The organism is Photobacterium atrarenae (genome assembly GCF_024380015.1).
GTDB lineage: Bacteria > Pseudomonadota > Gammaproteobacteria > Enterobacterales > Vibrionaceae > Photobacterium > Photobacterium atrarenae.
Genome location: NZ_CP101508.1, coordinates 2,724,700 through 2,955,385 on the forward strand (window position 1 = coordinate 2,724,700; position 230,686 = coordinate 2,955,385).

The 230,686-nt window shown below is 53.7% G+C and carries 181 protein-coding genes, 5 tRNA genes, 3 rRNA genes, 1 other RNA gene, 2 pseudogenes and 1 other annotated feature (1 of these 193 cut by a window edge); of the genes and pseudogenes, 74 read left to right on the forward strand and 118 right to left on the reverse strand.

The features are described 5' to 3' along the window. Positions 1 to 27 precede the first annotated feature (27 nt). The 4 genes from NNL38_RS12765 to NNL38_RS12780 are packed head-to-tail and all read right to left on the reverse strand — an operon-like array spanning position 28 to position 2,985. Complete coding sequence (locus tag NNL38_RS12765; protein ID WP_255388411.1) at positions 28 to 501, reverse strand: type IV pilus modification PilV family protein; 474 nt, start codon at positions 499 to 501, stop codon at positions 28 to 30. After that, on the reverse strand, positions 491 to 1,795 hold the full coding sequence (locus tag NNL38_RS12770) for a hypothetical protein (protein WP_255388412.1): 1,305 nt from the start codon (positions 1,793 to 1,795) through the stop codon (positions 491 to 493). The genes NNL38_RS12765 and NNL38_RS12770 overlap by 11 nt, the downstream gene beginning before the upstream one ends. Before the next feature lie 12 nt (positions 1,796 to 1,807). Further along, positions 1,808 to 2,461 carry a prepilin-type N-terminal cleavage/methylation domain-containing protein gene (locus NNL38_RS12775; RefSeq protein ID WP_255388413.1) on the reverse strand — a complete coding sequence of 218 codons (654 nt, stop codon included), beginning with the start codon at positions 2,459 to 2,461 and terminating at the stop codon, positions 1,808 to 1,810. Then, the gene (locus NNL38_RS12780; RefSeq protein WP_255388414.1) at positions 2,452 to 2,985 is read right to left on the reverse strand and encodes a pilus assembly FimT family protein; all 534 of its coding nucleotides are present in this window, start codon (positions 2,983 to 2,985) and stop codon (positions 2,452 to 2,454) included. Before NNL38_RS12780 ends, NNL38_RS12775 begins: the two co-directional genes overlap by 10 nt. Before the next feature lie 113 nt (positions 2,986 to 3,098). Here NNL38_RS12780 and NNL38_RS12790 point away from each other — a divergent pair, with 113 nt between their 5' ends. Next, positions 3,099 to 3,545: a type IV pilin protein gene (locus tag NNL38_RS12790; protein WP_304414184.1), complete on the forward strand. Its 447-nt coding sequence runs from the start codon at positions 3,099 to 3,101 to the stop codon at positions 3,543 to 3,545. 74 nt (positions 3,546 to 3,619) lie between these two features. Here NNL38_RS12790 and ltrA (NNL38_RS12795) read toward each other — a convergent pair whose 3' ends face one another. The 4 genes from ltrA (NNL38_RS12795) to grpE all read right to left on the reverse strand — a co-directional run bounded on the left by ltrA (NNL38_RS12795) (position 3,620) and on the right by grpE (position 9,518). Continuing rightward, positions 3,620 to 4,912, reverse strand: coding sequence for a group II intron reverse transcriptase/maturase (gene ltrA / locus NNL38_RS12795; protein ID WP_369414620.1), 1,293 nt, complete (start codon positions 4,910 to 4,912; stop codon positions 3,620 to 3,622). Between the two features lie 620 nt (positions 4,913 to 5,532). Then, entirely contained in the window at positions 5,533 to 6,678 is a 1,146-nt protein-coding gene (dnaJ, locus tag NNL38_RS12800) for a molecular chaperone DnaJ (RefSeq protein ID WP_255388415.1), read from the reverse strand. A gap of 89 nt (positions 6,679 to 6,767) precedes the next feature. Continuing rightward, a complete protein-coding gene (gene dnaK, locus NNL38_RS12805) occupies positions 6,768 to 8,690 on the reverse strand; it encodes a molecular chaperone DnaK (protein ID WP_255388416.1) in 1,923 nt (640 codons plus the stop codon). Between the two features lie 201 nt (positions 8,691 to 8,891). Continuing rightward, positions 8,892 to 9,518: a nucleotide exchange factor GrpE gene (gene grpE, locus NNL38_RS12810; RefSeq protein ID WP_255388417.1), complete on the reverse strand. Its 627-nt coding sequence runs from the start codon at positions 9,516 to 9,518 to the stop codon at positions 8,892 to 8,894. A 193-nt stretch (positions 9,519 to 9,711) separates the two neighbouring features. Here grpE and nadK point away from each other — a divergent pair, with 193 nt between their 5' ends. The 3 genes from nadK to bamE all read left to right on the forward strand — a co-directional run bounded on the left by nadK (position 9,712) and on the right by bamE (position 13,001). After that, positions 9,712 to 10,593: an NAD(+) kinase gene (gene nadK, locus NNL38_RS12815; protein WP_255388418.1), complete on the forward strand. Its 882-nt coding sequence runs from the start codon at positions 9,712 to 9,714 to the stop codon at positions 10,591 to 10,593. 205 nt (positions 10,594 to 10,798) lie between these two features. Further along, complete coding sequence (gene recN, locus NNL38_RS12820; RefSeq protein ID WP_255388419.1) at positions 10,799 to 12,466, forward strand: DNA repair protein RecN; 1,668 nt, start codon at positions 10,799 to 10,801, stop codon at positions 12,464 to 12,466. 178 nt (positions 12,467 to 12,644) lie between these two features. Further along, positions 12,645 to 13,001, forward strand: coding sequence for an outer membrane protein assembly factor BamE (bamE, locus tag NNL38_RS12825; RefSeq protein ID WP_255388420.1), 357 nt, complete (start codon positions 12,645 to 12,647; stop codon positions 12,999 to 13,001). Positions 13,002 to 13,076: 75 nt separating this feature from the next. Here the strand turns inward: bamE and NNL38_RS12830 are convergent, their stop codons facing one another. Further along, a complete protein-coding gene (locus tag NNL38_RS12830) occupies positions 13,077 to 13,430 on the reverse strand; it encodes an RnfH family protein (protein ID WP_255388422.1) in 354 nt (117 codons plus the stop codon). Beyond that, a complete protein-coding gene (locus NNL38_RS12835) occupies positions 13,420 to 13,854 on the reverse strand; it encodes an SRPBCC family protein (protein ID WP_255388423.1) in 435 nt (144 codons plus the stop codon). Before NNL38_RS12835 ends, NNL38_RS12830 begins: the two co-directional genes overlap by 11 nt. Positions 13,855 to 14,049: 195 nt before the next feature. Between NNL38_RS12835 and smpB the strand changes: the two genes are divergently transcribed. The 4 genes from smpB (at position 14,050) to NNL38_RS12855 (ending at position 18,098) form a co-directional block, all read left to right on the forward strand. After that, positions 14,050 to 14,532: an SsrA-binding protein SmpB gene (smpB, locus tag NNL38_RS12840; protein WP_255390645.1), complete on the forward strand. Its 483-nt coding sequence runs from the start codon at positions 14,050 to 14,052 to the stop codon at positions 14,530 to 14,532. Between the two features lie 120 nt (positions 14,533 to 14,652). Continuing rightward, positions 14,653 to 15,020, forward strand: a transfer-messenger RNA (tmRNA) gene (gene ssrA, locus NNL38_RS12845). A gap of 189 nt (positions 15,021 to 15,209) precedes the next feature. Further along, on the forward strand, positions 15,210 to 16,433 hold the full coding sequence (locus NNL38_RS12850; protein ID WP_255388424.1) for an integrase domain-containing protein: 1,224 nt from the start codon (positions 15,210 to 15,212) through the stop codon (positions 16,431 to 16,433). 97 nt (positions 16,434 to 16,530) lie between these two features. Continuing rightward, positions 16,531 to 18,098 (forward strand): IS3 family transposase gene (locus NNL38_RS12855; protein WP_255387610.1). Its coding sequence is split into 2 segments (ribosomal slippage): positions 16,531 to 16,984 and positions 16,984 to 18,098, totalling 1,569 coding nucleotides; the frame shifts between segments, so codons are not numbered across the junction. Positions 18,099 to 18,422: 324 nt separating this feature from the next. Here NNL38_RS12855 and NNL38_RS12860 read toward each other — a convergent pair. Together NNL38_RS12860 and NNL38_RS12865 are read right to left on the reverse strand one after the other, a co-directional pair. Then, positions 18,423 to 19,112: an HNH endonuclease family protein gene (locus NNL38_RS12860; protein ID WP_255388425.1), complete on the reverse strand. Its 690-nt coding sequence runs from the start codon at positions 19,110 to 19,112 to the stop codon at positions 18,423 to 18,425. Then, the gene (locus NNL38_RS12865) at positions 19,113 to 20,195 is read right to left on the reverse strand and encodes an AAA family ATPase (RefSeq protein WP_255388426.1); all 1,083 of its coding nucleotides are present in this window, start codon (positions 20,193 to 20,195) and stop codon (positions 19,113 to 19,115) included. 289 nt (positions 20,196 to 20,484) lie between these two features. On the opposite strand from NNL38_RS12865, the gene NNL38_RS12870 reads away from it, so the two are divergent. Continuing rightward, a protein-coding gene (locus NNL38_RS12870; RefSeq protein ID WP_255387610.1) for an IS3 family transposase occupies positions 20,485 to 22,052 on the forward strand; the annotation gives its coding sequence in 2 pieces (ribosomal slippage) (positions 20,485 to 20,938 and positions 20,938 to 22,052; 1,569 coding nt in all). 302 nt (positions 22,053 to 22,354) lie between these two features. Here the strand turns inward: NNL38_RS12870 and NNL38_RS12875 are convergent. Both NNL38_RS12875 and NNL38_RS12880 read right to left on the reverse strand, forming a co-directional pair. Next, positions 22,355 to 23,203, reverse strand: coding sequence for a hypothetical protein (locus NNL38_RS12875; protein WP_255388427.1), 849 nt, complete (start codon positions 23,201 to 23,203; stop codon positions 22,355 to 22,357). Beyond that, positions 23,200 to 23,475, reverse strand: a complete 276-nt coding sequence (locus NNL38_RS12880; protein WP_255388428.1) for a helix-turn-helix transcriptional regulator — start codon at positions 23,473 to 23,475, stop codon at positions 23,200 to 23,202. The genes NNL38_RS12875 and NNL38_RS12880 overlap by 4 nt, the downstream gene beginning before the upstream one ends. A 281-nt stretch (positions 23,476 to 23,756) precedes the next feature. Between NNL38_RS12880 and NNL38_RS12885 the strand changes: the two genes are divergently transcribed. Further along, on the forward strand, positions 23,757 to 24,986 hold the full coding sequence (locus NNL38_RS12885; RefSeq protein WP_255388429.1) for a hypothetical protein: 1,230 nt from the start codon (positions 23,757 to 23,759) through the stop codon (positions 24,984 to 24,986). A 53-nt stretch (positions 24,987 to 25,039) separates the two neighbouring features. On the opposite strand, the gene NNL38_RS12890 is transcribed toward NNL38_RS12885, so the two are convergent. Beyond that, positions 25,040 to 25,960 carry an IS5 family transposase gene (locus NNL38_RS12890; RefSeq protein WP_255388430.1) on the reverse strand — a complete coding sequence of 307 codons (921 nt, stop codon included), beginning with the start codon at positions 25,958 to 25,960 and terminating at the stop codon, positions 25,040 to 25,042. Between the two features lie 575 nt (positions 25,961 to 26,535). Continuing rightward, positions 26,536 to 26,679: pseudogene (locus NNL38_RS12895) on the reverse strand (integrase core domain-containing protein); the annotation flags it as partial. Between the two features lie 128 nt (positions 26,680 to 26,807). Here NNL38_RS12895 and NNL38_RS12900 point away from each other — a divergent pair. The 3 genes from NNL38_RS12900 to NNL38_RS12910 are packed head-to-tail and all read left to right on the forward strand — an operon-like array spanning position 26,808 to position 30,326. Further along, a complete protein-coding gene (locus tag NNL38_RS12900) occupies positions 26,808 to 28,490 on the forward strand; it encodes a hypothetical protein (RefSeq protein WP_255388431.1) in 1,683 nt (560 codons plus the stop codon). A 10-nt stretch (positions 28,491 to 28,500) separates the two neighbouring features. After that, positions 28,501 to 29,208: an OmpA/MotB family protein gene (locus NNL38_RS12905; RefSeq protein WP_255388432.1), complete on the forward strand. Its 708-nt coding sequence runs from the start codon at positions 28,501 to 28,503 to the stop codon at positions 29,206 to 29,208. After that, positions 29,205 to 30,326: an HNH endonuclease gene (locus tag NNL38_RS12910; RefSeq protein ID WP_255388433.1), complete on the forward strand. Its 1,122-nt coding sequence runs from the start codon at positions 29,205 to 29,207 to the stop codon at positions 30,324 to 30,326. Before NNL38_RS12905 ends, NNL38_RS12910 begins: the two co-directional genes overlap by 4 nt. A 395-nt stretch (positions 30,327 to 30,721) precedes the next feature. On the opposite strand, the gene hipB is transcribed toward NNL38_RS12910, so the two are convergent. From hipB to NNL38_RS12935, 5 genes are all read right to left on the reverse strand, one after another. Further along, positions 30,722 to 30,964: a type II toxin-antitoxin system antitoxin HipB gene (gene hipB, locus NNL38_RS12915; protein ID WP_255388434.1), complete on the reverse strand. Its 243-nt coding sequence runs from the start codon at positions 30,962 to 30,964 to the stop codon at positions 30,722 to 30,724. Between the two features lie 283 nt (positions 30,965 to 31,247). Continuing rightward, the gene (locus NNL38_RS12920; protein ID WP_255388435.1) at positions 31,248 to 31,910 is read right to left on the reverse strand and encodes a DNA-methyltransferase; all 663 of its coding nucleotides are present in this window, start codon (positions 31,908 to 31,910) and stop codon (positions 31,248 to 31,250) included. 395 nt (positions 31,911 to 32,305) lie between these two features. Further along, on the reverse strand, positions 32,306 to 32,512 hold the full coding sequence (locus tag NNL38_RS12925; RefSeq protein WP_255388436.1) for a hypothetical protein: 207 nt from the start codon (positions 32,510 to 32,512) through the stop codon (positions 32,306 to 32,308). A gap of 155 nt (positions 32,513 to 32,667) precedes the next feature. Further along, complete coding sequence (locus tag NNL38_RS12930; protein ID WP_255388437.1) at positions 32,668 to 33,801, reverse strand: HNH endonuclease; 1,134 nt, start codon at positions 33,799 to 33,801, stop codon at positions 32,668 to 32,670. Positions 33,802 to 33,963: 162 nt separating this feature from the next. Further along, positions 33,964 to 34,629, reverse strand: a complete 666-nt coding sequence (locus NNL38_RS12935; protein WP_255388438.1) for an NAD(P)-dependent oxidoreductase — start codon at positions 34,627 to 34,629, stop codon at positions 33,964 to 33,966. 99 nt (positions 34,630 to 34,728) lie between these two features. Between NNL38_RS12935 and NNL38_RS12940 the strand changes: the two genes are divergently transcribed. From NNL38_RS12940 to yjjX, 3 genes are all read left to right on the forward strand, one after another. Further along, a complete protein-coding gene (locus NNL38_RS12940) occupies positions 34,729 to 35,613 on the forward strand; it encodes a LysR family transcriptional regulator (RefSeq protein WP_255388439.1) in 885 nt (294 codons plus the stop codon). Between the two features lie 368 nt (positions 35,614 to 35,981). Further along, positions 35,982 to 36,620: a helix-turn-helix domain-containing protein gene (locus NNL38_RS12945; RefSeq protein ID WP_255388440.1), complete on the forward strand. Its 639-nt coding sequence runs from the start codon at positions 35,982 to 35,984 to the stop codon at positions 36,618 to 36,620. Positions 36,621 to 36,686: 66 nt separating this feature from the next. After that, complete coding sequence (gene yjjX, locus NNL38_RS12950; RefSeq protein WP_255388441.1) at positions 36,687 to 37,232, forward strand: inosine/xanthosine triphosphatase; 546 nt, start codon at positions 36,687 to 36,689, stop codon at positions 37,230 to 37,232. Between the two features lie 68 nt (positions 37,233 to 37,300). Here the strand turns inward: yjjX and trpR are convergent, their stop codons facing one another. Both trpR and sltY read right to left on the reverse strand, forming a co-directional pair. Beyond that, entirely contained in the window at positions 37,301 to 37,621 is a 321-nt protein-coding gene (trpR, locus tag NNL38_RS12955; RefSeq protein WP_255388442.1) for a trp operon repressor, read from the reverse strand. 124 nt (positions 37,622 to 37,745) lie between these two features. Next, positions 37,746 to 39,677, reverse strand: a complete 1,932-nt coding sequence (gene sltY, locus NNL38_RS12960; protein WP_369414536.1) for a murein transglycosylase — start codon at positions 39,675 to 39,677, stop codon at positions 37,746 to 37,748. A gap of 202 nt (positions 39,678 to 39,879) precedes the next feature. Between sltY and ettA the strand changes: the two are divergent. From ettA to NNL38_RS12975, 3 genes and pseudogenes are all read left to right on the forward strand, one after another. After that, positions 39,880 to 41,548, forward strand: a pseudogene (gene ettA, locus NNL38_RS12965) (energy-dependent translational throttle protein EttA). A 217-nt stretch (positions 41,549 to 41,765) separates the two neighbouring features. Continuing rightward, a complete protein-coding gene (locus tag NNL38_RS12970; RefSeq protein WP_255388443.1) occupies positions 41,766 to 42,146 on the forward strand; it encodes a PilZ domain-containing protein in 381 nt (126 codons plus the stop codon). A gap of 105 nt (positions 42,147 to 42,251) precedes the next feature. Next, positions 42,252 to 43,277 (forward strand): M23 family metallopeptidase, encoded by a 1,026-nt coding sequence (locus NNL38_RS12975; protein WP_255388444.1) that lies wholly within the window; start codon positions 42,252 to 42,254, stop codon positions 43,275 to 43,277. An 84-nt stretch (positions 43,278 to 43,361) separates the two neighbouring features. Here NNL38_RS12975 and radA read toward each other — a convergent pair whose 3' ends face one another. Further along, a complete protein-coding gene (gene radA, locus NNL38_RS12980; protein ID WP_255388445.1) occupies positions 43,362 to 44,747 on the reverse strand; it encodes a DNA repair protein RadA in 1,386 nt (461 codons plus the stop codon). A gap of 148 nt (positions 44,748 to 44,895) precedes the next feature. On the opposite strand from radA, the gene NNL38_RS12985 reads away from it, so the two are divergent. Continuing rightward, complete coding sequence (locus NNL38_RS12985; protein ID WP_255388446.1) at positions 44,896 to 47,250, forward strand: PilZ domain-containing protein; 2,355 nt, start codon at positions 44,896 to 44,898, stop codon at positions 47,248 to 47,250. 155 nt (positions 47,251 to 47,405) lie between these two features. Here the strand turns inward: NNL38_RS12985 and serB are convergent, their stop codons facing one another. After that, positions 47,406 to 48,365 carry a phosphoserine phosphatase gene (gene serB / locus NNL38_RS12990; protein WP_255388447.1) on the reverse strand — a complete coding sequence of 320 codons (960 nt, stop codon included), beginning with the start codon at positions 48,363 to 48,365 and terminating at the stop codon, positions 47,406 to 47,408. Positions 48,366 to 48,460: 95 nt separating this feature from the next. On the opposite strand from serB, the gene NNL38_RS12995 reads away from it, so the two are divergent. After that, on the forward strand, positions 48,461 to 49,075 hold the full coding sequence (locus NNL38_RS12995; RefSeq protein WP_255388448.1) for a YtjB family periplasmic protein: 615 nt from the start codon (positions 48,461 to 48,463) through the stop codon (positions 49,073 to 49,075). 85 nt (positions 49,076 to 49,160) lie between these two features. Here the strand turns inward: NNL38_RS12995 and deoD are convergent, their stop codons facing one another. The 15 genes from deoD to ubiT all read right to left on the reverse strand — a co-directional run bounded on the left by deoD (position 49,161) and on the right by ubiT (position 65,031). Next, positions 49,161 to 49,886 (reverse strand): purine-nucleoside phosphorylase, encoded by a 726-nt coding sequence (gene deoD / locus NNL38_RS13000; protein ID WP_255388449.1) that lies wholly within the window; start codon positions 49,884 to 49,886, stop codon positions 49,161 to 49,163. A 108-nt stretch (positions 49,887 to 49,994) separates the two neighbouring features. Beyond that, positions 49,995 to 51,215, reverse strand: coding sequence for a phosphopentomutase (deoB, locus tag NNL38_RS13005; RefSeq protein WP_255388450.1), 1,221 nt, complete (start codon positions 51,213 to 51,215; stop codon positions 49,995 to 49,997). A 10-nt stretch (positions 51,216 to 51,225) separates the two neighbouring features. Beyond that, positions 51,226 to 52,557, reverse strand: coding sequence for a thymidine phosphorylase (gene deoA, locus NNL38_RS13010; protein ID WP_255388451.1), 1,332 nt, complete (start codon positions 52,555 to 52,557; stop codon positions 51,226 to 51,228). A 190-nt stretch (positions 52,558 to 52,747) separates the two neighbouring features. Beyond that, a complete protein-coding gene (gene deoC / locus NNL38_RS13015; protein WP_255388452.1) occupies positions 52,748 to 53,521 on the reverse strand; it encodes a deoxyribose-phosphate aldolase in 774 nt (257 codons plus the stop codon). A gap of 405 nt (positions 53,522 to 53,926) precedes the next feature. Beyond that, the gene (locus NNL38_RS13020) at positions 53,927 to 54,112 is read right to left on the reverse strand and encodes a XapX domain-containing protein (protein ID WP_255388453.1); all 186 of its coding nucleotides are present in this window, start codon (positions 54,110 to 54,112) and stop codon (positions 53,927 to 53,929) included. A gap of 289 nt (positions 54,113 to 54,401) precedes the next feature. Continuing rightward, positions 54,402 to 55,694 carry a group II intron reverse transcriptase/maturase gene (ltrA, locus tag NNL38_RS13025; RefSeq protein ID WP_369414621.1) on the reverse strand — a complete coding sequence of 431 codons (1,293 nt, stop codon included), beginning with the start codon at positions 55,692 to 55,694 and terminating at the stop codon, positions 54,402 to 54,404. Between the two features lie 620 nt (positions 55,695 to 56,314). Beyond that, a complete protein-coding gene (locus NNL38_RS13030) occupies positions 56,315 to 57,568 on the reverse strand; it encodes a NupC/NupG family nucleoside CNT transporter (protein ID WP_255388454.1) in 1,254 nt (417 codons plus the stop codon). Positions 57,569 to 57,788: 220 nt separating this feature from the next. Further along, positions 57,789 to 58,670 carry a TatD family hydrolase gene (locus tag NNL38_RS13035; protein ID WP_369414537.1) on the reverse strand — a complete coding sequence of 294 codons (882 nt, stop codon included), beginning with the start codon at positions 58,668 to 58,670 and terminating at the stop codon, positions 57,789 to 57,791. Next, positions 58,588 to 58,803, reverse strand: coding sequence for a DUF5363 family protein (locus NNL38_RS24865; protein WP_500797075.1), 216 nt, complete (start codon positions 58,801 to 58,803; stop codon positions 58,588 to 58,590). The genes NNL38_RS13035 and NNL38_RS24865 overlap by 83 nt, the downstream gene beginning before the upstream one ends. A gap of 20 nt (positions 58,804 to 58,823) precedes the next feature. Beyond that, positions 58,824 to 60,908, reverse strand: a complete 2,085-nt coding sequence (gene glgX, locus NNL38_RS13040) for a glycogen debranching protein GlgX (protein ID WP_255388455.1) — start codon at positions 60,906 to 60,908, stop codon at positions 58,824 to 58,826. A gap of 196 nt (positions 60,909 to 61,104) precedes the next feature. Beyond that, positions 61,105 to 62,685, reverse strand: a complete 1,581-nt coding sequence (gene prfC, locus NNL38_RS13045) for a peptide chain release factor 3 (RefSeq protein WP_255388456.1) — start codon at positions 62,683 to 62,685, stop codon at positions 61,105 to 61,107. A 345-nt stretch (positions 62,686 to 63,030) separates the two neighbouring features. After that, complete coding sequence (gene rimI, locus NNL38_RS13050; protein WP_255388457.1) at positions 63,031 to 63,477, reverse strand: ribosomal protein S18-alanine N-acetyltransferase; 447 nt, start codon at positions 63,475 to 63,477, stop codon at positions 63,031 to 63,033. Next, the gene (locus tag NNL38_RS13055; protein ID WP_255388458.1) at positions 63,467 to 63,868 is read right to left on the reverse strand and encodes a DNA polymerase III subunit psi; all 402 of its coding nucleotides are present in this window, start codon (positions 63,866 to 63,868) and stop codon (positions 63,467 to 63,469) included. The genes rimI and NNL38_RS13055 overlap by 11 nt, the downstream gene beginning before the upstream one ends. 151 nt (positions 63,869 to 64,019) lie before the next feature. Then, entirely contained in the window at positions 64,020 to 64,520 is a 501-nt protein-coding gene (locus NNL38_RS13060; protein WP_255388459.1) for a GNAT family N-acetyltransferase, read from the reverse strand. Then, positions 64,510 to 65,031 (reverse strand): ubiquinone anaerobic biosynthesis accessory factor UbiT, encoded by a 522-nt coding sequence (ubiT, locus tag NNL38_RS13065; RefSeq protein WP_255388461.1) that lies wholly within the window; start codon positions 65,029 to 65,031, stop codon positions 64,510 to 64,512. Before ubiT ends, NNL38_RS13060 begins: the two co-directional genes overlap by 11 nt. A 194-nt stretch (positions 65,032 to 65,225) precedes the next feature. Between ubiT and NNL38_RS13070 the strand changes: the two genes are divergently transcribed. The 3 genes from NNL38_RS13070 to NNL38_RS13080 all read left to right on the forward strand — a co-directional run bounded on the left by NNL38_RS13070 (position 65,226) and on the right by NNL38_RS13080 (position 69,323). Then, positions 65,226 to 67,265 (forward strand): putative bifunctional diguanylate cyclase/phosphodiesterase, encoded by a 2,040-nt coding sequence (locus NNL38_RS13070; RefSeq protein ID WP_255388462.1) that lies wholly within the window; start codon positions 65,226 to 65,228, stop codon positions 67,263 to 67,265. 168 nt (positions 67,266 to 67,433) lie between these two features. Next, on the forward strand, positions 67,434 to 68,429 hold the full coding sequence (ubiU, locus tag NNL38_RS13075; RefSeq protein ID WP_255388463.1) for a ubiquinone anaerobic biosynthesis protein UbiU: 996 nt from the start codon (positions 67,434 to 67,436) through the stop codon (positions 68,427 to 68,429). Between the two features lie 12 nt (positions 68,430 to 68,441). Next, on the forward strand, positions 68,442 to 69,323 hold the full coding sequence (locus NNL38_RS13080) for a U32 family peptidase (protein WP_255388464.1): 882 nt from the start codon (positions 68,442 to 68,444) through the stop codon (positions 69,321 to 69,323). Between the two features lie 51 nt (positions 69,324 to 69,374). Here the strand turns inward: NNL38_RS13080 and ltrA (NNL38_RS13085) are convergent, their stop codons facing one another. From ltrA (NNL38_RS13085) to rlmE, 16 genes are all read right to left on the reverse strand, one after another. Then, positions 69,375 to 70,667 (reverse strand): group II intron reverse transcriptase/maturase, encoded by a 1,293-nt coding sequence (ltrA, locus tag NNL38_RS13085; protein WP_369414622.1) that lies wholly within the window; start codon positions 70,665 to 70,667, stop codon positions 69,375 to 69,377. Between the two features lie 597 nt (positions 70,668 to 71,264). Further along, the gene (gene nlpI, locus NNL38_RS13090; protein WP_255388465.1) at positions 71,265 to 72,185 is read right to left on the reverse strand and encodes a lipoprotein NlpI; all 921 of its coding nucleotides are present in this window, start codon (positions 72,183 to 72,185) and stop codon (positions 71,265 to 71,267) included. Between the two features lie 165 nt (positions 72,186 to 72,350). Further along, a complete protein-coding gene (gene pnp / locus NNL38_RS13095) occupies positions 72,351 to 74,453 on the reverse strand; it encodes a polyribonucleotide nucleotidyltransferase (RefSeq protein WP_255388466.1) in 2,103 nt (700 codons plus the stop codon). A 299-nt stretch (positions 74,454 to 74,752) separates the two neighbouring features. After that, positions 74,753 to 75,022, reverse strand: coding sequence for a 30S ribosomal protein S15 (rpsO, locus tag NNL38_RS13100; RefSeq protein ID WP_039458488.1), 270 nt, complete (start codon positions 75,020 to 75,022; stop codon positions 74,753 to 74,755). A gap of 146 nt (positions 75,023 to 75,168) precedes the next feature. Beyond that, positions 75,169 to 76,113 (reverse strand): tRNA pseudouridine(55) synthase TruB, encoded by a 945-nt coding sequence (gene truB / locus NNL38_RS13105; protein ID WP_255388467.1) that lies wholly within the window; start codon positions 76,111 to 76,113, stop codon positions 75,169 to 75,171. 2 nt (positions 76,114 to 76,115) lie between these two features. Next, entirely contained in the window at positions 76,116 to 76,511 is a 396-nt protein-coding gene (gene rbfA, locus NNL38_RS13110) for a 30S ribosome-binding factor RbfA (protein WP_255388468.1), read from the reverse strand. A 95-nt stretch (positions 76,512 to 76,606) separates the two neighbouring features. Next, positions 76,607 to 79,360, reverse strand: a complete 2,754-nt coding sequence (gene infB / locus NNL38_RS13115; RefSeq protein WP_255388469.1) for a translation initiation factor IF-2 — start codon at positions 79,358 to 79,360, stop codon at positions 76,607 to 76,609. A gap of 24 nt (positions 79,361 to 79,384) precedes the next feature. Beyond that, entirely contained in the window at positions 79,385 to 80,872 is a 1,488-nt protein-coding gene (gene nusA, locus NNL38_RS13120; protein ID WP_255388470.1) for a transcription termination factor NusA, read from the reverse strand. Positions 80,873 to 80,894: 22 nt separating this feature from the next. Then, positions 80,895 to 81,350 (reverse strand): ribosome maturation factor RimP, encoded by a 456-nt coding sequence (gene rimP / locus NNL38_RS13125; RefSeq protein WP_255388471.1) that lies wholly within the window; start codon positions 81,348 to 81,350, stop codon positions 80,895 to 80,897. Between the two features lie 180 nt (positions 81,351 to 81,530). Continuing rightward, a tRNA-Met gene (locus NNL38_RS13130) sits at positions 81,531 to 81,607 on the reverse strand. 56 nt (positions 81,608 to 81,663) lie between these two features. Beyond that, positions 81,664 to 81,748 (reverse strand) — tRNA-Leu (locus tag NNL38_RS13135). Between the two features lie 12 nt (positions 81,749 to 81,760). Beyond that, on the reverse strand, positions 81,761 to 82,093 hold the full coding sequence (secG, locus tag NNL38_RS13140) for a preprotein translocase subunit SecG (RefSeq protein ID WP_255388472.1): 333 nt from the start codon (positions 82,091 to 82,093) through the stop codon (positions 81,761 to 81,763). A 202-nt stretch (positions 82,094 to 82,295) separates the two neighbouring features. Further along, positions 82,296 to 83,633 (reverse strand): phosphoglucosamine mutase, encoded by a 1,338-nt coding sequence (gene glmM / locus NNL38_RS13145; protein WP_255388473.1) that lies wholly within the window; start codon positions 83,631 to 83,633, stop codon positions 82,296 to 82,298. Between the two features lie 24 nt (positions 83,634 to 83,657). Then, on the reverse strand, positions 83,658 to 84,488 hold the full coding sequence (folP, locus tag NNL38_RS13150; RefSeq protein ID WP_255388474.1) for a dihydropteroate synthase: 831 nt from the start codon (positions 84,486 to 84,488) through the stop codon (positions 83,658 to 83,660). A gap of 74 nt (positions 84,489 to 84,562) precedes the next feature. Beyond that, positions 84,563 to 86,521: an ATP-dependent zinc metalloprotease FtsH gene (gene ftsH / locus NNL38_RS13155; protein ID WP_255388475.1), complete on the reverse strand. Its 1,959-nt coding sequence runs from the start codon at positions 86,519 to 86,521 to the stop codon at positions 84,563 to 84,565. 49 nt (positions 86,522 to 86,570) lie between these two features. Beyond that, complete coding sequence (gene rlmE / locus NNL38_RS13160; protein ID WP_255388476.1) at positions 86,571 to 87,200, reverse strand: 23S rRNA (uridine(2552)-2'-O)-methyltransferase RlmE; 630 nt, start codon at positions 87,198 to 87,200, stop codon at positions 86,571 to 86,573. A gap of 138 nt (positions 87,201 to 87,338) precedes the next feature. Here rlmE and yhbY point away from each other — a divergent pair, with 138 nt between their 5' ends. Then, positions 87,339 to 87,635 carry a ribosome assembly RNA-binding protein YhbY gene (gene yhbY / locus NNL38_RS13165; RefSeq protein WP_255388477.1) on the forward strand — a complete coding sequence of 99 codons (297 nt, stop codon included), beginning with the start codon at positions 87,339 to 87,341 and terminating at the stop codon, positions 87,633 to 87,635. A gap of 103 nt (positions 87,636 to 87,738) precedes the next feature. On the opposite strand, the gene greA is transcribed toward yhbY, so the two are convergent. Continuing rightward, the gene (gene greA / locus NNL38_RS13170; protein WP_255388478.1) at positions 87,739 to 88,212 is read right to left on the reverse strand and encodes a transcription elongation factor GreA; all 474 of its coding nucleotides are present in this window, start codon (positions 88,210 to 88,212) and stop codon (positions 87,739 to 87,741) included. Between the two features lie 496 nt (positions 88,213 to 88,708). Between greA and NNL38_RS13175 the strand changes: the two genes are divergently transcribed. Beyond that, positions 88,709 to 89,707, forward strand: a complete 999-nt coding sequence (locus tag NNL38_RS13175) for a porin (protein WP_255388479.1) — start codon at positions 88,709 to 88,711, stop codon at positions 89,705 to 89,707. A gap of 97 nt (positions 89,708 to 89,804) precedes the next feature. Further along, a complete protein-coding gene (gene dacB, locus NNL38_RS13180) occupies positions 89,805 to 91,214 on the forward strand; it encodes a serine-type D-Ala-D-Ala carboxypeptidase (RefSeq protein WP_255388480.1) in 1,410 nt (469 codons plus the stop codon). Positions 91,215 to 91,361: 147 nt separating this feature from the next. Here the strand turns inward: dacB and carB are convergent, their stop codons facing one another. Both carB and carA read right to left on the reverse strand, forming a co-directional pair. Further along, a complete protein-coding gene (gene carB, locus NNL38_RS13185) occupies positions 91,362 to 94,586 on the reverse strand; it encodes a carbamoyl-phosphate synthase large subunit (RefSeq protein WP_255388481.1) in 3,225 nt (1,074 codons plus the stop codon). Between the two features lie 16 nt (positions 94,587 to 94,602). After that, positions 94,603 to 95,742, reverse strand: a complete 1,140-nt coding sequence (gene carA, locus NNL38_RS13190; protein WP_255388482.1) for a glutamine-hydrolyzing carbamoyl-phosphate synthase small subunit — start codon at positions 95,740 to 95,742, stop codon at positions 94,603 to 94,605. Positions 95,743 to 95,873: 131 nt separating this feature from the next. On the opposite strand from carA, the gene NNL38_RS13195 reads away from it, so the two are divergent. Beyond that, a complete protein-coding gene (locus tag NNL38_RS13195) occupies positions 95,874 to 96,137 on the forward strand; it encodes a hypothetical protein (protein WP_255388483.1) in 264 nt (87 codons plus the stop codon). Between the two features lie 196 nt (positions 96,138 to 96,333). On the opposite strand, the gene dapB is transcribed toward NNL38_RS13195, so the two are convergent. The 7 genes from dapB to murJ form a co-directional block, all read right to left on the reverse strand. After that, positions 96,334 to 97,143: a 4-hydroxy-tetrahydrodipicolinate reductase gene (gene dapB / locus NNL38_RS13200; RefSeq protein ID WP_255388484.1), complete on the reverse strand. Its 810-nt coding sequence runs from the start codon at positions 97,141 to 97,143 to the stop codon at positions 96,334 to 96,336. A 118-nt stretch (positions 97,144 to 97,261) separates the two neighbouring features. Continuing rightward, positions 97,262 to 98,206, reverse strand: coding sequence for a 4-hydroxy-3-methylbut-2-enyl diphosphate reductase (gene ispH, locus NNL38_RS13205; RefSeq protein WP_255388485.1), 945 nt, complete (start codon positions 98,204 to 98,206; stop codon positions 97,262 to 97,264). 12 nt (positions 98,207 to 98,218) lie between these two features. Next, positions 98,219 to 98,653: an FKBP-type peptidyl-prolyl cis-trans isomerase gene (fkpB, locus tag NNL38_RS13210; protein WP_255388486.1), complete on the reverse strand. Its 435-nt coding sequence runs from the start codon at positions 98,651 to 98,653 to the stop codon at positions 98,219 to 98,221. Between the two features lie 161 nt (positions 98,654 to 98,814). Further along, on the reverse strand, positions 98,815 to 99,345 hold the full coding sequence (gene lspA / locus NNL38_RS13215) for a signal peptidase II (protein ID WP_255388487.1): 531 nt from the start codon (positions 99,343 to 99,345) through the stop codon (positions 98,815 to 98,817). Then, positions 99,345 to 102,194 (reverse strand): isoleucine--tRNA ligase, encoded by a 2,850-nt coding sequence (gene ileS / locus NNL38_RS13220; protein WP_255388488.1) that lies wholly within the window; start codon positions 102,192 to 102,194, stop codon positions 99,345 to 99,347. Before ileS ends, lspA begins: the two co-directional genes overlap by 1 nt. Next, entirely contained in the window at positions 102,191 to 103,162 is a 972-nt protein-coding gene (ribF, locus tag NNL38_RS13225) for a bifunctional riboflavin kinase/FAD synthetase (protein WP_255388489.1), read from the reverse strand. The genes ileS and ribF overlap by 4 nt, the downstream gene beginning before the upstream one ends. 74 nt (positions 103,163 to 103,236) lie before the next feature. Then, positions 103,237 to 104,841 (reverse strand): murein biosynthesis integral membrane protein MurJ, encoded by a 1,605-nt coding sequence (murJ, locus tag NNL38_RS13230; protein ID WP_255388490.1) that lies wholly within the window; start codon positions 104,839 to 104,841, stop codon positions 103,237 to 103,239. Positions 104,842 to 105,050: 209 nt separating this feature from the next. On the opposite strand from murJ, the gene rpsT reads away from it, so the two are divergent. Continuing rightward, positions 105,051 to 105,311: a 30S ribosomal protein S20 gene (gene rpsT, locus NNL38_RS13235; RefSeq protein ID WP_036799376.1), complete on the forward strand. Its 261-nt coding sequence runs from the start codon at positions 105,051 to 105,053 to the stop codon at positions 105,309 to 105,311. An 88-nt stretch (positions 105,312 to 105,399) separates the two neighbouring features. Here rpsT and NNL38_RS13240 read toward each other — a convergent pair whose 3' ends face one another. From NNL38_RS13240 to nhaA, 4 genes are all read right to left on the reverse strand, one after another. Beyond that, on the reverse strand, positions 105,400 to 105,696 hold the full coding sequence (locus NNL38_RS13240; protein ID WP_255388491.1) for an ArsR/SmtB family transcription factor: 297 nt from the start codon (positions 105,694 to 105,696) through the stop codon (positions 105,400 to 105,402). Between the two features lie 107 nt (positions 105,697 to 105,803). Next, a complete protein-coding gene (gene nhaR / locus NNL38_RS13245) occupies positions 105,804 to 106,691 on the reverse strand; it encodes a transcriptional activator NhaR (protein WP_255388492.1) in 888 nt (295 codons plus the stop codon). 102 nt (positions 106,692 to 106,793) lie between these two features. Continuing rightward, complete coding sequence (locus NNL38_RS13250; protein ID WP_255388493.1) at positions 106,794 to 107,060, reverse strand: hypothetical protein; 267 nt, start codon at positions 107,058 to 107,060, stop codon at positions 106,794 to 106,796. A gap of 1 nt (position 107,061) precedes the next feature. Next, on the reverse strand, positions 107,062 to 108,222 hold the full coding sequence (gene nhaA / locus NNL38_RS13255; protein ID WP_255388494.1) for a Na+/H+ antiporter NhaA: 1,161 nt from the start codon (positions 108,220 to 108,222) through the stop codon (positions 107,062 to 107,064). A 482-nt stretch (positions 108,223 to 108,704) separates the two neighbouring features. Between nhaA and NNL38_RS13260 the strand changes: the two genes are divergently transcribed. Continuing rightward, positions 108,705 to 109,847 (forward strand): Na/Pi symporter, encoded by a 1,143-nt coding sequence (locus tag NNL38_RS13260; protein WP_255388495.1) that lies wholly within the window; start codon positions 108,705 to 108,707, stop codon positions 109,845 to 109,847. Between the two features lie 247 nt (positions 109,848 to 110,094). Here NNL38_RS13260 and NNL38_RS13265 read toward each other — a convergent pair whose 3' ends face one another. From NNL38_RS13265 to rppH, 5 genes are all read right to left on the reverse strand, one after another. After that, complete coding sequence (locus NNL38_RS13265; RefSeq protein ID WP_255388496.1) at positions 110,095 to 110,946, reverse strand: thymidylate synthase; 852 nt, start codon at positions 110,944 to 110,946, stop codon at positions 110,095 to 110,097. A gap of 141 nt (positions 110,947 to 111,087) precedes the next feature. Beyond that, positions 111,088 to 111,894 (reverse strand): prolipoprotein diacylglyceryl transferase, encoded by an 807-nt coding sequence (gene lgt, locus NNL38_RS13270; RefSeq protein WP_255388497.1) that lies wholly within the window; start codon positions 111,892 to 111,894, stop codon positions 111,088 to 111,090. A gap of 56 nt (positions 111,895 to 111,950) precedes the next feature. Next, a complete protein-coding gene (locus NNL38_RS13275) occupies positions 111,951 to 112,754 on the reverse strand; it encodes a sulfite exporter TauE/SafE family protein (RefSeq protein ID WP_255388498.1) in 804 nt (267 codons plus the stop codon). A gap of 9 nt (positions 112,755 to 112,763) precedes the next feature. Then, positions 112,764 to 115,022: a phosphoenolpyruvate--protein phosphotransferase gene (ptsP, locus tag NNL38_RS13280; protein WP_255388499.1), complete on the reverse strand. Its 2,259-nt coding sequence runs from the start codon at positions 115,020 to 115,022 to the stop codon at positions 112,764 to 112,766. Between the two features lie 24 nt (positions 115,023 to 115,046). Continuing rightward, the gene (gene rppH, locus NNL38_RS13285) at positions 115,047 to 115,568 is read right to left on the reverse strand and encodes an RNA pyrophosphohydrolase (RefSeq protein ID WP_255388501.1); all 522 of its coding nucleotides are present in this window, start codon (positions 115,566 to 115,568) and stop codon (positions 115,047 to 115,049) included. A gap of 681 nt (positions 115,569 to 116,249) precedes the next feature. On the opposite strand from rppH, the gene mutH reads away from it, so the two are divergent. After that, positions 116,250 to 116,918, forward strand: a complete 669-nt coding sequence (mutH, locus tag NNL38_RS13290; RefSeq protein WP_255388502.1) for a DNA mismatch repair endonuclease MutH — start codon at positions 116,250 to 116,252, stop codon at positions 116,916 to 116,918. An 8-nt stretch (positions 116,919 to 116,926) separates the two neighbouring features. On the opposite strand, the gene NNL38_RS13295 is transcribed toward mutH, so the two are convergent. Further along, positions 116,927 to 117,229, reverse strand: a complete 303-nt coding sequence (locus NNL38_RS13295; RefSeq protein ID WP_255388503.1) for a DUF6482 family protein — start codon at positions 117,227 to 117,229, stop codon at positions 116,927 to 116,929. A gap of 226 nt (positions 117,230 to 117,455) precedes the next feature. Here NNL38_RS13295 and NNL38_RS13300 point away from each other — a divergent pair, with 226 nt between their 5' ends. Then, complete coding sequence (locus NNL38_RS13300; protein WP_255388504.1) at positions 117,456 to 118,490, forward strand: NADP(H)-dependent aldo-keto reductase; 1,035 nt, start codon at positions 117,456 to 117,458, stop codon at positions 118,488 to 118,490. A gap of 106 nt (positions 118,491 to 118,596) precedes the next feature. Here NNL38_RS13300 and NNL38_RS13305 read toward each other — a convergent pair whose 3' ends face one another. The 9 genes from NNL38_RS13305 to xerD all read right to left on the reverse strand — a co-directional run bounded on the left by NNL38_RS13305 (position 118,597) and on the right by xerD (position 129,496). Continuing rightward, on the reverse strand, positions 118,597 to 118,842 hold the full coding sequence (locus NNL38_RS13305) for a hypothetical protein (RefSeq protein WP_255388505.1): 246 nt from the start codon (positions 118,840 to 118,842) through the stop codon (positions 118,597 to 118,599). A 354-nt stretch (positions 118,843 to 119,196) separates the two neighbouring features. Then, positions 119,197 to 120,537, reverse strand: coding sequence for a VpsR-related response regulator (locus tag NNL38_RS13310; protein WP_255388506.1), 1,341 nt, complete (start codon positions 120,535 to 120,537; stop codon positions 119,197 to 119,199). A 225-nt stretch (positions 120,538 to 120,762) separates the two neighbouring features. Continuing rightward, on the reverse strand, positions 120,763 to 122,037 hold the full coding sequence (locus NNL38_RS13315) for a dicarboxylate/amino acid:cation symporter (RefSeq protein WP_255388507.1): 1,275 nt from the start codon (positions 122,035 to 122,037) through the stop codon (positions 120,763 to 120,765). 420 nt (positions 122,038 to 122,457) lie between these two features. Continuing rightward, a complete protein-coding gene (locus tag NNL38_RS13320; RefSeq protein WP_255388508.1) occupies positions 122,458 to 122,880 on the reverse strand; it encodes a hypothetical protein in 423 nt (140 codons plus the stop codon). A 154-nt stretch (positions 122,881 to 123,034) separates the two neighbouring features. After that, entirely contained in the window at positions 123,035 to 124,540 is a 1,506-nt protein-coding gene (gene lysS, locus NNL38_RS13325) for a lysine--tRNA ligase (protein WP_255388509.1), read from the reverse strand. 33 nt (positions 124,541 to 124,573) lie between these two features. After that, positions 124,574 to 125,672 (reverse strand): peptide chain release factor 2 gene (gene prfB, locus NNL38_RS13330; protein WP_255388510.1). Its coding sequence is split into 2 segments (ribosomal slippage): positions 124,574 to 125,596 and positions 125,598 to 125,672, totalling 1,098 coding nucleotides; the frame shifts between segments, so codons are not numbered across the junction. A gap of 195 nt (positions 125,673 to 125,867) precedes the next feature. Then, positions 125,868 to 127,592, reverse strand: a complete 1,725-nt coding sequence (recJ, locus tag NNL38_RS13335; RefSeq protein WP_255388511.1) for a single-stranded-DNA-specific exonuclease RecJ — start codon at positions 127,590 to 127,592, stop codon at positions 125,868 to 125,870. Positions 127,593 to 127,710: 118 nt separating this feature from the next. Continuing rightward, positions 127,711 to 128,433, reverse strand: a complete 723-nt coding sequence (dsbC, locus tag NNL38_RS13340) for a bifunctional protein-disulfide isomerase/oxidoreductase DsbC (RefSeq protein WP_255388512.1) — start codon at positions 128,431 to 128,433, stop codon at positions 127,711 to 127,713. Positions 128,434 to 128,614: 181 nt separating this feature from the next. After that, positions 128,615 to 129,496: a site-specific tyrosine recombinase XerD gene (gene xerD, locus NNL38_RS13345; RefSeq protein WP_255390650.1), complete on the reverse strand. Its 882-nt coding sequence runs from the start codon at positions 129,494 to 129,496 to the stop codon at positions 128,615 to 128,617. 220 nt (positions 129,497 to 129,716) lie between these two features. Between xerD and fldB the strand changes: the two genes are divergently transcribed. Next, the gene (gene fldB / locus NNL38_RS13350; RefSeq protein WP_255388513.1) at positions 129,717 to 130,235 is read left to right on the forward strand and encodes a flavodoxin FldB; all 519 of its coding nucleotides are present in this window, start codon (positions 129,717 to 129,719) and stop codon (positions 130,233 to 130,235) included. Positions 130,236 to 130,322: 87 nt separating this feature from the next. Here fldB and brnQ read toward each other — a convergent pair whose 3' ends face one another. Next, positions 130,323 to 131,630, reverse strand: a complete 1,308-nt coding sequence (brnQ, locus tag NNL38_RS13355) for a branched-chain amino acid transport system II carrier protein (RefSeq protein ID WP_255388514.1) — start codon at positions 131,628 to 131,630, stop codon at positions 130,323 to 130,325. A 536-nt stretch (positions 131,631 to 132,166) separates the two neighbouring features. Here brnQ and NNL38_RS13360 point away from each other — a divergent pair. Both NNL38_RS13360 and srmB read left to right on the forward strand, forming a co-directional pair. After that, positions 132,167 to 132,889, forward strand: a complete 723-nt coding sequence (locus NNL38_RS13360; protein ID WP_255388515.1) for a tRNA1(Val) (adenine(37)-N6)-methyltransferase — start codon at positions 132,167 to 132,169, stop codon at positions 132,887 to 132,889. A 166-nt stretch (positions 132,890 to 133,055) separates the two neighbouring features. Continuing rightward, positions 133,056 to 134,282 (forward strand): ATP-dependent RNA helicase SrmB, encoded by a 1,227-nt coding sequence (gene srmB, locus NNL38_RS13365; protein WP_255390651.1) that lies wholly within the window; start codon positions 133,056 to 133,058, stop codon positions 134,280 to 134,282. Positions 134,283 to 134,364: 82 nt separating this feature from the next. Here the strand turns inward: srmB and yaaA are convergent, their stop codons facing one another. Next, positions 134,365 to 135,141: a peroxide stress protein YaaA gene (gene yaaA / locus NNL38_RS13370; protein ID WP_255388516.1), complete on the reverse strand. Its 777-nt coding sequence runs from the start codon at positions 135,139 to 135,141 to the stop codon at positions 134,365 to 134,367. A 109-nt stretch (positions 135,142 to 135,250) separates the two neighbouring features. Continuing rightward, positions 135,251 to 136,681: an alanine/glycine:cation symporter family protein gene (locus NNL38_RS13375; RefSeq protein ID WP_255388517.1), complete on the reverse strand. Its 1,431-nt coding sequence runs from the start codon at positions 136,679 to 136,681 to the stop codon at positions 135,251 to 135,253. 496 nt (positions 136,682 to 137,177) lie between these two features. Here NNL38_RS13375 and NNL38_RS13380 point away from each other — a divergent pair, with 496 nt between their 5' ends. After that, a complete protein-coding gene (locus NNL38_RS13380) occupies positions 137,178 to 137,357 on the forward strand; it encodes a DUF3545 family protein (protein ID WP_255388518.1) in 180 nt (59 codons plus the stop codon). 222 nt (positions 137,358 to 137,579) lie between these two features. On the opposite strand, the gene NNL38_RS13385 is transcribed toward NNL38_RS13380, so the two are convergent. The 3 genes from NNL38_RS13385 to nfo all read right to left on the reverse strand — a co-directional run bounded on the left by NNL38_RS13385 (position 137,580) and on the right by nfo (position 139,857). Beyond that, positions 137,580 to 138,119, reverse strand: coding sequence for a hemerythrin domain-containing protein (locus NNL38_RS13385; RefSeq protein WP_255388519.1), 540 nt, complete (start codon positions 138,117 to 138,119; stop codon positions 137,580 to 137,582). A 122-nt stretch (positions 138,120 to 138,241) separates the two neighbouring features. Continuing rightward, positions 138,242 to 138,910: a uracil-DNA glycosylase gene (gene ung, locus NNL38_RS13390; RefSeq protein WP_255388520.1), complete on the reverse strand. Its 669-nt coding sequence runs from the start codon at positions 138,908 to 138,910 to the stop codon at positions 138,242 to 138,244. 86 nt (positions 138,911 to 138,996) lie between these two features. Beyond that, entirely contained in the window at positions 138,997 to 139,857 is an 861-nt protein-coding gene (gene nfo / locus NNL38_RS13395; protein ID WP_255388521.1) for a deoxyribonuclease IV, read from the reverse strand. Positions 139,858 to 140,166: 309 nt separating this feature from the next. On the opposite strand from nfo, the gene grcA reads away from it, so the two are divergent. Next, positions 140,167 to 140,544, forward strand: a complete 378-nt coding sequence (gene grcA, locus NNL38_RS13400) for an autonomous glycyl radical cofactor GrcA (RefSeq protein WP_255388522.1) — start codon at positions 140,167 to 140,169, stop codon at positions 140,542 to 140,544. A 163-nt stretch (positions 140,545 to 140,707) separates the two neighbouring features. Here grcA and thrC read toward each other — a convergent pair whose 3' ends face one another. Genes thrC through thrA form a run of 3 tightly spaced genes read right to left on the reverse strand, consistent with a single transcriptional unit; the run spans position 140,708 to position 145,414 of the window. After that, positions 140,708 to 141,994 carry a threonine synthase gene (gene thrC, locus NNL38_RS13405; protein ID WP_255388523.1) on the reverse strand — a complete coding sequence of 429 codons (1,287 nt, stop codon included), beginning with the start codon at positions 141,992 to 141,994 and terminating at the stop codon, positions 140,708 to 140,710. Between the two features lie 2 nt (positions 141,995 to 141,996). Then, positions 141,997 to 142,953, reverse strand: coding sequence for a homoserine kinase (gene thrB, locus NNL38_RS13410; protein ID WP_255388524.1), 957 nt, complete (start codon positions 142,951 to 142,953; stop codon positions 141,997 to 141,999). Between the two features lies 1 nt (position 142,954). Then, complete coding sequence (gene thrA, locus NNL38_RS13415) at positions 142,955 to 145,414, reverse strand: bifunctional aspartate kinase/homoserine dehydrogenase I (protein WP_255388525.1); 2,460 nt, start codon at positions 145,412 to 145,414, stop codon at positions 142,955 to 142,957. Between the two features lie 86 nt (positions 145,415 to 145,500). Continuing rightward, positions 145,501 to 145,621: a sequence feature (Thr leader region), on the reverse strand. Between the two features lie 357 nt (positions 145,622 to 145,978). Here thrA and aceK point away from each other — a divergent pair. Next, positions 145,979 to 147,694, forward strand: coding sequence for a bifunctional isocitrate dehydrogenase kinase/phosphatase (gene aceK, locus NNL38_RS13420; RefSeq protein ID WP_255388526.1), 1,716 nt, complete (start codon positions 145,979 to 145,981; stop codon positions 147,692 to 147,694). A 158-nt stretch (positions 147,695 to 147,852) separates the two neighbouring features. Further along, positions 147,853 to 148,311 carry a hypothetical protein gene (locus NNL38_RS13425; RefSeq protein ID WP_255388527.1) on the forward strand — a complete coding sequence of 153 codons (459 nt, stop codon included), beginning with the start codon at positions 147,853 to 147,855 and terminating at the stop codon, positions 148,309 to 148,311. 267 nt (positions 148,312 to 148,578) lie between these two features. Here NNL38_RS13425 and NNL38_RS13430 read toward each other — a convergent pair whose 3' ends face one another. Continuing rightward, positions 148,579 to 149,082 carry a putative 4-hydroxy-4-methyl-2-oxoglutarate aldolase gene (locus tag NNL38_RS13430; RefSeq protein ID WP_255388528.1) on the reverse strand — a complete coding sequence of 168 codons (504 nt, stop codon included), beginning with the start codon at positions 149,080 to 149,082 and terminating at the stop codon, positions 148,579 to 148,581. Positions 149,083 to 149,118: 36 nt separating this feature from the next. Further along, positions 149,119 to 149,523 (reverse strand): DUF3293 domain-containing protein, encoded by a 405-nt coding sequence (locus NNL38_RS13435; protein ID WP_255388529.1) that lies wholly within the window; start codon positions 149,521 to 149,523, stop codon positions 149,119 to 149,121. A 396-nt stretch (positions 149,524 to 149,919) separates the two neighbouring features. Between NNL38_RS13435 and arcA the strand changes: the two genes are divergently transcribed. Next, positions 149,920 to 150,639, forward strand: a complete 720-nt coding sequence (gene arcA / locus NNL38_RS13440; protein WP_255388530.1) for a two-component system response regulator ArcA — start codon at positions 149,920 to 149,922, stop codon at positions 150,637 to 150,639. Positions 150,640 to 150,714: 75 nt separating this feature from the next. Here arcA and NNL38_RS13445 read toward each other — a convergent pair whose 3' ends face one another. From NNL38_RS13445 to mnmL, 4 genes are all read right to left on the reverse strand, one after another. Next, entirely contained in the window at positions 150,715 to 151,350 is a 636-nt protein-coding gene (locus NNL38_RS13445) for a hypothetical protein (protein ID WP_255388531.1), read from the reverse strand. Between the two features lie 2 nt (positions 151,351 to 151,352). Beyond that, positions 151,353 to 153,728, reverse strand: a complete 2,376-nt coding sequence (gene arcB / locus NNL38_RS13450; RefSeq protein ID WP_255388532.1) for an aerobic respiration two-component sensor histidine kinase ArcB — start codon at positions 153,726 to 153,728, stop codon at positions 151,353 to 151,355. 134 nt (positions 153,729 to 153,862) lie between these two features. After that, a complete protein-coding gene (locus NNL38_RS13455; protein ID WP_255388533.1) occupies positions 153,863 to 155,692 on the reverse strand; it encodes a diguanylate cyclase domain-containing protein in 1,830 nt (609 codons plus the stop codon). Positions 155,693 to 155,751: 59 nt separating this feature from the next. Next, on the reverse strand, positions 155,752 to 156,684 hold the full coding sequence (mnmL, locus tag NNL38_RS13460) for a tRNA modification radical SAM protein MnmL/YtqA (protein WP_255388534.1): 933 nt from the start codon (positions 156,682 to 156,684) through the stop codon (positions 155,752 to 155,754). Between the two features lie 634 nt (positions 156,685 to 157,318). On the opposite strand from mnmL, the gene gltB (NNL38_RS13465) reads away from it, so the two are divergent. The 10 genes from gltB (NNL38_RS13465) (at position 157,319) to NNL38_RS13510 (ending at position 174,604) form a co-directional block, all read left to right on the forward strand. Then, the gene (gene gltB, locus NNL38_RS13465; RefSeq protein ID WP_255388535.1) at positions 157,319 to 161,866 is read left to right on the forward strand and encodes a glutamate synthase large subunit; all 4,548 of its coding nucleotides are present in this window, start codon (positions 157,319 to 157,321) and stop codon (positions 161,864 to 161,866) included. Continuing rightward, positions 161,859 to 163,331: a glutamate synthase subunit beta gene (locus tag NNL38_RS13470; RefSeq protein ID WP_255388536.1), complete on the forward strand. Its 1,473-nt coding sequence runs from the start codon at positions 161,859 to 161,861 to the stop codon at positions 163,329 to 163,331. The genes gltB (NNL38_RS13465) and NNL38_RS13470 overlap by 8 nt, the downstream gene beginning before the upstream one ends. A gap of 424 nt (positions 163,332 to 163,755) precedes the next feature. Continuing rightward, a complete protein-coding gene (gene gltB, locus NNL38_RS13475; protein ID WP_255388537.1) occupies positions 163,756 to 168,219 on the forward strand; it encodes a glutamate synthase large subunit in 4,464 nt (1,487 codons plus the stop codon). A gap of 13 nt (positions 168,220 to 168,232) precedes the next feature. Beyond that, the gene (locus tag NNL38_RS13480; RefSeq protein WP_255388538.1) at positions 168,233 to 169,645 is read left to right on the forward strand and encodes an FAD-dependent oxidoreductase; all 1,413 of its coding nucleotides are present in this window, start codon (positions 168,233 to 168,235) and stop codon (positions 169,643 to 169,645) included. A gap of 120 nt (positions 169,646 to 169,765) precedes the next feature. Then, positions 169,766 to 170,464: a 5'-methylthioadenosine/S-adenosylhomocysteine nucleosidase gene (gene mtnN / locus NNL38_RS13485; protein WP_255388539.1), complete on the forward strand. Its 699-nt coding sequence runs from the start codon at positions 169,766 to 169,768 to the stop codon at positions 170,462 to 170,464. Further along, complete coding sequence (locus NNL38_RS13490) at positions 170,464 to 171,420, forward strand: cobalamin biosynthesis family protein (protein ID WP_255388540.1); 957 nt, start codon at positions 170,464 to 170,466, stop codon at positions 171,418 to 171,420. The genes mtnN and NNL38_RS13490 overlap by 1 nt, the downstream gene beginning before the upstream one ends. Before the next feature lie 2 nt (positions 171,421 to 171,422). Next, positions 171,423 to 172,244 carry a vitamin B12 ABC transporter substrate-binding protein BtuF gene (gene btuF, locus NNL38_RS13495; RefSeq protein WP_439651356.1) on the forward strand — a complete coding sequence of 274 codons (822 nt, stop codon included), beginning with the start codon at positions 171,423 to 171,425 and terminating at the stop codon, positions 172,242 to 172,244. A gap of 132 nt (positions 172,245 to 172,376) precedes the next feature. Then, a complete protein-coding gene (locus tag NNL38_RS13500) occupies positions 172,377 to 172,988 on the forward strand; it encodes a TRIC cation channel family protein (protein WP_255388541.1) in 612 nt (203 codons plus the stop codon). A gap of 168 nt (positions 172,989 to 173,156) precedes the next feature. Next, the gene (locus NNL38_RS13505; RefSeq protein ID WP_255388542.1) at positions 173,157 to 173,573 is read left to right on the forward strand and encodes a VOC family protein; all 417 of its coding nucleotides are present in this window, start codon (positions 173,157 to 173,159) and stop codon (positions 173,571 to 173,573) included. A gap of 47 nt (positions 173,574 to 173,620) precedes the next feature. Next, a complete protein-coding gene (locus NNL38_RS13510; RefSeq protein WP_255388543.1) occupies positions 173,621 to 174,604 on the forward strand; it encodes a questin oxidase family protein in 984 nt (327 codons plus the stop codon). 147 nt (positions 174,605 to 174,751) lie between these two features. Here NNL38_RS13510 and tyrS read toward each other — a convergent pair whose 3' ends face one another. After that, positions 174,752 to 175,939 carry a tyrosine--tRNA ligase gene (gene tyrS, locus NNL38_RS13515; protein WP_255388544.1) on the reverse strand — a complete coding sequence of 396 codons (1,188 nt, stop codon included), beginning with the start codon at positions 175,937 to 175,939 and terminating at the stop codon, positions 174,752 to 174,754. A gap of 130 nt (positions 175,940 to 176,069) precedes the next feature. On the opposite strand from tyrS, the gene shyC reads away from it, so the two are divergent. Next, complete coding sequence (gene shyC / locus NNL38_RS13520; RefSeq protein ID WP_255388545.1) at positions 176,070 to 177,401, forward strand: peptidoglycan DD-endopeptidase ShyC; 1,332 nt, start codon at positions 176,070 to 176,072, stop codon at positions 177,399 to 177,401. Between the two features lie 97 nt (positions 177,402 to 177,498). On the opposite strand, the gene erpA is transcribed toward shyC, so the two are convergent. After that, positions 177,499 to 177,840, reverse strand: a complete 342-nt coding sequence (gene erpA / locus NNL38_RS13525) for an iron-sulfur cluster insertion protein ErpA (protein ID WP_255388546.1) — start codon at positions 177,838 to 177,840, stop codon at positions 177,499 to 177,501. A 60-nt stretch (positions 177,841 to 177,900) separates the two neighbouring features. Further along, positions 177,901 to 179,304 (reverse strand): H(+)/Cl(-) exchange transporter ClcA, encoded by a 1,404-nt coding sequence (clcA, locus tag NNL38_RS13530; protein WP_255388547.1) that lies wholly within the window; start codon positions 179,302 to 179,304, stop codon positions 177,901 to 177,903. Positions 179,305 to 179,551: 247 nt separating this feature from the next. Between clcA and hemL the strand changes: the two genes are divergently transcribed. The 14 genes from hemL to NNL38_RS13600 all read left to right on the forward strand — a co-directional run bounded on the left by hemL (position 179,552) and on the right by NNL38_RS13600 (position 202,064). Beyond that, complete coding sequence (gene hemL / locus NNL38_RS13535) at positions 179,552 to 180,850, forward strand: glutamate-1-semialdehyde 2,1-aminomutase (protein WP_255388548.1); 1,299 nt, start codon at positions 179,552 to 179,554, stop codon at positions 180,848 to 180,850. 330 nt (positions 180,851 to 181,180) lie between these two features. Beyond that, positions 181,181 to 182,230, forward strand: coding sequence for an AI-2E family transporter (locus NNL38_RS13540; RefSeq protein WP_439651394.1), 1,050 nt, complete (start codon positions 181,181 to 181,183; stop codon positions 182,228 to 182,230). Positions 182,231 to 182,340: 110 nt separating this feature from the next. Continuing rightward, the gene (rsmC, locus tag NNL38_RS13545; protein ID WP_255388551.1) at positions 182,341 to 183,360 is read left to right on the forward strand and encodes a 16S rRNA (guanine(1207)-N(2))-methyltransferase RsmC; all 1,020 of its coding nucleotides are present in this window, start codon (positions 182,341 to 182,343) and stop codon (positions 183,358 to 183,360) included. 323 nt (positions 183,361 to 183,683) lie between these two features. Further along, complete coding sequence (locus tag NNL38_RS13550; RefSeq protein ID WP_255388552.1) at positions 183,684 to 187,070, forward strand: response regulator; 3,387 nt, start codon at positions 183,684 to 183,686, stop codon at positions 187,068 to 187,070. A gap of 649 nt (positions 187,071 to 187,719) precedes the next feature. Continuing rightward, complete coding sequence (locus tag NNL38_RS13555) at positions 187,720 to 189,399, forward strand: ABC transporter substrate-binding protein (protein WP_255388553.1); 1,680 nt, start codon at positions 187,720 to 187,722, stop codon at positions 189,397 to 189,399. A 132-nt stretch (positions 189,400 to 189,531) separates the two neighbouring features. Continuing rightward, positions 189,532 to 190,518, forward strand: a complete 987-nt coding sequence (locus NNL38_RS13560; RefSeq protein WP_255388554.1) for an ABC transporter permease — start codon at positions 189,532 to 189,534, stop codon at positions 190,516 to 190,518. Positions 190,519 to 190,520: 2 nt separating this feature from the next. Then, positions 190,521 to 191,546, forward strand: coding sequence for an ABC transporter permease (locus tag NNL38_RS13565; RefSeq protein ID WP_255388555.1), 1,026 nt, complete (start codon positions 190,521 to 190,523; stop codon positions 191,544 to 191,546). After that, the gene (locus tag NNL38_RS13570) at positions 191,546 to 192,517 is read left to right on the forward strand and encodes an ABC transporter ATP-binding protein (protein WP_255388556.1); all 972 of its coding nucleotides are present in this window, start codon (positions 191,546 to 191,548) and stop codon (positions 192,515 to 192,517) included. Before NNL38_RS13565 ends, NNL38_RS13570 begins: the two co-directional genes overlap by 1 nt. Positions 192,518 to 192,544: 27 nt before the next feature. Then, positions 192,545 to 193,540, forward strand: coding sequence for an ABC transporter ATP-binding protein (locus NNL38_RS13575; protein ID WP_255388557.1), 996 nt, complete (start codon positions 192,545 to 192,547; stop codon positions 193,538 to 193,540). Positions 193,541 to 193,550: 10 nt separating this feature from the next. Then, a complete protein-coding gene (locus NNL38_RS13580) occupies positions 193,551 to 195,287 on the forward strand; it encodes a glycoside hydrolase family 9 protein (protein WP_255388558.1) in 1,737 nt (578 codons plus the stop codon). Beyond that, complete coding sequence (locus NNL38_RS13585) at positions 195,280 to 196,167, forward strand: glucosamine kinase nucleotide-binding domain-containing protein (RefSeq protein ID WP_255388559.1); 888 nt, start codon at positions 195,280 to 195,282, stop codon at positions 196,165 to 196,167. Before NNL38_RS13580 ends, NNL38_RS13585 begins: the two co-directional genes overlap by 8 nt. A 10-nt stretch (positions 196,168 to 196,177) precedes the next feature. Further along, positions 196,178 to 198,109, forward strand: coding sequence for a beta-N-acetylhexosaminidase (locus NNL38_RS13590; protein WP_255388560.1), 1,932 nt, complete (start codon positions 196,178 to 196,180; stop codon positions 198,107 to 198,109). A gap of 42 nt (positions 198,110 to 198,151) precedes the next feature. Continuing rightward, on the forward strand, positions 198,152 to 200,557 hold the full coding sequence (locus NNL38_RS13595) for a glycoside hydrolase family 94 protein (protein ID WP_255388561.1): 2,406 nt from the start codon (positions 198,152 to 198,154) through the stop codon (positions 200,555 to 200,557). Between the two features lie 94 nt (positions 200,558 to 200,651). Further along, a complete protein-coding gene (locus tag NNL38_RS13600; protein ID WP_255388562.1) occupies positions 200,652 to 202,064 on the forward strand; it encodes a phosphoglucomutase/phosphomannomutase family protein in 1,413 nt (470 codons plus the stop codon). A gap of 484 nt (positions 202,065 to 202,548) precedes the next feature. Here the strand turns inward: NNL38_RS13600 and NNL38_RS13605 are convergent. The 7 genes from NNL38_RS13605 to NNL38_RS13635 form a co-directional block, all read right to left on the reverse strand. Continuing rightward, positions 202,549 to 202,625: transfer RNA gene (locus NNL38_RS13605), tRNA-Asp, on the reverse strand. A gap of 56 nt (positions 202,626 to 202,681) precedes the next feature. Further along, positions 202,682 to 202,797: ribosomal RNA gene (gene rrf, locus NNL38_RS13610) — 5S ribosomal RNA — on the reverse strand. A 127-nt stretch (positions 202,798 to 202,924) separates the two neighbouring features. Beyond that, positions 202,925 to 205,914 (reverse strand): 23S ribosomal RNA (locus tag NNL38_RS13615). A 294-nt stretch (positions 205,915 to 206,208) separates the two neighbouring features. Then, positions 206,209 to 206,284, reverse strand: a tRNA-Glu gene (locus NNL38_RS13620). 67 nt (positions 206,285 to 206,351) lie between these two features. Continuing rightward, positions 206,352 to 207,903, reverse strand: a 16S ribosomal RNA gene (locus NNL38_RS13625). Together the 16S, 23S and 5S rRNA genes with 2 tRNA genes alongside form the textbook arrangement of a ribosomal RNA operon. A 480-nt stretch (positions 207,904 to 208,383) precedes the next feature. Continuing rightward, positions 208,384 to 208,593: a hypothetical protein gene (locus NNL38_RS13630; RefSeq protein ID WP_255388563.1), complete on the reverse strand. Its 210-nt coding sequence runs from the start codon at positions 208,591 to 208,593 to the stop codon at positions 208,384 to 208,386. Between the two features lie 100 nt (positions 208,594 to 208,693). Continuing rightward, a complete protein-coding gene (locus NNL38_RS13635; RefSeq protein ID WP_255388564.1) occupies positions 208,694 to 210,133 on the reverse strand; it encodes an aminotransferase-like domain-containing protein in 1,440 nt (479 codons plus the stop codon). A gap of 583 nt (positions 210,134 to 210,716) precedes the next feature. Here NNL38_RS13635 and NNL38_RS13640 point away from each other — a divergent pair. From NNL38_RS13640 to NNL38_RS13670, 7 genes are all read left to right on the forward strand, one after another. Then, complete coding sequence (locus NNL38_RS13640) at positions 210,717 to 211,535, forward strand: hypothetical protein (RefSeq protein WP_255388565.1); 819 nt, start codon at positions 210,717 to 210,719, stop codon at positions 211,533 to 211,535. 27 nt (positions 211,536 to 211,562) lie between these two features. Continuing rightward, positions 211,563 to 215,423, forward strand: a complete 3,861-nt coding sequence (locus NNL38_RS13645; RefSeq protein WP_255388566.1) for a zinc-dependent metalloprotease — start codon at positions 211,563 to 211,565, stop codon at positions 215,421 to 215,423. A gap of 226 nt (positions 215,424 to 215,649) precedes the next feature. After that, entirely contained in the window at positions 215,650 to 216,669 is a 1,020-nt protein-coding gene (locus tag NNL38_RS13650; RefSeq protein ID WP_255388567.1) for an ABC transporter permease subunit, read from the forward strand. Further along, positions 216,670 to 217,716 (forward strand): ABC transporter permease, encoded by a 1,047-nt coding sequence (locus NNL38_RS13655; protein ID WP_255388568.1) that lies wholly within the window; start codon positions 216,670 to 216,672, stop codon positions 217,714 to 217,716. 106 nt (positions 217,717 to 217,822) lie between these two features. Further along, complete coding sequence (locus NNL38_RS13660; RefSeq protein ID WP_255388569.1) at positions 217,823 to 219,631, forward strand: extracellular solute-binding protein; 1,809 nt, start codon at positions 217,823 to 217,825, stop codon at positions 219,629 to 219,631. 14 nt (positions 219,632 to 219,645) lie between these two features. After that, positions 219,646 to 220,644 (forward strand): ABC transporter ATP-binding protein, encoded by a 999-nt coding sequence (locus NNL38_RS13665; RefSeq protein WP_255388570.1) that lies wholly within the window; start codon positions 219,646 to 219,648, stop codon positions 220,642 to 220,644. Beyond that, entirely contained in the window at positions 220,637 to 221,638 is a 1,002-nt protein-coding gene (locus tag NNL38_RS13670; protein WP_255388571.1) for an ABC transporter ATP-binding protein, read from the forward strand. The genes NNL38_RS13665 and NNL38_RS13670 overlap by 8 nt, the downstream gene beginning before the upstream one ends. 36 nt (positions 221,639 to 221,674) lie before the next feature. Here NNL38_RS13670 and NNL38_RS13675 read toward each other — a convergent pair whose 3' ends face one another. From NNL38_RS13675 to NNL38_RS13710, 8 genes are all read right to left on the reverse strand, one after another. Beyond that, positions 221,675 to 222,475 carry a helix-turn-helix domain-containing protein gene (locus NNL38_RS13675; protein WP_255388572.1) on the reverse strand — a complete coding sequence of 267 codons (801 nt, stop codon included), beginning with the start codon at positions 222,473 to 222,475 and terminating at the stop codon, positions 221,675 to 221,677. 226 nt (positions 222,476 to 222,701) lie between these two features. Then, positions 222,702 to 222,786, reverse strand: a tRNA-Leu gene (locus NNL38_RS13680). 68 nt (positions 222,787 to 222,854) lie between these two features. Continuing rightward, positions 222,855 to 223,868, reverse strand: coding sequence for a LacI family DNA-binding transcriptional regulator (locus NNL38_RS13685; protein ID WP_255388573.1), 1,014 nt, complete (start codon positions 223,866 to 223,868; stop codon positions 222,855 to 222,857). Between the two features lie 221 nt (positions 223,869 to 224,089). Next, a complete protein-coding gene (chbG, locus tag NNL38_RS13690) occupies positions 224,090 to 224,839 on the reverse strand; it encodes a chitin disaccharide deacetylase (protein WP_255388574.1) in 750 nt (249 codons plus the stop codon). A 58-nt stretch (positions 224,840 to 224,897) separates the two neighbouring features. Continuing rightward, the gene (locus tag NNL38_RS13695; protein ID WP_255388575.1) at positions 224,898 to 226,211 is read right to left on the reverse strand and encodes a 6-phospho-beta-glucosidase; all 1,314 of its coding nucleotides are present in this window, start codon (positions 226,209 to 226,211) and stop codon (positions 224,898 to 224,900) included. A gap of 12 nt (positions 226,212 to 226,223) precedes the next feature. After that, positions 226,224 to 226,532 carry a PTS lactose/cellobiose transporter subunit IIA gene (locus NNL38_RS13700; protein ID WP_255390653.1) on the reverse strand — a complete coding sequence of 103 codons (309 nt, stop codon included), beginning with the start codon at positions 226,530 to 226,532 and terminating at the stop codon, positions 226,224 to 226,226. A 60-nt stretch (positions 226,533 to 226,592) separates the two neighbouring features. After that, entirely contained in the window at positions 226,593 to 227,927 is a 1,335-nt protein-coding gene (locus NNL38_RS13705; protein WP_255388576.1) for a PTS sugar transporter subunit IIC, read from the reverse strand. Positions 227,928 to 228,046: 119 nt separating this feature from the next. Continuing rightward, the gene (locus NNL38_RS13710) at positions 228,047 to 228,355 is read right to left on the reverse strand and encodes a PTS sugar transporter subunit IIB (RefSeq protein ID WP_255388577.1); all 309 of its coding nucleotides are present in this window, start codon (positions 228,353 to 228,355) and stop codon (positions 228,047 to 228,049) included. 419 nt (positions 228,356 to 228,774) lie between these two features. Between NNL38_RS13710 and NNL38_RS13715 the strand changes: the two genes are divergently transcribed. After that, positions 228,775 to 230,067, forward strand: coding sequence for a polysaccharide deacetylase family protein (locus tag NNL38_RS13715; RefSeq protein ID WP_255388578.1), 1,293 nt, complete (start codon positions 228,775 to 228,777; stop codon positions 230,065 to 230,067). 222 nt (positions 230,068 to 230,289) lie between these two features. Further along, on the forward strand, positions 230,290 to 230,686 hold the beginning of the coding sequence (locus NNL38_RS13720; protein ID WP_255388579.1) for a hypothetical protein. It continues 1,022 nt past the right edge of the window; only the first 397 of its 1,419 coding nucleotides appear in the window; it begins with the start codon at positions 230,290 to 230,292; its stop codon lies beyond the right edge, outside the window.

The following is a 230,686-nucleotide window of genomic DNA, read 5'->3' on the forward strand; positions in this document are numbered from 1 at the left end:
CAGCATCAACCTAACACGCACATTAAATCACATCAGCAGGGGGCTGTAGGCAGAATAGCCACCTAGCAGGACCACACTACCACTTTGTCCTTCCCTATCTTCCCATTGAACAGTCACCTTCATTTTTTTAAACAAAATAACGCCAGAAGTCGGACCTGTCTTCACCGTTTCCACTTCCACCTTACCTTTTAACGGCGAAAAGTCGATAAGACAGGTTTCCAAATTAGCCAAAGTCAGCTCTTTTTTTGTGCTAAAAGAGCCATGACAATCAACCTCTGCGCCGACATTCTGCCAAAGCATCAATTGCTGCTCCGCTTTTCTGACAGCCTGAATTTGTAGATCAGCCTGCTCACTTTTCAACTCAACATAGGACTGTAATTTCAATATTGCGACGAGGGAAAATGAGATCACCAGCACTGAAACCAGCACTTCAATGAGACTAAAACCTTGCTGTTTTCGGCTTTTCATTACGAAAGTTCTGCTTGTCATTTCAGAAGTCATGCCAGCTTCCTCTCATCACCACTGGATCACCACCAAATGGAGATTCCGAGTAATCCACTTTACCTTTAGAATAACCCGGCTGGAAAGAGCCAAATACATGCGACACTCGGTTTGGAGAATCTAGATTAAATGCCCCACGGGTAATAAAACTCCCGCGGAAGTAAAACGGAATATTGCTAAAGTCCTCATTAGGCAGAAACTGCTTCAAGCCAGAATCACTCCAAGCAGCCAACAACTGTTCGTCAGTCATGGAATGATCAAACAAATAGAGATTCCCATGAAAATAAACATTATCCGATGAATATAGAACACCATCTTTCACTACAATAGTCACCGCATTATCGGCAGATTCCTCTTGAATGTACCCAATACCAGCTAAATCGCATGTTCCTTCAAGCCAGAGATAACGTTGTTTTTTATTTGGGTCATCAATTCTTCTATTTCCATCAATGATTTGTTTTAACTTTTCACCGCAATTTTTGACCTTTTTAAACTCCACAGTTTTAGTGAGCCCTCCAATGGTTACTTCTTGAGTTAGTGTATCTCCTATAACCCTCACATCAAACTTATCAACAACCTCTGCCCACCTTTCCCTTGGCACACCAAAGTTTTCAGAGAATAAATCAATATTCTTAACTTCCTCTTGTATATCACTTTTATATTCATCGCGACTTTTAGGTGATACAGTTTTATGAGAAGGATTACAGCTTATTATTTTTCCATTAATTTTCTTTTGTTGGCCACTTTGATTATGAGGATCCCTAACGATTAAATCAGTTCCATTAGGCAGCTGAAGCTGACCTCCCGTTCGAATAGAGATACAATCATAACCGGTTCCATTTTTAGAGCCTTCATACGGATCAATTGTTTGAGATACGTTAAAAACAATACTCCCGGTAGAAGCAAAAGCCGCCGTCGGTCCACTCGAAGCAGATGCCATAATATAAACGGATGTCACTGCTTCACCATTTGAGCTACCATCTCTTGATAATGACGTCAATTTATATTTTTTTGATGTACCTATTTGAGTAAAATTGATCGCTGCATCATTACAATTTGAAAAGTCATGAGCAGCACCGACATCTTTTGATGTTACGATAACTTCAGTCGCACATTGCAGGGCAGTGTTTGCTTTTGCTTTTAGCTCTTTTGCCACAATCACATTTTGTGCTTTCTTCAAGTTAAACACCTGAACCGAAAGTACACTCAGGGCGTACAATGACATTAAAACCGCTATGACCACCGTAATAATGAGAGTAGAGAAGCCATATTCTCCGGCAGAAGACATTCTCATGGGCGACACTTCCTATAGTGCAATGTTGGGCATGGAGACTGTTGTACTTCTCTGCGCACCGTAAGCCCCCAACGTCCCGTGTATTGTTATTGTCAGGTTTTCCATCCTTGCAGTAGATCCCGGCTTAGAAGAAATAGATTGCTGACGGGTGAACTCCAGCAGGGTCACCGTGACCATGGGATTGTTCATATCCTGCCAATGGTTGCCTAAACAGCTCCAGTTCGCCAATCCACTGTAATTTTTATAAATTTCAAACTCAGGTATACCATCCTGGTCACTGTCAAACAAACGAAACCCTCGCGCATCATCATTCCTTACGTTTATCACCCCAGTTGCGGAATCTTCGTTATATGCAAAGACCACGCAACTTCCCGATAGTTTTGTAGCTGAACCGTCAATTAAAACGTTTGACTTCACACTGGATAAATCTGTCAGAATAAATGGATTTGAGGAAGTACAATCACCACAATATCCGGCACGCTTTACATCATTTGCAATCATAAACAAAATCGAGTCCAATTCTGACTTCAATGAAAGCTGTTTGAGTTGATTATTGCTAATTGAAATTCCGAATGTATAGGAGGAAATAATTGTCGCCAGCACCAACAAACTAATGAATGTCGATATTAATAGCTCAATAAGGGAGAACCCTTTATTTATACGCATTGCGACTTCCCGCCATTTTGAGTGCTAGAGCAAGGATAGGTAAACCCTATATCTGTAACCCTGACACCCGATACAAAATTATTATCTATTTTACTTTCTAATAATATCCGCTTGCTATTAGAAGATTTACCAGTTATCGGATCAAATGAGAAAAGATTTCCTTCCTGCAATTTTATAATATTATTTTTCCCACTCACTGTTTTCATTGAATAATGATGACTACTATTTATCACAAACCGAGGGAAGCTGGTAGAAGCAAGTTCACAGGTATCATTATCGCCAAGTTTTCGCATACCAAGACAGTGGTTATTATTGCTATCTATCTCATAAAAAACCTCAATGCGTGTGTTTCTTTTAACTGCCTCTAATTTTGCCAACCTTACGAACTCAAAAATCTGTTCAGACTGGTAATTAATCTCCCCATGATTAATTATGGTTTTAAAACTTGGAACTGCAAATGTTGAAATGACACTCATCACACTAATACTAATAATAAGTTCTATTAGGGTAATACCTTGAGTCATCTTCCAACAATGCATAGTAATCACTTAAAGTCTGGTCATTCACTTGAAAGTAATCTATCACATGGTTTAGTTTAAGTAGGCCAATAGAGTATGTTTTCGTCTCGGTTAAAAGAATGAATACAATGAAATATAGCTATTTTCAAAAAGGCTTGACGCTGATCGAGTTATTGGTTGTTGTTGCCATCATTAGTATCATAAGCGCAATTTCGATCCCAGCATATACCAGTCACATAGAATCCACCCGCAGGATAGAAGCACAAGCTGGAGTCATGGAACTCCAGCTTTGGGCTGAACAATACTTCACCCAACATAGAAGTTACCCGAGTTCTAGCAACCTCAGTACAGGATCACCGTCTTGTTCTGCCTGTACTTTATCTAAACACTATACATTTTCGATAGCTAACTCAGGCACAGGTCAAGACAGGTTTGTCATTGCAGCAACAGTAAAACCATCCGGCGCACAAAAAAATGACAGCTGTCAAAAGCTAACTATCAATGCTGCCGGTGTTAAGAAAGGCTATGGGACAGGAGACTCAGTCAACTTAGACTGCTGGCCTTGATCAAATTAAAGGAAATTGATTGTTGTTAACAAATACCCAATCGAGTAGGAGGAGGCCTCACGACCTCCGTCCTCTCACACCACCGTACAAGCGTGGGTCGCATACGGCGGTTCCGAATATATTTTCAGTGACTCGTACCCATCTCGCAACGAGTACAGACCCATCTCCTTGAACCATTTCATTGGCATGGCCTGATTGAGCTGGGGCGATAAAGCCAAGTGCCACCACCCTTTATCTGACATCGCCAGCTTCCACGCATTGCGTTCGCTTACACCCTCTTGGCGTAACCATGTCGCTATACTGTATCTGCGCTTGCGCTGCTTGAGGCGATAGCACCGTAAGCGCCGCCTTATCCATTCATCCAAGCGCTGCATCGCGCTTTTCCGTATGGCAAGCTTGAAATAGTGTTGCCAACCTCTTAGGTATTGAGTGAGTTCGACTAGGACTGTCTTCAACTCTCGCCCTCGATTCCGCTTCGTTATTTGACGCACTCGATTCTTCATCTGAGTTTGTGCTGTCTTCGAGATATGGATGCTTCCATCTCGTTGAAAGCGATGGCCTAGGTAAGTCCGCTCTGTCACTCTCGTTGCCGCACTTTTCTCACGGTTAACCCTGAGTTTCAGTTTCTGCTCCAAGAACTCCGTGATTGAGGCTTTTACTCGATTGGCGGCTTCCTCACTGTGCACGTAGATTTGGCAGTCGTCTGCATATCGGCAGAACTTATGCCCTCTTCGCTCAAGCTCTTTATCCAACTCATCTAATACGATATTTGATAGCAGCGGAGATAATGGTCCACCCTGTGGCGTCCCTCGTTGCCTCTGCTCAACTAACCCGTTTCGCATTATGCCTGCCTGTAGGTATGACCTGACCAGCTTCAGGACCCGTTTATCTGTGATGTCCTCCGATAGCCTGTGCATCAGTCTATCGTGGTTCACAGTATCGAAGTATTTCGCCAGGTCTATGTCGACTACATAACCCCGCCCCTCCCTGATGTAGTGGCTTGCTGCCACCAATGCATGGTGGGCACTGCGGTTAGGCCTGAACCCATAACTGTTGCTTGAAAACTGAGGTTCGTAGATATCTGTCAGTACTGAGGTAATGGCCTGTTGGACTACCCTATCAAGTACAGTTGGGATACCTAGCTGCCTCACTCCCCCGCTAGGTTTGGGAATTTCTACACCCAGAACGGGTTGCGGTTGGTAGCTCCCGTCCAGAAGGCTCTGGCGGAGCGCTTGCCCATTAGAAGACTGCCGAAGCATCGAGATAGTCGCTGTTATGTCGAGTTTATCAACCCCAGCACATCCCTTGTTCTTCTTCACTCTTCTCAGGGCTTGGTTCAGATTTGTTGAGGAGCAGATCCGCTCCATCAACTGAGTTGAGGTCACCAAGACTCGTCCTCCTGTCTACGCCGATCATGCTTGTCATTCTTCGTGGCCATGAGCGTCACTTGCGGTGTTGCCCAGTAGTACGTAGAGATGTTGTTCATCTTGCTATGACCCCACATGATTGAGTGTCTAGTGACTGCTTCTTGATATATTCAGTTCCGGCCTTCCCTTGGGTTGTACTTCCCCAAGGTACTATGCCTTCTGCTGACTTCTTATTACCCGTCACACAACATCACTGTTGTATTAGTCTCATCCGAGACAGGTCGTAAGATCTCCCGAGGTAAGACGTTGTTCTTTCCCTTGGCTGTGCCTGATTTACCCGTACACACTTCCCGTCGAGGCATTGGGCTGTTCTATATATTGCTAGGTTACCCAAGTTGTATTGGCCTACTATCAGGTTTCTGTTCGTCACACCCAAGTTTTGCCGTTTGCTTCCTTCAGATCCCACCTCACGGTGGGCACCCTTGCATAGGCTAACGGTTCTCGCTCGACTGAGCCCGTAGAGGACTTTCACCTCCTAGAACAACGCCATGCTCGGCGCACAAACAAAAAAGCCAGCAAATGCTGGCTTTTTCAAGCGATCTTGTCCGGGCAAACAGGGTTTAGCCGGTCAAATCATCGAAGAATTTCTTCACACCATCGAAGAAACCTTCTGATTTCGGCTTATGCTTTTTCGCAGCTGAGCCCCCCAGCGTCTCTTCCAACTCCTGCAGCAGCTCTTTCTGGCGAGAACTCAGGTTGACCGGGGTTTCCACCACCAGCTTACAGATCAAATCACCCACGGAACCACCGCGGACCGATTTCACCCCTTTGCCGCGCATACGGAACATGCGGCCGGTCTGGGTTTCCGACGGCACTTTCAGGCTCACACGGCCATCCAGGGTCGGCACTTCCACTTCACCGCCGAGGGCTGCCATAGTGAAGCTGACCGGGACTTCGCAGTACAGGTTATTACCGTCTCGCTCAAAAATATGGTGCTGAGCCACATGAACCTGAACATACAGATCGCCGGCCGGTGCACCGAATTCTCCGGCTTCGCCTTCACCTGACAGACGGATCCGATCACCGGTATCCACGCCCGCAGGGATTTTGACCGACAGCGTCTTGGTCTCTTCTTTGCGACCCTGGCCATGACAAGTGCCACAAGGCTCTTTGATGATCTTCCCGCGACCATGGCAGTGCGGACAGGTCTGCTGAACCGCGAAGAAACCCTGACGCATTTGAACTTGGCCGGCACCGTGACAGGTACCACACGTCGTTGCCGATGTGCCTTTCTTGGCACCTGAGCCGTCACAGGTGTCACAGTGAACCAGCGTCGGGACACGGATCTCTTTCGAGCAACCACGGACCGCTTCTTCCAGCGTCAGCTCCATGTTGTAGCGCAGATCGGCGCCACGTTGAGCACGCTGCTGGCCGCCACGACGACCGCCGCCACCGCCGAAGATATCGCCAAAGACATCACCGAAAATATCACTGAAATCAGCACCGCCGCCGAAGCCACCGCCACCGCCCATGCCACCTTGTTCAAAGGCCGCATGACCGTACTGATCGTAGGCCGCTTTCTTCTGCGGATCGGTCAGAATTTCATAGGCCGTTTTCACTTCCTTGAATTTATCCGCAGCCTCAGCGTCACCCTGGTTACGGTCCGGGTGAAACTTCATTGCAAGGCGCTTATAAGCCTTCTTAATATCACGTTCTGACGCGTCGCGACCAACGCCAAGAACTTCATAAAAGTCACGTTTTGACATACTTATCTGTCACCTGCCTTAATACAGCTACGGGCGCAAGAGTCTTCCTCCAACGCCCGCGCCTCAAATAAGATTATGAATCAACTATCTTATTTTTTATCGTCTTTAACTTCTTCGAACTCAGCGTCAACAACGTCGTCGTCTTGCTTCGCTTGCTGCTGGCCTTCTGCGCCCGCTTCACCGGCTTGCGCCTGTGCTTGCTGCTGTGCGATTTCCATCAGCTTCTGAGAAGCTTCAATCAGTGCCTGAACTTTGGCATCGATCGTTTCTTTGTCTTCGCCTTTACGGGCTTCTTCCAGCGCGTTAATCGCAGCTTCGATCTTCTCTTTGTCGTCTGCTGGCAGTGCGTCGCCGGCTTCTTCAACTTGCTTACGGGTACCGTGAACCAGTTGGTCCGCCTGGTTACGCGCAGAAACGAGCTCTTCGAACTTCTTGTCCGCTTCTTTGTTCGCTTCTGCTTCCTGAACCATTTTCTCGATATCTTCGTCGCTCAGACCGCCAGATGCCTGGATAGTGATCTTCTGCTCTTTGCCTGTCGACTTGTCTTTCGCAGACACGTGCAGGATACCGTCCGCATCCAGGTCGAAGGTCACTTCGATCTGTGGCATGCCGCGTGGCGCTGCCTGAATGCCTTCCAGGTTGAACTGACCCAGAGACTTGTTGAAGTTCGCTTGCTTACGCTCACCTTGCAGCACGTGAATCGTTACGGCGCTCTGGTTGTCTTCAGCTGTTGAGAATACCTGATTCGCCTTGGTTGGGATCGTGGTGTTTTTCTCGATCAGCTTGGTCATCACACCGCCCATGGTTTCGATACCCAGAGACAGCGGGGTGACGTCCAGCAGCAGAACGTCTTTCACGTCACCCGCCAGTACGCCGCCCTGTACCGCAGCACCCACAGCAACCGCTTCATCAGGGTTCACGTCTTTACGGGCTTCTTTACCGAAGAACTCAGCAACTTTAGCCTGAACCATAGGCATACGGGTTTGACCACCCACCAGGATCACGTCAGTGATGTCGCCTACAGACAGGTCGGCGTCAGCCAGAGCAACTTTCAGTGGCTCCAGAGAACGCTGAACCAGATCTTCAACCAGAGATTCCAGCTTGGCACGAGTCACTTTCACATTCATGTGCTTAGGACCAGTCGCGTCAGCTGTCACGTATGGCAGGTTCACGTCAGTCTGTTGTGCAGAAGACAGCTCGATTTTCGCTTTTTCGGCGGCTTCTTTCACACGCTGCATCGCCAGCGGGTCGTTCTTCAGGTTGATACCCTGATCTTTATTGAACTCGTCAACCAGGTAGTTGATCAGACGGTTATCGAAGTCTTCACCACCCAGGTGCGTGTCACCATTGGTTGCCAGTACTTCAAACGTCTTCTCGCCTTCAACTTCATCGATTTCGATGATTGAGATATCGAATGTACCACCACCCAGGTCGTAAACAGCGATGGTGCGGTCACCACCTTCTTTGTCCAGACCGTAAGCCAGCGCAGCCGCTGTTGGTTCGTTGATGATACGTTTTACTTCCAGACCTGCGATACGGCCGGCGTCTTTCGTCGCCTGACGCTGTGCATCGTTGAAGTAAGCAGGTACGGTGATCACGGCACCGGTGACTTCCTCACCCAGGAAGTCTTCAGCCGTTTTCTTCATTTTCTTCAGAACTTCAGCAGATACCTGAGGCGCAGCCATTTTCTGGCCTTTCGCTTCAACCCATGCATCGCCGTTGTCTGCCTTCACAATTTTGAAAGGCATGATTTCGATGTCGCGCTGAACTTCTTCGTCTTCGAAACGACGACCGATCAGACGCTTGATCGCAAACAGTGTGTTCTCAGGGTTCGTTACCGCCTGACGTTTAGCTGGCTGGCCAACTAAAGTTTCACCGTCTTGAGTGTACGCGATAACCGATGGTGTTGTGCGATCACCCTCAGCATTTTCAATGACACGTGGTTTTTCACCATCAAGTACTGCTACACAAGAGTTAGTTGTACCCAAGTCAATACCAATGATTTTACCCATCAGGCTTTCTCCGAAATTCGTTAGTTCTTGTTGCCGGCCCAAGAGAGACCGGCAATGCGGACTGTGCCGCAAAAAATTGATTACGATGTCGTATGACTACTAGATAAGGGCAGCCAATCTGTTTTCAAGGGCGACACCGAAAAAAATTAAAAAAAATTAAAAAGCCCGCGATTGAGCGGGCTTACCGTCATCATGGCCCGCTTACGCCTGGGTATCGACGTTCCCGGCAGCCGCTTTAGACACCATCACCATGGCCGGACGGACCACACGGCCGTTCAGCTCATAGCCTTTCTGCATCACCAGCATCACCGTGTTCGGCTCATGCTCTGCGCTTTCCTGAATAGACATCGCCTGGTGCAGCTCTGGGTTGAACGCTTCGCCTTCCGGGTTGATCTGCTTCAGACCGAACTTCTCAACTGTGTCCATCATGGTCTTCAGCGTCAGCTCAACCCCTTCGATCATCGACTGGACTGCGGCTTCGTTCTTGTCCGCCATCTCGATTGCACGTTCCATGTTGTCGATCACCGGCAGCAGCTCTTCGGCAAACTTGGTCAGGGCAAATTTACGGGCCTTGTCGATTTCCTGCTCAGTACGGCGACGCATGTTTTCCACATCAGCACGAGCACGCAATACGCTGTCTTGCTGCTCCTGAACTTTGGCTTCGCTGGTCAGCAAGGCCGCTTCCAGCTCAGCAATACGGGCTGCCTGACGTTCTTCTTCCGTCATTTCAACCACGTCCTGCTCAGCAGATTCAGTCGCCGCAGCCTCAGCAGTCGCCTGCGCTTGCTTCAGCTCTTCGTCCTGTACTTTCTTCTCTTCGTTGCTCATGCGTTCGCTTCTCCGCCAAGATCATGTTGTTCATCAAGTGGGTGGAAAAAATCGCATTTCCACCCGAAAAAACCGTTATGCGCCTATTATGGGGATGAAGTTCAATGATTCAAGCCGAGATCGGTCACAAAGCGCGACAAGTATCCAAACCAGACGCTATACTGGCTCCACTATCATCTGTCGGATCAAGGACATGAAGCGCACTTTTCAAACAATCGCGTTAATTGGCAAGCCGAGAAATCCCGATGCGCTGCAAACGCACAAAGGGCTTTATGACTGGCTGTTTAATCAAGGCTATGACGTTCTGGTGGACCACCGCCTGGCCGGCGAGCTGGATGTCCCCGCCACAGCGCTGTGCGATCTGCTCACCATCGGCGATAAAGCCGACCTGGCCATCGTGGTCGGCGGTGACGGCAATATGCTGGGCGCCGCCCGGGTGCTGTCGCGCTTTGATATTGCGGTGATCGGCGTCAACCGGGGCAACCTGGGCTTCCTCACCGACCTTGATCCCGATGCCTTTGATTCCGAGCTCGAGCAGGTGCTGGCCGGTGAATTTCTCATCGAGCACCGCTTTTTGCTCGAAGCCGAAGTGCACCGCCACGGCCAGATCAAAAGCCGCAATGCGGCGCTGAACGAAGCCGTGCTGCACCCGGACAAAATCGCCCACATGATTGAGTTCGAAGTCTACATCGACGAAAACTTCGCCTTTTCCCAGCGCTCGGACGGCCTGATCATCTCGACCCCGACCGGCTCAACCGCCTATTCGCTCTCCGGCGGCGGCCCGATTTTATCGCCGAGCCTCAACGCCCTGTCGCTGGTGCCAATGTTCCCGCATACCTTGTCGTGCCGCCCCCTGGTGGTTGACGGCAACCGCCGGATCAAACTGCTGGTCTCACCGACCAACGGCAGTACGCTGGAGGTGAGCTGCGACGGCCAGGTCTCGCTGCCGGTCAGCCCGGGCGATGAAATCCACATTTACCAGAGCCCGGATCAGCTCAAGCTGATCCACCCGAAAAACTACAGCTACTATAACGTGCTGCGGGGCAAGCTCGGCTGGTCCAGCAAACTGTTCTGAGCCCAGCCCCATCCTGTATTTCCGAAGCCAGCCCCGCGCTGGCTTTTTTATGTCGACGCCCGCCCTGATTCAGCAGATGAGTAACTTTTTCATCAAGTTAGCCATCAACAATTTTCCTGAAAAAATCGCCTCCTGTATCTTTACTGTATCTTCATACAGTATATACTGTATGAAAAAACAGGTGTTGATTTAAACAGGTGAACACATGCTTGCTCATATGACGATCTCTAACTTTGCTATTGTCAAAACCCTCGAATTTGAACTGAAACCGGGCATGACCACCATCACCGGTGAAACTGGTGCCGGTAAGTCGATTGCGATTGATGCCCTCGGGCTGTGCCTCGGCGATCGGGCAGAAGCAAGCATGGTGCGCCCGAATGAAGACAAAGCCGAAATCTCCGCCACCTTCTCGCTGCAGAACAACCAGGCCGCCCGCCGCTGGCTGGAAGATAACGAGCTGATGGACGGCGAAGACTGCATTCTGCGCCGGGTGATCACCAAAGAAGGCCGCTCGCGCGGCTTTATCAACGGCAGTCCGGTCCCGGCCTCGCAGCAAAAAGCCCTGGGCCAGTTGCTGATCAACATCCACGGCCAGCATGCCCACCAACAGCTGATGCGCGCCGATCACCAGCAGCAGATGCTGGATCAGTACGCCGGTCACCACCTGCTGATGGAGAAAACCCGCCGCGCCTATCAGGCCTGGCGCCAGGCCAATAATGAACTGAAACGCCTGATCCAGAGCCGCGACGAGAACGAAGCCCAGAAACAGCTGATCCAATACCAAGTCAAAGAGCTCAACGACCTGGCGCTCGGCGAAGGGGAATACGCAGAGATTGAAGAAGAGCACAAGCGGCTCTCCAACAGCGGTGAGCTGGCCGTGTCCAGCCAGACCGCGCTCTCGGTGCTCTATGACAACGAAGACGGCAACGCCCTGCAACTGCTGCAAATGGCCAGCCAGCAGGTGATCCAGCTCGGCGAGCTCGACAGCAACCTGAGCAGCATCCCGCAAATGCTGGATGACGCCATTATCCAAGTCCAGGAAGCCAGCCAGGAGCTGCGCAGCTACCTCGATAACATGGAGATGGATCCGCAGCGCCTGATCTATCTGGAAGAGCGGTTGGCGAAAATTATGTCCCTGGCGCGCAAGCATTACGTGATGCCGGATGAGCTGTACCAGAAACACCAGGATCTGCTCAAAGAGCTGGAGAGTCTCGATTGCAGCGATGAACGGCTGGAAGAAATGGGCGAAGATGTCGAACGTCTGCGCCAGAAGTTTCTTGCCAACGCCGAAAAGCTGAGCAAGAGCCGCCAGCGCTATGCCAGGGAGCTCGACAAGAAAATTTCCGACAGTATGCACCAGCTCAGCATGGAGCACGGGATCTTCAAAATCGATATCCAGAGCGATACCGAAGGGATGCTCAGCCCACTCGGGTTCGACACCATCACCTTCCTGGTCTCCACCAACCCGGGCCAGCCGCTGCAGCCGCTGGGCAAAGTGGCCTCCGGTGGTGAGCTGTCGCGGATTTCCCTGGCGATCCAGGTGATCACCGCACAGAAAGTCGAAACCCCGAGCCTGATCTTCGATGAAGTCGATGTCGGGATCAGCGGCCCGACCGCCGCCATCGTCGGCAAGATGCTGCGAACCCTGGGCGAATCGACCCAGGTGATGTGTGTCACCCACCTGCCGCAAGTCGCCGGCTGCGGGCATCAGCAGATGTTTGTTGCCAAGAAATCGAGCAAAGGCCAGACCGAAACCAACATGGTGCCGCTCAACGAAGATGCCCGGGTGGCCGAGCTGGCCCGCCTGCTGGGCGGCAGCGAAATTACCGAGCGCACCCTGGCCAACGCCAAGGAGCTACTCATCGCGGCATAAACAGCGATTTCAACCATAAAGCGACTTTCACGGCATAAAGCAGCGTGTGCAACGAAACTAATTGATAAAACCACAGTCTCAGTTGCGTACGCTGTTAATTTTTCTTCACTGCTTTTTTTACTTCTGCCAAGACCTTGTTTATCATCGCAGCAGTTAAGAGCGAATTTGCCGGGATGCTATGAGTTGGAAAAATATTGCTGCCCTGACCTTGGCAGCAAGCCTGTTGGGAGGCTGCTCAGTTGTTGAACGACTGGTCTACCGTATCGATATCAACCAGGGAAACTACCTGGAGCAACGCGATATCGACACCCTCCGCTATGGAATGAATAAAGAACAAGTCAGCTTTGTGCTGGGCTCACCGATGCTGGTGGAGCCTGAATACCCGAACACCTGGTATTACATCTACTACCACAAGCCCGGGCATGATGAAGCGATTCAAAAGAACCTGATCCTCACCTTCAACGGTCAGAATCAGCTGATCAGCCTCTCCGGCGACTACGATGCCGGGCCGGATTTCATGAATCCAATCAACTGATCCCACAAAAAAGCTCGCGATTGCGAGCTTTTTTATTGCCTGGTGCTTTTATTTCCAGGTTAAAGCGCGTCGGCATTATTCTTTATCCGGCGCAGACGCCTCATCTTTTTTGGTCGCTTTCGCCGCCAGGGCTTCCTGCTTGGCCTGCTCGGCACGCTTGCGGCGGATTTCTTTCGGATCGGCCAGCAGCGGGCGGTAAATCTCCAGCCGATCGCCGTCGCGGATCGTCGCGTCCAGCTTCACATTACGGCTGAACACCCCGACTTTGTTCTTCTTCAGATCGATCTCGGGATACATCTCCAGCACCCCGGAGCGCTCGATAATTTCCTGCACCGGCGTATCCGGCATCACCGCCAGCTTGATCACCCGCTGGACCTGCGGCAGCGCATACACCACCTCAACGTGGATCAGCTTATCTTCAGAAGTCATACACTTCTCTCGCGCGCTGGGTAAAAGCACTGACCATGTTGCCCGTCAGCTCTTTAAACACCTTACCGAACGCCGCTTCAACCAGCCCGTTGGTAAATTCAAAATCCAGCTTCAGCTCCACCTTACAGGCATCTGCATCAAGCTCAATAAAATGCCACCCACCGACCAGTGTCCGGAACGGCCCGTCGACCAGCTGCATGTCTATCTTGCTGCCATGGGTGAGCGAATTTCGGGTGACAAATGTTTTGCGGATCCCCGCCTTCGATACATCGACCGCGGCCATCATATGCTGTTCCGAACTTTCCAGGATTTTGGTCCCGGAGCACCCCGGCAAAAAGGCCGGATATGACTCAACGTCATTGACAAGCTCAAACATCTTCTTTGCGCTGAAAGGAACCAGTGCAGAGCGGCTAATCTGAGGCATAGTTTCTCCTTTACCCATCACAAGTCCCCCACTCACAAGTCGTAAACCTTTCATTCGCAAACCCTATGAGAAGAGGTGTGCCAATGATACCATTAGTTGGCGAACAGCCAAAACTTGTGCGATATCGCCAAGCGCGATGATCGTTTTTCGACCAGGCTCTGTACCTGGGACAGCAACATCAAACACCGAGTATTTATGGCCAAGAAAAAACCGAACAAGCCGGGCAGCAATACCATTGCGAAAAACAAAACCGCCCGCTTTGAATTTGCGATCCAAGACGAATACGAAGCCGGCGTTGAGCTGCAGGGATGGGAAGTGAAAGCCATCCGCTCCGGCAAAGTGAACATTTCCGAAAGCTATGTGTTCCTGCGCAACGGCGAAGCCTTTATCTCCGGCATGCAGATCACGCCGCTGAATGCCGCGTCGACCCACGTGGTGGCCGACCCGACCCGGACCCGCAAGCTGCTGCTGAACCGCCGCGAGCTCGACAAGCTGGCCGGTGCCGTCAACCGCGACGGCGAAACCATTGTTGCACTGACCATGTACTGGAAGGGTTCATGGGTTAAACTCAAAGTAGGCACCGCGAAAGGTAAGAAGCTGCACGACAAGCGCGCCGACAAGAAAGATCGCGACTGGCAACGCGATAAAGCGCGCATCATGAAGCACAGCAACCGCTAACGGTTCAGATTTTTTAAACGCACTTGTCAGCTAAGTGCTGGATTTTTCTCCAAAAGCATTTTTCTGGCAGTGTTTTATGTTGACGGTCATCATAATTCTGTTACCATCAATCGTAACTCTGGGGCTGATTCAGGATTCGACAGGATCACGAAGGCTTGTGGAGCATGCCGAGGTGCGGTTGGCCTCGTAAAAAAGCCGCAAAAAAATAGTCGCAAACGACGAAAACTACGCACTAGCAGCTTAATAACCTGCTCAGAGCCTACCCTCCCTAGCCTCCGCTCGTAGGACGGGGAATCAGGGTAGTCAAACCCAAACGAGATCGCGTGGATGATTTGACCTGGGATCTGAAGCGTTAAACCTGATTCAGGTATGTCTTTGTGTGGCGTGTCTTTCCGCAGCACACTGACGAGAACAAAGATAGACTAAGCATGTAGCGCCATTAGTTAGACTGGTTTTGGACGCGGGTTCAACTCCCGCCAGCTCCACCAAACGTTTGGGAAAGGCCACCTTCGGGTGGCCTTTTTTGTATCTACACCTATTATAATTCAAATAGTTAACTCCAGAGTTTGTCCTATTTTGTCTTATACTGCCCCATAGCTGCCCACGTTTTTAGTACCCAATGATTTACCCTATACTCAAAGTCAATATGATATTGGGTACTAAAATCAGGTAACAATATGGCTAGACGAGTAGCTCCGCTGACAGACAACAAAGTTAAGAACGCTAAACCTACCAACAAAGAACAAGTGATCTCAGATGGGCAAGGGCTTCAGCTCAGAATTTTGCCTAATGGAACAAAATCTTGGCGTTACGTGTTTAAAAACCCATTAACAGGTAAACGCTCAAGCATAACTCTCGGAACATACCCCTCACTAAAAATTGCAAATGCACGACAACAAGCAACTAGTCATCGCGAGCTAGTTTCACAAGGTATCGATCCAAAAGCCTACTTACATGAGGAAAAAATAAAGTACGAAGCACAAAACAAACATACACTCTTCAACGTATCCAAAGAGTGGTTCAACCTCAAAAAACATGATGTAACTGAAGACTACGCTCAAGATATTTGGCGTTCTCTAGAATTACATGTATTTCCAGCAATCGGTAACCAATCTATCACTACTATTACTGCCCAGCTTGTAATCAATACCTTAAAGATTGTCGAAGCAAAAGGATCGCTGGAAACGGTGAAACGGTTAGCACAACGGCTTAATGAAATCATGACATATGCCGCTAATTGTGGACTTATTGAGGTAAACCCCATTAGTGGCGTGAAAGCCGCTTTCAAAAAGCCTCAAAAAGAGCATATGAAAGCACTGGAACCGCATGAACTGCCAGAATTAATGATCACCCTAGCCAACGCTAGCATTAGATGCTCCACACGCTGTCTAATTGAGTTTCAGCTTCATACTATGACAAGGCCAAATGAAGCCGCTGGCGCCCAGTGGTCTGAATTCGATTTATCGAACAAGATTTGGACGATCCCCGCAGAACGCATGAAAAAACGTAAAGAACACCGAATTCCTATCACTTCGGAAGTTCTAGAGCTATTAAAACTAATGAAAAAAATGAGAATCGATAGCGAATATGTTTTTCCATCAACAAAAAACCCAAAAAAGCCGATGCATAGCCAAACGGCTAACATGGCACTGAAGAGAATGGGTTTCGGCGGACGGTTGGTCTCTCATGGACTACGATCAATCGCTAGTTCTACGCTAAACGCTGAAGGACACGATTACTATCTGATTGAAGCAGCGCTTGCCCACCTAGTTGGAAATGAGTCACATCGAGCATATAACCGTACAGATTACCTTGAACGTCGAAGAGAGCTGATGTCTTGGTGGAGCAAGCATATTGTAAAAGCTTCTCAAGCCAAATCATCCTTAGCTGCTGTTGCATAGAAGAATTAGACTTTCTCCGTAACCCCCGGTGTCAGGATAGATGTCCAGATCTTAAATCGCCCAAAAATCCAGCAATGGAGGGCTAACGAAGGATACTATGCCAAGATATTCCGAAGAGAGAAAAGCCGCCATTTTAAAGAAGCTACTGCCACCGCATAACAAGACCATTCCGGAAGTCGCCGCGGAAGAACACATCAGCGAAGCAACGTTGTACAATTGGCGCAGTAAACTCCGTTCCGAAGGTAAACCTGTGCCAGGTAGTGAAAAAAACTCTGAACAATGGTCGGCAGAAGCCAAGTTCGCCACCGTCATCGAAACCGCCAGTCTGTCAGAAACAGAACTTAGTCAATATTGCCGTGAAAAAGGCCTGTATCCCGAGCAAGTTAAAGCATGGAAACTCGCTTGTATCAGTGGCGCAGCTCAAGCTGAACAGTCCAAGAAAACTGAGCAGACTGAACGTAAAGCGGATAAAAAGCGCATCCGCAAACTGGAAACAGAACTGCGCCGCAAAGACAAAGCACTTGCTGAAACGGCTGCGCTGCTGGTGCTGTCAAAAAAGCTCAACGTCTTGTACGGAGTCGAGGGCGAGGACGACTAACCCCTCTCGATGAGCGCCAGACGTTACTGCAGCTATTCGATGAAGCTGTCGCTAATGGCGCGCCTCAGTACAAGACAGCTGAACTTATACAAGTGCCTGAACGAACCTTGCGTCGCTGGCGTACGTCAAACGGTCATGTATTGGCTGATCTTCGCCCTCTGGCTATCCGACCGGAGCCGAAGAATAAATTGTCAAAGCAAGAGCGCCAGCACATTCTGGACGTCTGCAATGACGCTGAATATGCCAGTTTACCACCCAGCCAAATCGTGCCGCGACTGGCTGATAAGGGAGACTATATTGCTAGTGAATCAACCATATATCGTGTACTGAAAGCCAATGATCAATTACACCACCGAGGACGGGCAAAACCACACAAGCCCGCCACGGAGCCAGTCTCTCATGTAGCGACGAAGCCCAATGAGATCTGGACTTGGGATATTAGTTACCTGCCATCGAATGTCCGCGGCCTGTACTGGTATCTCTATATGGTCATTGACATTTACAGTCGCAAGATCGTTGGCTGGGAAGTCCATGACCGTGAATGTGGTGCGCTAGCTTCTCAGTTGATTGAGCGCGCGACATTCAGTGAACGCTGCTTTGTAAAACCGCGTTATCTGCACTCAGACAACGGAGCGCCAATGAAGTCACTGACCTTGCGCGCAAAGTTAGACGAAATGGGCATCAGTACATCGTTTAACCGTCCCGGCGTCAGCAATGACAACGCTTACTCAGAGTCATTGTTCCGTACCACTAAGTACCGCCCGGATTATCCAGCGCATGGTTTCAAGGATCTGGCAGCAACACGTGAATGGATGCTGAACTTTGTAAACTGGTACAACAACGAGCACCGCCACAGTGCGATTAAGTTCGTGACGCCCGCGGAGAGGCACCGCAACCTGGATGCCAAGGTGTTGGCGAAGCGACATACTGTTTATCAGTTGGCAAAAGCCAAACACCCTGAGCGTTGGGCTAAGGATACTCGAGACTGGTCACCGATCGGCGCGGTAACACTAAACCCTGAAAGGGCAGATAACAACCAACAAGGCGGTCAAAAAAGAGCCGCTTAATTAGAGAATCTGGTCAACTACCTTGAAATCTACCGGTAACGATATACTAACTATTAGTTGGTATAATTTTGGATACAAACAGTACTAAGCCCTGTGGCGCATTCACAAAGAATCTATTATTTTAGGTATACTCGCCGATCTGGAAATAAAAATCGACGAGTTGAATATTGAATTAGGACAGAATTTATTTCGGGGTTTCTGCTCTATACAAGTATAACCAACCGATGGTGATACTATTTTCAGTGCATCTAACTGGCCTTGGAAAAACTTCCCTATCCATAGACCCCTAGCGCAGATTAGTGGAAAGTCTATGGGTCATTCCACTTATGAATCGAACCAGTTTTTTCCTTTTTCCTCTTCTAGCTTCTGCAAAATACTTAATGCTAAGTCGATCTTTCCTTTTTTAACTGCTTTTGTAGCAACGAGAGTCAGACGCATTTCGTATTTTTTTTTGTTCTCGGAATATGCTTCAAGAGTTTGTATGTCATCTAACATACAATCAGTTATTAAGTTTCTAGCACCTATAGAATTTGGTGCACCATGAGGAATACTATAAACCCATCCCTTATCAATTTTAATATTTAAATGATAGTTATCAAAATACGGGTGAATCCATTTAAAACCTCCTATTCCATCTTTGATATTCTCAGTCTGTAATAATGTATCACCACCAAGATCTTTAGTACTTTTTATAAAGTTACAAGTCCTGCAAGATAAAACCAAATTAATTGGTGAAAATGTCCATTTTTTATATTTCTGCTTAGATTTATCAAGATAGTGCTCTATATCTTCAAATGCATTTCTTCTTTCATTCTTAATAATCCTTCTACAATAAATACACCTGTTATCCTGGGCTTTTCTTAGAGAAAATCTTATATCTTTCTTTAACTCTTTTAACTTAGCATCTGTCCATTTTAATTTTTTACTGTGGTATTTTTTAATTATTTTTTTATGCTTGTTTTTTTTGAACACCCTACGGAGTGGGTTGCCTAAAGTCTCAGGTCCTAAATGCATTTAATTAGCCTCATGATTCATAATTGTCTCGTACGCGTCAAATAAAGGATCATCTTTATTCAGATTAACATTCATGGAGATTAATCTTTCTCTTTCTTCAATGAAACTTCCGGAGTCTGTAAGCAATGACTTTAAACACAGCTGTATCGCTTCTGTAAACTCACTAGACCTCGCAGAAATTAAGTTGAAATGCTCTTTTAATATCGAGTCAGAATTATTTCCACTCAATGACTGATCTTCCCAATCACCATACTCTTCACTGAGATTTATTATCTTATTTCCATTATTAGGTATTGATGAAACAACTAAAGGTGAATGTGTTGCAATTATAAAACTTGAGGTATCTCGATATTGTTCAAATATCAAGCAGGCAATTTTTGTAATCTTCTCCTGCCAACTAGGATGCATAGAATTTTCTGGTTCATCAAATAGAATGAGTGAATGTTCATCTATAGAAAAGCATAGAGATAAAATTGTTAATAGAAAAACGCGTTCTCCAGAGCTAAGATCTGATATCTGAAAATCACCGCCATCTTTATAAAAATATATCTTGCTTAAATGTATGATCTCTTCATTTAATGGCTTTTTTATCGAAAAAAGTTCCTGTATACTTGAATGAAAGTTATTTATATCTAACTCTCTTACACCTGTGTCAAATTCAATATTTTTTTCTTTATTGTTTCTAGCCCATCTAAAGTCTAATTTTATTTTTGGTTCAAATCCAATTTCCTTCATTAGATTAGCTGCAATTTCTGCTTTGCTATTTCCATGTGGGTTATTTAGGAGTAAGCTTATAAAAACCCGAAAAGGAGCTATTTCAGAAAACATGTTATTTTTTGGTTTGTAACCAAAGTAATAATATCCATCCTTAATATTTTTAGTCAGGTCTTTATCTGGTTTTGGATATTTTTCGAATACAGTTCCTGACAAGCATATAAGCCTATTGTATTTTGAACTTCCATTTTTTATTCTAGCTTTCTCTTTACTTGATATATTAGATAGAATTCTTGTTTTACCTGTTCCATTATTTCCGGTTAGGATTTGTAAACTTCCAGGCATTACTTCTAAATTTATATTTTCCACGTAATTTCTTCTTTAGTTTAATCTCTAACTTATCCTTATATTTTCGCAGAAAACTAATCATTTATCAAAGCTGTGACATAAGGAAATAGACCTTTCAACGTTGTGAATTAGAGAAGTTGATCAAAAATCTTGAAATAACTCTCCGATCCTAGAAAGATTCTAACAACTGTAATAATCTATGAAATGCTAATTTAGAAAACTCACTGTCTCATTTCCCCCGGTGTCAGGATAGATGTCCAGATCTTAAATCGCCCAAAAATCCAGCAATGGAGGGCTAACGAAGGATACTATGCCAAGATATTCCGAAGAGAGAAAAGCCGCCATTTTAAAGAAGCTACTGCCACCGCATAACAAGACCATTCCGGAAGTCGCCGCGGAAGAACACATCAGCGAAGCAACGTTGTACAATTGGCGCAGTAAACTCCGTTCCGAAGGTAAACCTGTGCCAGGTAGTGAAAAAAACTCTGAACAATGGTCGGCAGAAGCCAAGTTCGCCACCGTCATCGAAACCGCCAGTCTGTCAGAAACAGAACTTAGTCAATATTGCCGTGAAAAAGGCCTGTATCCCGAGCAAGTTAAAGCATGGAAACTCGCTTGTATCAGTGGCGCAGCTCAAGCTGAACAGTCCAAGAAAACTGAGCAGACTGAACGTAAAGCGGATAAAAAGCGCATCCGCAAACTGGAAACAGAACTGCGCCGCAAAGACAAAGCACTTGCTGAAACGGCTGCGCTGCTGGTGCTGTCAAAAAAGCTCAACGTCTTGTACGGAGTCGAGGGCGAGGACGACTAACCCCTCTCGATGAGCGCCAGACGTTACTGCAGCTATTCGATGAAGCTGTCGCTAATGGCGCGCCTCAGTACAAGACAGCTGAACTTATACAAGTGCCTGAACGAACCTTGCGTCGCTGGCGTACGTCAAACGGTCATGTATTGGCTGATCTTCGCCCTCTGGCTATCCGACCGGAGCCGAAGAATAAATTGTCAAAGCAAGAGCGCCAGCACATTCTGGACGTCTGCAATGACGCTGAATATGCCAGTTTACCACCCAGCCAAATCGTGCCGCGACTGGCTGATAAGGGAGACTATATTGCTAGTGAATCAACCATATATCGTGTACTGAAAGCCAATGATCAATTACACCACCGAGGACGGGCAAAACCACACAAGCCCGCCACGGAGCCAGTCTCTCATGTAGCGACGAAGCCCAATGAGATCTGGACTTGGGATATTAGTTACCTGCCATCGAATGTCCGCGGCCTGTACTGGTATCTCTATATGGTCATTGACATTTACAGTCGCAAGATCGTTGGCTGGGAAGTCCATGACCGTGAATGTGGTGCGCTAGCTTCTCAGTTGATTGAGCGCGCGACATTCAGTGAACGCTGCTTTGTAAAACCGCGTTATCTGCACTCAGACAACGGAGCGCCAATGAAGTCACTGACCTTGCGCGCAAAGTTAGACGAAATGGGCATCAGTACATCGTTTAACCGTCCCGGCGTCAGCAATGACAACGCTTACTCAGAGTCATTGTTCCGTACCACTAAGTACCGCCCGGATTATCCAGCGCATGGTTTCAAGGATCTGGCAGCAACACGTGAATGGATGCTGAACTTTGTAAACTGGTACAACAACGAGCACCGCCACAGTGCGATTAAGTTCGTGACGCCCGCGGAGAGGCACCGCAACCTGGATGCCAAGGTGTTGGCGAAGCGACATACTGTTTATCAGTTGGCAAAAGCCAAACACCCTGAGCGTTGGGCTAAGGATACTCGAGACTGGTCACCGATCGGCGCGGTAACACTAAACCCTGAAAGGGCAGATAACAACCAACAAGGCGGTCAAAAAAGAGCCGCTTAATTAGAGAATCTGGTCAACTACCTTGAAATCTACCGTTTCTGTCCAGTAGTAAGTACGATACCTGCGGTGGAAGAGTGTAAGATCTAGTCGTAACTTACCTAACGGATGTATAAGAGCGATTATGCTCTACTACACATAAGCTTGTAGTGGCAATGCTGGCACACCAGCCAGCAAAGCACCACAAAAATATCAAAACTTACTAAAGTCTCCATAATGACTAGTGTTGTAAGGGATAATCAACAAAAAAGCCTGTTTTACCACTCTACCCCCTTCATCTGTTAATATTTGAGATATAAATATAATCATAATTCGGACTGCTTTATCCACGGCCTGACATTATATTCAAATAATAAACTCCTTCTATTCTGTTGATCAAGCCAACACAACGATTCACAAAACAACAGGTTATTCAAGCGAAACTTACAAGTCCTTCTATCTCCCTTTCGACCTTTGTAGTAACGCACCTCTTGACATGAAAACTTATAGATGTAGCTTAATAAGCCAGAAAGAGATTTAATCCTCTTCACCATAAATGGCTTAGCCAGTACTCCAGGTGCAATATGATTGGGATGGAGTTTAGTAACTTTATCTCTGAGATTATTAATAGGTATTTTGTTTTCTTCTGACAACTGAGCAATTAAATGGTAATGAGGAAGCCAAACTTGAGGAGAACGATGAAAGTCCAACTCAATAGTTCCTAATACAGGGCCTTTTACTCCACTTCTCTTAAGCAGGTTACGAAATCTATCCTTATCTGATTGAATGTCATAATTTACAAAATCGTACGCTTGAACACTACAAGAGTATTGAACTATTGTAATAAAGCAATAGTTCATGTGTATCCCTTGATTTTTTTCTGATTGAATTATCTCTACAATAGAATTTACCTTACTAATTTGATATAGACGGTTACACCTTTTACACGCATAACTTCTACACTTGATCTCATCTGCATTACACAGCTCTAATTTATCCGCGAGGTTATGAAGATCAGCATTACAATACCGACGATGAGGGTTCATATAGGTATCATCGGCAAGCCTTCTTAGCGCATCGACACGATACTCATTTTCCTCAAGAGCTTTATATTCGCTGATAAACCATTCACAATCTTCAAGACGAATCTCTTGAAGAGATTGATCGCTAATCATCTTTTAAACACCTCATTCAGTTGCTTTGTGAGTTCTACTTCTTGGAAAACCACGCCAACTCTTGGCCTAGTATCAATCCACTCCTTGACTTCATCTCCCCGCCAAGCCTTTCTGAGGTTTGGCTTCACTCCTTTCTTCTGATCTTGCTCAGGTGACAGCTGAATCGGTAAGGGGAATGCCCCAGCCTTTACCCACCGATCAATTGTTGAACGCGACACTCCGATAAGCTCTAACAACTCAGATAAATGAATGAGCCGATCTTCGATTTTCATGACTGTTCTCCGCTTTGATTGAAGTCATAAGCAGATTTACAGTTTTAATTTCACCAAGCGTCAGCCATCAATATTTGTGACCATCACAAAAAAAACAACACTCAAAAAAAACATTAATGCATTGATTTAAAAGGAAAAATCAAAAACACACTCATGAATTTTGTGAGCATCACAAAACATGCGTTCAATGGTAAAGTTTCTTGTGACGTTCACAGAAAAAGTGCTACTGTGTCTGATGAAACTCATTGATTTGTATAGTTAATGTAAAGGGTGTGGCAAAAATGAACTTTATTGATAAAGGATTATCTAGTACTAAAAATCCTACACCGTCAGAAGTGACCGAGAAACACAACCTAGAACAACAGATAGAAAGTCACATTAGAAAGGAAAATACGAAAAGAAAAAAAAAGAGTGTTGACAAAAGAAAAGGTGCTGGACTTATATCTAAAAGTATCTACTTGCACAAAGACACAAACAATCGGCTCGAACAATTGGCTATATCGCTTGGATATGAACTAGGGTCAAAAAAATTATCTAGTGAACAGTTATCGATGCTCATTGATTTTTTATTAGATGCACACGAAAAACCAAAAAGTTCAGTTGTTCCATTAACATTTCATGGGCAGTATCTTTATAGAGTTTATAAAATATTGAAATATCGTAGTGTAACAATGAAAGATACTATTGATGAGATAGCAACATTCATGACTGATAATAAATATCCTGTCCCAGATTGTTTCAAAATACAGGAACACCAAAATAAACCCAACTACCTGTGGAAAAGTGAACTTATCATGTCCTTGTTGGAAAGAAGATTTGTTGAAAATACGATAGAAAAAATTAATAGTGCTTACTTAATAAACCTTAAAATTTCTACTAAATCGACACTACCAAATTCTAATAAATCAGAAATTAATTCCAGGATTAACCATGAAATCGATAGTGCTTCATCTGACTTACTAGGTCAAACATGCTTCGAGTTAGAAGAACTAGAAAATCCATTGGATCAACCATTCCTAGAATCTGATGAGCTAGAAGACCCATTGGATCAACCATTCCTAGAATCCGAGGAGCTAGAAGACCCATTGGATCAACCATTCCTAGAATCCGAGGAGCTAGAAGACCCATTGGATCAACCATTCCTAGAATCCGAGGAGCTAGAAGACCCATTGGATCAACCATTCCTAGAATCCGAAGAGCTAGAAGACCCATTGGATCAACCATTCCTAGAATCCGAGGAGCTAGAAAGTGATCAGGATCAAATATTTGATATTAATACACTACGAAATAATCGAACTAAAAATACTTTGCTGACTATTAAAGTTACAAGAGAGTTTGAACATTTTTTAGTATCAAAATTTGGTAGGGTGTTAGACGATAACGAGATTTTCGAACATTTTAGCATTGAAAAGAAGTCTATTATAGAAAGAATGAAGCTTGAGAGTACAAGTTCACATGAAAATACTTTTCAAGAAAGCGATCATGAAGATATCGACTTTGATAATGTCTAGGCTTTGTTGATCAAATCAGGAAAACAACAGATCTACCCAATTTAAGCGATGTTTTAGCTAACTTTACGAGTTACGGGCATGCCGAGCCCTGTTAACTTGTTCAACGCACGAACGGCAGCAAGCGCTTCTCCGACCTGAGCGTTGTAATCACGCAGGCTTAAAGCTGAACCAAGCAGTCGCTTATATCTCGACATCGCCGTTTCCGAGATTGAGCGACTGTGGTAACCACTGGTCTTTTTCCAGTGTTCATTGCTACCGTGAATACGCTGGTTTGCAACCGCAACATTTCTGGGGTGACCGTGCTCCCAGTATGCTGCTCCAGTTCTGGGAGGGATAAGGGGCTGTGCTTTCTTCCGTTGAATCGCTTGATAGCACAGCCTGGTATCATAAGCGCCGTCACCTGATATTGATTTGATCTTACGATAAGTTTGGTTAAGTAATGTTGGCATGACTTCACCATCGGTGACGGTTGATAACGAGAGTTCTGCGCAGATAATTTGGTGGGTATCAGCATCAACAGCAAGATGGAGCTTTCGCCAGACACGACGTTGTTCTTTGCCATGCTTTTTCATTTTCCACTCACCTTCGCCGAATACTTTCAGGCCAGTTGCGTCAATAGCTAGATGACGAATTTCACCCCGAGCAGGCATTTTGATGGGGATATCGACCGTTTTCGCTCGCTTGCTGATGCTGCTGTAGTTCGGGCATGTTAGTGGTACTTTCATCAGAGAAAACACCGAGTTCATGAAACCTTGAACAGCACGAAGTGACAGGTTGAATAGTCGCTTCACCATGAGAGCAGTCATGATCGCAGTGTCTGAATATTGATAGCCGCGTCCACGGTTACCGTGATGTTCAGAGCATAACCAGCCGTTTATCGCTTCTTCGTCGATCCAGAATGTCAGCGAGCCGCGGTTAATCAGTGATTGGTTGTACTCTTTCCAGTTATCTGTTCGGTAAGTGCTTTTTCCCATGAGGGTGGCCTGTCAGTAAACGTCACAAGATCAGATCACTGACTGCAAGAAAAGTTCACGCCGATTTAGTCAACAAAGCCTAATGTCTAAAACAATTTCTCTGGATTTATAGGAAAAGTGTTCTTAGCTCTAGGATAGTGTTAGGTTTCAATTCTGAATAGGATATCTTGGCACCGCGACTCTGCAAGTCGGTCTGTGCACAGAACCATATGAAATAGTACACCTAAATGTTAAATAGATCTCATTTTGAACATTTCCCATAGATTTTCTTTAGTACCCAATTATTTACCCAAAAATGTTGTGAGTGCCAATTTTTACATTAAAGATCAGTAGTATAAAAACAGGTTTCAGATGACGCCAGCCCACCAAACATACGTATGTTGACGTCTGCGGACGTCCATAAAAGCCCGCTAGGCCATTGGTTTAGCGGGCTTTTTGTATATTTAGCGTCAAACAGCATCCAACAATATCTAGCCACTTCCAGCCTCTTTGGTAACATGCTACGTAACATGTCCGCTTTTGTAACACGGGCCGTGTTACAACACTGGTGAAGCTAAGGTGTAAACCTCCCCTAATTAGTTACATGCATAATTAGAGTTCCCAGCCTGAGAATGTAGTGCCAGGTACTCCCAAGGCGTCAAATCATTCAGTGAGTCATGAGGCCACTCTTCGTTGTATTCACGTACCCAGTTTTCTGTTAATTCTCGAACTTCGGTTAGCGCTGTAGCTCAAGCTATTCAGCCATAAACGTTAACAGCTAAATTAATCACATGTAGAATTGCCGTTACAAGGATGTTGAGACTCGCCATCAACTTACTCACTACTTTTAAATCAATACGGATATGCAATGATCTCATCACTAGTCGAATCAACGCTAAAAAACGCCAATGCCAGCCATATTACCGAGCTGTTTCTGTACATCATTCTTACTTGCTTTGTCTTGTCTCTGTATTGGAAAAAGCAGGACAAGCACGGGGCGTTTACGGCTTACACTCCTACTTTATTAACCTCGTTAGGAATTTTAGGTACGTTTACCGGGATCATCACTGGATTATTGGACTTCGACACTAACTTAATTGATGAAAGTATAGGCCCATTGCTAGGCGGGCTAAAAACAGCTTTTACTACCAGCCTCGCGGGCATGCTGTTTTCTATTCTCTACAAGTCTATTCTTGCCACCGGTGTGTTAAGTTCGACGGATAGCAATGAAGTCAATGATGAAGACATTGATATCAGAGATTTGTATGCTGTTATGAAACAGCAAGTAACAGGCATTGAAGAACTAAAAACGTCGATTAGTGGCAATGATGAAGGCAGTCTCCTTGGTCAATTCAAACTACTTCGTGCCGATACCAACGAAAATCACAAGACCAACAACAAGCACGTTGCTGAGATGGCAGCACATATTGAACTGCTACTACATGTGGCGCAGACACAAATAACTGAATTCAAAGATTTCGAAGAGCGGCTATGGATTAAATTGCAAGACTTCGCCGATATGCTATCTAAATCAGCTACCGAACAAGTTATTGAGGCCCTCAAGCAGGTAATTCAGGATTTTAATAACAACTTGATTGAGCAGTTTGGTGACAACTTCAAGGCACTAAATGAAGCTGTTCATGAGCTAGTTACTTGGCAAGGAAACTATAAAGAACAGCTACAAGATATGAAGCGTCAGTATGAACTCGGTGTACAAGCAATTACCCAGACAGGCGATTCTGTCGCGAGCATAAGCAATGAAGCACGAGTCATACCTGAAGCAATGTCTAACTTGAAAGTCATAATGGAAGTAAACCAGCATCAGATTGCCGAGCTTGACCGTCATCTCGATGCCTTCCAAGCCGTTCGTGACAAAGCAGTTGAGGCTGTGCCAGAAATTAAAGATCAGATCGAATTAGCGATTGCTGGCGCTAAGCAAGCTAATGATATGTTAGCTTCAGGTATCGTGGAAAGCAGTGACCATATCAAAACAGTCTTTACAGAAAGTGCCGACAACTACCGTTCAACTGTCGACCAAACACGGGCAGCACTCACTGAGTCAGCTCAAGCCACTGCAAACTCCAGTGAAGAAATTAAACAACAATTCTCTGATGCACTTGAAGACATTAACACCCATATGCGCGAACTAGTAATTGAATTGCAGCATGGCAGCAAATCACTAAATAACAACTTCAAAGAAGCTAGCACGGAACTCATTTCAGAAACTAATGAGGTAACATCGGCCTTTACTCGGAGCGTAGACGATATGAAACGCTCACTTGCTGCGACTATTGAAGAACAAGCGAGTGAACATCGCAAGCAGGCTGATCGAGTATTCTCAGGCTTGGAACGTAGTATTGAAGAGGCCTTATCCCAAACTGGCGAGTCCGTTCAAAAGCAAGTCAATATGATTGACCAAACCATGGGCGAAGAAATTCAAAAGGTAATGCAATCGATGGGGAGCGCCCTTGCTTCAATTAGCGGCAAGTTCACGGAGGATTACAGCCGCTTAGTGAACCGTATGTCTGATGTTGTAAAGCAACAGGTGTAGGACATAAGCAATGAGTGCAATTTTCACCCAAAAGCAAAGTGAGCAGGAAGAATCCCACTGGTTGTCTGTATCCGACCTAATGGCCGGATTGATGATGGTATTTTTGTTCATCGCCATTGCATTGATGAGAAACGCCTTCTTGGAGCGAGATAAAATCAAAAATATTGCAGTCGCCTACCAAGAGAATCAAGTCGCAATTTATGATGCTCTACAGGCTGAGTTTAAAAAAGATTTAGCTCGCTGGAACGCTGATATTGATGAAGAAACCCTAACATTCACTTTTAAGTCACCAGAAGTGTTATTTAAAGAGGGTAGAGCCAATATCAATGACGAGTACAAAGAACTTCTCCAAGATTTCTTTCCTCGATACATGGAAGTGTTGAACCCCTTTATAGACTCGATCAATGAGGTACGTATTGAGGGCCATACCAGCAGCGAATGGGATAGAAACACTCCACCTGATGAAGCATATTTTAAGAATATGGAATTGTCACAGAGACGCACCCGAACTGTTCTTGATTATGTTTATCGCTTAGATAACAGCTCACTCGATAGAACTTGGATAAAAAAACACTTCGCAGCTGTTGGGCTGTCCTCATCACGGATAATCACCCGCCCCGACGGCAGCGAAGATAAAGGAAAATCACGCCGCGTCAGCTTCCGAGTGATTACAAACTCTGATATTCAAATTAAGCAGATTCTGGAAAGCACCGAATGAAGATAGACGTCAATCTAAGCCAGCTTTGGGCTTGCGTAGAGAAGATGGGGGCTCAAGCTGTATCGTTTGATGTGGGAGAAGTGTGGAATGAAAGCGATCTTGAATTCGACGCTCAACTAAGCAGCTCCGGCATTGATATCAACTTAGATGAGCTTGAGTCGGAACAGGGGCTGCTCAGTGCCCGTGGCCGCCAAGTTATTTTGTTCATTCCAGATCAAGGCTTCTGCCTTGATGAGGTGACTGAAGACCCATCTAAAGGCAGAAAATTTCATGTTACTGATTGCCAAACACTGAACAACATGCGACGAAAGAACCGCTTCGAGAGATATAAAGTCACCAATAATTTATCTGGACAGTTTCCTGTATTCGGCACTAGTAAGTTTGGAGAGCTCAAAGAGACTGAACTCCCGTTGAATGTTTGTCGTAACTGCCTAAAAAAACTCAACTATAAAGGGGTAAACAACATATCTAGAAGTGAAGTCAATTCGCTTGTGGATAGCTTCAATATTGAAGAGTTTTTTTCGACGTATAGTTCCTTATTCTCTCGCTTACCCAGTCAGCATGTAAACGAAGCAAACAAAGGCTACTCAGCAGACTTTAAAAAGATATCAGACAGGATACGTGCCAAGGCTAGCTACATATGTCAGCACTGCAAAGTGGACCTGTCATCAGATAAGCGCCTGTTACATACTCATCATATCAATGGAGATAAAGCAAATAACGCTGATAATAACCTTGTGGCGCTGTGTGCTGACTGCCACCGCAAAGAACCATTTCATGGACATATGTGCATTAAACACTCGGATACCCTGCGCATTAATCACCTAAGAAACGAACAAGGCGTATACAGTAATTGTGACTGGCCAAGTGTGAAGTGTAAAGCTGACCCTGCACTGCATGGTGTTTTGGACTATGCTGAAAAGAAAGGCTATACAGCACCTGAAGTTGCATATTCGTTGAGAACTGACGACAAAGCTGACCACATAGTTCTTGAGCTTGCTTGGCCTCATCGTAAATTTGGCGTTATGTTGAACAATCCATCATTCATCAAGGGCTGGCGCATAATTGATTTGACGGAAGCAATGGAGTTTTTCAGCAGACCGCATAAGAGCAGATGAATTCTACAGGGGTATAAGGGCCATATTGCAGAAAACAATGTTCAACAAGAAAGGGCTGGGTATTAAGCCGAGTGTCTCTTGGGGGATGCACGCGTAGAAATTGACTTAACCGTGCAACGAATGCGTGACCCTGCTTATTTGGCGAGTAACACACGTTAAATGGATAATTATAATAAATTTCGACGATAACAATGATGAATGGGTACACCACAAGGTCATCAGAAAAAATCAAATCGAAATTAACTCAATTAAAACAGGCGCATAAAGTATAGATTCAACTTACGCCAGCCCACCAAACGTTTGGAAAGGCGATAACCTTCGGGTTATCGCCTTTTTGTTTTTTATGTGTTCAGCACTAAGCGCCTAACCAGTCTCGGTATACGTAAATAGCTCCATCACCATACCTCATCATCTTGAGCTTCCACTGCGACCTTGCGCTCATGGACTTCCAAGTTCAGTTCAAGTGCCTGAATGATCTTAAAAAAGGTTTGTAACCGAGTCGTTTCTGGATTCGTTTCAAAGCTCGATAGCGTAGACTGTTTGATACCTACGCGTTTTGCCACTTGTGCCTGAGTTAAGTGTTTTCTCGTTCTCAATAGCTTGAGATAATTTGCTAATTGACGTGGGTTATAAATCATACATCAATACCTCATCACTCTATGCCCTCCCAACTTATCCCCCATTAGGGATATCTAAGGATATATCCCCTTTCGGGGATTAACAAGATTATATCCCCTAGTAGGGATAAGATGTTCAGTATCGCTGTTTGGGAATACGGGCCCTATCGACTTCATTCGTTATCAATGATTCTCCCCATACGTTCGAAGTTGCATTAGCTTCTTCTAACTTCAATAGAGTGCGCAAATGTTCCCCAGCCTAGCAATACGTAGAGTGGTTGTGACTATACAATATTCAGGCGCTTTACAGAGAAGAGAGTTTACGCTGCTGAAAATATTCGTGAGCTACAGGAGAAATATCATTCCCTTTAAACTTTCTATTTAAATTGTTAGCCGCAATCATAGTTGACCCAGAGCCAAAAAATGGATCAATAACTAATTCTCCTTCCGAGCTACTTTGTTTAATAAGCATCTCAAGCAATGGTACTGGTTTCTCGGTCGGATAACCTCGATAAACGCGCTTATAAGTAAGGATATCGGGGATACTCAAGTCATTGAGCTTTCTTTTTCCTTTTTCAAAAAAGAGAATGTACTCATGCCTAGCTCGATAGTGATATCCCATTCCAATACAGACTTTGTCCCAGATAATTGGCTTCCAGAACCTAAACCCTGCTTTTTCCGCTAGCGGTTTAATAACAAACATTGTTTCTTGGTCACAGAAAAGATAAAAATGAGCGTTCTGCTTCAATACTCGGTATATTTCGAGTAACAACTCCTCAAATCTTGCATTTGGGAAAATATCAAACCACTGATTACTTGAAGATTTACTCATTTTCAATCGGGTAGTTGACCCGATTTTTCGATGTTTTTCTAAAGATTCGTAAGGGGGGTCAGTGATAAGCAAATCAACGCTCGCAGTATCGAGCGTTGACAACCAACCCACTGCATCCTCTTTATATATACTCATTAGAACCCTAAACTAAGCTACTACATGTTTTTCCATGCATATAGGATTGAGATTGCTCCCCTTTATCTAATCTTCGGCACTCGATACAGTAGCTTTGATAACCTTCTGGATTACGTGCAGTTATCCTTGCGGGAGTCTTTCCAAAAGAAGCTGGATATGGATGGTATACATGCTCTCCACCATTTGCATCTGAACAGTGAGGGCATGACTTATACTTTCTTCCTGTTTGAGGGTCTCTTTTATGGATCATCCCAATATTCAGACGTGTACTGCAACAGCTACAATTCATAAAAACCTCCTTTGTAAGCGTTAGCCTCCTATGATATTGATAACTTATAGATCAAACAGTGACATAAGCAACAGTGGGCACATGTCATTTTAAAATATCTCGTAAATTAGTCCCTACAAATCAACATACGCTTAGTGTCTTCTATAGCAATAAGACCCCAACCAAGCCTCTGATTTAAAACAATTAAACTAGTTTCAGGAAGAATACTTAAGGCTTCTTCCACCGCTGAATTTAAGTTTTCAAAATCCAATGTAATGGCTTTTATATCCATCCTTTCTTTACCCATAACATCGTACCAGTGCCCTTTATACATAAGTTCTCCTCCCTAACGCCCAATGCATAGCAAATGATAAAAAATTATATGCGCCATATGGAGTATCATCAAATTAATGCACAACTATCAGATAATGTAACCCGCTTCTATCCACTTATACTCAGAGCTTTCAGTCAACGTAATAATTCCCAAACTCACAGCCCCCGAAACACTTCCATCCGATGATGCGACAGAAACTGCTTGTGCTCACGGTGCAGGTTCACGGCCATGTCCTCACGGATCCCCAAGCCTTCCGGATCTTCCAACTGACGGGCAATCATCACTTTTCCGTTGTCTTGAAAAGAGATGAATCCCAAGTCGAAGGCTTTGTCGAGATTGGCAAGCAGCAGCAGGCCGTTGTATGGATTCAGACGCTCGTGATTGTTGGCATCTCGCCAAGGTTTGATGTGTGAGGCCACCAGCATCTGCGTTTCGGCATAGTCCGTGACGGCACAATGACCGTGCCAGTAGTTGACTAACTGCTCTCGGAAACGGCCCTGGCCTAAGCGGGTACTGACCAGAGTCGACTTCTCGGTTGCAGAAAGGGCTTTGTCCTCGAGGATGTCTTCGACATCTTGCTTTAAATCGACCTGAGCAATATCAGCTAGAAACCGCGAATAGGCATTGAGTGCTGCGTTGTACATGCCATTCCCGGTGTTATTGCGAATTTTAAACTCATCCAACTGCTTGGTTCGCTCAGCAAGGGCGTAGAATTGTTGATACGAACGGATCTGCGTCAGAGGCTGCGGTTCAGAGAGCCCTTGTTCAGCCATCCATTTCGGGAGCGAGGTTTGCAGTGCCTGCAAATAATTCTTTGCCGTTTTCTCTGACTTCCCCAACCCGATGAGCCAGTTTGCGAACAAGTCCGACAGATTGCTCAAGTTGTTGGTCAGTGCATCTTTTAAATCTGTCGCTGCAAATGGGCTGCGCATGTAATCAAACAGTTCATCATCAAGCTGTACGTGTGAAATCGTCTTCGTCGAGTAGCGCTTGACCGACTTCGGGTCGACACCCGCGTGACACACCAAGTGCCAAAATCCCTCGCTTTGTAAGTGATAAAACGGATTTTCCGGCGTATCGCGATCATTGGCTTGGCGCATCTGGGCAAAGCACTCGCTGAACTTGGCTTTCAACGGCTCATCAAACTCAATCCGGTTTTGCGTGATCCTGCCCTCTTCTATCAGCTTCATCACCGCCAGCAGCATACAAACCTTATGCGGGCTATTGCGGCCATTGATGTTGTTGGTGTTCAGGTGTTGAAACTTATCGATATAGTATTGATGAGACATAGGCCAGGCTGCGGGTTAAAGCGCGGTGAGATGCACCACTGGTTACAAACAAGGTGCATAATAAACCCATCTCTCAGTTAGATCGATATCCGATTCTTTTAAAAGGCTTTTTCTCTTTCAAACTGTGAACACCGGACGCTTTTGTGCCCTCTGCGACGACTGTTATACCACTTCCCCGGCCCCCACTATCGCCGGGGCTTGGTGGATCAGCGCCGGGTTGTCGATGGCTGCGACCATGAACAGGGCAAAGTCGGTGCGGCGGGTCAGGTTGCTGGCTAAAGCCGGATCGCCGACATGCTCGCGCCAGATAGGCAGGCCCTGGCTGGGGCCTTCTTCCAGGTCACTGCCGCGCACCACGGTCCAACGGCGCTCGCTGCTGAAAATGGTATCGCAAGCACGGACCTGATCGGCCAGATCGGCAATACGAAACAGCCGCGCCACAAAACCGAAAATAGCAACGAAGGTTTTCAGCTGCCAGGTGTAGTGGTCCTTGCCGTCTTTGCTGATATGCCAGCCGCAGGAGAAAATCAGCCGGGCCTGCGGGGCGGCAAAGTCCAGCACTGCCTGAGCGGTCCGGGTGGCGTATTGCGACACGCCCCAGGGCACCAGTACGGTCAGCACCGCATCGCAGCCTTGCACAGCGCGTTGGATCACCGCCCTGTCATCGGTATCGCCCGGATAGATACTGATTTGGCCCTTGAATCTCGCCAGCTTGCCGACGCTTTTCGCCCGGCACACCGCATGAATTTGATACCCTTTTGCCAGTGCATGCGCAATCATGTACTGGCCCAGCTTGCCCGATGCGCCAACAATACAAATCCGACTCATGTGTTCTTCCTCTTGGGTGAATGTCTTTACCTGCCCATCCTACCCATGCAATATTTGGTTGTAATCGGCAAGAAATGCACATCACCTATACAAATTTGTATGAACTGGAAAACGATTGATTTTGACTGGAACCACGCCAAAGCGTTTTTAGTTACCGCGAAAGAAGGCTCATTCTCGGCCGCAGCCCGGGCGCTGGATTTAACCCAGCCGACGCTGGGGCGACAGGTCTCGGCGCTGGAGCAGGCGCTGGGGGTGGCCTTGTTCGAGCGGGTCGGCAAGCAGCTGCAACTGACCGAAGACGGTATTGAGCTGCTCAGCCATATCGAGCCGATGGGCGAGGCGGCCAGCCGGGTGTCGCTCGCCGCAACCGGGCGCTCGCAGTCGCTGCAGGGCAATGTCGCCATCGCCGCCAGCGAAATCGACGCCCTGTATCGCCTGCCGCCGATTATTGCCCAACTGCGACAACTGGAGCCGGGGATCGAGATCGAAGTGGTGGTGTCCAATGAGGTGAGCGATCTCCAGCGCCGCGAAGCGGATATCGCCATTCGCAGTTTTCGCCCCCGGCAGCCGGGGCTGATCGCCAAAAAAGTCCGCGATCTCCCGGTCTGGTTCTACGCCACCGGGCAATACCTGGACACGGTACCGGGACAAGACGGTGACAAGAAAGTCCGCCAGGTCGATTTCATCGGCTTTGACCGCTCATCGCTGGTGATCGACCGCCTCTCGGAGCACGGCTGGCAACTGTCGCCGGAAAATTTCCCCGTCATCAGCAAGTTCCATCCGCTCCATGTCGAACTGGCCCGCCAGCATGTGGGGCTCACCTTTCTGCCGGAAGACATCGGCGATCGCCAGCCCGAATTGGTCCGGGCATTTCCCCAGTTCGGCCCGCCGCTGTCGCTGTCCATGTGGCTGGTCTGCCACCAGGAGCTCAGAACCAGCTTACGGGTCCAGCGGGTATTTCAGTTCCTGGCGCAGACGCTGTGAAGCCCACCCGGCTCAATCATGCGTAAAAGGCATTACTTTCAATAAATTGATGATTTAAAACCGCGCCAGAGGCGAATTTTTCCCCAGCGCTACCTCCCTGATTTGCAACGGATTACTTGCAACAAAATTTTGATACATTTTGAAACAGTGATCTGCTGGCAAACTCTGTGGTTTTTATGGCGCTTATTTTTCAATTTGAAATTTGTACCGTTTTTTACCCATCATGACCTGCAGGTATATTCCTTTAACGAAATCAATCGCACTTTTGGTTTCCCGATGCTTCCTCTGAAGTCGTATTAAGTAAAATCTTTTATGACTTTTACGAATGCGATTTGCATTGAATCATTGTGAGCAGGATGCGATAAACTATGGAATATTTAGAAAGAATAAAGCGCCTGGCCAAAGTCCAGGGGATCAGCCAAAAACAACTCGGTGAAGCCCTCGATCTGCAACAGGGCACCATGAGCCGCAAGCTGTCCGGCAAATACGGCATTGAGGTTCGTGAGCTGGAAAAGATTGCCCAAACCCTGAATACCTCAATCAGCTACCTGCTGACCGGGCAAATCGATAGTGGCACCCAGGCCACCACGGCGATCAGCAGTGAGTCGGCCAACGGCTCCACCAGCACCTATATTCCGATCATTCACCGCAAGGATTTTCTGCCTTACAGCCGGGGGGCCTCGGTGGATGTGGTCAGCAAGCGGGCCATTCCCCATCACCTCGAGCGCGACGAGTGCCTGGGCCTGCTGGTCGACAATGAGAATATTGCCCAGTGCGCACCGGTCGGCAGCTATGCCCTGGCGACGCGCAAAGCCAGCTATCGTCCGAAGCAGCCGGTATTTGCTTCGGTGCGCGGCAGTGAGCCGGACTTCTACCACATGACCCAACTGGCCGACGGCGTGGTGTTCTCCACTTCGCAACCGGATTTCCCGAACCTGTTTGTGAACAACGATGAATTCCAGATCCACGGCTACATCATTCAGTCCGACTGGGCTTACGATCGCTAATCGACGACACAAGCGGCGTGACTTCACGCCTGCTGTCCGTACAATAGCTGGGGTGGAGGTCTGTTTATGTTATCTGTGATCGTCGCCTCAGCAAATCCAGCCAAAATTGCTGCCGTTGCTGATGCTTTTTCCGAAGTTTTTCCTGAACTCAATTTTCATTTTGAAGGGGTGAGTGTCGCCAGCGACGTTCGCGATCAGCCGATGTGCGCCGACGAAACCCTGGCCGGGGCCCGCAACCGGGTGGTTAATGCCCGCCGGACCAGACCAAACGCCGATTATTATGTCAGTATCGAAGCCGGGATCGATGGCCCGTATACCTTCGCCTGGATGGTGGTAGAAAACCATCGCCAACGCGGCGAATCCCGCTCGGCCTCCCTCCCGCTGCCCCCGGCAGCGATGGAGAAAATCCACCAGGGGCTGGAGCTGGGTGATGTGATGGATGAGATGTTCAACCAAAGCAACGTCAAACAAAAAGGCGGCGCCATTGCGATGCTGACCAACCATAAGCTGAGCCGCAGCTCGGTGTATCAGCAGGCGCTGATCCTGGCGTTGATCCCGTTCACCAATCCTGAACTGTTCCCGGCCCAGGCGACATCCAGCGACATGGCTTAAAAACGCCAGAGACAACAAACCCTGCCAGATAGCAGGGTTTGTGCTTTTCAGACGACTTGTATTGATGTTCAGTCCTGCTCAGCGTGCTGGGCTTTTAACAGCTCAGACAGCCAGGCCTTGGTGAGCTCATCATGATGTTTGAGCTCATTCGAGCCCCGGGTAATGGTCGCGACCCCAACCCCGAGCAGTTCACTGATCTTACGCTGGCTGCGCTCACCGTTGAGCAGCTCATGGAAAATGTTGATCCGCGTGAGCAACACACTGCGCTCATCCGGAGTCAGCAACAATTTCAGTAACAGCTCATCTTTTTGCTCATCGGTAGCCTGGCGGAAAATATCCAGCACTTGCTGCCACTCAGTGAAATCGGGCGTTTCTGGGATGGAAGACATGTCAACCTCATCTATAGGGATGGTTCTCTGCCCTGAATTCTATCCTGAACCGGGGGGACAACCAAGCCATGGCGTCCTCCGGCGCACCGGCAGCGTGCTTGCCAGCGCTTTTCTCTGCCGCCTTTTAATACTTGGCTGACAGCTCGTTTTCCTTGAGCAGCGGGGTCTTCTTGCCAATCAAATCGCCGTAATAGACCTCGAACATCAGGATATTGGTCACATAGCCCCGGGTTTCGTTGAACGGGATCGCTTCGATAAAGGCGTACACATCCAGCTTGCCGTCGGTACCGGCCCGCCAGCGCTTGACCCGTCCCGGCCCGGCGTTATAGGCGGCAAAGGCAAAGATCCGGTTGTTGTCGTATTTCTCCAGCATCATTTTCAGATAGCCGCTGCCGAGGCGAATATTGACCCCGGGATCGAGCAAACTGCCGCTACCTTCGTAGCTACGGCCCAGCTTACGGGCGGTCTCCTTGGCTGTTGCCGGCATCAGCTGCATCAGGCCACGCGCGCCGACCGGTGACACCGCATCGACGTTGAGCGCACTTTCCTGCCGCGCCAGCGCCATCATGGTGGTGGCCGACAGCTCACGTTTTTTGCTGAAAAAGTCGAACCACCATTTATGGGCAATCGGGAAACGCAGCTCGATGTGATCCCACAGCTGGCCGGAAATAGTCGCCTGCACCGCCAGGTGGTGCCATTTGTTCGCTGCGGCATAAGTCGCCAGCATCAGCACCTGCTCGCTGTTCATGCCATCGAGCAGATAATGCCACTCGCGCCGGGCCGCGTAGAGCTTGTCCATCGCGATCAGCTCTTTGATCCGGGCCAGCGTCCGGTCGTAGGCTTTCAGCTGCCCTTTCGGCTTACCGGAGGTTTTGATCGGGTAGACGATCGGCTGGCCCAGTACGGTCGCAGCCGCGGCGCTGTAGAAATCCCGCTGACCCAGGATCGAACGATAGATTTCATCGGCGCCCTGCTGATCGCCCTGTTGCGCCATCAAACGGGCACGCCAGAACGTCCAGCGCGTGGTCGACTGGGCAGCCGCCGGCAGCCGGTCTATCCATTGCGCAGCATCTTCCCAGTTGGCCTCGCGAAGCGCCATACGGATCCGACGCTCCAGCAGGCGGGTGCTGGTACTGGTTTTCAGCTTGTCGTCACGCCAGCGGGCGAGGGATGCATCGTCAGTCGAGAACAGCCAGGCGGCGGTGTAATCCGCCAGTTGCTGGCGCTTGTGCTTGCGAAAATGCTGGCCTGCCATGGTGCGCGGGTACTGTTTCACCGCCTCGCGGACATCGGCCCGTACCAGGCGCTTGTAGGCCAGTAGCGTCAGGTTCTGATGAAACGGTGTCACCCGGCTGCGCTTGGCAAAATCGGCCACCTTGTCCGGCTCATCGAATAGCTCCAGCACCGCCTTGCCCTGCGCCAGGCCTTTGCCGGAGAGCTGACGGTTGAGGTAGTTGAGGCGGCTGCGGTTGCCTTCTTCGAACACCAGCAGCATCCGGTCGAGGATCAGGGTATTGGTTCGGCGCCCGGCAGCCTGCCATTTGTTGAGCAGGGGGTCGCAGGCATCACTGAGGGATTTGCCGGTCAGCCATAGCGAGGCGGCGCCCTGCCAGGCCATTTCGGCATTGCCCAGCTTGCTCTGGGCATAGTAATAATGACAGCGCAACACCTCGCCGCGTGGCGGCATCGGTTGAATGTCGATAAAATTCTGCCAGCGTTCATCTTCCGCCAGCTGTTCCAGGTAGCGGGTCTTGATCGTACTGCTGAACGGCAGGCTTTTGTGCTCGGCAATAAAGGCTTCCACCTCAGCCGGGGTTTTGTCGGATAGCTGGCGGGAAAAATCACGGTAATCGAGGTAAGGCACCAGCGGGTAGCCATCGAGCTTGCTGCGCAACTGGCGGTAGCGGCTGATCTGCTCCTGCTCAAGCGCCTCACCGGCTTGCTCATACCATTCTCGCTGCTGCTCCAGCGAAGCGGCCAGCCCCGTCGAACCACTCAACAGACCTACCGAGATCACAACCATCGGCAGTAATTTACGGGTTAAAAAGCAAATCACAACATCATCCTAACTTTGGTCTCCTGGCAACATATCCATTTGCATCCGGCCCCTGTCCCATCAGGCACCGGCGAGTCAGCGCGATGCCGGGCCCGGCGCAGTCTGTTTTCATCTTAACCGCTAATTATGAACATTGCTGTTAAACTTATGTCCAGAACAGGTAAAATAGCCTCCTCATTTATTTTAGAGATTGCAAACGGATATGGCTGAATACGTCTATACCATGTCGCGCGTAGGCAAAATTGTCCCGCCTAAGCGCCAAATTCTGAAAGATATTTCCCTGAGCTTTTTCCCGGGCGCCAAGATCGGTGTTCTGGGCCTCAACGGTGCCGGTAAATCTACCCTGCTGCGCATCATGGCCGGGATCGACACCGATATCGAAGGTGAAGCCCGTCCGCAACCGGGCCTGAACGTCGGCTACCTGCCGCAGGAGCCAGTGCTGGATGAAGAAAAAAACCGTCCGCGAAGTGGTGGAAGAAGCTGTGGGCGATGTGAAGCACGCCCTGACCCGCCTGGACGCCGTGTATGCGGCCTACGCGGAGCCGGATGCAGACTTCGACGCCCTGGCCAAAGAGCAGGGCGAACTGGAAGCCCTGATTGCGGCCAAAGATGGTCATAACCTCGAAAACCAACTCGAGCGCGCGGCCGATGCCCTGCGTCTGCCGGAATGGGATGCGCAGATCAAACACCTGTCCGGTGGTGAGCGCCGCCGGGTGGCAATCTGCCGTCTGCTGCTGGAAAAACCAGACATGCTGCTGCTCGACGAACCAACCAACCACCTGGATGCCGAATCGGTGGCGTGGCTGGAGCGCTTCCTGGTCGACTACACCGGCACCGTCGTCGCGATCACGCACGACCGTTACTTCCTTGATAACGCCGCCGGCTGGATCCTTGAGCTGGACCGTGGCGAAGGGATCCCGTGGGAAGGTAACTACACCTCATGGCTGGAGCAGAAAGATGCCCGTCTGCAGCAGGAAGCCTCCCAGGAGAAAGCCCGCCAGAAAACCATTGAGAAAGAGCTGGAATGGGTTCGCCAGAATCCGAAAGGCCGTCAGGCGAAGTCGAAAGCCCGGATGGCGCGCTTCGAAGAGCTGAACAACACCGACCACCAGCGCCGGAACGAAACCAACGAACTGTTCATCCCGCCGGGTGAGCGTCTGGGTGACAAGGTCATTGAAGTCAACAACCTGACCAAGTCGTTCGGCGACCGCGTCCTGATTGACGATCTGTCATTCAGCGTGCCGAAAGGCGCGATTGTCGGCATCATCGGTGCCAACGGTGCCGGTAAGTCGACCCTGTTCAAGATGCTGAGCGGCACCGAGCAGCCGGACAGCGGCTCGATTGAGCTGGGCGAGACGGTGAAACTGGCCTCGGTTGATCAGTTCCGCGACAGCATGAACGACAACAACACAGTCTACCAGGAGATCTCGGAAGGATCGGATATCATCCGCATCAACAACTTCGAGCTGCAATCCCGTGCGTACGTGTCACGCTTCAACTTCAAGGGCAGCGATCAGCAAAAACGCATCGGCGAGCTGTCCGGTGGTGAGCGTAACCGTGTCCACCTGGCGAAACTGCTCAAAGCCGGCGGCAACGTGCTGCTGCTCGATGAGCCAACCAACGACCTGGACGTGGAAACCCTGCGTGCCCTGGAAGAAGCCCTGCTGGAGTTCCCGGGCTGTGCCATGGTGATCTCGCACGACCGTTGGTTCCTGGACCGGGTGGCGACTCACATCCTGGACTACCGCGACGAAGGTCAGGTGAACTTCTTCGAAGGCAACTACACCGAGTACTCGGACTGGCTGAAGAAGACGCTGGGCGCGCAAGCGGCCGAGCCGCACCGGATCAAGTACAAGCGCATTGCCAAGTAACGGGGCACTTCCGTGACCGCCAGAGCGCAAGATCTGGCCTACAATGCTCAAGCAAGGGCTGCTTCGGCAGCCCTTTTTTGTGCCTGAGCTTTTTGTCCCATGTCGCTACCTTGCGACAGAATTGCGCCAGACCGGCATATTTTGTGCGCTACTTTATGGAGAAAAGTCTCAATATTGATTACACTTGAGCGATAAAAACATACAAGAAGTCCTGTTTATGACCGAACGTCGCCACTTCATCCGCATCTTGTACCAGGCACAGGCTGAGCTTCAGCAAGGGACACGTGTCTGGACGGCAGAGGTGCGCGATTTGTCATTACAAGGGGTCCTGCTCACCTGCCCGTCCGACTGGGCACCTGAAACCGACACGTCATCGGATCCAACCTACCGCGTGCGTTTCAACCTTCATGACAGCGACATCACCCTGACCATGGATACCCGGCTGATCCACCACGACAGCCATTATCTGCGTATGCAGATCCAGCATTTTGATATCGACAGCGCCAGCCACCTCAGACGGCTCATCGAGCTCAATATCGGCAACGACAGCTTGCTCCTACGCGAGCTTGAACACCTGGCCGACTTGCAAAAACCGTAGGATCGACAAAGGCCGCAGAATCGACAACAGCATAAGATCGATCAAAGCCGGAGCGCGCTCCAAACCAAATACCGAATAAAAACAGAAAAAAAGCAACCATCAACCATGTCCGACAACCATCGAACGTCCACCCCGACGCAGCGCGTTACTGCCCGGGACTGGCTGAGCCATTACAACAAACGCAATTTGATCCTCATTGCCAGCACCTTTCTGATCATGCTGGCCGCCGGCAGCTACAGCGTCTATCAGCTCTATCTGCAAAACCAGACCGCCAGCCAGCAACTGAACCAGCTCAACTCCCGCACCCAGGCGCTCATCGCCTCGCTGTCGGAAGAAAGTGCCGCCAACCAAAGCCTGACCGAGGAGCTGGCCGCCAAAAACACCGCCCTGAAAACCCTGACCCAGCGCATTGACGATGTCGAGACCATCCTCGGTCTGCAATCGGGCGATGGCGAAGAAATCCCGCTGGCCCAGCGGGTCAACAGTGCCGCCGTCAGCTCTGCGGTGCGGGGCACCCTGTTTCGCCTGCTGCCCAACGGCAGCCCGACACCGGGGATCCGGATGTCTTCAGGCTTCGGCACCCGGGTCCACCCGGTCACCGGCAAACGCCGGCGCCACCGCGGCCTGGACTTTGCCGCCAACACCGGCACCCCCATCTATGCCCCGGCAGACGGGGTGATCGAAGCAGTGCGCCCGAGCAAAAAAGGCTCCGGCAACTTCATCAAGCTCAACCACTCACTGGGCTTTGCCACCACCTATTCGCACCTGAGCCGATTCAACGTCAAGCGCGGCCAGTTCGTACGCAAGGGTGATTTGATCGGCTGGTCGGGCAATACCGGGCTTTCCACCGGACCGCACCTGCACTATGAGATCCGCTTCCTCGGCCGGGCGCTGAACCCACGGCCATTTGTCGAATGGACGCCGGAGAGCTTCGATACCCTGTTCGAGAAAGAAAAAACCGTCCAGTGGGCCTCGCTGCTGGAGATGGTCAACACCATCGTCTCGATGCAGGTTCAGCTGACCCAGGCCCCGCTCCCGGCCCAGCCGCTCACCACCGCCAGCAACCAGGCGAGCAGCGAGGCACCAACGGGTCAGGCAGCCCCGGCCAGCACTGCGACCACGGTGCAATAGCCTTAGCCGCCCAACAACCAGCCATAAAAAACGAGAGCACCCGGCTCTCGTTTTGTTGTGTTCAGCGGCTATATCGTCACGGCATTACATCGCAACCCGCTCAAAGGCTTCCAGCGCTTCTTTAAGATCTTCGACCGGAATAATTTCAATGCCGTTGATCTGGCGGCTGGCATTGGCTTTGGGCACGATGGCCCGGGTAAAGCCCTGCTTGGCCGCTTCGCGGATCCGCTCCATTCCGTTGGCTGCCGGGCGGATATCGCCGTTCAGGCCCAGCTCACCGAATACCAGCACATCCTGCGGCAGGGGCGCATTCTTGAAGCTGGAGAAAATCGCCAGCAGCACCGCCATATCGGCGGAGGTCTCGTCAATCTTAATCCCGCCGACACAGTTCACAAAAATATCCATGTCCGACAGCATCACCCCGCCGTGGCGGGCCAGCACCGCGATTGACATCGCCAGCCGGTTGGAATCGTAGCCGACAGTCAGGCGGCGCGGGACTTCGGTCACCGAGCTGTTACACAGCGCCTGCACTTCCACCAGCAGCGGCCGGGTGCCTTCCCACAGCGTGGTACACACCGAGCCGGCATGGTTCTTGTTCGAGCGGCTGAGGAAAATCGCCGACGGGTTCTTGACCTGCTTCATCCCGGTTTCGGTCATCGCAAAGAAACAGGACTCGGAGTCGGCGCCGAAACGGTTCTTCGAGGTGCGCAGGACCCGGAACTTTTCATCGGCGGTCGAAGAGAGGGCAAACAGGCCGTCAACGATGTGGATCAGCTGCATCGGTCCGGCCACGTTGGAATCTTTGTTGATATGGCCAACGATGACAAAGGTCACCCCTTCGGTCTTGGCAAAGCGGGTCAGCGCCGCAGCCGACTCCTTGACCTGGCTCGGGCTACCGGCGGCCGATTCGTTATGGGCCACGGTCATGGTCTGGATCGAGTCAATGATCACAAAGTCGGCTTTCTGCTGGGTGACATGGTTGAGGATCTGCTCGACCGAGGTTTCCGCCACCACATTGATATTGTCGATATTCTGAGTTCCCAGCCGTTTAGCGCGCTGGGAGATTTGATGGATCGACTCTTCCCCCGAGACATATAAGGATGATTTGGTCGCAGCCACCGCGCCGATGCTTTGCAGCAGCAGGGTTGATTTACCCGCCCCCGGATCACCACACAGCAACAGCACCGAACCCGGCACGATGCCGCCGCCCAGCACCCGGTCGAGCTCAGAAATGCCGGAGGTAAAGCGCGGCACGTCTTTGCTTTCCACCTCGGACAGGCGCTGAACCTTGGTGGCCGTACCGGCATAACTGCTGGTCGCCGCCGGCGCGCCGCCGACCGCGGCCCGGGTTTTCGGGATCGTAAACTCCGTGATGGTATTCCAGGCGGCACAGGCGCTGCATTGCCCCTGCCAGCGGGGGAAATCGGCGCCACATTCACTACACACATATGCCCGCTTGGTTTTCGCCATGTCTCACCTATCTTTTGTCTTATTTTCCAGCCAATTATTGACCGAATACACATTAAAAACAGCGCAACCGCATAAATATGACCACTGCGCTAAACTTTTGCTGCAAAATGCAGATAATAACGGAAGGACTCCCATATCAAAAAGCGCTATGTTGCCGGATACTCAAAAAGGACTCATTGAACAGCTCATCCCCGTCTACGACAGTGAAGATTTCGATGACGTCTTCCAGATGATGACACAGGATGCCAGCGGCCCGGTGAAACTCCAGATCAAAATGGAGCTGAACCGGATCATGGCTCCCTGCTACCAGATCGTCGATCTCCGGGGCCGGGTCAACGGCGAATGCCGCCCCTATGAACTCAACGGCCTGGTGCACTGGCTCGATGATGTCGCCCTCAATACCTATCACAAACGGATCAAGATCTTCGGCGGCAAGTACCGGGTCGGGCTCTATGAAGCCCTGATGAACACCCGCAACAACTTCCGGGTATTGCACCAGCAACAAAAACAAACCACCGTGACCGAAGCCAGCGCCCCGCAGCGTGATACCCAGTTTGACGCCACGCTGATCCGCTTCGGCCACTATCTGACCCGGCAGGAAAACCGGCTGCGAATGAGCACCCCGGTCAACCTGACCCTGCCGTTCAATCAGCATGTACACGGCACCACGTCCGATCTGTCCTATTCCGGCGCCAAGTTTAAAGTCCCGTCCGCGTTTAAATATGGCCTGGGGCAAACCATCAAGGCCACCTTCCCCAAGCTGGCGGAAGACTATCGCGACAAGCGCCTGAACCAGGAAACCGAATACCGGATTGTCGGCATCGACGACAGCAAGGACAACGACAGCTTCCGCTGGCTGCGCCTGAAACGGATCAGCGACAATATTGCGATCCGCGAAGCCATTGACCGCAGCCAGCGCACCCCGCAGCAACGGGTGCGGAAAAATTACGACGACAAGGTGATCCAGGTTCGCACCAAGGGCTATGAACATTGCTATCTCAAGCATACCACCAGCATGCCAATGTTCTTTGCCGGCGATCAGCTCAAGTACTGCCTGCTGACCAACCATAACCGTCATATCTGGGACAACTGGCACGATGAGCGCAACCAGCCGGTGATCAACCACCTGCTGTCGAAAGAGCGGATGGCGACGCTGGGCAAGCCCGGGCTTAAGCAATGCAGCACGCTGATTTACAGCTTCTGCCATGAGCACGACAACAAGAGCTACTACTACTCCGCTGCTCTGCCGGAGCTGACCAAAGAGCAGCGCAGCCTGTTCTGGCATGTCGGCGCGGCGCGCAAAAGCTGGCGGGTGAGCCGCCTGACCATTCAGCCGATCGAGCCAGAGGATCTGGCGCGGTTGCAGGAAATTGCCCCGGACATGTATGAGCAGCTCAACAAGCTGACCCATATCGGGATTTTGCAGGATCTGACCAACGAGCACGCCCAGCCGGACTACCGCCTGGCGGTGAAGCCCAAACTGCCGGGCCGGACGCTGCAGAGCTTCCGCCACCCGCGCAACCCGGTAGCTACTGCCAAAGCGATTTTCTTTGATCCCAAACCGCAGCGCAGCGAATCGCGCTTTAAGTTCGAGACCAAGGTATTGCTGCAGCACCAGACGCAGCCGCCGGTCGAGGGCACCAGTGTCGACCTGTCGATCCACGGCCTGAACCTCAATCTCAGCTACCCCTTGCCGATCAAGCGGGGCGATAATGTCTCGATCACCTTTGAGGATCTGCAAAAGCGGGATAAGAAAGCGCCGCTGAGCCAGATCCCCTATACCGTGGTGCGGGTCAGCCCGGATTTTACCAATATCCAGATGACCACGGGCAGCGGTGCGATTGCGATGAAAGGAGAGCAATACCTGCGCCGCCTGATCCAGCAAAATGAGCAAGCGCTGCCGGTGGTGGCCGAGCGACTCCCCAAAGGAGAGCTATTACTGGCGATGCACCAGATGCTGCTGACGCGGCTCAATACGATCCCGTATTTCACCGAAAAAGAAAACCACAAAGTCAAGCTCAAGGCGTTTGGCTGCAACTTCCCGATCCCGGCCCTGCCCAAGCTGTTTAACCAGGTCGCCGGCGGCGCCCTCTTCTCGCTGGAGCCGATCTTCAAAAACCGCCTCAACCGAATGCTGGCAGAGCCGATGCGCCCGGTCGAGATCCGCAAGCCCTACATCCATGAACTGTACCTGTGGATCGAGCGCAACGGCGATCAGCCCCCCCGGATTGAAAGCCGGCTGATTGACGAGTTTGATAGCATTGAGGAGCGGATCCAGTTCATCAAGCAAGCACGGCGAAAAGGCGAGTTTATGGCGCTGCGGGTGACCGCCGTGCCGGTGTTAGAGCCGATGACCGCCCTGAGCGGCATGGAGCTCAGCGAGCTGGCCCGGATGACCCTGCACCGGGCCCGGACCCTGGAGAACGAGTTCACCTCACTGATCGGCTGCGGTGAGATTTATGACATCACCGACGAGGTCCTGATCCGGCTTGAGCTGACCTAGCCTTTAATGGTGAAGACGCCACGGCGGGAAAGCGCATGCACGCCATCAATGGCCTGATATCACAAAAACAGCGAGCGGTCTCCCGCTCGCTGTTTTTTAGTTTCGATATCACCTACCTGCCTGCCTCACATCAGGCAGCACCAGGCAATCAGTGGTTACCAGCTGATCCCCTGCGGCACCAGCGACGCGGACAGAATACACATCACCCCGCCCAAATCAGCATGGCGGATCGCACTCGGCGCTTCTGCCTGAACCTTCGGCTTGGCGTGGTAGGCAATCCCCAGCCCGGCGGCTTTGATCATCAGCAAATCGTTCGCACCGTCGCCAATGGCGACCGTGTTGTGCGGTGCGACATCATATTCCTCCGCCAGCTGATTGAGAACATCCGCTTTAACCTGAGCATCAACAACCTCACCCAGCACCTGGCCGGTCAGCTTGCCATCAACAATCTCCAGGGTATTGGAGCAGGCATAGTCCAGCGCCAGCGTCTCTTTGAGGTGATCAGAGAAATAGGTAAAGCCGCCGGAGGCAATGGCCACTTTCCAGCCGTAATGTTGCAAGGTTCTGACCAGCTCCGGCAGCCCCGGCATCAGCGGCAGCTCAGCACGGACCGATTCCAGAATCGCCGCATCGGCCCCGGCCAGTGCAGCCACCCGCTGGCGCAGGCTCTGCTCAAAGTCCAGCTCGCCCAGCATCGCCCGCTCAGTCACGGCGGCCACCTGCTCTCCGACCCCGGCCAACACCGCAATTTCATCAATACATTCAATCTCGATCGCGGTGGAGTCCATGTCCATCACCACCACCCCCGGCTCCGACAGATCCGGCAAATCCCGGGTATCGGCAAAATCGAGCTTATAATGAGTCAAGGCTCCGATCAGCGGTGCCGACAACGGATCGTCGAGCAGTAGCGCATCGTACGGTCCCACCTTCCAGGCCGCGACCACCTGCAACGGCTCCCCCAGCTGCGCGTCGATCAAGTCGAGCAGCTCAGCAGTGATCCGGTGGCCGTACACCAGAGTATGGGCGCGCTGACGGGCCAGGTTGGAGGCGGTCACAACTTGCGGGAACTGGGTATGCAGTGTGGTATGTTTTTTAACTGTAAGCACTTGGGACATCCATGTTTGAGATTCACTGCTATCAAAGTACCCTATTGCAATTTATCAGGGCAAGTCCCAATATGACATTCGGTTAAGGTTCCATAGACACTGTTATGATGATTCTGAAAAAAATGCGCCTGCGGCGTATCTGGCAGCTGCTGGTGCTGATCGTCAGCCTGGGTGGCCTGGTCACGATGCTCGAGTATGGCGCCGATCTCAACCTGCGTAACTATCGCGCCCTGAGCGATCAGACCCAGACCCTCTCGCGCATGGTTGTCCGCCAGGCCGCAGCAACGGCTGCCCAGGATATGCTGGACAACGATCAGAACAAGTTGCAGGCACTGGTCCAGCGCCTGTCCCAGGAGCCCTTGATCCTGGATGCCAGCATCTACGATTTGGAAGGGGTCACCGTGGCCAAGACCGAAGAAGCCATGCCGCTGGAGCAGGTGACCGGGATCGCCACGCCGCTGTCGGTGGCCAGCATCGGCCGCCAGCAGGTGGTTGAGCCGATCATGGCGGAGGATCAAGTCGTTGGTTTTGTCCGCATCACCTTAGAGCAGGGTCGGTTGCTGGAAAAAGCCGCCAGCCAGGTCGAGTATATGACCAACACCGTCCGCGGGCTGATCTTAGCCGCGCTGATGATTGGCTTCCTGCTGGCCTATACCTTCGGTCGCCGCAAGGACATCTGGCACTTCCCGTTCCTGCTCACCTCGAACAAGCAGGACTGAGCCCGAGCCCAATTTCGGCCCCACAACCCAAAAGGGCTTGCCATCCGGCAAGCCCTTTTTCAATCACCATCTCTGTTTCGCGCAGTTACGCTTCTTCCGCGTCACCCAGCAGGACAGATTCTAGCGCGATTTCAATCATCTCGTTGAAGGTCAGCTGACGCTCTTCAGAGGTGGTCGCTTCGCCGCGCAGGATGTGATCCGATACGGTACAGATGGTCAGTGCCTTGGCACCGAACTCTGCTGCCAGGCCGTAGATCCCAGCCGCTTCCATTTCAACACCCAGGATGCCGTACTGCTTCATGGTTTGGAAGAACTCGAAATCCGGGTTGTAGAACAGATCGGCAGAGAACAGGTTGCCAACTTTGACATCGATCCCCTTGGCTTTGGCCGCTGCAGCCGCGTTTTTCACCATGTCGAAATCAGCCAGGGCCGCGAAGTCGTGATCGCCGAAACGGATCCGGTTCACTTTCGAGTCAGTCGAGGCACCCATGCCGATCACGACATCACGCAGGTTCACATCGTCACGCACCGCGCCGCAACTGCCGACACGGATGATTTTCTTCACCCCGTAGTCTTTCACCAGCTCAGTACCGTAGATCGAGCACGACGGGATCCCCATGCCGTGACCCATGACGGAAATACGACGGCCTTTGTACGTGCCGGTATAACCGAACATGTTACGCACGTTGCAGACTTCTTTTGCATCGTCGAGGAAGGTTTCCGCAATGTACTTGGCACGCAGCGGATCGCCCGGCATCAGGACAACGTCAGCAAAATCACCTTTTTCAGCATTAATGTGAGGAGTAGCCATAGTTTATTCCTTACTGTTATCTGTCGAACATTGAAAATTCAACATCAAGTTGCAATCGAAAGTCCTGTTTCGAAGGATAGACGCCCCCCGAAACAGCGACCGGCAGCGTTACAGGAACGACTTGCCGTAGTCCATATCTGAAGTGCCGAAGTATTCTGCCAGGCTCTGGCCGATATCGGCAAACGTCTCGCGGCGACCCAGTGAGCCGGCTTTGATTTTCGGACCGGTGACCAGAACCGGGATGTGCTCACGGGTGTGGTCGGTGCCTTCCCAGGTCGGATCGCAGCCGTGGTCCGCCGTCAGGATCAGCACGTCGTCTTCGGCCAGCAGCTCAAGGATTTCAGGCAGGCGCTTGTCGAAGTACTCCAGGGCCGCGGCATAACCGGCCACATCACGGCGGTGACCGTAAGCAGAATCGAAATCAACAAAGTTGGTGAACACAATGGTGTTGTCACCGGCTTGCTTGATCTCTGCCAGGGTGGCATCAAACAGCGCCGGGATCCCGGTGGCTTTGACTTTCTTGGTGATCCCGCAGCCGGCATAGATATCGGAGATCTTCCCGATCGAGACCACCTCGCCGTTTTTCTCGTCTACCAGTTTCTGCAGCACTGTGGCTGACGGCGGCTCAACCGACAAATCGCGACGGTTACCGGTCCGCTCGAACTGGCCTTTACCCGGACCGATAAACGGACGGGCGATCACGCGGCCAATGTTGTACTCTTCCAGCTCTTCACGAACGATCTGGCATAGCTCCAGCAGGTTATCCAGGCCATAAGTTTCTTCATGGCAGGCGATCTGGAACACCGAATCTGCCGAGGTGTAGAAGATCGGTTTGCCGGTCTTCATGTGCTCTTCGCCCAGATCGTCCAGTACCTGAGTGCCGGAAGCGTGGCAGTCGCCCAGGTAGCCCGGCAGGTTGGCACGTTCAACAATCCGGTCCAGCAGCGCTTTCGGGAAGCTGTTGCTGTGCTCGGTAAAGTAGCCCCAGTCAAACAGCACCGGGACACCGGCAATCTCCCAGTGACCGGACGGGGTATCTTTCCCCGAAGACAGCTCTTTGGCATGACCGTAGGCACCGGTTATTTCTGCGCCCGCGTCCAGGCCGGCCGGGAATGTGCCGGATGACTCTTCACACGCCTTGCCCAGACCCAGCTTGGTCAGGTTCGGCAGGTGCAGCGGGCCGCTACGCTCGCCGTTGTCCGCTTCACCGCGGGCACAGCGCTCTGCAATATGGCCCAGGGTGTTGGAGCCGACATCGCCGAAATCGACGGCATCTTCTGTCGCACCGATACCAAATGAGTCGAGAACCAGAATAATTGAACGTTTCATGTGTACTCCATTAAAGATCGTCAAGGCGAATACGGCGATAAACTTCCGGGGTCGCAGCCGGCTTTTCATCCGCTACGGTGATACTGGCGCGAACGGCTTTGGCCGCTTCTTCCCACTGAGCTTCAGTGCGGGCATGGATCACGGCCAACGGCTTCTCTGCGTTGACTGCATCGCCCAGGCGGATCATATCGCTCAGGCCGACCGCATAGTCGATGGTATCGGAGGCCACACGGCGACCGCCGCCCATTTCTACCACGGCCATTCCCAGCGCACGGGTGTCCATGGCATAGGCATAACCGGTGGTCTCAGCAAACACAGGTTTAATTATGTCAGCGGTTTCCAGGTACTGGTCGTAGTTTTCCATGAAGTCCGCCGGGCCACCCAGGCCGGCCACCATCTTGCCGAATCGCTTGGCGGCTTCACCATTATCCAACACCGCTTGCAGTTTTTCATGCGCCTGGGTCAGATCGTCAGCTAAGCCACTGTTTACTAACATTTCAGCACACAATGCCATGGTCACTTCGAATAAGCGAGGGTTACGGTATTCACCGGTCAGGAATTGCACCGCTTCGCGGACTTCGAGCGCATTCCCGGCAGTGGAGGCCAGCACCTGGTTCATGTCAGTCAGCAGCGCGGTGGTTTTGGTGCCGGCGCCGTTAGCCACCGCCACAATCGATTTCGCCAGTTCTTCCGAGGCTTCGTAGGTCGGCATGAAGGCACCGGAGCCCACTTTGACATCCATCACCAGGGAGCCCAGACCGGCAGCCAGTTTCTTCGACAGGATCGAGGCGGTGATCAGGGAAATATTATCCACGGTTGCGGTGACATCACGGGTGGCATACACGCGCTTGTCCGCCGGGGCCAGATCACCGGTCTGGCCGATGATCGCCACGCCGGCTTCTTTGGTCACCTGACCGAACACCTCGTTGCTCGGGGTGATGTTATAACCCGGAATCGATTCCAGCTTATCCAGCGTGCCGCCGGTATGGCCCAGGCCACGACCGGAAATCATCGGTACATAGCCACCACATGCCGCCACCATCGGGCCGAGCATCAGCGAGGTGACATCGCCCACCCCACCGGTGGAGTGCTTGTCGACAATCGGGCCATCAAAGTTCATGTGGCTCCAGTCGATCACCATGCCGGAGTCGCGCATCGCGCAGGTCAGCGCCACGCGCTCAGCCATAGTCATGTCGTTGAAATAGATTGCCATGGCGAACGCCGCAATCTGGCCTTCAGAGACGGTGTCTTTGGCAATGCCTTGGATAAAGAAGTTGATTTCGTCCGCAGTCAGTTCGATGTTGTCACGTTTTTTGCGGATAATTTCTTGTGGTAAATACATGGGATTCCCCCAATCAGAGAAGCGTGTAAGGCTGATGACTATTTACCGGGCTGGGCGGTATTGCCGCCTGCAGATCCCAACGTCCAGTCGCACTTATGCCACGCTCGTACCACTGCGGGGCAAGAACAATCAGTAAACAGTCACGGGATTTACAAATCAGGTGGCACGAAGCCACCTGAATCAGGGAAGATTAGTAGCCGCCTTCCGCAGCTTTTTCACCTTCGCCCAGGGTGTGCAGCAGGTTCGCCAGTAGGCTGGAAGCACCGAAACGATAGTGCATGTTGTCGGCCCAGTCAGCGCCCAGGATTCGATCAGCCATATCCAGGAACTGCTTGGCATCTTCAGCGGTGCGAACACCACCGGCAGGTTTGAAGCCAACGGTCTTCTCAACGCCCATGTCTTTGATCACGGTCAGCATGATTTCTGCCGCTTCCGGGGTTGCGTTCACCGGCACTTTACCGGTTGAGGTTTTGATGAAGTCCGCGCCGGCCTTGATCGAAATCTCAGACGCTTTTTTGATCAGCTCAGGGGTTTTCAGCTCACCGGTTTCGATGATCACTTTCAGCAGGATGTCGCCACAGGCCGCTTTACACTGCTTCACCAGCTCAAAGCCAACCTCTTCGTTGCCGGCCATCAGGGCACGGTACGGGAAAACCACATCGACTTCATCAGCACCGTAAGCGACGGCAGCTTTGGTTTCAGCAACCGCAATGGCGATATCATCGTTGCCGTGCGGGAAGTTCGTGACCGTTGCAATACGAACTTCCGGTGTACCTTGTTCACGCAGCTGCTTTTTCGCCACAGGAATGAAGCGTGGATAGATACAGATCGCTGCTGTGTTACCTACGGGTGTTTTAGCGTTCTTACACAGCTCAATGACTTTGGCATCGGTGTCGTCGTCGTTCAGAGTGGTAAGATCCATTAGTTGAAGTGCACGCAGTGCAGCAGCTTTTAATTCGCTCATGACTATCTCCAGTCCAGTTATTTTCTACCAAGCTTATAGAAACTGTTCCATACGCCTGACGGTGCACGGTTTCGCCACCGTCACACGGCCCGCCTATCGCGAACAGTTCAATGAGCGGACTTGATTCCTTGAAGACTCAGGCTGTCATTGCGAGATGCGCAACCTGATTGATTTCCTTCTCACCGCGCGGAATACCCGGCCCTCCGTGTATCCCGCCGTCGTGCCATCCAGTCATGCCGTGACAGTGATCCCACCACGGCGCAATAAACTGAAACAGCGACCATCAATCTTTGATGGCTCCCGCCAATCATAGCAAGCTGATGAACACCCCACCATCAAAGATACGTTTCCTGTTGTGGACAATCTGTTTACCGCCAGAACACAACCTACAGCGTACCGCCCTCGCTATAAGGAGGTAAAAAAGTGCTCGATAATCCAGCGATAGGCGACCGCGCCGAGATAAACCCCGACGATCCCCATCACCCCGGAGAGCACCGGCGGTGCCGGGATTGGCAGCTTAATCGCTGAAAACAAAACCCCGACAATAAACCCGGCCATCAGCGCCAGCAGAACTTCATATAGGCCATTCATACACTTCTCTCTGTCTGTCATAGCACCAAGGAAAGTGTAGTCTGCTGCACCTGAGGTGTCGCTTGTTCACTACCGCCATAGTAAACAATGGCAGCCGACAGAAATCAGAGCGCAATCGATTTTATGGCTTTTCCCGACACGGGCTTGCGGGGATGTTTACCCGAGATGTTGAGCGTCCGTAATACCAATCGCATAAAGAGACAGATTCAAGTAAAGAGGATATTTGAGGTGAAGCTGTTGATAGCTTAAGGCCAATCGAGTAGGAGGAGGCCTCACGGCCTCCGTCCTCTCACACCACCGTACAAGCGTGGGTCGCATACGGCGGTTCCGAATATATTTTCAGTGACTCGTACCCATCTCGCAACGAGTACAGACCCATATCCTTGAACCATTTCATTGGCATGGCCTGATTGAGCTGGGGCGATAAAGCCAAGTGCCACCACCCTTTATCTGACATCGCCAGCTTCCACGCATTGCGTTCGCTTACACCCTCTTGGCGTAACCATGTCGCTATGCTGTATCTGCGCTTGCGCTGCTTGAGGCGATAGCACCGTAAGCGCCGCCTTATCCATTCATCCAAGCGCTGCATCGCGCTTTTCCGTATGGCAAGCTTGAAGTAGTGTTGCCAACCTCTTAGGTATTGAGTGAGTTCGACTAGGACTGTCTTCAACTCTCGCCCTCGATTCCGCTTCGTTATTTGACGCACTCGCTTCTTCATCTGAGTTTGTGCTGTCTTCGAGATATGGATGCTTCCATCTCGTTGAAAGCGATGGCCTAGGTAAGTCCGCTCTGTCACTCTCGTTGCCGCACTTTTCTCACGGTTAACCCTGAGTTTCAGTTTCTGCTCCAAGAACTCCGTGATTGAGGCTTTTACTCGATTGGCGGCTTCCTCACTGTGCACGTAGATTTGGCAGTCGTCTGCATATCGGCAGAACTTATGCCCTCTTCGCTCAAGCTCTTTATCCAACTCATCTAATACGATATTTGATAGCAGCGGAGATAATGGTCCACCCTGTGGCGTCCCTCGTTGCCTCTGCTCAACTAACCCGTTTCGCATTATGCCTGCCTGTAGGTATGACCTGACCAGCTTCAGGACCCGTTTATCTGTGATGTCCTCCGATAGCCTGTGCATCAGTCTATCGTGGTTCACAGTATCGAAGTATTTCGCCAGGTCTATGTCGACTACATAACCCCGCCCCTCCCTGATGTAGTGGCTTGCTGCCACCAATGCATGGTGGGCACTGCGGTTAGGCCTGAACCCATAACTGTTGCTTGAAAACTGAGGTTCGTAGATATCTGTCAGTACTGAGGTAATGGCCTGTTGGACTACCCTATCAAGTACAGTTGGGATACCTAGCTGCCTCACTCCCCCGCTAGGTTTGGGAATTTCTACACCCAGAACGGGTTGCGGTTGGTAGCTCCCGTCCAGAAGGCTCTGGCGGAGCGCTTGCCCATTAGAAGACTGCCGAAGCATCGAGATAGTCGCTGTTATGTCGAGTTTATCAACCCCAGCACATCCCTTGTTCTTCTTCACTCTTCTCAGGGCTTGGTTCAGATTTGTTGAGGAGCAGATCCGCTCCATCAACTGAGTTGAGGTCACCAAGACTCGTCCTCCTGTCTACGCCGATCATGCTTGTCATTCTTCGTGGCCATGAGCGTCACTTGCGGTGTTGCCCAGTAGTACGTAGAGATGTTGTTCATCTTGCTATGACCCCACATGATTGAGTGTCTAGTGACTGCTTCTTGATATATTCAGTTCCGGCCTTCCCTTGGGTTGTACTTCCCCAAGGTACTATGCCTTCTGCTGACTTCTTATTACCCGTCACACAACATCACTGTTGTATTAGTCTCATCCGAGACAGGTCGTAAGATCTCCCGAGGTAAGACGTTGTTCTTTCCCTTGGCTGTGCCTGATTTACCCGTACACACTTCCCGTCGAGGCATTGGGCTGTTCTATATATTGCTAGGTTACCCAAGTTGTACTGGCCTACTATCAGGTTTCTGTTCGTCACACCCAAGTTTTGCCGTTTGCTTCCTTCAGATCCCACCTCACGGTGGGCACCCTTGCATAGGCTAACGGTTCTCGCTCGACTGAGCCCGTAGAGGACTTTCACCTCCTAGAACAACGCCATGCTCGGCGCACAATACAAAAACGCCACAGCGCATGGCTGTGGCGTTTGGCATCCTCAGTTGAGGAATGTATTACATCGCGCTCAGGCTGATAAACAGACCTGCGATGGTCGCAGACATCAGGTTCGACAGCGTACCTGCAGCAACAGCTTTCATACCGAAGCGTGCAATGTCGTGACGACGGTTCGGGGCAATACTCCCCAGACCACCCAGCAGAATCGCAACCGAAGACAGGTTCGCGAAGCCACACAGGGCAAACGAGATAATCGCTTTGGTCTTCTCAGACAGAACCACCGGCGCTGCATCGCCCAGGTATGGGACGTAGCTCAGGTAAGCCACGAATTCGTTCAGGATCAGTTTCTGACCGATGAAAGAACCCGCAATATTCGCATCAGCCCATGGTACACCAATCAGGTAAGCCAGCGGCATAAAGACGTAACCCAGGATCAGTTCCAGAGTCAGCTCAGGCATGCCGAACCAGCCACCGATACCACCCAGCATCCCGTTGATCAGCGCGATCAGGCCAACGAACGCCAGCAGCATCGCACCGATGTTCAGTGCCAGTTGCATGCCTGAAGAGGCGCCGCTTGCTGCTGCATCGATCGCATTGGCAGGCTTGTCGTCACCCTGTGCTTCATCACCAGAGATTTGCTCAACCGGCGTATCCGTTTCAGGCTTGATGATTTTCGCGAACAGCAGGCCACCTGGTGCTGCCATAAACGAAGCTGCAATCAGGTACTCCAGTGGGACACCCATCGCGGCATAGCCCGCCAGGACACCACCGGCAACAGACGCCAGACCACCACACATAACCGCAAACAGCTCAGACTGCGTCATCTTTGGAACAAACGGACGCACAACCAGCGGTGCTTCAGTTTGACCAACAAAAATGTTCGCTGTTGCAGACATGGATTCCGCGTTCGATGTACCCAGCACTTTGCGCAGACCGCCACCCAGGACGTTGATCACAACTTGCATCACACCCATGTAGTACAGCACGCTGATCAGTGCAGAGAAGAAGATAACCGTTGGCAGAACTTTGAATGCAAAGATAAAACCAATGCCCTCAACAGAGAAGTTCACCAGGCTACCGAACAGGAACTCAATACCGACATTACCATAGTCAATGACACTCTGAACGGCGCTACTTGCCGCGCCCAGTGCATCCTTACCCCACGGAATGTAAAGTACGAAAGCACCCAGAGAAAATTGAATGGCAAATGCCCCACCCACAGTACGTAAATTAATAGCTTTGCGGTTATCAGATAACAGTACTGCGATACCCAGCAGCACAGCCATCCCAACCAGGCTCATAAACAGGCTCATAGTTTATGGCATCCCTTTAAGTTTAAGTTTGGCGTCTCGACAATTCGGCTCATTTAAGAGTCCGCTGCATTATACAAACCCCATCCGGGATAAAGTAATGCTAACGTCACACTTTATACGGAAACCAAATGATAGTTTAATCACAAGCGTGACACGCATCACGTAGTGTGACGCAAACAGCGCAACCAATTGCGCAACCGTTTTTATTCAGTGACCGTCCTCACAAAGAAAGTCGAAACAATTCAGTCGTGGTTAAGCGAGTAACCGACTCGATCTCCCGGGGAGATTCCGATCGCAGCGCCACAAGTGATTGCAGCACATGACACAACCGATCCGGGCGATTCGGCTCTCCCTGATGGCCGGCGACCGGCATATCCGGCGCATCCGTTTCCAGCACCAGGGCCTCCAGCGGTAAAGCCGCCACTGTCTTGCGGGTCTTGTTCGCCCGGGGATAAGTGATGGTACCGCCTACGCCAATCTTCAGTCCCAGCGCAACCACCTGCTGCGCCTGCGCCAGACTACCGCTAAACCCATGGTAGACCCCACCGGCCACCGGCGGGTATTGCTTTAATAAGGAAACCAGTTCGGGAAACGCTTTGCGGCAGTGCAGAATCACCGGCAGCTGGTAGGTGTTGGCCAGGATCAGCTGCTGTTGCAGTAACGCCAGCTGTTGATCGCGATCGGCCTCGGCAATGGCAAAATCCAACCCGCATTCACCGACCGCGACACACTTGCGATCATGCTGCGCGCCCCCGCCGGCGACCTGCGCCAGTTGCGCGGCCAGCAACTCAAGCGACGCCTCGCGGTGCTCTGCACTGAAAAAAGGATGCAGGCCCAGGGCATAATACACCCCGTCATACTGGTGACTCAGGGCCTGAACACGCTGCCAGTTGCGCTCACCGACGGACGGGATCACCAAAGCCGCCACCCCGGCCTGGCGGGCCATCGCCAAATACCCTGCCGGATCGGCATCAAACGGTGCAAAATCAAAGTGGCAGTGACTGTCGATCATCATGGCATCACCTTGATTCCTGCCGTGACGTACTTTTCTGGGATCTACACGACGTGCGCCGTTGCGACGGGTGGCGCGGATCATCGTCATCGTAGCGAACCGGTGCGCAGCAACGACGGTTTTCCGGGACCAGCCCCATTCGCTCACACCATTGATCGTATCGGGCGATTCCCCGTTTCAGCCAGTTCAGCATCGATTTCTCCCCACTTGACCTCTCATTCATCACTGTTCACTCATTGCGCCTTATGCATGGCCGGGTTTGGCAATCATCACGATCATACTACGCCCGGTCACCAGAATAGTCTCGTCCTTGTATCGCGGCGCCTGCTCAATCGTGTAGATATCGGCCGGGCTCGGCGCTGCGGTATTCACCAGCAGGTGCCAATCCTGGCTGTCGCGATCCGGCAGCGTAAAGATCAGCGGATCCCAGTAAGCATTACAGATGATATACAGCTCATCACCACTGATGGGGTGGATCACCGTCGACGCCAACGAGTGAGAGTGGGCCGACCAGTCCGGCTGATTGGGCTGAAGGCCGTGCCAGTCAATCCCGACGCTTTTGAGCACGGTATTGAGCGAGACATGCATGTGCCAGTCGATGGTTTTCTCATACCGGCGGATCCGGTTCATCAGCCGGACAAAGCGCAGCAAGTCCGAATGCTTGTCCACCAGCCGCCAGTCAAACCAGCTAAGCGGATTATCCTGGCAATAGGCATTGTTGTTGCCCTGCTGTGTCCGGCGAACTTCATCCCCCATCGAGATCATCGGGGTCCCGAGCGAAAGCAGCAGGGTCGCCAGCATATTCTTGCACTGACGGTTACGCAGCGCCTCGATCTCAGGGTTGTCGGTCGCCCCTTCAATGCCGTAGTTATTCGACAGGTTGTGGTTCTCGCCGTCGCGGTTGTCCTCGCCGTTGTCCCAGTTGTGTTTTTCGTTATAACTGACCAAATCATTGAGGGTAAAACCGTCATGGGCGCAGATGAAATTAACCGAGCGGTGCGGCGAGTGGCGATCGCTACAGTAGATATCCGGCGAGCCCAGCATCCGGGAAGCAAAGCGGCTCACGGTCCCGGTATCGCCGCGCCAGAAGGCCCGGACATCATCGCGGAACTTGCCGTTCCACTCATTCCAGCGATCGCCGATGAACGAACCGACCTGGTACAGCCCGGCCGCATCCCAGGCTTCGGCGAAGATCTTGGTGCCGCTCAGCACCGGATCGGAGTCGATGGACCACAGCAGCGGCGGCTCTTTGAGCGGGGTACCCAGGCTGTCCCGGGCCAGCACCGAGGCCAGATCGAAGCGAAAGCCATCAACTTTCATCTCTGTGACCCAAAAATGCAGCGCATCAATGATCATCCGCCGCACCACACTGTGGTTGGCATTACAGGTATTGCCGCACCCGCTGTAGTTGCGGTACTCACCGCAGGTTTTATCGACAATGTAATAGGCACCGTTCTGCAATCCTTTAAAACAAAACGTCGGCCCGCTCTCGTCCCCTTCTGCGGTGTGGTTGAACACCACATCGAGGATCACTTCAATCCCGGCTTTGTGCAGCTCCCGCACCAGAGTTTTAAACTCAGTGATCGCCGCCAGCGGATTTTTCTCAACACTGTAATCAGCATGAACGGAGAAAAAGTTGATCGGGCTGTAGCCCCAGTAGTTCTGCCGGCCATCCGGGGCATCGGCAACATCAAACTGCTGGATCGGCATCAGCTCAACGGCCGTCACGCCGAGTGACTGCAGGTAAGGGATTTTTTCGATCACCCCGGCAAACGTGCCCCGCTTCTCCGGTGTCACCCCGGAGGAAGGGTGCCTGGTAAAACCGCCGACATGCATCTCGTAGATCACGGTGTCGGTCATCGAATGGCGCGGCGGGCTGGTGTCCTGCCAGTCAAACGCCTGCTGATCGACCACCAGGCTGCGCAGGCTGCTGCCGAGGTTGGGCTCGGTGCCAATCGCCTGCCGGCGATCGTAATGCGCGCCGATACTGATCGCCTGGCTGTATGGATCAATCAACATCTTGTTGGCATTGAAACGCAGACCGACCTGCGGCTTCCACGGGCCGTCGACCTGAAACGCGTAGACCTGGCCATGGCCGATGTTGGTGACAAACACAAACCAGTAATGACCCCGCTTATGCTCAAGCGGATCAAGCGGGATTTGTTGAAACGACTCGCGGGCATCGGCACTGGCAAACAGGTGCAGGATCACCCGGGTGGCATCTTTGGAATAGAGGCTGAAATTAACCCCCTGCTCACGCAGAGTCGCTCCCAGCGGGTAAGGTTCGCCGGTCTTGTACTGAATCTCGTTTTCGGTCGCAATGCTCATAGCCCCTCCCTTGATATGCATTCAATGGTAGTGCTAAATCAAAATAATAACAGCGACGCCGTTCGGGGTTTATGCCGTTGAGCCGGGGTGGCGGGAATCAATCATCAATACAATCGACCGGCAATAAAAAGCCGCCACAATCGTGACGGCTTTGATATCGCAGCAATGCGGCAAAGCAATAAATGCGAAAAGCGAATTAGTGTTCGCGGGTTGCGCGGAAGTCGACTTCCGGGAAGCGCTCTTTGGCCAGGTTCAGGTTGACCATGGTCGGTGCGATGTAGCTGAGGTTGTCCCCGCCATCAAGCGCCAGGTTCGCCTGGTTCTTGCGTTTGAACTCTTCCAGCTTCTTCTCATCCCCACACTCAACCCAGCGTGCCGTTGCAACGTTAACGCTCTCGTAGATCGCTTCGACGTTGTACTCCGCTTTCAGGCGGGCAACCACCACGTCAAACTGCAGCACACCAACGGCTCCAACGATCAGATCGTTGTTCTGCAGGGGACGAAACACCTGAACCGCACCTTCTTCCGACAGCTGCACCAGACCTTTGAGCAATTGTTTCTGCTTCAGCGGATCTTTGAGGCGAATACGGCGGAACAGCTCCGGCGCAAAGTTCGGAATGCCGGAGAATTTAAGCTTCTCACCCTGGGTGAAGGTATCCCCGATCTGAATCGTGCCGTGGTTATGCAGACCGATAATATCACCGGCATAGGCATTTTCAGCACGGGAGCGGTCACCGGCCATAAAGGTCACGGCATCCGAAATACTGATGTTTTTGCCCAGGCGAACATGGTTCATTTTCATGCCCTGGCTGTAGGTGCCGGACACAATGCGCATGAAGGCAATCCGGTCCCGGTGTTTCGGATCCATGTTGGCCTGGATCTTGAACACGAAGCCCGAGAACTTCTCTTCGCCCGCTTCTACGGCACGCTCGTTCGCTTGACGCGGCATCGGTGCCGGCGCCCACTCGGTCAGACCGTCCAGCATGTGATCCACCCCGAAGTTACCCAGCGCGGTCCCGAAGAAGACCGGCGTCAGTTCGCCTTGCAGGAACAGTTCCTGATCAAACTCGTGCGATGCACCCAGCACCAGCTCCAGCTCTTCACGCAGTTGCTCCGCCAGCTCCGCGCCCACCGCTTCGTCCAGTTCCGGGTTATCCAGCCCTTTGACGATGCGCGCTTCCTGAATCGTGTGGCCCTGACCCGTCGCGTACAGGATGGTTTCATCACGGTGGATGTGATACACCCCTTTGAATTCTTTACCGCAGCCAATCGGCCAGGACACCGGGGCACAGGCGATGTTCAGCTCGCTCTCGACTTCATCGAGCAGCTCCATCGGATCACGGATATCCCGGTCAAGTTTGTTCATGAAGGTGATGATCGGGGTATCACGCAGACGGGTGACTTCCATCAGCTTACGGGTCCGATCCTCAACCCCTTTCGCGGCATCGATCACCATCAGGCACGAATCCACCGCCGTCAGGGTCCGGTAGGTATCTTCCGAGAAATCTTCGTGTCCCGGGGTATCGAGCAAGTTGACCAGACGGTCATTGTACGGGAACTGCATCACCGAGGTGGTCACCGAGATCCCACGCTCTTTTTCCATCTCCATCCAGTCCGACTTGGCGTGCTGGTTCGAGCCGCGGCCCTTGACCGTCCCGGCTTTCTGGATCGCGTTTCCGAATAACAGTACTTTTTCCGTGATGGTGGTTTTACCCGCATCCGGGTGAGAAATGATGGCAAACGTCCGACGCTTGCTCACTTCATTAAGAAATGACATATCTTGATAATCCTGTGAGAGATTTCCACATCGAGCAACGACAGTCCCGCACGGGTCTTCTGTCGTCCGGCTCCCAAAATCGAGCCAGACCGGTCTGAATACGGCTTGCTTGTCCAGTTCATGCCCTGTCCAATGCCGCGTGAACACCAGTCTGACGTCCTGCGCATGCAGGTAAAAATTGTTTTCACAGCAGTGAGTTACATCTCGACCTCTTTCTGCGCAGCGTCTGAGGAAGGAGCCTGCACCTCTGGCGCTCAGGCAAAGAGGGCGTGTCTGGCATAATTGATGGCGGAATTATACGCAATCTTGCGGCAAAGCGACAGGCCCGGATCAGCCCCGGCCTGCCTAGAGAACCAGGTAGGTCATGATCAGCGCATCTTCTCGCCCGGTTTCGGTCGGGTAATAGCCGTAGCGACGGTTAATCTCATTAAAACCCAGCGACTCATAGAGCTGATAGGCCCGGGTATTGCTGGCCCGCACTTCCAGCCAGATCTCTTCGGCGCCCAGCCCGGCCAGCCGGTCGATAAACCCGCGCAAGAGGATTTTGCCGTAGCCTTTGCCCTGACAGTTAGGATCAACGGCAATATTGAGCAAAGTCGCCTCGCCGGCCACCAGCTGACCATAGCAATAACCGACCACCTGTTGTTCGACTTCCAGCACCAGATTAACTGCAATTTTGCTGGGAGCCTGGCGGATCAGCGATTCCGACCAGGGGAATGAATGAGCAGCCTGCTCAATTTGCCACACCGCATCGAGATGGTGCGGCGCAAGGGGCATAATATTATGACTCATAGGAACATATCTGTTGCCATAAGGCTTTCTTACTTGCAGGGTTGGTGTGCATCTGTTTCAGCGACATCGAGGTCAATAATTGGCAGCCTGCCGGGTGGGCTGCCTGGCAACCGGCCAGCCAGCACCAGGTCAGATGGTGAGCGCGGATCTGCTCGACCCCTTGCGGCGGCAACATCAGCGCCTGCGCCGGGGAGAGTTTCATACTTTTGAGGATCCGGCCGAACAGCCAGCGGTCGTGCTCATCCAGTTCGTCTTCACAGACGAACAGCAGCTTGCAGCTGTCGGGCAGATCAATCACCGGCGTCTCCAGCTCAGGAAAAAAGTCCGGTTTTCTGACTTGCCAGTAGGTCAGCCCCATCTCATGTAAGATCTGTAAATCTCGCTGCTTCATCCTCGTACCATTTCTGCCTGAAGACCTCGTTTCGGCAGGCGATCCTACCAGATCAACTGGCAAATTGGCGGACCAGAACAAAAATTATTATGGCGCGGGGTAAAACACCTCCCGCCCAAGTGGTGAGGAAGTGCCGCTCACTCGGTTAGCTCTACGCCGAAAACTCCGGGCTGTACGCCACCTTACCCTGCCGGCAGGCTAAGGTGCCCGGCACCAGCTCCAGTACCATAAACGCCTCATCCGGCACCGGCCAGGCGCATTGCAAGCCGTGCTTTGAGGCCCTGACGAACCCGGATTTGGGGTAATAGTCGCTGTGCCCCAGCACCACAACAACCGGATAACCCAGCTCAGCCAGAATGCTCTTGGCTTCTTCGAGCAACGCCAGGCCAACCCCCTGCCGCTGGTAGTCCGGCCTGACGGCCATTGGTGCCAGGCCCTGCCAGTTATCATCGTTGCCATCTACGGTAACCGGGCTGAACAGCAGATATCCCACCACTTCGCCGTCATCGTTACAGGCCACCAGCGACAAGGAGCGGTGACCGTTCTCCCGCAGCTTCATCACCAGGTCGGCTTCGGCATCGGTGTCAAACACGGTTTTCAGCAAGGCATCGACTGCCAGAATATCTGCCGGCGCTTCGGTTCTAATGAGCATTCATGACCTCTTTCGCAGCTGCCGGCGCCTGCATCCCCTGTTGGATAAACGTCGCCGACTGCTGTAATAAAAATTGGATCGGGGCCGGAAGCGAGGCCAGATCAATACTGTCCATCAGGTTTTTCACTTCCAGTCCCAACTCGGTATCGCCTTCAATCCGCAGGCGACGCTGGAAAAAGAGTGTATCAGGATCTTCCTTGCGTGCGGCAATTAATACCAGATCGTTGCAATCGCCACTGAAGCTCACATCTTCCTCGGCGATGCTTTCGGCCATTACCAACCGCTCGTCCTGATAGCTGATATACCAGCACAGTCCCAGATCCCGCACCGCCACTTTCAGCCAGCGCCCTTCCAGGAAGGCAAAATCACCGTCTTCCAGCGCTTCGCGGAACACCATCGCCAGGCCATCGAGCATCACTTTCTTCTGAACCGCAAACGGCGTCAGCCGGGCCGGGATCCGCAGCAGCGCCGGGGCATACTGGACCATGTGTTTTTGTAATTGAGTTATCACTGTTTTTTCCTGTGTCAGTCGCCATAATGGTCTGATTGTATGGCAACAACCGGGCGGGCTTTTATGCCTTGCATCAAAAAAAACAACTCTATAGTGGCAAAGTTTGGAATTCGACCACGGTCGCAGGTTATAGTAGCGATTATCTTTTTTGATGACGCGTTTGGCGTCAGTGTCACGGGATAGACGCATCACCCATGCCGACTGAGCAACTTAACTACTGGTTTCCGCTACTCACCGACAACAGTCCCTTTCTGTTTGCGGTCCTCGATCCCAATCACCGCTATCTGGTCGTCAACAGCCGCTACTGCGAAGTCAGTGGCATGGCGCGCGAAGAGCTGATCGGCCGTAATGACAGCGAGGTACTGGGCCAGGCCTACTATGATACCCTGCGCCCCTATTATGAGCGGGCTTTTCTGGGTGAATCAGTCGAAGGGGAAGTGGTGCTCAACGATAACCGCCACGATACCAGCCTGCATTTCAGTTTGGCACCGTTACGGGATCAACGCGGCAATATCCCGTATATCGTCCTGCACTCGGCTGATACGTCCGAGCGGCAGGTACTGGTGAATTCCCTCCAGGAGCTGGAGCATCAGCTCGAGCAGCTCAATCAGCTGATCACCGACGGCAGCTGCATTATCGAGGGCGACCTCATCATCTCGGCCAACGAGACCGCCGCCAGACTGCTCGGGTTTGAGTCGGTCCAGGCGTTAATCGGTGAAGAGCTGGGCCGACTACTGATCGACAGCCATACCCAACGGGTGCTCGGCAGCCAAATCACTCAGCTAGGACACCAGGAGCAGCGCCAGTGCCAGACCAGCCCGCGATGCAGCACGGAGAAGTCCCTGCAGATCACCGTCTCCGATATTGCCCTGCTCGGCTCACCGGCCAAACTGATCCTGCTGCACGATAACTCCGAGCAGGTCAGCCAGCAAGGCCAGGTCGAGCAACTGGTCCATACCGATCCGCTGACCGGGCTGTACAACCGCCACGGATTCAGCCGCCGGCTGGAGCAACTGATCCAGCAAAAAACACCACTGGTCATGCTCTATCTGGATCTGGACAATTTCAAGAATATCAATGACTCGCTCGGCCACCACATCGGGGACCGGGTGCTGCAGGAGATCGCCCAGCGCCTGCGCCGGCTGCTACCCGAGCGTGCTGTGATCGGCCATCTCAGCGGTGATGAGTTTGCGGTGATCCTACCCGAGCCCGATCATCCCCGGATGGGCGAACAGCTGGCCCAACAAATCATCGCCCTGATCAACCAGCCGTTTGATTTGCACCATTTCAGCAAGCACCTGGCCTGCTCGGTCGGGATGGTCAGTTACCCCGGAAACGGCAATGACGCCCGGCTCCTGCTGCAAAATGCCGACACCGCCATGTATGAGGCCAAAAACCGCGGCCGCAACCGGATGGTCAAGTTCAGCGAAGAAATGAGTAAAGAAGCGCGGATGCAGCTGTGGCTCGAAATCGAGTTGCAAAAAGCACTGCAGCAGAATGGCCTGGAAGTCTGGTACCAGCCGAAAGTCGGCGCTCGGGATTTTGTGATTGACGGTGCCGAAGCGCTGGTGCGCTGGAAACATCCGGTCGAAGGCTATATCAGTCCGGCACAATTTATCCCGGTGGCCGAGCGCTCCGGGCTCATCGAGCAACTGGGGCAAGTGGTGATGCGCGAGGTGTTCACCACAGTTCGCCAGTGGAAGCAGCAGGGGCTGCTGAACGGCCGGGTGGCGATTAATCTCTCGCCGCAGCAGTTCGGCAACCCGAACCTGATCAGCTTTGTCGAAAAGCTGAAGCAGGCCACCGGCGTCGATCCCAGCGATATCACTTTCGAGCTAACGGAAAGCGCGGTGATGAGCGACAGTGATCATACCATCCAGATGCTCAACGCGATTAAAAAGCTCGGCTTTTCGCTGTCGATCGATGACTTCGGTACCGGCTATTCGTCGCTGTCCTACCTGGCCCGCTTCCCGCTTGATGAACTCAAGATCGACCGGGCCTTTATCAAGGATATCGAAGCGATCCCCAAGCAGGTGACGCTGATCGAGAACATTATTAACCTCGGCAAAGCGCTGAGCATGAGCATTGTTGCCGAAGGGGTGGAAACCCGCCAGCAAGCCACCCTGCTCTCCAACCTCAACTGTGACTCGATCCAGGGCTTTTATTTCTACAAGCCGCAGCCGAAGCATGAGCTTGATGCGATCTTGCTCGAGCACAGCCGCCCCAACAGCTGATCCGGGCGGCGCTCGCCCGGGAAGCCACAGTGGTGCATCTACTTCCAAAGGATAAAATGTGAGAGAAAAGTTACTTAATTCAACAAAACCTGCCTGATATCAAAATACTCGCCGCTTTCCCCCCCTAGTATTTTCGCCACCCTGTCAATCCACACTGGTAGAAAAACTATGGAGCTACTCTGCCCCGCCGGAAACCTGCCGGCGCTAAAAACTGCCATTGATAACGGCGCCGATGCGGTCTACATCGGTTTTAAGGATGATACCAACGCCCGCCATTTCGCCGGCCTCAACTTTACCGATCGCAAACTGGAAAAAGCAGTCAATTATGTCAAAGATCACCAGCGTAAACTCCACATTGCCCTGAATACCTTTGCCCACCCGGATGGCTTCGAGCGCTGGAAAAAAGCTGTCGACACCGCAGCGGCGATGGGCGTTGATGCCCTGATTGTGGCGGATATGGCCGTCCTCGAATATGCCGCCAGCCGCTACCCGGCGCTGGAGTTGCACCTGTCGGTCCAGGCCTCGGCAACCAATACCGCCGCTATCGACTTTTATCACCGCAACTTTAACGTCAAGCGGGTGGTGCTGCCGCGGGTGCTGTCAATCCACCAGGTCAAACAGCTGGCCCGTAACTGCCCCGTTGAACTGGAAGTTTTCGCGTTCGGCAGTTTGTGCATCATGGCAGAAGGCCGTTGCTACCTGTCGTCCTACCTGACCGGTGAGTCACCGAATACGGTCGGCGCCTGCTCACCGGCGAAGTTTGTCCGCTGGCAGGAAACTCCACAGGGGCTGGAGTCGCGTCTCAATGATGTCCTGATTGATCGCTATGCCGAAGGGGAAAATGCCGGATACCCGACCTTGTGCAAAGGCCGCTTTGAAGTCGACGGCCAGCGCTACCACGCCCTGGAAGAGCCAACCAGCCTCAACACGCTGGCGATCCTGCCTGAGCTGTTTAAAGCCAACATTGCCTCGGTGAAAATCGAAGGCCGCCAGCGCAGTCCGGCCTATGTCGAGCAGGTCACCCGGACCTGGCGGGCCGCGATTGACCGCTACCTGGCCGACCCGGACAACTACCAGGTTGAACCGGCCTGGGATGCCTGCCTCGGCAATGTCTCCGAAGGGGCCCAGACCACCCTGGGCGCTTACCACCGCAAATGGCAGTAACGGGAGCTGAACATGAAATACGCCTTAGGACCCTTGCTTTATTTCTGGCCCAAAGCCGACGTCGAAGATTTCTACCAGCAGGCCCAGGCCAGCAATGCCGACATCGTCTATCTGGGAGAAACCGTCTGCTCCAAACGCCGCGAACTCAAGCCAGCCCACTGGCTTGAACTGGCCCGGGCCCTGTCGGCCACTGGCAAACAGGTGGTGCTCTCGACCATGGCACTGCTGGAAGCCCCGAGCGAAGTCAATGTGATGAGAAAATACATTGATAACGGCGAGTTCATGGTCGAGGCCAACGATGTCTCCGCAATCCAACTGGCCGCTGACAAACGCGTGCCCTTTATCACCGGACCGGCGATCAATTGCTACAACGCCCAGACCCTGCGTTTGTTACTAAAGCAAGGCATGATCCGCTGGTGCATGCCGGTCGAGCTCTCCCGCGAGTGGTTGCAGAAAGTGCTCCAAGAGTGTGAAGCGATAGGGATCCGAGATCAGTTCGAAACCGAGGTCTTCAGCTACGGCTACCTGCCGCTGGCCTACTCAGCCCGCTGTTTTACTGCCCGGGCCGAAGATCGCGCCAAGGACGATTGCGAGACCTGCTGTATCCGCTACCCCAACGGGATCACGGTAGACAGCCAGGAAAACCAGAAGGTCTTCACCCTCAATGGGATCCAGACCCAGTCCGGCTACTGTTACAACCTGATCAATGATTTAAAAAGTATGCGGGGTCTGGTTGATGTGGTGCGGATCAGCCCGCTCGGGACCGAGACCCTGCCGCTGCTGGAGCAGTTTCGCAGCAATGAGGCCGGTACCCAGCACTATCCGCTGCCGGACGGCCACCAGTGTAACGGCTACTGGCACAACCTGGCCGGGCTGAATATCACAGCGCCATAAACCATCACAGCCCCAAATCGAGTAGGAGGAGGCCTCACGGCCTCCGTCCTCTCACACCACCGTACAAGCGTGGGTCGCATACGGCGGTTCCGAATATATTTTCAGTGACTCGTACCCATCTCGCAACGAGTACAGACCCATCTCCTTGAACCATTTCATTGGCATGGCCTGATTGAGCTGGGGCGATAAAGCCAAGTGCCACCACCCTTTATCTGACATCGCCAGCTTCCACGCATTGCGTTCGCTTACACCCTCTTGGCGTAACCATGTCGCTATGCTGTATCTGCGCTTGCGCTGCTTGAGGCGATAGCACCGTAAGCGCCGCCTTATCCATTCATCCAAGCGCTGCATCGCGCTTTTCCGTATGGCAAGCTTGAAATAGTGTTGCCAACCTCTTAGGTATTGAGTGAGTTCGACTAGGACTGTCTTCAACTCTCGCCCTCGATTCCGCTTCGTTATTTGACGCACTCGCTTCTTCATCTGAGTTTGTGCTGTCTTCGAGATATGGATGCTTCCATCTCGGTGAAAGCGATGGCCTAGGTAAGTCCGCTCTGTCACTCTCGTTGCCGCACTTTTCTCACGGTTAACCCTGAGTTTCAGTTTCTGCTCCAAGAACTCCGTGATTGAGGCTTTTACTCGATTGGCGGCTTCCTCACTGTGCACGTAGATTTGGCAGTCGTCTGCATATCGGCAGAACTTATGCCCTCTTCGCTCAAGCTCTTTATCCAACTCATCTAATACGATATTTGATAGCAGCGGAGATAATGGTCCACCCTGTGGCGTCCCTCGTTGCCTCTGCTCAACTAACCCGTTTCGCATTATGCCTGCCTGTAGGTATGACCTGACCAGCTTCAGGACCCGTTTATCTGTGATGTCCTCCGATAGCCTGTGCATCAGTTTATCGTGGTTCACAGTATCGAAGTATTTCGCCAGGTCTATGTCGACTACATAACCCCGCCCCTCCCTGATGTAGTGGCTTGCTGCCACCAATGCATGGTGGGCACTGCGGTTAGGCCTGAACCCATAACTGTTGCTTGAGAACTGAGGTTCGTAGATATCTGTCAGTACTGAGGTAATGGCCTGTTGGACTACCCTATCAAGTACAGTTGGGATACCTAGCTGCCTCACTCCCCCGCTAGGTTTGGGAATTTCTACACCCAGAACGGGTTGCGGTTGGTAGCTCCCGTCCAGAAGGCTCTGGCGGAGCGCTTGCCCATTAGAAGACTGCCGAAGCATCGAGATAGTCGCTGTTATGTCGAGTTTATCAACCCCAGCACATCCCTTGTTCTTCTTCACTCTTCTCAGGGCTTGGTTCAGATTTGTTGAGGAGCAGATCCGCTCCATCAACTGAGTTGAGGTCACCAAGACTCGTCCTCCTGTCTACGCCGATCATGCTTGTCATTCTTCGTGGCCATGAGCGTCACTTGCGGTGTTGCCCAGTAGTACGTAGAGATGTTGTTCATCTTGCTATGACCCCACATGATTGAGTGTCTAGTGACTGCTTCTTGATATATTCAGTTCCGGCCTTCCCTTGGGTTGTACTTCCCCAAGGTACTATGCCTTCTGCTGACTTCTTATTACCCGTCACACAACATCACTGTTGTATTAGTCTCATCCGAGACAGGTCGTAAGATCTCCCGAGGTAAGACGTTGTTCTTTCCCTTGGCTGTGCCTGATTTACCCGTACACACTTCCCGTCGAGGCATTGGGCTGTTCTATATATTGCTAGGTTACCCAAGTTGTACTGGCCTACTATCAGGTTTCTGTTCGTCACACCCAAGTTTTGCCGTTTGCTTCCTTCAGATCCCACCTCACGGTGGGCACCCTTGCATAGGCTAACGGTTCTCGCTCGACTGAGCCCGTAGAGGACTTTCACCTCCTAGAACAACGCCATGCTCGGCGCACAAAGCAGAAGCCGCGATTCTCGCGGCTTCCTGAACGTTACTCTGCCGCGTCTGCGACTTCCCCTTCCGGCTCAACCGGCACCTCTCGCACTTTGGCTTCGGCCATCAACCGGCTCAGCTCCAGCAATGAGAAGCGATGCTCGACAAATTCGTAGACGTTCCCGGACAGCGCCAGTTTGTACAACATCAGGGCCGACTGGTAGTCCTGCCGGTGGTGGTATTGCTTGGCGAGGTAAAAATATCCTTCGGTCAGGCGCTCGGCCAGCATGGTATTGTCTTCACTGTCCCGGCTGATCTGCGCCAGAAATTCAGTTTCCGACACATCCCCCAGGTACAGGCGGACAACCTGCCAGCCCCAGTCCTGCTGATCGCTGGCCTCGAAGCGCTGGCGCAACTTATCGTCAGCCGCCTCCGGTTTCAACGCCTGCTCTACCAGGTAGAGCCAAATCACCCGGTAGGGATCATTAACGTTTTGCTGATAATGGGCGATCAGATCCTCATGAGCCAGTGCATAGCGACCACCATAGTACAGCGCAATCCCGCGATTTCGCTGCGCAAACGGATGACGCAGGTTCAACTCCAGCGTCGAGTCAAACGCTTCGTACGCGGCATCAAAGTGGGCGCTCTGAGTAAAATAGACCCCGAGAATATTGAACACGTCCGGTTGATCCGGTTTGAGAGACAGTGACTGGTTAAAGTCGAGACGCGCCAAATCACGCAAACCCAGGCTGTCGTGCAGCAAGCCTCGCTCATAGTAAACCTGAGCCAGGGTATCGTCATCCAGGTCATTGCGCTTAAGCAACTGATCGATCCGGGCCAGTTGGATCTGTTGCTGGATCGTTGGCTGGAATGGCACGGCCATCGGCGGGTGAACCCAACTGGATTGGGTGGCGGCACTACAACCGGCCAACATCATAGATATCGCGACGACGGCGACTTTGAACCTGTTTGCAATCAATGCAATTCTCCCTGAGGTGAACTCATACCAATAAATCTTCTTACTAGCTTATACCATCAGTACAAAATAAGCGGTTGCTGGACGCAATTCAATGAGAGCTAAGTAACTCACGCATATAAAAAAGGGGCTTAAAGCCCCTTTTATGTCATGATTTCTGCAATTGCCTTATGCTTCCGGCTTTGCTTCTTCCGCAGCAGCTTCTTTCATGCTCAGACGGATACGGCCCTGACGATCAATTTCCAGAACCTTCACCTTCACTTCCTGACCCAGTTCCAGGTGATCGGCCACTTTCTCGATACGCTCTTCAGCGATTTGAGAGATGTGAACCAGACCTTCTTTGGCACCAATCACAGAAACGAATGCACCGAAGTCCACGATACGCATCACCTTACCGGTGTAGATACGGCCGACTTCAACGTCTGCGGTGATCTCTTCGATACGACGGATCGCTTCTTTCGCAGCAGTCCCTTCGGTCGCAGCAATTTTCACGGTACCATCATCTTCGATTTCAATCGTCGTGCCGGTCTCTTCCGTCAGCTGACGGATCACCGCACCACCTTTACCGATCACGTCTTTGATCTTCTCAGGGTTGATCTTCAGGGTGTGGATCCGTGGTGCAAACTCAGAGATATCTTCACGGTGCTCGCCGATCGCCTCATCCATCACGCTCAGGATGTGCGTCCGCGCACCTTTCGCCTGGTTCAGGGCAATCTGCATAATTTCCTTGGTGATCCCTTCGATCTTAATATCCATCTGCAGTGCAGTGATACCGTCGGAAGTACCGGCCACTTTAAAGTCCATGTCGCCCAGGTGATCTTCGTCACCCAGAATGTCAGACAGAACAACAAAGTCGTCGCCTTCTTTCACCAGGCCCATCGCGATACCTGCCACAGAAGCTTTAATTGGCACACCAGCATCCATCAGCGCCAGAGAGGTACCACAAACAGACGCCATAGAAGACGAACCGTTTGATTCGGTGATTTCAGAAACCACACGGACCGTGTACGGGAACTCATCTACAGATGGCATCACTGCCGCAATACCGCGCTTGGCCAGTTTACCGTGGCCGATTTCACGACGCTTCGGAGAGCCAACGAAACCAGTTTCGCCCACACAGTATGGCGGGAAGTTGTAGTGCAGCAGGAAGTGATCTTTACGCTCACCAGTCAGCTCATCCAGGATCTGCGCATCACGCTGTGTCCCCAGAGTCGCTGTGACCAGCGCCTGAGTTTCACCACGGGTGAACAGCGATGAACCGTGGGTACGTGGCAGAACGCCAGTACGTACATCCAGGGCACGAACCATGTCTTTTTCACGGCCGTCGATACGCGGGTTGCCGGCGATGATGCGGCTACGAACCACGTTCTTCTCCAGCGAGCCCAGCATGTCACGGATTTCACGCTCGTCCAGCGTTTCGTCCTGCGCCAGCAAGGTTTCGATCACGTCGTTCTTGATCACGCCAACCTGGTCGTAACGCGCCATTTTCTCAGTGATTTGGTAAGCTTCAGTCAGTCGCGCTTCAGCCAGCTCAGCGACACGCGCTTTCAGCTCAGTGTTTTCAGCCGGTGCAACCCAATCCCACGCCGGGGTCGCAACTTCTGCAGCGAATTCTTTGATTGCGTTAATCACAACTTGCTGTTGATCGTGGCCATAAACCACGGCTTGCAGCATTTGCTCTTCAGTCAGACGGTCTGCTTCGGACTCAACCATCAGTACAGCGTTGTCTGTCCCGGCAACCACCAGATCCAGGCGGCTTTCTGCCAGTTCGGTGTTGCTTGGGTTCAGCACCAGCTGGTCATTGATATAACCGACACGTGCCGCACCAATTGGGCCGTTGAATGGGATACCGGAAATCGCCAGCGCAGCAGACGTACCGATCATAGTCACGATGTCTGGTTGCACGTCTGGGTTCACAGAAACCACAGTCGCAATCACCTGAACTTCGTTTTTGAATGCATCTGGGAAAAGCGGACGGATTGGACGGTCAATCAGGCGCGCAGTCAGTGTTTCACTCTCTGAAGGACGACCTTCACGCTTGAAGAAACCACCCGGGATCTTACCGGCAGCATATGTACGCTCCTGGTAGTTCACCGTCAGCGGGAAAAAGTCCTGGCCTTCAACCGCTTCTTTTTTACCCACGACAGAGACGAATACTGAAGTATCGTCCATGCTAACCATTACCGCGGCTGTCGCCTGACGAGCCATCACACCAGTTTCAATCGTAACCGTGTGGTTACCGTACTGGAAAGTCTTTACGATAGGATTCACTTGAATTTCCTTTATTTATTCCGCTTTCTATTTGCGTCGTTAAGTATATCTGACCCGATAAAAAGCGTCATGTGATGAAAGGCAACTTTGCAGTGATTTCACGTATCGCGACTAATGATAATTCTCAACCTTGCTAAGAACTGCCATTAGCCGCGACCTCAAGGTCGACGAAAACGACTCGTGATCCACATTGAAGTTACCGACAATTGTTGCGCCCCGTGCCGGGACACATGCCGCCGGAAAAAACCGACGCCCAGAAAAAAGAAAGGAGCCATACGGCTCCTTTCTCCAAAGCAATCTTAGCGACGCAGGCCCAGACGCTTGATTAGGTCTTGGTAGCGGTCCAGATTTTTACCTTTCAGGTAATCCAGCAGCTTACGACGACGAGAAACCATACGTAGCAGGCCACGACGGCTGTGGTGGTCGTGCTTGTGGTTCGCAAAGTGACCTTGCAGGTGGTTGATTTGTGCTGTTAGCAGTGCAACCTGAACTTCTGGAGAACCTGTGTCGTTTTCGCCTTGCGCGTATTCAGCAACAATTGCTGCTTTAGTTTCTGCATTCAGAGACATAACTCATTCCTAATACAAATATGTTTCTAATTTGTGCCAGCCAATCTCTGATTCAGCCGGCACCCGAGCCGCGAATTATACGTGGCCCCTACGGGAACTACAAGCAAAGATTCAACTCCTTGCCGCTATCCCGCCGGCCAGGCAAATCAAGCCTGCTTGTTCGCCATCACCCGTTTCGGAGCCAGCATGCCTTCATCGTCAATCACCCCGACGCCGATGAACTCACGCTGCTCGCCGACCGTGATCCGCACCTGGGTGCCGCTCGCCGGCACACGCCCGGCCTGAACCGGATTACCGTTGAGGATGTAAGTGGCCAGCATCGGCAGGATGTTGACTTCCGCCAGATCCTGCACCGCCGTATCGGTTGGCAGCAGCAGCGGGTCCAGCAGCTCACGCGGCGCAATATCCTGCTCGCGCGCCTGCTCAAGTAGGACTTCGAGCTGCTCCAGGGTCACCATGCGATTCAGCGGATAGTTCGACACCCCGGTCCGGCGCAGATAAGTCACATGCGCACCGCAGCCCAGCATCTCCCCCAGATCATCGACAATCGTCCGGATATAGGTGCCCTTGGACACATGCAGTTCCATTTCGACTTCGTTGTCGCTAAAGCGAAGCAAATCAACTGAGTAAACCGTGATTTGACGGGACTCGCGCGGGACTTCAATCCCTTCGCGGGCATATTCATACAGCGGGCGGCCCTGATACTTGAGTGCCGAATACATCGACGGGATCTGATCCGTCGTGCCGCGGAACTTGGCGATGCAACGCTCCAGCTGCCCCCGGTCAACTTTCACGTCACGAGTCTGGACCACTTCACCATCAGAGTCCGATGTGTCGGTCCGCTCACCCAGTTTGGCAATCACCCGATAGCGCTTATCTGAATCCAGCAAGAACTGGGAAAACTTGGTCGCTTCGCCGAAGCAGATCGGCAGCATCCCGGTCGCCAGCGGATCCAGCGCACCGGTATGACCGGCTTTTTCAGCAAAAAAGATACGTTTCACTTTCTGCAACGCATCATTGGAAGTAATACCGGTTGGTTTATCCAGCAGGATCACTCCGTCAACCGGACGGCCCTTACGACGACGTGCCATGGTTATTCCTCGTCTTCCTTCTCTTCCCCACCGCGACGATCTTCATCATCACGGACAGCTTTGGATACCAGATTGGAAATACGCATCCCCTCGGTCAGCGACTTATCAAAAATAAAGTTCAGCTCCGGGGTCACGCGCAGGCGGATCTGCTTGCCCAGCAGGGAGCGAATGTACGGCGCCATTTCACGCAGGGCTTCCAGGCTGTCTTCCGCAGTCTGCTCACCCACGGTCAGGAAGGTGACGTAGACTTTGGCGTAGCCCATATCCCGGGAAACATCGACGCTGGAAATGGTTGCCATGCCGATGCGCGGGTCTTTAATTTCACGCTGCAGGATCACAGCCAGCTCTTTTTGCAACTGCTGCGCAACCCGCTGTGTGCGGCTAAATTCTTTGGACATTAAATTCCTCTCTTAGAGAGTGCTCTCTCGAAAGAATGGGGAGCCGAAGCTCCCCATAGATTATATTCATTCAGAACCGGTGAAGTCCTTGAAGATTAGTCAAGGGTACGCTGAACTTCGATGATCTCGTACACTTCGATCTGGTCACCAACGCGAACGTCATTATAGTTCTTCACGCCGATACCACACTCGTAGCCGTTCTTCACTTCCTGAACATCATCTTTGAAGCGACGCAGGGATTCCAGCTCACCTTCGTAGATCACCACGTTATCACGCAGAACGCGGATCGGGTTATTACGCTTGATCAGGCCTTCAGTGACCATACAGCCGGCAATCGCACCAATCTTCGGCGACTTGAAGACGTCACGGACTTCAGCCAGACCGATGATTTCCTGTTTGAACTCAGGCGACAGCATACCGCCCATCGCTGCTTTCACTTCATCAATCAGCTGATAGATGATGGAGTAGTAGCGCAGATCCAGGTTCTCAGTTTCAATCGTCTTACGAGCAGATGCATCTGCACGGACGTTGAAGCCCAGGATGATCGCGTTCGACGCTGCTGCCAGAACGGCATCTGTTTCGGTGATCCCGCCGACGCCGGAACCAACGATGTTGACTTTCACTTCGTCAGTCGACAGTTTGCGCAGTGAGTCGGCAATCGCTTCAACAGAACCCTGTACGTCTGCTTTCAGAACCACGTTCAGCTCAGCAACTTCGCCTGCAGCCATGTTCGAGAACATGTTCTCCAGCTTCGCTTTCTGCTGGCGTGCCAGTTTCACGTCACGGAACTTGCCTTGACGGTACAGGGCAACTTCACGGGCTTTACGCTCATCACGGACCACAGTCGCTTCATCACCAGAAGACGGTACGCCGGACAGACCCAGGATCTCAACCGGGATAGACGGGCCCGCTTCTTCGATTTCACGGCCCACTTCGTCACGCATGGCACGCACACGACCGTGCTCCAGGCCACACAGAACGATATCGCCCTTACGCAGGGTCCCTTCCTGAACCAGGATGGTGGCAACCGGGCCACGACCTTTATCCAAGCGGGACTCAACGACCACACCTTTCGCCATGCCTTCAGAAACGGCAGTCAGTTCCAGAACTTCCGCTTGCAGCAGAATCGATTCCAGCAGGCCATCAATGTTCGTGCCCTGTTTGGCAGAGATGTGAACAAAGATGTTCTCACCGCCCCACTCTTCCGGGATCACGTCGTATTGTGCCAGCTCGTTCTTTACGTTGTCCGGATTGGCATCTTCTTTATCGATCTTGTTGACTGCAACAATGAGCGGAACACCGGCCGCTTTGGCGTGCTGGATCGCTTCAATCGTCTGAGGCATCACGCCATCATCGGCTGCAACAACCAGAACAACGATATCTGTCGCCTGGGCACCACGTGCACGCATCGCGGTAAACGCGGCGTGCCCAGGGGTATCCAGGAAGGTGATCATGCCGTTGTCCGTTTCAACGTGGTAAGCACCAATGTGCTGGGTGATCCCGCCGGCTTCGCCTGAAGCAACGTGGGCTTTACGGATGTAGTCCAGCGTCGAGGTCTTACCGTGGTCAACATGACCCATAATGGTCACTACTGGCGCACGTGGTACCGCCGTCAAATTCTCATCACGGTCAGACAGAACGGCTTCTTCCAGCTCGTTTTCTTTACGCAGAACAACCTTATGGCCCATTTCTTCAGCGACCAGCTGCGCAGTTTCCTGGTCGATCACCTGGTTGATGGTCGCCATTGCGCCCATCTTCATCATCACTTTGATAACTTCTGAGGCTTTCACTGACATCTTGCTGGCCAGCTCAGAAACCACAATCGTCTCGCCGATCACAACGTCCTGCTTGGCAACGGTCGCTGTTTTATCAAAGCCGTGTTGCATTGAGCTTGGCTTAGCCATCTGGCGTTTACCGCGACCACGTTGGTTACGGCCACCACGGCCATCACGGCCCTCAGTCTTGGCCCCGGCTTTCTTTTTCTTACGACGACGGGCGCCTTCTTCTTTCTGATCCTGTTCGTCTTCAGCTGCGCGGGCGTAGCTGGACGTTGTCGTGTGGTAATCTGATTTTTCCATACTTGCTGTAGCCTGATCAGGTTTTGACCAGTTTTTCTCGTTTTGCTCTGCCATCTTGCGTGCCTCTTCTAGCTGGCGCTGACTCTCTTCTTCGGCTTTACGCTTGGCTTCCTCTTCCCGGCGACGTTGTAGCGCCTCAGCTTCTTTTTTAGCCTGTTCGTCAGCAGCGGCGCGTTTGGCCTTCTCTGCGGCTAAACGCTGTTCCTCAGCTTCACGATCCTGCTTATCCTCTGCGTCACGCTTGGCCTTAACTTCTGGATCTTGCTTAGCCGATGTTTCAGCTAAGCGCTTCTCTTCAGCGGCACGTTGCGCCGCTGCTTCTGCCTCACGTTTCGCCTGCTCTTCCGCTTCGCGCTTGGCAGCTTCTTCCGCAGCACGTTGAGCGGCTTCTTCCGCCTCACGCTGCGCAGCCTCTTCCGCCTGACGTTTGGCTTCCTCAGCAGCACGTTGCTCTTCTTCAAGGGCAGAACGCTTTACATAGGTGCGCTTTTTGCGCACCTCGACTTGAACACTCTTACTCTTGCCGCCCGTTCCCGACACGCTCAGCGTGCTGCGAGTCTTGCGTTGCAGAGTAAGGCGTGTAGGAGCCTCACCAGTACTGCTCTCACCACCGTGCTCTTTCTTCAGGTGGGCTAACAGCGACTGCTTTTCTTGTTGGCTTACGCTTTCTTCAGCTTTCTTGCTGATACCAGCATCGGCAAACTGTTGAAGCAAACGATCAATCGGTGTTCCAATTTCCTCGGCTAATGCTTTAACGGTAACCTCTGACATGCTGCTCCTCCCTTGCTTTTAAAATTAGGCTTCGTCGCTGAACCAGCAGATATTACGTGCAGCCATGATCAGCTCGCCCGCTTTTGCTTCGTCCAGGCCTTCGATATCAATCAGATCATCGGTGCCCTGATCAGCCAGATCTTCCAGCGTGCTTACGCCTTTCGCCGCAAGTTTAAACGCCATATCGCGTTCCAGGCCGTCCAGACCAAGCAGATCTTCCGCAGGCTCAACACCTTCAAAAGACTCTTCCTGGGCCAAAGCAAGGGTCGTCAGTGCTTCTTTCGCACGGCTACGTAGCTCTTCAACCATGTCTTCATCCAGGCCATCAACAGCCAGGAGTTCAGCAACCGGAACATAAGCAACTTCTTCCAGCGTGGTGAAGCCTTCTTCAACCAGAACCGTGGCAAAATCTTCGTCAATATCCAGATGCTTGGTGAACACCTCAATCGACTCTTGTGCTTCTTCCTGGTGTTTCTTCTGCAGATCTTCAACCGTCATCACGTTCAGCTCCCAGCCGGTCAGCTGAGAAGCCAGGCGAACGTTCTGACCGTTGCGACCAATCGCCTGAGCCAGATTGTCCTGCTCAACCGCGATGTCCATCGTGTGGTTGTCTTCATCGACAATAATGGAGCTGACTTCAGCCGGCGCCATCGCATTAATCACAAATTGTGCCGGGTTTTCATCCCACAGCACGATATCAATACGCTCACCACCCAGCTCACCGGAAACCGCCTGAACACGGGCACCACGCATACCAACACACGCGCCGACCGGGTCAATCCGCTTATCGTTGGTCTTCACTGCAATTTTCGCACGGGAACCCGGATCACGGGCCGCGCCCATCAGCTCAATCAGCTCTTCGCCAATTTCCGGCACCTCGATGCGGAACAGCTCAGACAGCATTTCCGGCTTAGAGCGGGTCATGAACAGCTGGAAGCCACGCGCTTCAGGGCGTACAGCATACAGCAAGCCACGCACGCGGTCACCCGGGCGGAAGTTTTCACGCGGCAGCTGGTCATCACGCTGGATCACCGCTTCTGCGTTGTTGCCCAGGTCAATCACCACGGCATCACGGTTTACTTTCTTCACCACACCAGTGATCAGCTCCCCTTCGTTGTCGATAAATTGTTCAACAACCTGGGCACGCTCAGCTTCGCGAACTTTCTGCACGATCACTTGCTTGGCGGTTTGGGTGGTGATGCGGTCGAACGTCACTGATTCGATTTCTTCTTCGACGAAATCATCCAGTTGGATCGTCTCGTCATCATACTGGGCCGCTTCCAGGGTGATTTCCAGCGTCGGCTGAGTCACTTCCTCAACGGCTTTCCAACGACGGAACGTATCGAAGTGACCCGTTTTACGATCGATGGCAACTCGGACGTCGATTTCCGCTTCGTATTTTTTCTTAGTCGCTGTAGCCAGCGCGATCTCTAGTGCTTCGAAGATACGCTCACGAGGTACAGCTTTCTCATTGGATACCGCTTCAACGACAGCCAAGATTTCTTTGTTCATTTCTAATGCCCCAATTTAGCGGTTAGAATTTTGGAACCAGGTTGGCCTTGGAAATATTGCTTAGTGCAAAGGTTTCTTCATTGCCATCAACTTTCAACGTGATTATCTCACCGTCAACGGCAACAATGTCGCCCTTCCACTTGCGGCGATTGTCCATCGCCATTTTCAATACCAGGCTGACCTCGTGGCCAATAAATTGCTGATAGTGTGCTGTTTTAAACAGCGGCCTTTCCAGACCAGGGGAGGAAACCTCCAGGTTGTAGGCAACAGTGATCGGATCTTCAACATCCATCACGGCACTAATCTGGCGGCTCACATCGGCACAGTCATCGACCGTGATCCCATTTTCATGGTCAATGAATACACGCAATGTTGAATGCTCACCGGCGCGGATAAACTCCAGGCCGACCAGCTCATAGCCCAAAGCAACTACAGGTGCTTCAAGCAATTCAGTTAATTGCATCTCTAAAGCTGTCAAGACAACCCCCCGGAAACAAAAAAAGGGCACTAAAGCCCAGTAGATACCTGAATGGTCATTTTTCAGATAATAAAAAACCCCGAATTACGGGGTTTTTTATCACTGGACCCTGATTGCCACAGCGCTTGGCTATGACAGAAAAAACGACGCTATTGATAGCATAGCCGTTTTTTCGGAAAGTGGTTGCGGGGGCCGGATTTGAACCAACGACCTTCGGGTTATGAGCCCGACGAGCTACCAAGCTGCTCCACCCCGCGTCCGTAATCGCCGACGATTATATCGTTCGACAGTTGCTCTTTCAAGCAACGAATCATGGTGCCGAGAAGGGGACTTGAACCCCTACACCTTGCGGCACTAGCACCTCATGCTAGCGTGTCTACCAATTTCACCATCTCGGCTAAATTCTTTATTTACTGAGGAATGTCACTATGCACGGGTGCATTCTCAGTTGGTTGTGCAACCTGTTCGGTGGCCGGGGCGCTTAAGTCTTCCCAGCTGCTGGTTTCTTTTGCTTGCTCTGCACTAATATTTCCCAGTACCAGGCTGATGGCAAAAAACACCGTCGCACAAATTGCAGTCATTCGGGTCAGAAAGTTTCCAGAGCCGCTTGCGCCGAACAATGTTCCTGAAGCGCCAGCCCCGAATGAAGCTCCCATATCTGCGCCTTTACCTTGTTGAACCAAAACCAGGCCAATAACACCAAGCGCAGCCAACAGATAAATCACAAGTAGAATTTCGTACATGGGTTCCACCTATGGTTAAATTGTTGTGCCGGCCTTGCTGCAGCAGCGCCAGCGCACCCCCTCGCTGAAGGAGCGGGATGAATACTAGCGAAAGCCTCATTCAATGACAAGCAAAATTTCACGAAAAAGTCATAAGCGTGAATCACTTGACCAAGAATTAGGCAAGACCGGCAATTTTGGGCGACTCTTGGCCGCCCGATCATTAACAGTTGTCTTTCACGGCCTGAGCAATCGCCAGTGCTGATTCTTTTACTAAATCAGCATCTTTGCCTTCAACCATCACCCGGATCAGCGGCTCGGTGCCTGACTTTCGCAACAGCACGCGACCGCTATCTCCCAGTTTAGCTTCAACTTCCGCCTGCGCGGCCAAGACGGCTTCCGACTCCAGCGGATTCGCATCACCGGCAAAGCGGACATTTTCCAACACCTGCGGGTACATGGTCATGCCGTCACAGAGATCTTTCAGCGACATCTTGCTACCGACAATCGAGGCCATCACCTGCAGGCCGGCAACAATCCCGTCTCCCGTGGTCACCTTATCAAGCAAGATGACATGACCGGAGTTCTCGGCACCAATCAGCCAGCTGTGCTTTTTCAGCTCTTCCATCACGTAGCGGTCCCCGACCTTGGCTCGGACAAACGGGATCCCCAGGTTCTTAAGGGCAACTTCCATCCCCAGGTTGGTCATCAGGGTGCCAACCACACCACCTTTGAGTTCACCGCGGCGCAGCGCATCGCGGGCAATGATGTAAGCAATCTGATCGCCATCGACCTTGTTGCCTTCGTCATCCACCATAATCACCCGGTCGCCGTCGCCATCCAGGGCAATCCCGAAGTGCGCTTGCTCTTCAAGTACCTTGGCCTGCAGCGCCGCCACATCCGTCGCGCCGACTTTGTCGTTGATGTTGGTCCCATTCGGTTCACAACCCAGAGTGATCACTTCCGCGCCCAGCTCTTTGAATACATTCGGCGCAATGTGATAAGTGGCGCCGTGCGCGCAGTCCACCACAATTTTATACCCGGCCAGGCTCAGCTCGGACGGGAAAGTCCCTTTACAGAACTCGATATAGCGACCCGCCGCATCATTGATACGGTGAGCTTTCCCTAACATCGCAGACTCTACACAGGTCAGCGGCTTATCCATTTCTTCTTCAATCGCCAGCTCGATCTCATCCGGCAGTTTGGTCCCTTCAGAGGAGAAGAACTTGATCCCGTTATCGTAATACGGGTTGTGCGAGGCTGAAATCACGATCCCCGCTTCTGCACGGAACGTCCGTGTCAGGTACGCCACGGCCGGGGTTGGCATCGGACCGGTAAACGCCGCCTGCAGGCCTGCTGCCGCCAGCCCGGCTTCCAGTGCCGATTCCAGCATATAGCCGGAGATCCGGGTATCTTTACCAATCAGGACTTTCTTGGTGCCCTGCTTTGACAGGACACGGCCTGCCGCCCAACCAAGTTTCAGTACGAAGTCCGGCGTGATTGGCGACTGACCCACCAGACCACGAATCCCATCCGTACCAAAATACTTACGTTCAGCCATTGTTAGCTCCTAGCTATTTATCGTTTATTCCTGCGCCAGTGTCATCTGACACACTTTCAGCACATCAACAGTTTCTTGTGCGTCATGAACACGAATGATTTGCGCCCCTTTCATTGCAGCAATAGCCGCACAGGCCAGGCTGCCGGCCAAACATTCGGCAGGTTTTTTATCAAGTAACTTAAAGATCATTGATTTACGCGACATACCAACCAGCAGTGGTAAACCAAACTGATGAAATTTATCCAGGTGAGCCAGCAGCTGATAGTTGTGCTCTATCGTTTTCCCAAACCCGTAGCCCGGATCCAGCAACAGCTGCTCACGCGGTATCCCGGCTTGCTCGCAAGCCGCAATCCGCCCGGCCAGAAAACCGCCCACATCACGGAGCAGATCTTCATAGTGAGGCTGATGCTGCATTGTACGCGGTTGCCCTTGCATATGCATCAAGCAAATCGGCACCCCCGCCTGAGCCGCAGCGGTCAGCGCCCCCGGCTCTTGCAGAGCACGAATATCATTGATCAGATCAGCCCCGGCTCGGACCGATTCCGTCATCACCTGGGCTTTGCTGGTATCGACTGAGATCCAGCAGTCAAAGCGCTGCCGGATCGCTTCTATCACCGGTACCACCCGCGCCAACTCTTCATCGGTGGAAACTTCAGCTGCACCCGGTCGGGTCGACTCGCCACCAATATCAATGAAAGTGGTGCCTGCCGCCAGCATTTCCTCCACCCGGAACAGCGCGCTGTCGAGCTGGTTAAACTTGCCGCCGTCAGAGAAAGAGTCTGGTGTCACATTGAGGATCCCCATCGTATGAGGGGTACTTAAATCAAGGGATTTCTCTTTACTGGTCAAGATCATAAATCTGTTTACCTATCAAAACCGCCATAAAAAAACCCCGAGACAGCTCGGGGTTTCTTCAATCACAGAGACAACTAGGCTTGCGGCTTGTCGTCTTCCTTATTTTCCGTCGCTGGCGCCTGAACGCTTTCGCTTTCAGCCTTCGGCTCCTGCTCAGCAGGCTCATCTTTGGCCTCTTCCGCCGGATCGGTATTTAACGTATCACCCTCGTCACTCCAGCCTTTCGGCGCACGGATCACGGCTTTACGCTCCATCAGATCGTCAATTTGACCGGCATCGATGGTTTCGTACTTCATCAGCGCATCTTTCATCGCATGCATGATATCCATATTTTGCTCCAGGATTTCACGGGCACGCTCATAGTTGCGGTCAATAATCGCACGAACTTCGGTGTCAATCGCACGCGCCGTCTCATCAGACATGTGCTTGGTCTGGGTCACAGAGCGGCCCAGGAACACTTCGCCTTCATCTTCTGCATATAGCAGTGGCCCCAGTTTCTCAGAGAAGCCCCACTGAGTCACCATCTTACGGGCGATATCGGTGGCACGCTCGATATCGTTTGACGCACCGGTAGAGACTTTCGCCGGACCGTAAATCAGCTCTTCTGCCAAGCGGCCGCCGTACAGGCTGGAAATCATGGATTCGAGGAATTCACGCGAATGGCTCACGCGGTCCTGCTCCGGCAGGTACATCGTCACACCCAGCGCACGACCACGCGGGATAATCGAGACCTTGTACACCGGATCATGATCCGGGACCAGACGGCCGATAATCGCGTGGCCCGCTTCGTGGTACGCCGTCGACTCTTTCTGCTCATGGGTCATAACCATCGACTTACGCTCGGCACCCATCATGATCTTGTCTTTGGCCAGCTCGAACTCAACCATAGACACCGTACGCTTATTGCCACGCGCGGCAAACAGGGCAGCCTCATTGACCAGGTTGGCCAGATCCGCACCCGAGAAGCCCGGGGTACCCCGTGCAATCAAAGCAGGTTTCACGTCGCCATCGAGCGGCACCTTGCGCATGTGCACTTTAAGAATTTGCTCACGGCCGCGAACATCCGGCAAGCCAACCACCACCTGGCGGTCGAAACGACCAGGACGCAACAGCGCCGGGTCCAGCACGTCAGGACGGTTAGTCGCAGCAATCACGATGATCCCTTCGTTGCCTTCAAAGCCATCCATTTCAACCAGCATCTGGTTCAGGGTCTGCTCACGCTCATCGTGACCACCACCGACACCAGCACCACGCTGACGGCCGACGGCATCGATCTCATCGATAAAGATGATACACGGCGCTGCTTTTTTCGCTTGTTCGAACATGTCACGGACACGGGATGCCCCCACACCGACGAACATTTCAACGAAGTCAGAACCGGAAATGGTAAAGAATGGGACTTTCGCTTCGCCGGCAATCGCTTTAGCCAGCAGGGTTTTACCTGTACCCGGTGGACCCACCATCAGGACACCGGTCGGGATCTTACCGCCCAGCTTCTGGAAACGGCTCGGATCACGCAGATAATCCACCAGCTCTTTGACATCTTCTTTGGCTTCATCACAGCCCGCGACGTCGCTGAAGGTAGTTTTGATCTGGTCTTCACTCATCATGCGCGCTTTGGATTTACCGAACGACATGGCACCTTTGCCACCGCCGCCCTGCATCTGACGCATAAAGAAAATCCACACACCAATGAGAAGCAGCATCGGGAACCAGGAGATGAAGATCGACGCCAGCAGGCTCGGCTCTTCCGGTGGGGTTCCAACCACTTTCACATTCGCATTAATTAGGTCGTCTAGTAGCTTTTGATCGTTTAGGACAGGCAGATAAGTAACGTATCGCGTGTTATCACGTTTGAATACGGTGATTTCACGATCATTGAATCGTGCTTCCCTAATCTGATCCTGACCGATTTCACGGACAAAGGTTGTATAGTCGACTTGACGGCCAGCTGTATCGCCCGGACCGAAGCTCTGAAAGACAGACATCAGAACCACAGCGATCACTAACCACAAAATCAAGTTTTTTGCCATGTCACTCAAGGTGTTAACCTCGCGATAACTTAAAGATGAATTTAGGGTACTACAGTTTGTAACCTGTAGCTACAATATAAACCTCACGGGAGCGATCCCGTGATGAATCCGGTTTACGGATTTTGACCACTTTAAACATGCGCCGCACTTCAGCAAGGTATTGGTCAAAGCCTTCTCCCTGGAAAACTTTTACCGCGAAGCTACCGTTCGGGGCAAGGACCTGTCTACACATATCTAATGCTAGTTCAACAAGATACATTGCTCTAGGTTGATCCGCCGCTAAATTGCCACTCATGTTCGGCGCCATATCCGAAAGGACCACATCGACCATATCCGGCTGAATGCGCTCCAGCAGAGCGTCAAGCACCGCTTCCTCGCGAAAATCCCCTTGCAGGAAGCTGACACCCGGCAAAGAGTCCATCGGCAGAATATCACAGGCAATCACCTGACCTTCATCTCCGACGATCTCCGCAGCATACTGCGACCAGCCCCCCGGCGCAGCACCCAGATCGACAACGGTCATGCCTGGCTTCAGCAGCTTGTCTTTGTGCTGGATTTCTTCAATTTTAAAAATCGCCCGCGAGCGATAGCCTTTCTTCTGAGCCTCCTGAACATACTTATCATCAAAGTGTTCTTTCAGCCAACGGCCAGAACTGGCCGAATGCTTTTTTTTACTCATGATTTACCTAATGAGTGAGCGTACTTATAAAGTATAATGGTCCACGTTGCCGTGACACATACTAAACAAATTAGTCTTCTAGACTAGATGGCGTTAGAATACCTTGTTTTCAACCCTGAATAGCAAAATAGAGCCATCATGAATCTAAGCACCAAACAGAAGCAATACCTCAAAGGCCTTGCTCACAACCTGAAACCTGTTGTCCTTATGGGTGCAAACGGTCTGACCGAAGCCGTTCTGGCTGAAATCGAACTCGCGCTGGACCACCATGAACTGATCAAAGTAAAAATCGCAGCTGAAGAACGCGAGACCAAAGGCTTGATCGTTGATGCAATTGTACGTGAGACCAAAGCGGAAAAAGTTCAGGTGATCGGCAAGACGCTGGTGCTGTACCGCCAGAGCGAAGCGCGCAAAATCGAGCTTCCTCGCAAATAAAAGAGGCCGCATCGGCGGCCTTTTTTATACCGCTATCATGGCACAAATACCATGCAATGCTGCCAGCCGTAACATTCTCTAACAATATTACGGCTAAGCGCCGTCAGATATAGGCCACTTCGGCAATTTCAAACTCGCGCTGGCCGCCCGGCGTGACAATCATCACTTCGTCGTCCTGCATTTTACCAATCAGGCCACGGGCAATCGGAGAGTTGACGGAAATACGTCCCGCCTTGATGTCCGCCTCGTCGTCACCGACAATCTGGTATTGCACTTCTTCCTCGGTATCGACATCGATCAGCGTCACTGTGGTGCCGAAAATCACTTTGCCGGTGTTTTCCATTTTCGAAACGTCGATCACCTGGGCAACAGAGAGCTTGTATTCAATATCACGGATCTGTGCTTCACAAATCCCCTGCTCTTCACGGGCAGCATGGTATTCAGCGTTTTCTTTCAAGTCCCCCAGCTCACGTGCTTCGCCAATCGCCTGAGAGATAATAGGACGACGCTTCATTAGTGTTTCCAGCTCTTCACGCAGCATCTTTTCGCCGCGTACTGTCATTGGAACCTTATCCATAGCTATATTCACCTCAATACCTGTTTCAGTGCTGAGCACTTTTTTAGGCAAAAAAAAGCTAGTCCAGCAGCATTGCTGAACCAACAGAGTTAATCGGGATCAGTTTTCATTCTAAACAAAGATGGGCCAGAGATCATCCCGGATCACCGTTCGGTGCATTAAAAGCAAACCTCTACAGGATTAGGGGGTGAATTGATGTGTAACCCATCACAAATCTACGCAATCTTACAAAATCATCCGGTTCTAAAAACCTCAAAATTGTCTAAAGACAACTAAAACTCTGTCCGCAACCCGAACTTTCGACAAAATCACTAACCGCCTGAAATTAACCGACATTCCCCTGCAGCAATCTGTAAACCATCTGGTAACAGAGCATTTTTCAGTTTTTTTTACTACCTCTGCCCAGAGGATAACCAGTAAAAAGAACACTATGCATTTAGCATCCCCATGCACATAAATGCTTCATTCCAAAAAGGATTTCTAAAAGGATTCGACAATGAATAAAAAAATGATTGCACTGGCAGTCGCAGCGGCATCTCTCTCATCAGTCGCAACTGCAGCAGAGGTTTACTCGGATGAAACATCAAGCCTGGCTGTCGGCGGTCGCTTTGAAGCCCGTGCACTGATGAAGGATACAGACACCAGCAGCAACAAAGTAACTGACAAAACCCGTGTTCGTGTCAACATTGCGGGTAAAACAGATATCACAGACAGCATTTATGGTCTCGGCTTCTGGGAAGGCGAATACAAAGATGGTGAAGACATCAACAACCGTCACCTGAACGCCGGGATCGGCGGCGACTTCGGTAAAGTTGTGTATGGTAAGACTGACGGCTCACTGGCAGCCCTGACTGACTTCACCGATATCATGGCTTACCACGGTAACGAAGCGGGCAACAAAATTGACGCGGGCGACCGAACCGGCAACAACCTGGCATACATTGGTTCATTCGATCTAGGCGGTAACAACCTGGTCCTGAACGCTAACTACGTATTTGACGGCGACAATGAGAATGTGGCTGGCGAGTATGATGTCAACGGCTACGCTGCAAGCGCTATCTATGCGATGGACATGGGCCTGGCATTCGGTGCCGGTTACGGTGAGCAGGATGGTTACGGCCCGCTGAACACGGAGAAAGCCAAACAGGCTTTCGGTGCGCTCTCCTATACCGCTGGCGATATCTATGTTGCCGCCCTGTACCAGGATGCAGAAGATACCCTGGTTGACGGCAGCCTGATCAAAGACTCAAAAGGTTACGAGTTCGCCGCAGCATATACCCTGGGTAAGACTGTGTTCATCGCCACCTACAATTTCCTGGAAGATTCTGACAACAACATCGACCTGCGAGACTCTATTGCCATCGATGCAACCCACTACTTCAACAAGAACTTCCGCACCTACGCCTCTTACAAGTTCAACAACCTGGACAAGAAAGATGTCGGCCAGGCCGCAGCTTCTGACGAATTCGTGCTGGGTGCCCGTTACGACTTCTAATCGCTAGGCTATCACCTGAGACGAAGGCGTCCCTCTTTCAGGGGGACGCCTTTTTTCGATAAGATAGTCCCACACTTCCCAACCAGACGCTGATCCCATGCTCCGTGCTTTGACGTTACTTTTAGGCTTCCTGCTCTGTACCCGGGCGCTGGCCACACCAGCTTTCTCACCCCAACGGGCGCTCAGCCAGCTTCCGGCCGGCCACGATGCTGCGCTGCTAATAGCCGATCCGGCTACGGGCGAGATCCTGTATTCCCAGCGCGCAACACAGTTGCAAGCGCCGGCCAGTACCCAAAAAATGCTCACGGCCCTGGCCGCCAAACTCTATCTGAAGGACGACTTCCGCTTTACCACCGACCTGGAGCGCCGGGGAGACGACATCATTCTGCGCTTTAGCGGCGATCCCCTGCTCTCACGAACCCAGCTGGCTGACCTGCTCCGTCAGTTGAAGAAGCACCATATCACCCGGATTGAGGGCAATATCTTACTCAACGGTGCCGTATTTAGCGGCTATGAGCAAGCACCGGGGTGGCCGTGGGATATTCTCGGCGTCTGCTACAGTGCGCCGTCAAGCAGCATCTCGCTGGAGCACAACTGTGTCCAGGGCGCGCTGTACAGTAACCGGGCACCGGGCGAGTTGACCCGGGTCAACGTACCCCGCCACCAGCCCATCACCGTCACCAGTGATGCTCGGATTGTGAGCCAAACCGAACAAGAATCCAGCTATTGCGATTTGACCCTGACGACCGCCCCAGGCAACCACTACCAGCTCAGTGGCTGCTTACCTGAGCGCAAAAAGCCACTGCCGCTCAATTTTGCCGTCCAGGACACATTCGGCTATAGCGCTGCGGTGATCCGGGATGAGCTCCAACGCGCCGGAATTGATTTCCGCGGCCAGATCAGGCGTGACGATCAGGCCCGGGGAGAGCGCCTGGCGCGCCATCGCTCTGAGCCTCTCGAGACATTAGTCGATATCATGGTCAAGGATTCGGATAACCTGATCGCCGACAACTTGCTCAAAACCCTAGGCCGGGTTTACTTTGAACAACCCGGTACGTTTGCCAACGGGGTGGCGGCAATGAAAGCCATTCTGGCCGAGAAAGCGGATATCGACCTCAGCCAGGCCGTTCTGGTTGATGGTTCCGGCCTGTCACGCAACAACCGCCTGAATGCAAAACTGATGATGAAAGTGATCGCTTACATCTACCAGCACGATAAAAAGCTGAGCCTGCTGCAAACCCTGCCCGTGAGCGGCCAGAGCGGCACCCTGAAATATCGCCAGAGTATCCGCCACCAACCCCTGGCAGGCCAAATTGCCGCCAAAAGCGGCAGCTTGTATGGTACCCATAACCTGACCGGGATCATCACCACCCAATCCGGAAAACAGCTGCTGTTTGTCCAGTTGATCACCAACTATCACCCACCGGAGCAAGAAGAAGCCGGTGTCGCGCCGCCGATTGAGCTGTTTGAGCGCCAGCTCTACCGCAATCTGTACCGACAGTATTAACTTAAGCCCCGGCGTTTCACCGGGGCTGAATCCGAAATCCCGAGCACACTATTATCGTGCCATGCCATAGGCCTGCACCTGCGCCTTTCCCCGAAAACAACAAAGCCCGCACGAGGCGGGCTTTGAATCATTATGGTTTCAGTGCAATCAGGCTTGGTTAACCCGAGCATGCAACTCCTGTACCGAGACGACCTTGTTACGGTCATCCGCAGCCCAGGCCATACAGGTTGCGAACGCTGCATTCAGCGTAGTGGTGTAGTTCACCTTCTCCGCCAACGCGCCGCGACGCAGGACCTTCGAGTCCTCAATCGCCTGACGACCTTCCGCCGTGTTGACGATGTAGGTGTACTCGTTGTTCTTGATCCGGTCGAGGATATGCGGACGCCCTTCATGAACCTTGTTCACCAGACGCGGATTGATCCCGGCTTCACCCAGCACCACTGCCGTGCCATGCGTCGCGTCCAGCTCGTAACCCTGCTTCACCAGCTTCGAAGCCAGGTCAACCACACGTTGCTTATCGTTGCCACGCACCGACAGCAGCGCACGGCCCTTGGCCTGCTTCTCTTTCCCACAACCCAGCTCGGCTTTGGCAAAAGCCTCGGCAAACGTGTCGCCAACGCCCATAACCTCACCGGTCGAGCGCATTTCAGGGCCCAACAGCGGGTCTACTCCCGGGAACTTGTTGAACGGCAATACCACTTCTTTCACCGAGTAGTATGGTGGGATGATCTCTTGGGTAAAGCCCTGAGATTCCAGCGTCTGGCCTGCCATTACACGCGCCGCAATCTTAGCCAGCGGTGCGCCCGTGGCTTTCGAGACGAATGGGACCGTCCGCGCAGCACGTGGGTTGACCTCAATCAGGTACACTTCGTTATCTTTCACCGCAAACTGAGTGTTCATCAGGCCGCGAACGCCCAGCTCAAAGGCCAGCTTCTCAACCTGCTGACGCATCACGTCCTGAATCTCTTGGCTCAGGGTGTAAGCCGGCAGCGAACAGGCCGAGTCACCGGAGTGAACACCGGCTTGCTCAATGTGTTCCATGATCCCGCCAATCACCACGCGCTCACCGTCACAAATCGCGTCGATATCCACTTCGGTTGCGTCATCCAGGAAGCGATCCAGCAGCACCGGAGATTCGTTCGAGACGCTCACCGCTTCTGCAAAGTAACGGCGCAAGTCGGCTTCGTCATAAACGATTTCCATCGCCCGGCCACCCAGGACGTAAGATGGGCGCACCACCAGCGGGAAACCAATTTCTTTTGATTTCTCAACCGCTTGCTCCAACGCTGTTACGGTGGCGTTCTCTGGCTGCTTCAAGCCCAGACGCTCAACAGCCGCCTGGAATCGCTCACGGTCTTCGGCACGGTCAATCGCATCCGGGCTGGTGCCGATAATCGGCACACCCGCCGCTTCCAGAGCACGCGCCAGTTTCAGTGGTGTCTGGCCACCGTACTGCACAATCACGCCTTTTGGCTGTTCAACGCGGACGATAGACAGCACATCTTCCAGTGTCACCGGCTCAAAGTACAGACGATCCGAGGTGTCGTAGTCCGTCGAGACAGTCTCCGGGTTACAGTTCACCATAATGGTCTCGTAACCGTCTTCACGCAGCGCCAGTGACGCATGTACACAGCAATAGTCAAACTCAATGCCCTGACCAATCCGGTTCGGACCACCACCCAATACCATGATCTTGTCTTTGTCAGTCGGCTGCGCTTCACACTCTTCATCGTATGATGAGTACATGTAAGCGGTATCTGAAGAAAACTCTGCGGCACAGGTATCAACACGCTTGTAGACCGGGTGAATGTCGAACTGATCACGCAGTTTACGGATTTCAGATTCGGCCACGCCCAGAATTTTCGCCAGACGTGCATCAGCAAAACCTTTACGCTTAAGCTTGCGCAGCACATCCGCATTCAGGCCGGCAAAGCCGCCTTCTTTCACGGCGTTCTCAAGCTGCACCAGCTCTTCAATCTGGACCAGGAACCAGCGGTCGATATTAGTCAAGTTAAAGACCCCATCGACTGACAAGCCGGCCCGGAAGGCATCAGCGATGTACCAGATCCGCTCGGCACCGGCATCTTTGAGCTCATGGCGGATCTTGGTCAGCGCATCCGGCGCATCCAGGTCAACCATTTCGTCAAAGCCGGTCGCGCCAACTTCCAGGCCACGCAGGGCTTTTTGCAACGATTCCTGCTGGTTACGGCCAATCGCCATGACCTCACCGACCGATTTCATCTGCGTCGTCAGACGATCGTTGGCACCGGCAAATTTCTCGAAGTTGAAGCGTGGGATCTTAGTCACGACGTAGTCAATCGTCGGCTCGAATGATGCTGGCGTTGCACCGCCAGTGATGTCATTCATCAGCTCATCGAGGGTAAAGCCGATCGCCAGCTTGGCCGCAACTTTGGCAATCGGGAAACCGGTTGCTTTCGAGGCCAGGGCTGAAGAGCGCGAAACCCGTGGGTTCATCTCGATGATCACCATGCGGCCGTCTTTCGGATTGATCCCGAACTGAACATTCGAGCCACCGGTTTCAACGCCGATTTCACGCAGGACAGCCAGCGAAGCATTTCGCATCAGCTGGTATTCTTTGTCGGTCAGGGTCTGGGCTGGCGCCACGGTGATCGAGTCACCGGTGTGGATTCCCATCGGGTCAAAGTTTTCAATCGCACATACGATGATGCAGTTGTCGTTCTTATCCCGAACCACTTCCATCTCGTACTCTTTCCAGCCAATCAGCGACTCATCAATCAGCAGCTCATTGGTTGGCGACAGATCCAGGCCGCGGCGGCAAATTTCTTCAAACTCTTCCTTGTTATAGGCAATCCCGCCACCGGTGCCGCCCATGGTGAAAGACGGACGGATAATACATGGAAAGCCAACCATATCGAGGACTTTATAGGCTTCTTCCATGCTTTTGGCGGTATCGGCGCGCGGACACTCAAGGCCAATCGACTTCATCGCCGCATCGAAACGCGAACGATCTTCTGCTTTATCAATCGCATCGGCAGTCGCACCAATCATCTCGACCCCAAACTCTGCCAGCACCCCGTGGCGCTCCAGATCCAGCGCGCAGTTCAGGGCTGTCTGGCCACCCATGGTCGGCAGCACGGCATCCGGGCGCTCTTTCTCGATGATTTTGCGCACCACTTCCCAGTGGATCGGCTCGATGTAAGTCGCATCGGCCATTTCCGGGTCGGTCATAATGGTTGCCGGATTCGAGTTCACTAGAATGACGCGGTAGCCTTCTTCGCGCAGCGCTTTACAGGCTTGGGCACCCGAGTAGTCAAACTCACACGCCTGGCCGATCACGATCGGGCCGGCACCCAGGATAAGAACACTTTGAATGTCAGTACGTTTTGGCATTGCTTACTACTCCGGCTTAGGCGCTGTGCTGTTTAATCAAGTCGATAAAGTGGTCAAATAGGGGTGCCGCATCGTGCGGACCCGGGCTGGCTTCCGGGTGGCCCTGGAAACTGAAGGCCGGCTTGTCAGTGCGGTGGATTCCCTGCAGCGAGCCGTCAAACAGTGATTTGTGTGTGGCACGCAGGTTTTCCGGCAACGTCGCTTCATCAGCGGCAAAGCCGTGGTTCTGGCTGGTGATCATTACCACATCACGGTCTAAGTCTTTCACCGGGTGGTTGGCACCATGATGGCCGAACTTCATTTTCACAGTCTGCGCACCGCTGGCCAGGGCCAGGATTTGGTGGCCCAGGCAGATCCCGAAGATTGGCAAGCCTTTATCCAGAAACACTTTGGTCGCTTCAATGGCATAGGTACATGGCTCCGGGTCACCCGGACCGTTGGACAGGAAGACACCGTCCGGGTTCATCGCCAGCACTTCTTCTGCCGAGGTCTGCGCCGGGACCACCGTCAGGCGGCAACCGCGGTCAACCAACATGCGTAGGATATTGCGCTTGGCACCAAAGTCGTACGCCACAACGTGGTACGGCAGCTCACTGTCATCTTTGGCTTCCGGCAGACCGCCGGTCAGCGTCCAGGAGCCCTGCTTCCACGGGTAAGCTTCCGCAGTGGTCACTTCTTTAGCCAGATCCATCCCTTTCAGGCCCGGGAAATCTTTTGCTTTGGCCAGCGCCAGCGCTTCATCCAGGTGCTCGCCCGCCATGATGCAGCCATTCTGCGCCCCTTTCTCACGCAACAGGCGCGTCAGTTTGCGGGTATCAATGTCTGCGATGCCAACGATGTTTTGGGATTTCAGGTAATCAGAAAGGGATTGCTGATTTCGGAAGTTGGAAGCGATGAGGGGGAGATCGCGAATCACCAGGCCTTGCGCGTGGATGGAGGAGGATTCTTCGTCTTCGGAATTAGTTCCGGTATTGCCAATATGGGGGTAAGTGAGAGTCACTATCTGTTGTGAATAAGAAGGGTCGGTGAGGATTTCCTGATACCCCGTCATCGAGGTGTTAAAAACGACTTCACCAACAGCCGAACCATCTGCCCCGATGGACACGCCGTGGAACACTGTCCCATCTTCCAGGACTAACAGCGCTGATTTGCTCAAGACAACCTCCAGAGATTTAGAATAATAAAAATGCAGCTAAAACAGATAAACTTGCAATTACCCATTCCATACAAAGTCAAAAAGCGAGTCAAGCTGATTTTTGACAAATTGCGCGCATTCTAGAGATGACTGTGAAAAGTGTCAACCGAAGCACCAAAATAAATTTTATTTTTAGCAACCCAAGCAAAAACCCCGCCCGTAACCTGGATAAGTCACACTTAAGTCGGTTATTTCAACGCCCCAAACGAACCAAAAAATCAGGTTATCGTTTGCCTAAAATCACCGCCACGAGAAAAAATAAAAGCCATCCCACAACGGCAAAAAACCAGGACTTAAAGTCGCATTTACAGCAATACAAGCAAGAATTACAGCCAAATCAACAAAACAAATACTAAACTTAGCTTCCCCAGGTTCTAAACGACGCAACAAGGCGCAAAGGCATGCTCAGGTGCATAAAACCACTATTTATTCACTTTGAGTGCAGTGATGCATAATAATTATGACATTCGGATAAAAAAACAGGGTGATGCTGTTATCGTTGATAACGGCATCACCCTGTTGATTTGGTGGGCTGTTCGAGCGGAAATACGCTTAGAGCGTATCGAGTCCGAGCACATCCTGCATGGTATAGAAACCCGGCTGTTTATCATTAAGCCAGGCAGCAGCGCGCACCGCGCCGTTGGCAAAGGTCATCCGATCGGTGGCTTTATGGGTGATTTCAACCCGCTCGCCGATATCGGCAAACATCGCGGTATGCTCGCCGACGATGTCACCGGCACGGATGGTAGCAAAGCCGATTTCATCCCGGCTGCGCTCACCCGTGATCCCCTCGCGGGCATAGACCGCCACATCACTGAGCTTATTGCCCATCGCACCGGCAATCGCTTCGCCCATGCCGATTGCAGTCCCGGACGGGGCATCGACTTTATGACGGTGGTGGGCTTCAATGACTTCAATATCACAGTAATCCCCCATCACCTGGGCCGCTTTTTCCAGCAGCTTAAACACCAGGTTGACCCCGACGCTGTAGTTCGGCGCCATCACCACCGGCACCTGCTCGGCCGCTGCATCAATCTGCGCCCGCTCCTCATCGCTGAACCCGGTGGTGCCGATCACAATTTTCTTCCCGTGCTGACGGCAAAACGCCAGGTTCGCCAGAGTGGCCACCGGCGCGGTAAAATCGATCAGCACATCAAAGTCATCTTTCGCGGTCACCAGATCATCGACAATGGTAACCGACACTTTACCGACCCCAGCCAGCTCACCGGCATCGGCCCCCACCAGTGATGAGCCACTGCGCTCTGTGGCCGCGCCCAGTGTCGCCTGCTCCGAAAGGTGTGTCGCTTTCAGCAACTGACGCCCCATGCGCCCTGCCGCGCCTGCAATCGCAATTCTGACCATTGCGTTCTGTCTCCCTGATCATCTGGATAATTGGTAGCTCTCCAATGTAGCCTGTTGACCCGGATAAAAAAAGCCCCGGTGTAAGACCGGGGCTATTTAAATACTTCAGTGAAGGGGATTACCCGACATTTTTGACCTGCAGCTCGCGCGGTACTTCAAAGAACATATTCTCTTCACGCCCTGTCAGCTCTTCAACTTCGGCGCCGCTCAGTTCCTGGATCCGGGCAATAATCTGATTGACCAGCTCTTCCGGTGCTGAAGCGCCGGCGGTGATCCCGACTTTCTGCTTGCCATCAAACCAGACCGGTTGCACATCTTCCGGGCAATCGGTCAAATACCCCGGCGTGCCCAGCTTTTCTGCCAACTCGCGTAAGCGATTAGAGTTGGAGGAGTTCTTAGAGCCAACCACGATCATCACATCCACGGTCTCTGCCATCTCGCGCACAGCATCCTGGCGATTCTGAGTGGCATAGCAGATGTCATCTTTACGCGGCCCCTGGATCTGCGGGAAAACTTCGCGCAGCTTGTCGATCACATCGGCCGTTTCATCCACTGACAGCGTGGTCTGGCTGACATAATGCAGGTTGGATGGATCTTTGACCACCAGCTTGTCGACATCGGCCGGGGTTTCCACCAAATACATGCCGCCGGTATCACTGGCGTACTGGCCCATGGTGCCTTCAACTTCCGGGTGGCCGGCGTGGCCGATCAGCACCACCTCCATATTGCGGCGGCTGGCGCGCGCCACTTCCATATGAACCTTGGTTACCAGCGGACAGGTGGCATCAAACACCGTCAGCTGACGGGCTTTGGCTTCATGTCGCACTGCCTGCGACACCCCATGCGCCGAAAAAATGACGATATTGTCGTCCGGCACTTCATGCAACTCTTCGACGAAAATCGCGCCGCGCTGCTTCAGCCCTTCCACGACAAAACGGTTGTGCACCACTTCATGGCGGACATAAATCGGCGGCTGATATAACTCCAGTGCCCGCTCAACAATACTGATGGCACGGTCAACACCGGCACAAAAACCGCGTGGATTGGCGAGTAAGATTTTCATGGCTAACAGCTCTTAATTCTCTATAGTCACAACTTCAACGTCGAACGTCACCCGATGTCCGGCAAGCGGGTGGTTGAAGTCCACAGTTACGGAATCACCGGTAACGGATGTGATCACGCCCGGGATATCCTGCCCGTCCGGTCCGGCAAAGGCAATGATGTTGCCCACTTCTGCCGGGGCGTCCGTGCCGAATTTGGTCCGATCAACATGATGGATATTATCCGGATTCGGCAGACCAAAAGCATCTTCCGGTGCCAGCTCAAAGCTGCTCTTGTCACCGGCCTTGAGCCCCAGCAGGCACTGCTCAAAATTATCGGTCAGGCTGCCGTCACCCATGCGAAACTTTGCCGGCTTTCCCATCGCCTGGGTTGATTCTGCAACCGAACCATCTTCCAGTTTAATGGCAAAATGCATCAGTACTTCACTGTTTTCCGTAATCACCGACATGTAGGGTCCTTTAAGGTCTTGTAATGGATGGCGTCTCCAAAACGGTTTCAGTCTTGCCTGATCCCGCCCTGGCCTGGGCCTGTTCTGATTAGCGCCCATTTAACAACAAAGCGCCGCCCGTATCAACGGACAGCGCTCAGGGTTATCGGCGATGACTGATTTTAGTGATTCGCAGGTTGCTTTTTCTTATCGGTCAAAAAACCTTCCAGAATGATCAAACCGGCACCAGCAACAATCGCCATATCCGCAATATTAAATGCCGGCCAGTGATAGCTACCGACATAAAAATCCAGAAAATCAACCACAAAGCCGTGGTACAGACGATCAGACAGGTTGCCCAGCGCGCCCCCAATAATCAGGGCATAGGCACTGTTGGCCAGCTTGTTCGAGGCCGGCGAGCGGCGCATCCAGAACACCAGCAAACTACAAACCCCTAATGCGATTGCCGTAAACAACCAGCGCTGCCAGCCACCGGCATCACTCAGGAAGCTGAATGCCGCACCGTAATTGTGAACATACAGCAGGTTAAAAAACGGCAGCAGTTCAATCCGGTTCGGCCAGCCATACTCCATGGTGTTCATCACCAGCAGCTTGCTGCCTATATCCAGCAGGTAAACCAGAGCCGCCAGCCACAGCCAGCGCACTCCGGATGCCTTCAACGATAGTTTATGTTTCGGCGATAAATCAGTCATCAGGCAAACTTACGCTCTTCTCCGTCTCCGTCAACATTGCTCACGCAACGGCCACAGATTGCTTCATGGCCTTCGGTCGCACCGACATCGGCCACATGGTGCCAACAGCGGTCACACTTCTCAGCTTCAGAAGCAGCCACAGTCACGAACAAACCTTCCATCTCGGTGGCCTGCGCACCTGCTGGCTGACTATCCGCCACCACGACTTCAGCTTTTGATGTCAGCAGCACGAAACGCAGCTCATCTTCCAGTTGGTTCAGCTTCGCGGCCAGGCCTTCATGGGCAAATAGGGTCACTTCCGCCTGCAGCGCACCACCGATCACTTTCTCGTTCCGGGCCGCTTCCAGCAGCTTGTTGACCGCGCCGCGAACTTGCTGGATCTCAGCCCAGAAATCGTTGTTCATCGCTTCGCCGTCCGCCAGACCAAACAGACCTTCGAACCACTCACCGGTGAAGACAAACTTGTCGCGCGACTCGCCGTTGCCCTGCGCAGCCGGCATCTCGTTCCAGATTTCATCGGCAGTGAATGACATGATCGGCGCCATCCAGCGCACCAGGGCTTCGACAATGTAGTAAAGCGCGGTCTGACAGCTACGCTGGGCGTGGCCGCCGCGTTTGGCGGTGTACTGACGGTCTTTGATCACATCGAGGTAGAAGGAGCCCATCTCGATGGAGCAGAAATGCATCAGACGCTGTGTCACCGCATGCAGGTTGTACTCATCATACGCTTTGATGATGTCTGCCTGCGCCGCTTTCGCACGACCCACAGCCCAGCGATCCAGCGCCACCATCTCTTCCGGCGCCACGCAATCGGTCGCCGGGTTGAAGCCACTCAGGTTGGCCAGGAAGAAGCGTGCGGTATTGCGGATACGACGATACGCATCGGCAGAGCGCTTGAGGATCTCATCCGAGACTGCAACCTCACCTGTGTAGTCCGTCGAGGCAACCCACAGGCGCAGGATATCGGCACCCAGTTTGTTGGTGACATCTTTCGGCGCCACTACGTTGCCGATTGATTTTGACATCTTACGGCCCTGGCCATCGACCACGAAGCCGTGGGTCAGAACCTGGTTGTACGGCGCCTTGCCTTTCATCGCCACCGAGGAGATCAGCGACGACTGGAACCAGCCACGGTGCTGGTCTGAGCCTTCCAGGTACAGATCAGCATTGTGGCCGTTGTATTCTTCACGGCTGTCAACCACGGAGAAGTGCGTCACACCGGAGTCAAACCAGACATCCAGAGTATCGAGTACTTTTTCGTAGTTGGCAGCATCGTCTGCGCCCATCAACTCGGCCGGATCCAGATCCCACCAGGCCTGAATGCCTTTTTGCTCAACCAGCTGGGCGACTTTTTCAATCAACTCGCCGGTGTTTGGATGCAGCTCTTGCGTTTCTTTGTGGACAAACAGGGCAATCGGCACACCCCAGGTACGCTGACGGGAGATACACCACTCCGGACGGCCTTCAACCATCGACTCAATGCGGCTTTGACCCCATTCCGGCATCCACTGAACGCCTTTGATCTCTTCCAGCGCTTTGGCCCGCAAACCGGCCTGATCCATCGACACAAACCACTGCGGGGTGGCACGGAAGATGATCGGCGTTTTGTGACGCCAACAGTGCGGGTAGCTGTGCTCGTAAGCATGGTGGTGCAGCAGCGCGCCGTGCGCTTTCAGTACTTCAACCACAGCATCGTTGGCTTTAAACACATGCTGACCGGCAAACAGCTCGGTATCCGGCAGGTAAACCCCGTTACTGCCGACCGGGTTCGCCACTTCCAGGCCGTATTTCTGGCCCACAGCAAAGTCTTCCTGGCCGTGACCAGGGGCGGTGTGAACACAGCCGGTCCCTGACTCAGTGGTGACGTGATCGCCCAGGACCACTGGCACATGATAGCTGTAGAACGGGTGGTTGAAGCGCATCAGATCCAGCTCGGCACCTTTACAGAAACCCAGGTTATGGTAGTGCTCGACACCGGCACGTGCCATCACATCGCTCGCTAGCTCAGCCGCAACAATCAGGCGCTCAGGGGTCTCGCCCTCGGTTTGGATCAGCACGTATTCCAGATCATCACGCAACGCAATCGCGCGGTTGGCCGGCAGTGTCCAGGGGGTGGTGGTCCAGATCACGATCGAGACGTCGCCCTGGCCCTGATGGCCTTCGGCGCAGCTGAACTTGGCAACCACCGCGGCTTCATCAGCGGCCTTGAATTTCACATCAATCGATGGGGAGATTTTATCTTTATACTCCACTTCGGCTTCTGCCAGGGCAGAGCCACAGTCGGTACACCAGTGCACCGGCTTAAAGCCTTTGAGCAGGTGACCCTGATCGGCGATTTTACCCAGCGAGCGGATGATGTTCGCTTCGGTCTCAAAATCCATGGTGCGGTATGGCTTGTCCCACTGACCCAGCACACCCAGGCGGATAAAGCTCTCTTTCTGGCCTTCCACCTGACCGGCTGCATAGGCGCGACATTTTTCACGAAACTCCGCCGCGGTCACTTTCTGGCCCGGCTTACCCACTTTCTTCTCGACCATCAGTTCGATCGGCAGACCGTGGCAGTCCCAGCCAGGAATGTAAGGCGCATCATATCCAGACAGCGTCTTCGACTTAATAATGATGTCTTTAAGAATCTTATTCAGTGCGTGACCAATGTGAATATCACCGTTGGCATACGGAGGGCCATCGTGTAATACAAAGGATTTTTTACCCTTTTTGGCTTTACGGATTTCACCGTAAAGATCTTCATCATACCAACGCTTAAGCATCGCAGGCTCGCGATTCGCAAGATTGCCTCGCATCGGAAACCCTGTTTCAGGCAGGTTCAGGGTATCTTTATAGTCGCTCATTGATTCTCGATTCCGTTACTTGGGCGAAGTGGGACATTTTTACGCTCAGACAGCCACACCCGTGCTGTTTGAGCATCACGCTCTATTTGCGCTTTGAGCGCATCGAATGATTCAAATTTTATTTCGTCACGCAGCTTATGGTGCAGCACAACCTCAATCTGATGCCCGTAGAGATCAGACTGAAAATCAAACAGGTGAACTTCCAGCTGTTGCCGGACACCATTGACGGTCGGTCGGCGGCCGACATTGGCGACACCGGAAACCGGCTCGCCATTGACGCCATAGACTTCAACCGCATAGACCCCGGAGACCGGCGAAACCCGGCGCTTTAAGGGCACATTAGCGGTCGGAAAACCGATCGTCCGGCCAAGTTTACGCCCGTGGGACACCCGTCCGCTGATACTATACGGACGCCCCAGCAGAGACTCGGCCAGCGGCAAATCATCATTTGCCAGAGCCTCACGGATCGCGGTACTGCTCACCCGTTGTGCCGAAACACAAAAACTGTGGGTACTGACCACCGTAAAGCCAAATTCTTTGCCGGCGGCAACCAGGGTTGCAAAATCACCGCGCCGGCCTTGGCCAAAACGGAAATCGTCACCGACAACCAAAAACTTAACACCCAATTGCTTGACCAACAAGCGGCGGACAAAGTCTTGCGCCGACATATTGGCAAAGCGGCTGTTAAAATTGACACACAACAGGCGCTCGACGCCGACCTGCTTCAGTTGCAGGTATTTATCACGAAAGCGCGTCAGCCTGGCGGGAGCCTTCTCTGCGGCGAACAATTCCATCGGCTGCGGCTCAAAACTCATCACCGTTGCCGGCAGGCTCAGCGCCCGCGCCTTGGCCAACACCTGGCCTAAGACGGCCTGGTGTCCCAGATGAACGCCATCAAAGTTGCCGATGGTCAACACGCAACCGTGATGCTCTGGCTTGATGTTATGTATGCCTCGGATTAATTCCATGTGCCGATTTCATATTCGCAGAGTGAAAAACTGACGGATTATATACTACTCTGTGTCCATCGTACCAATTTGAATCAAGTTCTGCCGCTTTCGCCGGATTCATCCAGGCTCGGGGCCGCATCGCCTTCCGCTTTGAGATGGTGCAAACGCACCCCCAGCAGCAGCACCATGGCCATGTAGCTCCCTGCCCCGAGGCCAATGGTCGCCGCCAGCCACAACACCCGCTCCAGCAGAGACCAGGCCAGCCACTGGCTCATCGGCGGACAGAACCACAGCAACACCGCCACCATCACCGCCCCCGCAACCACCAGGCGGGCGACAAACCACAGAGTAGTGGCCGTTAGCTGATACACCCCGGCACGATGCAAACCGCGATAGAGCAAGGCGGCATTGACCAACGCAGAAAGCGCCGTGGCCATCGCCAGGCCGACATAGCCATAGAAGTAGGCGAAAATCGCGTTAAACACCATGTTGCTGATCATCGCAATAATGCCGTAACGCACCGGGGTCTTGGTATCCTGACGGGCATAATAACCCGGCGCCAGCACCTTGATCAGCATGAAGTTGAGCAAGCCCGAGGCGTAGGCCAGCAGCGACAGCGACGCCTGCTCGACATCCGCCGGCGAGAACTCACCGCGCATAAACAGCACCATCAGCATCGGCTTGGCCAGCACCATCAGACCCAGCATGGCCGGCAGACCGAGCAACAGCACCATACGCACCCCCCAGTCCATGGTGTGGGCGAAATGCTCCCGGCTCTGATCGACATGCTTGCGCGACAAGGCCGGCAGGATCACTGTGGCAATGGCGATCCCGAACAGGCCGAGCGGAAACTCCAGCAAGCGGTCCGAGTAATAGAGCCAGCTGATGGAGCCGGTAACCAGAAAACTGGCAATGAAGGTGTCAAACAACAGGTTGATCTGGCTGACCGAGACACCGAACAGCGCCGGGATCATCAGGGTACGGATTTTGACCACCCCCGGATCCCGCCACCCCCACTTGGGTTTGACCAGCATTCCCTCTTTATAGAGGAACGGCAGCTGGAACAGAAACTGGATCAGCCCGCCGAGGAACACCCCGATCGCCAGTCCGATTTCCGGCTGGGCCAGGTTCGGCGCCAGCAACCAGGCACAGCCAATAATGGCCACATTGAGGAATACCGGGGTAAAAGAAGAGACCGCAAACTTGCCCAGGGTATTGAGAATAGCGCCGGACAGGGCGACAAAGGTAATAAACCACAGGTACGGGAAGGTGATCTTGAGCAGCAAGGAGGCCAGCTCAAACTTCGGCGCTGCCGGTCCGCCATGGAGCCAGTCGATAAACCAGCCGGCGCCGAACAAAGCCGTCACCACGCCGGAGCACAGGATCCCGAGCAGGGTCACCACAGTGACAATCCCGCCCAGCGTTCCGGAGGCCCGGGCGATCAGCTGTCGGGTCTGATCTATATCACCGGCGGCATGAGATTCGGTTAACACCGGGACAAACGCCTGAGAGAATGCCCCCTCGGCAAACAACCGACGGAGAAAGTTCGGGATCTTATTGGCGAAGAAGAAAACATCAGCGGCAGCCCCCGCCCCCATCAGGTTGGCGACAACCACATCACGCACCAAACCCAACACCCGAGAGACCAGTGTCATGGTGCTGACAATCATCCCTGAGCGCAATAGACGCTTGCTCACAAAAAAAACCTCACAAAGATAGCCCAGAAAGGTGACTTACAGGGCGAAATGCTGGTAAAATCTGCCGCCATATTAACCGTGTTCATCCGCAAGTGCCAATTCTGTTGGTCAGGCGGATATTTGCACAAATCATTTGACAATCTCTGGTTTTGCAGGCATAGTCCTCGGCCTTAAATTGTCACCGTACCAAGAATTTGGGAGTTACACCCTTGGCAAATATCAAATCTGCTAAGAAACGTGCTATCACTTCTGAGAAACGTCGCCAGCACAACGCTAGCCGTCGTTCTATGATGCGCACTTTCTTCAAAAAAGTTATCGCTGCAATCGAAGCTGGCAACAAAGAAGCCGCTACTCAAGCTTTCGCTGAAATGCAACCTGTAATGGATCGCATGGCTACTAAAGGCCTGATCCACAAAAACAAGGCAGCACGTCACAAGGCACGCCTGGCAGCGAAAATCAAAGCTCTGTAAGAGTTGTGATTTGCTAGTAAGAAAAAACCGGCTCTTGAGCCGGTTTTTTTGTGCCTTTGGTTTTGTCTCACGCTTGATACACGAACAGCTAAGGCTTGCAGTACATCTTGTGCAGCAACTCAATCATGGCCCGGACCTCATCGCTTTTCAGCCGGTAGTACACGGTTTGAGCAACTTTGCGGGTCTCCACCAATCCGTCCCGACGCAACCATGCCAAATGCTGAGATAATGCTGACTGGCTCAGCCCCAGTTTCTCACTCATCATCCCGACTGACATTTCTCCTTCCAGCAAATAGCACAGAATAAACAAACGTCTTTCATTCGCCATGGCTTTCAGTAACGCTACGGCCTTGGGTGCATTTTGCTCCATTTGCTGTCGTTCCATCCTGCCACCATCATTAAAATTAAGATAATGCTAATATACTTAATTCAAACAGGGTTTTCTAGCCGAGAATGTTGAATTTTCGTGCTGACAGAACCGCAAGTGCAACATTAACGGAACAATTTCCTAAAATCCGCCTCGCAAATCTTTTTCACCGCCGGGTGCATGATCATCCGCTCGGCAAAAATCACGTAGTACTCTTCCTTAATTTCCCGCACCCGATTCACTTCTTTGATATGGTGCGAGTCTTCAATTTCCGATGCATAAATAGACGGGGCAACAAACATCGACTGGTGATAACCACCAAACGCCTTCATCAGCGCCGCATCATCGAATTCACCGAGAATATTTGGGGTGATCCCCTGCTGATCGAACCATTGATGCAATTTTCGCCCCATTGCCGTCCGGCGCCCCGGAACCAGTAACTTATAGTCTTCGATACAGGCCGGAAAATTGAAGGACTTAGATGGGGCCGAGCAGAAAAAGCTCATGCTCGACTCGCCAAGCTTCTTACTGTAGAGGCCAGGGCTCTGCGTCGAGTCGACCGGGCAGTCCGACAGGATCATATCCAGTTTATGCTGCGACAGCTGCTCAAGGAGCATCTCGTGGGTCGATTCATAACAGCGCAGGTGGATCCGCTCGTCCTCGGGGATCCCCTCGAGCAGCACCTTGCTGACCAGGCGCTTCGACAAAGCGTCGGCCACCCCGACCTCCAGCAACTGGTTTTCCCGCTGGGTATAGTTGACGATATCGAGCATCTCATAACTGAGATCAAACATCTTGTCGGCGTACTTAAACACCAGCTGCCCCAGCTCGGTCGGCTCGATAGTGCGGCCGACCCGCTTGGTCAGCTTGCCCTTCAGCCGCTCTTCCAGCGCCCGGATCTGGCCGGTGACCGTTTGCGGTGCCAGAAACAAGGCGTCGGCAGCTTTGGTCACCGAACCTTGTTTGCAGACCATCCAGAAGTAATAGAGGTGGTTGTAATTAAGATGAGACATGTCGCCGTGTTGAATCCAATAAAAAACCCCAGAGACGCAGCTTACGCTGAGCCTCCGGGGTCTTCAATAGCCTGGGTCAAGGAATAGCCAAAACCAACCCGTCTAGTTGGTCGAGGTTTCCGGCAATTTATCCAAACTGACTGATTTCCGGTATCGTTCACCGACACGCTGCTCTAGGGCACGGGTGCGAAAATTATCTTCCTGCTTCATCATTGCTGCAGTTTCCACACTTGTCCTACTCTGGTTCACGCCAGCCAGATAAGCCTGGCAGATTTCCGTATCCTTATTGTCGGTGGTACAGCTCTCATAATCCGGAGCTGCTATCGTCGCTGACGATATCAGCAATGCGACGCTCAGAAGATAACGCATATTATGCCTCCACTTTTGGCAAAGACCGACTCAACATGGCATAACCGACCACAGCCGAGACGGTGGATCCTAACAGGATACCCAGGCGCGAATAGGTGCTGAAATCTTCCGGAGCTCCTACAAACGCCAGGGATGAAATAAAGATCGACATGGTAAATCCAATTCCGCACAGCACTGACACCGCAAAGATATGCCGGAAACCAATGCCGTCAGGCAGTTTCGCAACCCCACTTTTCACCGCCAGGTAGCTGGCACTGAAAATCCCGAGCGGCTTGCCGACAAACAGGCCCAGCGCAATCCCCAGCGGCAGCATCGAGGCAAGGCCGCCCAGGGAAACCCCTTCCAGAGAGATCCCGGCATTAGCAAAAGCAAACAGCGGCAGAATCAGGAATGCAACATACGGATGCAGGGCATGCTCCAAATGCTTCAGCGGCGATTGCTGCTTGCCATCTTTCGATTCACCGCCGGAAAGCGGGATCGCAAAGCCAAGCACCACACCGGCCAGGGTGGCATGCACACCCGACTTCAATACGCTCACCCAGAGCACCGCACCCACCACCAGGTACCAGGACAGCTTAGTGACATTCTTGGCATTCATCACGAACAGGGCTGCGGTCGCGGCAAAGGCCACAGTCAACGCCATGGTCGACAAATCGCTGCTGTAGAACAGGGCAATAATAACGATCACACCGAGGTCATCGATAATCGCCAGGGCCAGCAGGAATACTTTCAGCGAGACCGGCACCCGGTTCCCCAGCAGCGCCATGATCCCCAGGGCAAAGGCAATATCCGTCGCAGCCGGGATCGCCCAGCCTTTAACGGCCATCGGATCAGCGGCATTAAATGCCACATACACCAGCGCAGGTGCCAGCATGCCGCCCAACGCAGCAATGGCAGGGAAGATCGCTTTTTCTTTGGTATTGAGCGCGCCCTCAATCAGCTCGCGCTTCACTTCGAGGCCGATCAGTAAAAAGAAGATAGCCATCAGACCATCGTTGATCCAATGCGACACAGAAAGCCCGGCAACATAGCTGTGCAGGGTGCCGTTATACAGAGGCTCCAGAGGCGAGTTAGCAATCATCATTGCGATCGCGGCGGCAACAATCAGAATAATCCCGCCGGCAGACTCTAATTTGAGAAATTTACGAATTGCATCGGTCATCGACCGTCACTCCTTAGCATGAAACAAATGTCACAATATATGTGTAAAAGTAGTTTAGTCTTCAGAATCCTACTCTGAAAAATCGTTTGTTTAGAGATGAGGTATCGAAAAAACCGAGGTATCTGGGGGTATACAAAGCAATATTCCGCACAATTAATGTTTTGCCCCTCTGGGTGTCATATTTATTACTATGAAAATACTTACTAAATATACAACGGTGCTATCCCAGACCGAAAAAAGAGCAAAAAGCTCCGCGAGCGCCCGGCAGACAAAAAAATGATAAATCTATTATAAAACATGGTGTTGAACTGAGGCGTATAAACTCCGTTACATTTCCCCCACCCTGGCTGGTCACAAAACAACCACAAATTTCCGCCGTAATAAAAAATGTCATATTTCTGAAATATTCGATCTCTACCATCGCCCGCAGATTTCACCTTAATGAAACCCAAACGACATACGCTTGTCATGGAGAAATGATTATGACTACCCAAGCCACTACTGCTGAACCGATAAGCAGCTCTATGCGCTGGGTCCGCTGGGCTAACCTGGCGTTCATGCTTTACATTCTGCTGGTTGCTGTCTCGATGGTGAGCAGTGGCTTCAAATGGTCAGTCGGCGAACAAGCCAAGACGCTGTTTGAATTCGCATCCCACCCGGTTGCCGGCCTGATGATAGGCCTGGTAGCAACCTCACTGATCCAGTCCTCCAGCACCGTGACTTCAATTATCGTCGGCCTGGTCGCCGGTGGCCTGCCGGTTGAGACGGCGATTCCGATGGTGATGGGTGCCAATATCGGCACCACAGTAACCAACACCTTGGTCAGCCTTGGCCACGCCCGTTGCAAAGATGAATTCCGCCGTGCGTTTGCCAGTGCAACCGTACACGACTTCTTCAACCTGCTGGCAGTCGTCATCTTCCTCCCGCTGGAAATGATGTTTGGGATCCTCAATAAAGTTTCTTCATGGTTGGTTGCGCCGCTGATGGATGCCGGCAACATGAGCATCAAAGGGCTGAACTTCATGAAGCCGCTGACCAAACCTGCTGTCGCTGCCGTAAAAGGACCGCTGGAAGCTCTGGGTAACATGGGTGGCGTGGTATTGATCTTCATTGGTATCGCCCTGATCTTCCTGGCCATTACGGTCATGGGTAAACTGATGCGCAGCCTGATGGTTGGACGTGCCCGCGAAATTCTGAAAAGTGCGATTGGCCGCGGTCCGGTCCACGGAATCGCCTCAGGCACCGTCGTGACGGTTCTGGTTCAGTCTTCATCGACCACCACCAGCCTGATGGTCCCGCTGGTCGGTACCGGCGTTCTGAAAGTCCGTGAGGTGTATCCGTTTACCCTGGGGGCGAACATCGGCACCTGTATTACCGCCCTGCTGGCTGCCACAGCTATCTCTGGTGACAATGCCGTATTCGCACTGCAGATTGCCCTGGTCCACCTGTCGTTTAACGTTCTGGCGACCCTGTTTATTTTCGGTGTGCCTGTCCTGCGCGAACTGCCACTGAAGGCCGCGTTCTACCTCAGCGATCTGGCAACCCGCCACAAAGCCGCAGTTGCCGGTTACCTGGGCCTGGTGTTTATCGCAATTCCCGGCTCTATCCTGGCCTTTACCGCCTAATCGCAACCTGCTCCAAATCAAAGGCCCCGCTCATGCGGGGCCTTTGTCGTTCTAATACCTCAAATGCTGCCATGGCCGAAGCCTTATACCAATCACAGTAAGTCAGTGATCTGAAATAACACAGGAATAATGCTTGAGACCAACGCGGATTATTTTCGATAAGTAGTTATTCTACAATCAAAAACTCTAACGCAGTTATCGAGCGTTTTAACCAGCTGAGATGACTCGTTATTTACCACGATTGGTATTATACGGAGAATGGGTACTGGATCGCCTCGTGATGTTGATAGCCAGTGACTTCGAAATCATCCAGCGTGACCCAGGTTTCAAGATCCTCGAGCGAGCGGATATCCGGGTTGATGTTTAGCTGCGGTGACGGGAACGGCTCGCGCTTGAGCTGCACGTCACGCATCAGCGCCAGCTGATCTTCATAGATGTGGGCATTGACAATCTTGTGATACGCCTGCCCCGGCTTGTGGCCGGTGATCTGGGCCATCAGCGCCAACAGGGTGAAGACCTGGACCTGATTAAAGTTCAGCCCCAGTGGCACATCACAGGAGCGCTGGTAGCTGGTGAGATACAGCGTATCCCCCAGCAGAGAGAAGGTATGGGTATGCATACACGGACGCAGACAACCGCGATCAAACTCGCCCGGGTTGTAGAACGTCAGGATCTCTCCCCGATCATCAATCCCACGACTGAGATCATCGACGATTTTACGCAATTGATCGACCGCCGAGCCATCAGGCTTCTGCCAGCGGCGTCCCTGCACCCCGTACACTCGGCCCATATCATCTTCACCCTTGCGGTGCGGGTTGTTCAACCAGGCCTGGTTCTCATTGGCATTGGCATTCCAGGTGTTGCAGCCAATCGCACGAAACTGCGCCGCGTTGTCATAGCCGCGCAGATACCCCAAAAGCTCGGCAATCGCCGCTTTCCAGAAGCTTTTGCGCGTCGTGATCAGCGGAAACTGATTGTTCGCGACATCATAGGTCAGATCGGCATTGATCACCGTCAGACAACGCTTTCCGGTTCGCTCATTTTCAACCCATACGCCATCATCGATAATGCGCTGGCAGAGCGCCAAATACTGCTTCATTTTCCCACCCGTTGTTCGTTAAGCCGTACCGCTGCGGTACGCCGTTGGGCTCAATTTTATCAGAATGAACCAAAACAGGCAGCCGAAAGGCTGCCTGTGGTCAATCGCTCATTCCCCCGGAGTGACCGGGGGTTTCACGGCCTATGCCGTTTTGTTGCGAGGCTGAAACTTATACGCCCACAACATCAGCAACAGGCCGCCAATCACCATCGGCAACGACAGGATCTGCCCCATGCTGATCCAGCCGCCAAACAGCCCCAGGTGCGCATCCGGCTCGCGGAAGTACTCGACAATAAAGCGGAAGCTGCCGTAGCCAACCAGGAACAGGCCTGAGGCCGCCCCGGCCGGGCGCGGCTTGCGGATAAAGACATTCAGGATGATCAGCAGCACCAGGCCTTCGAGGAAGAACTCATAGAGCTGGGACGGATGGCGCGGCAACGGTCCGCCGGTTGGGAACACCATCGCCCACGGCACGTCGGTAGTCCGCCCCCACAGCTCCCCGTTGATAAAATTGCCGAGCCTACCAACGCCAAGTCCGAAAGGGACCAGCGGCGCGACAAAGTCGGCTACGTTAAAGAAGGTTCGCCCCTGTTTATGGGCATACCAGAACATGGCGGCGATCACCCCCAACAATCCACCGTGGAACGACATACCGCCGGTCCAGACCTTGAACAGATACAGCGGATCGGCCAGGAACAGATCAAAATTATAAAACAGGACGTAGCCAATTCGCCCGCCCAGCACCACACCAAGGAATCCGGCGAACAGCAAATCGCTGACCTGCTCGCGGGTCCAGCCACTGCCCGGCTTATCCGCCCGGCGGTTGGCCAGCCACATGGCAAACAGGAACCCGAGCAAATACATCAGCCCATACCAGCGCACGGCCAGCGGGCCGATTTCAATAATCACCGGGTCAATACTCGGAAACGTTAAATAACCTTGGCTCATTCAATCAATCTCAGTCAACCAGGCGCCCACCGGGTGGCGAGCTCCTCTATTCGTAATTATCCCAAAAACATCTTGATACCGATACTCAGTAAAAAGACCGCAAATATTTTCTTCAGTGTCGCAGTCGGCAGCCGACTCACCAGCGCCGCCCCGAAACGGGTCGTTACCATTGAGGTCATCACAATCCCGGCCAAGGCCGGCAAATACACATAACCCACACTCATCGCCGGCACGGCTTCGTCACCCATACCGGCAGTCACAAACCCAACCATCCCGGCGATCGCAATCAGAGCCCCGGACAGCGCAGCACTCCCGATCGCCCGGCGCATCTCCACCCCATGTGCACTCAGGTAAGGCACAGTCAGCGAGCCGCCACCGATCCCGGCCAGGCTGGAGACCACGCCAATAACCCCGCCACTGCACACAGTAACGAACCGACCCGGCAACGGCCGCTGGCTGTCAAAGCGCATCGACACCAGCATCTGCAGCGCCAGCAACAACACAATCACCGCGAAAATCTTCGGCAGCAGCGCACTGGGTACCAGCTCGGCGATCACACTACCGCATAGACCGCCAAGAATCACCCCGGGTGCCAGACTTTTCACAATCGTAAAGTCGACATTCCCCAAACGAAAATGGTTCCGCGCCGATGCGCCGGAAGTGAGCGCAATACTGGCCAGCGACGTGGCGAGGGCAATATGCATCACCAGTTCCGTATCAATCCCGGCCTGCGGCAACAGCCAAACCAGGGCCGGCACTACCACCAGGCCACCGCCGATTCCCAGTAATCCGGCCAACAGGCCGACACAGCCCCCCAATCCCAAACACATGGCAAACAGCCACAAGGCATTTTCTGTCATCTTTTCCTACTACTTTTTCCCTGCGCGGATAAAACCGCCTAAACCTTGGGCATCGACAAACGCGGTAATTTTATCCCGTACTTCATCGCCAAACGTCGCCTGCAGCGCAAACTGACTGAGCTGTTCCATTTCAAGGACAGAAATATGGCGCAGCAGATATTTAATCCGGGCGACATTGCGGGTATTCATGCTCAGGGAGCGATAGCCCATGCCCACCAGTAGCAGGGCACCAATCGGGTCCCCGGCCAGCTCCCCACAGACACTGACCGGTATCCCCATCGACCCGGCGGTCTCCACAATCTGCTTCAGCGCATGCAACACTGCCGGATGCAACGCATCATAGACACTGGCAACCCGTGCATTGTTCCGGTCCACTGCCAGTAAATACTGGGTTAAGTCGTTACTCCCAACCGAAATAAAATCAACTTTGCCCCGCAGCGCCGGAAGCTGATACAAAATCGACGGCACCTCGATCATGATCCCCAGCCGCGGCCGCTTCAGCGTCTGTCCGTGAACCTGAGCATACTTCGCCACTTCGTGATAGGCCCGGTTAATCAGCGCGATGGAGTCATCCAACTCGGCAATACCGGAGATCATCGGCAGCAGGATATCCATATTCTCCAGGCCAATACTGGCTTTGAGCATCGCCCGCACCTGGATCAGGAATATTTCCGGATGATCTAAGGTAAAGCGGATCCCCCGCCAGCCGAGGAAGGGATTATCTTCTTCGATCGTCAGGTAGGGCAGCGGCTTATCTCCCCCGACATCCAGGGTGCGCATCACCACCTGCTTGTCACGGTAAATCGATAAAATCGAGCGATATTGGGTGGTCTGCTCTTCTTCCGACGGGAAGCTGCGCTGGAGCAGAAACGGGACTTCCGTCCGGTATAGCCCCACGCCGTCCACCCCTTCGTTCACGGCAATACTGGTATCGGCACTGAGCCCGGCATTGAGATGGATATAGACCCGTTGCTGATCCCGGGTGTAAGTCGCCTTCCCCAGCTCCTGCTCAACCCGCTCCGCCAGCTCGTCTTCTTCGCGCATCAGGCGCCGGTATTCAGCCAGCACATGGCGGTTCGGGTTGACCAGCAGATCGCCGCGGTAACCATCGACGATCACCTGCCGTCCATGCACCAGTTCCGGCACAAAATCCACCCCCATGATGGCGGGGATCCCCAACGCCCGGGAGAGGATCGCCGCATGCGAGTTGGCCGCCCCTTCCTGAGCGACCACCGCCGCCAGCTTATCACGCGGGACACTGGCCAGCATGGCCGCAGTCAGCTCCCGGGTCAGCAGCACAACCGGCTTGTCCCAGTCACGCTCATGGACTTCGCTGTTATGGAGGAAAAACAACAGGCGCTGGCCCAACTCGCGAATATCCTGGGCCCGCTCCTTGAGGTAATCATCCTTCATATTGGCAAAGCGATCCGAGTAAGCTTCCACGACCTGGCGGATCGCCCACTCGGCCATGTCCCGGCGAGCAATGCGGGCAAACAGATCCTTTCTCAACATGGGATCATTGAGCAAATGACTGAACAGATCGAAAATCGCCAGCGTCTCTTTGTGCAGCTCGCTGTCAAAACGCTTACGCAAACGACGAAACTCAGCACTGGCCAAATCAATGGCAATACTCAGTCGCTCCTGCTCACCCTCAACATCCAGGCAGGAGGCCGGCAGTACATGATCCAACCGCGGTTGGTTGTCATCCCACCAGGCATGGGCCACGGCCACCCCACTGGAAGCAGCAGAGCCGATTAAATGCAGACCGTCGCGTTGATCCGGCCACATCCCCTGAGCCTTGGCGTGGGCCAGGATCATGGCCAACTGTGCTGCCAAGGTGATCAGGAAGGACTCTTCGCTTTCGTCAAACTCGCGCCGTTGATGCTGCTGAATGACCAGCACCCCCAGTACCTGGCGCTGATGAATAATGGGCGTACCGAAAAAAGAGCCGAACGACTCTTCGCCAATTCCGGGCATGTGTTTGAAGTGAGGGTGGTGACGGGCATCGGCCACATTGATTGGCTCGGCCGTGCGTCCGACCAAGCCCACCAGCCCTTCATCAAAGGCAAGCGATACTTGATGATGGGGTTTGGTCAGGCCTTGGGTGGCCATCAGGGTGAACTGGTGCCGCTCATGATCGGCGATATAGACCGAGCAGCAATCGGTTTTCATGGCCTGGCAAGTGCTGACGACCAGCTGATCGAGTGATTCAATCAAGCTGGGCGCACTGGCGACTTTCTCCACAATTTCTCTCAGCTGCGTCAGCATAATTCACCTTTACGGATTGCCGGACTACCCTCGCCGGTTTCTGCGCTTCCCTTTGCGCTCCTTCCTTTCTTTAAACGGCATCGCCATCGCTGCAAACTCTTTCAACGCCCGCCGATAGACATCACGTTTAAAAGACACAACCTGACGCACCGGGTACCAATAACTGACCCACCGCCAACCATCAAACTCCGGCGTGTTGCCACGCTGCATATTCACCTTTGACTCATCACATTCCAGGCTGAGCAAAAACCATTTCTGTTTTTGCCCGATACAAACAGGCTTCGAGTCCCACCGCACCAGACGCTTCGGTAATTTGTATCGCAACCAGTGGCGGCTGGATGCCAAAATCCGCACATCTTTTTTGGTAAGCCCTACTTCCTCATACAATTCCCGATACATCGCCTGTTCAGGCGTTTCCCCTTCATCAATGCCGCCTTGGGGGAACTGCCAGGAATGTTGTCCATATCGTCGAGCCCAGAACACTTGGCCATGGCTATTACAGATCACAATCCCTACATTCGGGCGGTATCCATCGCCATCAATCACTGGACGACCTCAAGTATAAATCTCTATTAACAGTGATTTTTTCACAGTCGCTGCAATGGGTAAACAAACATTCTAATTAATAACTGTTTTTTCCTACAAAACCCGCAATTTCTGGATAACTTTCCCAATACAAGGAGTTTATAAACAGGCAAATGAGACCCACCCCACATTTATACACGATTTCTGTGGATAGATTTGTGCAGAAGCCGATGTCAGACCTGTTTCTACAGCGCGAGCTATTGATAAAGCTCGTATCAACACCAGACAAAAAAGCAATATAACCATTTAAAAACATATAATTAAATTATCACACAAAACAAGAAAACTTCTTTCCCCAAAGATCCTCTCCCCCAAAAAACGGATCGGTCAAAGATCAACCAACGTTGTTTTTATCCACATCCGACTGACCAAAGCGGTCACAAAACAACCGATCAAGTGATTAGTATCCCAACAAACCCCTGGATAAATACCCAGACCGTCGGGGGTAAAAAGTTTCCTCCCACAGTCTGTGGATATCTTTGGCCAGGATCCTTCTGACCACCGCCTTCCTTGCCAGGACAGTCAGGCTCAATGCCTGCGTGTATCTGAGCCAATGCACCAGCTGCGTGCCTATTATCAGCTTAGATGGGCTGTGTTAGTATGCCTCCCTCTGAATGAAGGATTCCCCAACCCAGATTGACTATGCGCCCGACCCCCCTTACCGAGCAGGAACTGCTTTCCCGTGCCCACGAGCTGGCCGGCTTCACCTTAGATGAGCTGGCCGTACAAGCCGGTATGATCACCCCGCCGGATCTACGGCGTGATAAAGGCTGGGTTGGCCAGCTGTTGGAATGGCATCTCGGGGCATCCGCCGGCAGCAAGCCGGTGCCAGACTTTATTGAATTGGGGATTGAACTGAAAACAATTCCAATCAGTTACACCGGCAAACCACTGGAAACCACCTTTGTCTGTGTGGCCCCGTTAATGGGACTGCAAGGGGTGACTTGGGAAAACAGCCATATCCGCCACAAGCTGGCGCGGGTGTTGTGGGTGCCGGTCGAAGGCGAGCGGGATATTCCGCTGGGGGATCGGCGGGTCGGATCCCCCCTGCTCTGGAGCCCGTCCGCCGACGAAGAGCAGCGGCTACGCCATGACTGGGAAGAGCTGATGGATATGATTGTCCTGGGCCAGGTCGAAGCCATTACCGCCCGCCACGGCGAAGTCCTGCAATTGCGGCCCAAAGCCGCCAACGGCAAGGCGTTGACTGAGGCCTACGGCGCCAACGGCCAGATCATCAAAACCCGTCCCCGCGGTTTTTACCTCAAAACCAGCTTCACTGCCGAGTTGCTGACACGCGCTTTTCTGCTCTAGCCCGGCAGCTACAGGGAGATGACCATATCTTCGCGGCAATCAGACAGCTGGCCGTCAGGAGAGAACTCATCATAAGGATCAGTGACCCGTAGCACCACAGAAGTAATGCCGAGCGGTCGCAGCAGCTCCTTGACCTGCTCGATCGACTGGAACCGGATCATCTCATCATTTTCATGTTTCAGGGGTTCAAGCTGATTTTTGAATTCCACTTCCATCAGGTAGTCGGAGCATCCGGCGTAGCTGGTTAAAATACAGGTCGGCACTTTGCCGCCGTCTGCTTTCAGCCAGTGCTTTAACTGAGATAGTTTCATTGTTTCTCCTCGAAACGCCGCAGCAAATCTGCTGGACATAGAATAGGGCCGCTTAGATGGACACGGTGCCGGCTTTCAACACCATGTACCGTGTTTAACTATGTGTCAGGTTCGCGCTATCAGCAAGGTCACAGCCCGAAAATGCCCCCGATTTCAATTTAATTCATTGCCTTAGCTTCTGGACAGGTTATAGTCAAATCATCAAAAGTCAGTCCAAGGAGGGCTCATGGAATATCACCGACTCCCCCATTCCTCACTCGAAGTGAGTAAGATCTGCCTCGGCACCATGACCTTTGGTGAACAAAACACCGAAGCCCAGGCACACAGCCAGCTCGATTTTGCCTTTGAACGCGGCGTCAATTTTATGGACACCGCTGAAATGTACCCGGTCCCACCCAAACCGGACACCCAGGGGCTCACCGAGTCCTATATCGGCAGTTGGCTCAAGAAAACCGGCCTGCGGGATAAGGTCGTACTTGCCACCAAAGTCGCCGGCCCCCGAGGAGTCCCGCATGTGCGTGACAACATGGCGCTGGATCGCCGTAATATCCACGATGCGGTGGAAACCAGCCTCAGCCGACTACAAACTGACTACATCGATCTCTACCAGTTGCACTGGCCGCAGCGGGAAACCAATTGCTTCGGCAAGCTAAACTACCAGTATCAGGAAGACCACTCGGGCGTGACCCTGACCGATAGCCTGGAAGCCCTGGCGGAGCTGGTACGGGCCGGAAAAATCCGCTACATCGGCTTGTCCAACGAGACCCCCTGGGGCGTGATGTCATTTCTGCGCCTGGCGGAAAAACACGGTCTGCCTCGGGTGATCTCCATCCAGAACCCTTACAACCTGCTCAACCGCAGCTTTGAAGTCGGTTTGTCCGAGATCAGCCATCATGAAGGCGTCGAGCTCCTGGCCTATTCCCCACTAGCTTTTGGTACCCTGAGCGGCAAATACCTGGACGGTGCCCGCCCTGAAGGCGCCCGCTGTACCCTATTCGAACGCTTCTCGCGCTACTTTACCCCACAGGGCGTTGCAGCCACCCGGGCCTACGTTGATATCGCTCAAAAGCACGGCCTGGATCCGGCCCAGATGGCGCTGGCCTTTGTCAACCATCGCCCGTTTGTTGCCTCGAATATCATCGGTGCCACTAACCTGGCGCAACTCGAAGCCAATATCAACAGTATCGACCTTCATCTGAGCGATGAGGTACTGCGCGATCTTGAAACGGTCGGGATCACCTACTCCAATCCCTGCCCCTGAGCCCCCTGGTTAACGCCATGAAAAGCCCCCCGACCAGCGGGGGCTGTTTCCATTCAACATTCAGTTTGCACCTTGCTCCGGCTCCCACCGCAGCAAGGTGCTAATTTTACGTGACCCATCGCGACTGATAGCCCCGTCTGAGACGACGTGCCAGGCGACCGGCTTTATCGGCAGGAAACGCAATCTCGATCCGGCTGTCTTTGGCAATCCCGATATCCTGTTTCAGGTGCTGCGACAAGTTCGGCATGTGGACCCGAACCCGGCTATGCTGACGCCGCCAGTGGGCTTCTTCCCGGTGAACATCCAAACGGATCAATAGAACGGCCAGGCGCAAATAAACTGATTGACGCATAAGTGTACTCTCCATGTTAAAAAGTCGGAGGGTCACAGAGTCTGCCGAAAAGGCTGAATAAAATCGTCGCCGCGACAGATCTCCGCGGCCCGAGGTTACAGCGGAAAACTGTTAAGAGGTGGTTCGTTTCGAGGTATCACCAGCAGGACACTTCGAGTTCAAATCACTGATTTTCATCTTGTTTCCTCCTGGTAAATAAAAGTGGGTAAGTATGGTTTCATTGTAACCAGCCGAACGAATAAAACAAGCATATATTAGCACCCGATTGCATAAATATAGTTTTATCCTATTTCATTCGGCATTGACACCAGAAATGCCCGGGATATCACTGAATTGTTCAAATTCAACAGGTAATCATCCCTGCCGGTACTGCTGGCGGGGCGGCGGCACCAAGTCGTGCTTATTGAGCAAGCGGTACATAGTTGCCCGCGACACGCCCAGTTCACGGGCCGCAGCCGAGATTTGCCCCTTGTTATTTTCCAGCACCGATAATAACGCGCTGCGCTCAGACTCTTCCCGGATCTTCTTCAGGCTCTGCTTGTCATCGGTGATCCGCGGTAGATCAAGATGCTCCACCTCAATCACTTTACTCTCGCTCAGTAGAATCGCCCGCTTGAGCTGACTGATCAACTCTCGGACATTACCCGGCCAGGGATAGTTCAGGAGCAGTTTCTGAGCTTCTTCGGACAATGACTTAGCAATGCTGTTGTACTGGCGTGAGAACTTGGTCAGCAAATAATCGGCCAGCAACAGAATATCTTCCCCCCGCTCGCGCAGGGCCGGCACCGTCAGCCCCAGCACATTAAGGCGATAATAGAGATCTTCGCGAATATTCCCTTCAGCCAGCAACTCTTCGAGCGGAAAGCGGGTTGAGACCACTAACCGCACATCGGTATGGACAGCACGGCCACACTCAGTCGTAAAGCTGCCGTCTTCAAGCAAGCGGCACAACTCCAATTGGCGGTCATCACTGAGCAGGGCGATCTCATCGAGAAACAACACCCCTTTGTCTGCCGCACTGAAACAACACTGACCGGGGCCGGAAGGCGTTGCACCGTCCACCAGCCAGGCACTGGTCACCGCTTCGCAGCTCACCGTGACAAACCGCCCCTTGGCCCGGGTCGAGGCCTGGTGAATCGCCTGCGCTACCAGCTCTTTGCCGGTTCCGATTTCGCCCTGAACAAATACCGGCATATCCGCAGCCGCCATTCGTTTCACCTGATGGCGAAGTTTTTTCATCACCGCGGTATTGCCCTGCAAGCCATGCTGGCCAAACTGACCCAGCTCGGGCCAGACTTTGCGCTCTAGTTGTAACATGCCGCGTTGGTGACCGATGGTTTTGAGCAACTGGGATTCCGGCACTGGCGAGGTGAAATAATCAATGCAAAAACTGACAATAAACTGGCAGATCGCCTCGGTATTCAATTGATCTTCCCGCGCCAGCGCCAGCCAACGCGCCTGTTTGTTGCGATTGACGACTCCGGCTACACCGTTGAGACTGAAGTTATCCTGGGTCAGATCCACCACGCCAATACACGGGCCGACTTCCAGCAACAGCGCTTCGGCCGCCCGCAAATCGTAACATCGATAACAACGCCAACCGGCCTGCTCCAGTGCAGTGATCCAAGGAATGTCATTTCCCCCCAGCACAATTAACGTTCCTAGGGCTGAAGTGCGCTTTACATCTGTTCTCATCCTTCACCGCCTTTCCTTTTGCCAGCTTCTCCCCACCACGCTCAGGCATATCATCGGTGCCGCAATGACATCACCGTCCACCGCGTGACGCTCAAGTATCCACCTAAAAATATTGCAACTTGTTTACTATTATAATTAACATTTTGATAGTAGCCTGATTATATTTATCGCCCTGAAACGCAAAAAGCGCCCGAAGGCGCTTTTGCATCATCATCAAGTTGCGAGTTAACTCACTGTCACGGTCTCAGACTGGGTTTCATCAGCCTCGACACCAATCTCATTTTCACTCTTGGCGACAATAGTATTCACCGCAGTATCACCCACCACATTTGAGCTGGTACAGAACATATCGTTGATCCGATCCACCGCGGCGACAATCGCCAGACCTTCAGCCGGCAGGCCTAGTTGGTGCAGCAATACACCGACCATCACCACACCGCCGCCCGGTACACCGCCGGCACCAATCGACAGCAGCAGAATCGTCAGACCCAGGGTCACCAAATCAGCGCTGTCAATCGGCTGACCAAATGCGTTGGCCACAAACAAGGTCGCCAGGGTGATGTAAATTGACACGCCCGACATATTCATGGTTGCCCCCAGCGGCACCCCAAAACCTGCGACAGACTTCGACACACCGATTTTATCCGTCAGGGTACGCATGGTCACCGGAATCGTTGCATTCGAGCTAGCTGTCGACAACGAGAACAGGATCTGCTCACGAGTATGACGCAGGAACTCGGATGGCTTGATGCCCGTCGTCAGTCCGACCATCATCGGATAGAAGAAGAAGATCCAGAACACCAGCATGGCCACAACCAACGCAACATAGCCTGCTACGGACATCAGTGTGGTTGCATCCAGTGTCGCCCCCAGCTGAACCATCAGCGCGAATACACCGTATGGCGCCAGGCTCATCACCAGGCCAACCAGCTTCATCATCAGCTCATTCGCCATCTTGAACGTACGAATCGCCGGACCGCCACGGTGATCCAGCGCCTGGATCGCAAGACCTGTCAGAATTGCCATAAAGATGATCTGCAACATATCGCCGCTGGCAAACGCCTGGAACGGGTTGCTCGGCACAATGTTAACGATCAGGGAGAAAATGTCCGGGGTTTCTGTGGTGGTCAGCTCCACAGCTTCCGACACCGTCCCGGCCAGCTCAGCCCCTGCACCCGGCTGGAAGATCATCCCCACAGTCAGGGCTGCTGTGATCGCAATGATGGTGTTGATAATGTAGAGACCAAAAGTTTTTCCACCTAAGCGACCAAATGCGGTGATGTCTTTGAGTTCAACGATCCCGCACACGATTGACACATAAACCAGGGGTACCACCAGCAGTTTAATCAGTGAGACAAACATCCCGCCGGCACCTTCCGCCAGCCCCAGGACATAGGTGTCCATGAATGTCACGCCGTTAAACAGGTACTGAATCGCAGTCCCGATGATCAGGCCAGCAAAAAGGCCTGCAAATATTTTTCCTGATAGCGATTGTTGCATCGTCCATCTCCAGTCTGTTGTGCTTGCATTGGATTTATTTACTTCCTGTTCCCACTGTTCCTCGTGGGTTGGGCGACATTTTACACAGTTCAACATTCGGGAAAAGCGAGATGTTTACAAAATGGTTACACAAGACACCTGTGAAACAAACGTTTAAATATCATACATATGACAATACAAATCGCTAAAGCAGTTTAAAATCCGGGGGTTATAGATAAGGCACTCAGCAAAATCATCTGTGAACACTGTTTTATTCTGCAGACGTTAAATTATCGTTAATGTGAATCGAATCACACTCAAAAATTCACTATAGGGATTCTAAAGGGAATTTTTCCACTATTGGAAAATTGATACCGCGGCTTCAATCAGAGGTCGCCTGACACCAGGACAGGCCATCAAAGCCGCGAAGCGAGGGAAGGCTTAACCCGCTTGAGACTGACTAAGCTGACGGCAGGTGGCATCGGTCACCACATCCGTTGCAAAACCGCCATTGCCGGAATACCAGAAGCGCACACCTAACCCCTGGCTGATCGGCTGACCGAACTGCTCACAGATGTACGGAAACACATCCTGCTCTGCATCCGACTTATGCGTATTCCAGTACCAGCGAGGATTCGGCAAGCGGTAAATCACGGTCAACAGCGAGGTCTGCGGATCAAACTGGAAGGTCTGCACCCCACCACGGAAAGGTTGGGACGGCACATCATTCAACGCCATCAGCTTTTCTTTATGCGCATCCGGCAAATGGCCGACAAAGTCAGACGCAGGCGGCGTCAGCTTCAACGCCTGGCAACCAGAAAGGGCTACCACCGCAGCCGCCACTAAGGCAGTCCGAGTTTTCATTCCAAATCGAGTCATATTCATTCTATCTATCTGATTAGCTGTGATAAGTTCTCCGGCATCATACACCAAATCGATGCAACAGACTGCACACATTTCAAATCACAGGGACAAAAAAAGCCACCAGAGGTGGCTTTTTCACACAGCCCAAAGGCGATTAGCCTTGCTGCGGGCGCATGGCCGGGAACAGGATCACGTCACGGATAGTGTGCGTGTTGGTAAACAGCATCACCAGACGGTCAATCCCGATGCCCTGACCTGCTGTTGGCGGCAAACCGTGCTCCAGTGCCGTGATATAATCGGCATCGTAGTACATGGCTTCGTCATCACCGGCGTCTTTGGCATCCACCTGGGCTTTGAAGCGCTGGTCCTGATCTTCCGCATCGTTCAGCTCCGAGAAGCCGTTGGCCACTTCGCGGCCACCGATGAAGAACTCAAAACGATCCGTGATGAACGGGTTTTCATCATTGCGACGAGCCAGCGGCGAGATGTCGGCCGGGTACTCGGTGATAAACGTCGGCTGGATCAGTTTCGGCTCAGCCGTTTCACCAAAGACTTCTTCCAGGATCTGGCCACAGGTCCAGAAGCTTTCGAACGCGATGCTCAGCGACTCCGCCAGGTTACGCATGAAGTTAATGTCACTGACTTCAGCGTATGTCATCTTTTGGATGACTTCATGGTTCGGGTTGTACTGCTTGATCGCTTCGAGCATGCTCAGGCGCGGATACGGGCCACCGAAGTCAACCGTCTCATCGCCGTATAGCAGCTTCGTCGTCCCGCACAGATCCAGTGCGATACTGCTTAGCATCTCTTCAGTCAGATCCATCAGGTCACGATAGTCTGCATACGCCATATAGAATTCCATCATAGTGAATTCCGGGTTATGGCGTGGCGACAGCCCTTCGTTACGGAAGTTGCGGTTGATTTCGAACACCCGCTCAAAGCCACCCACAACCAGACGCTTGAGGTACAGCTCAGGCGCAACACGCAGATACATGTCGATATCCAGCGCGTTATGGTGGGTAATGAACGGACGCGCGGTCGCACCACCCGGGATCACGTGCATCATCGGCGTTTCAACTTCCATGAACCCTTTGGAGGTCATGAAGTGACGGATCGCACTGACGACTTTCGAGCGCATCATCATCGCATTGCGTGAGTCTTCATTCACAATCAGATCAACATAACGCTGGCGGTAGCGCATTTCCTGATCGGTCAGACCGTGGAATTTCTCCGGCAACGGGCGCAACGCTTTGGTCAGCAGCTCGTATTCGTTCATGTTGACATACAGGTCGCCTTTGCCTGATTTGTGCAGCTCACCTTTTACGCCAATGATGTCACCGATATCCAGGCCGCCGTACTGCGCTTTCAGCGCTTTCTGCACATCTTTCGCCGCGTAGGCCTGGATACGGCCGGAAACATCCTGAATCGCCAGGAATGGACCACGTTTGGCCATCACGCGGCCGGCAATCGCAACCACATGACCAGCTTCTTCCAGCGCTTCTTTGCTCAACTCGCCAAACTTCGCCTGCAGATCAGCAGCCAGGCTATCACGGCGGAAATCATTGGGGTGGCCGTTTGCTTTACAGCTTTCGCGAATCATATCCAGTTTCGCGCGGCGTTCAGCAATCAGCTTATTCTCATCTTGTAATTGATCAGTCATGGGTGAACCTTTAAATTCGTGAACCGATATCGGTTACAGACCAGATTTCAGGCTGGCTTCAATAAAACGGTCGAGGTCGCCGTCCAGTACGGCCTGGGTGTTACGGTTTTCCACCCCGGTACGCAAATCTTTGATGCGGGAATCATCCAACACGTAAGAGCGGATCTGGCTGCCCCAACCAATGTCAGATTTGGCATCCTCATTGGCTTGCTTCTCTGCGTTCTGCTTCTGCATTTCAAGCTCGAACAGCTTCGCTTTCAGCTGCTTCATCGCCTGATCTTTGTTTTTATGCTGAGAACGGTCGTTCTGACACTGCACCACAGTATTGGTCGGCACGTGGGTGATCCGAACCGCTGATTCTGTGGTGTTGACGTGCTGACCACCAGCGCCTGAGGCACGATAGACGTCAATCCGCAGATCGGACGGGTTGATCTCGATGTCGATATTGTCATCAACTTCCGGATAAATAAACGCGGAAGCGAACGACGTATGGCGACGGCCGCCGGAGTCAAACGGCGACTTGCGAACCAGGCGGTGGACGCCGGTTTCCGTGCGCAGCCAGCCGTAGGCATACTCGCCGCTGATGCGGACCGTGGCTGATTTCAGGCCGGCAACATCGCCCTCGGAAACTTCGATCACCTCGGTCTTGAAACCTTTGGCTTCCGCCCAGCGCAGGTACATGCGCAGCATCATCGAGGTCCAGTCCTGGGCTTCGGTACCCCCCGAACCTGCCTGAAGGTCGATATAACAATCCGATCCGTCATGATCGCCGGAGAACATACGGCGGAACTCAAGCTGCTCCAGCTTACTTTCCAGCTCGGCCAGTTCCGGCTCGATCTCATCAAATGTTTCCTGGTCGTCTTCTTCCACGGCCAGCTCCAGCAGACCATCGACGTCTTCAACGCCCTGATCCAGCTGGTCAATTGTTTCAACAACCGCTTCTAAAGATGCACGCTCTTTACCCAGCGCTTGTGCGCGCTCAGGCTCATTCCATACACCCGGTTGCTCTAACTCTGCATTAACCTCTTCCAGACGCTCTTTCTTCGCATCATAGTCAAAGGTACCCCCTAAGGACGTCAGTTCGTGCTGACACATCCTCAAGTCGGTTTTTAATAGGATTAATCTCGAACATTGCCAATCTTCACTGCCGAAATGGACATAACCGAAGGATTCTATCGAATTGTAGATAGAATATACAGGGGGGAAGAAAGGTTATCGGCGATTTTTATTCTTTAACCCCGATCACAAAAACGGCGTGAAGGCCCAGAGGGCATACACGCCTTTCCCGGACCGGTCATAGCAATACGGCCCGGGGAATACAGGACGGTCAGAGCGGTTCGAGATGCTCGACCATCAGCTGGGCGCTGCTGTTGCCGCGGTACTCATTGACATCCAGGCGATAAACCAGCTGTACCTGCTGCACCGACGCGTCCGGCCAGCGCCGCAGATCAATATTAAAGGCAATGCCGTCGATCACACTGCCGCCACCAATCGGTTCCAGCATCATTTTCAGGTGCTTGCCGCCCACCAGCTTCTGATGCAGCAGGCGGAAATGACCATCGAACATCGGCTCCGGAAACTGCTGCCCCCAGGGACCACCGGCGCGCAGCAGCTCCGCCGTCGACAGATTCAGCTCCTGCGGCGACAGCTCGCCATCGCTCAGCAGCACACCCTTGAGGGCATCTTCGTCCAGCTCACGGCGCACCGCCTGATCAAACGCCCGGCTGAACGCCTCCAGCTGGTTTTCCGGGATCGTCAGTCCCGCCGCCATGGCGTGGCCGCCAAATTTCAGGATCATTCCCGGATTCTGGGTATCAATCAGATCCAGCACATCACGCATGTGCAGCCCGGGAATGGAACGACAGGAGCCTTTGATTTCCCCGCTACCCGCATCGGCAAAAGCAATCACCGGGCGGTGATAGAGCTCTTTGATCCGCGAAGCCAGAATCCCGATCACCCCCTGATGCCAGTCGCGCTGGAACAGGGCCAGGCCATAGGGCATATCCTGCTGGTTGAACTTGAGACGCTCGCAGATCGCCAGCGCCTCTTCTTTCATCCCCTGCTCGATTTCCTTGCGGGTCTGGTTCAGCGCATCCAGCTCAGAGGCCATCCGCCGCGCGGCCTGCATGTTATCGCACAGCAGCAGCTCAACGCCGAAGGACATATCATCCAGGCGACCGGCGGCGTTGATCCGCGGGCCGAGCGCAAAGCCGAGATCGCTCGACACCAGTTTGGCCGGATCGCGGTTGGCCACTTCAATCAGCGCCCGGATCCCCGGACGGCATTTACCGGCCCGGATCCGCTGCAGCCCCTGGTGGACCAGAATGCGGTTATTGCCATCCAGCGCCACCACGTCCGCGACCGTGCCAAGAGCAACCAAGTCCAGCAGCTCAGCCAGGTTCGGCTCGGCCAGCCCCTGCTCGGTAAACCAGTTGGCTTCACGCAGGGCTGCCCGCAACGCCAGCATCAGGTAAAATGCTACGCCAACCCCACACAAGGCTTTCGACGGGAAGTCACACTCGTGCAGATTCGGGTTCACAATCGCATCGGCCTCCGGCAGCGTCTCGCCCGGCAAGTGATGATCGGTCACCAGCACCTGCATGCCTTTTGCCTTGGCCGCGGCGACCCCGGCAATTGACGAAACCCCGTTATCCACCGTCATGATCAGCTCGGCGCCACGCGCCTCGGCCTGCGCCACGACTTCCGGGCTCAGGCCATAGCCGTCATCAAAACGGTTCGGCACCAGGTAATCGACATTGCGGCTGCCCAGCATCCGCAACGCCAGCACCGACAGCGCCGAGCTGGTCGCACCGTCGGCATCGAAGTCGCCGACCACGATAATCCGCCGCTGCTCCGCCAGTGCCGGGATCAACAAACCCACCGCAGCGTCGATCCCGTGCAGCTGATTGAAACTATGCAAGCCCCGGGCGCCGCGCTCCAGATCGCTGTCCGTGGTCAGTCCCCGGCTGGCATAAATCCGTTTAAGCAAGGGGTGGACGGCGTCCGAAAAGCCGCTGGTATCCGCCTGGGGCCGACGTTTAATTTCAATCATAGCAAGGTGAACTCTGTGACAAACTGGGAAAATTAGACCGAGTATACCACTCCACGGCCATAAAAAACCCGGCATCGGGGAGCCGAAGCCGGGCCTCAAAACTAAGTGGGCGGCGTGCTTAACTGCGGCTGTCCAGCAGCTGGCTCAGGCGGCTGGCCGGCTGGTAACCCGGCAGCATTGTGCCGTCTTCCAGGATCAGTGCCGGCGTCCCATTGACCCCCATCGCCACACCCAATTCGTAGTGTTTGCGTACCAGATCAGCGCGCTGCGGCTGACCACTGGCATCAAAACTACCGCCTTTGGCAGCATCCATCGCCTTGACCGGATCTTTCGCCGCCCAGATCGCACTCATCTCGCCAAAGTTTCGCGATCGCTCGCCACCCCGCGGGAAAGCGAGGTAACGGATGGTAATACCGGCATCGTTATAAGCCTGCATTTCGCTATGCAGCTTACGACAATAGCCACAGGTGGTATCGGTAAAAACAGTCACAACATGTTTTTCGTTTTTCGCCGGATAGATGATCATTTCATCTTCCATGCCGGCCAGCTTATCTTTGTTAATTTTGGCCATTTTCAGTTCGGTCAGGTTGACCGGGTTACCGGCTGCATTGTCATACAGGTGGCCAACCAGGAAATAGCCGCCGTCATCAGAGACATACACGATACCACGCTCTGTGACGGCCTCATTCATCCCCGCTATCGGCGAGGGGGTGATCGATGTCGGCGTCAGGCCAATGGCCCCCAGTTTGCGCTCGATCGCTGCCTGATCCGGTTTGGCAGCAGCGGTGAACGCTGTCATCGCGACTGCCGTCGCAAGTATCGTACGACCCAAAAAGTGCATCAACTATTTCCTTTTTAAGCAAAAATATAGATAACCAGTAAGACCTTCAGAGTCTGAAAAACTTTCAGAGTTCAATCAGTCCCGGTCCTGACTGCGTTTACCTGTGATACGCCCCACAGATAGGTTGAGTATAACAGCCCCTTACCCGCGGCATTGTACAGACTCTGCCGGGGGACACAAATCAGGCTCGCGGATGGTGCGTTTCGTGCAGCTGTTTAAGCCGCTCGGTGGCAACATGGGTATAAATCTGGGTGGTCGACAGATCGCTGTGGCCCAGTAACATCTGCACCACCCGCAAATCCGCACCGTAGTTCAGCAGATGGGTCGCAAACGCATGACGCATCACATGCGGCGACAGCGTTTCGGCATCAATTCCGGCCAGCAGGGCATAATGCTTGATCCGGTACCAGAAGGTCTGCCGCGTCATCTGTTTGCCGCGCTTGCTGGGAAATACCACATCCGAGCTTTTTTCGCCCAGCAGCACCGGGCGGCCACTGGCCAGAAACTGCTCAATCCAGTCCACCGCATTCTCTCCCATCGGCACCAGCCGCTCTTTATCCCCTTTACCGGTCACCCGAACCACCCCCTGACGCAGGCTGACATTTTCCATCGTCAGGCTCACCAACTCCGTCACCCGCAGCCCGGTGGCGTAGAGCAACTCCAGCATCGCCTTGTCCCGCAGCTCGATCGGATCATTGGGGTCTGGCGCATCGAGCAGGGCATCGACCTGGGCTTCGGTAATATCTTTCGGCAACCGCTTGGGCAGTTTGGGGCTGATCAGCAGCGCACTGGGATCATCTTCGCGAATCGCTTCGCGGTGAAGATACTGAAACAGGCGGCGGATCGCCGACACCATTCGTGCCCGGGAGGTCTGCTTGTAATCGGCGTCAAACAGCCACTGCTGATAGCGCTGCAAATCATCAACGGTGACGGTCACCAGGCTGCTGCGTTCCTGCTCAATCCAGTGACAGAGCTTGCTCAAGTCATTGCGGTACGAGGTCAGGGTATTTTCCGACAGCCCCCGCTCCATCCACATGGCATCCAGAAACTGCTCCAGCAGCATTGCATCATTTTCCACGCGTTCCTCACCTATGCCCATAAATACATGGATAAATAAACAGTACTTTTCGACATGGTAGTTGATTTTCCGGCAAAAGCAACGGGTCTTGTGTCAGGAAACAAAGTCACGCGAACCCACCGCAACGACAGCATTAGTCAACCGCCGCCAACCTAGGTAAAATCCCCGCTACTGTTTAACTGCACACACCAACTGGACTCGCAGCATGAAAATTGGCTTATTCTACGGCTCAACCACCTGTTATACCGAAATGGCAGCAGAGAAAATCCGGGACTGTATCGGCGCTGAGCTGGTCGAACTGCATAACATCAAAGAAGCTGAACTCAGTACCATGAATGATTTCGACATGCTGATCCTGGGGATTTCGACCTGGGATTTCGGTGAGCTGCAGGAAGACTGGGAAGCGGTCTGGGAGCAGTTGGACGGGCTGGTGCTGAACGGCAAAACCGTTGCCCTGTTTGGCCTGGGCGATCAGGAGGGCTATACCGAATGGTTCCTCGATGCTATGGGCATGCTTCACGATAAGCTGCTGCCAACCGGCGTTCAGTACGTCGGCTACTGGCGCAATGAAGGGTATAATTTCGAAGCCTCAAAAGCCCTGACCGAAGATCAGAAATTCTTCGTCGGCCTGGCCCTTGATGAAGACAGCCAATACGAACTGAGCGATGCGCGGATCGCCCAATGGTGCGAGCAGATCCTGACCGAGTACAGCGAGACGCTCTAACCCAGGCTCAAGGCTTTGCTGACACAAGCCGCCCCTAACAAAACGGGATGCCAAGGCATCCCGTTTTCGTATCCGGTGATCAGCAGCTTATGCCGTGCGGGCTTCTGCCTGCTCCGAACCGCCAATAAAGAAAGACACCACCAGCGCCGCCAGCGTCGGCAGTACCCACGCCATGCCGTAGTCAAACAGCGGCAGAATATTCAGCGCCGACACATCAATGCCCATGAATTTGGCAGCATCAATCAGGCTGAACAGCAAGGAGACCAGCAGCACCAGGCGATAACCCAGACGCGGATTCGCCATTTTGCCGCGCACGAACGTCAGCGCCACCAGGGCAACTGCCACCGGATACAGGGCAAACAGCACCGGGATGGACAGGGCGATCAACTGGTTCAGGCCGACATTCGCAACCACGCCACACACGACTGACAGGATCACAGCCCACTTTTCGTAGCTCAGTTTGGTCAGCGAGCTGAAGTAGTCAGCACACGCACTGATCAGGCCAATTGCCGTGGTCAGACACGCCAGCAGAACAATCGCCGACAGGATCATCTGTCCCACCGGGCCAAACAGCGCCTGGACATAAGCGGCCAGGATCGCACCACCATTATCCGCACCGGCGGCCACGGCCGAGCTGGTTGCGCCCAGGTAAAACAGCGAAATATAGACAAACGCCAGGCCTGCTGCGGCAATCACACCGGCATAAATCAGGTAGGTGCAGGTCGCCTTCTCATCGGTCACCCCTTTTTTGCGGATCACATCGACAATCAGCATCCCGAACATCAGCGCCGCAAAGGTATCCATGGTGTTATAGCCTTCCAGGAAGCCTTTAGTGAAAGCCATATTGGCGTAGTCACCCTGAGCAGCCAGAATATCACCCTGCGGATTGATGAATACGGCAACCGCCAGCACCGCTAGGACGGCAAACAGCGCCGGGGTCAGAAACTTACCAATCATGTCGATCAGCTTGCCGCGCGACCAGGCAAAAAACAGGGCCACGGCAAAGAATACGACCGAGAAAATCGTCAGACTCATTTGACCGGCATCGGCAATAAACGGCTTCACAGCCATCTCATAAGCGACCAGACCTGTACGCGGTGCTGCAAAAGCGGGACCAATAATAATGAAGATCAGCACAGCCATCAGGGTCGCCACTTTCGGTGGCAAATCGCGGGTCAGCCCGTTCCAGCCGCCACCGGCAACGGCGACGGCAATAATTCCGATCAGCGGCAGACCGACCGCTGTCGCCAGGAAACCGAACATCGCCGGCAGCAGGTTTTCACCGGCAGCCAGGCCCGCCTGGGGCGGAAAGATGATGTTGCCTGCACCAAGGAAAAACGCAAAGGTCATAAAGCCCAGCGCCAGTATGTCTGTCATTTTGAGTGTTTTATTCAAACTGCACCTTCCCACTCGTTTGTTATCTATATGATGTGTCTGCGATATTTTGAGTTATATGGCACGCACAACTTATTTCTAAATGTGATATGCCTCGCAGCATAATGAAGAAAAAGAGAACAATAAGCAACCACCCAGTCAAAAACACCACAATCTTTGGCCCGGACATTCAATAGCCAGTTCATAAATCTGAATTTAACACTAAACATGGAGCTTACGACCAAAATATTTTTGTTATCAGAAAGATAACAAATAGCATCAATCGCTATAAATCAGAATAATTACAATACAACAGCGAATCCGTAACCAAAATATCACCCGCGCCCATGATGCGCCGGTAAACATTGCATTTTCGACGTCCGGTGCTCCGCGATTCTGCCACTTCCCGCTATAATCCCCGCCTCGGACAGCGGGAACTACCCGCGAACCATGAGACGTTCCAGGGCCACAATGGCGTTTAACGGTCAACCCTTTCATGAATCAGAGCAAGCAGTACGCACACGCTCAGTAATACACAACGGACAACGGTAATATCCATGGCAAAAGGCTTTACATTCAAACAGTTCCATGTCGATGATTTCGGCTGCGGCATGCCGGTCAGCACCGATGGTGTGCTGCTCGGTGCCTGGGCGGCACTGCCGGCCGAAGGGGAGATTGTAGATATTGGTACAGGCAGCGGGTTGCTGGCGCTGATGGCCGCACAGCGCACCGCCAAGTCCCGGATCACGGCAGTCGACATCGACCCCCGTGCCATCCGTGCGGCCGCAAGCAACTTTGCCAACTCCCCCTGGCAGGCCCGGCTTTGCTGCATTACGCAGGATGTCACCGACTGGGGGGCGCAGCAGCCTGGCGGCCGCTTTTCCGCCATTGTGTGCAACCCGCCCTATTTTAACCACGGCCAGCAAGCCAGCTGCTCATCCCGAGCCACAGCTCGCCATACCGACACCCTGAGCCATAACTGCCTGCTGACAACCATCCGTCATCTACTGGACGGCAACGGCCAGGCGAGCCTGATCCTGCCGGAATATGAAGGCCGCCTGTTGCTACGAGAAGCCAAGGCGCACCAGCTTTTCTGCCACCGGCTGTGTGAGATCCGCAGCACCGAACGTAAACCGGTTAGCCGGTTGCTGATCGCGCTGTCAAAAGCCCCGCTGCCTGAGCCGGGCCAGCCACAGACTGAGCATCTGTCCATTCATCATCAGGGCCGATATTCAGCGGCCTTCTGCGCCCTGACCCGGGATTTTTACCTCAAACTATAAGGCTGTCCCGTGCCGGCAAACTGAAGCAGCAAAAGTTTTTAGCGGGAAACCGGTGATCGTGGCGGCAATAATCACTATAATGCCGCCCCTTATGTTTCTGGTCATGCGCCTGCAGCGTTGCACCCGCATGATCGGCGTTCGTCTTATTCCCGAGGAGAAACGACTGGTGAGAGACTTTTCCGAATTAGAGTTAGATAGCGAGCTGTTACGCGCGATTGAAAAAATCGGCTACGATCGCCCGACCGTTATTCAGGCCCAGGCGATCCCTCATGCCATGGACGGTCGAGATGTACTGGCTTCCGCTCCGACCGGCACCGGAAAGACGGCCGCTTTTCTGCTGCCGATGATCCAGCACCTGCAGGATTTCCCGCGCAAGAAACCCGGACCGGCCCGCGTCCTGGTACTGACCCCGACCCGCGAACTGGCCATCCAGGTCGCCGATCAGGCCCGTGCCCTGGCTCAGTATACCGACCTGAAAATTTTCACCATCACCGGCGGTATTTCCTACGACGAGCACGCCGAGCTGCTAGGCAAAACCCAGGATATCGTGGTTGCCACGCCGGGCCGCCTGATGGAGTACATTGAAGCCGAACGTTTCGACTGCCGGGCGATCGAATGCCTGATCCTCGACGAAGCTGACCGGATGCTGGACATGGGCTTTGGCAAAGCGGTCGAGCGGATCCACAACGAATGCCGCTGGCGCCGCCAGAGCCTGCTGTTCTCGGCCACCCTGGAAGGCAAAGGGGTCCGTGATTTCTCCCGCACCATCCTGAACGAGCCGGTGGAGGTCAATGCCGAGCCGCCACGGCGTGAGCGCAAGAAAATCCACCAAATCTACCACCGCTGCGATCAGATGGAACACAAGCTGGCCTTGCTGGAGCATATCCTCAAGCACCAGGCTGAGCGTACCATTATCTTTGTCAAAACCCGTGAGCGTCTGGCAACCCTGCGCGACCAGCTAGCGGCGATGAAGATCCCGTGCTGCTGGATCCAGGGCGAAATGGCCCAGGCATCGCGCAACAACGCCATCACCCGCTTCCGTGATGGAACGGTCAACGTGCTGATTGCCACCGATGTCGCCGCCCGCGGGATTGACCTGCCGGACGTCAGCCACGTGATCAACTTCGATATGCCACGCACGGCCGATATCTACCTGCACCGGATCGGCCGGACTGCCCGTGCCGGCAAGAAAGGCACGGCGATTTCCCTGATCGAAGCCCACGATCAGGAAATGATTGAGCGCGTCGGCCGTTACATGAAAGAGGAAGTACCGGAGCGCTTCATCGACGGCATGCGCCCGCAGCATAAAAAGCCATCAACGGTGAAAAAGAAGAGCAAGAAAAAAGTCGCCAAGAAAACAGCGGCGGGAAAAAAGAAGAAAGCTAAAAAGTAACGCTGACCGGGCTCGTCACCGAGCTCGCAGCCTGAACAGAAAAAAGGGCCGATCGGCCCTTTTTTTCAACGTCCGCATCTGCTTATGATTGCTCCTCGCGTTTAAACACCAGCTCTTTGGCGGTGGATTCATCCGCAGCAAAATAGTAGCCGGCAACATCAAACTGCTTGAGTTTTTCCACCGAATCAACTTGGTTGTCGATAATGTAACGGGCCATCAGGCCACGGGCTTTCTTGGCATAAAAGCTAATCACCTTGTACTGGCCGTTCTTGCAGTCTTTAAACACCGGCGTGATCACCTCACCGTTGAGCTGCTTGGACTTCACCGCCTTGAAATACTCGTTAGAGGCCAGGTTAATCAGGATGTTATCCCCCTGCGCCGCCAGTGCTTCATTGAGCTGGTCGGTGATGATCCCGCCCCAGAACTGATACAGGTTAGCGCCGCGCGGGTTCGCCAGCTTGGTGCCCATTTCCAGCCGGTACGGCTGCATCAGATCAAGCGGGCGCAGCAGACCATAAAGGCCGGAGAGCATCCGCAGGTGTTGCTGGGCGTAAGCAAAATCGGCTTCGCTCATGGTCTCGGCATCAAGCCCGGTATAAACATCCCCTTTAAAGGCCAGGATCGCCTGCCGGGCGTTGTCTGGGGTAAAGTCCGGCTGCCAGTCAGCAAACCGGGCCGCATTGAGGCCGGCAATTTTATCGCTGACCTTCATCAGGCTGGCAATATCCACCGGCGTCAGCTCACGACAGACGGCGATCAGTTCAGCGGCATGATCGGTCAGCAATGGCTGGGTGTAGCTCTGCGTCGCCAGCGGGGATTCATAATCAAGCGTTTTGGCAGGTGATACCACAATCAACATAAGACGTTATTCCCGAAAAGGTTCATTCCTCAAAAGGGTAACATTGCTGACAAAAAAAACCACGCGATAGTCGCGTGGCTTGACCAATTTCTGGGATAGGCTGCAGCGATTAGCGCTTGCCGGACTGATCCCAAATTCCCTCTTCGAGCTGGGCGTGCAGCTCGGGGTAATCATGACTGTCAAAGGTCGGCACTTTACCCAGACCCAGCTGCTTGTTGTAGTCTCGGGCCAGCTTCACCGCCGTGCCCGAGAGCAGCACTATCGCGATCAGGTTGATGATCGCCATCATTCCCATCGAGATATCCGCCATCTTCCAGACGGTCGGCAGATCGGCCACCGCCCCAAACATCACCATCCCCAAGACCACCATCCGGAAGACCGTCAGACCGGCCTTATGATTATGCTCCAGGAAGATCAGGTTGGTTTCGGCATAAGAGTAGTTGGCGACCAGCGAGGTAAACGCAAAGAAGAAAATGGCCACGGCAATGAACACGGCGCCCCAGTCGCCGACCTGAGAGCTCAGGGCTCGCTGGGTCAGCTCAATGCCGGTCACCTCACCATGCGGCACATACTCGCCCGACATCAGGATGATCGCCACCGTTGCAGAGCAGATCACAAGGGTGTCCATAAACACGCCCAGCATCTGTACATAGCCCTGAGAGGCCGGATGCGGGGGATAAGGCGTCGCCGAGGCGGCAGCATTCGGCGCCGAGCCCATCCCGGCCTCGTTGGAAAACAGCCCGCGCTGCAACCCGTTAATCATGCCCTGGGCGATCGAATAGCCCAACGCGCCCGAGGCCGCTTCCTGCAAGCCAAACGCACTGCGGAAAATCATCACCAGGATCTCCGGCAGCTTTTCCAGGTTCATCGCCATAATGAACAAGGCCAGCAGCAGGTAACACAAGGCCATGGCCGGCACCAGCACTTCGGCGGTACGGGCGATGGTACGCATGCCGCCAAAAATAATCACCCCGGCCATCACCACCAGGCCGACGCCGACATAGGTCGGGTTCCAGCCAAACGCCACATTCATGGCCTGAGTGATCGAATTGGCCTGCACCGAGTTAAACACCAGGCCGAAGGCAATGATCAAACAGACGGAAAATACCACGCCCATCCAGCGCATCCCCAGCCCCTTTTCCATGTAATAGGCCGGGCCACCGCGATAATTACCGTCATCATCCCGGGTTTTATACAACTGCGCCAGGGCACTTTCGGCAAATGCCGTCGCCATCCCCAACATGGCAATCAGCCACATCCAGAAAATGGCCCCAGGCCCGCCGAAGGTCAGGGCCACCGCGACCCCAGCCATGTTGCCGGTGCCGACCCGGGCAGCCAGACTGGTACACAAAGCCTGAAAAGAAGAGATCCCGGCCGGATCCGACTTACGGCTGTTCTTCATCACCCGGAACATGTGGCCAAAGTGGCGAAACTGAATAAAACCCAGACGGTAGGTAAAAAACACCCCGACGCCAATCAGCAGATAAATGAGCACGGAGCCCCATAACAGATCGTTGATAAAATTAATCTGGCTTGACACATCTACCCCTTGAAAATCATCAAAAACAAATCCAGCCCGTCATCACACTCGTGCACAGGTTGAATCCTTAACCGGGTTGCTTCGCGCAACCATTCTCATTGCTATTCTGTTGTGTGGTACTTTGACAGGTACATATTCACGTCGGTGACAATGCGCCCTGAATACAGCAGCCTCGTTGGAGAACCAATCGCAGAGCCGGCTGCTGGTGGCGCAGGATCATGCAAAGAACACCACAAAAAATCAATATGTTCACTCAGAATATCCCGCCAGCGGGCCAGTTTTCCCTACCAAAGCATACGATCAAGCGGCGTACCCGTTTCCCCCTGGGACTGAAAAGCGTCTATTTTTTGTACACCACCCTTCTCCTTCGGCATAAATTGCGATCACACGCACACAAAAAGTTCATCAATAAGTAACAAATGCGAAACATGGCAATTTTATTTTAAGTCTCAGTATGATATTTAACTTAGACCAACCTGTAAGAAAGAGGTGCTTTATGGATAGCTTTGCATTCGATGACATTCTTGCAACAGACACGCCGCGCCGTGCGGCCCGTAGCAAACCGGTCAAACGTAAATGGCGTGAAATTGAAGCGCTTAAGGACAAACAACGGCTTCGCAAAGAGTTGGCAGAAATTGATATGTTTCGCGATACTTCAGACGATATTGATTTCTGAAAGCCCCCTATAACTGTACGCGCCGGCAAGTAGCCGGCACGTTTTGTTTCGCCTGATACCAATCACACGAAGTCAGTGCTCAGAAATAGCCCAGAAAAAAATGCTTGAGAACAAGGCCGAATTATTTTGATAAGTAGTTATTCTACAGTCAAAAATTCTAACGCCGTTATCAAGCGTGTTAACAAGCTTGGATGGCCCGTGATTGACTATCATTGGTATTCATCAGCCTCGGGTATTGAGGCGCTCAGCCAAACCGCGATAGCGTTCCGAGACCTGATCACCAAACAGCGGATCACAGGCACACTCTTCATATTGTGCCGATACCGCCACCCAGTCCTGTGCAGTAAACTTATTTCGAATTAGTGGAAAGATGTGTTTTTCCTCGAATTCCAGATGGGCAATTTGCCGCTGCACAAAAATGTTGAGCTTATCGGCAAATACATCAAGCGGGATCACGGCATCCATCAGGATCATATCAACGGTATCCGAAAACTCCTGAGTTAGCCTGGCCAGCTCAGTATGCTCCAGTTCCAGATCTTTCATTTCGCGGCAGTCGTCATAATGGGACTGATAGTAGCGATACAACAAATCCTCTTTCGGGTGATGGCAACACTCAGCGTGTTTTTGCAGATACTCAACAATATCTTTGAGCAATTGATAGTTCACATCCTTGCCTTGCTGAATGGCCGCCAGCTTCTGCCTCAGTATGTTCAGCAGACGCATCATATAGCCATGTTCAGTGTGAATACTTTCCAGCATCATGGTCGTTCCCTCCCCAAAGACTTCTCCTCATCGTATTTTGAGTGTAAGCCCTTGTGGCCGATAATGCCTTGATCCTGATTATTAAATAATCAACTTACGCGAGGCGATCACATGCCATCCGCTCAGTGATCCGCCAGTGCCCACTGGATCTCTGTTTTGTTCATCTGCCGCAACAGGCCGTTGGTCTTGGAAAAATGCTGGCAGCCGAAGAAACCGCGATAAGCCGACAGCGGGGATGGGTGCGCCGAGGTCAGCACATGATGCTTATCGCGATTAATTTTCTTGCCTTTTTTCTGGGCATGGCTGCCCCACAGCAGAAAAACCACCCCCTCAAGCTGCTGATCGATCGCTTCAATGATCCGGTCAGTAAAGGTTTCCCACCCCATCTTGGCATGAGAGTGGGCTTTGCCCTGCTCCACCGTCAGCACAGTGTTCAACAGCAGTACGCCCTGCTCAGCCCAGGGGCTCAGGCAGCCGTGACGCGGGATTTCAAATCCCGGAATATCAGTCGCCAGCTCCTTATACATGTTGGCCAGCGACGGCGGCGGCTTGATACCGGGCTTGACGGAAAAACTCAGCCCGTGCGCCTGATCCGGGCCGTGATACGGATCCTGCCCCAGGATCACCACTTTGACCTGGGTGAAAGGTGTTAAGGCAAAGGCGTGATAGACCTCCGGCTCAGGCGGGTAAATGGCTTTTCCGGCCGCCCTTTCAGCCGCAATAAATTGTGTCAGCTGCTGAAAATAGGGCTGCGCTTGCTCCCGGGTAATAATGTCCTGCCAGCTCATCATAAGGCTGTGGTAACTCCTGCTCATTTCGCTCAAGCGTCTATTTTAGAGCGCTTTCTGACAAGAAGAAACCGATGCCCGAAGCAGGCTCAGCCGATGCCGGCTTCCTCAGCAGCAAAACGGCGCAGGGTGGCAATTTCCTCCGGCCAGCGCTCAGGCTGAATGGTTTCCAGCACCAGCGGGAGGCCATCAAAGCGACTGTCCTGCATCAGGTAGCGAAAACACTCCCAACCGATCTCGCCATCGCCAAGACACTGATGGCGATCAATCCGGCTGCCGAGTCCGCCTTTGGAGTCGTTCAGATGCATCCCCCGCAAATATTGCATCCCCACCACCTGGTCAAATTCAGCGAAGGTTGCTTCTGTCGCCGCAGCTGTGCGTAAATCATAGCCGGCCGCAAAAGTATGGCAGGTATCAATACAGACCCCGACCCGGGATTGATCCTCGACCTGCTCGATAATGGCGGCCAGATGCTCGAACCGCCAGCCCAGGTTACTGCCCTGTCCGGCCGTGTTCTCAATCACTGCCACGACATCCGGCACCGCGGCATGGGCCAGATTGATCGACTCAGCAATCAGAGCCAGGCACGCCTGCTCAGAGATTTTCTTCAGATGGCTTCCCGGATGGAAGTTCAACAGCGTCAGCCCCAGCTGCTGACAACGCTGCATTTCATCAATAAAGGCCTGGCGCGACTTCTCCAGTTTCTCCGCCTCAGGTGCGCCGAGGTTAATCAGGTATGAGTCATGCGGCAGAATCATCTCGGGCCGAAAGCCATGTTGACGGCAGTGGGCTTTGAACGCCTCAATCACATCTGGCGTCAGGGGCTTGGCAACCCATTGACGCTGGTTTTTGGTAAACAGGGCAAACGCATTGGCCCCGATTTGAGCCGCATTCTGCGGCGCATTGAACACGCCGCCCGCGGCGGAAACATGTGCTCCGATATACTTCATGGTGCTCCTTATGTCGGCAATCTCCCCCTGCCGGAGGTCGTCTTGATTGAATTCGTACGGCTTCAAAATGTAGTAATTTTACGAAATGTTGTTATTTTTAATTAAACGCTGCATTTATACACAAAACCAATAAGTACATATAAATACATAATTTATTGACCGAACTCAAAATTAACCCACTATAAAAGTATGGGATTATTTTTGTAAATTGATCTAAATCAACGACACCCTGCCGCAAACCGGTTATATATTACCCAGCTCGACCCCGAAATCGAAATAATTAAACGACATCCTGCGGAGGCGTAAGTCATGATCACTGGTATTCAAATTACAAAAGCAGCAAACGACGATCTACTCAACTCGATCTGGCTACTCGATACAGAAAACAATGAAGCACGTTGTGTTGCTGCGAAAGCAGGTTACGAAGCAGACCAGGTTATCCCTGCGACTGATTTGGGTGAGTATGAATTTCGTGAAGTTGCGATCGAAGCCCCGGCAAAAGTTGAAGGCGGCCAGCACCTGAATGTGAATGTGCTCAAACGCGAAACCCTGGAAGATGCAGCCAAGCACCCGGAAAAATATCCGCAACTGACTATCCGCGTTTCCGGCTACGCGGTTCGTTTTAACTCGCTGACCCGCGAGCAGCAACAGGACGTGATCGCCCGCACCTTCACCAACAGCCTGTGATCCCCGGCTAGAGATTTTATAGTACGGCACCTGAGGGTGCCGTTTTTGATCCGGGGTGCAGACCTGACAAACAAAAACACCAGCCGGGACAACCCGACTGGTGTTTTTTTAGCTCAGCTTCGGAAATATCCCCAAGCTCAAACCTGATTCAAAGCAGCTCCGATTAGTCCTGCACGCTGCGCAGGACGGCCTTGAGCTGGTCGAAATCATTGTCACGCTCGAGCGACAGCAGTGCCATGGCGTTGTGCTTAGCCAGCGGGCCCGGCAGCGCAATATCTTTACCCAGGATCTCATCGACCACTTCCTTAAACTTCGCCGGGTGGGCCGTGCACAGGAACAGACCGGTTTCACCTTCAGCCAGCTGCTCGGTCAGGACCCGGTACGCAATCGCGCCATGCGGCTCACACAAATAGCCTTCGGCATCCATCTGACGCAGGGTTTCACTCGCCTGAGCATCGGTGACCGCACCATAACCCAGCTCGTTCAGGCCCCAGCCTTTAACCTGGCATAGTTCTTCAATTCGCGGCCAGTTGTTGGGCTGGCTGACATCCATGGCATTGGACAGGGTCGGGACCGTCGGCTTCGGCGCCCACTCACCGTCTTTCAGGTAACGCGGGACGGTGTCATTGACGTTGGTGGCGGCAATAAAGCGCTTGACCGGTAAGCCGAGTGCTTTGGCCAGCAGGCCTGCGGTCAGGTTGCCGAAGTTACCACTCGGGACCGACACCACCAGGTTCTCGCGCTCGGCTTTCGGCAATTGGGCCACCGCTTCGAAGTAGTAGCAGATCTGGGCCATCAGACGGCTGATGTTGATCGAGTTGGCCGAATTCAGGCCCACTTCCTGACGCAGTGCTTCATCATCAAATGCCTGCTTCACCAGCGCCTGACAGTCATCAAAGGTGCCATCAACAGCAACTGTGGTGATATTACCGCCCAGGGTACAGAACAGCTTTTCCTGCAGCGGGCTGATCTTGCCTTTCGGATACAGGATCACCACTTTGATTTTCTCCATGCCGTAGAACGCATGGGCCACCGCCGCGCCGGTATCGCCGGAGGTCGCAGTCAGAATGGTGATATGGCCGTCATCGTCAGTGACTGCGGCCAGCGACTGGGCCATAAACCGCCCCCCGAAATCTTTAAACGCCAGGGTCGGGCCGTGGAACAGCTCCAGCGCATAAACCCCGTCTTTCACCTGGGTAATCGGTGCCGGGAACTGAAACGCATTCGAGACCATCTGCGCCACGGTTTCAGCGGCCAGCTCCTCGCCGATAAAAGCCGACAGGATTTTGCTGCTGCGGTTGACAAAATCCATCTCAAGCAGACTGTCGATATCGCCCAGCTCCGGCAGCTCGCTCGGGAAAAATAAACCTTGGTTCCGGCCCAGCCCCTGACGGACGGCCTGACCAAACGAAACCTGCTCTTGGTGCTCTTTTAAGTTATACAACTTCATGGTTATAGCTCACTTCCAGTTACTTGTGATCCCTGTCCGTCCAGCTGGCAGACATGGACAAATCCTTCATCATTCTGAACATAATGGGCTTCGAGCCAGCGTGCAATACGCTGAGCCACTTCAATATCGTTACAGACGGTAAACATGGTCGGCCCTGATCCGGAGATCCCGCTGGCCAGCGCCCCGGCTTCCAGCGCATACTGCCGCGCCTCGGCAAATCCCGGTAGTAATCGCTCGCGATACGGCTCCGCCACCACATCTTTGATCATCGCCGCCGCCAGCTCAGGCTGTTGGCTATGACAGGCATGAATGAAGCCGCCCAGGTAGCGGCCATGGGCAATGACATCCTGGCGACGGTACTGCGACGGCAAAATCGCCCGCGCTTCCGCGGTTGGCACCTTGATCCCCGGATAGGCCATCACCCAGTACCACTGTTCAAAGCACGGCACCGGCTGGCTGATGATCCCGAGCGCTTCGACCATGAACTGCAACCCGCCGAGATAGCACGGCGCCACATTGTCATAATGCAGGCTGCCGGAGATCTCCGCTTCCATCTCGCCCATCAGCGCCAGCAGCTCGGTTTCATCGAGCGGCAGATCGTGAAAACGGTTGAGTGCATCCAGCGCGGCCACGATTGAGCAGGCACTGGAGCCGAGCCCCGAGCCGATCGGCATATTCTTTTCCAGGGTCATCGCCACCGGCTTGAGCGGCAACGCGTGCTTTTCCAGCTCCCGGCCAAACACCTGCCAGCACCGGTAAACAATGTTTTCCTCGGCCACCTGTGGCAGCTTATCAACAAAGTTACCGACACAACGCAGGGAGAAAGGCTGCTCACCGGCAGCAACCTGCACCCGATCCCCCAGCAGGGTGCCATCCACCGGGGACACCGCGGCCCCCAGGACATCAAATCCGACACTCACATTGCCAATCGAGGCAGGCGCATAAACAACAACACTCATGTTAAACTCCTAGCTTCCAGCCTAAGGTCCGCATCAGATCGGCAAATACGCCGGCGGCTGTCACCTCGGTTCCTGCGCCGTAGCCGCGCAGCACCAGAGGGATCGGTTGATAGTAACGGCTGTAGAAGGCCAGGGCATTCTCACCGTCCTTGATTTTAAACATCGGATCATCCGGGTTCACAGCCGCGATTTTCACCGCGCAGCGACCGTGATCAATTTCCCCGACGTAGCGCAGAACCTTGCCTTCCGCCGCGGCTTCGGCCGACAGCTGGCTAAAGTAGGCATCGGCCTGCGGCAGGCGGGCCATAAATTCATCCACGCTACCTTCAGCGTCAAAGCCCGGCGGCAGCGCCTGCTCGACCTCGACATCGTCCAGCTCCAGCGCCATTCCGGCTTCACGGGCCAGGATCAACAGCTTGCGGGCCACATCCATGCCGGAAAGATCGTCTCGCGGATCCGGCTCGGTAAAGCCGTTATTGCGCGCGACGGTTGTCGCCTCGCTAAAACTCATGCCCTCATCCAATTTGCCGAAGATATACGACAGTGAGCCCGACAGGATCCCGGAGAAGCGCTCCAGCTCATCACCGGCCGCCATCAGGTTCTGCAGGTTCTCAATCACCGGCAGACCGGCACCGACTGTGGTTTCATACATAAATTTACGACGGGTGCCGCGGGCAGCCTGGCGCAGCTGATGGTAGTAGGCCATGCTGGCGGTATTGGCTTTCTTGTTCGGGGTGATCACGTGGAAACCGGCAGCCAGGAAGTCGGCATACTGCTCGGCGATGCCTTGATCTGAGGTACAGTCAATCACCACCGGATTGATAATATGGTGCCGCTGCACCAATTGGATCATCCGCGCCAGCGTCAACGGCTCATGGGCCTGGCCCATCAGATCGCGCCAGTTCTCCAGCGGCAGGCCGTTACTGTCGAGCAGCAAGCCTTTACTGTTGGCCAGGCCGCATACCCGAATGACGATTCCGCTGGACGCCAGCTTCTCCTGCTGACGGCGGATCTGCTCAACCAGCTCGCCGCCGACCCCGCCGACCCCAATCACAAACACATCAAGGAAGTGCTTACTGTTGAACAGGTTCTCGTGACACGCTTTGACCGCTTCGGAAACTTTCTCCGCCGGGATCACTGCCGAAATCGCCCGCTCAGACGAGCCCTGAGCAATCGCAATCACATTGACATCCACTTCGGCCAGCGAGGTGAAGAAACGTGATGCCACACCGCGGGAGGTGCGCATGCCGTCACCGACCAGGGTGACAATGGCAGAGTGATCGAGAAATTCGACCGGCTCGAGCAGGCCTTCTTTGAGCTCAAGCTCAAACACATTGTGCAGGGCGTCGCGAGCCGCGGCTTTGTCGCCACTCTCGATACAGAAACTGATGCTGTACTCCGAGGAGGACTGGGTGATCAGCACAATGGACACCCCGGCCGCCGACATAGCACCAAACACCCGGGTCGCCATCCCGACCATGCCTTTCATCCCCGGGCCGGAGACGTTGACCATGGTCAGATCTTTGAGCGTGGTGATCCCTTTAATCGCCAGCTTGTCTTCCCCGGTATCCTGGCCAATCAGGGTGCCGGCCCCTTGCGGGTTGAAACTGTTTTTAATCAGGCAGGGAATGTGGAACTGGGCAATCGGCGCTATTGTTTTGGGATGCAGCACCGAGGCGCCGAAGTAGGACAGCTCCATGGCTTCCTGGTAGCTGAGTGACTTCAGCAGCCGGGCATCCGGCACCAGGCGCGGATCGCAGTTATAGACGCCGTCGACATCGGTCCAGATCTCGCAACACTCAGCGCGCAGACAGGCAGCCAGTACCGCCGCGGAATAATCCGATCCATTGCGGCCCAGCGTTACCAGCTCACCTTGCGCATTACCCGCGGTAAAACCCGGCATAATATTGACGTGGCCCTGCGGCAGCGGTGACTGGACAAAATTCTTGGTCGAGGCTTCAATATCGACATGGGCCTCGAGATAATCGCCGTGCGCCAGCAAGCGCTCGACCGGATCAATCAGGCTGGCCGGCTGACCTTTGGCCTCCAGCAGCGCCTTCATCGCTACAATCGACAGCCGCTCGCCCTTGCTGATCACTTTGGCATAGACATTGTCCGGACACAGACCCAGCAACTTCATCCCATGGACATACTGGCGCAGCTGGCCTAACGAGCTGGCCAGCTTGGCATCAACCAGGGCTTTGTCAAACGCCGGCTCCCGCGCTTTCAGCCCGCTCAGCAGCTCATGGAACACCCCTTCCAAATCCGCCAACTGCAATTCTGACTCGCCAGTTTTCACCGTGCTGTCGATCACCGACACCAGTTTATTGGTGACTTTACCCGGCGCAGACAGAACGACTGCCACTTCCTCTTGCTGGGCATTATTAGCAATGATTTCTGCCGCCCGTAAAAATCGATCCGCATCAGCTAACGATGAGCCGCCAAACTTTAGTACTCGCATTCCCTACTCCCGACTTCCGTATTCACTGACGACCTGACTGCATATTCAGTACGGTAGAAAGCAAATTTATTCAAAATAAAAAAGGCAAAAAAAAAACCCGCACATGGAAATGTGCGGGCTCTTTTTCGAATTCGTGTGCGTGTCAGCCCGCCCCAACACACACGGTGCCGGTAATAATGGTTGTGATGGTGGTGGTGCTGGACATAACAAACATAACTGTATTCTATAATCGCCAATTGCCTGTATTGGTTAACGTTTACCTGAATCCACAGACCGAGTCAACCCTGTTTGTTGTTCAAATTGTTTATTCGGCCTCCATTCCAGCCCGACTTTACCCGCACGAATACCTCACTACATGCGAACAGCGCATAAAAAACAGCACAGATAGATTGCAGTTAATGACGCCGCGTTGCATAGTAAGATTGATGATCAGCAACATCGGACCAGCTTGCCGTTTTCTAACTTCAACCACGAGAACGGTACACAAAGACGGGGCTTGGATGGCCCAGGATTGAGACAGTCAGTCCGTGCAAACTGTCTACTCTTTATTCGGAGGGATCCCGAATGGCAACAGGAATGGAACAACTCGTCGCCCATACAATCTTGCAAGGCTTTGATGCCATGTACGGACGCTTTCTGGACGTCACGGCCGGGGCTCAGGATCGCTTTGAAAGCCAAAACTGGCAGGCCGGGCATCAGGCGCTGAAAAAACGGATTAGTTTTTACGATCATCACGTCGGCCTGGTGACCAAACAAATCCAGATCATGCTCGGAAAGCGCTATGCCAATCGCTCATTTTTGATGGCGGTCAAATCCGCCTATGAAGACTTGCTGCTCGATTATCCTCGTTATGACATTGCCGAAAGTTTCTTTAATTCGGTCTATTGCCGCATCTTCGAACATCGCAATATCAACCGGGATAAGCTATTTGTGCACAGTTCGCAGGAAGGACGGATCCCGACCTACCCCACCTCACTGACCCGGACCTATCACAACGGCAGCGGCCTCTCCAGTGTGCTTGAACGGATGCTCGATGACACACCGTTCACGTTAAAATGGGAAGACAAACAGCGGGATATCGCGTTGATCGTCGATAAACTCCACCAGGAACTGGGCTGCGCCCTCGGCAGCCACCCGACGATTGAGATGATCCGAGAGCCATTTTACCGCAACAAGGCCGCTTACCTGATTGGCCGGATCTACCTGGCTGATGAGCACACGGTACCACTGGTGCTGCCGGTGCTGACCAACCGAAACCGCGAGCTCTACATTGACGCCTGCCTGTGTCACGTTGATCAGGTCAGTATTATCTTCGGCTTTGCCCGCTCATACTTCATGGTTTATGCCCCGGCGCCGGCCGCACTGGTGCGCTTTTTGGCCGAGCTGATGCCCAATAAAACCAAGGCTGAACTGTATACCGCAATTGGCTGCCAGAAACATGGCAAGACCGAGCTTTACCGCGAGTTCTTGCATCACCTGGCCCACTCCGATGACCAGTTCGTCCCTGCACCGGGGATCAAGGGCATGGTGATGTCGGTGTTTACCCTCCCGTCCTACGGGTTTGTGTTCAAAATCATCAAAGATAAATTTGCCCCGCAGAAAGCGATCAGCCATGCCGTGGTGCGGGAGAAATACAAGTTGGTCAAGGAGCATGATCGGGTCGGACGGATGGCAGACACCCAGGAGTACCGCCATTTCTCATTTGATCGCCACCGCTTCAGTGACGAGCTGCTGGAAGAGCTGCAGGCGGTCGCGCCATCAATCATCAAGGTCACCGACGACACCGTGATGATCGATCACCTCTACACCGAGCGGCGGATGATCCCGTTCAACCTCTACATCGAGCAGGCCAATGAGGCCGATTTACGCCATGCCGTAGATGAGTACGGCAAAGCGATCAAGCAGCTTGCCGCCGCCAATATTTTCCCCGGCGATATGTTGTTCAAAAACTTCGGCGTCACCCGTCACAAGCGCGTAGTGTTCTATGACTACGATGAGATCAGCTATATGAGCGAAATGAACTTTCGCAAAATTCCGCCGCCCCGCTATCCGGAGGATGAAATGTCAGCGGAGCCCTGGTACAGCGTGGGTCCCAACGATGTATTCCCGGAAGAGTTCCGCACGTTTTTGCTGATCAACCCGACTGTTCGCGCCCTGTTTGATGAACTGCACAGTGATCTGTTCGAGGCCGAGTACTGGCAGCAACTCCAACGCAATATTGCCAATGGCCAGTATGAAGATGTCTATCCCTATAACGAGGAGCACAGACTGCGGAAATAGCAGCGCTTTGGGATCCGACCAGCGCCTTGCAACCTGCCACATATCACATTCATTTCAATTGACCGTTTCTATTGTGAGAATTATGACCTAAGATTGAGTGTATGCAAAAAAGTGCAAGCAAATAATCATAACGAAGCAGGCACAGGGAGGGTGAAACCATGCAGCGACTATGGTTCACAATGGCCTTGCTGGCAGTGGCACTGCCAACCGCAGCCGCGGAAAAAAACAACTGGGACCCGGCCCTCGCCAACGAGAGCTCCGGATGGTTCATCTCGTCTCAGTCCAAAAGCGCCGAGCAATTTGACCTGTGGCAGATCGACAGCGGCTACGCGTATGCCCTCAGTCAAAAGACCGAGCTCTACCTCAGTACCCGCCTGAAAAGTGGCAACGAGTTTCAGAGCGCAACCCGTGGCTTGCTCTCCGGCGTCAAATATAATTTCTCCCCCAAACTCAGCCTGCAGAGCGCCGTGACTTCAGAGTCCGTCAATGAAGAGGTGGTGATGGGCGTGGAGGTTTCCAGCCAGTATGAAGTCCTTAACCGGGTCAATGTCCATGCCACGGTCGACTATGAAGCGCTGGAGCAAATCTACCAGGTCGGGATTGGGTTTCGCTTTTAATACCAATCGCAGTAAATAACTGGTCATCCTCGCTTGTTAAAATGCTCGATAACTGCGTTAGAATTTTTGATTGTAGAATAACTACTTATCTGGAAATTCTGCCTTGTTCTCAAACATTTTTCCTGCGCTATTTCTGATCACTGATTTACTTTGATTGGTATAGCTTCGGCTCCCCAAATTCGTAAAAAACGACAGGAACGAATATAAATGAGCCCTTTCGGTTCGTTTATATCCGTTTTTATTGTTCAATAAATCGAAAAACTGTGTTTATTTTTCTGCCTTAAAAGGCGATAAATCCAACTTGGCTTTACTCAGGAGGATCCCGTTGCGATCGGCATAGAGCATATCTCCCGGATAGACCAGGGTATGGGCCACCGTCAGGGTCACATTACGATCACCGGTTTGCCTTTTTTCGGTCTTAAACGGACACGGTCCCAGCGCCTTAATGCCAATATCGATCGTCGCCAGCGTCGCGACATCCCGCACCGCACCGTTGACGATCACCCCTTCCCAGTGATTTTTCTGCGCCAGCAGCGCAAGCTGATCGCCCAGCAACGCAAACCTGCAAGAACCATGGCCGTCAATAAACAAGACCTTACCCCGGCCGTCCTCAGAGACGATCTCCCGTACCAGGCTATTATCTTCAAAGCAGCGCAAGGTCACGACCTCGCCGTAAAACAAGCGGCGGCCGCCATAATCATGCGAAGTCAAGGGTAACCAGCGAACATCCTGTTCGTAGTGGTCGCATAAATCGGGTAGTAAATCTAACATCTCGTACTCCTTGATTAAGATTGCCGATACTTGTCTCTACTCAGTGTAGAAAAAGTCTTTAAAATCACCTAGTTTTATTGTTGTGACAGCATCGATCTGCACCGGCTCGAGATACAGTTTCCCCTGCTCGACCCAATAAAACGCATTCTGCCCCCAACGTCGGGCCAGTTGCGCCGCTCGCGCCCGCGACACCGGCACAGCAAAACTCGGTTCCAACCAGCTCCCATCCGGCGCACTGCAATCGAGTGGTTGCAGCCCATTTATTTCGTGGAGGAGTTCATTTTTCAACAATGTGTTCCGTTTTCGGTTTTGCGCTGGTGGAAGAACAATGCTTCCGGGGTTAAATGCTGTTAGAATTGCAAAATAGGGGTAAACGGGGCGTTGCCCGGCTTTAAATTGAATAGTCTGGTAGCAACACCAAAGCGAGATGTGTTCACACATATGGCGCTTCCCTAAGCAAGTGCGGCGGATAATTTTGTAGTGCATGTTAAACAAACTGGCTAATCGTAATACAATTCAGTCTGTTTGACATATATCAAGGAAGCACTGAAAAGCAGTCACGAAACAAAACGAGAACATTGTTATCGAGCTGTTAAGTGAATACAATCGTCGCCATCCCACGGAAATTGTAGCCAATGCCCCTGCGATTCAGGGCTTTTTCAGCAATTCCCATAAAGAATATATTGCTGGATTACGGATGGCGTACCAAACAGGCAACTCTATTAGTTAAGTACCCGGTGTTTTACCCAATACTTTGCCTGTCTGTGAATTTTTTTTATAGAATTTAACTATTCAGATTTTGACCAGATTCCGTTTTTAGAGATTTAGGTACTGCCAATGCAAACCCCTCACATTCTAATTGTAGAAGACGAGCACGTAACACGTAATACCCTGAAAAGCATTTTCGAAGCAGAGGGTTACGCGGTTTTTGAAGCCAACGACGGCGAAGAAATGCATCAGATGCTGTCGGAGCACCACGTTCATTTGGTGATCATGGATATCAACCTGCCGGGCAAAAATGGCCTGCTGCTGGCACGCGAACTGCGTGAGCAGGGCGACATGGCGCTGATGTTCCTGACCGGCCGTGACAACGAAGTCGACAAGATCCTGGGACTGGAAATCGGCGCCGATGATTACATCACCAAGCCATTCAACCCACGTGAGCTGACCATCCGTGCCCGTAACCTGCTGACCCGTGCCATGAACCAGGGCCTGCCGACCGAAGACAAACGTCTGGTCGAGCGTTACGAGTTCAACGGCTGGTCTCTGGAGATCAATAGCCGCTCACTGGTCAGCCCGAATGGCGATCAGTTCAAGCTGCCGCGCTCTGAGTTCCGTGCCCTGCTGCACTTCTGTGAAAACCCGGGTAAGATCCAGACCCGTGCTGAGCTGCTGAAGAAAATGACCGGTCGCGAGCTGAAACCGCATGACCGTACGGTGGACGTGACGATTCGCCGCATCCGCAAGCACTTTGAATCAGTCGCCGATACCCCGGAGATCATTGCCACCATTCACGGTGAAGGTTACCGTTTCTGTGGCGATCTGGGCGAAGAGTAATTCTCGCTTTCCGGCTGATCTTCAAATAAGGCTCCGAACGGAGCCTTATTTTTCTAACCTCATATTGCTCCCCGCTCAGTCGCCGGTTCGCAACGGTCCGATGATCACATCATGCTGGATCAGGCGCACTTCCTCGCCTTGATAGCTCAGTAACACTGCAATATCCACGGCACTGCCCGGCAGCCACTCGGGTCCTTCAGACAAACTCACCTCCAGCGTCAGCTCCCCTTCCGCCCGAATATCCAGATTTTCTTTCACCAACCACTGCTGACTGCCCTGCATCAGCAAGACACGCAGGATATCCAGCTTCGGCAACGGCTGCATTTCCTTGGTCTGCAATTTAACCGAGGCATGGAGCAGGTCTGAGGGGGCGGTGCCGTCGGCACCGATCACAGGCAGCCGGCGCAACCATAGACTGCTGTTCAGCGTCACCACCGTCTCACCCAAAGTCAGCTCACTGGGCGCGCTGCGCCACAGATCAGTCGGCAATGGCTCCGGCAGCGGGGTTGCCGCGGCTGGCTCTGCCGGGCGCTCGGGTTTTCCGTCCCCGTCCGTCTCTACAGCGACCTGCTCCTCATCCTCTCCCGCAGCTTCCGGGGCCGGACGCGCAGGCTCGCCAGCATCAGATACCGGCGGCGTCGGTGATTCAGGCTCACTACAAGCTGCCAGCCCCAAGCTCACCACCAGGGCCAGCATCACCTGAAGTTTCATGGTTACTTCTCCTGCCGGGCTAACCAGCCCCTCAGCACATTAAGATCATTCTGGTAGTCATCTTTGATTTCGTCGACCCAGTCGCTGATATTTTCCCACCACGCCGGCAGTTCCGGCGACTGGGCTTTCTGCGCCACCTGCTGGATATGCTTGAGGCCGATTGAGCCGGCCGCCCCTTTGATCTTGTGGGCTTCAAACTTAATGCCGTCCTGATCCTTGGCCATCATATTCGAGTCCAGGATCTCAATATACTCCGGCATTTTTTGCTCGAACATCGCAATACTGTCATACACTGGCTGGGTGCCGACAATCTCGACGTAGGAGCTCAGCATTTCCAAATCCAACAGCTGGTTGATCTGATCGTCACTCAGGTGATCGCCTGCCGGCGTCGGCTCGGCATCGGACGCCGCCTCCTCAGCGCTCTCTTCGTCATCCAGCGGACAAGTCAGCACCAGGCGAGAGATCACATCCGAAATCGCTTTCACGCTCAGGGGTTTGCTGAGCGCATCATCCATCCCTTTTTCCAGATACTCCGCCTTGTCTTTGATCACGTTAGCGGTCAACGCCACCAGCGCCGGCAAATGGTCATAGCGCTCACGCAGCTGGCGGGCAATATCAAAGCCGGACATGTCCGGCAGCTGAATATCCAGCAGCACCAGGTCATAATCATCCGGATTGAATTTCTCCAGCGCCTCATCGCCGCGCATGGCAATGGTGACCTCATGCCCTAAGCTCTCAAGCAGCGCCTTGGCCACCGTAATATTGAGCTCGATGTCTTCGACCATGAAGATACTCAGGCTCATCGGTGACGGGGCCGGCAGCGATTCCTCCGGCTCATGTCGCTCAACCACCGGGGCACAAATCGTCACGGTAAAGGTGCTGCCTTCACCGACTTCCGACGACACAGTAATATCCCCGCCCATCATCTGCACCAGCTGGCGGGAGACCGCCAGGCCAATTCCGGTACCGACGGCATGGAGGTTATCGCTGTCATCTTTGACCTGATAATACATCGCAAAGATCTTATCCAGCTCAGCGGGCGGGATCCCGATCCCGCTGTCTTCGACCTCAAACGTAATATGTGCCTGCTGGTCGACGACATCGCTGCTGATTGACAGCACCACCCCGCCTTCTTTGGTAAATTTGGTGGCATTGCTGATCAGGTTCCACAGCACCTGGCGCAGCCGGGTCCCGTCAGCCTCGATACAGGCCGGCAGCTCCGTCAATTGCTCCAAATCGAACCGTAGCCCTTTCTGCTCAGCCATCAGCGCCGAGATATTGCCCATCTCCTCAACGAACTCGGCAAAATCAAGCGGTTTGGGCAACAACTCCAGGCGGCGGCGATCGGACTTATCCATATCGATAATGTCATTGAAAATATTGCCCAGGGTGATCGCGCTGACATAAATCGTCCGCATGTAGCCGCGCTGCTCTTGATTGAGCCGGGTTTCCAGCAGCATTCGGCTCAGCCCGACAATCCCGTTCAGCGGGGTTCTCAGTTCATGGCTGATGGTCGAGATAAACGCAGTTTTATCCCGGCTGGCCTTCTCCTGGGCATCCTGGTACTGCTTGCGCTCAGTAATATCGCGGCCAAAGCCCATCAGTCCCAGACGCCGCCCCTCGCGGCTGTAGAACGGCACTTTACGCAGCTCAAACACCGCCTTGCGACCGTCGGGATATTCCAGCCACTGCTCATAAGTCAGCGACACGTTCTGGTTAAACACCTGCTGATCAGTTTCGACAATCTTACGGGCGATGTCTTCACTGTAGACATCCCACGGCGTCAGACCGACCAGCTGTTTTTCGGTCCTGCTGGTCAGCTCCTCCATCGCCCGGTTACAGCCGGAGAACTGGCCTTTTTCATTGCGGTAATAAATCAGATCCGGCGAGGCATCGAGGAAAGATTTGAGCAGGGCACTCTGCTCCGCCAGTTCCAATTGGGCATTCTCCCGCTGGTAGACCTCATTTTCGAGATCCAGCATCGCCTCTTCACGCGCTTCCTCGGCTTTTTTCCGCTCTTCAATTTCCTGATTGAGTTGGGTGATATTTTCCTGCAACTGCTTATTGAGCTGCATATCGCGCGAGCGCATCTCTTCAAGTTTGGTCACCAGCTTCGACAGCCGCTGGCGCGAGTCTTCCAGCTGATCGACCACCACCGAGAGAAAATAGACCGCCCACGGGGTGATCAACAACCCGAAAAACACCGAGCGGACAATATCGATGTTCAGCACTTCTCCCTGAAGCACCAGCGTCACCCCGACCTGAACCACCACCGCCAGGGCCACCAGCGCCAGCGCCAACAGCAGGCTGAAGCGGACAATGCCGAGCTTCACCAGCAAATCGACATAAAACTGAGCCAGCACCTTGATTTGTTTCATTCTTTATTCCTGCTCATGAAAGGCTACGCCTATGATAATCATCCCGAGGCAAGAACCAAAGGAGATCCCCCACAGATATCAATCAGCCTGCAAAATGCAGGCTGATTGATTGGATGTATTTCCGGCACTTGCCCTTATGCGTGGTCGCCGCCAGTCATCACCATGGTACAATTTCGCCCGGCCGCTTTGGCTTTGTAGAGGGCAATATCGGCCATTTCAACCAGATCCCCGTAGTCCTGGGTCGGCAGCGGCGTAATGGTCGCGACCCCCAGGCTCACCGTCAGCTGATTGCCCACGCCCGAGTATTCATGAACAATACCTTGCGCAGCCAATTGCTGGTGCACCTTCTCAGCCACCACCAACCCACCAGTCTGGTCGGTATTGGGCAGCAGGAAGGCGAACTCTTCCCCACCGTAGCGGGCCACTTCGTCAGTCTCGCGCCGGATCACATCACGAAAGACCTTGGCAACTTCCCGCAGCGCATAGTCCCCTTGCTGATGGCCGTAGTTGTCGTTAAACGCCTTGAAGCTGTCAATGTCACAGAGGATCAGCGTCAGCGGTTTCTGCTCGCGGATATGACTGTGCCAGAGTTTGCGCAGCTGCTCATCAAAGTAGCGACGATTGGCCACCTTGGTCAGGCTGTCGACAAAACTCATTTCCTCCAACTCCATGATCGCATCGGCCAGTTGCTGCTCGGCCATCCGACGCTCGGTCACATCCCGGGCCATCACCAGCACCCCCGGCACCCCATCAGTCGGATCCCGATAGGGGGTTTTCACCATCTCATACCACACCGGGGTGCCGTCTTCGAGGATCACATAGTCATCTGCTTTGACCGTCTTGCCCTCCTCAAGCACCTGGCGATCCGCTTCCTGAAACTCCTCCCACTTATCCGGCTCCAGCACATCCGCAGCCGATTTACCCAACAAGGTTTGCTGGGTATAGCCCAGCGCGCGGGCAAACGGCTCGTTACAACCGACATAAATCCCGTGCTCGTTATACAACCCAATGGGATCTGAGCTGGCCTCAAAAATCGTATTGAGCAGCGAGCTGCGCTGGGCCAGGGCCTGCTCGGTGATCTCCCGCTTCTCGATCTCCTGTTGCAGGCTCTCCTGCATATCATGCCAGTCCGTCACATCATGGCTGATCGACAGGGTGCCAATTACCTCGCCGTGATCATCGATCAATTGGGTTTTGTTGGTTTCGAGTAAGCGGCTGGTACCATCCGGTGCCGTGGTCCAGGTATGCAGCGGATGCAGGGAAGACGCCGTATTCTCATCTTCCATCACCCCTTCTTCAAACCGGCCGCGCCAGAAGCGATTGAAGGCTTTGTTGGTGCCGATGATCTCACCGCGGTTGTTCTGGTAGTACACCAGCTCGGATAAGGAATTGAGCACCTGCTGGAAAATCCGCTGCTCCTGTTCAAGCTGATCGGGCGAGGCCGGTTGCTGGGGCGGTTGAGACAGGTAGAGCAACCAGGCCGCCTGCCATTTAAAACGGATCGGTTGCCCGGAAACCGCCAGCGAGAGAGTATGGCCGGGCTTGATCCGGAGCGCCTCGGGGGCATTTTGAAACCCACGGCGATACGGCAGCGGCCGGAGGTAATCGCACATCATCTGGGCGGTGATCTCATCCGGGTAGCGATAGCGGCTACCCAGCTTGCGCACGCCGATCAGCTCACAGCAGCGTTTGTTAGCATAGAGCAGGGTGCCGTCCTTGCGCCGGATAATCGCCACCGCCAGCGGCAGGTCAGTGAAAATGGTTTGCAGCCGACGAAACGACGCCGCATCGAGATGCAGCACTAACATCACCAGCAACCCGCTGCCGATGACAGCCCCCGTAACGAGCAGGGCCGTCAGCAACACCGGGTTGCCGACACGATCAATTGCCTCAGCGGCCTGCCCGACCGCCGGGAACATGAATAGCACAGCCAGCCCGAGCAGGTGGCGAACAAAGAGCAACATGCTGATTTTTCTATCGTGGCGAAAAATGAGCCGATAATCTAACACATTTCATACAAGCGCTATAGCGCAGACCGAGAGATAAATGGTTGGTCCAGCACACTGCCCTGAGCGCCATCCCGGCTCAGTTGCCTGCTGATTTCCGTCATCGCCAGCCAGCGGTTCTCGCACCACGCAGGTGCCAGTAAAGTCGGTTTTCGGGCACTGGCCGACACCCGGTGGTACACCACATCCGCCGGGGTTTGGCGGATCATCGCACTGGCGATATCGACATAGTCAGCCAGGCTGATCTCGCCCAGCCGCCCGGCCTGCCAGGCCTTGGCCAGGGTACTGCCGCGGACAATATGCAGCGGATGCAGCTTGATACCATCCACGCCGGCCGCCACAACCTGGCGCAGTGTCTCCAGGCATTCGGCTTCCCTTTCGCCCGGCAGTCCGACAATCAAATGACAACAGACCTTCAACCCCAGCGCCCGGGCCTGCTCGGCAACCCGGGCATAACAGGCAAAATCATGGCCACGGTTAATACGTTTGAGAGTTCTGTCATGTGCGCTTTGCAGTCCCAGCTCGAGCCAGATCTCATAGCCCTGGCGACGGTAACCGGCCAGCAATTCAAGCACCGCCGGCGGCACGCAATCGGGCCGGGTACCGACGCACAGGCCGACAATATCAGCGGCGGTCAGCGCCTCTTCATACATCACCTTGAGCGCCTGGACCTCGGCATAGGTACTGGTATATGCCTGAAAGTAAGCCAGATAGCGCTTCGCCCGGTTCACTTCCCCCGCCCGCGCCTGAAGCTGCTCACGAATTGGCAGAAAACGGGCTTGCTCATCGGCAAACGAGGCGACGTTACAGAAGGTACAGCCTCCCCGGCCAATCGTCCCGTCCCGGTTCGGGCAGCTGAAGCCACCGTGCAGGGTCAGCTTATGGACCTTTTCCCCGTACCGATGCTTTAAATCCTGTCCGAACGTGTTAACGAGTTCATGCAGTTGCATGGCATTCCCCGAGTCATGAATGAGAGCCGCGCAGGTTAACACCAAAAAACAGCCGAATATTTGTGCCAAAACAATAAACACGTCGCGCCAAAACAACAAAAAGAGCTATGGATGACAGTCCGGTGTAGCACTCGAAGGGCGTGTAATTAAAAAACAACAAAATGAAACACTCTTGCAGCAAATTTAGCGGCATAAATGACTATTCAGGTCGGGTGCACTGCTCACATTATTCAAAATGAGAGGTATTATCGAATAAACAACCGATTACAACCGCTACCCATTCACCACCCCGGCAATTTTATGCAGACACCCCTTCAATAATTGTTGGTAATTAACAAATCAAAAATGTAGGATAGTTACAGCTGTGCGCATTTTATGAACAATAAAAATGACGGAATCACCCTACTTTTTAGTGATTTCTGTCACATCACCAGTGCAGCTGTAGCACTTTTGCTAACCAGGACAGAGGTGCTACAGAATTAAGTTTGCTATTGATTTGAAACATCATCCCACAGCAAACACACATTGCCCGGGCAGGACAAACCGTCCTTTTATCCCCTGCAATGTCATAACACCAATTAGGGATAACTCGGGCTTCTGGATTGAGGCCTGTTGAAACTGGAAGGAAGTATCTATGACAGATCAAGCGCAGAAGGCTCAGGGACTGTACGTGCCTGAACTCGAGCACGATGCCTGTGGTATCGGCTTTGTCGCCCATCTCAAAAACCGTAAATCCCACCAAATTGTCACCCAGGCATTGGATATGCTGGCCCGGATGGAACACCGGGGTGGCCAGGGATGCGATCCATGCAGCGGCGACGGTGCCGGTATTTTGCTGCAAAAGCCTCACGAATTCCTGCTGGAGGAAACCGTCAAACTCGGCATCCGCCTGCCGGCCTTTGACCAGTACGGGGTTGGCGTCGTCCTGTTCCCGAAGGACGAAAACAAACGCCAGCAATGCCGCGATATCCTTGAGCGCAATGCCAAGCGCCTGGATCTGGAGATTATCGGCTACCGGGTCCTGCCGGTCGACAATTCGATGATCGGCGCTGATCCGCTCAGCACCGAACCCCAGTTTGAGCACGTATTTATCACCGGCGGCCCCGGCCTGGAACCGGAAGCGCTGGAGCGCAAGCTGTACGTACTGCGAAACTACACCGTGCGCGTGTGTCTCGAAAGCGTTGCCAATATTGGCGATGATTTCTACATTAACTCTCTGTCATACAAGACGCTGGTGTACAAAGGCCAGCTCACCACCGAGCAAGTCCCGCAGTACTTCCTCGACTTACAAAACCCGACCATGGTGACCGCGCTGGCGCTGGTTCACTCGCGCTTTTCAACCAATACCTTCCCGAAATGGCGTCTGGCTCAGCCTTTCCGTTACATCGCCCACAACGGTGAGATCAACACCGTGCGCGGCAACCTGAACTGGATGAAAGCCCGCGAGGCGATCCTCGAATCGGATTTGTTCACCCGGCAGGAAATCGACATGCTGCTGCCGATCTGCCAGGAGGGCAGCTCGGACTCGTCAAACTTCGATATGGCGCTGGAGCTGCTGGTGCTGTCCGGCCGCAGCCTGCCGCATGCGCTGATGATGCTGATCCCGGAAGCATGGCAGGAAAACAAAAACCTGGATCCCAAACGTCGGGCGTTCTACCAGTATCACGCCAACATCATGGAGCCTTGGGACGGCCCGGCCTCGGTCTGCTTTACCGATGGCGTTCAGGTCGGTGCGACCCTGGATCGCAACGGCCTGCGTCCGTCACGCTATACCGTCACCAAAGATGACTTCCTGATCATGGCCTCAGAGTCCGGCGTGGTAGAAATCGAGCCGGAAAACATTCATTTCCGCGGCCGCCTGCAACCGGGCCGGATTTTCGTCGCCGATCTGGAGCAAGGCCGGATCATCTCGGACGAAGAAGTCAAAGATACCATTGCCTCGGCGCAGCCGTACGAGCAGTGGGTACAGGACAACCTGCTGAGCCTGAAATCGCTGCCGGATGCGGATAACCGCCACCATCAGCCGACGCCGGAGCGTCTGCTGCACCACCAGCAAGCCTTCGGGATCAGCTCTGAAGAAGTCAACGACATCATTGTGCCGCTGGCCAAAACCGGTTACGAGCCGCTCAGCGCCATGGGCGCCGACTGGCCGCTGGCCGTGCTATCGCATCAGTCACAGCATCTGTCAAACTACTTTAAGCAATTGTTTGCCCAGGTCACCAACCCACCGATCGACCCGATCCGCGAGCGGATGGTGATGTCGCTCAATACTTACCTCGGTAAAGATCAGAACCTATTGGCTGAAACCCCGGACCACTGCCAGAAAGTTGAGCTGGAATCACCGGTGCTGAGCAATGCCGAGCTGGAAAAACTCCGTGCCATCGACAACGAGCACCTGCAGGCTAAAACCCTGGATATCGTATTCCGCGCCAGCGGCGAGCCGGGCAAGCTCGAGCGCGCGCTGAAGCGGATCTGTCAGTACTCGGAAGATGCGGTGATCGACGGCTACTCGATCATCATCCTGACCGACCGCGCAGTGAACTCCAACCATGCGGCCATTCCGGCGATGCTGGCGGTCGGTGCGGTTCACCACCATTTGATCCGCAAAGGCCTGCGCGCCAAGTGTGACATCGTGGTCGAAACCGGGGATGCCCGCGAAACCCACCACTTTGCCACCCTGGTCGGCTACGGCGCCAACGCCGTCAACCCATACCTGGTTACCGAAACCCTGGTTGATCTGCAACGCACCCGCAAGCTGGATCCGGCGCTGTCAGTCGACGAGCTGTTCAACAACTACCGCAAGGGGATCAACAGCGGCCTGCTGAAGATTTTCTCCAAGATGGGGATCTCAACGCTGCAGTCCTACCACGGCGCACAAATCTTCGAAGCGCTGGGGATCAGCAAAGCGGTGGTCGACAAATACTTCACCGGCACCGTGTCGCGGATTGAAGGCCTGACCATTGACGACATCGCCAAAGAAGTACTGATCCGTCACCGGGTCGGCTACCCGACCCGGGAAATCCCAATCCAGATGCTGGATGTCGGCGGGGTTTATCAGTGGAAACAGCGCGGCGAGAAACACCTGTTTAACCCGGAAACCATTTCGCTGCTGCAACAGTCGACCCGCAACAAGGACTACGGCCAGTTCAAGCAATATGCCAAAGCCGTCGACGATCAGGGCGATGATGCCGCAACACTGCGCAGCCAGCTCGAGTTTGTCAAAAACCCGGCCGGCGCGATCCCGCTCATAGAGGTCGAGCCCGTCGAGAGCATCCTCAAACGTTTCGCCACCGGGGCGATGAGTTTCGGCTCGATTTCCTACGAAGCCCACTCCACCCTGGCCGTGGCGATGAACCGGATCGGCGCTAAGTCGAACTCCGGTGAGGGCGGCGAGGATCCAATCCGGTTCGAGAAAAAAGCCAACGGCGACTGGGAGCGCTCGGCGATCAAACAGGTCGCTTCCGGCCGTTTCGGCGTGACCTCCTATTACCTGACCAACTCGGATGAAATCCAGATCAAGATGGCCCAGGGCGCCAAGCCGGGTGAAGGCGGCCAGCTTCCGGGCGATAAAGTCGATGACTGGATCGGCGCGACTCGTCACTCCACGCCGGGCGTCGGCTTGATCTCGCCACCGCCGCACCACGATATTTACTCGATCGAAGATCTGGCGCAGCTGATCTTTGACCTGAAGAACGCCAACCGCGCCGGTCGCGTCAACGTCAAGCTGGTCTCGGAAGCCGGGGTCGGCACCATTGCCTCCGGCGTTGCCAAGGCCAAAGCGGACGTGGTGCTGATCGCCGGTTTTGACGGCGGCACCGGCGCCTCGCCGATGTCCTCAATTCGCCACACCGGCCTGCCTTGGGAGTTGGGCCTGGCGGAAACCCACCAGACCCTGCTGAAAAACGGCCTGCGCAACCGCATCGTCGTCCAGTCTGACGGTCAGATGAAAACCCCGCGCGATCTGGCCGTAGCGACCCTGCTCGGCGCCGAGGAATGGGGCGTCGCCACCGCCGCGCTGGTGGTGGAAGGCTGTATCATGATGCGTAAGTGTCACAAGAACACCTGTCCAGTCGGCATTGCCACCCAGAACAAGACGCTGCGTGAGCGCTTCGACGGCCGGGTGGAAGATGTCGTGACCTTCTTCCAGTACATGGCCGAAGGCCTGCGTGAAATCATGGCCGAGCTGGGCTTCCGTACCATCGATGAAATGGTCGGCCAGTCCCAGAAACTGAAGATCCGCGATAACATCGGTCACTGGAAGTACCAGAACCTGGATCTCAGCCCGGTGCTGCACATTGAGCCGGCCCGGGAAGAAGACGGCGTCTTCAACCAGCGTGAACAAGACCATGGTCTGGAGAGCGTGCTGGATCGCCGGCTCATTGAAGCGGCCGCACCGGCCCTCTATGAAGGCAAAGCGGTTGAGGCCACATTTGACATCATCAATACCGACCGCAGTGCCGGGACCATGCTGTCAAACGAAATCTCCAAGATTTACAAAGATCAAGGCTTGCCACAGCCGATGAAGGTCAAGTTCAACGGGTCTGCCGGCCAGAGCTTCGGTGCCTTCCTCGCCAAGGGCGTGACCTTTGAAGTGGAAGGGGATGCCAACGATTACTGGGGGAAAGGCCTTTCTGGCGGCACCCTGGCGCTCTACCCGGACAGCAAAGCCGACATTATTCCGGAAGACAACATCGTGGTCGGGAACGTCTGTTTCTACGGCGCCACCTCCGGTGAGTCCTATATCCGCGGCATGGCCGGTGAGCGGTTCTGTGTCCGTAACTCCGGCGCCAAAGTGGTGGTTGAAGGGGTCGGCGATCACGGCTGTGAGTACATGACCGGCGGTATCGCGGTGATCCTCGGCACCACCGGACGCAACTTCGCGGCCGGGATGAGCGGCGGCGTCGCTTACGTCTGGGATCAATTCGGCGACTTTGAAACCAAGCTCAATCCTGAGCTGGTCGATCTCGACCCGATTGAGGACGAGGACAAAATCCTGCTGCGCGAGATGCTGACCAAGCAAGTCACCTACACCGGCAGTACGGTCGCCCAGACCTTCCTCGATAACTTCGAGGACAACCTGACCCGGATGGTCAAGGTGATGCCGCGGGATTACAAAGCCGTTCTACAGAAGCGCAAAGCAGAAGCAGTGAACAAGGAAGTATTGGAGGCCGTCGATGGGTAAGCCGACTGGATTTTTAGAGTTTGGCCGTGAGTTGCCAAAGAAAGTTGATCCGAGCGTCCGGATTCAGGACAACAAGGAGTTTGTCCTGAACGAAGAATTCGGTAATAAAATCAATACGCAGGCGTCACGCTGCATGGACTGTGGGGTACCGTTCTGCCATAACGGTTGTCCGATCGGCAACATCATTCCGGAGTTCAACGATGCGGTCTACCGTGACAGCTGGGAAGAAGCCTGGCATATCCTGAGCTCGACCAATAACTTCCCGGAGTTTACCGGCCGGGTGTGTCCGGCGCCGTGTGAAAGCAGCTGTGTGCTCGGCATCAACCAGGATCCGATCACCATCTGTAACATCGAGAAAACCATCGTCGAAACAGCGTATCGCGAAGGGTATGCCAAACCCAAGACCCCGAGAAAACGCACCGGCAAAACCGTTGCCATTATCGGCAGCGGTCCATCCGGCCTGGCGGCGGCGGAGCAGCTCAACAGCGCCGGCCACAACGTGACCGTGTTTGAGCGCGATGAAAAAGTCGGCGGCCTGCTGCGCTTCGGGATCCCGGATTTCAAGCTCGGCATGGATATTATCGATCGCAAGATCAACCTGATGGCCGAAGCCGGGATCAAATTTGAAGTCAACGCCCATATCGGGGTCGACATCAATGCCCAGCAGCTGCGCCAGGAGTTTGATGTGGTGCTGCTGACCGGCGGCTCCACGGTTCCGCGGGATCTGCCGATCCCGGGCCGCGACCTCAAGGGTGCCCACTATGCGATGGAATTTCTGGCCCAGAACAACCGCCGCGCCAATAACATGGATCTGAAAACAGAAGAAATCCATGCCAAGGGCAAACACGTGGTGGTGATCGGCGGCGGGGATACCGGCTCGGACTGCGTCGGTACCTCAAACCGTCACGGCGCGGCCAGTATCACCCAGGTCGAAATTATGCCGATGCCGCCAGAAAAACGTCCGGTCAACCAGCCCTGGCCGGCGTATCCGATGATCCTGCGTACCTCAACCTCCCACGAGGAAGGCTGTGAGCGGCACTGGAATATTTTGACCAAGGAATTTATCGGCGATGAAGCGGGCAACCTCAAAGCGCTGCGCATTGCCGATATCCAGTGGCTGGAGGCCAAGCCGGGTGAACGTCCGGGCTTTGAGGAAGTGCCGGGCTCGGAGCGGATCATTCCGTGCGATCTGGCGTTCCTGGCGATGGGCTTTTTGCATCCGGAGCCGAACGGCGTGCTGGCCCAGCTGGATATTGCGCTCGATGAGCGCGGTAACGTCGCAACCCAGGGCTTCGCCACCAACCAGCCAGGTGTATTTGCTGCCGGCGATATGCGCACCGGCCAGTCCCTGGTGGTTCGCTGCATCAACGAAGGCCGTGAATGTGCCCGTGAAATCGACGCTTATCTGATGGGTAATTCCAACCTGGAGGCTAAATCCGATTCACTTATGCTGTCTGAAGCCTGATTTCATTCATTTTCATGCTAAATTTCAAGCCGACCGTTCTGGTCGGCTTTTTGTTGCCTAATCACCCGCCATACCTGTACCTCTCTTAACTGCTTGATGCGAATCCCTATTTGGTATAGCCCACCCACCCGCCTGAAACAGGAGCAAGAAAGTTCCAACTTTTCAGACAGTTCACGGGCTGGTTTTGCACGGGATAAATGTGAATTTATTGTTGCAATAAAAGTAAAAACACCTGAATTCCAATACGTTACACCACACCCTACTCGGAGATACGAGATTTTACTGCTCCTGCGATAGGAATTTGACCTTTCTTTAAAATATCGTTAACTTCAAAGAATGCTGGAAGCACAGATGGCGGTCAGGGAGATCGCCATAAATATGCAGTAAGACTGCCCGGAGCGGGCAGAAGCAAGGGAGAGTTGCAATGACACTGTATGACCCAACGCTGGAAAAGGATAACTGTGGCTTTGGTTTAATCGCCCATATTGAAGGCGAAACCAGCCATAAACTCGTCCGTACAGCCATATCCGCATTGGATCGTATGACCCACCGTGGCGGGATTGCCGCGGACGGCAAAACCGGTGACGGCTGCGGCTTGTTGATGAAAAAGCCGGACAGTTACTTTCGCACCGTCGCCGAAGAAGCGGGCTGGAAGCTGGCCCGTGAATATGCCGTCGGGATGATTTTCCTCAGTCAGGATCCAATCAAGGCCGAGCAGGCCCGGACCATCGTCAACGAAGAACTGGCCAAAGAGACCCTGTCGATTGTCAGCTGGCGCGAAGTGCCGGTCAATCCGGCCGTCCTCGGCCCGATCGCCACCGAATCCCTGCCGCAAATCGAACAGGTATTTGTCAATGCCCCGGCGGGCTGGAAGCCTCGCGATGTTGATCGCCGCCTCTATATGGCTCGTCGCCGGATCGAAAAACGTATCGACAGCGATCCGGATTTTTATATCTGCAGCCTGTCGACTCAGGTCACCGTCTACAAAGGCCTGTGTATGCCGGCTGACCTGCCGAAGTTTTATCAGGATCTGGGCGATATCCGCCTGGAATCCTCAATTTGTCTGTTCCACCAGCGGTTTTCCACCAACACCCAGCCGCGCTGGCCGTTGGCCCAGCCGTTTCGCTATCTGGCACACAACGGGGAGATCAACACCATCGCCGGGAACCGCCAGTGGGCGCGGGCACGGGCGTATAAGTTCTCCTCCCCGCTGCTGCCGGATCTGCAGAACGCAGCGCCGTTCGTCAACGAAACCGGCTCAGACTCCTCAAGCCTGGATAACATGCTGGAGTTGTTCCTGTCCGGCGGGATGGATCTGTTCCGCGCCATGCGGATGCTGGTACCGCCGGCCTGGCAGAATCACCCGGATATGGATCCGGCCCTGCGTGCCTTCTATGATTTCAACACCATGCACATGGAGCCGTGGGACGGTCCGGCCGGGATCGTGATGTCCGACGGCCGCTACGCCGCCTGTAACCTCGACCGCAACGGCCTGCGCCCGGCGCGCTACGTGATCACCAAAGACAAGCTGATCACCCTGGCCTCAGAAGTCGGGATCTGGGACTACGCTCCGGATGAAGTGGCCGAGAAGGGCCGGGTCGGACCGGGCGAACTGCTGGTGATCGACACCAAGTTCGGCAAGATCTGGCATTCTGCCGACATTGATAACGATCTTATGGGCCGCCACCCGTACAAGGAGTGGATGGACAGCCATGTCAAACGCCTGGTGCCGTTCGAGGAATTGGGCGACGATCAGGTCGGCAGCCGCTCACTGGACGATCAGGAACTCAATACCTACCAGAAGCTGTTCGGGATCAGTAACGAAGAGCTGGATCAGGTGCTGCGCGTGGTCGGTGAAAACGGCCAGGAGGCGACCGGCTCGATGGGCGATGATGCCCCGATGGCAGTGCTGTCTTCCAAAGAGCGCTCGGTCACCGATTACTTCCGCCAGATGTTTGCCCAGGTCACCAACCCGCCGATCGATCCATTGCGGGAAAAACATGTGATGTCGCTGGCGACTTGTATCGGCCGGGAAATGAATGTGTTCTGCGAAACCGATGGCCACGCCCACCGGGTCGCTTTCAAATCGCCGATCCTGCTGTATTCTGATCTGGTGCAGTTGCTGGAGCTGGACAACCAGTACTACCGCAACAGCATCATCGACATTAACTATGATCCGAGCGAGAAAGATCTCAAGCAGGCGATAGTCGATGTCTGTGATCAGGCCCAGCGACTGGTGGAAAACGGCACCGTGCTGGTGGTGCTCTCTGACCGCGGGATCAATCCGGACAAGCTGCCGATCCCGGCAGCCATGGCCGTCGGCGCGGTCCAGACCCGCCTGGTCGAGGCCAACCTTCGCTGTGACGCCAACATCGTTGCCGAAACGGCCACGGCCCGCGACCCGCACCAGTTTGCCGTCCTACTCGGCTTCGGCGCGACCGCTATTTACCCGTACCTAGCCTATGAGTCATTGGGCAAGCTGGTCGACAGCGGCGCCATCAGCAAGCCATACCGCGAGGTGATGGTCAACTTCCGCGACGGGATGAACAAAGGCCTGTACAAAATCATGTCGAAAATGGGGATCTCCACCATTGCGTCCTACCGCTGCTCGAAACTGTTTGAAGCGGTCGGCCTGAGCGATGAGGTGGTCGATCTCTGCTTCCGCGGCGTCTCGAGCCGCATTGCCGGGGCCGGTTTTGACGACTTCCAGCAGGATCTGTTCAACCTGTCGCGCCGGGCCTGGCTTAAGCGCAAGCCGATCGACAACGGCGGCCTGCTCAAATACGTCCACGGCGGGGAGTTCCACGCCTACAACCCGGATGTCGTCGGCACCTTGCAACAAGCCGTCAAGACCGGGGATTACCAGGATTACCTGGCCTTTGCCAAAGAGGTCAACGAGCGCCCGGTCGCGGCGATCCGCGATTTGCTCAAGCTCAAGGCCTCGGACAACCCGGTGGATATCGAGCGTGTGGAAGCAGCCACCGAGCTGTACCAGCGCTTTGATTCCGCGGCGATGTCGATCGGCGCCCTGAGTCCGGAAGCACACGAAGCGCTGGCGATGGCGATGAACCGCCTCGGCGGCTTCTCCAACTCCGGCGAAGGCGGCGAAGATCCGCGCCGCTTCAACAGCGAGCGCAACTCGCGCATCAAACAGATCGCCTCCGGCCGTTTCGGGGTCACCCCGCACTACCTGGTCAACGCCGATGTGCTGCAGATCAAAGTCGCCCAGGGCGCCAAGCCCGGTGAAGGCGGCCAGTTGCCGGGTCACAAGGTGACCACGGAAATTGCCAAGCTGCGTTATGCGGTGCCGGGGGTGACCCTGATTTCACCGCCGCCGCACCACGACATCTACTCGATTGAAGACCTGGCCCAGCTGATCTTCGATCTCAAGCAGGTCAACCCGAAAGCCATGGTCTCGGTCAAGCTGGTTTCCGAGCCCGGGGTCGGCACCATTGCCACCGGGGTCGCCAAAGCCTATGCCGATCTGATCACCATCTCCGGCTACGACGGCGGCACCGGGGCCAGCCCACTGACCTCGGTCAAATACGCCGGCAGCCCGTGGGAGCTGGGGCTGGCGGAAACCCAGCAGGCGCTGGTCGCCAACGGCCTGCGCCATAAGATCCGCCTGCAGGTCGACGGCGGTCTGAAAACCGGCCTCGATGTGGTCAAAGCGGCAATCCTCGGGGCTGAAAGCTTCGGCTTCGGGACTGCACCGATGGTGGCCCTGGGTTGTAAATACCTGCGGATCTGCCACCTCAACAACTGCGCCACCGGGGTGGCAACCCAGGACGAAAAACTGCGCCGGGACTTCTTCAAAGGTCTGCCGGAGCAGGTAATGAACTACTTCATCGGCCTCGGCCAGGAAGTCCGGGAACTGCTGGCTCAATTGGGCGTTGAGAAACTGACCGATTTGATCGGCCGCACCGATCTGCTGGAAGTGCTTGAAGGCTACACCGCCAAGCAAAGCAAACTGGATCTGGCAGGCCTGCTGCATGCACCGACGCCGGTTGAAGGCAAAACACTGTACTGCAGTGAGCCGAATACCCCGTTTGATCAGGCAGAGCTCAGCAATGCCCTGCTTGAAGCGGCGCTACCCGCGATTGAGAGCCGCAGCGGCGCCGATCTCCACTTCGAGATCCGCAACACGGATCGCTCGATAGGTGCCCGCCTGTCCGGCGAAATTGCCCTGCGCTACGGCAACCAGGGCATGGCGGCGCAGCCGATCAATGTCCACCTGTCCGGTACCGCCGGCCAGTCGTTCGGCGTCTGGAATGCCGGCGGCCTGAACCTGCTGCTGACCGGGGATGCCAATGACTACGCCGGGAAAGGCATGACCGGCGGTAAGATCAGCATCCGTCCGCCGGTGGGATCGGCGTTTAAGTCCAACCAGGCCACCATTGTCGGCAACACCTGTCTGTATGGGGCAACCGGCGGCAAGTTCTTCGCTGCCGGCACCGCCGGAGAGCGATTTGCCGTCCGCAACTCGGGCACCATCGCAGTGGTCGAAGGCGCAGGGGACAATGCCTGTGAATATATGACCGGCGGAATCGTGGCTATCCTCGGCAAAACCGGGGTTAACTTCGGTGCCGGGATGACCGGTGGCTTTGCCTATATTCTGGATGAAAACGGCGACTTTGCCGGTCGGGTCAACCCGGAGCTGATTGAAGCGCTGCCACTGGACGGACTCAAGATCCACCAGGAGCACCTGCGCGGGCTGATCGCCAGCCACCTGGAAGAAACCGGATCGAGCCGGGCCCAGGAAATCCTGGCCGATTTTGACCAGTGGATCCCGAGGTTCTACCTGGCCAAGCCGAAGTCAGCCGACGTTAATACCCTCTTGGGTCACCAAAGCCGCTCTGCCGCAGAGCTGCGCGTTCAAGCTCAATAAGGAGGGAAGCCGTATGAGCCAGAACATTTACCAGTTCATTGATGTCGCGCGGGTGGATCCGGCGAAAAAGCCGCTCAACATTCGTAAGATTGAATTTGTCGAAATCTACGAGCCATTTACCCAGCAGCAGGCCGGGGCCCAGGCCGACCGCTGCCTCGGCTGCGGCAATCCGTACTGCGAATGGAAATGCCCGGTCCACAACTACATTCCGCAGTGGCTGAAGCTGGCCAATGAAGGCCGGATCATCGAAGCGGTGGAGCTATCGCACCAGACCAACACCCTGCCGGAAGTCTGTGGCCGGGTCTGCCCGCAGGATCGGCTGTGTGAAGGGGCCTGTACCCTCAATGACGACTTTGGTGCCGTCACCATCGGCAATGTTGAAAAATACATTACCGACAAGGCGTTCGAGATGGGCTGGAAACCGGACATGTCGGACGTCGAATGGACCGACAAGAAGGTCGCCATCATCGGGGCCGGCCCGGCGGGCCTTTCCTGTGCCGACATCCTGGTCCGCAACGGCGTGAAACCTGTGGTGTTTGATCGCTACCCGGAAATCGGCGGCCTGCTGACCTTCGGCATCCCGTCGTTCAAGCTGGAAAAAGAGGTGATGATCAACCGTCGCAGGATCTTCACCGACATGGGCGTTGAGTTCCGCCTTAATACCGAAGTCGGCAAAGATATCGAGATGGCCCAGTTGCTTGAAGAGTATGATGCGGTCTTCCTCGGCGTCGGCACCTACAAAAACATGCGCGCGGGCCTGGCCAACGAAGATGCCCCGGGCGTCTACGATGCGCTGCCGTTTCTGATCTCCAACACCTACCGGGTGATGGAACTGGAGGACAGCCCGGAATTTATCGACATGCGCGACAAGAAAGTCGTGGTCCTCGGTGGCGGGGATACCGCGATGGACTGTGTCCGCACCTCGATCCGTCAGGGCGCAAAAAACGTCATCTGTGCCTACCGCCGGGACGAAGCCAATATGCCCGGTTCCAAGCGGGAAGTGAAAAATGCCCGTGAGGAAGGCGTGAAGTTCATGTTCAACCTCCAGCCGCTCGGGATTGAGCTGAACGAGCAAGGCCGGGTCAGCGGCGTCAAGGTGGTGAAAACCGCCCTCGGTGAGCCCGATGATGCTGGCCGCCGCCGTCCGGAGCCGGTTGAAGGTAGCGAGCATGTCCTGTCGGCCGATGCGGTGATCATGGCCTTTGGTTTCCAGCCCCACGCCATGCCGTGGCTGGCCGCCCATGATGTTGAACTGGATCAGTGGGGGCGGATCAAGGCACCGAAAGCTGGGGCTTTTGCCTTCCAGACCAGTAATGCCAAAATCTTTGCCGGCGGCGATGCCGTGCGCGGCTCGGATCTGGTGGTCACCGCCATCGATGAGGGTCGCAAGGCCGCCGAAGGCATCCTCGATTACCTCGAGGTTTAAAAGCCGCGCTAAGCTGAAGCGGGAATGGCCGTCAGTGCCATTCCCGTTTTTTATTTGGTACAATTTGCCCATTCTGACTCCCGTCCGGGAGCTTCAACTGACCTAGATGAGAACGAATCCATGAAGATCGGCATTATTGGTGCGATGGAACAAGAAGTCGCCATCCTGAAAGCACAACTGACCCACTGCGAAACCCACACCAAGGCAGGTTGTACTTTCTATACCGGAACCCTGAACGGTGCCGATGTGGTGTTGCTGCAATCCGGCATTGGCAAAGTGGCTGCTGCCGTGGGCACCGCCGTCTTGCTGGAAGTGTTCCAGCCGGATGTCGTCCTCAATACCGGCTCTGCCGGAGGCTTTGACAGCTCACTAAATGTCGGCGATGTGGTGATCTCGACCGAAGTGCGCTACCACGATGCCGACGTGACCGCCTTTGGTTACGAGATCGGTCAGATGGCCCAGCAACCCGCCGCTTTTGTCTCAGATGCCAAGCTGATGGATGTTGCCGAGCGGGCACTCGCAGCCCTGAGCGACACCCACGCGGTCCGCGGCCTGATCTGTACCGGGGATGCCTTCGTCTGCTCTGCCGAAAAACAAACCTTCATCCGTGACAACTTCCCGAGCGTGGTAGCGGTTGAAATGGAAGCCGCAGCCATTGCTCAGGCCTGTCATCAGTTCGACGTGCCGTTTGTGGTGGTGCGCGCTATCTCTGATGTCGCCGATAAAGAATCGCCAATGAGCTTTGAAGAATTCCTGCCGCTGGCCGCGAAAAGCTCATCGGCCATGGTCACCAAAATGGTAGCGCTGCTGGATCAGTAATGAATGAGCTGCTGGCGGTTCTGAATACCCATCACGCCCTGCTGGTTTTGTGGGGCGCTTTGGCCATGCAATGGCTGCTCCCGATCCCGGGGCCACTCCATCCATTGCAGTTCTGGCAGTTGATCGCGCAGCGGATCGCTGAACGGGTCAACCATCCGGATGAATCCCGCCAGCAGCAACTGCTCGCCGGCAGCCTGGCCTGGTTGCTGATGTGGCTCACCGTGCTGGTGTTGCTGGTCGCCGTGGATCAGCTGGTGTGGATTGAAAGCATCTATCAGCTGATCCTGCTATGGCTGGCGCTGGACTGGCGCAATACCGCGCAATTTAGCAAGCGCTTTATCCGCGCCTACAGCCGCGAAGATAAAGCCTATTGCCGCCAGTTGCTCGAATCGCCGCTCAATCGCGAAACCCGCAACCTTTCGCTGCTCGGTCTGGGTAAGGCCGGCGCCGAAACTCAGCTGATGGCCTATGGCCGCTTAGTCGCCGGCGTCCTGTTCTGGTTCGCCCTGACCGGCGGGATCGGCGCCCTGATGTACCGCCTGGCAGTCAGTCTGGCCCGTACCTGGTCGCCCAGCCGCGCCGAATATCACACCTTTGGCTTACCGGCGGTGCGGATCCTGGCGGTGCTCGATATTATTCCGCTGCGCCTGTTCGCCCTGTTGATCTGTGTCGGTCATAACGGCAAAAATGCCCTGCTGGGGATCCGCCAGCAAGGGGAAAACTGGCTATTGCCCGGCCCCGGCTGGCTACTGGCCGCCACTGGCCATAAACTCTCGCTCTCGCTGGGTGGCCCGGCGATCTACAACAGTCGCAAAATGGAGCGGCCGCGCCTCGGCGGCCCCATCGCCCCGGCAGCCCTGCACCTGAGTCAAATCAACTTGATGATGAACCGCCGCCTGATGGCCTGGGTCATCATTCAAAGTTGTCTGCTCATCCTCATCCAAGGAGTCACCTGATCGTGCGCCTGCTCCCTTTTTTATTACTGCTGTTGCCAGCCAGCCTGCTGGCTGCGCCCGTCGAGCGGGTGATCAGCCTCTCGCCCCACACCACCGAGCTGGCGTATGCCGCCGGGCTGGGTGACAAACTGGTCGCCGCCAGCGACTACAGCGACTACCCCGAAGCCGCCAAATCCTTAGAGCGCGTTGCCAACTACCGCGGGATCAAACTCGAGCGCATCATCGCGCTCAAACCGGATTTAATTCTGGCCTGGCAAGGCGGTAACCCGCCACGTGAAATGACCAAGCTGGAGCAGCTGGGACTAAAAATTTTCTACTCCAACCCCAAAGCGCTCGAAGACATTCCGCAAACCCTTGAAGCGCTCGGACAATATGCCGACGCGCCAGACCAGGCCCGTCAGGCAGCCGCTGTGTTTCGCGAAAAACTGCATCAGCTTGATGCCCGCTATCGCCAGCAACGACCGGTGCGCTATTTCTACCAGCTCAGTGCATCTCCGATGATCACCGTGGCCGACAACAACTGGCCGAGCCAGGTCTTCAATCACTGTGGCGGCGAAAATATTTTTGCGAGCAGCAAAGCCGCCTACCCCCAGGTTTCTGAAGAGCAGGTGGTGGTCCGCCAGCCGGAAGTGATTTTCGGAACGCCCCATGCCGGTACTCAAACCGGCCTGTGGCAGAAGTGGGACGGCAAGCTCCCGGCAGTCAATGACCAGCATATCTACAACCTTGAAGCCGACTGGCTCAACAGGCCCACGCCACGCACCATCAAGGCGGTCGAGCAGGTTTGCCACTTCCTGGATCGGGTTAGACAGGACAAACCATAGCCATCTGGCTGCCGCCAGCACGATTCCCTGTGAATAAGCTCACAAAGCAAGCGCAGTAAGTTGTACCGCTTGCATTTCGCCGTACAATCTCAGCCGATTTTTATTCTGACTTCGCAGCGCTTAGGGACAGACATGCTTATCTACTTTCTCGATATGTTCGGCACCGCCGTCTTTGCCATTTCCGGCGTGTTGCTGGCGGGCCGGTTACGGATGGATCCCTTTGGCATTGTCGTGCTGGCCAGCGTAACGGCGATTGGCGGCGGGACTATCCGCGATATGGCCCTGGGCGCCACCCCGGTGTTCTGGATCACCGATACCAATTACCTGTGGGCGATCTTCATCACCTGTCTGGTTGCGATTGTCGCGATCCGAAAACCCCGGCAAATGCCCTGGTACTTCCTCCCGGTTGCCGATGCCATTGGCCTGGCGGTGTTTGTCGCCATCGGCGTCGAGAAAGCCCTGCGATTCGGGGCCACCCCGATGGTGGCGGTCATCATGGGGGTGATGACCGGTTGTGGCGGCGGGGTGATCCGAGATGTGCTGGCACGGGAGATCCCGATGGTGCTGCGAACCGAAGTCTATGCGACGGCCTGTATTCTGGGCGGCATTGTCCATACCACAGCCCTGCAACTCAACGCCGATGTCAATGTTGCGACCCTGGCCGGGATCGCGACCACCCTGACGATCCGCCTGGCCGCCATTCGCTGGCACTTATCCCTGCCGACGCTTGCGCCCAGAAACTGATTTCCCTCGCATAACTGCAAAATACCTTACATCCATACGCATCAAAACCGCCGAGTACGGCGGTTTTTTATGATCATTTCAAGTTAAATAAATAAAAAACTTTATTTATTAACGATAGTGGCTATGGTTATTAGTAAGCAAAAAACATTACTAATAACCGGAGGCACCATGATCCCCTACGTCGAACATGCCAATCTCACCGTAACCGATATTGACCAGACCATCGCGTTTCTGCAAACCGCCCTGCCCGCTTTTCACGTGCGCCATCGCGGACAAACCGACACTTATCCGTGGTGCCATATCGGCACCGAAAGCAGTTATCTCGCGCTCCAGGGAGTGGCCGGTCGTAAAAGCATCGACCGCGCGCCCTACCGGGACAACGGCATCAACCACATCGGCCTGGTCACCGAGGATGTGGACGGGATCAGAGCGCGGCTCCTGGCGGCGGGATATCAGGAAAATGGCCAGCCGAGCGAGCATCCCTGGCGCAAGCGGATCTACTTCTGGGACCCCAACGGGGTTGAATGGGAATTTATCGAATACCTCAGCGAAAATCCGGGCGAACGCAACGATTATCGCCTGTAATCACAGTATCCCCGACCACGTCTGGTTACGACAAACGAGGAAAAAACATGTTTCATCCCGTCTCGAATACCTGCATGCACCTGGTTCGCCAGGGGCAGCAGTTTGATCCCGTCTACGGCAATGGCCTGTCCAACCACTTGCCAATGGCGCTTACCGCGCTCGCCTGCCAAGGGGCGTCAGATGAGCAACTCACCGCGTTTTACCACCGCTACATCAAGCAGTTAAACCCGCTTCGACCAGCCAACGATTTGGGTACCCAACACCCACGTCAGGGAAACCCAGCTGATTTCGGCCACTTTTTATCCCACTACCGCCAGCAAATTAGGCAGCAGGGGCTCGAGCCAACGGTGCGTGAAGCGCTGGCGCAACGCCTGCCGGGACTGATCACGGCCGCATTTCATGGCGTGATCCGCCTCAGCTATGCGGTCGCCCTGCGAGATAACGAAGAAGTGGCACTGGCGCTGGCGTACTGGGCCAGTGAATATCAGACCTTGGGTCCGCTTGAGCAAACCGATGAATATGATGCCCAGCAGCAACTTCAACTTGCCCAGCAGCAATTTGCCGACTTCGCATTCCAGCCCGGGATCATCACCGATCGCGTCGACGAACTAAGCCGCCTCCCGGCCTATCAGCGGCTCGCAGCACACCCTGCAACCCTCTCGTTCGAGCAAGTTGCCCGGATCACCATCCGCTACTACCTTGCTTCAGACAATTTTGTCCTGCTGCACGGCGTAACCGGCTTCCAGGCGCTACACCGGCTCTTACCTTACCTCGACGATCCCGAGTTGGCCCTGCGCTATTACTGGCAGGCCTATGTTGCCGCGATGTGCGTTGCCCGAACGGCCCAGGGCCCGGTTGATCAAGCCAGCTGCCCGGCAGTCGAGTGGGAGCACTGGCATGCACAGAGCTGCCGCAGCCGCGATGATCACACCATCAAGCTGATCTACAGCGCCAGTTATCTCTATCAGCACTTTCCATGGCCGGAATATCCGGCTGCCATCAAGATGCGGCTGGCCAAGGAAGCCCCTTAGCCGCCGTCATCCATTAGTGATTGGCAAGCATTGTTTGCTGCAAACCGGGTCACCCGCAGCCAGCTGCCCCTTGGCCTCCCCAAGCTACGGGCATGAAAAAAGGCGCCAGAGGCGCCTTTTCATCATTTTCATCGGGGTTCGGCTGAATTACTTCAGGGTCACCCGGGCAAATTTACGCTTACCGACCTGGTAAACCGCAGTACCTGCCGCCGGAACCAGTTTGGTATCTTCAACTTTATCGCCGTCAATCTTGGCTGCACCCTGGCGGATCATCCGCATCGCATCTGACGTTGAGTTCACCAGACCCGCTTCTTTCAGCAGGTTGGCAATCGCCATCCCGGCTTCAAATTCAAATTCAGGCATTTCATCCGGCATCGCGCCTTTCTGGAAACGGTTGATGAACTCCTGCTCCGCCGCATCCGCATCAGCATCGCTGTGGAAACGGGCAATGATCTCTTTCGCCAGCAGGATCTTGATATCACGCGGGTTCTTGCCGTTGGCAATATCGGTTTTGAACTGGTCGATCTCTTCCAGCGGACGGAAAGACAACAGCTCGTAGTAGTTCCACATCAGATCATCGGAAATCGACATGATCTTGCCGAACATCTCGCTTGGCGACTCCGCAATCCCAATGTAGTTGTTCGCCGACTTGGACATCTTCTTCACACCGTCCAGGCCGACCAGCAGCGGTAGGGTCAGGACGATTTGCGGCTTCTGACCATTGGCTTTTTGCAGCTCACGGCCCATCAGCAGGTTGAACTTCTGATCGGTCCCGCCCAGTTCCACGTCCGTTTTCATCGCCACTGAGTCATAGCCTTGCAGCAGCGGGTACAGAAATTCATGGATAGCAATCGGACGGCCTTCGTTGTAACGCTTTTTGAAATCGTCACGCTCCAGCATCCGCGCAACCGTCTGGTTGGCCGCCAGGCGGATCATACCTTCAGCGCCCAGCTCCGACAGCCAGCTCGAGTTGAATTCAATTTTGGTTTTTGCCGGATCCAGGATCTTAAACACCTGTTCTTTGTATGTTTCTGCATTACGCAGCACATCTTCGCGGGTCAGTGGCGGACGGGTGGTATTTTTACCGGTCGGATCCCCTACCATGCCGGTAAAGTCACCAATCAGGAAGGTCACATCATGGCCCAACTCCTGAAATGTACGCAGCTTGTTCAGAATTACGGTATGGCCAAGGTGAATGTCCGGCGCCGTTGGGTCAGCCCCCAGTTTAATACGCAATGGACGATTCTCTTTTAGCTTGGCAATCAGCTCTTCTTCCGGAATCAGCTCATCAACACCACGCTTAATTTCAGCTAAGGCTTTTTCAATGCTGGCCATTCTTGTTCGCTCCCACAGAATTGGCAAAAAAGTGATAATTGACCATCTTACTTGAATAGAGATGTTTTTTGAAACCAGTTAAACTTGCTGTTGTCTTATTTTTCCCTTTTCGCAAAAAAAATACCAATTGATGCTAGTATCGAAACTTCGCCGACTGCCAAGGATGCACCAAACGCTGATCACTGTGCTCAGCGCTCTCGTGGTGCTGCTCCTCCTGGTTCCGAGCACAGAACACCAAGGCCATCCGGAGCGGAAGTTTGAAGTGGGCAAACTCTATCCACTCGATATCGATCTTGAAGCCAACCAGCTCCGCCCGATGGCGCAGGATGAAAAACCTGTAGTCCCGGAGCTGAAATGGAAAAATCACACCGTCAAATCAGGTGAAAGCCTGGCTGTGGTGTTTGATAAAGTCGGCCTGTCGCCACGCGCCCTGTTTCAGGTTGTCAATGCTGATGAAGGCACTAAAACCCTCTCTCACCTGCGCCCCGGCGATCAACTGAAATTTGGCTTTGACGAGAATAACCAGCTGGTCCAGCTGCGCCAGCCGAAAAGCGCGACGGAGACTCTGGTGATCACCCGAGCCGGGGACAGCTACCATTCCCGCACCGACAGTAAATCCATCGATACCCGGGTGAACTTTGCCCGGGCCATCATTACCTCCAGCTTCTGGAATGCCGCCGAACAGGCCGGCCTGACCCCGAACCAAATCATGGAACTGGCCGGCATTTTTGGCTGGGACGTCGACTTTGCCCTGGATATCCGCCAGGGCGACAGTTTCTCAGTTTTGTTTGAAGAGCAGTTCGTTGAAGGTGAGCTGATCGGCCGCGGCAACATTCTGGCCGCCACCTTTACCAACCTCGGCGAAACCTTTACCGCAGTGCGTAGCAATAAAGACGGGAAATATTACGACGCTGACGGCCGAGCCATGCGCAAAGCCTTCCTGCGCTCTCCGATCAACTTCCGCTATGTCAGCTCAAACTTCAACCCGCGCCGCCTCCACCCGGTCACCGGGCGCGTCAAAGCCCACCGTGGCACCGACTACGTCGCGCCGGTCGGCACCCCGATCTGGGCCGCCGGAGACGGCGTGGTCATGAAATCCGGCTATAACCGTTTCAACGGCAACTACGTCTTTATCCGCCACAGCTCGACCTACATTACCAAATACCTGCACATGACCAAGCGCCTGGTCAAAACCGGGCAGCGGGTTAAACAGGGCCAGACCATCGGCACCTTGGGCAGCACCGGCCGGGTGACGGGTGCCCACCTGCACTACGAATTTCTGGTCAATGGCGTGCACAAAAACCCGCGCACCGTCAAGTTGCCGGAAGCGCAGTCGCTGAAAGGGGCCGAGCGTACCCAATTCAAGAAATTTGCCGCCGAGCGGCTGGGGCAGTTGTCCCAGTTCAGCCAGTTCCTGGCAGACAACAATACCTTGATCAACAGCAGCACCGACCGCGGATAAACGGGCTCAAATCGCAGCCATGAAAAAACCGTCACCTCGCAGTGACGGTTTTTTTGTCGGTCAATCCGGCTGAGCCGGAACTGACAACAACCGAAGATTACACGCTGAATGATGCGCCGCAGCCACAGGTGGTTGTGGCGTTCGGGTTATTGATAAAAAAGCGGGAGCCTTCCAGGCCTTCAGTATAATCGACGGTCCCGCCGATCAGGTACTGCAGGCTCATCGGGTCAACCACCAGCGTCACCCCGCTATTTTCAATCGTGGTGTCACCGTCATTCACTTTTTCATCAAAGGTGAAGCCATACTGGAAACCGCTACATCCGCCACCTGTGATGTACACACGCAGTTTCAGCTCCGGGTTTTCTTCCTCGGCGATTAGCGCTTTGACTTTATTCGCTGCAACATCGGAAAAATTCAGCGGCAAATTGGCATCGCTCATTAAAAACCTCTCAAACACATACGGGAGTTGATCTGATTATCTAATACCTGACTGACGCGTTCAAGTATTGACCACCGTCTGCCGGGGGCTTTGACCGATTTTTTCCTGCCGCATCTTGCGGTGCAACAGTTGTGAGTAGATCGGCTTGCCGCCAAGTACCTGAGCCAGCAGGGTCGCGCCCAGGGTGGTAATGATCAACGGCAGGATCAATTGATAGTTGTTAGTCATCTCAATCACCAGCAAGATCCCGGTAATCGGCGCCCGCACCGTGGCGGCAAACAACGCGCCCATGCCGGCAATCGCAAACATCCCCGGCTCCAGCGCCAGCGCCGGGAACAGCTGCTGGGCCAGCACACCGAAAGCGGTGCCGAACAAGGTGCCAAGCGCCAGCATCGGGGCAAAAATCCCACCCGGTGCCCCGGAACCGAAACACAACAACGTAGTCACTACCCGGCCGATAAACAACAATAACAACAGGTGGGTGCTGTAATCGCCCCGGGTCGCACTCGGGATCAGGGCGATACCACCGCCGGTCAACTCAGGCAAATACAGCAGCAACAACCCAAAGCAGCCGCCGAGTAAACTGCCGACGACCATCGGCCGCCAGCGCTGTCCCCGGTAGAGCCGGGCAAACCCGTCCTGCGCCAGCGTCACCAGGCGGTTGAACACAGCTCCGAAGATCCCGAACCCCATACCGAGCAGCAAAAACAACCACAGTGTATTCAGATCCGGCGCCGCATATTGGGGCATGGTGATCACCGCACGCTGGCCCTGGATACAGCGAAAGACAATATTGGCCACGATGGCGGAAATCAGCACGCACTTGATCGAAATCAGGCTGTAGCGAAACTGTGGCCGCATCTCCTCTACCACAAACATGATCCCGGCCAAGGGCGCATTAAATGCTGCCGCCAGTCCCCCGGCAGCCCCCGCAGCCAACAACGCATGCTGGCCTTCATGATCATGAAGGCGAAACAGATCGGAAACCATCCGTCCGAGGTTGCCGCCCATCTGCACTGACGGACCTTCCCGTCCCAGTACCATCCCCGAGCCCAGCGCCCCAAGCCCGCCGATAAACTTCACCGGCAGCACCCGCCACCAGCGTACCGGCCGAAGATCATCCATCGCCCCTTCAATTTCGGGGATCCCCGAGCCGGCAGCTTCCGGCGCAAAGCGCTGCACCAGCCAGTAACCAAACCACGCCAGGGCGGCACTGATCAAAAAAGCCGATAACCATAACGGCAGGGCGCTGCTGAGCACATCGCGCAGCCAGCTCGTGCGCTGCGCGGAGACCCAGTGGACAGCGATTTCAAACAAGGTCGCCACCAGACCGGCGGCAAGGCCCACCAGCGCCGAGAGGCACAATACAGAAACCGGGGTTTTATCACGCGCGAGAAAGCGCCGCACCAGTCCGCCCGATTGCAGGCGTTCGGGGGCAGCGGTGCCTTGGGTGTTATCAGTCATCAATCCGTCGTCTTGCTTGCAAAGTTGCCCGGCAGGGCAGGCTGGAAGGAAATTAGGGTTCGCAAAAATATTAACCAAGCCGGTCACAGTTTCACACATTCAATGTTGCAAACTAGTTTTCCATTTGTATCAACGTCTCCAATGCCCAAAGCGCTCACATTGCGGGAATTCATTCGCCAAGTTCCCGGAAGATTAGGTACAATGCCGGGCATTCATATCCGATCTCAATGGAAAACAGGACAGCATAATGAGCAAGTCAGCAGATCTATTTGCCCAAGCACAGAAGACAATTCCTGGCGGCGTCAACTCTCCCGTCCGCGCCTTTGCCGGTGTCGGCGGCAGCCCGCTCTTTATTGAACGCGCCGACGGTGCCTACATCTTTGATGCTGACGGCAAAGCTTATATCGACTATGTTGGCTCATGGGGTCCAATGATCCTGGGTCACAACCATGTGGCAATCCGTGATGCGGTGATCAACGCAGCCCAGCAAGGCCTGAGCTTCGGCGCGCCGACGGAAATGGAGGTGACCATGGCGGAGCTGGTCTCCAAGCTGGTCCCGTCAATGGAAATGGTCCGCATGGTCAGCTCCGGGACTGAAGCGACCATGAGCGCGATCCGCCTGGCGCGCGGCTTTACCAACCGCGACAAGATCCTCAAATTTGAAGGCTGCTACCACGGCCACGCCGACTGCCTGTTGGTGAAAGCCGGCTCCGGCGCGCTGACCCTGGGCCAGCCAAGCTCGCCAGGGGTTCCGGCTGATTTTGCCAAGCACACCCTGACCTGCACCTATAACGATCTGGATTCTGTGCGTGAAGCCTTTACCGCACACCCACAAGACATTGCCTGTATCATCGTCGAACCGGTTGCCGGCAACATGAACTGTATCCCACCGGTTCCGGGCTTTCTGGAAGGCCTGCGCGACATCTGTGACGAATTCGGCGCACTGCTGATCCTGGATGAAGTCATGACCGGCTTCCGCGTCTCAGAAGGCGGCGCCCAGGGCTACTACAACATCAAACCGGATCTGACCACGCTGGGGAAAGTGATTGGCGGCGGGATGCCGGTCGGTGCCTTCGGCGGTCGTCGCGAGGTGATGGAATATGTCGCGCCAACCGGTCCGGTTTACCAGGCAGGCACCCTGTCCGGCAACCCGGTCGCGATGGCAGCCGGCCATGCGTGTTTGAGCGTACTGACCAAAGAAGGCAACGAAAAACGCCTGGCCAACAGCACCAAGCGTCTGGCGGAAGGCTTTAAAGCCCTGGCAGAGAAACACGGTATTGCCCTGCAGACCAACCAGGTCGGTGCCATGTTCGGCTTCTTCTTTACCGATCAACCAAGCGTCACCACCTTCAGCGACGTTGCCAAGTGCGACATCGAACGCTTCAAGCGCTTCTTCAACCTGATGCTGGAAAAAGGTGTCTACCTGGCACCGTCTGCCTATGAAGCCTGCTTTACCTCACTGGCACACGGCGACAAAGAAATTGACGCCACCCTGGAAGCGGCTGACTACGCGTTTTCTGTGCTGGCTCAGGAAGCAGCGGCCTGATCCGGCAGCTCACCGCTCAACCCAACGCCGCCTTCGGGCGGCGTTGTGCTATTATCCCCCAGCCCCGGAGCTTCGTCCCGGTTACTGCCAGTAAAACAGTGCCAGTCCGGCCAGGATCACCACCACCCACAGCACCAGCGGCACCCGACGCTTCGCTTTGCTTTTACAGCCGCAATCACAACACCCCATCACCCGCCCCTTATAAAAAGATATAGTTTACAAAAGATTGCCTCGCCGGAGATCGAATGCAATCATACAATCAGTTCCGTATTCATAACAGGAAGGATTGCCATCGTGTCTACCCCGTTCAGAGCTGAGTCACGCCACTGGATGCTCATTGCCGCCCTGGCCCTGGCCGCCTATGCCAGCTACCGGCTGATTGAGCCCTATCTCGGCCCCATCGTGATGGCGTTTATCATTTCCCTGCTCTACTACCCGTTGCATGCCCGGGTGGAACGCAAGCTCCCCACTCACCCCAATGCTGCCGCCATGCTTTCGTGTGCCCTGCTCACGGTGATGATCGTGATCCCGGTGCTGGTCATCTTTACTTCGATCATTCAGCAAGGCTCCACCTTCTCGAAAGAAAGCTACCAATGGCTCACCTCCGGCGGTACCAAGGAAGTCCTGTCCCATCCGATCACCGTCAAAGTGCTGGCCCTGATTGAACAATATTCGCCGTTCGAGCCGCTTGATGCCCAGGCGGCCCTCCAGAAAGTCGCGACCGCCGCCTCCAAGTTCGGCGCCCAGTTGCTCAACATCAGTGCCCGCCTGCTGGGGGATGCCACCAACTTCTTACTCAGTTTTATGCTGATGCTGTTCGTGCTGTTTTTCCTGCTCCGGGATCATAAAAAAATGGTCACGGCGCTACGCCACGTGATCCCGCTGTCACGCAGCCAGGAAGATGCTGTCCTGACCGAGGTGGAGCAGGTGGCCAAATCCGCAGTGCTGGGCTCGTTCCTGACTGCCCTGGCGCAAGGGTTCGCCGGTGGCTTTGCCATGTGGCTGGCCGGTTTCCCGGGCCTGTTCTGGGGCTCAATGATGGCCTTCGCTTCCTTTATTCCGGTCGTCGGCACCGCCCTGATCTGGCTGCCGGCGGCGCTGTACCTGCTGCTGATTGGCCAATGGCAATGGAGCCTGTTCCTGGTCGGCTGGGGGATCATCGTCGTCGGCTCAATTGATAACTTCCTCCGGCCGCTCCTGATGCAGGGTAACTCCGGCATGAACACCCTGCTGATCTTCTTCTCAATCCTCGGCGGCCTGCACCTGTTCGGCCTCATCGGCCTGATCTACGGCCCGATCATCTTTGCCGTTACTCTGGTGCTGTTCAAGCTCTACGAGGTGGAATTTCACGACTTCCTGGCCAACCAGGACAAGAACTGAGCCTAACCTCCCGCAACAGCGCCATCCTCCGGCGCTGTTCGCCTTTCCATCTCTGGTGATTTGTGGAACAATTCGCGCCCAGAATTCTGCAAGACGAGATTGAGGCCACGATGTCCTATACTGCTGCAAGCCAGGTGGTTGCCCGCCAACTTGAGTTTTTTGAAAACCGCAAGGTGCTGGTGATCGGCGAGCTTGCCGACAGCTTTGCGCTGGAACTGACCCAGGTCGCCAGCACTGTGGCAGTATTTACCACCCATTACGGCTACTCCCGCCAGATGCAGCGCCACAGCCAGATCGAAACCTGTTTCGGGGCCGAGCTGACCGCCGATCTGGAATGTGACATGATCCTGATGTACTGGCCGAAAGCCAAGGCCGAAGCCGAATACCTGCTCACCATGGCACTGGCCAAGTTCGGTCCGGGCACCGAGGTATGCATCGTGGGTGAGAACCGCAGTGGCGTGCGCAGCGCCGAAAAACTGCTCCAGCCATTCGGCAGCCTGACCAAGTATGACTCTGCCCGCCGCTGCAGTTTTTACTGGGGCCGCTGTGAACAGGCACCGCCTCAATTTGATCTCCGGGACTGGTTTCGTAGCTATGACGTCAATGTCGCCGGCACCGCGCTAACGATTCGCTCGCTGCCGGGTGTCTTCAGTCACGGCGAGTTCGACAAGGGCTCCGAGCTGCTGCTCAATACCCTGCCGCCGCTGCAAGGCAAGGTACTGGATTTTGGCTGCGGTGCCGGAGTCATCGGTGCAGTGATGAAAACCCGCAATCCGGGCATCGACCTGGAGCTGTGTGACGTCAGTGCTCTGGCGATCGAATCGGCCCGCGAAACCTTCCGGGTCAACCAACTCGAGGCGACTTTTACCCCGACCGATGTCTATGCTGCGCTCAGCGGGCCTTACGACTACCTGATCAGCAACCCGCCATTCCATGCCGGCCTGAAAACCTTCTATACCGCCACAGAGACCTTCATTGCCGAAGCGCCGAATTACCTGGCGCCGAATGGCCAGATGATCATTGTTGCCAACAGCTTCCTGCGCTATCCACCGCTGATCGAAGCCAGCCTGGGCCATTGCGACACCCTGGCCGGCACCAATAAATTCAATATTTACGCCGCAAAAAAATGATCCTTCCGGGCTGAGCCATGAGTCAGCCCGCACCTTGGCCACGCGGAAAAAGCCGTCACTTGTGACAAAATTCGGGCAATAATGGCTCATTCCACCGTTAATCTTGTTAAATATGTGTTTCGGAACACGCTTCCACCCCCACTTCCTTGAACACTCAAAAAAACTCGGTATAACGGGGGATCTGGCTGTTTTGTAGGGTCACTTCGTGCTGAAAGCGCATCAAAATTGTCAAAACAGCCGTAAATCACGTCAGTTTTGACGGAAGCGCTGATCTGGTCCCGCGCTTCACTTTCGTATTCACCAGATGAACTTCAGGCACAGGAATGCAGAAAACAGCCCGTTTCAAGCGCCTTAAGCATACTCTTATGCTGGCGTTTCTCGTCCTCAGTATTACCCCGCTGACCTTGTCAGCCCTGTTTTTTCTCAATTCTCACACCAATGATCTGGTTGAGCAAAGTACCAACCACCTTGCCTCATTGTTGGAGAACAAGCAGAAACAGCTGAGCAGCTACTTTGCCGCCCGTGAGTCCGAGGTCCAGAGTTTTGCCCGCTCCGAGCTGGCCAACGCCAGCGGCGGCCGGTTTTACGGCCTGGTCGGGGCTTACCACCAACTGGGGGACATTGAGACCCTGGTCAAGGGCATTGGCAACCGCCGTTACTTTACCGACACCCTGACCGCCAAAACCGACAACAGCAGCTATAGCGGCAACTATGTCGGCCATGAACGCTACCGTCTGATGTACAAGCGCTATAACTGGGCCTATGCCGAATATCTCAAGCGCTCTGATTTCACCGATATCCTCCTGGTCGATCTCGACGGCAATATCGTCTACTCCGCCACCAGCCCGGATAAGTTCAGTCTCAACCTGGCTTCAGCGGCCACTGCCTTCCCGGCCTTGCACCAGACCTTCACCACCATCCGTGACCAAGCCCGCCGCGCCCAACAGGAACCGGAACTGGTCCCGGTGGTCTTTACCGACTTCAGCTCCGTTGCCGGCAGCGATGAGCACGCCGCCTGGTTTGCAGCGCCTATTATCCAGCAGGGCTATCTCCACAGCTATGTGTTTTTCCAGCTCGCCAGCCCATCAATCGCCGAGTTGATCACCGACACCGGCAGCCGCACCAGCCATGTTCAGACCCTGCTGATTGGCACCGACCATGACTCCCGGCTACCGGACAGCCAGTCGCAACCGGGCGACCTGTCCAGCCCGAGCATCGAGCTGGCCCTCAGTGGTGAGCGCGGCGTCGGCAGTTTTTTGAACTTCAACCAGATCCCGGTCCTCAGTGCCTTTGCCCCGGTCGATGTGCTGGGCAACACCTGGGCGTTGGTGATTGAGCTGCCGGAAGAAGAGGCTTTCGCCCGGGTCCACCAGCTGGAGAAAATCTTTGCCGGCGCTATGCTGACCGCCATCATATTGGTGATTCTCGCCTCGCACTGGCTGTCGAACTCCATCACCGCTCCGCTGCTGCGCCTGACCTGGGCTGCCGAGCAGGTCTCTGCCGGCGATATGGACCAGGCCATTGCCAGCACCGACCGTAGCGATGAGATTGGCCGCCTGGCGGTCAGCTTTGCCCGCATGCAGCGTTCCATTCGCGAAAAAATCACTCTGATCCGGGAGCAAAATACCGAGCTGGAGCACAGCCTGCAGGTGATCCGCCAGCAAAACGATGAGCTCCAGGTTGCCGATAAGCTCAAAGATGAATTCCTCGCCACCACCTCCCACGAATTGCGCACCCCACTCCACGGCATGGTCGGGATTGCCGAATCCCTGCTGGCCGGTGCCAGCGGACCGATCCAGCCGGCCCAGCGCCGCCAGCTGGAAATGATCATCAACAGCGGTCAGCGCCTGACTAACCTGGTCGATGATCTGCTCGACTATCATAAGATGCGTTATGGCGATTTGGACATCGACAAGCAGGCGGTAGATCTGGCTTCGGCGGTTCGCCTGGTCCTGGAACTCTCCAACCACTTGCTCGGCAGCAAGCCAATCCGGATCATCAACCAAATTCCCGATGACCTGCCTCTGGTTCTGGGGGATGAGCAGCGGCTTGAGCAGGTGCTTTACAACCTCGTCGGGAACGCCATCAAGTACACTTCCGAAGGCAAGATCATCCTCTCGGCCACCGTGCTGGATCATCAGCTCCGGATCCAGGTGGTTGATACCGGCCAGGGGATCCCGCCTGAGCAGCTTGAGCATATTTTTGAGCCGCTGATCCAGGCCAATACCCAATCCGGCCATTACCGCCAAGGTGCGGGCCTGGGGCTGTCGATCAGCCGCCAGCTCATCGAGCTGATGGGCGGTCGGCTTTATGTCAGCAGCCAGCCGATGGTCGGAGCCACGTTCAGCTTCACCCTCAACCTCGCATCAACCGCTGACATCGCGGAAAGTCGGCAGGCCAGTGCCGGCAAGCATTTTCAGTTGCCGGCGATTGAAGCTGCCAGTTGCGACACTGAAGCCCTGCCGGAAAACCCGGATGGCGAATTACTGCTGGTGGTTGATGACGAACCGGTCAACCTACAGATCCTCAATAACTTCCTGCGGCTTGAGGGCTACCGGGTGCTGACCGCCGACAACGGACGCGAGGCCATGACCCTGGTCGAGGCCGAGCAACCAGCACTGATCCTGCTCGATATCATGATGCCGGAAATGTCCGGCTATGAAGTGTGCCAGCAGCTGCGTCAACGTTATTCGCTGATCGAGCTGCCAATCATCATGCTGTCGGCCTTGGGGCAGGTTCAGGATCGGATCAAGGGGTTTGAATCCGGGGCCAATGACTATCTGACCAAACCCTTTAACAAAGAAGAGCTGACGGCCCGGATCCATGCCCACCTGCAAGCAGGCAAAACCGAGATCCAGCGTCAAAAAAATCAGGCCCTGGAACAGGAAATTGAGCGTCGTGAAGCCGTCGAAGCCGGCCTGCTGGAGGCCCAAAGCCGGCTACTGGGCCTGCTCGAGTCCACCCAGGAAGCCATTTTATGTGTCCGCCAGGACGGCCGGATCCGCTACGCCAACAGTGCCGCCGGAAAGCTGCTGCACCGGGCACCGGAGCAATTAGAGCGCCATAGCATTGACGATTTCCTCGCCACCCACTTGCCAGAAGAAATCAGTACCAGCCATCATTATCACGGCAGCCTGTTGTTCCGTTGTGGCGAGACGATGACGGCGTTTGAAACCGATGTGATCCACCTGCCGGAAAGCGCCGGTCTACAACGGATGCTGATCATCGATCACCATGGCCCGACGACACAGCAGCGCATCGAAATGCTGGAAAATGCCATTGAAGTGATCTGCGGTTTTGCCGCCGATGGTGATCGCAGCAACCTGCAACAACTGCGTGAGCTGGGAGACGAATTTACCCATCTGGCCGACAAACTGGACGGCCAGGAGCAGGAGAAAGCCGACACCATCCGCGCCCTGCTGGTCGAGACCATGAAAGCCACTCTGCAGTACTGGGAAGAAACAACGCAGAAAACCAAGTTCGAACTGGCTGAAGAGAGCGGCCTGTGGCGGGTCTATCTCGACCGCAGTACCCTGCAAACCCGGACGCTGGATAAGTACCTGCACCAGGAAACCCTGCCCAAATCACCACGCTGGCGCACCGTGCTCAATACCATCGACTTTGTGCTGGCACGTTGCCAGACCCCCTCAGCAGAGCGCCATCAGTTAGAACAAATGAAAGAGCAGCTCCAGTTGCTCCTGAGCCAGTAAGCTCAGCGGTGCAGTCAGCCCTCGCTGTACCGCTGAGCAAGGCTGCCTCTGCCCTGAAACCGGCATTTTTTAAGCTTGATAATTAAGCTCTCCGCCCCCCTGAACCTGTCAGAACTCCCGACATAAATGCAGTGTTTTTTTGCTCAAAAAAGGGACAACCACAGCCTGTTATGCCACCTGAACACCTGCAGCACTGGCTGGTTTTCGTTTCTGAGAAGCCAATCACAACAAATCCCTCAATAAAATTTCCAGCGGGAAATAACTATACGAAACCACAATGCGTTACATCACACGCCTGAAACCAATCAACAAAAAACCAGTAAAAAACACACCTTAATCGATAGCGACTACTTACAAACATCTATCAGAGGTATCAAATAAAATGCGAAGGAACGCACAACACATCCTGGCTACTGAGCAAAATAACAGAGAGGTTTTGACGGATTTAACAGGCCACCGGCATCTTTTAACGGTTTTAACGAGATGGCAGATTGACGGAAATGTCAATCAGGGGTTTCCTTAAGGCACTAAGAGCCTACAAGGCCATTCGTCACGGCGCTGTACCCTGCCAGGACGAAGTAGGCTCAAAGCACCCTTCGGGGATTTTTTCCATAAGTGAAACTTAAGCGCAATCAAGTAAGGAACAGCTATGCTTGCCAATATCAACAAGAAAAAACTCTCGCTTGCAGTCATTGCTGCAGCGTCGACCATGCTGACCGCCCCCATCGCTTCTGCATCAGAGCGAACTGAGCTGACCATGGTTCCGAAGTTCTTCCCAACCTTTGTCCGTAACTTTAACCCTTTCCTGGAAACCCAACTCGATACCGCGCAGGACTTTATCTATGAGCCACTGGTGGTGTTCAACGAGCTCCAGGGCAACAAGCCGGTGATGCGTCTGGCCAAAGACTACTATATGTCTGACGATCTCAAGCAAGTCACCTTTGAAATCCGCGACGGCGTCAAATGGTCTGACGGCAAACCTTTCTCAGCTGAAGATGTGGCATACACCTTTAACCTGCTGAAGAAGCACCCGGAGCTGGACCGCACCGGGATCAATGTCCGCCTGAAGTCGATCAAAGCAGCCGGCAACAAAGTGGTGTTTGAACTCACCGAAGCCAACTCAAACGTCCCTTACCTGATCAACGAAGTCTCCGTCGTTGCCAAGCACATCTGGAGCAAAGTTGACGATCCAACCCGCTTTACCAATGAAAACCCGGTCGGGACCGGTCCATTCACCGAAATCGAAACCTTCACGCCACAACTCTACACCCAGTGCCGCAACCCGAACTACTGGGACAATGACAACCTGGAAGTTGACTGTCTGCGCCTGCCGCAAATCGCCGGTAACGATCAGTTCCTCGGCCAGGTCCTGAGCGGTAAGTTTGACTGGACCTACTCATTCATCCCAGATGTCGACAGCACCTATGCAGCGGCCAGCCCGGATAACAAATACTGGTACCCTGCCGGCGGAACCCAAGCCTTCATGCTGAACTACAAATCGCCAAAAGACGGCAACCGTGAAGCGATCAACAATATCGACTTCCGCCGTGCCTTCTCGATGGCAATCGACCGTGAAACCATCATTGATATCGCCTTCTACGGCGGCGGTGTCTTGAACGACTACGCTTCAGGCCTGGGCAAAGCCTTCGCCGCATGGTCCGACGATAGTGTGTACAACAAGTACAAGCCGTTCATGACTTACAACGTCGAAAACGCCAAAGCCTTGCTGAAAAAAGCCGGCTTTAAAGATACCGATGGCGACGGCTTTGTCGAAACGCCGACCGGTAAGCAAATCAACCTGACCATTCAATCACCAAACGGCTGGACCGACTTCAACAACACGGTTCAGCTGGGTGTAGAGATGCTGCAGGAAGTGGGTATCAATGCCAAAGCCAGTACGCCGGACTTCTCTGTCTATAACCAGGCGATGCTGGATGCAACCTATGATGTCGCCTACACCAACTACTTCCACGGTGCCGATCCGTATACCTACTGGGACAGCGGTTACCACTCACGCTTCCAGGCCAATGAAGGCATGCCGCGCTTCGCCCTTCACTACTGGACCAATGCGAAACTAGACAAGCTACTGAACGGCTTCTACAAAACGGCAGATCGCGATGAGCAGTTGAAGATTGCCCATCAGGTTCAGAAAATTATTGCGGAGAACCAGGTGACGATTCCGGTCATGTCCGGCGCCTACACCTCGCAGTACAACACCGCGCGCTTTACTGGTTGGTGGAACGAGAAGAATCCGAAAGGACGTCCGATGCCAATCACCAACACGCAAGAGCGCCTGCTGCAAGTCCTCGACTTGAAACCAAAAGCATAATTATTACTTAATTTGCGGTGCGCGCCTTGCGCACCGCCTCTTCAACCTCCCCCTCCTGTCGAACATGGCCTCCGGTCAGGGGAAGGTGTGTCTTAAATCTGGTCGGAACGCTGGATGATTAAGGTGTGAGTTATGGGATTTTTTCTGAGACGACTGAGCTTTTATCTGATTGCCCTGCTGGTGGCAATTACGATCAACTTTATTATTCCCCGGGCAATGCCGGGCGACCCGGTAACCATGATGTTCGCCAATGCCTCGGTGCAGGTGACCCCGGAGCGGATTGCCGCGATGAAGGAGCTGCTGGGCTTCGTCGATGGGCCACTGTACTACCAATATCTGGTATACCTCAAAAGCATCCTGTCCTGGGATCTGGGAATTTCAATCCAGACCTACCCGCAAACCGTCAATGACATGCTGGGCGGCGCCGTCGGCTGGTCCCTGTTCCTGGCCGGCACCGCAGTCATCCTGGCTTTTTGCATCGGCTCGACCCTGGGGATCTTCGCGGCCTGGAAACGCGGCAGCAAATACGATGCCTTTATCTCTCCGGGCATGATGGTGGTGCAAGCCGTCCCCCCCGTGGTGGTCGCGATGCTGGTGCTCTACACCTTCGCGATTGGTACCAAGTGGTTTCCGTCCACCTATGCCTATACCGCTGGTACTACCCCCGACTGGACCAGCTGGGCCTTCTATAAAGACGTGGCCTACCATGCAGTCCTGCCGCTGTTCTGTGCCACCATCATTCAGATCGGCGGTTTCCTGATCAACATGCGGAACAACATGATCAACCTGCTCAACGAAGACTACATCACCATGGCCAAGGGCAAGGGCCTGAACGAGAACCGGGTGGTGTTCAAGTACGCGGCGCGAAACGCCATGCTGCCGAGTGTGACGGCCCTGTCGATGGCCATCGGGATGGCGATTGGCGGCCAGCTGATCATCGAGATGATTTTCAACTATCCGGGTCTGGGCACCGTGCTGCTCAACGCCATCAATGCCCGTGATTACCAGGTACTACAGGGCCAGCTGCTGATCATGACCCTCTTTATGCTGTTCTTCAACTTCCTGGCGGACCTGCTGATTGTCGCCCTGGATCCTCGTCTGCGCAAAGGAGGGAAATAACCATGAAAGGCCTGATGAAACTACTCCGGAGTAACCCGAAGGCAATGGCCGGGCTCACCATTATCGTGCTGTTCGTCCTGGCCGCTGTATTTGCCCCGCTGCTGGCCAAACACGCACCGGACAAACGCACCGGCAACCCGCATGAATATCCGGCATTTGTGGTGAAAGCCGCGCAACACAACCCTGACGGCTGGGTGGCGGAAAACCTGGCCGACAACCGCCGTACCCTGCGGATGTCGAAACAAGCCGACCACGCCCTCGGCACCACCCGCATGGGCCGGGATATCTGGGCCCAGGTCCTGTACGGGGCGCGCACGTCACTGGCCGTCGGCTTCGGGGCCGGGTTTATGGTCTGCTTCCTCGCCACCGTGGTGGGTGTGTCTGCCGGGTACTTCGGCGGCCGGGTCGACGATGTCCTGTCGGCAGCCATGAACATCATGCTGGTGATCCCCCAGATGCCGCTGCTGTTTGTGATTGCTGCCTTTATCGGCCAGGCCGGCCCACTCACCATCGCCATCGTCATCGGGATGACCTCCTGGGCTTGGGGCGCACGGGTCGTCCGGGCACAAACCCTGTCGCTACGGGAGAAAGAGTTCGTCAAAGCCGCGGAAGTGCTGGGCGAGTCCTCCTGGCGGATCATCATGGTGGAAATCCTGCCCAACCTGATCTCAATTGTCGGCGCCAGCTTTATCGGATCGGTGATGCTGGCCATCATGACCGAAGCGACCCTGTCCTTCCTCGGGCTGGGGGATCCGAACTCGATCAGCTGGGGCATCATGCTCTACAACGTCCAGGCCTCCTCGTCCATGCTGGTCGGCGCCTGGTGGGAACTGCTGACCCCATGTATTGCCCTGACCCTGATTGCTATCGGCCTGGCGCTGCTGAACTTTGCCGTTGATGAAATTGCCAACCCGCAGCTGCGCTCACACAAAGGCATGCGCCGCTGGAAGAACCTGGCGCAACAGAACAAGAACAAAACACCGGCAACTGTGGCGACACAGCCGGCCCTTGAAGGGGGAGAAAAATAATGACCAACCCACAAATCTCCATCCGCAACCTGTGCGTCGACTACATCACGGATGCCGGCGACGTCCGGGCCGTCAACAATGTCAGCTTCGACATCGGCAAGGGCGAGGTCTTCGGTCTCGCCGGCGAATCCGGCTGCGGCAAATCCACCGTCGCCTTCTCTCTGATGCGCCTGCATAAGCCGCCGGCATTTATTACCGGCGGGGAAGTGCTGTTCGACGGCCATGGCGACATCCTCCAGTTCAGCGAGGATCAGATCAATGCCTTTCGCTGGAGCGAGATCTCCATGGTGTTCCAAAGTGCGATGAATGCTCTTAATCCGGTCCTGACCATGGAAGAGCAGTTCTGTGACGTGATTATGCGCCACACCAACTTCACCCGACAGCAAGCGATTCGCCGTGCCGAAGGGTTGCTGGAGATTGTCGATATTCACCCGAGCCGGCTGCAGGATTACCCGCACCAGTTCTCCGGCGGCATGCGCCAGCGCCTAGTGATCGCCATCGCCCTGGCCCTGAACCCGAAAATGATCATCATGGATGAGCCAACCACCGCGCTGGATGTGGTCGTTCAGCGCGAGATCCTGCAAAAAATATACGCCCTGAAGGAGGAATTCGGCTTCTCCATTCTGTTCATTACCCATGATATCTCGCTGATGGTCGAGTTTTCCGATCGCATCGGGATCATGTACTCCGGCGAGCTGGTGGAAGTGGCACCGTCAAAACAGATCCTCGAAACCCCGTTCCACCCCTACACCGAAGGACTGGGGAGCTCGTTCCCGCCGCTGACCGGGCCGAAAACCCGGCTGACCGGGATCCCGGGCAACCCGCTCAACCTGCTGGAAGTGCCGAAGGGCTGCCGGTTCCAGGCCCGTTGCAGCAAGGCCCACGAGGCCTGCTTCAGCCAGCCGACCCAACTGACCCAGCTTGAGCCGAACCGTTTTTCCAACTGCCATCTGTTCACCAAACGCAGTTAAACCAGAACAAGAATCGAGGAGATCAAGATGAGTGCACCCGTTGGACAGCCGATTGTCGAAGGCAAAAACCTGATCAAAGACTTTCAGGTCAACAGCAACTCTTTGAAAAAGCCCATGATGCGCGCCATCAACGACGTATCATTTAAAATGTACAAAAGCCGTGGCCTGGCCGTAGTGGGAGAATCCGGTTCAGGCAAGTCCACCACCGCCAAAATGATTGCCAAGATGTACGCCCCAACTGACGGCCATATTGAATACTACGGCCGGGATATCGGCAACATCACCAAGCGCCGCGATCTGATGCAGTATCGCCAGGGCGTCCAGATGGTCTGGCAGGATCCGTTCGGCTCGCTGAACCCGACCCACACCATTTTTCACCATATTGCCCGCCCGTTGCTGATCCACAACAAGGTCAGCAAGGGCAACAAGAAAGAGCTGACAGAGCGGGTTCACAGCCTGCTGGATCAGGTCGGCCTGATCCCGCCGAAAGAAACCGCGGCCAAATACCCCCACCAGCTCTCGGGTGGTCAGCGTCAGCGGGTTAACCTGGCACGCAACATCGCGGTCGGCGCCGAAGTGGTGCTGGCCGATGAGCCGACTTCCATGCTGGATGTCTCGATCCGCGCCGGGGTGCTCAACCTGATGGAAGAGATGAAGTTCGAGCGCGATATGGCGCTGCTCTATATCACCCACGACATCGCCACCGCGCGTTATATCGCTGAGGATCTGGCCGTGATGTACGTCGGCCACATGGTGGAGTGGGGCGATACCGAGGAAATTATTCATGATCCCCAACACCCTTATACCCAGTTGTTAATCTCTGCCGTCCCGGATCCTAGCAAGTCAATCCACGAAAAGCTCAAGGGCAACAAAGGAGAGATCCCGCTCTGGACCCCGGACAGCACCGGCTGCCCGTTTGCCGGGCGCTGCACCCATGCCACAGATAAATGCCGCGAGCAGCTGCCGGGCGTCACCCAGCTATCTGACAACCATTTCGTCCGTTGTTACCTGTACGAACACTAAGGAAGGGACCATGCAGCTGCTAACGAACCACCTCGGCTATGATCGCTTGGGTGCCAAACAAGCGATTGTCCTGGCAGCACCGGAGCTGGCACTACCGCACGCGGAACTGCTACGCTGCACCGACGGCCAGTCCGTGATGGAGATGCCGGTCCGGGTAGACGGTCAAATCGACCAGTGGCACACCGGCCACGCCTACTCGGTCGATTTCAGTTCATGGACGGCGTGCGGCGACTATCAGGTGCGGATTGGCGACATCGTTTCGTCGCCGTTCACTATTGCCGAAGGCTTGCTGCTGACCCGGACCTTCAGCGACGTCCTGCACTATTTTAAGTCCCAGCGCTGCGGCGGGATCTTTGACCGCGCCGATCGCAATGCCCCGCTGCTTGGCAGCGGGCAAACTGTGGATGTCCATGGCGGCTGGTATGACGCCTCCGGCGATGTCAGCAAATACCTCAGCCATCTCTCTTACAGCAACTATTTCAACCCGCAGCAGACCCCGATGGTGGTCTGGAACCTGCTGAAATCCTTTGAGTTACTGGACGGCGAAAGCGGGATTGCCGATATCAGCCTGATTCGGCTGGCCGAAGAAGCCATCTTTGGCGCTGAGTTCCTGCTTCGGATGCAACACCCGGACGGCTACTTTTACATGACGGTCTTCGATCAGTGGAGCAAATCCACCGCCAAGCGAGATATCTGTGCCTATGCCACCCAGAAAGGGATCAAATCGGACGACTATCAGGCCGGATTCCGTCAGGGCGGCGGCATCAGTATCGCAGCCCTGGCAGCGGCCGCACGCCTGTTACTGACCCCGACGGCCGAACGTCTGGGCCTGACCGAACGCAAACTGAGCCGCACCTGCCTGGCAGCCGCAGAACACGGCTACTGGCACCTGGTCGAGATGAACCGCAATTATCTCAATGACGGCGTGGAAAACATTATTGATGAATACTGCGCCCTGCTGGCCGCGGTAGAGCTGCACCGGGCCACCCAGGACCAGCGCTACCTGGAGCAAGCCCGGCAGTGGGCCGATAAACTGGCCGCCCGCCAGCAATCGGACACGCAGCAACAGCATTTCTGGTCGGCCACACCGGACGGCAGCCGCCCTTATTTCCATGCCGCCGAAGCCGGCCTGCCGGCCATCAGCCTGATGCAGTACCTCGATATCGAGCCGGCACCGGAGCACCACCAGCGGCTCAGCCAGGTATTGACTCAGGCCCTTGAATTTGAACTACGCATTACCGGCGAAGTCACCAATCCGTTTGGCTACCCGCGCCAGTATGTCCGCCCGGTGGATGGCGAGAAGCGCAGCCAGTTCTTCATTCCCCACCATAACGAAACCGGTTACTGGTGGCAGGGCGAAAACGCCCGTCTGGCCTCGCTGAGCGCCATGGCTTATCTGGCCCAGCGCCATCCTATCGCCCCTGCCCTGAAAGCGGCACTGAAAGTCTACGGGCACCGGCTGACCGACTGGATCCTGGGCCTGAACCCGTTCGATATGTCGATGCTGGACGGCCACGGCCGCAACAACCCGGACTACCTGCCGGAACTGGGCTTCACCAATGCCAAAGGCGGGGTCTGTAACGGCATCACCGCAGGATTCGATAATGAGCGGGATATTGCCTTTAAACCCGCGCCGCATGATCAAAACATGGATCAGAACTGGCGCTGGGGGGAACAGTGGATCCCCCACGGCGGCTGGTACTTACTGGCCATCACGACGCAATTTAAGGAGCGACACCATGACTGACACCATCCGTTATTACGTCGGGGTTGACGGCGGCGGGACCTCTTGCCGCGCCCGCATCTGTGATCCGGACGGCCACCTGCTCGGCGAAGCCAAAACAGGCAGTGCCAACATCATGCTCGGCAGTGCCGTGGCCATGGGCTCGATTCAGGATGCCATTGCCACCGCCGCCGCCCAGGCCAGCCTCACTAATGCCGATTTTGCCGCCATGTCCGTCGGCCTGGCGCTGGCGGGTGCCGAACAAAAAGAAGCCTGGTATGACTTTATGGCCCAGCCGCATCCGTATGGTGCCATCACCTTAAATACCGACGCCTACGGTGCCTGTCTGGGAGCCTGGAAGGGAGAAGAAGGCGCCATTTTGATCGCAGGCACCGGCTCCTGCGGCATCTTGCTCAAAGACGGTGCGCAACAGGTGGTCGGTGGCCGGGAGTTCCCGATTTCCGATCATGGCGGCGGTGCTGTGATGGGGCTGCGGCTGATCCAGCAGGTCCTGCTCAGCGTCGACGACATGGTACCGCAAACCCCGCTGGCCCAGCAGGTGTTGACCCACTTCAATCACGATGTGGATGCCATCGTCAGCTGGTCGAAAACCGCCCGTCCGTGTGATTACGGCCAGTTCTCACCGGCCATTTTCGCCCATGCCGCCGAAGGCGACACCTTAGGCATTGAGATGCTGCGCCAGACCGCCGCCGATGTGGAAATGCTGCTGACGGCACTGTTTGCCCGCGGTGCCGATCAGGTGTGCCTGATGGGCAGTATCGGAGAGCGGATTGTGCCCTGGCTGGCGCCACCGTTTGCCGACCGCCTGGCCGAGCCTCAGGGCGATGCGATGGATGGTGCGCTGGCCATGGCCAAAGGGGCCCACAACCTGTACCCGTTATGAAGGACAAACCATGAGTTATCGTCTTGATCTGACCGTGATCAGCCAATGCGAGCAACAGTCTCGCTTTGGCCTGACGTTACACAACCTCAGTGATCAGGCGCTGAAAAACTGGTCCCTGCACTTTACCTTTGCCCGCTGGATCCCGGTTGAAACCCTGTCTTCCGGGCAACTGGAACAGCTCGGCAGCTACTGCGTCCTGCGTCCGTCCCAGCCAGAGACGCTGGCAGCCAATGGCCATTTCTATACCGAATTTACGCTGGAGACCACGCCGTTCCTGCTCCACGACCAGGGGATCCAGGATGCCTTTATCAATACGGCGCCGGATGATCACCCGGTGCAGCCTCTGCCGGTCGAAATCACCTCGCTGAGCCTGCTGGAGCCGCCGGTCGAACAACTGTCGATCCCGCTGCCGCCGGCCAAGGACATTTCCCTGATCCCCCTGCCGGATTCGCTGATCCGCCTGAACGGGGAATTCAGACTCAATGCCGAGGTTGCCGTATCGGTACCAACCGATTTAGCAGCAGGTTGCGCACGCTGGCTGCAAAGTGAATTAGAAACTCTGCTGCACGAAGACATCCAGGTCGCACCGCAAGGGCAAATCCGCTATCACCACGATGACACCCTGGCCGAAGGAGCCTACCTGCTGGAAGTCACGCCGAACACGATCTGGCTGCGGGCGGGCTCCACTGCCGGGTTCACCCATGCCACGGCCAGCTTGCTGCAACTGATCCCAACGACACCGGCGCACCACGTGCAGGCCTCATACCTGCTGCCTGCGGTCAGTATTTCCGATCAGCCGAACTACTCCTACCGGGGCATGATGGTCGACTGCGCCCGGCATTTTCACCCGGTGCGTCGTCTCAAGCACCTGATCAATCAGATGGCGCGCTACAAGTTCAATTATCTGCACTGGCACCTGACCGACGATGAGGGCTGGCGGCTGGAAATCGAGGCCTATCCGGCCCTGACGGACATCGGTGCCTGGCGCGGACCCAATGAGGTACTCAAGCCCCAGTTCCTCAACATCGACCGGCGCTACGGCGGCTATTACACCAAGGTCCAGGTCCGGGAGCTGATTGCCTATGCCGGCGATCGGGGGATCACTCTGATCCCGGAAATCGATATTCCCGGCCACTGCCGGGCCGCGATCCGCTCGCTGCCGGCGTTGCTGGTCGATCCTGAAGATCGCTCCCAGTACCGCAGCATGCAGTGCTACCCGGACAACGTCCTGTCGCCGGCACTGCCGGGCACGTATACCTTCCTCAAGACCGTACTCCAGGAAGTATGCGAGCTCTTCCCTGGCCCTTACGTTCATATCGGTGGCGATGAAGTGCCGGAAGGCGCCTGGAGCGACAGTCCGGCCAGCCAGGCCCTGATGGCGCAATACGGCTACCGGGATCGACTGGAACTTCAGGGGCACATCCTGCAGTTCGCCGAAGAAGTGTTGCGTAGCCGCGGCAAACGCATGATGGGCTGGGAAGAGGCCACCGAAGGCAACAAAATCAGCAAGCAGACCGTCGTGCTCTCCTGGCAAAGCGAAGAAGCCGGGCTAACCTGTGCCCGGGATGGCTTCGACATCATCATGCAGCCGGGCCAGTACACCTATCTTGACATGGCCCAGGGGTTTTCGGCCGATGAGCCCGGCGCCAACTGGGCCGGCAGCCTGCCACTGGACACCGTCTACAGCTACCGCCCACTGGCCTCGCTCGAGGCCGACGATCCGGTCCACCAGCATATTCTCGGGATCCAGGCCGGCTTATGGTCCGAGCACATCACGACCCAAAGCCGGTTCGAATACATGATTTACCCGCGCCTGCTGGCCGTTGCCGAACTGTGCTGGACCCGGCCGGAACTGCGCCACTGGCAAGACTTCAAAGCCCGACTCAACGGACAGCTTCGCTATCTCGACCAGGTCGGCATTAATTACCGTCGCTGTGAGTGACCACTTGCAGCTAAGAAAAATCATAAAAAGGACTGATGCACCATGAAATACGGCTATTTTGACAATGACAACCGCGAGTATGTCATCACCCGCCCAGACGTCCCGGCGCCCTGGACCAACTATCTGGGAACCGAGAAGTTCTGCACCGTGATTTCGCACAATGCGGGCGGTTACTCGTTTTATCAATCGCCGGAATATAACCGGATCACCAAATTCCGTGCCAACGCCAGCTTCGATCGTCCGGGCCATTACGTGTACCTGCGCGATGACGTCAGCGGGGATTACTGGTCCATTTCCTGGCAACCGGTGGCCAAAAGCCTGGAAGAGGCGACCTATGAAGTGCGTCACGGCCTGTCTTACTCCACCTTCAAGTGTGACTATAACGGCATCTCAGCCCGCAAGACTTTGTTTGTCCCAAAAGGGGAAGACACTGAAATCTGGGATGTGGTGATCAAAAACAACAGTGATGCCCCGCGCACCCTGTCGGCGTTCTCGTTTGTCGAGTTCTCGTTCAGCCATATTCAGTCGGACAACCAGAACCACCAGATGAGCCTGTACTCATCCGGGACTTCCTACGAAGATGGGGTGATCCTGTGCGATCTGTACTACAACACCGATGACTTTACCGGCTTTTACTACCTGGCTTCCAGCTTCGATCCGGACAGCTTTGATGGCCAGCGCGACGCCTTCATCGGCCCTTACCGGGACGAGTCCAACCCGCTTGCCGTCGAGCAGGGCCGCTGCAGCAACAAGGTCCAGACCTGTTACAACCAGTGTGGCTCGCTGCATAAACAATTTACCCTCCAGCCGGGTGAAGAGATCCGCTTTAACTTCATTCTAGGGATCGGCAAGCACGAAGCCGCCCGGGTGCGCGCCAAGTACCAGGATTTTGCCGAAGTTGATGCGGCGCTCGAGGCGATCAAAACCCACTGGGACAGCCGTTGCAACAAGTTCCAAGTGAAGTCACCCAACGAAGGTCTGGACACCATGATCAACGCATGGACCCTGTACCAGGCTGAGACCTGTGTGGTATGGTCCCGCTTTGCCTCTTTCATCGAAGTCGGTGGCCGTACCGGTTTGGGCTACCGCGATACCGCTCAGGACGCGATCTCAGTCCCTCACTCGAACCCGCGCTCGACCCGGAAGCGTCTGGTTGATCTTCTGCGGGGGCAGGTGAGAGCCGGTTACGGTCTGCACCTGTTCGATCCGGACTGGTTCGATCCAGAAAAAGCCGACGTGAAACCATCGAAGTCACCCACCGTGGTCCCAACCCCAAGTGACGAAGACAAGATCCACGGCATCAAGGACACCTGTTCTGATGACCACCTCTGGCTTGTACCGACCATCATTAACTACATTCAGGAAACCGGCGAAGAAGGCTTCCTTGATGAAGTGATCCCTTATGCCGATGGCGGTGATGCAACCGTTTACGAGCACATGAAAGCAGCGCTGAACTTCTCCGCAGAATACGTGGGTCAAACCGGTATTTGTAAGGGTCTGCGCGCTGACTGGAATGACTGTCTGAACCTGGGTGGCGGCGAATCTGCGATGGTTTCCTTCCTGCACTTCTGGGCCCTGCAAGAGTTCGTTGCCCTGGCGAAGCACAAAGGCAAAGCTGCAGATATCGAGAAATATACCGAAATGGCAGCGAACGTGCGTGAAGCATGTGAACAACACCTGTGGGATGACGAAGGTGGCTGGTACATCCGGGGGCTGACAAAAGACGGTGACAAAATCGGGACAGCACAGCAAACCGAAGGCCGTGTGCACCTTGAATCAAACACCCTGGCAGTGCTCTCTGGTCTGGCGTCTCAAGAGCGCGGTGAGAAGGCCATGGATGCCGTGGATGAAAACCTGTTCTCTGAGTATGGTCTGCACCTGAACTCGCCATCTTTCGCGACACCGAACGACGACATCGGCTTCGTGACCCGCGTATACCAAGGCGTGAAAGAAAACGGCGCCATCTTCTCGCATCCAAACCCATGGGCCTGGGTGGCGGAAGCCAAACTGGGGCGTGGTGACCGTGCCATGAAGTTCTATGACGCGCTGAACCCATACAACCAGAATGACATGATCGAGAAGCGAGTTGCTGAACCTTACTCTTACGTGCAGTTCATCATGGGCCGCGACCACGAAAACCATGGCCGTGCAAACCACCCATGGCTCACGGGGACGTCTGGCTGGGCATACTTTGCCGTGACGAACTTCATTCTGGGCGTGCAAACCGGCTTCAATGGCCTGACGGTTGACCCATGTATTCCGACAGCTTGGCCGGGCTTCGAAGTCAGCCGCCAGTGGCGTGGCGCGACCTTCAACATCAAGGTCGAAAATCCGGATCACGTCAGCAAAGGGGTTGTCTCGGTCACTCTGAACGGTGAAGCGATTGACGGCGCAATTCCGGAACAACCGGCCGGCTCCGTCAACACCGTCACGGTGATCATGGGCTAACCCGGATCGGGGGTGACTGCCCACCCCCGCTTTTTGAAAACCATGTTGAAAACCATCTTTCAAGCCAAGGCTTGATAAGAAAAAGGAGTGCCACATGATCAAATTTGGAACCGGCGGCTGGCGAGCCCTGATCGGCGAAGAGTTTACCCAGGCCAATGTCCGGCGAGTCGCCCAGGCGGTTGCCAATATCATCATCGCTGAAGAAGCCACCGACCGGGGCTTTGTGATCGGCTATGACCGACGCTTCCTGTCCGACAAGGCCGCGGTCTGGTTTTCTGAAGTGTTGGCCGGGAACGGCATTGTTGTCAGCTTTATCGACAAGTATGTCCCGACCCCGGTGGTGATGTTCCAGTCCCGGGCGATCGGCGCCCGCTATTCGGCCTGTATTACCGCATCGCACAACCCGGCCGACTACAACGGCATTAAGGTCTTTATCGAAGGCGGCCGGGACGCTGACGAAGTAATCACCGAGAAAATCGAAACACAAATTGCCGGGCTCACGGATGCAGATATCCGGCACCTGGATTTTGCGCAGGCCAAAGCCTCCGGACAGATTGAGCTAATCAACCCGATGAATGAATTTGTCGATAGCATTATCGACTTCATCGACATCGAGGCGATCAAAAAAGCCCGGCTGCGCGTGCTGATCGATCCCATGTTCGGGGTCGCCAAAAACGCCCTGCAGACAGTACTGATCACGGCCCGCTGCGATGTTGATGTGATCAACGACGGCCAGAACCCGTCCTTCGGCGGCCTGATGCCCTCGCCCAGTGCCGCGACCCTGTACCGACTCAAACACTTAGTGGCCCACGAAGGCTATGACATCGGCATCGGGACAGACGGCGATGCCGATCGCCTCGGCATCATTGATGAAAAAGGCAACTTCATTCACCCCAATGAAGTCATGCTGCTGCTCTATTACTACCTCCTGGAATACAAAGGCTGGAAAGGCTCTGTGGTGCGCAACATTGCCACCACCCACCTGCTGGATAAAGTCGCCGCAGCCTACAACGAACAGTGTTTTGAAGTGCCGGTCGGCTTTAAGCATGTTAGCGCTCAGATGGATGCCGATGACGCCCTGATTGGCGGCGAGAGCTCCGGCGGCCTGACGATTCGCGGCCATATCAAAGGCAAAGACGGCGTCTTCGCCTCGAGTCTGCTGGTAGAAATGATCAGCGTCACCGGCAAAAAGCTGTCAGAAATGCTCGATGAAATTTACGACAAATACGGCTACGCCTACACCGCAGAAGGTGACTGTCATTTCCGACCGGAAGAGCGCCAGCGCCTGTACGACAAGATCTATGTCGACAAAGCGCTGCCGGATTTCGGCTATGCCATCGAGAAGGTCAGCTATGCCGACGGCGCCAAGGTCTATTTCGAAAACGGCGGCTGGGCCCTGGCCCGCTTCTCCGGTACCGAGCCGCTGCTGCGCCTGTTTGCCGAAATGGAAGACCGACAGCAGGCCGAGCAGGTAGTCGCACAGTTGAAAGCTTTTCTGGACGTTTGAAGCAACATGGCGCCCTGAAGCACCACTGCCGCTTCAGGGCGCCGGAATCGTGAAGTCCTGTTGAAGCAGCTTAGCTGTTATTTTCGCAAGCCTTTGGTTTCGGGCTTTTGCGTCAAGGGTAGCCCGGCTACCCTTTTCTTTTTCTGCTGTTTGATCATCACTCACGTCGCCTCCATGAAGCCGAATCCTCGAACGGCAGCGTGACAGACTGCTCTCTCAAGGCAATTGGCAACAGCTAACAAATGGACTACGACGTGCATGGATGCACTAATGTAGCGAAAGCCATGGATGGCCGAGAGTTGCTGCTCTTGTATTGCGACTGCGCATACAAAAAATCCCCGGCATTGCTGCTAGGGACTTGATGATTGGCGGAGGGCCGGGCTGGCGATCCAGCGGGACTCAAGCCGAAGGCTCGTGAGAGTCCATTCAAAACTCTGCAAAATGATAAAAAGCCCCGCTATTTCTAGCGGGGCTTTCAAAGAAGTGGCGGAGCGGACGGGACTCGAACCCGCGACCCCCGGCGTGACAGGCCGGTATTCTAACCAACTGAACTACCGCTCCACACGGCACTTAATCGAAGTCTTACTGTGATGGCTTCAATCAAGTTAATGTTCAAAGCCTGGCGATGTCCTACTCTCACATGGGGAGGCCCCACACTACCATCGGCGCTGTTACGTTTCACTGCTGAGTTCGGCATGGGATCAGGTGGGTCCATAACGCTATGGTCGCCAAGCAAATTCTGTTTATCTTACGCCTTCGGCGGAAGATACAATCTCGGAAAATCTGACCAGTATTCTCAAACACTCCATTCAAGTGCTTGCGGAGTCCGTACTTCGTAAACAAAACCCCTTGGGTGTTGTATGGTTAAGCCGCACGGGCAATTAGTACAGGTTAGCTCAACGCCTCACAGCGCTTACACACCCTGCCTATCAACGTCGTAGTCTACGACAACCCTTCAGAAGGCTTGAAGCCTTGGGGATGACTCATCTTGAGGCTCGCTTCCCGCTTAGATGCTTTCAGCGGTTATCGATTCCGAACTTAGCTACCGGGCAATGCGTCTGGCGACACAACCCGAACACCAGCGGTTCGTCCACTCCGGTCCTCTCGTACTAGGAGCAGCCCCTCTCAATCATCCAACGCCCACGGCAGATAGGGACCGAACTGTCTCACGACGTTCTAAACCCAGCTCGCGTACCACTTTAAATGGCGAACAGCCATACCCTTGGGACCGACTTCAGCCCCAGGATGTGATGAGCCGACATCGAGGTGCCAAACACCGCCGTCGATATGAACTCTTGGGCGGTATCAGCCTGTTATCCCCGGAGTACCTTTTATCCGTTGAGCGATGGCCCTTCCATTCAGAACCACCGGATCACTATGACCTGCTTTCGCACCTGCTCGAACCGTCATTCTCGCAGTCAAGCGGGCTTATGCCATTGCACTAACCTCACGATGTCCGACCGTGATTAGCCCACCTTCGTGCTCCTCCGTTACGCTTTGGGAGGAGACCGCCCCAGTCAAACTACCCACCAGGCACTGTCCGCAACCCCGATAAAGGGCCGACGTTAGAACATCAACACTACAAGGGTGGTATTTCAAGGACGGCTCCACAGATACTGGCGTACCTGCTTCGAAGCCTCCCACCTATCCTACACATGTAGGGTCAATGTTCAGTGCCAAGCTGTAGTAAAGGTTCACGGGGTCTTTCCGTCTAGCCGCGGGTACACAGCATCTTCACTGCGATTTCAATTTCACTGAGTCTCGGGTGGAGACAGCGTGGCCATCATTACGCCATTCGTGCAGGTCGGAACTTACCCGACAAGGAATTTCGCTACCTTAGGACCGTTATAGTTACGGCCGCCGTTTACCGGGGCTTCGATCAAGAGCTTCTCCGAAGATAACCCCATCAATTAACCTTCCGGCACCGGGCAGGCGTCACACCGTATACGTCATCTTTCGATTTTGCACAGTGCTGTGTTTTTAATAAACAGTTGCAGCCACCTGGTATCTGCGACTGCCAGCAGCGCCAAGAGCAAGTCTCTTTACCGCCGGCAGCGTACCTTCTCCCGAAGTTACGGTACCATTTTGCCTAGTTCCTTCACCCGAGTTCTCTCAAGCGCCTTGGTATTCTCTACCCGACCACCTGTGTCGGTTTGGGGTACGATTCCTTGCTATCTGAAGCTTAGAGGCTTTTCCCGGAAGCATGGCATCAATGACTTCAGCACCGTAGCGGCTCGACATCAGGTCTCAGCCTTGTAATCCCGGATTTGCCTAAGATTACAGCCTACACCCTTGAACCTGGACAACCGTCGCCAGGCCCACCTAGCCTTCTCCGTCCCCCCATCGCAATAGCAAGAAGTACGGGAATATTAACCCGTTTCCCATCGACTACGCCTTTCGGCCTCGCCTTAGGGGTCGACTCACCCTGCCCCGATTAACGTTGGACAGGAACCCTTGGTCTTCCGGCGAGGAGGTTTTTCACCCCCTTTATCGTTACTCATGTCAGCATTCGCACTTCTGATACCTCCAGCATGCCTTACAGCACACCTTCAACGGCTTACAGAACGCTCCCCTACCCAATACATAAAATGCATTGCCGCAGCTTCGGTGTATCGCTTAGCCCCGTTAAATCTTCCGCGCAGGCCGACTCGACCAGTGAGCTATTACGCTTTCTTTAAATGATGGCTGCTTCTAAGCCAACATCCTGGCTGTCTGAGCCTTCCCACATCGTTTCCCACTTAGCGATAACTTTGGGACCTTAGCTGGCGGTCTGGGTTGTTTCCCTCTCCACGACGGACGTTAGCACCCGCCGTGTGTCTCCCGGATAGTACTTACTGGTATTCGGAGTTTGCAAAGGGTTGGTAAGTCGGGATGACCCCCTAGCCTTAACAGTGCTCTACCCCCAGTAGTATTCGTCCGAGGCGCTACCTAAATAGCTTTCGGGGAGAACCAGCTATCTCCAGGTTTGATTGGCCTTTCACCCCTAGCCACAAGTCATCCGCTAATTTTTCAACATTAGTCGGTTCGGTCCTCCAGTGCGTGTTACCGCACCTTCAACCTGCCCATGGCTAGATCACCTGGTTTCGGGTCTAATCCCAGCAACTGCACGCCCAGTTAAGACTCGGTTTCCCTACGGCTCCCCTATACGGTTAACCTTGCTACTGAAATTAAGTCGCTGACCCATTATACAAAAGGTACGCAGTCACCCCATCACTAAGCCACCTCTGCTTGATTTTTGTGGGTTGACCAACGCTGCGCGTTGTTAACCACAGTCAAACGGAAGTAATTGCTGTCACTAAGGCACAATAGCTTAGTGATGGGGCTCCTACTGCTTGTACGTACACGGTTTCAGGTTCTGTTTCACTCCCCTCACAGGGGTTCTTTTCGCCTTTCCCTCACGGTACTGGTTCACTATCGGTCAGTCAGGAGTATTTAGCCTTGGAGGATGGTCCCCCCATCTTCAGACAAGATAACACGTGTCCCGTCCTACTCGTTTTCACCTTAAATGCGTTGTCGGTTACGGGGCTATCACCCTGTGTCGCGGCACTTTCCAGAGCCTTCACCTGACGCATAAAAAGCTTAAGGGCTAATCCGGTTTCGCTCGCCGCTACTGCCGGAATCTCGGTTGATTTCTCTTCCTCGGGGTACTTAGATGTTTCAGTTCCCCCGGTTCGCCTCAATACGCTATGAATTCACGTATTGATAACTGCTGCTGCAGCTGGGTTTCCCCATTCGGAAATCGTAGACTCAAGTGGCTCTTACTGCCTCATCTACGCTTATCGCAAGTTAGTACGTCCTTCATCGCCTCTGACTGCCCAGGCATCCACCGTGTACGCTTAGTCACTTAACCATACAACCCCAAGGGGTCTGTATCGCAAACAACCAAGGTTTCCATCAATGACTTGACGGATTAGTTTGTTTTGCCGGACTCTTTGTCTGTCTTCACTTTGAAAAGTGAAAGCAAACATACACAAGACACTTGAATGTGTGTTGCTTGAGAACTCGTTCCATCTTTCGATGAAACTTTAGTATTGAATGTCAAACATTCAATTTACTAGTCAGCTTTCCAGATTGTTAAAGAGCATGTGTTTGTATCCCGAGGGATAGACACTTTCTAACGGCACTCGTAAGTATGTTTAGAAAGTGGCGTCCCATAGGGGAGTCGAACCCCTGTTACCGCCGTGAAAGGGCGGTGTCCTAGGCCTCTAGACGAATGGGACACTGTTGTCTTTTACTATTAACCAAGCAATCTGTGTGGACACTGCATCAAACAATGCGTCATATCGTTAAGGAGGTGATCCAGCCCCAGGTTCCCCTAGGGCTACCTTGTTACGACTTCACCCCAGTCATGAACCACACCGTGGTAAACGCCCTCCCGAAGGTTAAGCTATCTACTTCTGGTGCAGCCCACTCCCATGGTGTGACGGGCGGTGTGTACAAGGCCCGGGAACGTATTCACCGTGGCATTCTGATCCACGATTACTAGCGATTCCGACTTCATGGAGTCGAGTTGCAGACTCCAATCCGGACTACGACGCACTTTTTGGGATTCGCTCACTATCGCTAGCTCGCAGCCCTCTGTATGCGCCATTGTAGCACGTGTGTAGCCCTACTCGTAAGGGCCATGATGACTTGACGTCGTCCCCACCTTCCTCCGGTTTATCACCGGCAGTCTCCCTGGAGTTCCCACCCGAAGTGCTGGCAAACAAGGATAAGGGTTGCGCTCGTTGCGGGACTTAACCCAACATTTCACAACACGAGCTGACGACAGCCATGCAGCACCTGTCTCAGAGTTCCCGAAGGCACCAAAGCATCTCTGCTAAGTTCTCTGGATGTCAAGAGTAGGTAAGGTTCTTCGCGTTGCATCGAATTAAACCACATGCTCCACCGCTTGTGCGGGCCCCCGTCAATTCATTTGAGTTTTAATCTTGCGACCGTACTCCCCAGGCGGTCTACTTAACGCGTTAGCTCCGAAAGCCAGAATTCAAGACCCCAGCCTCCAAGTAGACATCGTTTACGGCGTGGACTACCAGGGTATCTAATCCTGTTTGCTCCCCACGCTTTCGCATCTGAGCGTCAGTCTTTGTCCAGGGGGCCGCCTTCGCCACCGGTATTCCTTCAGATCTCTACGCATTTCACCGCTACACCTGAAATTCTACCCCCCTCTACAAGACTCTAGCCTGCCAGTTCCAAATGCGATTCCGAGGTTGAGCCCCGGGCTTTCACATCTGGCTTAACAAGCCGCCTGCATGCGCTTTACGCCCAGTAATTCCGATTAACGCTCGCACCCTCCGTATTACCGCGGCTGCTGGCACGGAGTTAGCCGGTGCTTCTTCTGTCGCTAACGTCAAACAACCAGGCTATTAACCTGGCCGCCTTCCTCACGACTGAAAGTGCTTTACAACCCGAAGGCCTTCTTCACACACGCGGCATGGCTGCATCAGGGTTTCCCCCATTGTGCAATATTCCCCACTGCTGCCTCCCGTAGGAGTCTGGACCGTGTCTCAGTTCCAGTGTGGCTGATCATCCTCTCAGACCAGCTAGAGATCGTCGCCTTGGTGAGCCGTTACCTCACCAACCAGCTAATCTCACCTGGGCTAATCCTGACGCGAGAGGCCCGAAGGTCCCCCTCTTTGCTCCGAAGAGATTATGCGGTATTAGCCATCGTTTCCAATGGTTATCCCCCACATCAGGGCATATTCCCAGGCATTACTCACCCGTCCGCCGCTCGCCGCCCTTAACGTTCCCCGAAGGTTCAGTTAAGTCGCTGCCGCTCGACTTGCATGTGTTAGGCCTGCCGCCAGCGTTCAATCTGAGCCATGATCAAACTCTTCAATTAAAGTTTTGTTGTTTCCGAAGAAACGGCTCAGTGATTACTGATAAATTGACTGTGCCGATATAGCCGAAGCCATGTCGTTTTGGTCACTCAGTTCACTGATAAATCTTTTGACTATCATTTCACGAGTGCCCACACAGATTGCATGGTCAAATTGTTAAAGAACAATTCCTCATTCGCTTTCGCCCTGAGGAGGTGCGCCATTCTAAGGATTCAAAGGGAAGTGTCAAACACTTTTTGAAACTTTATTTTTGAAGGCTTTCACCACTCCGACTCGTTGCTTGCTTTCTTATTTAAGAAGCAGCTCTCCGTGTCGGTGAGGCGGCATTATAGAGACTTGGTTTAGGTTGGCAAGCCATTATTTCAAAAAAAACAGCCCCGCCAAACCAATCGCTCACAAAGCAGGCAAACCAGCCGTTATTGACTGGTTTGCAAGCAATTTGGGGAGGCGATGTAAAACAACGAGCAATCAGCACACCATCTTTAATCGGCGTCATCCTTGGCGGCGGCATAACGAAACGATAAAACCCCAATCGCGAATAACGCGAAAGGGATCGCAGCTGCGGTATATTCGACCCAAAGTTGCTCCGCCAGACTTTTAGATAGAATCAGATGTCCGAATACCACTAGCGCCGCGCAAATAATAGCAACAACGATTAACTTGATTTGATCACGCTCAGGATGAGTTTTCATACCTTTGTCTCCTTATCCAAACGACAAGGTCATCAAAACACACCCCGAAACGATCGATGTAGAACAGTTCAGCTTGAATTACATTAGTACAGGTGTTGTTTTAGCGCTTTTCACACAATTCTGTTAAATAAGCCGCTAATTGGTACAGCGCCGTTTGATGTTTCTCATCCCACGGATAAGCACAATTAATCCGCATACAATGTTGATAGCGATGATCCGCAGAAAACAGGGTCCCCGGTGCAATACTAATCTGATACCGCTCCAACAAGTCCGTGAGGAGCTCTGATGTATCTATTGGTTTCGGCAAAACCACCCACAAGAAATAGCCGCCAGCCGGACGTGTTACCTGGGTCCCGGCCGGAAAGCTTTCCTCAATCGCCCCAAGCATCTGCTGTTGCCGCTGTACCAGAGTCCGCCGTAATCGCCGGAGGTGATTATCATATCCCCCATGGTGAAGATACTGCGCCAGCGCCAGCTGGTTCGGTGCCCCAACCGACAAGGTCGACATGAACTGGAGCTCTTCGACTTGCCTTGCGTAACGACCGGCAGCAACCCACCCCACCCTGAGTCCGGGCGCCAGACACTTGGAAAAAGACGAACAATGCAAAACCAATCCTCGATCATCCAGCGCTTTGAGCGGCATTGGCTTTTCGGCACCAAAATAAAGCTCGGCATAAACATCATCTTCGATCAGCGGAATATCATGCCGGGCCAGCACCTCATACACTGCCTGCTGTCGGCTCACCGGCATTGTCGCGCCTAGCGGGTTCTGGAATTTACTCATCAACCAACAAGCTTTGACATTATTCTGAGCAATGGCCTGCTCGAGACCTTCCGGAGACATGCCATCACGCGGATGCGTCGGGATTTCAACCGCCTTCAGGTTTAACCGTTCAATGGCCTGCAGGGCGCCATAAAAAGCTGGCGACTCAATCGCTACACTGTCGCCTGGCTGGGTCACGGCTGCCAGGCATAAACCCAACGACTCCATAGCTCCCGACGTGATCACGAGCTCATCGAGAGAAACCTCAATTCCGTCCCTCAAATAACGCTGCGCAATTGCCCGCCGTAAATCCAGACTCCCCGGCGGCAGATCCGAAATACTGCTATTGATCGGCATGGTTTTTATGGCCTGGCTCAGCAAGCGTCCAATCGCCGGGACCGGAAACAGAGACGGATCCGGAAAAGCAGAACCAAATGGCACCACATCAGGCTGTTTACACGCCCGAAGCACTTCGAACACATGCCGGTTGATCCGGATCGAGCGATTTACAATTTGCGGCGTCGCCTGCTCCGGCTCAGAAAGGCGATTAAAATGCGCCGCGACAAAGTACCCGGCTTTCGCCTTGGCATAGATCCATCCTTCGGCTTCCAACTGCTCATAAGCCTTCAACACCGTCATCACACTGACAGATTGTGCCTTACTCATCACCCGAACCGAAGGAATACGCTCACCCGGCAACCAAATCCTTTCTTTGATTTGTCGCTTCACCTGATCGACGATGCCGCCATAACGGCTAGTGGGGATTTGCGATGACAAGATGCCTATTCTCTTAATTACTTTCAGATAGTTAGAATAGTAACGACTTCACCCCAACGGTCAGAGAAAGAAGGCCGGGTTTATCCGGTAAGTGTGATAAAGGACAGAAAATGAGAGAAGCGCTGCGATACTGACGGCCTGTCCTGCCCATCTCCCACCCGAAATCTCGGTGCGTACATCAGGTTCGGTTGACGGGATGAAACTCAGCGCTTGAGCCCCCAGCCACCAAAGATGGAGCTTCTGCCAGGCATCGTACCCTCCCTTTCATGGCGATTGAAAACCGTATTTGACACGAAACTCGAGCAAACAGCCAAATTTCAGATATAGGCTCTAAAAAATCATGTTTCCCGTGATGAAACCCTGATTATTTCGTTTTCATGAAATTACATGAATTTTTAGAAGCAACACTTGGTTTCATTATTCAATACCCGGCGAATTAGCTGGTGATACTTTCTCAATAGCGATTTATTGCTCGAAGCATGTCAATTAGTATTCCAGCTCTAATCATAACTAAAACAGTACGATTCTCATGCGGCCATATGGAGCGCCGTCATGAATACACATACAGGGAACAGGGCACGTCATGAAGTACAACCTGGCAATCTACGCCATGGTACCTGCTTTGCTGTCGACAGGGATTTATGCACAAGAGTCAACGCAGCCGTCTCCTCCAGGGAAAAAGTGGGGAGCTTCGATTGGAATTGACTACAGCAGAAATGCCTATGACAGTAACAGTTATCTGGCAGAGCGTAACCTCGCGGCATCTGCAACGATCACTTACAACTTAAACGACAACACACAATTCTCAGCACTCATCTCCGGGCGACACAGTTTTGACGGTGAGAGAGGCGACTATTGGGATGATTTCTGGCTCACCGCCACCCGTCGCAACCTCTGGACACCAACAGACAACCTGTCAATGTCCGTCGGTGGCCGTGTGCTGATTCCGATCTCCGACACCTCCGTTAAAAACGATCTGCAAACTGCAATTCGCGGTGACGTGAAATTTACCCTGGTGCTGGATCATTGGCTGTCGGGACTCACCGTCAGTGATGCGATCCGGCTACGGAAAAACTTCCATCAATACACCACAGCCGGTGGTCATCCGCTGGAAGAATACCGTTTCAGCAACCTCCTGACTGTCGATTACACCAAAGCCAAATGGTTCTTCAGCACTAACTTTGTCAGTGCTGAGTCCTGGAGCTACCGCGGCACTCGCTACTCACCCAAGCTGACCTATGCTGCCGAAATCGGCTATCAAATCACCACCCCATTCAGTGCCGCGCTCGGTATGACCAATAGCGCGACTTACTACGACCCGGACCGAGGGCCGAGTCCACTTAACGATTTGTTTGATCTAGAAAAGCCGACCTACTACATCACGCTGAATTACACCCTGTAAGCAAAGAATAAAAAAGGTAAACACAACATGTATAAGAAGTTAGCGATAGCCGCCATGGTGAGCATTGCGCTCTATGGCTGCGGTGCCGAAGAGCGAAGTTATGACACACTCCCTCGGGCAACAGAGCAAATCTCCAAGAGCTCGCTGGATACCGAATCTCTGTGGCTGTATATGCCATCCACCGGGGCAACACCCCGTTATGCCGTTACCCAACGTGGTTTCTTCCAGGGTACCCCAAAACTGGTCAAACTCCGCTTTGACAAACAAAACGGGATTATTGCCGAGGAGATCGACCGCGACACCATCAAGCCCGGCGAGGAAAGCCGTTACGCCGACGTGATCAACCAGGCACCTGTACTCAAGATCCCGGGTACCTTCCAGCAATACCGCTGTGCCGAGGATAACTACGATGAGTGCACCAACAAGGAAGAGCTCAATGAAGATGCTGACCTGAACTGGGAAGAAACAACCCATTTCACCCCGGATTATGCCGGGATTGAATCCTTGGCGGTCGATACCGTGGATGCCTGGTGGACGGCTGATAACGTCGATGAAACTGCAGATCCTCGTGTCACTCACTGGGAATACGATGCCGAAAGCGGCACCATTAATGTCGAAGTGGAGCGCACCTTTTCCGCCAGTCCGGACGACGCCTACTTGTTTGGCAACAACCTGGAAGACTTATCTTTCAAAACCCGTTTTTTCTACTCTCTGGTTAAGCTCGACAAACTCGCATCTCCTGACTACCAAATAGTTCAGGCCCCGGGCCGTGACTCGTTACGCTTTGGCTTCTTTAATGTGGAAAAAAGCCAGCGTTCGTTAACCGGAGAATCAGGCCTGCAAGGTCAGAGCTTTAACTTACTCAAGCGGTTCAATCCGAATGCCCCAATAGAGTACTACTTGAGCGACAGCTACTTTGACAAAGAGAACAAGCTTTATCTGGATGTCACGCTAGAAACGATCCGTGAGATCAACCGTACCCTGAAAGGAACCGGCGTTCCGACAATCAAAATCATGAATGAGAGCCAGCCGGCTGGTGTTCATACCGGCGATCTACGTTATAACGTGCTCAACCTAATCACTGATCCAGTCGACAACGGTCTGTTGGGCTATGGGCCTTCGGCCTCAAACCCGCTGACCGGCGAGATCGTTCATGCCCACGTCAACCAGTATGCCGGCGTGATCCGTTCGACCTCCCGGCGGATGTGGAATGAGCTGGTCATGCGCTATAACCGGGAAGAAATTGAACGCCCGGCTCAGTTTATTCCTCAAGCGCCGCCAAGCGACAACACTGCAAGTATAGTGGCAAACGATAACGATCATAACGGCAGTTCTCTGATATCTGTAACCGCAGCAACAAGTGCCCCATTGGTTCAGTCTGAGCCCCGCTTTATCAATGGGGTACCACGCTGGTTGACACCACCTGAACAAGAAGCAGATACGTTGAGCAGGGCTAGTGCCGACTATCAAAAGCAACTCAATAAAATGGCCGAACAAAACATGTACGCGGCTGAATTTATGTGGGTCAGCACCAAGTCGAAAGGCCTTATCAAAGGAATTGACTACTTGAGCGGTGGTTACTTTGATAACCAAGGCCTGGAGCCCTCAGCTCAAGACTACACCGCGAAAGTCAACACTAAGCTGAAGTCGTGGAATCATCTGAACAAAGACCAGCAGCAAGAAGTTAGTGATGCCATCACCAGACACATGTTCAAATCAACCCTGGTGCACGAACTTGGCCACAACTTGGGCCTGCGTCATAACTTTATGGGTTCAGTCGATAAGGCCAATTTCTACCAGCAGGATGAAATCAATACCCTAGGGTATGAAAAGGTTCCGGCTTACAGTTCTGTCATGGACTACGGTGCATCAATTTTTGATGAGCTTCCGACATACGGTAAATATGATATTGCCGCACTGCGCTACGGTTACGGGCGAAAAGTAGAAACACTCCAGCCTGATAATATCAATGGGCAAACTTCCGAAATGGTTAGCCTTAAAGCGTTCGATAAAACGTTGGAAAACAACTATAACGCATATCCGCGAGGAATCCTGGATGAACTGGCAGAGCACCTGAAAAATGACTCGCCTGATACAAAACTGAAACAGTATAACTTCTGTACAGATGAAAACGTGACCAGCCAGACCACCTGTAACCGCTTTGATGAAGGCACCAATGTTCTGGAGCTGACTCAATTCCGCATTCAGAAATACTGGGACAACTATGATCTAGTGAATCGTCGTGATAACCGAGAAAATTTCTATGATTTCAACCTTCACAATTATTCTCTGCATCGCATCAACCAATTTTCACAAATCCGGGATGTCATTGAAGACCTTGGCCGATATGACAATCTGATTGCTATGGTCAATAACACCGCAGGAGAAAACAGCTACGGTAGCAATGTATCCGAGTTTTATACCCGCTCTTGTACACCAGCTTATAAGCGTAAGTCATTAAATGAATCTCAAAAAATAATCTGTGACACCTATGATGCAAGTTTACTGGCCGCAAACTTCTTCATTCAGATCCTGGAAACACCAGATAAGGTTTGTGAAGTAAAAATAGACATGGACGGTAGCTCCCCGAGCTATAAATTTATTCCACTATCCAATTTGTGGCTTCAGTATCAAGGCGCGATTCAGCACAAAACAGACTTACCGCGTTCTTGTTTTGATCCTGAACTGACATCGGTCATGGAAAATGGCTTCCAGAAAATCACCGTTCTGTCTGAAACTCGGGATGGTCGCCCTCTAGATAATATGCGGGCTAACAACCCATACCAAAATAGTCACAGTGCCGTTGATTTGCTTGGTGTATGGCCGGACAAATTACTGGCTGCACAACTGCTGGTTAAACGGAGCGGCCTTTACCACAGCAGTAACGACAAGTCGAATATGGCCCTGATCGACATTTCCAGCACTCAAAGTGGCACTCAGGGTACACCACAAAAGCTGAAAACTTATCTGGGCTACTTAGGCTTTGGTATGGATTCATACAGGGATCCTATCTTTATCGATAAAGACGGCGTAAGAAAGGATACGATAAAACGCTATGTGCCTGATATTAAACGCTCGATTGATATCCCTGGATATCTGGTTGGTTTGAAATGGTACTTTCAGCTTTCGCAGGAAACTGTTACGCCACTGTATTCCGCGCTGCTTCATAACCTTGTTGCTTTCGGTTGGGGACAAGAATATGGGTTATCTGACAGCTCAAAAGATCTGATCGATGACATTACGCTAACTCAGCCAAGCATGGGCAGTGATGAAAATGATAGCTTCCAGTTTAGCTGGAAAGCCCGGAACTACCTTATTACCCGACGTAATGGTCTGGCGAAGCATATGGCAGAAAAAGCCCTGCTTATCAATGGTAAGGATGTTGAATTAGCAAAACTGGAGAAGGCCAACCCACGCACTAAGCGCAACCTAAACACGAAAGGACTTCGAAGCCTGAAAGATCTTCAAGTGATTCTGTTACGAGACCCTGCGGCAATTGAGGAGCTCGAGTCGGCCACGCACTTTGAATCACTTTTCAGAGGGAAAGGTTTCCCAATCATTACCGAACCAGCCAAGTTTACTTTTAATAAAGCAGATGACTGTTATTCACCAGCAACCGATAACAGCCGCTGCCATAAAAAAGAGAACTTACACGCTGCCTGGAATGCCATGCGTGTCTATAAGGATATTGATCCAGACTACCTCAATATATTACTGGATAGCGCGAAAAACTACGCGTCATATATTAGCCAGGAAATCAATGAGATTCCTGAAGATGCCACAATTTATGACATCGACCCGGAAATCATCTGGCTATGGGATCGACGCGAATACATCCAGTATCGCTATGCGCTAGAGCAGCTGCCGGTCCTTCCGGCTTACTACTAAGTCACTCAACCCAGCCGGATATCTCGCATATCCGGCTTTTCTACTCATTCTGTGCGATCAACAGCCCAGCTCATCAGATGCCGCCACCGCTTGCCCGGACAGCATCTTTCGGTGAGGTCCAGCCCTCAGGGGAAGGCGTGCGCTATGCGAACACAGAAGAAAACCGGCCCAGGGTAGGAATACCCAACCGCCGGTCAGCCTGACTAAGGATGAATAGGAGTCTGCTTTGCTCGCTTATTTTAGCCGACGATTACTACTGATCATTCCCACCTTTATTGGTGTCACCTTGCTGGTCTTCGCCCTGACCCGGTTTGTACCCGGCGGTCCGGTGGAGCGAATGATTGCCCAGATGCAATCCCAATCCATGGAAAGCGGCGGCGGAAACCAACAGGGATCACAAACGCTGTCTGAGGAGCAGATTGCCGAACTGAACGCCTTCTACGGGTTGGACAAACCGATGTTTGAAGCCTATACCGAATGGCTGGGCAAGCTGATCACCCTGGATCTGGGAGAATCCACCCGCTATTACGAGCCGGTGTGGGACATGATCAAAGAACGCCTGCCCGTCTCCCTCTTCTACGGCCTGCTGACGTTCCTGATCAGCTACCTGGTGTCGATTCCGCTCGGGATCCTCAAAGCCATGAAACACGGCTCCCGGTTCGACCATGTCAGCTCGGTGATGGTGTTTATCGGCTACGCCCTGCCCAATTACGTGGTCGGGGTCTTTCTGCTCTCATTCTTTGCTTTCCATCTCGACTGGTTCCCGATGGGTGATTTCGTCAGCGATGATTTTGACGACCTGTTGTGGCCGGATAAAATTGCCGACCTGTTTGCGCATGCTGCCCTGCCCCTGCTGTGCTACATCATCGGCGATTTCGCCATTCTCACCATGACGATGAAAAACAACCTGCTGGAAAACCTGGCGGCAGATTATGTCAAAACCGCCATAGCCAAGGGGCTCCCCTTCCGGCAGGCCGTCCGCAAACACGCCCTGCGCAACAGCCTGATCCCGATTGCCAGCCATCTGGGGAACGTGGTTTCAGTCTTTGTCGCCGGCTCGTTTCTGATTGAGGTGGTATTCAATATCGACGGCATCGGCCTACTGGGGTACGAATCGATCATCGAGCGGGACTACCCGGTAGTGATGGGGATCCTGGCGATGTCGTCCCTGCTGCTGATGCTGGGCAACATCCTCTCGGATCTGTGTGTTGCCCTGGTCGATCCACGGGTTAAATTCGGGAGTTAAATGATGGCACTCAATCCACTGACCCTAAAGAAAATCAACCGCTTCCGCTCGATCAAACGAAGCTACTATTCTTTTGTCCTCCTGGCGGCCCTGATCCTGCTCTCCTGTGTCGCTGAGCTGCTGGTCAACAGCCGGGCCCTGGTTGTCTCCTACCAAGGCGAGCTGTACTTCCCGACTTACTCAGCAGTAAACACCGGGGAGACCTTCGGCCTGAACTACGGCTACGAGGCCAATTATCGCGACCTGAAACAACACTTTGCCACCGAAGGAAAAGGCAACTGGGTGTTGATGCCGGTGATTCCCTGGAATCCTTACGAGCAGGACTTCGACGGGACAAGCTATCCGCCGAACCCGCCGTCGCTGGACCGCCAGCATTATCTGGGCACCGATGAATCCGGACGCGATGTCCTGGCACGCCTGATCTACGGTTTCCGGATTGCCATCTGGTTCGCCTTATTGACCCTGACCCTGTGCTACACCATTGGTGTGTTGGTGGGCTCGCTGATGGGATACCTCGGCGGCAAGTTCGACCTGGTGATGCAACGGGTGATCGAGGTGTGGTCGATGGTGCCGTTTCTCTACGTCATCATGATCATGGTCTCCATTATCCAGCCCAGTTTCTTCCTGTTTGTCCTGATCAATGTGATGTTCGGCTGGATCAGTATCACCTGGTACATGAGAACCATGACCTATAAAGAAAAAGCCCGGGAATATGTCCTGGCTGCCCGGGCGCAGGGGGCCAGCCTGTGGCGGGTGATCGTCAAACATATTCTGCCCAACACCATGGTCATGGTGATCACCCTGGCACCGTTCGGCATTGTTGCCAATATCACGACGCTGACGGCACTGGACTATCTCGGGCTGGGCCTGATGCCGCCGACCCCGAGCTGGGGCGATCTGCTGCAACAGGGGAAATCAAACCTCAATGCCTACTGGATCATCGGCTCGGTAGTGTTCGCCATTGTGTCGGTCCTGACCATGGTGACCTTCATCGGCGAAGGGATCCGCGAAGCGTTCGATCCGAAAAAGTACACCCGGTATGTCTGATGCCAACACCTCACTCAATGGATGGCAACACAGCCAACCGTTTATCAACACAACATCTGTCCAAGGGTCGCAAGGCACGGCCCTGGCAGGCATCGATGGAGTCACCATGAAACAATTATTGATGGCCTTGCTGCTCACTGTCCTGATGGTGCTGTTTCAGAGCGGTGCGCTGGCCACAGAGCTCCCGTCGGGGCTCAAGTGGATATCCAACTCGGATCAGCCGCTGTTTGCCGACAGCCGGGCCAAGCCGGGCGGCACTTACCGGCTGCACATTTCAAGCTTTCCGCTCACCCTTCGAACCATCGGCCCCGACGCCAACGGCAGCTTTCGCCCCTTCCTGCTCGATGGCAACCCGGCGCTACTGCAGCAACAACCCAATACCCGGGCGTTTCTGCCGGCAATTGCCAAACAATGGGCCTTTGGTGACGATCACCAAACCCTTTATTTCCGGCTTGATGAGCATGCCCGCTGGAGCGACGGCGAGCCCATCACCAGCCGGGATTTTGCCTTTGTGTTCGACTACATGAGAAGCGAACATGCCAAGGCGCCGTGGTACAAGGAGCACTTCACCAACAAAGTGGCGGGGATCACTGTCTACGACCCGTACACCTTTGCTCTCCACTCTGCCGATCCCCTGGCGGACGATGAATTGCTCATGCGCTTGAACATCATGCCCAGACCGGCGCACTTCTATCCGGGCGGACAGCTGCCGAAAGATTTCGTCCGCCGTTATAACTGGAAAGCCGAGCCTGTGACCGGGCCGTATTACGTGAGCAAAATCCGCAAAGGCCGGGCGATTCATCTGGAAAAAGTCGACAATTGGTGGGGCTATGCCAACCGGTATTACCAGTACCGCTACAACGTCGACAAAATTATTCTCAAGGTGATCCGCGATACCGACATTGCGCTGAAATACTTTGAGCGCGGTAAACTGGACGCTTACAACATGATCTTTCCGTCGCTGTGGCATAACAAAGCCAAAGGGCCACTGTATGATCAGGGTTACATTCACAAATCCTGGCTTTATAACAAGTCGCCGCAAGGCGCGGCCGGCGTGTGGCTGAATCTGCAGGCGCCGCTGATGGCCAGTGACGCCATCCGCCACGGTATCGCCCATGCGCTGAATGTCCCGAAAATGATTGCGGTTGCGCTGCGCGGGGATTATGTCCACCAGCAAAGCTTCGGCTCCGGTTATGGTGACTACGATAACCCGGAGATCCAGGCGAAAGCCTTTGATCCGGCCCAGGCTGCCGAGTATTTCCGGCAAGCCGGGTTCAAGCACCTGGACAGCGACGGCATCCGCATCAACGATCAAGGAGAGCGCCTGAGCATCACCCTGACCTATCGCACCAAAATGCATACGGCACGGGTGGTGGTGCTGAAAGAGGAAGCCAAAAAAGCCGGACTGGAGATTGAACTCAAACTGGTGGACGGTGCCACCGGGTTCAAATCCCTGCTAGAGAAAAAACATCAGGCAGCATTTCTGGGGATGGGAACGGGGCCTCTGCCGGTCTATTGGCAGTTCTTTCACTCCGCCAATGCCAAACCGCAGACCAACAACTTCACCAACTACGCCGATCCGGCCATGGACCGGCTGATTGAAGCATTCGACACTGAATTCGATGTCCGCCGTAAAGCCGGGCTCTCGCGCCAGATCCTGCAGAAAATTGCCGAGTGCGACTGCGTGATCCCGACCTATGCCGTACCGTTTTCCCGCGGTGCCCACTGGCGTTATGTGAAGCTGCCGCAAGGCCTGGGCACCGAATTATCCCGCGATATCCTCGATGCCAACCGGATCGAGCTCGGCCTGTTCTGGATCGATCTGGACGAGAAAAGAGCGACTAAGCAAGCGCTGGACGATGAGCACGCCTTTGAGCCCGTGACGACCATCGACAGACGATTTACCCAGGGATAAAGGAAGCACTCATCATGCGTGATACAGAAAGCAATATCCTGACCATCAAAGATTTAGAAACTACCTTCACCACAGACGAAGGGGATATCAAAGTACTCGACGGCGTCTCATTCACGGTCGCCCAAGGCAAAACCATCGGGGTGGTCGGTGAATCCGGCTGCGGCAAAAGTGTCACCGCGGCATCCATCATGGGGCTGCTTCCCCGCCCTTACGGCAAAGTGACCGGCGGTACCATCATTTACCAGGGCATCGATCTGGTTAAGATGGTCCCGACCGAACTCTATCAGACCCGCGGCGCCAAGATCTCGATGATTTTCCAGGATCCGATGACCGCCCTGAACCCGGTCCACACCATCGGCCGCCAGCTCTGTGAAGTCTACGAGCTGCACCAACCGGAGCTGTCCAAAACCGAGCGCAAACAAGCGGCCCTGGCAATGCTGCAGCAAGTCGGCATCCCTGCCGCCGAGCAGCGTTTTCATGTTTATCCGCATGAGCTTTCCGGCGGGATGCGCCAGCGGGTGATGATTGCGATGGCCCTCGCCTGCAAACCGGACATCCTGATTGCCGATGAGCCGACTACCGCGCTTGATGTGACGGTTCAAGCCCAGATCCTGGCGTTGATGCGCACCATCCAGGCCGAGAACAATATGGCCATCATCTTTATCACCCACGATTTGGGCGTGGTTGCCGAGATGTGTGATGACGTTGTCGTGATGTATGCGGGGCGGGTGGTCGAACGCGCCGATGTATTTACCCTGTTTGAATCCCCGCAACATCCCTATACCCAGGGGCTGCTGCGCTCCATTCCCCGCCTTGATGGTCAACCGAAAACCAAGCTGGAAACCATCCCCGGCTCGGTCCCTTCACTCCGGGAAATGCCTTCCGGCTGCCGGTTCCGCAACCGCTGCCATGACCAGAGCGCGCGGTGCGGCGAAACCGTCCCGCAGCCGCAGACCGTCTCCCCGGGGCACGATGTGAGCTGCCTGATGATCAACGAGGTGAACCATGGCTGAAACGATCCTGAAATTAGTTGATTTGAAACAGCACTATCCGGTCCGCGGCTCACTGTTTCGGAAAGCCAAATCCGTCTATGCCGTCGATGGCGTGTCTTTTGAAGTCAACGCCGGCGAAACCCTGGGGCTGGTCGGTGAGTCCGGCTGCGGAAAAAGTTCGGTCGGGCGAACCCTGCTCAAACTTCACGAGCCCACGGCCGGGCAGATCATCTATAACGGGCGGGATATCACCGACCTGAGCGCCTCGGAAATGGTTTCCCTACGCAAAGAGATGCAAATTATCTTTCAGGATCCGATGGAGAGCCTCAACAGCCGTCACACCATCGGGACAATCCTCGCAGAGCCTTTCGAGATCCACGGTATCGGCCTGCCGGATGAGCGGGAAGTCTGGGTTCAGGAATTACTGCAAAAGGTCGGGCTGCCGGCTTCTGCGGCCAGCCGATATCCGCATGAATTTTCCGGCGGCCAGCGCCAGCGGATCGGCATCGCCCGGGCCATCGCTCTGAATCCGAAGCTGATTGTCTGCGACGAAGCGGTATCAGCACTCGATGTATCGGTCCAGTCGCAAATCATCAATCTGCTGCTCGAGCTGCAAAAGCAAATGAACCTGGCACTGATCTTCATTGCTCACGACCTCTCGGTGGTGCGACATATCTCCGATCAGATCGCCGTGATGTACCTGGGACGCATCGTCGAAATCAGTGATACCGAGACGCTGTTCCGCCACCCGCGACATCCCTATACCCAGGCGCTGATCGCCGCAATCCCAATCCCGGATCCACGCCAACGAGGGAAGCAGTTGCTGCTGCAGGGCGATGTGCCGTCGCCGATGAACCCACCACCGGGTTGCCACTTCGCTTCCCGCTGCCCGCAAGCAACAGCGTTGTGCTCACAAAGTTATCCGGCACTGACGGAGTTGGGCATCACTGAACCGTTAGCCCCTGAACACGGCGTACGTCACCAGGTGGCCTGTCATCTGGCATCACCCGCCTGAGATAATGCAGGGTCAAACGGACAGCCACACGGGGGCTCATGCCCCCGATGTTTCACAGCGGGCAATGGCTGTTTTGACATCCTGCAAGAATGAATGCGGCAATGCACCAATGCCTTCAGAGAATACCAGCGGTTGATGCTGGGTCACGAACAGCAGGACATTGCGCAATAAATCCTTCTCGGTCTCATTGTCCTGCATATTTTCACTGTGATATTTGAGGATCTCTTTCGCCAGCAGTTTATTGAGTTCTTCAAGCTGCCCTTCTTTGAGGTACATCCGGGAGAACCCCACCCGGACACAATCCGGGTTATCCAGCGCCTGCGCTTTGAGGATCGTTTTGTATTTGTGACTCAACTTGGAGTTTTCGGAAAAGCGATAATAAAAAGGGCCAACCAACTGGATCTTATTATCTTCAGCCAGTTTCACCAACCCCAGCATCTCCAGAGCACGCAGGTAGGCATACGTTGAGGACTTATTCAGACCATATTTCTTGCGCATATACGTATAACTATCTTGCTGACGCAGGTGGCGTAATTCGCGATAAAAGTCATACAGCTGGGGGAATTGGTAGAAAATCTCATCCTGGGTATGGCTGAAAAAACTGTCGTTATCATGCTGAAGCTTGATCGCCAGTTTTTGCAATTCTTCCAGGCTGGTTTCCACCTCCTGGCAATAGTCCAGCAGCTTCTCCAGAGTAATATTCGGGCTATACAAATGACGCTTAAAGGTCGACAGGGGAACGCCTAACCGCTCGGCCAGCTCTTTATAGGTCAGCCCCTTGGTTTTGATGATGTTTCTCAGTGCCGCCAGTAGATACTCTGATTTAGCTGCGCGCATAGAACCCCAGCTCCTTTATCGTTATTCTGCGTTGAGTGACTTGTTGTCGGTAAATAATGAGACCCGTTTGGCAGGTATCGATTGCACGACTCTTCCCATAACCTACTTAATTACAATTGAGGTCGTCAATAACGGCAAAGCTAAAAGCAGAAAAAGACAAATAAAGCGAGCAAGGCCCGGATACAACAAAGCCCCAGCTTTCGCTGAGGCTTTGTTGTTTGAATCATGGTGCCCGAGGGCGGACTTGAACCGCCACTCCCGAAGGAAACGGATTTTGAATCCGTCGTGTCTACCAATTTCACCACTCGGGCAATGCGAGGTATTATACGCAGCTCCGCTTGAGATACAAACGCTTCTCAGCCAAATTCAGACTGATTGATTATAAACCGTCCACGGCCGGCAACGGACGCACACTGTCACGCAATCGCAGCTCCGGCTGAAAATGACAACGCATCTCTACCGGCTGCCCGTGAATTTGGCTCACCAGCAGCTGCACTGCCGCCTGCGCCATGTCACGGATCGGAAAATGAACTTCTGAAACCGGCGGATACAGGCTGGCACACAGGCCCACACTATCAAAGCTGATCAAAGACAGTTGCTGAGGAATGGCGACATTATGCTGATGAAAAAATAGTAAGGCCCCCAGAGTCATCTCTTCACTACAGGAAAACAGCGCCGTGATGTCGGGACACGCCTGATAAATCGACTGCGCAGCCCGATAACCACTCTCACGACTATAGTTGCCCTCTTCAGCCCATCCGTCCGCCTGGGTGATACCGGCTTCCTGCAAAGCCTCAACATAGCCTTGATAGCGCTGAAAACTACTGGCGCGACTCAAAGAGCCAGAGATACAGGCAATCTTACGATGGCCCTGCGCAATGAGATAACTGACCGCCTGCTTCGCGGCCAGCCTGTGATTAAAAGTGATACAGCGCGACTCCAGCCCGGCAACCTGCCGATCCAGCAAAACAAATGGTGTCGGCTCCTGTGCCAGAAGGTGCAATTCATCATCCGGCAGGTAACGGCTATTCAATACATACCCTTCACAGCGCAAATGATGAAAACGCCGGATCGCCTCCCGCTCTCCTTCCGCAGACAAGTGGCCCTGCGCGGTGATCAGAAACTTATTGTGGTTATCAAGCTCGGCCTGGACCTGCTCCATCATTTCACCGAAAAAACCACCGGTATAATACGTGACCAGCAGGCCGGCCATGTTCGAAGAAGCGGTCGCCAAAGAGCGGGCAATCGCACTGGGGCGATAATTGAGCTCTGCCATGGCCATCTCAACTTTGCGTTTGGTATCCGCGCGAAACTTGCCTTCGCCATTGATGATCCGTGATACGGTGGAACGGTGCACCCCTGCCAGAGATGCGACATCTTGAATACTTGCCATAGAAAGGGCTACCTTGGTCTACCAACGCTGACAATATGCGCTCAGGGAATTATAGCGCTGACTCCCCCAACAAAATATCGACAGCGTCATCAATGAGGAACGAAGAATAGCAGGCTGCCAGATTCTCGCCTAGTGACAGGGGGATAGGCACTGGCAGCCGCTATTGACTCTGAATATCCATGGTGGATATTCCGCTTTCGCCGAGGGCTCACAACCATGGCTCAACGGTGATATTTTTCAGCGAGGACCGAAAAGTCAGTGATCTGAATGTCCAATGCCGCCAACGCTTCGATCAGCTCAGGGGCGGTCAGGATCGCCAACTCATTTGCCCGCTCGACATGATAAGAACTGATATCCAGCAGCGCCTGATCAACATAGGCTGGGTGCGTCATCACCTCCAGCACATCACACTGACCTCGGTGACGCTGAATCAACTCAACCAAGCCATCAACATTGAGATCCGAACCGTAAAAGTGGTGTTCAAACATGTAGCGACAAGCTGGACTAACCCCATCCTGGTGACCACTCGCGCGAAGTGGTACGCGATAATCACGCACGATCTCTGCCACAACCGGCAAAATTTCCGGATGTGAATGCGCATGGTGGTGGCTGTCAACATGGCTCAGTTGCAAACCACTGGCCATAAAGGCCTCCAGCTGTGCAATCACTTCATCAGCCACCTGTTGCCTGGAAAATCCACGCTGCGCCCAAAACCGTTCACCACGAAAAAACAAGCCATCATCCCCAACCAATGAAGGCGCCGCGGTGAGCGGCTTCCCTAACGTAAAGCGCAGGTGAAGTCCCACTTTCAGCCGGGGTTCCTGGTGGGCCAGAGCTATGGCCTGTTGCTCTGCCGGCATCCCGACCATCAGGGTGGTCGAGCGAACGACTCCCTTTCTGCAAGCCTCAACAATACCCAGGTTAACGCCGGGGGTCAGCCCAAAATCATCTGCATTAAAAATGACATACATAACTGTTCCAGATAACTAAACAACCCATGCACAGGCAATGGGCCGCTCATCCGCCCGCTTAATGGCGGAACTGTGGCAAATAATCATGATTGGTTTTGAGGATCTCATCTAAGATCAACTTCGCCTTGTCGATATCCGGGACCAGCGGGTTACTCGCCAGCGCCATCAATCCTTTGTCATAATCACCATGAACTGCCGCTTCCACCGTCAGCTGCTCATAGGCTTTCACCTGACTGATCAAGCCTAAAACCTGCGGCCCTAACCGGCCCACAACAATCGGTCGAGCGCCCCAGCTGCCGACCACCGCACTACACTCGATCACCACATCATCCGGGAGCGACGGAATGGTCCCGTCATTGCGCACGTTGACGACATGGAGGGACTTCTGATCATTATAAATCGCATCCACCAAGTTCAATGAAGCATCCGAATAATAGGCGCCACCTCGTTTCTCGAGCTGCTCGGGTTTCTCTGCTAACGCTTCACTGCTGTATAGCTCAAACAGCTCCCGCTCCGTCTTCATCACCTGCTCCGCCCGGGTGCCTTCCTTCAGCGCCGTGGCTTTCTCCTCTGCCAACATCGCTTCAGTCTGATAGAAGTAGCGATGGTATGGACAAGGAATCGCCCCCAACGCATTGAGAAAATCCGGATCCCAGGGCTCTTCACTGATATTTTTCATGCTGTAGCTGGCACCGTCCCCGACTTTCTTCAACACGTCTGCGGTAATATCCTGACCTCGCAGCCAGGCCCGGTGTGCCCACACCAGATGGTTCAACCCGGCACATTCCAGCGTCAGTTCCTGCGGCTGGCAGTCCATCATCTCGGCTATCATCATTTTCATCGAAACCGGCACATTACACAGCCCGATGGTCTTCACCCGGGTATACTTCTGCACCGCCTCCGTCACCAAGCCGGCCGGGTTGGTAAAGTTCAGCATCCAGGCGTTGGGGGCCAATTCCTCAATATCTTGACAGATATCCAGGATCACCGGGATCGTCCGCAGCGCCTTGGCAAATCCGCCCGGCCCTGTGGTTTCCTGACCAATCACATCATATTTCAACGGGATCCGCTCATCGTTGGCTCGGGCCTGGAGCCCGCCGACGCGAAATTGCGTCATCACGAAATCTGCCCCCTGGATCGCAGCCCGGCGATCCATGGACGCTGTCACGGTCATATCCGCCCCTGCTTTGTCCACCATACGCCGGGTGAGCGCTTCAATCACGGCCAGCTTCTCTTTCCCCGCTTCCACATCAACGAAATGCATCTCTTTCACCGGGATCCGATCGAGCCGTTTTAAAACGCCTTCAACCAACTCAGGGGTATAGCTACTGCCACCTCCGATAATGGCGAGTTTCAGCGGAGATTTAGTCATTATCTGCCCCTATTATTTCGCCAGGTTTTCGTACATGCCAACCATCTCGGTCACCAGCTCATGGGCCAGGATGGTCGTCATCAGGTGATCTTGTGCATGCACCATCACCAATGTCATGGGGACTTTCCCTTCGCCCTGATCCGCTTCAATGAGCTGGGTTTGGGTCAGGTGTGCTTTGTTGAGGCACCCTTTGGCCTGTTTCAGTAAATCACGTGCCTGGTCCAGCTCTTGCTTTTTCGCCTTGCCCAACGCTTCATAGCACAGGCTGCGCGCTTCACCGGCATTGACGATAATTTCCATCACAACTGCTTCTTGATCCATCATTCTTTCCTCAGGTCGATAAATGGGGGCTACGGATGTTTCCGTAGCCCAAACGCTCAATTATGCGGTTGCCGGGGTACCTTCCACGACATCTTGTTTCTCTTGATCTGCTGAGACTTTCTTCTCATCTTCAAGCAATTGCTTTTCGAACATTTTGAAGAATGGCAGGTAAATCAGCAGGTCAATAATGAGCAGGCCGACAACCAGTAGCACAGGGGCAAATGTCCAGCCGGTTCCCCACGAGGCGCCGATAATCGCAGGCGTTGTCCATGGCGTTGTTGCAACGCCCATCCCGACAAAGCCCATCTTCACCGCAGTGAAAGCAATCACAGCATTCACAATCGGGGCAAAGACAAACGGAACAAATAGCATTGGGTTCATGACGATTGGCGCACCAAAAATGATGGGCTCGTTAATCTGGAAGAAACCAGGTACCGCACTCATACGACCCAGGCTACGCAGGTGAACGGAGCGGCTGAATACCATCAGAATCGCCAGTGCTAAGGTTGCACCCGAACCACCAATGAAGATGTAAAAATCCCAGAATGGCTGCGTAAAGATATTTGGAATCGGCTCACCGGCAACAAACGCCGCGGTGTTGGCACCAATGTTAGTCAGAAAGATTGGTGACAGCAGACCCACAACGATTGCAGCACCGTGAATCCCTGCAAACCACAGGAGCTGTGACAGCAACAATGCGCCAATGATGGCAGGCAATGTATTTGAGGCACTTACCAGAGGTTTAAACATCTGCATCACTGCATCCGGTATCAGCATATCGAACTGGCTCTGCACGAACAGACTGAGCGGGTACAGCGTCATGAAGACAATCAAGACCGGGATCAACATCTCGAAACAACGCGCAATCGCTGGTGGTACCTGCTCTGGCATCTTGATCGTGATATTGTGTTTTTGCAGGAAGCGAACCAGCTCAACAGCAAAGAAAGCACTCAATACCGCAGTAAAGATCCCGGTTCCACCCATGTGGTTCGCTGGTAAGGCACCATCCGTAACCGGCGCACAAATCAGGAGGAAACTCATCAGCGACAAACAGGCACAGGTAATACCGTCCATCATATAGGCGCGCGCCAAACTATACGCCACCCCGAGGGACACAAATATCGTCATAATGCCCATCGACATATTGTACGGCATCATGATGGCATCAAAGTTTTCTGTCGCAAAATCCAGCCAGGCACGGCCAAAAGCATTCGTTGTATCTTCCGCAAACGGTGGGAAGGCAAAAATCAGGATGAAACTACCAACAATGATAAATGGCATTGCAGTAATAAACCCATCACGCATGGCTCGCACATGTATCTGCGCGCCGACCTTCGCTGCCACAGGAGCGATTTTGTTTTCTACGACATTCATTAACTTATCGTAAAGCTTCATAATCATTAATCCTTTGATTTAAAGATAAATAACCCCGCCCCGCATTGATAAATGCAGAGTTAAAATAAATCTGTCCTTAACTTAAATTGAGCCGAATATAATTCGGCTCAATTAATGGGTTACTTGGGCATGAGTGACAGGGCTTGGTCGAGCACCTCTTCTCCTTTCATCATGCCGTAAGCCATCGGTGAAATAGCATCAATCTGCTTCCCATACTGACTTGCTGTTTTACGCAGCTCTTCCAGCTGGAATCGGACCTGAGGCCCCAACAGGCACACGTCATACTCCTGAATATACTCTTCAAAAGCACTAACCGGGTGGGCTTCAATCTTGCAGTCCATCCCCCGCTCCTCAGCAGCTTTCACCATTTTTTGCACCAGCATACTTGTCGACATACCGGCACTGCAGCACAAAAGAATCTTTTTCATCCCACTCTCCACCTTTTAATTATTCCGCTTTTTTAGCGACGTGAAAATTGTAACCAAATTATATAGAAGTAAAAAGCGCAACCGGTTGCATTAACGTGAAGGAGTTCTCAAATCATAAAAGAATTAATATTCACCAGGCAGTCACAAAGGAAACAAATCCGGGCAGGTTAAATAAGATTCGCAAGAAAAAAACAGGCGAAGATAAAAACTTGAGAAGCAAATCCAAACAATTTGAAAAATGAAAATACCTACTCAAATACATTGCTTGATAACGCGCATATCAATTATACCGTTATAGATTTTAACAATCCCTTCCTGAGCTAATAGTAAGCAATCGTGGGCATTAACATCGACATGTATGCCGTCACCGCACCAAAGTATTGAACCCTCCATCCAAATAGGAATATAGGAATACAGCAATGAAGAAAAATTTACTTTCTGTTTTGTGCTCCGGTACTCTGCTTGCCGCTGCCATGTCAGCTCAGGCTGCCCCGAAAGGAACCATCTATCTGACCTTTGACGATGGCCCGGTCAATGCGACGATTCCGATGGTGAAGGTCATGAATGATGCCGGGGTAAAGGGAACATTCTATATTAATGCCTGGCATCTGGACGGTATTGGCGATGAGAATGAAGACCAAGCGGTAGAAGCCTTGCAATACCTGCTGGACACCGGCCATGTCGTCGCCAACCACAGCTATGATCATATGGTGCATAACTGCCTCGGTGAAAACGGCGACAATACAGCAGCGGCCTGTAACGCGACCGGCAACCACCAAATCGACTCATACCAGGATCCGGTGTATGACGCCTCCATGTTCGATAAAAACCTGACCGTCATCGAGTCCTACATTCCGAATGTCCACTCTTACCCGAATTACAAGGGCGAGAGCCTGGCCCGTTTGCCCTATACGAATGGCTGGCGGGTCGCGAAGAACTTCAAAGGAGATGGCTTGTGCGCAACCTCTGATGATCTGAAGCCTTGGGAGCCGGGCTATGTCTGTGATCCGGAGAATCCTTCTGACAGCGTCAAAGCCTCAATTCAGGTCGCCGATATCCTGGCCAACAAGAATTACCAGATCCATGGCTGGGATGTCGACTGGGCACCGGAAAACTGGGGGATCCCAATGCCGGCTAACAGCTTGACCGAAGCCGATGCTTTCCTCGGCTATGTGGATGCCGCCATCAATGCCTGCGCACCAACCACCATCGAGCCGGTGAACTCGAAAACTCAGACTTTCCCTTGCGGCACTTCGCTGCATGCAGACAAGGTGATCGTCCTGACACACGATTTCCTGTTCGAGGACGGCAAACGGGGCATGGGCGCGACGAAGAACCTGCCGAAGCTGGCTAAGTTTATTCAAATTGCAAAAGAAGCGGGTTACGTCTTCGACACCATTGACAACTATTCGCCACAATGGGCTGTCGGAACTGCCTATGCAGAAGGTGATTATGTCCTCCACGATGACATCCTGTATAAAGCCGTCACCGCGCACACCGCGCAGGCCGACTGGGCACCGTCATCAGCCTCAAGCCTGTGGGTAAACAGCATGCCGGCCATTGTCTGGCGTACCAATGTCAGCTATGAAATTGGCGATGTCGTCACCTATAAGGGTGAACGCTACAGTGTCGAATCTGCGCATATTTCCCAGACCGGCTGGACGCCAGAAGCAGAGCCGACATTGTTTACCAAGCTACCAGCGATGTTCTAACCGGACACAATGACATCCTGTGGTAAGCAGTCGAAATAATATAGAAGGAAGCCGCCCTGGCTTCCTTTGTGTCTTTCGAAAGCCTCACCATGTGAAAACCTACCTCCACCCTAAAGTACAACTTGTTGCGTATTTGCTAGCAAGATCACTCAACTTAAATGATAATAAAAATCACTTTCATGTAAGATCGTCAGCCTTATAAGCAATCAGGTCAATAAAACCATGAAAAAAAGCATCGCCTTCGCCCTTGTACTAATCCTCACTGGCTGTGACGACGAGACATCGACCACGCTCTCCCCCGCAGAAAAAACCGGACAACCCACAGAAACGCCCCGAGAGAATCAAGATCAACACCAGCAGGAACAAGCCATCCAGCTCACCACCACACCTTCATTCTCGGTCCGCAAACCAGGTCGCTATATTCAGGATCAACTCGCATTTAACTTTACTAAGACGGTCAATGCGAGCTTGGTGGTTCGCGACTCCCGCGGCCACGAGATCTTCAACAGCAGTGCAAATGAGGCAACCTCCGAGCATACCTTCAACCTCGGCTCCACCTATAATGCCACCAGCCTGGATTACGGGGTTTACCAGTACACCTTCACCGCATCACTAGCCG

Bases quoted from the DNA above. Each gene is read 5' to 3' on its own strand.
- deoA (WP_255388451.1), bottom strand. From the start codon at position 52,557: ATGTATTTACCACAAGAAATTATCCGCAAAAAACGTGACAACATCGAA.
- ltrA (WP_369414620.1), bottom strand. From the start codon at position 4,912: ATGGAGCGGATCTGCTCCTCAACAAATCTGAACCAAGCCCTGAGAAGA.
- xerD (WP_255390650.1), bottom strand. From the start codon at position 129,496: ATGCTGCTGGAGCAGTTTCTGGATGCCATGTGGATGGAGCGGGGGCTG.
- lspA (WP_255388487.1), bottom strand. From the start codon at position 99,345: ATGACTGATTTATCGCCGAAACATAAACTATCGTTGAAGGCATCCGGA.
- NNL38_RS13455 (WP_255388533.1), bottom strand. From the start codon at position 155,692: ATGTTGCTCTTTGTTCGCCACCTGCTCGGGCTGGCTGTGCTATTCATG.
- thrC (WP_255388523.1), bottom strand. From the start codon at position 141,994: ATGAAGTTGTATAACTTAAAAGAGCACCAAGAGCAGGTTTCGTTTGGT.
- yhbY (WP_255388477.1), top strand. From the start codon at position 87,339: ATGAATCTAAGCACCAAACAGAAGCAATACCTCAAAGGCCTTGCTCAC.
- grpE (WP_255388417.1), bottom strand. From the start codon at position 9,518: ATGAGCAACGAAGAGAAGAAAGTACAGGACGAAGAGCTGAAGCAAGCG.
- NNL38_RS13310 (WP_255388506.1), bottom strand. From the start codon at position 120,537: ATGAGAACAGATGTAAAGCGCACTTCAGCCCTAGGAACGTTAATTGTG.
- NNL38_RS13035 (WP_369414537.1), bottom strand. From the start codon at position 58,670: ATGACGATGATCCGCGCCACCCGTCGCAACGGCGCACGTCGTGTAGAT.
- NNL38_RS13320 (WP_255388508.1), bottom strand. From the start codon at position 122,880: ATGAAAACTCGGACTGCCTTAGTGGCGGCTGCGGTGGTAGCCCTTTCT.
- recN (WP_255388419.1), top strand. From the start codon at position 10,799: ATGCTTGCTCATATGACGATCTCTAACTTTGCTATTGTCAAAACCCTC.
- NNL38_RS12910 (WP_255388433.1), top strand. From the start codon at position 29,205: ATGAAGATAGACGTCAATCTAAGCCAGCTTTGGGCTTGCGTAGAGAAG.
- NNL38_RS13020 (WP_255388453.1), bottom strand. From the start codon at position 54,112: ATGAATGGCCTATATGAAGTTCTGCTGGCGCTGATGGCCGGGTTTATT.
- NNL38_RS13070 (WP_255388462.1), top strand. From the start codon at position 65,226: ATGCCGACTGAGCAACTTAACTACTGGTTTCCGCTACTCACCGACAAC.
- NNL38_RS13700 (WP_255390653.1), bottom strand. From the start codon at position 226,532: ATGGATCAAGAAGCAGTTGTGATGGAAATTATCGTCAATGCCGGTGAA.
- NNL38_RS12850 (WP_255388424.1), top strand. From the start codon at position 15,210: ATGGCTAGACGAGTAGCTCCGCTGACAGACAACAAAGTTAAGAACGCT.
- NNL38_RS13265 (WP_255388496.1), bottom strand. From the start codon at position 110,946: ATGAAGCAGTATTTGGCGCTCTGCCAGCGCATTATCGATGATGGCGTA.
- NNL38_RS13470 (WP_255388536.1), top strand. From the start codon at position 161,859: ATGGGTAAGCCGACTGGATTTTTAGAGTTTGGCCGTGAGTTGCCAAAG.
- fldB (WP_255388513.1), top strand. From the start codon at position 129,717: ATGAAAATTGGCTTATTCTACGGCTCAACCACCTGTTATACCGAAATG.
- nadK (WP_255388418.1), top strand. From the start codon at position 9,712: ATGAAGCGCACTTTTCAAACAATCGCGTTAATTGGCAAGCCGAGAAAT.
- NNL38_RS12900 (WP_255388431.1), top strand. From the start codon at position 26,808: ATGATCTCATCACTAGTCGAATCAACGCTAAAAAACGCCAATGCCAGC.
- NNL38_RS13260 (WP_255388495.1), top strand. From the start codon at position 108,705: ATGACTACCCAAGCCACTACTGCTGAACCGATAAGCAGCTCTATGCGC.
- yaaA (WP_255388516.1), bottom strand. From the start codon at position 135,141: ATGTTGATTGTGGTATCACCTGCCAAAACGCTTGATTATGAATCCCCG.
- NNL38_RS12940 (WP_255388439.1), top strand. From the start codon at position 34,729: ATGAACTGGAAAACGATTGATTTTGACTGGAACCACGCCAAAGCGTTT.
- erpA (WP_255388546.1), bottom strand. From the start codon at position 177,840: ATGAGCGATGCCAATTTGCCGCTGAATTTTTCCGATGTTGCAGCGAAT.
- NNL38_RS12830 (WP_255388422.1), bottom strand. From the start codon at position 13,430: ATGACTTCTGAAGATAAGCTGATCCACGTTGAGGTGGTGTATGCGCTG.
- lgt (WP_255388497.1), bottom strand. From the start codon at position 111,894: ATGAGCCAAGGTTATTTAACGTTTCCGAGTATTGACCCGGTGATTATT.
- mnmL (WP_255388534.1), bottom strand. From the start codon at position 156,684: ATGCAACTGCATGAACTCGTTAACACGTTCGGACAGGATTTAAAGCAT.
- thrB (WP_255388524.1), bottom strand. From the start codon at position 142,953: ATGAGTGTTGTTGTTTATGCGCCTGCCTCGATTGGCAATGTGAGTGTC.
- NNL38_RS13380 (WP_255388518.1), top strand. From the start codon at position 137,178: ATGGATAGCTTTGCATTCGATGACATTCTTGCAACAGACACGCCGCGC.
- tyrS (WP_255388544.1), bottom strand. From the start codon at position 175,939: ATGGCCAGCATTGAAAAAGCCTTAGCTGAAATTAAGCGTGGTGTTGAT.
- NNL38_RS12875 (WP_255388427.1), bottom strand. From the start codon at position 23,203: ATGATTAGCGATCAATCTCTTCAAGAGATTCGTCTTGAAGATTGTGAA.
- NNL38_RS13655 (WP_255388568.1), top strand. From the start codon at position 216,670: ATGATGGCACTCAATCCACTGACCCTAAAGAAAATCAACCGCTTCCGC.
- ispH (WP_255388485.1), bottom strand. From the start codon at position 98,206: ATGAAAATCTTACTCGCCAATCCACGCGGTTTTTGTGCCGGTGTTGAC.
- serB (WP_255388447.1), bottom strand. From the start codon at position 48,365: ATGTCCCAAGTGCTTACAGTTAAAAAACATACCACACTGCATACCCAG.
- folP (WP_255388474.1), bottom strand. From the start codon at position 84,488: ATGATCTTGACCAGTAAAGAGAAATCCCTTGATTTAAGTACCCCTCAT.
- bamE (WP_255388420.1), top strand. From the start codon at position 12,645: ATGAGTTGGAAAAATATTGCTGCCCTGACCTTGGCAGCAAGCCTGTTG.
- deoC (WP_255388452.1), bottom strand. From the start codon at position 53,521: ATGAGCGAATTAAAAGCTGCTGCACTGCGTGCACTTCAACTAATGGAT.
- NNL38_RS13675 (WP_255388572.1), bottom strand. From the start codon at position 222,475: ATGCGCGCAGCTAAATCAGAGTATCTACTGGCGGCACTGAGAAACATC.
- ubiU (WP_255388463.1), top strand. From the start codon at position 67,434: ATGGAGCTACTCTGCCCCGCCGGAAACCTGCCGGCGCTAAAAACTGCC.
- NNL38_RS13430 (WP_255388528.1), bottom strand. From the start codon at position 149,082: ATGTTAGATTTACTACCCGATTTATGCGACCACTACGAACAGGATGTT.
- aceK (WP_255388526.1), top strand. From the start codon at position 145,979: ATGGCAACAGGAATGGAACAACTCGTCGCCCATACAATCTTGCAAGGC.
- NNL38_RS13665 (WP_255388570.1), top strand. From the start codon at position 219,646: ATGCGTGATACAGAAAGCAATATCCTGACCATCAAAGATTTAGAAACT.
- NNL38_RS13445 (WP_255388531.1), bottom strand. From the start codon at position 151,350: ATGAAACTTCAGGTGATGCTGGCCCTGGTGGTGAGCTTGGGGCTGGCA.
- NNL38_RS12970 (WP_255388443.1), top strand. From the start codon at position 41,766: ATGACCGAACGTCGCCACTTCATCCGCATCTTGTACCAGGCACAGGCT.
- NNL38_RS13385 (WP_255388519.1), bottom strand. From the start codon at position 138,119: ATGATGCTGGAAAGTATTCACACTGAACATGGCTATATGATGCGTCTG.
- lysS (WP_255388509.1), bottom strand. From the start codon at position 124,540: ATGACTGATCAATTACAAGATGAGAATAAGCTGATTGCTGAACGCCGC.
- arcA (WP_255388530.1), top strand. From the start codon at position 149,920: ATGCAAACCCCTCACATTCTAATTGTAGAAGACGAGCACGTAACACGT.
- deoB (WP_255388450.1), bottom strand. From the start codon at position 51,215: ATGAAACGTTCAATTATTCTGGTTCTCGACTCATTTGGTATCGGTGCG.
- yjjX (WP_255388441.1), top strand. From the start codon at position 36,687: ATGTTATCTGTGATCGTCGCCTCAGCAAATCCAGCCAAAATTGCTGCC.
- NNL38_RS13560 (WP_255388554.1), top strand. From the start codon at position 189,532: ATGGGATTTTTTCTGAGACGACTGAGCTTTTATCTGATTGCCCTGCTG.
- ltrA (WP_369414622.1), bottom strand. From the start codon at position 70,667: ATGGAGCGGATCTGCTCCTCAACAAATCTGAACCAAGCCCTGAGAAGA.
- NNL38_RS13695 (WP_255388575.1), bottom strand. From the start codon at position 226,211: ATGACTAAATCTCCGCTGAAACTCGCCATTATCGGAGGTGGCAGTAGC.
- NNL38_RS13175 (WP_255388479.1), top strand. From the start codon at position 88,709: ATGAATAAAAAAATGATTGCACTGGCAGTCGCAGCGGCATCTCTCTCA.
- NNL38_RS24865 (WP_500797075.1), bottom strand. From the start codon at position 58,803: ATGAATGAGAGGTCAAGTGGGGAGAAATCGATGCTGAACTGGCTGAAA.
- prfC (WP_255388456.1), bottom strand. From the start codon at position 62,685: ATGTCATTTCTTAATGAAGTGAGCAAGCGTCGGACGTTTGCCATCATT.
- NNL38_RS12975 (WP_255388444.1), top strand. From the start codon at position 42,252: ATGTCCGACAACCATCGAACGTCCACCCCGACGCAGCGCGTTACTGCC.
- infB (WP_255388469.1), bottom strand. From the start codon at position 79,360: ATGTCAGAGGTTACCGTTAAAGCATTAGCCGAGGAAATTGGAACACCG.
- NNL38_RS13080 (WP_255388464.1), top strand. From the start codon at position 68,442: ATGAAATACGCCTTAGGACCCTTGCTTTATTTCTGGCCCAAAGCCGAC.
- NNL38_RS13660 (WP_255388569.1), top strand. From the start codon at position 217,823: ATGAAACAATTATTGATGGCCTTGCTGCTCACTGTCCTGATGGTGCTG.
- NNL38_RS13060 (WP_255388459.1), bottom strand. From the start codon at position 64,520: ATGCTCATTAGAACCGAAGCGCCGGCAGATATTCTGGCAGTCGATGCC.
- secG (WP_255388472.1), bottom strand. From the start codon at position 82,093: ATGTACGAAATTCTACTTGTGATTTATCTGTTGGCTGCGCTTGGTGTT.
- nhaR (WP_255388492.1), bottom strand. From the start codon at position 106,691: ATGTCTCATCTTAATTACAACCACCTCTATTACTTCTGGATGGTCTGC.
- NNL38_RS13640 (WP_255388565.1), top strand. From the start codon at position 210,717: ATGAAGTACAACCTGGCAATCTACGCCATGGTACCTGCTTTGCTGTCG.
- NNL38_RS13585 (WP_255388559.1), top strand. From the start codon at position 195,280: ATGACTGACACCATCCGTTATTACGTCGGGGTTGACGGCGGCGGGACC.
- grcA (WP_255388522.1), top strand. From the start codon at position 140,167: ATGATCACTGGTATTCAAATTACAAAAGCAGCAAACGACGATCTACTC.
- greA (WP_255388478.1), bottom strand. From the start codon at position 88,212: ATGGATAAGGTTCCAATGACAGTACGCGGCGAAAAGATGCTGCGTGAA.
- glgX (WP_255388455.1), bottom strand. From the start codon at position 60,908: ATGAGCATTGCGACCGAAAACGAGATTCAGTACAAGACCGGCGAACCT.
- NNL38_RS12780 (WP_255388414.1), bottom strand. From the start codon at position 2,985: ATGACTCAAGGTATTACCCTAATAGAACTTATTATTAGTATTAGTGTG.
- NNL38_RS13645 (WP_255388566.1), top strand. From the start codon at position 211,563: ATGTATAAGAAGTTAGCGATAGCCGCCATGGTGAGCATTGCGCTCTAT.
- shyC (WP_255388545.1), top strand. From the start codon at position 176,070: ATGCTAGTATCGAAACTTCGCCGACTGCCAAGGATGCACCAAACGCTG.
- nfo (WP_255388521.1), bottom strand. From the start codon at position 139,857: ATGAAGTATATCGGAGCACATGTTTCCGCCGCGGGCGGCGTGTTCAAT.
- NNL38_RS13055 (WP_255388458.1), bottom strand. From the start codon at position 63,868: ATGAAGCAGCGAGATTTACAGATCTTACATGAGATGGGGCTGACCTAC.
- hemL (WP_255388548.1), top strand. From the start codon at position 179,552: ATGAGCAAGTCAGCAGATCTATTTGCCCAAGCACAGAAGACAATTCCT.
- thrA (WP_255388525.1), bottom strand. From the start codon at position 145,414: ATGCGAGTACTAAAGTTTGGCGGCTCATCGTTAGCTGATGCGGATCGA.
- dsbC (WP_255388512.1), bottom strand. From the start codon at position 128,433: ATGCACTTTTTGGGTCGTACGATACTTGCGACGGCAGTCGCGATGACA.
- NNL38_RS13305 (WP_255388505.1), bottom strand. From the start codon at position 118,842: ATGCGTCAATCAGTTTATTTGCGCCTGGCCGTTCTATTGATCCGTTTG.
- carB (WP_255388481.1), bottom strand. From the start codon at position 94,586: ATGCCAAAACGTACTGACATTCAAAGTGTTCTTATCCTGGGTGCCGGC.
- NNL38_RS12860 (WP_255388425.1), bottom strand. From the start codon at position 19,112: ATGCATTTAGGACCTGAGACTTTAGGCAACCCACTCCGTAGGGTGTTC.
- NNL38_RS13705 (WP_255388576.1), bottom strand. From the start codon at position 227,927: ATGAAGCTTTACGATAAGTTAATGAATGTCGTAGAAAACAAAATCGCT.
- NNL38_RS12890 (WP_255388430.1), bottom strand. From the start codon at position 25,960: ATGGGAAAAAGCACTTACCGAACAGATAACTGGAAAGAGTACAACCAA.
- truB (WP_255388467.1), bottom strand. From the start codon at position 76,113: ATGGCACGTCGTCGTAAGGGCCGTCCGGTTGACGGAGTGATCCTGCTG.
- NNL38_RS13240 (WP_255388491.1), bottom strand. From the start codon at position 105,696: ATGGAACGACAGCAAATGGAGCAAAATGCACCCAAGGCCGTAGCGTTA.
- NNL38_RS13295 (WP_255388503.1), bottom strand. From the start codon at position 117,229: ATGAAACTATCTCAGTTAAAGCACTGGCTGAAAGCAGACGGCGGCAAA.
- ftsH (WP_255388475.1), bottom strand. From the start codon at position 86,521: ATGGCAAAAAACTTGATTTTGTGGTTAGTGATCGCTGTGGTTCTGATG.
- NNL38_RS13505 (WP_255388542.1), top strand. From the start codon at position 173,157: ATGATCCCCTACGTCGAACATGCCAATCTCACCGTAACCGATATTGAC.
- NNL38_RS13490 (WP_255388540.1), top strand. From the start codon at position 170,464: ATGAATGAGCTGCTGGCGGTTCTGAATACCCATCACGCCCTGCTGGTT.
- arcB (WP_255388532.1), bottom strand. From the start codon at position 153,728: ATGAAACAAATCAAGGTGCTGGCTCAGTTTTATGTCGATTTGCTGGTG.
- NNL38_RS13555 (WP_255388553.1), top strand. From the start codon at position 187,720: ATGCTTGCCAATATCAACAAGAAAAAACTCTCGCTTGCAGTCATTGCT.
- NNL38_RS12775 (WP_255388413.1), bottom strand. From the start codon at position 2,461: ATGCGTATAAATAAAGGGTTCTCCCTTATTGAGCTATTAATATCGACA.
- NNL38_RS13510 (WP_255388543.1), top strand. From the start codon at position 173,621: ATGTTTCATCCCGTCTCGAATACCTGCATGCACCTGGTTCGCCAGGGG.
- mutH (WP_255388502.1), top strand. From the start codon at position 116,250: ATGCGCCCGACCCCCCTTACCGAGCAGGAACTGCTTTCCCGTGCCCAC.
- gltB (WP_255388535.1), top strand. From the start codon at position 157,319: ATGACAGATCAAGCGCAGAAGGCTCAGGGACTGTACGTGCCTGAACTC.
- NNL38_RS12930 (WP_255388437.1), bottom strand. From the start codon at position 33,801: ATGTCTCATCAATACTATATCGATAAGTTTCAACACCTGAACACCAAC.
- chbG (WP_255388574.1), bottom strand. From the start codon at position 224,839: ATGTATGTCATTTTTAATGCAGATGATTTTGGGCTGACCCCCGGCGTT.
- ung (WP_255388520.1), bottom strand. From the start codon at position 138,910: ATGATGAGCTGGCAGGACATTATTACCCGGGAGCAAGCGCAGCCCTAT.
- radA (WP_255388445.1), bottom strand. From the start codon at position 44,747: ATGGCGAAAACCAAGCGGGCATATGTGTGTAGTGAATGTGGCGCCGAT.
- recJ (WP_255388511.1), bottom strand. From the start codon at position 127,592: ATGATTGAAATTAAACGTCGGCCCCAGGCGGATACCAGCGGCTTTTCG.
- NNL38_RS12935 (WP_255388438.1), bottom strand. From the start codon at position 34,629: ATGAGTCGGATTTGTATTGTTGGCGCATCGGGCAAGCTGGGCCAGTAC.
- NNL38_RS13550 (WP_255388552.1), top strand. From the start codon at position 183,684: ATGCAGAAAACAGCCCGTTTCAAGCGCCTTAAGCATACTCTTATGCTG.
- NNL38_RS13300 (WP_255388504.1), top strand. From the start codon at position 117,456: ATGGAATATCACCGACTCCCCCATTCCTCACTCGAAGTGAGTAAGATC.
- trpR (WP_255388442.1), bottom strand. From the start codon at position 37,621: ATGTCTTCCATCCCAGAAACGCCCGATTTCACTGAGTGGCAGCAAGTG.
- NNL38_RS13570 (WP_255388556.1), top strand. From the start codon at position 191,546: ATGACCAACCCACAAATCTCCATCCGCAACCTGTGCGTCGACTACATC.
- NNL38_RS13630 (WP_255388563.1), bottom strand. From the start codon at position 208,593: ATGAAAACTCATCCTGAGCGTGATCAAATCAAGTTAATCGTTGTTGCT.
- NNL38_RS13425 (WP_255388527.1), top strand. From the start codon at position 147,853: ATGCAGCGACTATGGTTCACAATGGCCTTGCTGGCAGTGGCACTGCCA.
- rbfA (WP_255388468.1), bottom strand. From the start codon at position 76,511: ATGTCCAAAGAATTTAGCCGCACACAGCGGGTTGCGCAGCAGTTGCAA.
- NNL38_RS13480 (WP_255388538.1), top strand. From the start codon at position 168,233: ATGAGCCAGAACATTTACCAGTTCATTGATGTCGCGCGGGTGGATCCG.
- NNL38_RS13600 (WP_255388562.1), top strand. From the start codon at position 200,652: ATGATCAAATTTGGAACCGGCGGCTGGCGAGCCCTGATCGGCGAAGAG.
- NNL38_RS13710 (WP_255388577.1), bottom strand. From the start codon at position 228,355: ATGAAAAAGATTCTTTTGTGCTGCAGTGCCGGTATGTCGACAAGTATG.
- NNL38_RS13670 (WP_255388571.1), top strand. From the start codon at position 220,637: ATGGCTGAAACGATCCTGAAATTAGTTGATTTGAAACAGCACTATCCG.
- deoD (WP_255388449.1), bottom strand. From the start codon at position 49,886: ATGGCTACTCCTCACATTAATGCTGAAAAAGGTGATTTTGCTGACGTT.
- fkpB (WP_255388486.1), bottom strand. From the start codon at position 98,653: ATGTCGGTGATTACGGAAAACAGTGAAGTACTGATGCATTTTGCCATT.
- rsmC (WP_255388551.1), top strand. From the start codon at position 182,341: ATGTCCTATACTGCTGCAAGCCAGGTGGTTGCCCGCCAACTTGAGTTT.
- ltrA (WP_369414621.1), bottom strand. From the start codon at position 55,694: ATGGAGCGGATCTGCTCCTCAACAAATCTGAACCAAGCCCTGAGAAGA.
- NNL38_RS12880 (WP_255388428.1), bottom strand. From the start codon at position 23,475: ATGAAAATCGAAGATCGGCTCATTCATTTATCTGAGTTGTTAGAGCTT.
- NNL38_RS12905 (WP_255388432.1), top strand. From the start codon at position 28,501: ATGAGTGCAATTTTCACCCAAAAGCAAAGTGAGCAGGAAGAATCCCAC.
- nhaA (WP_255388494.1), bottom strand. From the start codon at position 108,222: ATGACCGATGCAATTCGTAAATTTCTCAAATTAGAGTCTGCCGGCGGG.
- smpB (WP_255390645.1), top strand. From the start codon at position 14,050: ATGGCCAAGAAAAAACCGAACAAGCCGGGCAGCAATACCATTGCGAAA.
- NNL38_RS12765 (WP_255388411.1), bottom strand. From the start codon at position 501: ATGACTTCTGAAATGACAAGCAGAACTTTCGTAATGAAAAGCCGAAAA.
- NNL38_RS13500 (WP_255388541.1), top strand. From the start codon at position 172,377: ATGCTTATCTACTTTCTCGATATGTTCGGCACCGCCGTCTTTGCCATT.
- NNL38_RS13715 (WP_255388578.1), top strand. From the start codon at position 228,775: ATGAAGAAAAATTTACTTTCTGTTTTGTGCTCCGGTACTCTGCTTGCC.
- ribF (WP_255388489.1), bottom strand. From the start codon at position 103,162: ATGGAATTAATCCGAGGCATACATAACATCAAGCCAGAGCATCACGGT.
- dnaK (WP_255388416.1), bottom strand. From the start codon at position 8,690: ATGGGTAAAATCATTGGTATTGACTTGGGTACAACTAACTCTTGTGTA.
- NNL38_RS13590 (WP_255388560.1), top strand. From the start codon at position 196,178: ATGAGTTATCGTCTTGATCTGACCGTGATCAGCCAATGCGAGCAACAG.
- rpsO (WP_039458488.1), bottom strand. From the start codon at position 75,022: ATGTCTCTGAATGCAGAAACTAAAGCAGCAATTGTTGCTGAATACGCG.
- nusA (WP_255388470.1), bottom strand. From the start codon at position 80,872: ATGAACAAAGAAATCTTGGCTGTCGTTGAAGCGGTATCCAATGAGAAA.
- NNL38_RS12835 (WP_255388423.1), bottom strand. From the start codon at position 13,854: ATGCCTCAGATTAGCCGCTCTGCACTGGTTCCTTTCAGCGCAAAGAAG.
- NNL38_RS13565 (WP_255388555.1), top strand. From the start codon at position 190,521: ATGAAAGGCCTGATGAAACTACTCCGGAGTAACCCGAAGGCAATGGCC.
- hipB (WP_255388434.1), bottom strand. From the start codon at position 30,964: ATGATTTATAACCCACGTCAATTAGCAAATTATCTCAAGCTATTGAGA.
- NNL38_RS13250 (WP_255388493.1), bottom strand. From the start codon at position 107,060: ATGCGTTATCTTCTGAGCGTCGCATTGCTGATATCGTCAGCGACGATA.
- NNL38_RS13575 (WP_255388557.1), top strand. From the start codon at position 192,545: ATGAGTGCACCCGTTGGACAGCCGATTGTCGAAGGCAAAAACCTGATC.
- NNL38_RS12790 (WP_304414184.1), top strand. From the start codon at position 3,099: ATGAATACAATGAAATATAGCTATTTTCAAAAAGGCTTGACGCTGATC.
- NNL38_RS13360 (WP_255388515.1), top strand. From the start codon at position 132,167: ATGGCAAAAGGCTTTACATTCAAACAGTTCCATGTCGATGATTTCGGC.
- NNL38_RS13435 (WP_255388529.1), bottom strand. From the start codon at position 149,523: ATGTGTGAACACATCTCGCTTTGGTGTTGCTACCAGACTATTCAATTT.
- NNL38_RS12945 (WP_255388440.1), top strand. From the start codon at position 35,982: ATGGAATATTTAGAAAGAATAAAGCGCCTGGCCAAAGTCCAGGGGATC.
- dacB (WP_255388480.1), top strand. From the start codon at position 89,805: ATGCTCCGTGCTTTGACGTTACTTTTAGGCTTCCTGCTCTGTACCCGG.
- NNL38_RS13540 (WP_439651394.1), top strand. From the start codon at position 181,181: ATGCTCATTGCCGCCCTGGCCCTGGCCGCCTATGCCAGCTACCGGCTG.
- NNL38_RS13595 (WP_255388561.1), top strand. From the start codon at position 198,152: ATGAAATACGGCTATTTTGACAATGACAACCGCGAGTATGTCATCACC.
- NNL38_RS12995 (WP_255388448.1), top strand. From the start codon at position 48,461: ATGATGATTCTGAAAAAAATGCGCCTGCGGCGTATCTGGCAGCTGCTG.
- rlmE (WP_255388476.1), bottom strand. From the start codon at position 87,200: ATGAGTAAAAAAAAGCATTCGGCCAGTTCTGGCCGTTGGCTGAAAGAA.
- rimI (WP_255388457.1), bottom strand. From the start codon at position 63,477: ATGAGTCATAATATTATGCCCCTTGCGCCGCACCATCTCGATGCGGTG.
- NNL38_RS12920 (WP_255388435.1), bottom strand. From the start codon at position 31,910: ATGAGTATATATAAAGAGGATGCAGTGGGTTGGTTGTCAACGCTCGAT.
- NNL38_RS12985 (WP_255388446.1), top strand. From the start codon at position 44,896: ATGTTGCCGGATACTCAAAAAGGACTCATTGAACAGCTCATCCCCGTC.
- clcA (WP_255388547.1), bottom strand. From the start codon at position 179,304: ATGACTGATAACACCCAAGGCACCGCTGCCCCCGAACGCCTGCAATCG.
- glmM (WP_255388473.1), bottom strand. From the start codon at position 83,633: ATGGCTGAACGTAAGTATTTTGGTACGGATGGGATTCGTGGTCTGGTG.
- mtnN (WP_255388539.1), top strand. From the start codon at position 169,766: ATGAAGATCGGCATTATTGGTGCGATGGAACAAGAAGTCGCCATCCTG.
- dapB (WP_255388484.1), bottom strand. From the start codon at position 97,143: ATGGTCAGAATTGCGATTGCAGGCGCGGCAGGGCGCATGGGGCGTCAG.
- NNL38_RS13030 (WP_255388454.1), bottom strand. From the start codon at position 57,568: ATGAGCCTGTTTATGAGCCTGGTTGGGATGGCTGTGCTGCTGGGTATC.
- dnaJ (WP_255388415.1), bottom strand. From the start codon at position 6,678: ATGTCAAAACGTGACTTTTATGAAGTTCTTGGCGTTGGTCGCGACGCG.
- NNL38_RS12925 (WP_255388436.1), bottom strand. From the start codon at position 32,512: ATGTATAAAGGGCACTGGTACGATGTTATGGGTAAAGAAAGGATGGAT.
- NNL38_RS13580 (WP_255388558.1), top strand. From the start codon at position 193,551: ATGCAGCTGCTAACGAACCACCTCGGCTATGATCGCTTGGGTGCCAAA.
- NNL38_RS12885 (WP_255388429.1), top strand. From the start codon at position 23,757: ATGAACTTTATTGATAAAGGATTATCTAGTACTAAAAATCCTACACCG.
- ptsP (WP_255388499.1), bottom strand. From the start codon at position 115,022: ATGCTGACGCAGCTGAGAGAAATTGTGGAGAAAGTCGCCAGTGCGCCC.
- NNL38_RS13685 (WP_255388573.1), bottom strand. From the start codon at position 223,868: ATGGCAAGTATTCAAGATGTCGCATCTCTGGCAGGGGTGCACCGTTCC.
- ileS (WP_255388488.1), bottom strand. From the start codon at position 102,194: ATGAGCGACTATAAAGATACCCTGAACCTGCCTGAAACAGGGTTTCCG.
- NNL38_RS13275 (WP_255388498.1), bottom strand. From the start codon at position 112,754: ATGACAGAAAATGCCTTGTGGCTGTTTGCCATGTGTTTGGGATTGGGG.
- gltB (WP_255388537.1), top strand. From the start codon at position 163,756: ATGACACTGTATGACCCAACGCTGGAAAAGGATAACTGTGGCTTTGGT.
- NNL38_RS12770 (WP_255388412.1), bottom strand. From the start codon at position 1,795: ATGAGAATGTCTTCTGCCGGAGAATATGGCTTCTCTACTCTCATTATT.
- NNL38_RS13315 (WP_255388507.1), bottom strand. From the start codon at position 122,037: ATGCAACAATCGCTATCAGGAAAAATATTTGCAGGCCTTTTTGCTGGC.